193 protein-coding genes are annotated in these 230686 nt (G+C 42.2%); 100 read left to right on the top strand and 93 right to left on the bottom strand.

Translation table 11 applies throughout. From position 1 onward, the window contains the following. Window positions 1-49: 49 nt before the first annotated feature. Window positions 50-1591, bottom strand: a complete 1542-nt coding sequence (locus BLS59_RS13325) for an acyl-CoA carboxylase subunit beta (RefSeq protein WP_091149775.1) — start codon at window positions 1589-1591, stop codon at window positions 50-52. 106 nt (window positions 1592-1697) lie between these two features. Between BLS59_RS13325 and BLS59_RS13320 the strand changes: the two genes are divergently transcribed. The 5 genes from BLS59_RS13320 (at window position 1698) to can (ending at window position 6167) form a co-directional block, all read left to right on the top strand. After that, window positions 1698-2030, top strand: coding sequence for a hypothetical protein (locus BLS59_RS13320; protein ID WP_091149774.1), 333 nt, complete (start codon window positions 1698-1700; stop codon window positions 2028-2030). Between the two features lie 78 nt (window positions 2031-2108). Further along, a complete protein-coding gene (locus tag BLS59_RS13315; protein WP_091149773.1) occupies window positions 2109-3713 on the top strand; it encodes a SulP family inorganic anion transporter in 1605 nt (534 codons plus the stop codon). 10 nt (window positions 3714-3723) lie between these two features. Then, window positions 3724-4446 carry a carbonic anhydrase gene (locus BLS59_RS13310; RefSeq protein ID WP_091149772.1) on the top strand — a complete coding sequence of 241 codons (723 nt, stop codon included), beginning with the start codon at window positions 3724-3726 and terminating at the stop codon, window positions 4444-4446. A gap of 280 nt (window positions 4447-4726) precedes the next feature. Beyond that, window positions 4727-5473, top strand: coding sequence for a YoaK family protein (locus tag BLS59_RS13305; RefSeq protein ID WP_091149771.1), 747 nt, complete (start codon window positions 4727-4729; stop codon window positions 5471-5473). A 28-nt stretch (window positions 5474-5501) separates the two neighbouring features. After that, on the top strand, window positions 5502-6167 hold the full coding sequence (gene can / locus BLS59_RS13300) for a carbonate dehydratase (RefSeq protein ID WP_091149770.1): 666 nt from the start codon (window positions 5502-5504) through the stop codon (window positions 6165-6167). Between the two features lie 395 nt (window positions 6168-6562). On the opposite strand, the gene pruA is transcribed toward can, so the two are convergent. After that, on the bottom strand, window positions 6563-8200 hold the full coding sequence (gene pruA / locus BLS59_RS13295; protein WP_091149769.1) for an L-glutamate gamma-semialdehyde dehydrogenase: 1638 nt from the start codon (window positions 8198-8200) through the stop codon (window positions 6563-6565). Window positions 8201-8401: 201 nt separating this feature from the next. Here pruA and BLS59_RS13290 point away from each other — a divergent pair, with 201 nt between their 5' ends. Then, window positions 8402-10522 (top strand): MarR family transcriptional regulator, encoded by a 2121-nt coding sequence (locus BLS59_RS13290; protein ID WP_091149768.1) that lies wholly within the window; start codon window positions 8402-8404, stop codon window positions 10520-10522. A gap of 15 nt (window positions 10523-10537) precedes the next feature. Next, entirely contained in the window at window positions 10538-10903 is a 366-nt protein-coding gene (locus tag BLS59_RS13285) for a glyoxalase superfamily protein (protein ID WP_091149767.1), read from the top strand. Between the two features lie 135 nt (window positions 10904-11038). Here the strand turns inward: BLS59_RS13285 and BLS59_RS13280 are convergent, their stop codons facing one another. The 8 genes from BLS59_RS13280 to BLS59_RS31600 form a co-directional block, all read right to left on the bottom strand. Next, on the bottom strand, window positions 11039-11566 hold the full coding sequence (locus tag BLS59_RS13280) for a hypothetical protein (protein WP_091149766.1): 528 nt from the start codon (window positions 11564-11566) through the stop codon (window positions 11039-11041). A gap of 290 nt (window positions 11567-11856) precedes the next feature. Next, window positions 11857-12162 carry a 30S ribosomal protein S10 gene (gene rpsJ, locus BLS59_RS13275; RefSeq protein WP_022830652.1) on the bottom strand — a complete coding sequence of 102 codons (306 nt, stop codon included), beginning with the start codon at window positions 12160-12162 and terminating at the stop codon, window positions 11857-11859. 132 nt (window positions 12163-12294) lie between these two features. Next, the gene (gene fusA / locus BLS59_RS13270; protein WP_091149765.1) at window positions 12295-14406 is read right to left on the bottom strand and encodes an elongation factor G; all 2112 of its coding nucleotides are present in this window, start codon (window positions 14404-14406) and stop codon (window positions 12295-12297) included. 134 nt (window positions 14407-14540) lie between these two features. Continuing rightward, entirely contained in the window at window positions 14541-15008 is a 468-nt protein-coding gene (gene rpsG, locus BLS59_RS13265; protein ID WP_091149764.1) for a 30S ribosomal protein S7, read from the bottom strand. 19 nt (window positions 15009-15027) lie between these two features. Then, window positions 15028-15450, bottom strand: a complete 423-nt coding sequence (gene rpsL / locus BLS59_RS13260; protein ID WP_091149763.1) for a 30S ribosomal protein S12 — start codon at window positions 15448-15450, stop codon at window positions 15028-15030. A 175-nt stretch (window positions 15451-15625) separates the two neighbouring features. Continuing rightward, a complete protein-coding gene (locus BLS59_RS13255) occupies window positions 15626-16345 on the bottom strand; it encodes a hypothetical protein (RefSeq protein WP_091149762.1) in 720 nt (239 codons plus the stop codon). Window positions 16346-16392: 47 nt separating this feature from the next. After that, a complete protein-coding gene (locus tag BLS59_RS13250; protein ID WP_091149761.1) occupies window positions 16393-17259 on the bottom strand; it encodes a tetratricopeptide repeat protein in 867 nt (288 codons plus the stop codon). A gap of 103 nt (window positions 17260-17362) precedes the next feature. Then, window positions 17363-17539, bottom strand: coding sequence for a hypothetical protein (locus tag BLS59_RS31600; protein ID WP_162842627.1), 177 nt, complete (start codon window positions 17537-17539; stop codon window positions 17363-17365). Between the two features lie 192 nt (window positions 17540-17731). Here BLS59_RS31600 and BLS59_RS13245 point away from each other — a divergent pair, with 192 nt between their 5' ends. Further along, window positions 17732-19489 carry a DUF885 domain-containing protein gene (locus BLS59_RS13245; protein ID WP_091149760.1) on the top strand — a complete coding sequence of 586 codons (1758 nt, stop codon included), beginning with the start codon at window positions 17732-17734 and terminating at the stop codon, window positions 19487-19489. A 24-nt stretch (window positions 19490-19513) separates the two neighbouring features. On the opposite strand, the gene BLS59_RS13240 is transcribed toward BLS59_RS13245, so the two are convergent. From BLS59_RS13240 to sucD, 6 genes are all read right to left on the bottom strand, one after another. Next, entirely contained in the window at window positions 19514-19960 is a 447-nt protein-coding gene (locus tag BLS59_RS13240) for a hypothetical protein (RefSeq protein ID WP_091149759.1), read from the bottom strand. A 78-nt stretch (window positions 19961-20038) separates the two neighbouring features. Then, the gene (locus BLS59_RS13235) at window positions 20039-20266 is read right to left on the bottom strand and encodes a cysteine-rich CWC family protein (protein ID WP_091149758.1); all 228 of its coding nucleotides are present in this window, start codon (window positions 20264-20266) and stop codon (window positions 20039-20041) included. 138 nt (window positions 20267-20404) lie between these two features. Beyond that, complete coding sequence (locus BLS59_RS13230; protein ID WP_091149757.1) at window positions 20405-22777, bottom strand: ribonucleoside-diphosphate reductase subunit alpha; 2373 nt, start codon at window positions 22775-22777, stop codon at window positions 20405-20407. Between the two features lie 165 nt (window positions 22778-22942). After that, window positions 22943-23914, bottom strand: coding sequence for a ribonucleoside-diphosphate reductase small subunit (locus BLS59_RS13225; RefSeq protein ID WP_162842626.1), 972 nt, complete (start codon window positions 23912-23914; stop codon window positions 22943-22945). Between the two features lie 572 nt (window positions 23915-24486). Next, on the bottom strand, window positions 24487-24858 hold the full coding sequence (locus BLS59_RS13220; RefSeq protein WP_091149756.1) for a methionine-R-sulfoxide reductase: 372 nt from the start codon (window positions 24856-24858) through the stop codon (window positions 24487-24489). Window positions 24859-25167: 309 nt separating this feature from the next. Next, window positions 25168-26046, bottom strand: coding sequence for a succinate--CoA ligase subunit alpha (gene sucD / locus BLS59_RS13215; RefSeq protein ID WP_091149755.1), 879 nt, complete (start codon window positions 26044-26046; stop codon window positions 25168-25170). 306 nt (window positions 26047-26352) lie between these two features. On the opposite strand from sucD, the gene BLS59_RS13210 reads away from it, so the two are divergent. Continuing rightward, window positions 26353-27354: a hypothetical protein gene (locus BLS59_RS13210; RefSeq protein WP_091149754.1), complete on the top strand. Its 1002-nt coding sequence runs from the start codon at window positions 26353-26355 to the stop codon at window positions 27352-27354. Between the two features lie 302 nt (window positions 27355-27656). Here the strand turns inward: BLS59_RS13210 and dctA are convergent, their stop codons facing one another. Continuing rightward, on the bottom strand, window positions 27657-28886 hold the full coding sequence (dctA, locus tag BLS59_RS13205) for a C4-dicarboxylate transporter DctA (RefSeq protein WP_091149753.1): 1230 nt from the start codon (window positions 28884-28886) through the stop codon (window positions 27657-27659). Between the two features lie 177 nt (window positions 28887-29063). Next, a complete protein-coding gene (locus BLS59_RS13200) occupies window positions 29064-29843 on the bottom strand; it encodes a hypothetical protein (RefSeq protein WP_091149752.1) in 780 nt (259 codons plus the stop codon). Window positions 29844-30291: 448 nt separating this feature from the next. Between BLS59_RS13200 and leuS the strand changes: the two genes are divergently transcribed. Beyond that, window positions 30292-33210 (top strand): leucine--tRNA ligase, encoded by a 2919-nt coding sequence (gene leuS, locus BLS59_RS13195; protein WP_091149751.1) that lies wholly within the window; start codon window positions 30292-30294, stop codon window positions 33208-33210. A 222-nt stretch (window positions 33211-33432) separates the two neighbouring features. Here the strand turns inward: leuS and yiaK are convergent, their stop codons facing one another. Next, window positions 33433-34422: a 3-dehydro-L-gulonate 2-dehydrogenase gene (gene yiaK / locus BLS59_RS13190; RefSeq protein WP_091149750.1), complete on the bottom strand. Its 990-nt coding sequence runs from the start codon at window positions 34420-34422 to the stop codon at window positions 33433-33435. A gap of 190 nt (window positions 34423-34612) precedes the next feature. On the opposite strand from yiaK, the gene BLS59_RS13185 reads away from it, so the two are divergent. Then, on the top strand, window positions 34613-35131 hold the full coding sequence (locus BLS59_RS13185) for a hypothetical protein (RefSeq protein ID WP_091149749.1): 519 nt from the start codon (window positions 34613-34615) through the stop codon (window positions 35129-35131). A 127-nt stretch (window positions 35132-35258) separates the two neighbouring features. Next, window positions 35259-35837, top strand: a complete 579-nt coding sequence (gene purN, locus BLS59_RS13180; protein WP_091149748.1) for a phosphoribosylglycinamide formyltransferase — start codon at window positions 35259-35261, stop codon at window positions 35835-35837. Window positions 35838-35910: 73 nt separating this feature from the next. Here purN and BLS59_RS13175 read toward each other — a convergent pair whose 3' ends face one another. Beyond that, on the bottom strand, window positions 35911-38271 hold the full coding sequence (locus BLS59_RS13175; RefSeq protein ID WP_091149747.1) for a TonB-dependent receptor: 2361 nt from the start codon (window positions 38269-38271) through the stop codon (window positions 35911-35913). A gap of 127 nt (window positions 38272-38398) precedes the next feature. Here BLS59_RS13175 and lpxK point away from each other — a divergent pair, with 127 nt between their 5' ends. The 13 genes from lpxK to BLS59_RS13110 all read left to right on the top strand — a co-directional run bounded on the left by lpxK (window position 38399) and on the right by BLS59_RS13110 (window position 54737). Further along, window positions 38399-39454 carry a tetraacyldisaccharide 4'-kinase gene (lpxK, locus tag BLS59_RS13170; RefSeq protein WP_091149746.1) on the top strand — a complete coding sequence of 352 codons (1056 nt, stop codon included), beginning with the start codon at window positions 38399-38401 and terminating at the stop codon, window positions 39452-39454. Then, on the top strand, window positions 39426-40241 hold the full coding sequence (locus BLS59_RS13165; protein WP_091149745.1) for a purine-nucleoside phosphorylase: 816 nt from the start codon (window positions 39426-39428) through the stop codon (window positions 40239-40241). Before lpxK ends, BLS59_RS13165 begins: the two co-directional genes overlap by 29 nt. Beyond that, window positions 40241-42349, top strand: a complete 2109-nt coding sequence (locus BLS59_RS13160) for a putative porin (protein WP_240315231.1) — start codon at window positions 40241-40243, stop codon at window positions 42347-42349. Before BLS59_RS13165 ends, BLS59_RS13160 begins: the two co-directional genes overlap by 1 nt. A 153-nt stretch (window positions 42350-42502) precedes the next feature. Further along, window positions 42503-43573 carry a complex I subunit 1/NuoH family protein gene (locus BLS59_RS13155; RefSeq protein ID WP_091149744.1) on the top strand — a complete coding sequence of 357 codons (1071 nt, stop codon included), beginning with the start codon at window positions 42503-42505 and terminating at the stop codon, window positions 43571-43573. Between the two features lie 103 nt (window positions 43574-43676). Next, window positions 43677-44267 carry a 4Fe-4S binding protein gene (locus tag BLS59_RS13150; RefSeq protein ID WP_091149743.1) on the top strand — a complete coding sequence of 197 codons (591 nt, stop codon included), beginning with the start codon at window positions 43677-43679 and terminating at the stop codon, window positions 44265-44267. Beyond that, the gene (locus BLS59_RS13145; protein ID WP_091149742.1) at window positions 44264-44815 is read left to right on the top strand and encodes an NADH-quinone oxidoreductase subunit J family protein; all 552 of its coding nucleotides are present in this window, start codon (window positions 44264-44266) and stop codon (window positions 44813-44815) included. Before BLS59_RS13150 ends, BLS59_RS13145 begins: the two co-directional genes overlap by 4 nt. After that, window positions 44812-45120: an NADH-quinone oxidoreductase subunit NuoK gene (gene nuoK / locus BLS59_RS13140; protein ID WP_091149741.1), complete on the top strand. Its 309-nt coding sequence runs from the start codon at window positions 44812-44814 to the stop codon at window positions 45118-45120. The genes BLS59_RS13145 and nuoK overlap by 4 nt, the downstream gene beginning before the upstream one ends. After that, window positions 45120-45935, top strand: a complete 816-nt coding sequence (locus BLS59_RS13135; RefSeq protein ID WP_091149740.1) for a hypothetical protein — start codon at window positions 45120-45122, stop codon at window positions 45933-45935. Before nuoK ends, BLS59_RS13135 begins: the two co-directional genes overlap by 1 nt. Next, window positions 45932-47992: an NADH-quinone oxidoreductase subunit 5 family protein gene (locus BLS59_RS13130; protein ID WP_240315230.1), complete on the top strand. Its 2061-nt coding sequence runs from the start codon at window positions 45932-45934 to the stop codon at window positions 47990-47992. The genes BLS59_RS13135 and BLS59_RS13130 overlap by 4 nt, the downstream gene beginning before the upstream one ends. A 5-nt stretch (window positions 47993-47997) precedes the next feature. Continuing rightward, window positions 47998-49602: a complex I subunit 4 family protein gene (locus tag BLS59_RS13125; RefSeq protein WP_091149739.1), complete on the top strand. Its 1605-nt coding sequence runs from the start codon at window positions 47998-48000 to the stop codon at window positions 49600-49602. A 6-nt stretch (window positions 49603-49608) separates the two neighbouring features. Continuing rightward, window positions 49609-51108 carry an NADH-quinone oxidoreductase subunit N gene (locus BLS59_RS13120; protein ID WP_091149738.1) on the top strand — a complete coding sequence of 500 codons (1500 nt, stop codon included), beginning with the start codon at window positions 49609-49611 and terminating at the stop codon, window positions 51106-51108. Between the two features lie 106 nt (window positions 51109-51214). Further along, complete coding sequence (locus BLS59_RS13115) at window positions 51215-52522, top strand: ammonium transporter (protein WP_091149737.1); 1308 nt, start codon at window positions 51215-51217, stop codon at window positions 52520-52522. 307 nt (window positions 52523-52829) lie between these two features. After that, complete coding sequence (locus tag BLS59_RS13110; RefSeq protein WP_091149736.1) at window positions 52830-54737, top strand: amidophosphoribosyltransferase; 1908 nt, start codon at window positions 52830-52832, stop codon at window positions 54735-54737. Window positions 54738-55068: 331 nt separating this feature from the next. Here the strand turns inward: BLS59_RS13110 and BLS59_RS13105 are convergent, their stop codons facing one another. Continuing rightward, complete coding sequence (locus BLS59_RS13105; RefSeq protein ID WP_091149735.1) at window positions 55069-55725, bottom strand: LysE family translocator; 657 nt, start codon at window positions 55723-55725, stop codon at window positions 55069-55071. Between the two features lie 167 nt (window positions 55726-55892). On the opposite strand from BLS59_RS13105, the gene BLS59_RS13100 reads away from it, so the two are divergent. Together BLS59_RS13100 and BLS59_RS13095 are read left to right on the top strand one after the other, a co-directional pair. After that, window positions 55893-57527 carry an MFS transporter gene (locus BLS59_RS13100; protein WP_091149734.1) on the top strand — a complete coding sequence of 545 codons (1635 nt, stop codon included), beginning with the start codon at window positions 55893-55895 and terminating at the stop codon, window positions 57525-57527. 91 nt (window positions 57528-57618) lie between these two features. Further along, a complete protein-coding gene (locus tag BLS59_RS13095; RefSeq protein ID WP_162842625.1) occupies window positions 57619-58077 on the top strand; it encodes a deoxycytidylate deaminase in 459 nt (152 codons plus the stop codon). A 138-nt stretch (window positions 58078-58215) separates the two neighbouring features. On the opposite strand, the gene cmk is transcribed toward BLS59_RS13095, so the two are convergent. Continuing rightward, the gene (cmk, locus tag BLS59_RS13090) at window positions 58216-58887 is read right to left on the bottom strand and encodes a (d)CMP kinase (protein ID WP_091149733.1); all 672 of its coding nucleotides are present in this window, start codon (window positions 58885-58887) and stop codon (window positions 58216-58218) included. A 183-nt stretch (window positions 58888-59070) separates the two neighbouring features. Between cmk and arfB the strand changes: the two genes are divergently transcribed. Continuing rightward, a complete protein-coding gene (arfB, locus tag BLS59_RS13085; RefSeq protein ID WP_091149732.1) occupies window positions 59071-59481 on the top strand; it encodes an alternative ribosome rescue aminoacyl-tRNA hydrolase ArfB in 411 nt (136 codons plus the stop codon). Window positions 59482-59645: 164 nt separating this feature from the next. Here the strand turns inward: arfB and BLS59_RS13080 are convergent, their stop codons facing one another. Together BLS59_RS13080 and BLS59_RS13075 are read right to left on the bottom strand one after the other, a co-directional pair. Beyond that, window positions 59646-60593 (bottom strand): lipid A deacylase LpxR family protein, encoded by a 948-nt coding sequence (locus BLS59_RS13080; protein WP_091149731.1) that lies wholly within the window; start codon window positions 60591-60593, stop codon window positions 59646-59648. Window positions 60594-60703: 110 nt separating this feature from the next. Further along, window positions 60704-61318 (bottom strand): hypothetical protein, encoded by a 615-nt coding sequence (locus BLS59_RS13075; RefSeq protein WP_091149730.1) that lies wholly within the window; start codon window positions 61316-61318, stop codon window positions 60704-60706. 261 nt (window positions 61319-61579) lie between these two features. Between BLS59_RS13075 and BLS59_RS13070 the strand changes: the two genes are divergently transcribed. Next, window positions 61580-63046 (top strand): Vps62-related protein, encoded by a 1467-nt coding sequence (locus BLS59_RS13070; RefSeq protein WP_091149729.1) that lies wholly within the window; start codon window positions 61580-61582, stop codon window positions 63044-63046. Between the two features lie 64 nt (window positions 63047-63110). Here BLS59_RS13070 and lon read toward each other — a convergent pair whose 3' ends face one another. Continuing rightward, window positions 63111-65585, bottom strand: a complete 2475-nt coding sequence (gene lon, locus BLS59_RS13065; protein ID WP_091149728.1) for an endopeptidase La — start codon at window positions 65583-65585, stop codon at window positions 63111-63113. 400 nt (window positions 65586-65985) lie between these two features. Here lon and BLS59_RS13060 point away from each other — a divergent pair, with 400 nt between their 5' ends. Further along, on the top strand, window positions 65986-66594 hold the full coding sequence (locus tag BLS59_RS13060) for a tetratricopeptide repeat protein (RefSeq protein WP_162842624.1): 609 nt from the start codon (window positions 65986-65988) through the stop codon (window positions 66592-66594). A gap of 53 nt (window positions 66595-66647) precedes the next feature. After that, a complete protein-coding gene (locus BLS59_RS13055; protein WP_205411260.1) occupies window positions 66648-67421 on the top strand; it encodes a ThuA domain-containing protein in 774 nt (257 codons plus the stop codon). 9 nt (window positions 67422-67430) lie between these two features. Here the strand turns inward: BLS59_RS13055 and BLS59_RS13050 are convergent, their stop codons facing one another. Both BLS59_RS13050 and BLS59_RS13045 read right to left on the bottom strand, forming a co-directional pair. Further along, window positions 67431-68870, bottom strand: coding sequence for a DUF2142 domain-containing protein (locus BLS59_RS13050; RefSeq protein WP_091149726.1), 1440 nt, complete (start codon window positions 68868-68870; stop codon window positions 67431-67433). Window positions 68871-69072: 202 nt separating this feature from the next. Next, complete coding sequence (locus BLS59_RS13045) at window positions 69073-69423, bottom strand: hypothetical protein (RefSeq protein ID WP_091149725.1); 351 nt, start codon at window positions 69421-69423, stop codon at window positions 69073-69075. Window positions 69424-69746: 323 nt separating this feature from the next. Here BLS59_RS13045 and BLS59_RS13040 point away from each other — a divergent pair, with 323 nt between their 5' ends. From BLS59_RS13040 to BLS59_RS13005, 8 genes are all read left to right on the top strand, one after another. Then, window positions 69747-70217, top strand: coding sequence for a pyrophosphohydrolase domain-containing protein (locus tag BLS59_RS13040; protein WP_240315229.1), 471 nt, complete (start codon window positions 69747-69749; stop codon window positions 70215-70217). 23 nt (window positions 70218-70240) lie between these two features. Continuing rightward, window positions 70241-71209 (top strand): 23S rRNA (adenine(1618)-N(6))-methyltransferase RlmF, encoded by a 969-nt coding sequence (rlmF, locus tag BLS59_RS13035; protein WP_091149724.1) that lies wholly within the window; start codon window positions 70241-70243, stop codon window positions 71207-71209. Between the two features lie 43 nt (window positions 71210-71252). After that, entirely contained in the window at window positions 71253-71930 is a 678-nt protein-coding gene (locus BLS59_RS13030; protein WP_091149723.1) for a pseudouridine synthase, read from the top strand. Window positions 71931-71974: 44 nt separating this feature from the next. Continuing rightward, window positions 71975-72271 carry a hypothetical protein gene (locus tag BLS59_RS13025; RefSeq protein WP_091149722.1) on the top strand — a complete coding sequence of 99 codons (297 nt, stop codon included), beginning with the start codon at window positions 71975-71977 and terminating at the stop codon, window positions 72269-72271. Between the two features lie 86 nt (window positions 72272-72357). After that, window positions 72358-73659: a DEAD/DEAH box helicase gene (locus tag BLS59_RS13020; protein WP_091149721.1), complete on the top strand. Its 1302-nt coding sequence runs from the start codon at window positions 72358-72360 to the stop codon at window positions 73657-73659. A 15-nt stretch (window positions 73660-73674) separates the two neighbouring features. Next, complete coding sequence (locus BLS59_RS13015) at window positions 73675-73926, top strand: DUF1456 family protein (protein WP_091149720.1); 252 nt, start codon at window positions 73675-73677, stop codon at window positions 73924-73926. Between the two features lie 91 nt (window positions 73927-74017). Continuing rightward, a complete protein-coding gene (locus tag BLS59_RS13010) occupies window positions 74018-74560 on the top strand; it encodes an AAA family ATPase (RefSeq protein ID WP_091149719.1) in 543 nt (180 codons plus the stop codon). A gap of 93 nt (window positions 74561-74653) precedes the next feature. Further along, window positions 74654-75862: an alkaline phosphatase family protein gene (locus BLS59_RS13005; protein WP_091149718.1), complete on the top strand. Its 1209-nt coding sequence runs from the start codon at window positions 74654-74656 to the stop codon at window positions 75860-75862. Window positions 75863-76074: 212 nt separating this feature from the next. On the opposite strand, the gene BLS59_RS13000 is transcribed toward BLS59_RS13005, so the two are convergent. Together BLS59_RS13000 and BLS59_RS12995 are read right to left on the bottom strand one after the other, a co-directional pair. Next, window positions 76075-76752, bottom strand: a complete 678-nt coding sequence (locus BLS59_RS13000; RefSeq protein WP_091149918.1) for an outer membrane lipoprotein periplasmic chaperone LolA1 — start codon at window positions 76750-76752, stop codon at window positions 76075-76077. A gap of 69 nt (window positions 76753-76821) precedes the next feature. Continuing rightward, the gene (locus BLS59_RS12995) at window positions 76822-79395 is read right to left on the bottom strand and encodes an FtsK/SpoIIIE family DNA translocase (protein WP_091149717.1); all 2574 of its coding nucleotides are present in this window, start codon (window positions 79393-79395) and stop codon (window positions 76822-76824) included. 251 nt (window positions 79396-79646) lie between these two features. On the opposite strand from BLS59_RS12995, the gene BLS59_RS12990 reads away from it, so the two are divergent. Continuing rightward, window positions 79647-80294 (top strand): ankyrin repeat domain-containing protein, encoded by a 648-nt coding sequence (locus BLS59_RS12990; RefSeq protein ID WP_091149716.1) that lies wholly within the window; start codon window positions 79647-79649, stop codon window positions 80292-80294. A gap of 75 nt (window positions 80295-80369) precedes the next feature. After that, entirely contained in the window at window positions 80370-80936 is a 567-nt protein-coding gene (locus BLS59_RS12985) for a tetratricopeptide repeat protein (protein WP_143014126.1), read from the top strand. Between the two features lie 104 nt (window positions 80937-81040). On the opposite strand, the gene BLS59_RS12980 is transcribed toward BLS59_RS12985, so the two are convergent. From BLS59_RS12980 to BLS59_RS12910, 15 genes are all read right to left on the bottom strand, one after another. Then, window positions 81041-81916 (bottom strand): alpha/beta hydrolase, encoded by an 876-nt coding sequence (locus tag BLS59_RS12980; protein WP_091149714.1) that lies wholly within the window; start codon window positions 81914-81916, stop codon window positions 81041-81043. 91 nt (window positions 81917-82007) lie between these two features. Next, entirely contained in the window at window positions 82008-82388 is a 381-nt protein-coding gene (locus BLS59_RS12975; protein WP_091149713.1) for a hypothetical protein, read from the bottom strand. Between the two features lie 27 nt (window positions 82389-82415). Then, the gene (locus tag BLS59_RS12970) at window positions 82416-83303 is read right to left on the bottom strand and encodes an alpha/beta hydrolase (protein ID WP_205411259.1); all 888 of its coding nucleotides are present in this window, start codon (window positions 83301-83303) and stop codon (window positions 82416-82418) included. Window positions 83304-83371: 68 nt separating this feature from the next. Next, window positions 83372-84346 carry an MBL fold metallo-hydrolase gene (locus BLS59_RS12965; protein ID WP_091149712.1) on the bottom strand — a complete coding sequence of 325 codons (975 nt, stop codon included), beginning with the start codon at window positions 84344-84346 and terminating at the stop codon, window positions 83372-83374. 322 nt (window positions 84347-84668) lie between these two features. Next, entirely contained in the window at window positions 84669-85763 is a 1095-nt protein-coding gene (locus BLS59_RS12960) for an AI-2E family transporter (RefSeq protein WP_091149711.1), read from the bottom strand. An 88-nt stretch (window positions 85764-85851) separates the two neighbouring features. Beyond that, entirely contained in the window at window positions 85852-87948 is a 2097-nt protein-coding gene (locus tag BLS59_RS12955; protein ID WP_091149710.1) for a M48 family metallopeptidase, read from the bottom strand. Next, the gene (locus BLS59_RS12950; RefSeq protein WP_091149709.1) at window positions 87949-88926 is read right to left on the bottom strand and encodes a Gfo/Idh/MocA family protein; all 978 of its coding nucleotides are present in this window, start codon (window positions 88924-88926) and stop codon (window positions 87949-87951) included. It abuts the gene before it with no gap. A gap of 109 nt (window positions 88927-89035) precedes the next feature. Beyond that, on the bottom strand, window positions 89036-90025 hold the full coding sequence (mgrA, locus tag BLS59_RS12945; protein WP_091149708.1) for an L-glyceraldehyde 3-phosphate reductase: 990 nt from the start codon (window positions 90023-90025) through the stop codon (window positions 89036-89038). Window positions 90026-90148: 123 nt separating this feature from the next. Continuing rightward, on the bottom strand, window positions 90149-91462 hold the full coding sequence (locus BLS59_RS12940; RefSeq protein ID WP_091149707.1) for a bifunctional folylpolyglutamate synthase/dihydrofolate synthase: 1314 nt from the start codon (window positions 91460-91462) through the stop codon (window positions 90149-90151). A gap of 94 nt (window positions 91463-91556) precedes the next feature. Beyond that, window positions 91557-92369, bottom strand: coding sequence for a hypothetical protein (locus tag BLS59_RS12935; RefSeq protein WP_091149706.1), 813 nt, complete (start codon window positions 92367-92369; stop codon window positions 91557-91559). 93 nt (window positions 92370-92462) lie between these two features. Next, entirely contained in the window at window positions 92463-92861 is a 399-nt protein-coding gene (locus tag BLS59_RS12930) for an ExbD/TolR family protein (protein ID WP_091149705.1), read from the bottom strand. Next, the gene (locus BLS59_RS12925; protein ID WP_091149704.1) at window positions 92858-93571 is read right to left on the bottom strand and encodes a MotA/TolQ/ExbB proton channel family protein; all 714 of its coding nucleotides are present in this window, start codon (window positions 93569-93571) and stop codon (window positions 92858-92860) included. The genes BLS59_RS12930 and BLS59_RS12925 overlap by 4 nt, the downstream gene beginning before the upstream one ends. Beyond that, a complete protein-coding gene (locus BLS59_RS12920) occupies window positions 93568-94704 on the bottom strand; it encodes an HU domain-containing protein (protein WP_091149703.1) in 1137 nt (378 codons plus the stop codon). The genes BLS59_RS12925 and BLS59_RS12920 overlap by 4 nt, the downstream gene beginning before the upstream one ends. Before the next feature lie 38 nt (window positions 94705-94742). Beyond that, entirely contained in the window at window positions 94743-96614 is a 1872-nt protein-coding gene (locus tag BLS59_RS12915) for a TonB-dependent receptor (RefSeq protein ID WP_091149702.1), read from the bottom strand. A 33-nt stretch (window positions 96615-96647) separates the two neighbouring features. Further along, window positions 96648-99764 carry a tetratricopeptide repeat protein gene (locus BLS59_RS12910; RefSeq protein ID WP_091149916.1) on the bottom strand — a complete coding sequence of 1039 codons (3117 nt, stop codon included), beginning with the start codon at window positions 99762-99764 and terminating at the stop codon, window positions 96648-96650. Window positions 99765-100113: 349 nt separating this feature from the next. Here BLS59_RS12910 and BLS59_RS12905 point away from each other — a divergent pair, with 349 nt between their 5' ends. Beyond that, window positions 100114-100623, top strand: a complete 510-nt coding sequence (locus BLS59_RS12905; RefSeq protein ID WP_091149701.1) for a GbsR/MarR family transcriptional regulator — start codon at window positions 100114-100116, stop codon at window positions 100621-100623. 6 nt (window positions 100624-100629) lie between these two features. On the opposite strand, the gene BLS59_RS12900 is transcribed toward BLS59_RS12905, so the two are convergent. Together BLS59_RS12900 and BLS59_RS12895 are read right to left on the bottom strand one after the other, a co-directional pair. Next, entirely contained in the window at window positions 100630-100998 is a 369-nt protein-coding gene (locus tag BLS59_RS12900; protein ID WP_091149700.1) for a response regulator, read from the bottom strand. Window positions 100999-102050: 1052 nt separating this feature from the next. Then, window positions 102051-102407, bottom strand: coding sequence for a response regulator transcription factor (locus tag BLS59_RS12895; protein ID WP_091149699.1), 357 nt, complete (start codon window positions 102405-102407; stop codon window positions 102051-102053). A gap of 341 nt (window positions 102408-102748) precedes the next feature. Between BLS59_RS12895 and BLS59_RS12890 the strand changes: the two genes are divergently transcribed. The 4 genes from BLS59_RS12890 to BLS59_RS12875 all read left to right on the top strand — a co-directional run bounded on the left by BLS59_RS12890 (window position 102749) and on the right by BLS59_RS12875 (window position 107182). After that, a complete protein-coding gene (locus BLS59_RS12890) occupies window positions 102749-104065 on the top strand; it encodes a GntT/GntP/DsdX family permease (protein WP_091149698.1) in 1317 nt (438 codons plus the stop codon). Window positions 104066-104159: 94 nt separating this feature from the next. Beyond that, on the top strand, window positions 104160-104492 hold the full coding sequence (locus tag BLS59_RS12885) for a YMGG-like glycine zipper-containing protein (protein WP_091149697.1): 333 nt from the start codon (window positions 104160-104162) through the stop codon (window positions 104490-104492). A gap of 145 nt (window positions 104493-104637) precedes the next feature. Continuing rightward, the gene (locus BLS59_RS12880; RefSeq protein ID WP_091149696.1) at window positions 104638-105858 is read left to right on the top strand and encodes a BamA/TamA family outer membrane protein; all 1221 of its coding nucleotides are present in this window, start codon (window positions 104638-104640) and stop codon (window positions 105856-105858) included. Window positions 105859-105955: 97 nt separating this feature from the next. Continuing rightward, window positions 105956-107182, top strand: coding sequence for a multidrug effflux MFS transporter (locus BLS59_RS12875; RefSeq protein WP_091149695.1), 1227 nt, complete (start codon window positions 105956-105958; stop codon window positions 107180-107182). Between the two features lie 106 nt (window positions 107183-107288). Here the strand turns inward: BLS59_RS12875 and BLS59_RS12870 are convergent, their stop codons facing one another. The 4 genes from BLS59_RS12870 to BLS59_RS12855 all read right to left on the bottom strand — a co-directional run bounded on the left by BLS59_RS12870 (window position 107289) and on the right by BLS59_RS12855 (window position 109412). Next, window positions 107289-107972: an ATP-dependent Clp protease proteolytic subunit gene (locus tag BLS59_RS12870; protein WP_091149694.1), complete on the bottom strand. Its 684-nt coding sequence runs from the start codon at window positions 107970-107972 to the stop codon at window positions 107289-107291. Between the two features lie 31 nt (window positions 107973-108003). Continuing rightward, on the bottom strand, window positions 108004-108276 hold the full coding sequence (locus tag BLS59_RS12865; protein WP_091149693.1) for a hypothetical protein: 273 nt from the start codon (window positions 108274-108276) through the stop codon (window positions 108004-108006). Further along, window positions 108257-108799, bottom strand: a complete 543-nt coding sequence (locus tag BLS59_RS12860) for an RNA polymerase sigma factor (protein ID WP_091149692.1) — start codon at window positions 108797-108799, stop codon at window positions 108257-108259. Before BLS59_RS12860 ends, BLS59_RS12865 begins: the two co-directional genes overlap by 20 nt. Before the next feature lie 181 nt (window positions 108800-108980). Continuing rightward, a complete protein-coding gene (locus BLS59_RS12855; protein WP_091149691.1) occupies window positions 108981-109412 on the bottom strand; it encodes a hypothetical protein in 432 nt (143 codons plus the stop codon). Between the two features lie 73 nt (window positions 109413-109485). On the opposite strand from BLS59_RS12855, the gene BLS59_RS12850 reads away from it, so the two are divergent. Next, complete coding sequence (locus BLS59_RS12850) at window positions 109486-111027, top strand: alpha-N-arabinofuranosidase (protein WP_091149690.1); 1542 nt, start codon at window positions 109486-109488, stop codon at window positions 111025-111027. Window positions 111028-111084: 57 nt separating this feature from the next. Here the strand turns inward: BLS59_RS12850 and BLS59_RS31595 are convergent, their stop codons facing one another. Then, entirely contained in the window at window positions 111085-111243 is a 159-nt protein-coding gene (locus tag BLS59_RS31595) for a hypothetical protein (protein WP_162842623.1), read from the bottom strand. Window positions 111244-111876: 633 nt separating this feature from the next. Between BLS59_RS31595 and BLS59_RS12845 the strand changes: the two genes are divergently transcribed. Continuing rightward, window positions 111877-113745 carry an SPFH domain-containing protein gene (locus BLS59_RS12845; RefSeq protein ID WP_091149689.1) on the top strand — a complete coding sequence of 623 codons (1869 nt, stop codon included), beginning with the start codon at window positions 111877-111879 and terminating at the stop codon, window positions 113743-113745. A 150-nt stretch (window positions 113746-113895) separates the two neighbouring features. Here BLS59_RS12845 and BLS59_RS12840 read toward each other — a convergent pair whose 3' ends face one another. The 3 genes from BLS59_RS12840 to BLS59_RS12830 form a co-directional block, all read right to left on the bottom strand. After that, entirely contained in the window at window positions 113896-114645 is a 750-nt protein-coding gene (locus BLS59_RS12840; RefSeq protein WP_091149688.1) for a hypothetical protein, read from the bottom strand. Between the two features lie 71 nt (window positions 114646-114716). Further along, the gene (locus tag BLS59_RS12835) at window positions 114717-115163 is read right to left on the bottom strand and encodes a hypothetical protein (RefSeq protein ID WP_143014123.1); all 447 of its coding nucleotides are present in this window, start codon (window positions 115161-115163) and stop codon (window positions 114717-114719) included. A 41-nt stretch (window positions 115164-115204) separates the two neighbouring features. Next, window positions 115205-115666, bottom strand: coding sequence for a hypothetical protein (locus tag BLS59_RS12830; protein ID WP_091149686.1), 462 nt, complete (start codon window positions 115664-115666; stop codon window positions 115205-115207). 203 nt (window positions 115667-115869) lie between these two features. On the opposite strand from BLS59_RS12830, the gene BLS59_RS12825 reads away from it, so the two are divergent. Further along, the gene (locus BLS59_RS12825; protein ID WP_091149685.1) at window positions 115870-116580 is read left to right on the top strand and encodes a hypothetical protein; all 711 of its coding nucleotides are present in this window, start codon (window positions 115870-115872) and stop codon (window positions 116578-116580) included. A 76-nt stretch (window positions 116581-116656) separates the two neighbouring features. Continuing rightward, window positions 116657-117970, top strand: coding sequence for a flavin monoamine oxidase family protein (locus BLS59_RS12820; protein ID WP_091149684.1), 1314 nt, complete (start codon window positions 116657-116659; stop codon window positions 117968-117970). 357 nt (window positions 117971-118327) lie between these two features. Here BLS59_RS12820 and BLS59_RS12815 read toward each other — a convergent pair whose 3' ends face one another. After that, window positions 118328-119563 carry a family 8 glycosyl hydrolase gene (locus tag BLS59_RS12815; protein ID WP_091149683.1) on the bottom strand — a complete coding sequence of 412 codons (1236 nt, stop codon included), beginning with the start codon at window positions 119561-119563 and terminating at the stop codon, window positions 118328-118330. Beyond that, complete coding sequence (locus tag BLS59_RS12810; protein ID WP_091149682.1) at window positions 119523-120470, bottom strand: LysR family transcriptional regulator; 948 nt, start codon at window positions 120468-120470, stop codon at window positions 119523-119525. Before BLS59_RS12810 ends, BLS59_RS12815 begins: the two co-directional genes overlap by 41 nt. Window positions 120471-120560: 90 nt before the next feature. Here BLS59_RS12810 and BLS59_RS12805 point away from each other — a divergent pair, with 90 nt between their 5' ends. From BLS59_RS12805 to BLS59_RS12795, 3 genes are read left to right on the top strand one after another with little or no spacing between them, the layout of a single operon-like run. Next, window positions 120561-121964 (top strand): TolC family protein, encoded by a 1404-nt coding sequence (locus BLS59_RS12805; RefSeq protein ID WP_091149681.1) that lies wholly within the window; start codon window positions 120561-120563, stop codon window positions 121962-121964. 21 nt (window positions 121965-121985) lie between these two features. Continuing rightward, window positions 121986-125237, top strand: coding sequence for an efflux RND transporter permease subunit (locus BLS59_RS12800; RefSeq protein ID WP_091149680.1), 3252 nt, complete (start codon window positions 121986-121988; stop codon window positions 125235-125237). Further along, window positions 125224-126351 (top strand): efflux RND transporter periplasmic adaptor subunit, encoded by a 1128-nt coding sequence (locus BLS59_RS12795; protein ID WP_091149679.1) that lies wholly within the window; start codon window positions 125224-125226, stop codon window positions 126349-126351. The genes BLS59_RS12800 and BLS59_RS12795 overlap by 14 nt, the downstream gene beginning before the upstream one ends. A gap of 431 nt (window positions 126352-126782) precedes the next feature. Here the strand turns inward: BLS59_RS12795 and BLS59_RS12790 are convergent, their stop codons facing one another. The 6 genes from BLS59_RS12790 to BLS59_RS12765 all read right to left on the bottom strand — a co-directional run bounded on the left by BLS59_RS12790 (window position 126783) and on the right by BLS59_RS12765 (window position 133556). Then, the gene (locus BLS59_RS12790) at window positions 126783-128216 is read right to left on the bottom strand and encodes a serine hydrolase domain-containing protein (RefSeq protein ID WP_091149678.1); all 1434 of its coding nucleotides are present in this window, start codon (window positions 128214-128216) and stop codon (window positions 126783-126785) included. 13 nt (window positions 128217-128229) lie between these two features. After that, complete coding sequence (locus BLS59_RS12785) at window positions 128230-128775, bottom strand: hypothetical protein (RefSeq protein ID WP_091149677.1); 546 nt, start codon at window positions 128773-128775, stop codon at window positions 128230-128232. Between the two features lie 12 nt (window positions 128776-128787). Continuing rightward, complete coding sequence (locus tag BLS59_RS12780) at window positions 128788-129714, bottom strand: aspartate carbamoyltransferase catalytic subunit (protein WP_090467170.1); 927 nt, start codon at window positions 129712-129714, stop codon at window positions 128788-128790. Between the two features lie 147 nt (window positions 129715-129861). Further along, on the bottom strand, window positions 129862-130410 hold the full coding sequence (pyrR, locus tag BLS59_RS12775) for a bifunctional pyr operon transcriptional regulator/uracil phosphoribosyltransferase PyrR (protein WP_091149676.1): 549 nt from the start codon (window positions 130408-130410) through the stop codon (window positions 129862-129864). A 303-nt stretch (window positions 130411-130713) separates the two neighbouring features. After that, window positions 130714-132693, bottom strand: a complete 1980-nt coding sequence (rpsA, locus tag BLS59_RS12770) for a 30S ribosomal protein S1 (protein ID WP_091149915.1) — start codon at window positions 132691-132693, stop codon at window positions 130714-130716. Window positions 132694-132884: 191 nt separating this feature from the next. Then, on the bottom strand, window positions 132885-133556 hold the full coding sequence (locus BLS59_RS12765; protein WP_091149675.1) for a hypothetical protein: 672 nt from the start codon (window positions 133554-133556) through the stop codon (window positions 132885-132887). Window positions 133557-133724: 168 nt separating this feature from the next. Here BLS59_RS12765 and tyrS point away from each other — a divergent pair, with 168 nt between their 5' ends. Further along, window positions 133725-135008 (top strand): tyrosine--tRNA ligase, encoded by a 1284-nt coding sequence (gene tyrS / locus BLS59_RS12760; RefSeq protein WP_091149674.1) that lies wholly within the window; start codon window positions 133725-133727, stop codon window positions 135006-135008. A gap of 188 nt (window positions 135009-135196) precedes the next feature. Here the strand turns inward: tyrS and BLS59_RS12755 are convergent, their stop codons facing one another. Continuing rightward, window positions 135197-135904, bottom strand: coding sequence for a PH domain-containing protein (locus BLS59_RS12755; protein WP_091149673.1), 708 nt, complete (start codon window positions 135902-135904; stop codon window positions 135197-135199). Window positions 135905-136065: 161 nt separating this feature from the next. Further along, a complete protein-coding gene (locus tag BLS59_RS12750; RefSeq protein ID WP_091149672.1) occupies window positions 136066-137052 on the bottom strand; it encodes a LuxE/PaaK family acyltransferase in 987 nt (328 codons plus the stop codon). A 159-nt stretch (window positions 137053-137211) separates the two neighbouring features. Here BLS59_RS12750 and BLS59_RS12745 point away from each other — a divergent pair, with 159 nt between their 5' ends. Further along, window positions 137212-137883 (top strand): lipid-binding SYLF domain-containing protein, encoded by a 672-nt coding sequence (locus tag BLS59_RS12745; protein ID WP_091149671.1) that lies wholly within the window; start codon window positions 137212-137214, stop codon window positions 137881-137883. Between the two features lie 127 nt (window positions 137884-138010). Here the strand turns inward: BLS59_RS12745 and BLS59_RS12740 are convergent, their stop codons facing one another. From BLS59_RS12740 to BLS59_RS12730, 3 genes are all read right to left on the bottom strand, one after another. Beyond that, the gene (locus BLS59_RS12740; protein WP_091149670.1) at window positions 138011-138349 is read right to left on the bottom strand and encodes a hypothetical protein; all 339 of its coding nucleotides are present in this window, start codon (window positions 138347-138349) and stop codon (window positions 138011-138013) included. A gap of 158 nt (window positions 138350-138507) precedes the next feature. After that, the gene (locus BLS59_RS12735; protein ID WP_091149669.1) at window positions 138508-140946 is read right to left on the bottom strand and encodes a penicillin acylase family protein; all 2439 of its coding nucleotides are present in this window, start codon (window positions 140944-140946) and stop codon (window positions 138508-138510) included. A 32-nt stretch (window positions 140947-140978) separates the two neighbouring features. After that, entirely contained in the window at window positions 140979-141557 is a 579-nt protein-coding gene (locus BLS59_RS12730; protein ID WP_091149668.1) for a thermonuclease family protein, read from the bottom strand. A 259-nt stretch (window positions 141558-141816) separates the two neighbouring features. Between BLS59_RS12730 and BLS59_RS12725 the strand changes: the two genes are divergently transcribed. Beyond that, a complete protein-coding gene (locus tag BLS59_RS12725) occupies window positions 141817-142413 on the top strand; it encodes a DUF6624 domain-containing protein (protein WP_091149667.1) in 597 nt (198 codons plus the stop codon). A gap of 146 nt (window positions 142414-142559) precedes the next feature. Next, window positions 142560-142820, top strand: coding sequence for a (2Fe-2S) ferredoxin domain-containing protein (locus BLS59_RS12720; protein WP_091149666.1), 261 nt, complete (start codon window positions 142560-142562; stop codon window positions 142818-142820). A 135-nt stretch (window positions 142821-142955) separates the two neighbouring features. On the opposite strand, the gene BLS59_RS12715 is transcribed toward BLS59_RS12720, so the two are convergent. Next, complete coding sequence (locus tag BLS59_RS12715) at window positions 142956-143486, bottom strand: ferritin (RefSeq protein ID WP_091149665.1); 531 nt, start codon at window positions 143484-143486, stop codon at window positions 142956-142958. 239 nt (window positions 143487-143725) lie between these two features. Beyond that, the gene (locus BLS59_RS12710; protein WP_091149664.1) at window positions 143726-144088 is read right to left on the bottom strand and encodes a hypothetical protein; all 363 of its coding nucleotides are present in this window, start codon (window positions 144086-144088) and stop codon (window positions 143726-143728) included. A 201-nt stretch (window positions 144089-144289) separates the two neighbouring features. On the opposite strand from BLS59_RS12710, the gene BLS59_RS12705 reads away from it, so the two are divergent. From BLS59_RS12705 to BLS59_RS12670, 8 genes are all read left to right on the top strand, one after another. Next, complete coding sequence (locus tag BLS59_RS12705) at window positions 144290-146152, top strand: glycoside hydrolase family 13 protein (RefSeq protein ID WP_091149663.1); 1863 nt, start codon at window positions 144290-144292, stop codon at window positions 146150-146152. Between the two features lie 45 nt (window positions 146153-146197). Next, the gene (pgmB, locus tag BLS59_RS12700) at window positions 146198-146845 is read left to right on the top strand and encodes a beta-phosphoglucomutase (RefSeq protein WP_091149662.1); all 648 of its coding nucleotides are present in this window, start codon (window positions 146198-146200) and stop codon (window positions 146843-146845) included. Between the two features lie 167 nt (window positions 146846-147012). Further along, entirely contained in the window at window positions 147013-149322 is a 2310-nt protein-coding gene (locus BLS59_RS12695) for a glycoside hydrolase family 65 protein (protein WP_091149661.1), read from the top strand. A gap of 95 nt (window positions 149323-149417) precedes the next feature. Beyond that, a complete protein-coding gene (locus tag BLS59_RS12690; protein WP_091149914.1) occupies window positions 149418-151139 on the top strand; it encodes an alpha-amylase family glycosyl hydrolase in 1722 nt (573 codons plus the stop codon). A gap of 326 nt (window positions 151140-151465) precedes the next feature. Beyond that, window positions 151466-152782 carry an MFS transporter gene (locus BLS59_RS12685; RefSeq protein ID WP_091149660.1) on the top strand — a complete coding sequence of 439 codons (1317 nt, stop codon included), beginning with the start codon at window positions 151466-151468 and terminating at the stop codon, window positions 152780-152782. Window positions 152783-152917: 135 nt separating this feature from the next. After that, complete coding sequence (locus tag BLS59_RS12680; RefSeq protein WP_091149659.1) at window positions 152918-155392, top strand: glycoside hydrolase family 31 protein; 2475 nt, start codon at window positions 152918-152920, stop codon at window positions 155390-155392. 271 nt (window positions 155393-155663) lie between these two features. Next, entirely contained in the window at window positions 155664-157826 is a 2163-nt protein-coding gene (gene glgB, locus BLS59_RS12675) for a 1,4-alpha-glucan branching protein GlgB (protein WP_091149658.1), read from the top strand. Between the two features lie 92 nt (window positions 157827-157918). After that, window positions 157919-158110, top strand: coding sequence for a hypothetical protein (locus BLS59_RS12670; RefSeq protein WP_091149657.1), 192 nt, complete (start codon window positions 157919-157921; stop codon window positions 158108-158110). Window positions 158111-158316: 206 nt separating this feature from the next. Here the strand turns inward: BLS59_RS12670 and gap are convergent, their stop codons facing one another. From gap to pfkA, 3 genes are read right to left on the bottom strand one after another with little or no spacing between them, the layout of a single operon-like run. Next, window positions 158317-159312: a type I glyceraldehyde-3-phosphate dehydrogenase gene (gene gap, locus BLS59_RS12665; protein ID WP_091149656.1), complete on the bottom strand. Its 996-nt coding sequence runs from the start codon at window positions 159310-159312 to the stop codon at window positions 158317-158319. Between the two features lie 7 nt (window positions 159313-159319). Then, window positions 159320-160168 carry a hypothetical protein gene (locus tag BLS59_RS12660; protein WP_091149655.1) on the bottom strand — a complete coding sequence of 283 codons (849 nt, stop codon included), beginning with the start codon at window positions 160166-160168 and terminating at the stop codon, window positions 159320-159322. 3 nt (window positions 160169-160171) lie between these two features. After that, window positions 160172-161158, bottom strand: a complete 987-nt coding sequence (gene pfkA / locus BLS59_RS12655) for a 6-phosphofructokinase (RefSeq protein ID WP_091149654.1) — start codon at window positions 161156-161158, stop codon at window positions 160172-160174. 129 nt (window positions 161159-161287) lie between these two features. On the opposite strand from pfkA, the gene BLS59_RS12650 reads away from it, so the two are divergent. Beyond that, window positions 161288-161980 (top strand): NUDIX hydrolase, encoded by a 693-nt coding sequence (locus BLS59_RS12650; protein ID WP_394330845.1) that lies wholly within the window; start codon window positions 161288-161290, stop codon window positions 161978-161980. Window positions 161981-162126: 146 nt separating this feature from the next. Here the strand turns inward: BLS59_RS12650 and BLS59_RS12645 are convergent, their stop codons facing one another. Next, window positions 162127-162987 carry an N-acetylglucosamine kinase gene (locus BLS59_RS12645; protein WP_091149652.1) on the bottom strand — a complete coding sequence of 287 codons (861 nt, stop codon included), beginning with the start codon at window positions 162985-162987 and terminating at the stop codon, window positions 162127-162129. A 1295-nt stretch (window positions 162988-164282) separates the two neighbouring features. On the opposite strand from BLS59_RS12645, the gene BLS59_RS12640 reads away from it, so the two are divergent. The 9 genes from BLS59_RS12640 (at window position 164283) to BLS59_RS12600 (ending at window position 178547) form a co-directional block, all read left to right on the top strand. Further along, window positions 164283-167444: a SusC/RagA family TonB-linked outer membrane protein gene (locus BLS59_RS12640; protein ID WP_091149651.1), complete on the top strand. Its 3162-nt coding sequence runs from the start codon at window positions 164283-164285 to the stop codon at window positions 167442-167444. Window positions 167445-167464: 20 nt separating this feature from the next. Then, the gene (locus BLS59_RS12635; protein ID WP_091149650.1) at window positions 167465-169072 is read left to right on the top strand and encodes a RagB/SusD family nutrient uptake outer membrane protein; all 1608 of its coding nucleotides are present in this window, start codon (window positions 167465-167467) and stop codon (window positions 169070-169072) included. 29 nt (window positions 169073-169101) lie between these two features. Further along, complete coding sequence (locus BLS59_RS12630; RefSeq protein WP_091149913.1) at window positions 169102-170175, top strand: IPT/TIG domain-containing protein; 1074 nt, start codon at window positions 169102-169104, stop codon at window positions 170173-170175. 129 nt (window positions 170176-170304) lie between these two features. Then, window positions 170305-171183 carry an AraC family transcriptional regulator gene (locus tag BLS59_RS12625; RefSeq protein ID WP_240315228.1) on the top strand — a complete coding sequence of 293 codons (879 nt, stop codon included), beginning with the start codon at window positions 170305-170307 and terminating at the stop codon, window positions 171181-171183. Beyond that, window positions 171184-173031 carry a sodium:solute symporter family protein gene (locus tag BLS59_RS12620; RefSeq protein WP_091149648.1) on the top strand — a complete coding sequence of 616 codons (1848 nt, stop codon included), beginning with the start codon at window positions 171184-171186 and terminating at the stop codon, window positions 173029-173031. 48 nt (window positions 173032-173079) lie between these two features. Further along, window positions 173080-174267: a glycoside hydrolase family 130 protein gene (locus BLS59_RS12615; RefSeq protein ID WP_394330844.1), complete on the top strand. Its 1188-nt coding sequence runs from the start codon at window positions 173080-173082 to the stop codon at window positions 174265-174267. After that, entirely contained in the window at window positions 174264-175607 is a 1344-nt protein-coding gene (locus BLS59_RS12610; RefSeq protein WP_240315227.1) for an AGE family epimerase/isomerase, read from the top strand. The genes BLS59_RS12615 and BLS59_RS12610 overlap by 4 nt, the downstream gene beginning before the upstream one ends. Window positions 175608-175621: 14 nt before the next feature. Then, the gene (locus BLS59_RS12605) at window positions 175622-177361 is read left to right on the top strand and encodes an alpha-L-arabinofuranosidase (RefSeq protein ID WP_143014121.1); all 1740 of its coding nucleotides are present in this window, start codon (window positions 175622-175624) and stop codon (window positions 177359-177361) included. A gap of 58 nt (window positions 177362-177419) precedes the next feature. Beyond that, window positions 177420-178547: a glycoside hydrolase family 26 protein gene (locus BLS59_RS12600; protein WP_091149646.1), complete on the top strand. Its 1128-nt coding sequence runs from the start codon at window positions 177420-177422 to the stop codon at window positions 178545-178547. 70 nt (window positions 178548-178617) lie between these two features. Here the strand turns inward: BLS59_RS12600 and nhaA are convergent, their stop codons facing one another. Beyond that, the gene (gene nhaA, locus BLS59_RS12595; RefSeq protein ID WP_091149645.1) at window positions 178618-179919 is read right to left on the bottom strand and encodes a Na+/H+ antiporter NhaA; all 1302 of its coding nucleotides are present in this window, start codon (window positions 179917-179919) and stop codon (window positions 178618-178620) included. Between the two features lie 123 nt (window positions 179920-180042). On the opposite strand from nhaA, the gene BLS59_RS12590 reads away from it, so the two are divergent. Then, window positions 180043-180312 (top strand): hypothetical protein, encoded by a 270-nt coding sequence (locus BLS59_RS12590; RefSeq protein WP_091149644.1) that lies wholly within the window; start codon window positions 180043-180045, stop codon window positions 180310-180312. 2 nt (window positions 180313-180314) lie between these two features. Here BLS59_RS12590 and BLS59_RS12585 read toward each other — a convergent pair whose 3' ends face one another. The 3 genes from BLS59_RS12585 to BLS59_RS12575 form a co-directional block, all read right to left on the bottom strand. Then, the gene (locus tag BLS59_RS12585) at window positions 180315-181469 is read right to left on the bottom strand and encodes an MFS transporter (RefSeq protein WP_091149643.1); all 1155 of its coding nucleotides are present in this window, start codon (window positions 181467-181469) and stop codon (window positions 180315-180317) included. 157 nt (window positions 181470-181626) lie between these two features. Beyond that, window positions 181627-182325 carry a hypothetical protein gene (locus BLS59_RS12580; protein ID WP_091149642.1) on the bottom strand — a complete coding sequence of 233 codons (699 nt, stop codon included), beginning with the start codon at window positions 182323-182325 and terminating at the stop codon, window positions 181627-181629. Between the two features lie 74 nt (window positions 182326-182399). Then, on the bottom strand, window positions 182400-183107 hold the full coding sequence (locus BLS59_RS12575; protein ID WP_091149910.1) for a DsbA family oxidoreductase: 708 nt from the start codon (window positions 183105-183107) through the stop codon (window positions 182400-182402). Window positions 183108-183261: 154 nt separating this feature from the next. Between BLS59_RS12575 and budA the strand changes: the two genes are divergently transcribed. Next, entirely contained in the window at window positions 183262-184074 is an 813-nt protein-coding gene (gene budA, locus BLS59_RS12570) for an acetolactate decarboxylase (protein ID WP_143014120.1), read from the top strand. 2 nt (window positions 184075-184076) lie between these two features. On the opposite strand, the gene BLS59_RS12565 is transcribed toward budA, so the two are convergent. After that, window positions 184077-184376: a hypothetical protein gene (locus BLS59_RS12565; RefSeq protein WP_091149640.1), complete on the bottom strand. Its 300-nt coding sequence runs from the start codon at window positions 184374-184376 to the stop codon at window positions 184077-184079. A 157-nt stretch (window positions 184377-184533) separates the two neighbouring features. On the opposite strand from BLS59_RS12565, the gene BLS59_RS12560 reads away from it, so the two are divergent. The 7 genes from BLS59_RS12560 to BLS59_RS12530 all read left to right on the top strand — a co-directional run bounded on the left by BLS59_RS12560 (window position 184534) and on the right by BLS59_RS12530 (window position 190711). Continuing rightward, window positions 184534-184896, top strand: coding sequence for a hypothetical protein (locus tag BLS59_RS12560; RefSeq protein WP_091149639.1), 363 nt, complete (start codon window positions 184534-184536; stop codon window positions 184894-184896). Window positions 184897-185170: 274 nt separating this feature from the next. Then, the gene (locus tag BLS59_RS12555; RefSeq protein WP_205411257.1) at window positions 185171-185530 is read left to right on the top strand and encodes a hypothetical protein; all 360 of its coding nucleotides are present in this window, start codon (window positions 185171-185173) and stop codon (window positions 185528-185530) included. Between the two features lie 103 nt (window positions 185531-185633). Beyond that, window positions 185634-185990, top strand: a complete 357-nt coding sequence (locus BLS59_RS12550) for a hypothetical protein (protein WP_091149637.1) — start codon at window positions 185634-185636, stop codon at window positions 185988-185990. 57 nt (window positions 185991-186047) lie between these two features. After that, window positions 186048-186419, top strand: a complete 372-nt coding sequence (locus tag BLS59_RS12545; protein ID WP_091149636.1) for a hypothetical protein — start codon at window positions 186048-186050, stop codon at window positions 186417-186419. A 286-nt stretch (window positions 186420-186705) separates the two neighbouring features. Further along, window positions 186706-189045, top strand: coding sequence for a TonB-dependent receptor (locus tag BLS59_RS12540; protein ID WP_091149635.1), 2340 nt, complete (start codon window positions 186706-186708; stop codon window positions 189043-189045). A 2-nt stretch (window positions 189046-189047) separates the two neighbouring features. Beyond that, on the top strand, window positions 189048-190499 hold the full coding sequence (locus tag BLS59_RS12535; RefSeq protein ID WP_091149634.1) for a PepSY domain-containing protein: 1452 nt from the start codon (window positions 189048-189050) through the stop codon (window positions 190497-190499). Window positions 190500-190501: 2 nt separating this feature from the next. Next, entirely contained in the window at window positions 190502-190711 is a 210-nt protein-coding gene (locus BLS59_RS12530) for a heavy metal-binding domain-containing protein (RefSeq protein ID WP_091149633.1), read from the top strand. A 111-nt stretch (window positions 190712-190822) separates the two neighbouring features. On the opposite strand, the gene BLS59_RS12525 is transcribed toward BLS59_RS12530, so the two are convergent. Continuing rightward, window positions 190823-191179 (bottom strand): hypothetical protein, encoded by a 357-nt coding sequence (locus BLS59_RS12525; protein ID WP_091149632.1) that lies wholly within the window; start codon window positions 191177-191179, stop codon window positions 190823-190825. 309 nt (window positions 191180-191488) lie between these two features. Here BLS59_RS12525 and BLS59_RS12520 point away from each other — a divergent pair, with 309 nt between their 5' ends. Then, the gene (locus tag BLS59_RS12520) at window positions 191489-193708 is read left to right on the top strand and encodes a putative Ig domain-containing protein (RefSeq protein WP_091149631.1); all 2220 of its coding nucleotides are present in this window, start codon (window positions 191489-191491) and stop codon (window positions 193706-193708) included. 125 nt (window positions 193709-193833) lie between these two features. Here BLS59_RS12520 and BLS59_RS12515 read toward each other — a convergent pair whose 3' ends face one another. The 8 genes from BLS59_RS12515 to BLS59_RS12480 form a co-directional block, all read right to left on the bottom strand. Continuing rightward, on the bottom strand, window positions 193834-194733 hold the full coding sequence (locus tag BLS59_RS12515; protein WP_091149630.1) for a hypothetical protein: 900 nt from the start codon (window positions 194731-194733) through the stop codon (window positions 193834-193836). 144 nt (window positions 194734-194877) lie between these two features. After that, the gene (locus BLS59_RS12510) at window positions 194878-195663 is read right to left on the bottom strand and encodes a PhzF family phenazine biosynthesis protein (RefSeq protein ID WP_091149629.1); all 786 of its coding nucleotides are present in this window, start codon (window positions 195661-195663) and stop codon (window positions 194878-194880) included. Between the two features lie 156 nt (window positions 195664-195819). Further along, entirely contained in the window at window positions 195820-197262 is a 1443-nt protein-coding gene (locus tag BLS59_RS12505) for an early set domain-containing protein (RefSeq protein ID WP_091149628.1), read from the bottom strand. A 3-nt stretch (window positions 197263-197265) separates the two neighbouring features. Further along, a complete protein-coding gene (locus tag BLS59_RS12500; protein WP_091149627.1) occupies window positions 197266-198246 on the bottom strand; it encodes an aspartyl protease family protein in 981 nt (326 codons plus the stop codon). A gap of 58 nt (window positions 198247-198304) precedes the next feature. After that, window positions 198305-198970 carry an ATP-binding cassette domain-containing protein gene (locus tag BLS59_RS12495; protein WP_091149626.1) on the bottom strand — a complete coding sequence of 222 codons (666 nt, stop codon included), beginning with the start codon at window positions 198968-198970 and terminating at the stop codon, window positions 198305-198307. Beyond that, window positions 198945-199274, bottom strand: coding sequence for a hypothetical protein (locus BLS59_RS12490; protein ID WP_091149625.1), 330 nt, complete (start codon window positions 199272-199274; stop codon window positions 198945-198947). The genes BLS59_RS12495 and BLS59_RS12490 overlap by 26 nt, the downstream gene beginning before the upstream one ends. A 15-nt stretch (window positions 199275-199289) precedes the next feature. Beyond that, entirely contained in the window at window positions 199290-199994 is a 705-nt protein-coding gene (gene nfi / locus BLS59_RS12485; protein WP_091149624.1) for a deoxyribonuclease V, read from the bottom strand. A gap of 126 nt (window positions 199995-200120) precedes the next feature. Further along, window positions 200121-200981 (bottom strand): sigma-70 family RNA polymerase sigma factor, encoded by an 861-nt coding sequence (locus BLS59_RS12480; RefSeq protein ID WP_091149623.1) that lies wholly within the window; start codon window positions 200979-200981, stop codon window positions 200121-200123. Window positions 200982-201206: 225 nt separating this feature from the next. Here BLS59_RS12480 and BLS59_RS12475 point away from each other — a divergent pair, with 225 nt between their 5' ends. After that, window positions 201207-201854 (top strand): DUF2975 domain-containing protein, encoded by a 648-nt coding sequence (locus BLS59_RS12475; RefSeq protein WP_162842621.1) that lies wholly within the window; start codon window positions 201207-201209, stop codon window positions 201852-201854. A 3-nt stretch (window positions 201855-201857) separates the two neighbouring features. Further along, complete coding sequence (locus tag BLS59_RS12470) at window positions 201858-202058, top strand: helix-turn-helix domain-containing protein (protein ID WP_091149621.1); 201 nt, start codon at window positions 201858-201860, stop codon at window positions 202056-202058. A gap of 97 nt (window positions 202059-202155) precedes the next feature. Here BLS59_RS12470 and BLS59_RS12465 read toward each other — a convergent pair whose 3' ends face one another. Together BLS59_RS12465 and lpdA are read right to left on the bottom strand one after the other, a co-directional pair. Next, entirely contained in the window at window positions 202156-202995 is an 840-nt protein-coding gene (locus tag BLS59_RS12465; protein ID WP_091149620.1) for an MBL fold metallo-hydrolase, read from the bottom strand. 134 nt (window positions 202996-203129) lie between these two features. Then, a complete protein-coding gene (lpdA, locus tag BLS59_RS12460; protein WP_091149619.1) occupies window positions 203130-204521 on the bottom strand; it encodes a dihydrolipoyl dehydrogenase in 1392 nt (463 codons plus the stop codon). Window positions 204522-204885: 364 nt separating this feature from the next. On the opposite strand from lpdA, the gene BLS59_RS12455 reads away from it, so the two are divergent. The 3 genes from BLS59_RS12455 (at window position 204886) to BLS59_RS12445 (ending at window position 212482) form a co-directional block, all read left to right on the top strand. Then, window positions 204886-208251: a TonB-dependent receptor gene (locus BLS59_RS12455; RefSeq protein WP_091149618.1), complete on the top strand. Its 3366-nt coding sequence runs from the start codon at window positions 204886-204888 to the stop codon at window positions 208249-208251. Window positions 208252-208645: 394 nt separating this feature from the next. Then, complete coding sequence (locus BLS59_RS12450) at window positions 208646-211297, top strand: TonB-dependent receptor (protein WP_091149617.1); 2652 nt, start codon at window positions 208646-208648, stop codon at window positions 211295-211297. Window positions 211298-211318: 21 nt separating this feature from the next. Further along, window positions 211319-212482, top strand: a complete 1164-nt coding sequence (locus tag BLS59_RS12445; RefSeq protein WP_091149616.1) for a hypothetical protein — start codon at window positions 211319-211321, stop codon at window positions 212480-212482. 79 nt (window positions 212483-212561) lie between these two features. Here BLS59_RS12445 and BLS59_RS12440 read toward each other — a convergent pair whose 3' ends face one another. Then, window positions 212562-213743 (bottom strand): AIR synthase related protein, encoded by a 1182-nt coding sequence (locus BLS59_RS12440; RefSeq protein WP_205411256.1) that lies wholly within the window; start codon window positions 213741-213743, stop codon window positions 212562-212564. A 68-nt stretch (window positions 213744-213811) separates the two neighbouring features. Between BLS59_RS12440 and BLS59_RS12435 the strand changes: the two genes are divergently transcribed. Further along, complete coding sequence (locus BLS59_RS12435) at window positions 213812-215587, top strand: chloride channel protein (RefSeq protein WP_162842620.1); 1776 nt, start codon at window positions 213812-213814, stop codon at window positions 215585-215587. A gap of 171 nt (window positions 215588-215758) precedes the next feature. Here BLS59_RS12435 and BLS59_RS12430 read toward each other — a convergent pair whose 3' ends face one another. Further along, window positions 215759-215953, bottom strand: coding sequence for a hypothetical protein (locus tag BLS59_RS12430; RefSeq protein ID WP_091149614.1), 195 nt, complete (start codon window positions 215951-215953; stop codon window positions 215759-215761). A gap of 91 nt (window positions 215954-216044) precedes the next feature. Continuing rightward, entirely contained in the window at window positions 216045-218219 is a 2175-nt protein-coding gene (locus BLS59_RS12425) for a glutamine synthetase III family protein (RefSeq protein WP_091149613.1), read from the bottom strand. A 606-nt stretch (window positions 218220-218825) separates the two neighbouring features. Between BLS59_RS12425 and BLS59_RS12420 the strand changes: the two genes are divergently transcribed. The 3 genes from BLS59_RS12420 (at window position 218826) to BLS59_RS12410 (ending at window position 222365) form a co-directional block, all read left to right on the top strand. Beyond that, window positions 218826-220430, top strand: a complete 1605-nt coding sequence (locus tag BLS59_RS12420; RefSeq protein WP_091149612.1) for an ammonium transporter — start codon at window positions 218826-218828, stop codon at window positions 220428-220430. A 201-nt stretch (window positions 220431-220631) separates the two neighbouring features. Further along, window positions 220632-221684 carry an outer membrane beta-barrel protein gene (locus BLS59_RS12415; protein WP_091149611.1) on the top strand — a complete coding sequence of 351 codons (1053 nt, stop codon included), beginning with the start codon at window positions 220632-220634 and terminating at the stop codon, window positions 221682-221684. Window positions 221685-221765: 81 nt separating this feature from the next. Beyond that, entirely contained in the window at window positions 221766-222365 is a 600-nt protein-coding gene (locus BLS59_RS12410; RefSeq protein ID WP_091149610.1) for a DUF4468 domain-containing protein, read from the top strand. A 216-nt stretch (window positions 222366-222581) separates the two neighbouring features. Here BLS59_RS12410 and BLS59_RS12405 read toward each other — a convergent pair whose 3' ends face one another. Further along, window positions 222582-223889 carry an ammonium transporter gene (locus BLS59_RS12405; protein WP_091149908.1) on the bottom strand — a complete coding sequence of 436 codons (1308 nt, stop codon included), beginning with the start codon at window positions 223887-223889 and terminating at the stop codon, window positions 222582-222584. An 846-nt stretch (window positions 223890-224735) separates the two neighbouring features. On the opposite strand from BLS59_RS12405, the gene BLS59_RS12395 reads away from it, so the two are divergent. From BLS59_RS12395 to BLS59_RS12370, 6 genes are all read left to right on the top strand, one after another. Beyond that, window positions 224736-225581, top strand: coding sequence for an energy transducer TonB (locus tag BLS59_RS12395; RefSeq protein ID WP_091149608.1), 846 nt, complete (start codon window positions 224736-224738; stop codon window positions 225579-225581). A gap of 168 nt (window positions 225582-225749) precedes the next feature. Then, window positions 225750-226136, top strand: coding sequence for a hypothetical protein (locus tag BLS59_RS12390; protein ID WP_091149607.1), 387 nt, complete (start codon window positions 225750-225752; stop codon window positions 226134-226136). Window positions 226137-226543: 407 nt separating this feature from the next. Further along, entirely contained in the window at window positions 226544-228766 is a 2223-nt protein-coding gene (gene purL / locus BLS59_RS12385) for a phosphoribosylformylglycinamidine synthase subunit PurL (RefSeq protein WP_091149606.1), read from the top strand. Continuing rightward, a complete protein-coding gene (gene gloA2, locus BLS59_RS12380) occupies window positions 228766-229155 on the top strand; it encodes an SMU1112c/YaeR family gloxylase I-like metalloprotein (RefSeq protein ID WP_091149605.1) in 390 nt (129 codons plus the stop codon). The genes purL and gloA2 overlap by 1 nt, the downstream gene beginning before the upstream one ends. A 2-nt stretch (window positions 229156-229157) precedes the next feature. Then, window positions 229158-229871, top strand: a complete 714-nt coding sequence (locus tag BLS59_RS12375) for a tRNA1(Val) (adenine(37)-N6)-methyltransferase (RefSeq protein WP_091149604.1) — start codon at window positions 229158-229160, stop codon at window positions 229869-229871. 151 nt (window positions 229872-230022) lie between these two features. Next, window positions 230023-230517, top strand: a complete 495-nt coding sequence (locus BLS59_RS12370; RefSeq protein ID WP_091149603.1) for a metallophosphoesterase family protein — start codon at window positions 230023-230025, stop codon at window positions 230515-230517. Window positions 230518-230686 lie beyond the last annotated feature (169 nt).

The following is a 230686-nucleotide window of genomic DNA, read 5'->3' as shown; positions in this document are numbered from 1 at the left end:
ATTATTCGACATTAAAAACCTTTCTTCCTTTCGCCTTTACCCTTTCACCTTACAAAGGGATATTGCCATGTTTTTTCCTCGGGTTGTTTACTACTTTATTTTCCAGCATTTTAAAGGCCTGGATTAGTTTTATACGGGTTTCGGCGGGTTCTATAACCTCGTCTATAAAGCCGCGTTCGGCGGCACGGTAGGGGTTGGCAAATGTATCTGAATATAGTTGCTCCATTTCACGCCATTTGGCTTCCTTGTCGTCGGCCGTGCTTATCTCACGCTTAAAAATGATCTCGGCAGCACCTTTTGCACCCATCACCGCAATCTCTGCCGATGGCCATGCAAAGTTCATATCGGCACCAATATGTTTGGAGTTCATTACATCGTAGGCACCGCCGTAGGCTTTACGGGTAATCACGGTGATGCGTGGTACGGTGGCCTCGCAAAAGGCATATAGCAGTTTTGCACCGTTGGTAATAATGGCGTTCCATTCCTGATCGGTACCGGGCAAAAAGCCGGGAACATCCTCAAATACCAGCAATGGAATATTAAAACTATCGCAAAAACGTACAAACCTTGCCGCTTTGGTGGAGGAGTTAATATCCAGTACACCGGCCAAAAATGCAGGCTGATTGGCTATGATACCAATACTGCGCCCGGCAAGCCTGGCAAAGCCTACAACAATGTTCTCGGCAAAATCTTTATGAACCTCCAAAAACGATCCGCTATCAATCACATGATCTATGATCTCGCGGATATCATAAGGAGTGGAAGCTATCTCGGGCAATAATGTATTCAGTTCCGGGCGAAGTTCGTTTTGTACTTCATAAGGTAATGCAGGGGCTTTATCCTCGCAGTTTTGGGGCATATAGCTTAAAAGCGCTTTTATATTCTGGATGGCTGCTATCTCGTTGGCGCAGGCAAAATGTGTAACGCCCGATTTGGTGGCATGCGTATTAGCCCCACCCAATTCTTCGGATGTTACCACCTCATGTGTTACCGTTTTCACTACGTTGGGACCGGTTACAAACATGTAGGATGTGTTTTCAACCATCAAAATAAAATCGGTAATGGCAGGGGAGTAAACCGCACCGCCCGCGCAGGGGCCCATAATAGCCGAGATTTGCGGTATTACGCCCGATGCCATGGTATTACGATAAAAAATATCGGCATATCCGCCTAATGATACTACGCCCTCTTGGATGCGCGCGCCGCCAGAGTCGTTCAGGCCAATCATAGGTGCCCCATTCCTTATAGCAAGATCCATTACCTTGCAGATCTTTTCGGCATGGGTTTCTGAAAGCGAACCGCCAAAAACGGTGAAATCTTGCGAAAAAACATACACTAACCTGCCATTTATTGTGCCATATCCGGTAACAACGCCATCGCCGGGATATTTTTCTTTCTCCATTCCGAAATCCGTAGACCGGTGGGCAACCAGCATTCCTATTTCCTGGAAAGAGCACTCATCCATCAAAAAATGAAGCCGCTCACGCGCTGTTAATTTCCCTTTTTTATGCTGACTGTCAATACGTACCGTTCCGCCACCTTCAAACGCTTTTTCGCGTTTCTGCCTTAATAATCCGAGCTTTTTATCCACAATTCAGGTTGTTTGTAATCAGATAAAAATAGTAATTAAATTGTAAGAATAGCTTAAAACTGTATTCCCGCATGTTTTGGGTTCAATTTTTGCTATATTTGTTGTAATGAGGATCAGGGATTTTAAAATACTGGTAGTTGGAATGTTTATGACCGTCTTTGGAATAAAGATGGCCATATCTGTTGCACCTATTTTTTTAACCCTTGATAATAAAACAGTAAGTGCTGTGATTTTGCAATTGGAACAAGAAACCAAGGGCGAAAAAGACAACACCGAAAAAGAATCTTTTAAGGAGAAAAAGGCCTTCGATGAATATGATCTGCACAGTGTTGCCTTCATCACATTTGTTGCAGAAACTAACGTATTACACAACCGGGAACATAGCTTACTCATACAGCTTTACCACCCTGTGGTTCCTACTCCACCTCCCAACGTTTAAATGATTAACCGGATATTTCCATATCCGGAGTGTAACGCTTTACAATTCATTTAAATTTTTCAATCAAATTTCATTCTTATGCAAATTAAGCAAGGTGGGTTTGCCGTTGGCGACCTTAACCTAAAAAAATATTTTTTACCCAAAAACTTAAAAAAAGATCTTCCGGCAAGCCTTGTAGTATTCCTGGTAGCCTTACCATTATGCCTGGGTATAGCCCTGGCATCGGGCGCGCCGTTGTTTGCGGGTGTATTAACGGGTATTATCGGCGGTATAGTTGTTGGTTCGTTAAGTGGCTCGCAACTAAGCGTGGCGGGGCCGGCAGCGGGTTTAACCGTAATTGTGTTAAATGGTATAACAAGTCTTGGTAATTATGAAACATTTTTACTGGCACTTGTACTGGCCGGTATTTTTCAGATGTTATTGGGTATGCTTAAAGCGGGTACCATTGCCAATTACTTCCCATCATCGGTAATTGAGGGGATGCTGGCCGCTATCGGTATCATTCTTATCATGAAGCAATTTCCGCACGCGGTTGGTTACGATGCCGATTTTGAGGGAGATGAAGGTTTTAGCCAAACAGATAAGCACAATACTTTTTCGGGGATATTGGGTGCGCTCGCCAAGATCAATTATGGCGCAGTAATTATCGCCCTTGTTTCTTTATCGCTGATGATCTACTGGCCAAAAATAAAAAAGCTGGCCCTGATTCCTGCGCCTTTATTGGTTGTACTAACAGGTATAGGTTTAAGCGCATTATTTGCCGGTACCGATTTTGCATTACTTGATAAGCAGTTTGTAAGGATACCCATAGTTAAAAGCAGCGAGGAGTTTTTCGGACTGTTTAAAACGGCGGACTTTAGCCAAATAAGCAACAAGCAGGTTTGGATAACGGCTATCACCATTGCCATAGTAGCCAGCCTGGAAACATTGTTAAGTTTAGAAGCTGTTGACAAGATAGACCCGATCAAACGGATATCGCCCACTAACCGCGAATTGGCGGCTCAGGGCATCGGCAACATCGTTAGTGGTTTATTAGGCGGCTTGCCTATGACGGCTGTTATTGTACGTTCATCGGCCAACGTTAACGCCGGTGCCCGTACAAAAATGAGTGCTGTTGTACATGGGTTGCTGCTGTTGATATCGTTGCTGTGTATTCCAGTAATTATCAACCTTATTCCGCTATCATGTTTGGCTGCCATATTATTAATGACGGGTTACAAACTTACCCGCATCAGTTTATTTAAACATATGTGGCACCAGGGCCTAAGCCAGTTTATACCATTTGTGGTAACTATAGTAGCGGTAGTTTTAACAGACTTGCTGATAGGTGTTGGTATTGGTATGATGGTAGGAGTGTTTTATATTCTGCGTACCAATTTGCGCAACCCATATTTTTATCAGATTATAAAGAACGGTGATAAAAAGGTGATCAATATAAAACTGGCCGAAGAAGTTTCATTCTTAAACAAGGCCGCCATACAAATAACCTTAACCAGTTTGCCCAAAGAATCTGATGTGGTGATTGATGGTTCAAACTCGCGTTACATTGATCCGGATGTGTTGGAGATCATTCATAACTATAAGCATAATGCCTATACTAAAGGCATAATTGTGCAACTACTAAATGTAAAGGATAAGTACGATGTACCTCCTTTAAAAGAATTAATGTATAACCCTAACTAAAAGAAAAATCATGGCACTAATAGATAATAAAAAGAACGATAAGCCGGTAATTGATACCAACAACTTAAAATTGGCGCAATCTGAAAGCTACAATGCACTTATAAAAGGGAATAATGATTGGGTGAATAATCGCCTGAAAGATGACCCCGACTTTTTTAAGAAACTGTCAAAAGGGCAAAGTCCGCAGGTATTGTGGATTGGCTGTTCAGATAGTCGGGTACCGGCAAACGAGGTTACGGGTACCAAGGCAGGCGAGGTGTTTGTACACCGCAACATTGCCAATGTATGCGTACACTCAGATATGAATATGCTTAGCGTGCTTGACTATGCGGTTAATGTACTAAAAGTAAAGCATGTTATAGTGGCCGGTCATTACGGTTGCGGCGGCGTTGCAGCTGCCATGAGCAACAAGCAATTTGGTCTTATTGACAACTGGCTGCGTCACATTAAAGATGTTTACCGCTTGCACAGCCACGAACTTGACCGCATTACCGACGAAACCCAGCGCCAAAACCGCCTGGTTGAACTTAACGTAAGCGAGCAGGTGTACAACCTTTGCAAAACATCTATCATACAAAATGCCTGGATGGAACGCCACGACCTGGAAGTACACGGCTGGGTGATAGACTTAGGTACCGGCTTGGTAAAAGATATAAAAGTAAGCAGCAGCAGTCCGCATAACTTAGGTTACGTGTATGAGCTTGACGGCATTGAGGCTGTTGCGCAGCACTAAGCTGTATTTTTGAAAAGCTACTCTATTATGCTTAGGGAGGTTTAAGTTTGAGTTGACCCCGGTTCATGAATGTGGCCGGGGTTTTTTATTTGAGAACAAAACTTGTCATCCTGAGCGCAGCGAAGGATCTACTTGCCATTATGTTTATCCTATATGTAATAGTGCATTAGTAAATTTGGGGTTAGAAGCAGCATAACAAATAACAGGTGGTTTACATTATCATGCACTATCCTATAATTTTTATTCTATTTTTATGTGTTGCAAACCAGCAGCTGTAAATATGCTAAGGCAATCAAAAGAAGAACGCACTCTTAAAGGGAATTTATTGCTGGCATCGTCAACCGCCTTTGTATCTGGTGTAACCAACATAGCCGGCATGGTTGCTTTTTTGGCTTTTACATCAAATATTACCGGGCATGTGGCCAACCTGGCCAAGCATATTGTTGAGCAAAATTTCAGGGAGATAATTGTATTTGTGATATGGCTGCTGCTATTTTTTACGGGTGCTTTTGTATCAAATTTTATCATCCGTTCGCTGGAGCACAAAAGCCGCTACCGGGCACATTCCATCCCAATAATTATTGAGATTGTGCTATTGCTTTTTGTAGCCATCTACGGGCATAATTTTTATAAGGAAACAGATCTGGAGCGCGAGATAGTGATAGGAGTGCTCATATTTTCTATGGGTTTGCAGAACAGCCTGGTATCTACCATATCTGGCGGCTTAATTAAGTCAACCCATTTAACAGGTTTGTTTACAGATCTGGGGGGCGATGTGTCTGAGTGGATGCATCCCAAGGTGCAGAAAACGGAGATTATCCGCAATAAGATACTGGTGCGCCTTACTGTACTTTCTTTTTACTTTATCGGCGCAGTTTTGGGCGGATTACTATTTGACCTGTATGATTTTGCTATTTTTTATTTCATTCCATTAATTTTGCTTACCATTTTATATTACGATCTTTCGCCTGTTGCACTGCATAAAATATCCCGGGTATTTTGGGCAGATAAAGGCAAATTAGTTTAAGACATTTAACATTTTACCCAGAGAAATTATGTGCGCTAAAGTAAAACCTATTCATGACACCAGCCATATTACTTACGAGAGTTTGCTGGAAGGTAACAAACAATTTATTGAAGATACGTTAGCAGAAGATCCGCAATATTTTGAAAAACTGGCCAACGGTCAAAAACCGCCCATTCTTTGGATAGGCTGCGCCGATAGCCGTGTGCCTGCCAATCAGATTACCAACACATCGCCGGGAGAGATCTTTGTGCACCGTAACATTGCCAATATGGTTATCCACTCCGATATGAACATGCTGTCGGTACTGGATTATGCGGTAAATGTACTTAAAGTAAAACACGTAATAGTTACCGGCCATTATGGTTGCGGCGGCGTTATAGCCGCAATGAGTAATACCCAATTCGGATTGATAGATAACTGGCTTCGCCACATAAAAGATGTTTATCGCTTACACGCTGAGGAGCTTGATGGCATAAAGGACGATCAGAAACGTACCAACCGCCTGGTAGAACTTAACGTGATGGAAAATGTTTACAACCTATGTAAAACATCGATAGTACAAAACGCCTGGAAAAACGGGCAGGAACTTAGCGTACATGGCTGGGTTTACAGCCTAAGCACCGGCATAATTACCGATATGAACGTAAGTACCCAAAACAACGAGAATATGGATAACGTATTTAAGTTTAAATAAGGATAGAAGAGAATCAAGAAGTAAGAGTCAGGAATTAAGACAAAACTAATTTGTCATCTGAGTTTTAAAATCCGTGGCCTCTGAAGGTTGGAATGACATGGGAAATTATAAGAAAAGGGCCTGTCATGCTGAGCCTGTCGAAGCATAGCGGGCAAGGGCCTCTACGCGCGACCCTTCGACAAACTCAGCATGACAGGCCCTCTACCTAATAATAGGTCATGGGTAGGAACGAAGGATCTAATTATAGACTTTGCATAGCTAAATAATAAATATTTCGCTATCTGTCAGCATAACCGAATTTAGTTGAAAAAGTAAAACGAAAAAGCCGGAAGATGTAAATCTTCCGGCTTTTAAATTATAGTCTTAACTCTTGACTCTTACTTCTTGATTCTATCCTACAATTCCTTAGCCAAAAACGGATACCTGTAATCCTTTGGCGGATCGAAGGTTTCTTTTATGGTGCGCGGAGATACCCAACGCAGCAGGTTTATCATAGATCCGGCTTTATCGTTAGTGCCCGATCCTCTGGCACCGCCGAATGGCTGCTGACCAACTACTGCACCTGTTGGCTTGTCGTTTATGTAAAAGTTACCGGCAGCATTGCGTAAATGCTGGGTAGCTTTTGCAATAGCATACCTGTCCTGAGATATTATAGAGCCCGTAAGTGCGTAGATCGATGTTTTATCTACAATGTCCAGCACTTCGTCAAACTTATCGTCCTCGTATACATAAATGGTTAATACGGGGCCGAAAAGCTCTTCGCACATGGTTACATAGTATGGGTCTTCTACTTTAAGTACAGTAGGCTCCACAAACCAGCCTTTAGTTTTGTCGTAGCTGCCACCGGCAACAATTTCAACACCCTTGTCGGTTTTTGCGGCGTCAATATATTTAGCCAGTTTGTCAAAAGATACTTCGGTAATAACAGCATTAACGAAATTCTCGAAATCCTCAACCGGACCAATTTTAAATGAGGTAATATCGCGCTGCATATTGGCTTTTACCGCAGGCCATAACGACGCCGGGATATATGCTCTTGAAGCCGCAGAACATTTTTGTCCCTGGTATTCAAAAGCGCCGCGAACAAGGGCAGTACTTACCACATCTGCATCGGCACTTGGGTGGGCCAGCACAAAATCCTTACCGCCCGTTTCGCCAACGATGCGTGGGTAAGTTTTGTATTTGTGAATATTGGTACCTATTGTTTGCCAGATGTTCTGAAATACTTTGGTTGATCCTGTAAAGTGGATACCTGCAAAATCGGGATGGTTAAAAATCACCTCACCTGCAACAGGGCCATCAACATAAATAAGGTTGATAACACCATCGGGTACGCCGGCTTCTTTAAATATCTTCATGATAACGTTGGCGGCGAAGATCTGCGTATATGCAGGTTTCCAAACCACAACGTTACCCATCATAGCGGCCGAAGCTGGTAAATTACCGGCAATGGCAGTAAAGTTAAAAGGGGTTAATGCAAACACAAAACCCTCAAGCGGGCGCTGCTCCAGGCGGTTCCAAACACCTTTTCCGGATACAGGGGGCTGTTGCTTGTAGATCTCGGTCATGTATTCCACGTTAAAACGCAGAAAATCGATCAGCTCGCAGGCAGCATCAATTTCGGCCTGGTATGCGTTTTTCGATTGACCAAGCATAGTGGCAGCGTTAATGGTAGCGCGGTACGGACCGGCTATCAGATCGGCAGCTTTTAAAAATATGGCAGCGCGTTGTTCCCATGGCAGGTTTTCCCAATCGGCTTTTGCTGCAAGGGCTGCGTTAATAGCAGCTGTAACATGACTGGCATCGCCTTCACTAAAAGTAGCCAGTAAATGTTTATGATCATGCGGCGGACGAATTTCCAGCTTATTGCCGGTGCGTACTTCCTTGCCGTCAATGTACATGGGTATATCAATTTGCCGGGCGCGAGCCTCATCTAAAGCGGCTTTAAGCGCTACACGTTCCAAACTGCGCGGGCCGTAATTTAAAACCGGCTCGTTTTGCGGTGCAGGAACATTAAAAAATCCTTTAAGCATACATGGGTTATTTATGTTGCCGTAAAGATAGGAATTTTGCCGGGGATGATGGGTGAGGGGAGTGTCAAAATCTTGATGGGGAGATGGGCTTATTTGCTTTTTATTGTTTAATATTATTTATTTGTTTTACTTTGATACTCTAATAATATCGTATTTAATCTTTCCATTATTATTTAATTATTTTATCCTTAAATTTTTTATATGTACACACCTGAAGACAAAGAAAACTTTTTCAACGCGGTAGAGTCTTTGAAAAAATATAGAAGAGCCGATCTGGTCGATGAGAAAGGTAAGAATTTACTTGAGGTGCTATATACTGATCTTTTACCTAACGATCACATCTTAAAGAAAAGTCTTAAAGATAATACAACATATTTAGTGGGAAGAAAAGGTACTGGAAAATCCACTATTTTTTTACGAATTGAACAAGAGCTTAGAAAAAACGATAATTACTTGCCATGTTACATAGATGTAAAAACTGTATATGAGTCAGCACAGACAGAATATATTAATTTGGACTACCTTTCTGAATATCTTGATTATAAAAGCTTGCAAAAATATTTAATTGAAAGAAGTTTTTTACAAAGTGTATTATCAAGATTGATTGTGGAAATTAATATTAGAAGTAACTCTTTTTTCCAAAAAGTATTGGGAGTATTAGGAGAAACAAAGGCCCAAAAAGTAAAAGCACAGCTCGAGGCATTAAAAAATAAAATTGAAGATAATGAATTGTTGAAGGAAATTGAAATACCTATTATTAAGAGTATCGCACTCAAAAGGAAGAATCTTACTGAAAATACTCAAGAAAGTCAAAAGCAAACAGGTGGAGATTTTAAAGTCGGCGTTTCAGAAAAGGGAGTAAATAGTACATTAGGCTTTACTGATAGTGAAGCTAACAAAGATGCGAAACGAAGTTTGCTGGAGCAAGAATCGAGTTTTTCTTCAGTTTTTATGCAAGTTTTTCAAATAAAATCTTTTATCCAAGATGTGAAAGAAATTTTAAGCGAATTAAAAGTTAAGCATGTAGTAGTACTATTGGATGATTTTTCTGAAATTGAAGATAAAGCTATAGAAACATTCGTCGATGTCCTGTTGGCACCATTAAATAATTGGTCTGAAGAATTTATTAAGTTTAAGATAGCGGCTTACCCTAATAGAATCCATTATGGAAAAATTGATCCAGGAAAGATTGATGTTATAAATTTGGACTTTTATAATCTTTATTCCGAATTTGACAGAAATAAAATGGAGGAAGGGGCCATAGATTTTACAAAACGACTACTTGAAAAGAGGATTCGGCATTTTACTGGAAAAGAAACCAGCGATTTTTTTGATACATCAAAAATTAGCATAGAAGAATATTACGAAACTATCTTTCAGACCTCGATGAATGTCCCGCGTATAATAGGTTATATTCTATCTTATTGTTATCAGAGTAAAATAATATATGACAAAAAAATCTTAAAATCTGATATAGAATCCGCTGCTCAAAGATATTATGAAGATAAAATTGAACCATTTTTTCATAAAACCACTTTCTCTTTATTAGCTATAAATGAAAAAATAAATATTCTTCAATTACGTGATTTGTTAAATAAGTTTGTCGAAAAACTAACGGAAATTAAACGCCGCATATCCAATGCAGAATATTCGGGAGAGTCATATATAATCTCTTTGCCATATTCAAGTCACTTTCATTTTGTTCCTGAGTTTGAGAAGTTTATTACAACATTAGAATTGAATTATTTTATAAGCAAATACACCGAAATGAGTGACAAGGATGGACAACTCGTTTCAATTTACTGTATAAACTACGGTTTGGCTGTAAAAAACAACTTATTTTGGGGAAAGCCCAAAGGTTCTAAGTATAGAAAATACTTCAATCAAAGACCTTTTAACTTTAGTCCGGCAATAAAAGACTTTTTGGCATCTGCCAAAAACATTCATTGTATAAATTTAGATTGTAATCAGACTTTTACTCAGGATCAAATTCCATTGCTTGAATTTACAAACTATCAATGCAATAAATGTGGCAGCCAAGTAATAACAGAGGCGTTGGCAGACGAGATTCAAATTGAACTAAGGTTAATTGAGGCAAAGGATTTATTACCCTCTGCCGATATTAGTATTATAATGGAGTTGGCCAGTCAAAATAGACCGTTAATAGCAAGGGAGATTGCAGAAGAACTGGATTTGTCTTCCCAATCAATCGGACAAAAGAATAAAATGTTGGATTTAAAGAAAGGCTTAATTAAAAGGAATAAATATACAAATCCCTATTCTTATGAATTAACAGATTTAGCAAAGAATCTCTATAAATAAATACATCGTTCTTTCATGTGCACCACCATACCCCTCCTCCGCATTTTTGATTACGATAAAGCCATGGAGTTTTATATCAACTGGCTTGGCTTTAAAATTGACTGGGAAAATAAACCCGACGGTGTACCGGTTTATATGCAGATATCGCTGCGTGATATTGTCCTTCACCTGTCCGAACATCATGGCGATGCCAGTCCGGGCAGCCACGCCCGTATCGACGGATTTAGGGGGTTAAGGAGTTATCATGCCGATTTAAATGCCGCGCAATACAAATACAACCGCCCTGGTTTAGAAGTGCCCGAATGGAATACAGCGTCGATTGAAATGACGGTTTATGATCCTTTTGGCAATCGGGTTACTTTTGTTGAAGTACCGGCGTAAATTAGCTTTTTATGGTTATAGGCATGGTATATTGCGTTCTTTTTAATTTGCCATTTTGCAAACCAGGTTGCCATTTAGGTGATTTTTTAAAGGCCGCTAAAGTTTCATTGTCTATAACGGCGTTTACTCCTCTCGTTATTTTATATCAGAAAGGCTGCCGTCTTTTTCGATAACAAAAGTTACAAGTACTCTTTTACCTATAAAATCGGGATGACTTTGTAGGTTGTCGGTTATAAACTTTTGAAACTTTTCGTTTCCTCCTATAAATTGAGGGTCGATGTCTGATACCGTGCCGAATACCTTGTCGCTGCTTGTTGTGTCGTTGCTTATTTCTACTTTTGATTTATCAGCCGGTATCGATGTAGCTTGCGCCATTGCAGCCTGATGTAAACCCGCGAAACCTAAAGCAACCATAGTCGCTGAGAACCATTTTTTCATTTTCGGTTGTTTGGGCGCTGAGGTCATCCTGTCGGCATCATACATACCGCAAAGACCTTTACTGCTTTTTAAAAAAGCATTGCGGATCTGTTGCTCGTCCATTCCTCTGAAATCATGTACCATTTTATGGCAGCCATCACAATACCAGCCTCCATTGCAGGGCTTTAGTTCGTCAAAAGCTTTTGGACACCTGAAGTTTAAGCGGATATTTTGGTAAGGTTGCATAATTAAAGTTGCAAATATTATTTATTAAAAAGGAAAATATATTTGGTGATCGTAAGCAGTTTTAGAAAATCGGTTATTACTATCTTCACCTTTTTGCGTCATTGCGAGGAACGAAGCAATCTCACAAGAAAAGTGGCGAACCTTGCAGACGGGATTGCCACGCTACGCTCGCAATGACATAGTTAGATAAGATAGCAGGGAATAAAATATACATAAACAAAAAAACACCATCCGAAACCGGATGGTGTTTTTTTATGTTTTCGCACACCTTTCAGTGGGCCGGGCATCTATCAAACTTTGATTTCAACTTCAACACCGCTTGGCAATTCAAGCTTCATCAGGGCATCTACAGTTTTTGAATTAGAGCTGTAAATGTCTAATAAGCGCTTGTATGAGCATAATTGAAATTGCTCACGTGCCTTTTTGTTTACGTGTGGTGAGCGTAAAACGGTGAAAATTTTCTTTTCGGTTGGTAACGGAAGTGGTCCGCTAACTACAGCGCCTGTTGGCTTTACTGTTTTTACGATCTTCTCGGCAGATTTATCTACCAAGTTGTAATCGTAAGATTTTAATTTGATCCTGATTCTTTGGCTCATGTTAATTTGTTTTTTAGCCACCCTAAGAGCTATTTATTAGGGAAGCTGATTGTTTATTGTTATTCGAAAATTTGGCAATTTGACGATCATTTTCAAATCTTCAAATTGCCTTATCTTCAAATTGATTTATTCTTAGTTGTTACCTGCAGCTCTTTTACCTTTTGCTTTGGCTACTACTTCTTCCTGTACGTTACGAGGTGCTTCTGCGTAGTGATCAAACTCCATTGTTGAAGTTGCACGGCCAGAAGTAATGGTACGTAACTGTGTTACATAACCAAACATCTCAGAAAGTGGTACAGTAGCTTTAATAACCTGCGCACCTGCACGTGAATCCATACCTAACAGCTGGCCACGACGACGGTTCATGTCACCGATTACATCACCCATGTTTTCTTCTGGGGTAAGGATCTCGATTTTCATGATCGGCTCAAGTAATACTGGTTTACATTTTGGCAATGCCTCACGGTAAGCCATTTTTGCAGCTAACTCAAAAGATAACGCATCTGAATCGACAGCGTGGAATGAACCGTCAATTAAACGAACTTTTAAGCTTGTTAACGGATAACCCGCTAATACACCATTGTCCATTGACGCCCTGAAGCCTTTTTCAACAGATGGAATAAACTCACGAGGGATAGAACCACCGCTAATTTCATTCACAAACTGTAAGCCTTCTTTACCTTCGTCATTTGGTGAAAGTATAACCTGTATATCGGCAAATTTACCACGACCACCGGTTTGTTTCTTATAAGTTTCACGGTGTTGTATAGTACCAGTGATAGACTCTTTGTAAGCTACTTGTGGCGCACCCTGGTTAACCTCTACTTTAAACTCACGTTTTAAGCGGTCCATGATGATATCAAGGTGAAGCTCGCCCATACCTGAAATTACAGTCTGGCCGGTTTCTTCGTCTGATTTTACGTGGAATGTAGGATCTTCTTCAGATAGTTTACCTAAAGCAATACCTAATTTATCTACGTCGGCCTGAGTTTTAGGCTCAATAGCTAAACCGATAACCGGCTCAGGAAAATTCATCGATTCAAGAATGATCGGGTGTTTCTCATCGCAAAGGGTATCACCTGTTTTAATATCCTTAAAGCCTACTACCGCAGCAATATCACCTGCACCTACATTAGGGATAGGGTTTTGCTTGTTAGCGTGCATCTGGAAGATACGGGAAATACGCTCTTTGTTATCTGAACGCATGTTATGTACATATGAACCAGCCTCTAAGTTACCAGAGTATACGCGGATAAAGCACAAACGACCTACGAAAGGATCGGTAGCAATTTTAAACGCTAATGCTGCAAATGGTTCTTTTTCAGATGGTTTACGCAAGATTTCTTCGCCAGTATCTGGGTTGGTACCAATGATGCCTTCAACATCCATAGGTGAAGGAAGTAATTCCATCACGTAATCAAGCATGGTTTGTACACCTTTGTTTTTGAAAGATGAACCGCAAACCATAGGAACAATTTTAGCATCTAAAACAGCCTTACGTAAAGCATCAAGTACTTCGCGCTCGGTGATTGTTTCAGGGGCGTCAAAAAATTTCTCCATCAGGCTTTCGTCATACTCAGCTACTGATTCCAATAATTTTTCTCTCCATTCGGTTGCTTCCTCGATCATATCCTCCGGGATAGGCACTTCAGTAAAGGTCATACCTTTATCATGCTCATTCCAAACAATACCTCTCCAGTTAATTAAGTCAACAACACCTGTAAACTTATCTTCGGCACCAATTGGTAACTGAAGAGGTACAGCGTTGCTGCCTAACATACTTTTTACTTGTTTTACAACATTTAAAAAGTCGGCACCAGAACGGTCCATTTTATTAACGAAACCTATACGGGCAACGTTATAGTTGTTGGCAAGCCTCCAGTTAGTTTCAGATTGTGGCTCAACACCATCAACCGCGCTAAAAAGGAATACTAAACCATCAAGTACACGTAATGAACGGTTTACCTCAACGGTAAAATCCACGTGACCCGGGGTATCAATAATGTTTATATGGTATTTTTGGCCTCTGTAATTCCAATCAACAGTTGTAGCTGCAGAAGTAATGGTAATACCGCGTTCCTGCTCTTGTGCCATCCAGTCCATTGTTGCAGCACCTTCGTGCACTTCACCAATTTTGTGGCTTACGCCCGAGTAATAAAGGATACGTTCGGTAGTTGTAGTTTTACCGGCATCAATGTGAGCGGCAATACCTATATTTCTTGTAAATCTTAGATCTCTTGACATTTTTGTTTTTTTTTGGATTTAACCGATTTAAAATGATTTCACCGGCTTATTTTGATTGTGCAATCATAACAAACCGGTGTAATCTTAATATATATTCGGTGTAATCCTTTCTATATCGGTGTAATCCTTTTTAATTAGAAACGGAAGTGTGAGAACGCTTTGTTGGCTTCAGCCATTTTGTGCGTGTCTTCTTTCTTTTTCACTGCTGCACCTTCACCTTTAGCTGCTGAGATGATTTCACCAGCTAATTTTTCCATCATGGTTTTTTCACCACGACGACGGGCATAGCTGATTAACCATTTCATACCCAAAGCAATTTTACGCTCCGGACGAACTTCGGTTGGCACCTGGAAGTTTGCACCACCTACACGGCGGCTTTTTACTTCAACAGCTGGCATTACATTGTTTAAAGCCTTTTTCCAGGTTTCTAAACCGCTTTCGCTGGTTTTCTTTTCAACAATATCAACTGCGTTATAAAATATAGCGTATGCGGTAGATTTTTTACCATCATACATCATGTTATTTACGAACCTTGTTACCATGGTATCATTGAACCGTGGATCAGGAAGGATAATTCTCTTTTTTGGTTTTGACTTTCTCATTGCTTTCTATCCTCCTTAATTATTTCTTTTTCTTAGCTGGTGCGCCTTTAGCCGGTGCAGCTGCCTGACCTGGTTTAGGGCGTTTTGTTCCGTATTTACTACGACGTTGGTTACGGCCGGCAACACCTGATGTATCTAACGCACCACGGATGATGTGGTAACGTACACCTGGTAAATCCTTAACACGACCACCGCGGATCAAAACAATAGAGTGCTCCTGTAAGTTGTGACCTTCACCCGGGATGTAAGCATTTACTTCTTTACCGTTGGTTAAGCGCACACGGGCAACTTTACGCATTGCTGAGTTTGGTTTTTTAGGGGTAGTGGTATACACGCGTGTGCATACTCCTCTTCGCTGTGGACAGCTGTCCAACGCTGGCGACTTACTCTTGTCAACCAGAGCTACTCTACCTTTTCTAACTAATTGCTGAATAGTAGGCATTTTTCCTTTTTTGTATTTACTGTTTTATCCTTATTTTAAGGACTGCAAAGGTAGGTACTATTTTTTGATTTTCAAGGGGTTGAGAAGAAAAAGTTTTGTAATAGGCTGATGGCGTGCGGGGAGCGGGGTGGGAGAGTTGGGTTTAGGTGAGAAATTATCGATACCAATGTCAGTATTAAACTATTGGTGGTGGCGGTAACATTTGTACAGTAATATTACCGGGACCGCTACCATAGTACATTTCGCCACGGAAAAACTGAACATGGTTAAAATCAAAGTAACCGTTAAATAGCGCGTTGTGTAATTTATCACTAAGGTTTGGCGTGTGCAGGTCTTTTACGTGACACATACTAACCCTTACCGGAACGAGTTTATAACCGGTAAATTTCTTTTCGATCTCGGTTTGTACATAAATAAAGTCATTCTCAAACTCTTCAAAAGGGGATTCTGTAATCACATTAATAGCCGGGTAGGCTCGTTTAAATCCATCACCCCGCTCTTTTATAGCGGTTTCATCAACACCACATATACTAAAAAAGGGAGCGATTAAGCTAACTGAAAAAATGATCTTTTTTGTCCTAAATAATGCGTTATCCTCATAACTTTCCAGAATCAACTCTCCACTAAACGCTACGTCTGTTAGAAGACTGTTATTGTATATCTTTTTTTTGGATCCACTTCTTAGCTTTTTTAAAAAATCAATCCATGGTTTATTGAATTTTTTATTTTGAGCCGCATTTTCCGATATAATAGCCATGATCTTTTTAATGCCGGGATGCTCTTTATATTCGGGAGTATCATTTATTACCCCAATAGGGTAATGCTCTTTAATAGTTTCACCTATCTCTGCGTATAATTTATTATGGGTATTATCTAAAGGAAAGTAACGAATCATAAAGAAAATGGTTGCCGTTTGTATTCAGTCACAAGATACTTTTTTATTCAAAACCCTGCATCTAAAATCAACTTATAATATTTGGAATCCATAGGGGTATAGGCCTTGGCTTTCGTCATCCAGTTTTTGTATTCGGGTTGGTTGTTTTGCTTTTTGTAGATGCTGGCAATGTCGTAGGCTAACTCTCCGCGTGATTCTGTTGGTTTATCTGCAAAATGTTCCAGTCCTCTTTTATAGGTGGCTATGGCTTTTTCGTATTCTTCTTTATGCAGATAGGCAAAGCCCAGCTCTTTGTAAAACAAGTGGTTACCGGGTGTTTGCACAATGGCTGGCTCCATAATTCTTACCGCATCATCATAGCGGGTTAAGGCGTTATAGGCGTAGGCCATTTCATACGCTATACCGGGATTTTTAGCATCGACCTTATAGGCAGGCTCCAGGTAAGTTAAGGCGATGGTGGGTTCTTCAACATCGTTATAGGTATATCCCCAGCGGTAATTATGGGCAACGGTATCGGTGTAGGTATAGTAGTATTTCAGCCAGTCGGGTTGTGGTTTAATATGCAGTTCATTGAAGTGCTGCTGGGGTATAAGAGCCACCGGTCGCCAATTGGGCGAGATACGGTATTTTATAGAGCTGTTTTTTGATGTCGTTGTATCAACTATATAACTGTTATTTTTATCAACTTTAAAAGTCCCCTTTAAATCGAAAGTAAAACCCGCCTGCTGATCTATATATATGTAACCGAACGAATAATCAGCCGATGTATCGCTTTTTGATATTACCACCCATTTTCGTTCGCATTTCGTATAACGCTGGTTAAACTTTAAAGCGGTATCTGTGCCGATAGCCTTTTGTGCAAAGGTTGATAATGTAATACAGCAAAGAACAGATAGCAGGATCAGTTTTTTCATGGCGTTATAAAAGTAAACACCAAACCGGCTTTAAACAAACAAAGCGATGATAAAAATCACCGCCTTGTTAAACATAACTCAACACTAATCACTCTACTCTTTATTAATAGCCACGGTTATCATGATCATGGCCGTGGTCGTTATTGTTATATCCGTTGCCGTTATGATACCTGTCATGACGGTGCCTGTGATCTCCATATCTGTCCTGTACCATACACCCTGATGTTACCGATACTACTGCTGATATTAAAAAGGCTAATGCAACTATTCTCTTTTTCATGGTATGTAATTTTAGTGGTACATCTTATTATTTAAATAACGTACACATATATGACGTAATTAAAACACGAAGGATTAACATGGGCGGCAAATAGTGTGTAAAAACAATGTCATATCGAAAACAAGCCGTTGCATGGCGAGGGTTATTATAACCACATAAAACTCTTATCTTAGTTTTTCAATCCCAATCACAATGAAAAAAATTGCTTCCATAATTATTCTTGGTGCTGCGTTGCTTGGTTGTCAGCAAAAACATGCCGATACAGCTAAAGGTTTATCCGGTGACGCCGCTTTTCAAAAGCTGGCAGATAGTTATCTTGATGGTTACCTGGCCTGGCGACCGGCCCAGGGTGTAGCACTCGGTTATCACCAATACGATGGCAAGGTTACCGATATAAGCAAAGCATCGCTTGATAAGGAACTGGCACGGTTAAAAGATTTCGACGGACAATTGGATTCGGCAGATACCGCTTCTTTCAGTCCGAAGGTGTTTTATGATTACCGCATATTGCGTTCGGCTGTAAAACAGGAGATCTGGAGTTTTGATGATTTGGGTACCTACACCAAAAATCCGATGACTTATGCAGGCGCGGTTGACGTTAGCATCTACATTAAGCGCAATTTTGCACCTATAGAGTCGCGCATAAAATCTATCATAGCTATTGAAAAACAAGCGCCAAAAATACTGGCCGATGCCAAGCTTAACCTCAGCGATTCGTTAGCTAAACCATACATTGAAACAGCTATCCAAATAGCGCAGGGTTCTGCCGATTTCCTGGGCGGCGATTTAAAAGTGGCCCTGAAGGATGTGAAGAACGATACGCTGATGAAAGCCTTTAACGCTGCAAATACCGCGGCGATAGCAGCGGTTAATGACTTTGCTACCTATCTGCAAAAACAAAAGCTGCCCAAAGCGCATAACCATTACGCTATAGGCGAGGCCAATTATCAAAAAATGCTGCTTTATAACGAGGGCATCACCCTTACGCCGGAGAAGATCCTGGAAATTGGTTTAAAAGAATTAAAGAAAGAGCAGGACTCATTTAATGCTGCCGCGAAGATCATCAATCCCAACAAAAAACCGGTAGATGTATACCACGATTTACAAAAAGATCACCCGACTGCCGAAACGCTGATTCCCGGTGCGCGAAAAACACTGGAGCAGATCAGGCAGTTTCTGATTGATAAAAGTATTGTTACCATGCCATCTGAAGTGAGGGTTAAGGTGGAGGAAACACCGCAATATGCCCGTGCCACCGGTACAGCATCAATGGATACGCCTGGTCCGTTTGAAACTACCGCTACTGAGGCCTATTACTACATTACCCCGGTAGACCCAAAATGGACAGCACAGCAAAAAGAAGACTGGCTGAGGCAGTTTGATTTTTACACCACCGATAATGTGAGCATCCATGAAGCATACCCGGGTCATTATACACAGTTTTTGCATCTGAATGCTTCATCGGCAACTAAAATAGAAAAGATCTTTGGCAGCTATGCTTTTATTGAGGGCTGGGCACATTATTGTGAAAAAATGATGGCCGATGAAGGCTACGGCGGTAATGGCGACAGCGTAAAAGCGGCCAAATATCGTTTAGCACAATCTGGCGATGCTTTGTTAAGGCTTTGCCGCCTGTGCGTATCTATTAAAACCCATACCCAGGGCATGACGGTAGATGAGGGCACAAAATTTTTCATGGATAACTGGTACCAGGGCGATAAGCCATCCCGCCAGGAAGCCCTGCGTGGTACGTTCGATCCGGGATACCTGTTCTATACCATCGGAAAACTGGAGCTATTAAAGCTGCGCGAAGATTACAAGAAACAAGAAGGCGCTAACTTCACCCTAAAAAAATTCCACGACCAGGTGCTGGACAACGGCATGCCACAAGTGCGTATGCTACGCGAAATTATGTTGAAAGATAAAGCAACATGGGGGGATGCTTTATAGGGGGATAGAGGTACTGAAAGATAATTAATTGATGGGTGTTTTATAATTGAAGTTTATTTTCCAATTATCGTCAATTAATTGTCTTTCAGTGTATTCATATCGTTTTAAGTATTTATTTAAGTACACTAAATCGTTAATTGAATATTGAGTACTGTTATATTTAATTAAACTATCTGTATTAAATACATAAATGAAAAGCTTCTTATCCGGGCTGTCTTCAATAACCTCGTGCCACGCATCCTGTCCACCTAATGTCGTAATATCATATACAGAGTCGGGGGAAATTATGTTTCGATCAGTAATATAAAATGCAATGTTATTTTCAGTGATCTTCCCTTGCTTTACTTTGCTGTAAAGTACAGATATTTTCATTTTGGAGTTATTTTTTATTTTCAGGTCGTGATTAACAATCACATCATAACAGCCGCAAACAAGAGAAAGGAATAAAATCAGAATTAAATTTCTTTTCATCGGAAGGTGATCTAAGCAAGGATTTAAAATACTTTATTCGTTTAAAACGAATAGGTAACCCAATAAATCGCATAATCCTCACACCAACCCCATACTCACCCTATATTCCTGCTGAATAACCAGTAGGCAGCTGGCGCAAAGGCATCCCTCATAAAGCTCGCTTACGTACTGCACCTCGTTTAGGGTGAGCTGCACGGTGCTGCACTGGCACTTGGTGAATGAATTGGCTTTACATTCAAATGGTGCCTCACAGCGTTCGCAACGGATGATCTCGTGTTTGGTGTGCATTCTTAGTCGATGGTTCATAGTCGATAGACCATGGTTTTGGATGCGAAGTTAGGCAATACTGTTATCAATAGTAAAATATCAATGTCATCAAACAAAAAAGTCCATGAACTATAGCTTGGCTATGGTCCATGGACTATCGTCTATTGACTGATATACTTATGCCGAGCAGGTAACGCAGCCTTCTTCCATTGAACAGCTTGGTCCTTCTGGTACATTGTCGGCCAATTGGTCAACATGCTCTGGTATAACCGGCTCCATGTTTGATCCGCCCTGGTTTTCAACGGTAAACTTAACAGCTTGCGAAGCAGCTTGTGTACGCAGGTAATACATACCTGTTTTTAAGCCTTTCTTCCATGCATAGAAGTGCATCGAAGTAAGTTTGGAAGCGTTTGGCGAGTTGATGAACAAGTTTAATGATTGCGACTGGCAGATGTAAGCACCTCTATCTGCAGCCATATCTATAATGTTACGCATTTTAATTTCCCAAACTGTTTTGTACAGTTCTTTAATATCGGCAGGTATCTCTGCAATATCCTGGATGGAACCGTTTGCAGTGATGATCTTATCTTTCATTGCAGGTGTCCATAAACCAAGATTAACCAGATCGCGCAGCAGGAATTTATTTACGATAATGAATTCTCCGCTTAATACACGGCGGGTATAAATATTTGAGGTATATGGCTCAAAGCACTCGTTGTTACCCAGTATTTGTGAGGTTGACGCGGTTGGCATCGGCGCAACTAATAATGAGTTACGCACACCATGTTTCACTACATCAAGGCGTAGGTTTTCCCAATCCCAGCGACCGCTATCAGGTTTTACATCCCAAAGATCAAACTGGAACTTACCTTTTGATAAAGGCGAGCCTTTAAATGTTTCGTAAGCACCATCTTTAATAGCCAGGTCTTTTGATGCCGTCATGGCTGCAAAGTAAATGGTTTCAAAAATTTCTTTGTTCAGTTGTTTAGCTTCTTCGCTTTCAAATGGTAAACGCAATAATATAAATGCATCGGCCAATCCCTGTACACCTAAACCAATAGGGCGGTGACGCAGGTTTGAGTATTCAGCTTCGGCAACTGGATAGTAGTTATTGTCGATGATCTTATTCAGGTTTAATGTAGCCTGGTAAGTAACTTCGTATAATTTGTTGTGGTCAAACTCTCCGTTGATAACGTAACGAGGTAAGGCTAAAGATGCAAGATTACAAACAGCTACTTCTTTATCAGATGTGTACTCTATGATCTCAGTACAAAGGTTCGAGCTTTTTATAGTACCCAGGTTTTGCTGGTTTGATTTAGCGTTGGCAGCATCTTTATACAACAGGTAAGGTGTGCCGGTTTCAACCTGGCTATCCAATACTGCAAACCAAAGTTCCTGTGCTTTAATAGTTTTACGGCCACGGCCTTCTCTTTCGTAACGCTCATAAAGTTCTTCAAACTCGGCGCTATGGCAATCTGCCAAACCTGGTGCTTCATGCGGGCAGAACAAAGTCCACTCACCATTTGCTTCTACACGTTTCATGAACAAGTCAGATACCCAAAGGGCGTAGAACAAGTCGCGGGCACGCATTTCTTCTTTACCGTGGTTTTTGCGCAGGTCTAAAAATTCAAAGATGTCTGCATGCCAAGGCTCTAAATAAATAGCGAATGCGCCTTTACGCTTGCCGCCGCCCTGATCTACATAACGTGCGGTATCGTTAAATACCTTAAGCATTGGGATAATACCGTTACTGGTACCATTTGTGCCGCTGATGTATGAACCTGTAGCCCTTACATTGTGGATACTTAAACCAATACCACCTGCGCTTTGAGAAATTTTGGCAGTTTGTTTAAGTGTATCATAAATCCCCTCGATGCTGTCATCTTTCATGGTTAACAAAAAGCATGACGACATTTGAGGTTTTGGTGTACCTGCGTTAAATAAAGTTGGCGTAGCGTGAGTGAACCAGCGCTCGCTCATCAGGTTATAAGTTTTGATAGCGCTTTCAACATCCTCTTTGTGGATGCCTACAGATACGCGCATAAATAAATGCTGCGGACGCTCGGCTATTTTACCGTCTATCTTTAACAGGTATGATTTTTCAAGTGTTTTAAAACCGAAGTAATCGAAACCAAAATCGCGGTCGTAAATAATGCTGCTGTCTAACAACTCTGCGTTATCGCGGATGATCTCGTATACATCATCTGCAAGCAGGGCAGCATTTTTACCGGTCTTTTTGTCAACGTACTCGTACATACGTTTCATAGTTTCTGAGAAAGACTTGGTAGTGTTTTTATGCAGGTTTGATACCGCAATACGTGAAGCTAACAAAGCATAATCGGGGTGCTTTGTTGTTAACGATGCCGCAGTTTCGGCTGCAAGGTTATCAAGTTCAGATGTGGTTACACCATCAAACAAACCTTCAATTACCTTTTTGGCCACATCAATAGGGTCAACCAAATTAAATCCATAGCACAGTTTCTCAATACGTGCTGTGATCTTGTCGAATTTTACCGACTCTTTTCTACCGTCTCTTTTTACTACGAGCATCTTTTTAAGTATTTAGTAGTCAGCATAAGCAGGATACCGTTGCCAACCAGTGAGTGTATATATGTTATTTAGTGTAGATGTATTCTTTTTTTGTCTGGACCTTGATTAATAGGATTTTAAGATTAACATGATTTTCTCTCAAATCTCATGTCTCACATCTGTAGCCTAAAAATCTTCGTCTAATGAAAATGCTTTGCTTTCGGCGTTGTTTAGTACGCCGCTTTTCTGGTAATCCCCAACACGTTTTTCAAAGAAGTTGGTTTTACCTTGTAGTGATATCATTTCCATAAAATCAAACGGATTGCTGGCGCCGTAATGTTTTTCGTAGCCAAGCTCGCCTAACCATCTGTCGGCCACAAACTCAATGTACTGGCTCATCAATTTGGCGTTCATACCTATCAGGTTAACCGGTAATGCATCAGTAACAAATTCTTTTTCAATTTCAACCGCGTCGATAATGATCTTGGTTACTGCATCGGCGCTTAATCTTTTGTTAAGCATTTTGTACAGCAGGCAGGCAAATTCGCAATGCGAGCCTTCATCACGGCTGATCAGCTCATTGCTAAAGGTTAAGCCCGGCATCAGGCCACGTTTTTTAAGCCAGAAGATAGAGCAAAAGCTACCAGAGAAGAAAATACCTTCAACAGCCGCGAAAGCTACCAAACGCTCGGCAAAATTGCCGTTGTTTATCCAGCGTAGCGCCCATTCTGCTTTCTTGGTTACGCAAGGGATAGTATCAATGGCGTGAAAAAGACGGTCTTTTTCTGCTGCATCCTTTATATAAGTGTCAATTAACAGGGCATAGGTTTCTGAGTGGATGTTTTCCATCATGATCTGGAAACCGTAAAAACAGCGGGCCTCTGGTAATTGTACCTCGCTCATGAAATTCACGGCCAGGTTTTCGTTAACGATACCATCGCTGGCGGCAAAAAATGCCAGGATATGCGAAATAAAGTGTTTCTCGCCCGAATTAAGATTTTCCCAATGCTTCAAATCGTCAGAAAGATCAATCTCCTCTGCAGTCCAAAAACTGGCTTCGGCTTTTTTGTACATTTCCCAAATAGCCGGATACTTGATAGGCAGTATCACAAACCTGTCCTTGTTTTCTCTCAGTAAAATTTCGTCTTCCTGTATCATTGTTTCCCTGTTTTTTAACCTTTAATTTCTACGCACCATTATCAGACACGAAAGCCAGCTTCATGACAAATGAAGCTTTTTGTTTTTCGTGATTTAGCATTGCTAAACCGCGGTTTTATTATGTAAATCTCTGACAGTAAAGTGTTTGTATTTTGGATGATGAATACATCCGGCTGTCTGTTGAATACTTTGTAAGAACCTTGTTGAACAAAGTTAATGTTTGAGGTCTTAAAATCTTAGTGTTAGTTTTTAACAAAGGCCCGAGTTATTAACACTTTGCACAATTACTTTTTAAGCCCGGTGTTGAATAAGAAAATTAATGAACTTGATTACAGTCAATTAAAAATGCCGACTAAAATGCATAGTGTAAAAACTTGCACCAACCATTAATTTAACATTATAAATTACTTGACTTAACACCGACAATTATTGCCAATTGCATAACGACCCTGCTAAGTACCAATAAGGATTTCGAAATCACGCTAAAAATATCCCTCCAGAAACCAAATGTGGAAAAACAAAATAACCCGGACCGAAATTATCGACCAGGTTATTCCTAAAAGTTTTAGGAATTATTTTTCGTCTTCGGCCCCAACAAATTTCATCGATACGGAATTTACGCAGTGACGTGTGTTTTTGGGAGTAAGATATTCACCTTCAAAAACGTGCCCTAAATGAGCTCCGCAATTGGCGCAAACAATTTCTACCCGGCGACCATCAGCATCCGGTACGCGTTTCACAGCGCCGGGAATCTCGTCGTCAAAACTTGGCCACCCGCAATGCGACTCAAATTTCGATTCGGAAGTATATAGCGGTGTATCACATCTTTTGCACACGTACAAACCCTGCGCATGGTTATTTAATAAAGCCCCGGTAAACGGGCGTTCGGTACCTTTGTGTAATATGATATATTCTTCTTCGGACGTTAATTTATTGTATTCCATTTTTTAATTTTTGATTTAGTGATCAGGCGAATTAGCGATTGAAATTGCCTAATCATTTACATAAATATACGACAAATAGGGCGTATTAAATGTTTTGCCCGGCTATGTTTACACAGGTTTGACGGAGGGAGGATGATGTGCAGATATGCGGATTGTAGATGTGCAGATGGAGGTAAAAAAAGAAAGCTAAGACATTCTGATAGAAAATCCGGTTAATCTATAAATCTGTTTAATCCCGGTTCAGACAAACAAAAAATCCCGGCCAGACATGACCAGGATCTATATTTTTAAAGCTTTAGGCTTTTAGCCTTATGCTAACTTAGCTAATTCCTCAGCCATGGCAGCGCCAATTTCAGCAGGCGATTCAACAACGCGGATTCCGCATTCGCGCATGATCTTCATTTTAGCTGCAGCTGTATCATCGGCACCGCCAACAATAGCACCAGCGTGGCCCATTCTACGGCCCGGAGGCGCAGTTTGGCCGGCTATAAAGCCTACTACCGGTTTAGTGCCATTATCTCTGATCCAGCGGGCAGCTTCAGCTTCCATGCTTCCGCCAATTTCGCCAATCATAATAATGCCGTGTGTGTCCGGATCATTCATCAATAGCTCAACAGCTTCTTTGGTTGGTGTACCAATAATTGGGTCGCCACCAATACCAATGGCAGTGGTGATACCTAAACCGGCTTTAACCACCTGGTCAACCGCTTCGTAAGTTAACGTACCTGATTTTGAAACCACGCCTACGTTACCTTTTTTAAAGATAAAGCCTGGCATAATGCCAATCTTGCTTTCATCGGCAGTGATAATGCCGGGGCAGTTAGGGCCAATAAGACGTGCGTCCTTATCGGTTAAATATTCTTTTACCGCAATCATATCCTTTGTAGGGATGCCTTCGGTGATACAAACAATAACTTTAATACCAGCCTCGGCAGCTTCCATAATTGCATCGGCGCCAAAAGCGGGAGGTACAAATATGATAGATACATCGGCGCCGGTTTGGTCAACCGCGTCTTTAACGGTGTTAAAAACTGGCCTGTCTAAATGTTGCTGACCGCCTTTACCCGGGGTAACACCACCAACCAACTGGGTGCCATAAGCAATCATTTGCTCGGCATGGTATGAACCTTCTTTACCGGTAAAACCCTGTACAATAACTTTTGAATCTTTATTTACGAGAACACTCATTGGTTTTTTTCGTTTTAGTACGGCAAAGCTAAAGTTTTTGTGCGAATGTCAAACCCCCGACACCGCTAATTTTATATGTTAACATAAAAGTGACTTTAGGGCAATGATTTTAATGTCGCAATTATTAACAGGGGAGTAACAACACCAATAAAAAGTCCTTTGTCCTTGCTCTATTTGTCCTTTATCTTTTGATATTTACCGTATAACCGAAACAAAATATTAATTTATTGTTGTTAGTTTTTATTGATAATACACTGTTTATATCATTTTAATTAATTTAGCCGCACACCTATTCACCTGCTATCTATGAAAAAAACGAACAAAACACTCCTTTTAGGGCTCGCAGCCGCTCTGTTTTTTGCTACCAGCGCGCATGCGCAGTTTGGTGGTTTTGGTAAAAAACTATTGGACAAGGGAACCGAAATGGCATCAGGCGGAGGATTGAACAAGATCCTGAAACAACCGCAGGCCATTACCACCAGTTTTAAAGATGTTGATAAAACCGGTTCAAAGCCACCTTCATTTATGGAAGGGCAAACACCGCAGCCATTGTATCTGCTGCCTAAAGCCCCCGACGGCGGCTATAAACTTTGCGCGGGCTTTTTTGAAATGACCAACAAAAGTTATTGCCTGCACGCCGGTACCCGTGGCCCAAGCACCGGCGATGGTTATATGATTGCACCGGTTGCTGGTCCAAAGCGTGATGTAGTGATCCTGATACTAAAACATGCTGAAAAGCATCCCGAAGTTAACCAGCACAGTATTCAGATATTATTGTGGGCTATTATTGCCCGTACCCGTTTTGTTGATTTTGGTACCGATATTAAACTGACGGCTACTACAATATTATCGCCACAAGAATTGCTGATGCTGGAAGGCGGCGCATTGGGTGTATTACCGGCAAGTGTAATGGACAAAGCTAAGAGCCAGTTACCGCCCGCGGCGCAAAGTGTTTTTGAAGCCGAGAATAATATTCGCCAGTTAGCTGCATCTGGAAATGCCTCTTATGACGAAATGGAGAAATACGCCATGATGGCCGGCATTGTGCCCCAGGTTGATCCTAATGTACCGTCGGGCACGTGGTCGTTGCATCCGGATGGGTATTATATCCGTTTTTACCCGCATAGTTATCCATCAACCACGGTGCAAATTTACGTACCGCAGGAACTGGCTGGCAAAGGCCTTGTTTACGATGCTACTAAAGGTATAGCCTGCCCGGCCAACGTAGGTGCCCAGCGTTTGGCCCAAACCAACGAACCGCTTAATCCGGATTATACAAAGAAACTCACTATTATTTGTAACCCGTAAGCTGAGGTTAAAGGCGAAAGGAAAAAGGCGAAAGGTCAGAAACCTTTTGCCTTTTTATGTGGCGTTTGCCTGTAAGTGTTCACGTTCATAACGCCGTGAACGCTCGTGAATGCTTGTTTGTGTTTGATAATGAGGGATTTGTATATTTTGCATTGTTGGCAAAACGCTGTCACCATGCTTTTGCACATTGTCATTGCGAGCGTAGCGCGGCAATCCCATCACGAATAGTACGCTATGCAAGCGGGATTGGATGATGAGATTGCTTCGTTCCTCGCAATGACAATATCGAAACCCTTCCACCTTCAGGGAGCAGGGGGAGTAAACTCACCCTCACTCTTAGCTATCACAATAGTAGCTACCCCATTACCTATTACATTAGTGATGGCCCGCGCTTCTGACATAAACCTGTCGATACCTATTAGTATAGCCAGACCTTCAATAGGGACGATCTTGATGGCCGTTAGTGTGCTGCTCAGAACGATGAAGCCGCTGCCGGTTACCCCGGCCGCCCCCTTGCTGGTTATCATGAGTATGCCAATGATGGTGAGCTCCTGCATCAGCGATAGCGGAATGTTAAAAACCTGGGCCAAAAAAATTACCGACATGGAAAGGTAAATAGTAGTACCATCCAAATTAAAGGAATAACCCGTCGGGATCACCAAACCAACTACCGATTTAGAGCAGCCAAACTTCTCCAGTTTATCCATCATCCCCGGCAGGGCCGATTCTGACGATGAGGTACCCAACACTATCAATATTTCTTCTTTAATATGTTTAAGGTATTGCCACAAACTAAATTTAAACAGATAGCAAATAATATTAAGCACCACAAAAATAAACAGGAACATAGTAAGGTAAACCGAACCCATAAGCAGCGCTAACGGCTGCAAGGTTTTTAAACCGTACTTGCTGATGGTAAAGGCCATTCCGCCAAAGGCGCCGAGGGGGGCCACCTTCATCACTATTTTCATGATGTTGAAGAATACCTTGGAGAGTTTATCAAACAGCGTAATAACCGACTGCCCGGTTTCGCCCATGCGGCTGAGGCCAACGCCGAATAGTATCGCGAAAAACAGGATCTGCAGGATATCGCCTTTGGCAAAGGCATCAAACACGTTACCGGGTACAATGTGGGCTATAAAATCGCCCCATTTCATTTCGGCGGCAGCTTTTTCGTAGATGGCCAATTTGCCCGTGGTATCAGTAATGTTATGGTTTACAAAGCCCGCACCCGGTTTAATAAGGTTAGCCACCGTAACACCAATAAGCAGCGCGAAGGTGGTTATCACCTCAAAATACAGTAACGCCTTGCCGCCAACCCGACCCACCTTTTTCATATCGCTCATGCCGGCAATGCCCAGCACAATGGTAAAAAATATGATGGGTGCTATCAGCATAGTAATAAGGTTGATGAATGTTTTGCTTATGAGCTCGGCAGCAGGCGCAAATCCTTTAAAGTCAAGCCCCACAAATACACCCAAGATAATAGCAATAAGTACCTGGAAGGTTAAGTTTGAGAATATACGCCTCATATATGGTTAAGTCCTCCAAACCCCTGAAGTGGGAGTTTTTTTAATAACAGGTTCAGTAATTGGCTCATGGTTTAACAAGTATACGATTTCTGCAGAATATATTTTTCGGCTGCTATCAAAACAAAAAAGCTCCCTGCGGTTATCCCGGAGAGAGCTTTTGTTAGTTGAAAACGTTACTTATGCAGCACTTACCGCGCCGGTGATCAGGTCAACCCAGTAGGTTTTGTTCAAGAAGGTCAATTTTGCTTTATGGTTGCCTAAGAAAACAATGGTACCGCTGTATTCCCAGCCGCCGCCATTGGTTTTGCCTTTTGATACAAAAGTGGCGTTACCGCTGGTGATATCGTAATTGTCATCGGCATGTACATACAGGTCGGTGAATTTATAGGTATTATGTACAGATGCAAAAGTTGCAGGTTTGGTATACTCGTTATCGGTAAATGATTTTGTTGTACCGTTTAATGAGAAGTTAGAGTTGTTGGTGTTTAAACCTCTTACGCTGTATTTTTGAACAGTATTGTAAGTAAATGAATAACCCGGACCGCTGCCTGTAGTAGTTAATGAATCTACCAGGTCGTAACCAATAGTTTTGTTGTTGTTACATACAAAAAAGTAGCTCACACCGCCTGTTTTTGTTGCTTTCAGCGTATCACCCTGGTTAAAGGTAAGGTTTAAGCTGGTGTCTGTATAAAAACCGCAGTGGTAATCGTTGCTTTGTACCTTTTGTTTCAAAGTTGAAAACGTTGTTGACGGATTAACACCATCTTTAATGCTGGCACCGCCAAATGCGCCAACTAATGATTGTGCAAGGTTTTTTGCAATTGCCGAACTTGCTTCATCTACAGATTTGTTGGTTGAAGTAGCAGGTTGGGTTTTGAGATCGGTTTTATTACATGCCGAATAAAAAAGGGCAGCACCAACTAATAAAGGTAATGCGTTGCGTAAATTTAGGTTCATAATTATTTTGATAGATTTAAGATATTAATTGTCAGCAATTGGGGCAATTAGCATACCATATAAAAGGTTTAATTACCTAATACTTTGGTTTATAGGAGCGGTTAATAATTAATTAATTTTTAATTAAGACTGTGGTAATTTCGAGTAAATTTTCGATTGTTAATTGTGGTTTATTTTACGCTATATGGGGTGTTTTTTACTTGTTTTTGATTTTAATCCCCATTAAATAAGGTAAAATAAAAAGCTCCAACACCGATGCCAGTATTGGAGCTTTTTATAATATGTTGTGATTTTATAACTTGATCGATCGGCGGTAAAAAAATCCTGCCTGTTATGATCTTAGCTGATTCATGCTTGATGCGGTTTTACCCCAATTAACTAATCTCCAATTAACTATCATACTAATAGAGATTTTCTTAATTTCGCATCCTCATACCTGTAAACTACAATGGACTATCAATTTAAAGATATAGAGCAAAAATGGCAGCAGTTTTGGGCCAATAACGGAACGTTTAAAGCCGAAGATAAAAGCACCAAACCCAAGTATTATGTGCTGGATATGTTCCCTTACCCATCGGGTGCGGGGCTGCATGTGGGCCATCCGCTGGGTTATATTGCATCTGATATTTTTGCCCGTTACAAGCGCCTTAAAGGTTTTAATGTGTTGCACCCTATGGGTTACGATAGCTTTGGCTTACCCGCCGAGCAGTATGCCATACAAACCGGGCAGCACCCGGCCATAACTACCGAGGCTAATATAGCTACGTACCGCCGCCAGTTAGATCAGATAGGCTTTTCGTTTGACTGGAGTCGCGAGGTACGCACCAGTTCGCCCGATTATTATAAGTGGACGCAGTGGATCTTTATGCAGCTTTTTAACAGCTGGTATAATAAGGATGCAGAAAAGGCAGAATCCATCGCCAAATTGGTGGCACACTTTGAACAGAACGGATCTGCAGGAATTAACGCCGTATGCGATGAAGAGATATTAAGTTTCAGTGCTGCCGAATGGAAAGCCATGAGCAACCAGGACCAGCAGGCCGAACTATTGAAATACCGCCTTACCTACCTGCGCGAAAGTACCGTTAACTGGTGCCCTGCCTTAGGTACCGTATTGGCAAACGACGAGGTGAAAGACGGCTTTAGCGAGCGCGGCGGCTACCCCGTTGAACAAAAGAAAATGATGCAGTGGAGCATGCGCATCACTGCCTATGCCGAACGCCTGCTGCAAGGCTTAGACACCATAGACTGGCCCGAGCCCCTGAAGGAAATGCAACGCAACTGGATAGGTAAAAGTACAGGTGCGAGTGTGAGGTTCCCGATATCGGGTTTCGGTGATGTGAGGACTGAGGTCGGAAATCAGGCCACAGGCCACACGAACCAGAAACCAGGATTCATAGAGGTTTTCACCACCCGTGTTGATACACTTTTTGGTGTTACCTTTTTGGCGATAGCGCCCGAGCATGAGCTGGTGGCATCGTTGACTACACCGGAGCAAAAGGCAGATATTGACGCGTACATCGCCCAAACTAAAAAGAAATCGGAACTGGACAGGATGGCTGATGCCAAAACGGTTTCGGGTGCGTTTACCGGTAGCTACGTATTGAACCCGTTAAACGGCGAAAAGATCCAGATTTGGATTGCCGATTATGTTTTGGCTGGCTATGGTACAGGTGCCGTAATGGCCGTACCATCCGGCGATCAGCGTGATTACTTGTTTGCCAAGCATTTTAACTTGCCGATAGTACCTATCATCGACATTCAAAATATAGAAACAGAAGCAGACCCAACCAAGGAAGGAACCTACATCAACTCCGATTTTATGAACGGGTTGGATTATAAGGCAGGTACAGCGGCTGTTATTGCCAAACTGGAAGCCATAGGTGCAGGCAAGGCCAAGATCAACTTCAGGATGAGAGATGCCATATTCGGCAGGCAACGTTACTGGGGCGAGCCTGTTCCTGTTTACTTTAAAGAGGGCTTACCTTATTTAATTGAAGAAGATCACCTGCCTTTGCTGTTGCCGGAGGTTGATAAATACCTGCCAACGGAAAGCGGTGAACCACCATTAGGCAGGGCAGAGGGATGGAATTATAAAGCCTCACCTAAATCCTCTCCAAAGGAGAGGACTTCTGACAGTGAAGCTGATAACTCCCTCTCCCTTGGAGAGGGCCGGGGTGAGGCTTACGCTTACGAACTAAGCACCATGCCTGGCTGGGCCGGCTCAAGCTGGTATTGGTTCAGGTATATGGATGCCAATAATGATAAGGAATTTGCATCGCCGGAGGCTATTGCCTACTGGAAGGATGTAGATTTGTACATCGGCGGCAGCGAACATGCTACCGGACACTTGTTATACAGCCGTTTTTGGAACAAGTTTTTGAAGGATATTGGTAAGGTTGGTGAAGAAGAGCCTTTCAAAAAACTGATAAACCAGGGGATGATACAGGGTAGAAGTAACTTTGTGTACCGCCTAATTGATGAAGAAGGACGCGGAACAAACACTTTTGTATCGTACGGCCTAATCAAAGAATATAAAACTTCGCCTTTACACGTAGATGTGAACATTGTAGAGAATGAGGTGCTGAATCTTAACAAATTTAAAGAATGGCGCCCCGAATTTGCAGATGCTGAGTTTATTTTAGAAAATGGCAAATATATCTGCGGTGTCGAAGTTGAGAAAATGTCTAAACGTTATTACAACGTTGTTAATCCAGACGATATAGCCCAACGTTACGGTGCCGATACGCTTCGTATGTATGAAATGTTCCTTGGTCCGTTGGAGCAAAGCAAACCCTGGAATACCAATGGTATTGAGGGCGTGTTTAAATTCCTAAGAAAGTTCTGGCGGTTGTTCCATAACGAGGCATGGGAGTTCAGTGTGTCAAACAATGAGCCATCAAAGGCAGAGTTGAAATCGTTACATAAGATCATCCGTAAGGTGGAGGAAGATATAGAACGTTTCTCGTTCAATACTTCGGTTTCCAGCTTTATGATCGCCGTTAATGAACTTACCGATCTGAAATGTAATAACCGCGCAATACTGCAGGATATGGTGATCATCCTGTCGTCATACGCGCCGCATATTTGTGAGGAATTGTGGACTTTATTAGGCAATCCGGCTGGTACTTTATCATACGCGCCGTTCCCTAAGTTTAACAGCAGCTATTTAATTGAGGACGAATTTGCTTACCCTATCTCCATTAACGGTAAAATGAAAATGAATCTTAGCATTTCATTAAGCCTTGATGTAAAAGAAATAGAAGCCACCGTATTAGCCAACGCCGACGTTCAAAAATACCTGGACGGCAAAGCCCCTAAAAAGGTTATCGTAGTTAAAGGCCGTATTGTAAATATGGTGGTGTAATAACCATCGATCGCGTCATTGTGAGGAATAAAGCAATCTCTACGGAAGCAGGTGAACCATACAGGTTCTATCTGTATAGCAAATGAGATTGCTTCGTACCTTACAGCAATGACGTTGTTTTATTAATTGGCCTGTCACCCTGAGCTTGTCGAAGGGTTGCGCGCTGAGTCTTTGCCCACCATGCTTCGACAAGCTCAGCATGACAGCCATTTTATCCTTCTATCACAACCCTTTTACAACCTCCCATATCTTTTCATCTACCAAAATACCTTCGCGTAAATTTTGCCTGCGGGTTTTTAGGGTGTTTTCTCCGGGATAGCTTATTGTGCCGCCCTCATGGTCAGGTGTGGTTGTTTTGGTGTAGGCTATGATCTCTTCTATGAGTGAATCCGTTTGTTCGTTATCACGGGGCTTTATGCAAATGAATACCTGCGATACCGCGTATTCGCTACCGCTGGCCGTGATCTTTGCGGTAGAGTTGCCGCCGCTTAAAACAGTCGCCAGCAGATCAAGCACCAGCGCCAGTCCCGAGCCTTTCCAGAAACCTATAGGCAATGGTCTTTTTGATTTAAGTATAGCCGATGCATCCGTGCTTAAATTGCCATCGGTATCATAACCGCCCGGTAGGGGTAGGGCCTCGTCTTTTGATTGGTATTGTACCAGTTTGCCAACAGCGTATTGCGATATGGCCATATCCAAAACCACATGCCCGTTTTTGCGGGGTACGGCTATCACCAGTGGGTTATTACCCAGGCGCGGGTCCAGGCCACCCCAGGGCGGGAGGTTGGCTATGGTATTGGTAAAATTAATTCCTATATATCCTGCTTCGGCAGCTTGCCAGCCGTAGGTGCCGCCGCGCATCCAGTGGTTGGTGTTTTTTATGGCCACGCAGCCTATGCCGTTTACCTCAGCCAGCTCAATGGCGCGTTGCATACAAAAACTTGCGTTTAAAATTCCCGGGCCTAAGTTACCGTTCCATTGTTCTATGGCACCAAAGGCGTTTTCCAGAGTAGGCTCGTGATTGGGTTTCACCAGGCCATCCTTTACATGCTGCACAAAGGTGGGGAAGCGGTTAAGGCCATGCGTGTATATGCCATCCCTGCTGTTTTCGGCAAAAGTGGTGGCGCAGCGGTCGGCCTTATCATGGCTAAAGCCAAGGCTAAGTAACACACGTTTAAATTCTGATTGTAGTTGCTGAAATGGGATGCGCATGTTTTTAATTCAAAAGGTAAAAATCAAAAGTAAAAATCATTGTTCATTAAAGCTGTAACGGCGTTTTGATTTTTAAATTTTGACTTTTGTATTGCTCCGGGTGGTAATAATTTTAATTTAAAAGAGTTATAATTACATCCTGATAGCCAACTAATAACCGGGATTTTTTATTTTTGCCGGCATACGTTCAATGAAAAACAAAGCTCCGTTAATTTTAATTTTAGGTTTGGTTGTTATTAATCTGCTCAGTAATTCGTGCAAAAAAGATAATAACAGCAATATTCCGCATCTGTTAACCAGCGGCGTTTGGCAATTGGCATCTATACAGGTTTATCATTACGTTGGCAGTTCGCAAATTGGCGATGCAGATACACTGAATGCCACTTGCCAAAACACACAGTTTTTTACTTTTAAAACCGACAACACCTGTACTTACACCAATTTTGATTGTTTACCGCAAACATCAACCGGTAACTGGACGCTTACGCCAAACAGGCTCTTCTTTTCGTCGGATATGGTATGTAAAGATACAGTGACAGCCAATGGTGGGAGCAGCAAGCCGTTTTCTAATACACAGATCCAAACGCTGGGTACCTATTCGCTGGTGCTGCAAACTGGCGATGTACAGCCCAATTATTCATCAACAAAACCGCGTACGGTAGTGCGGTACGGATTTATTAGGCAAAAAGCCGTAACAAATACCCCATAAAACACGTAAAATTTTATATTTGAATATTATAAAAAATGGTTTGTTATAAAGTTACCGGTAATCAGCTTAAAATTAATGCAAAACTTTTTCCGGGAGCTTCATCACCTTTGAAAAGCATACACTTTAAATGAAGAAACGAATAGCCATTTTTGCTTCAGGTTCGGGGTCAAATGCCCAAAAGATAATGGAGCATTTTAAACGCAATGCCGAAGCCGAAGTAGTAATTATACTCACCAACAATCCGCAAGCCTACGTACTGCAGCGCGCCGATAATTTTGAAGTACCATCGCACATATTTACCCGTCACGAATTTTTTGACACCGATGATGTAATTAAACTGTTGAAAAACCTGCAGGTTGATTTAATTGTGTTGGCGGGCTTCCTTTGGCTTATCCCCGGTTCGCTGTTAAAAGCTTTCCCTAATAAGATCATTAACCTACACCCATCCCTGCTGCCCAAATACGGCGGCAAAGGCATGTATGGTGATCATGTGCACAAGGCAATATTAGATGCCAAAGAAGAAGAGGGTGGTATCACCATTCACTTTGTAAACGAGCAATTTGACGAAGGAGAGATCATCCATCAATCTAAATTTAAGATAGAGCCTAATGATAACCTGGAGATGATAAAATTTAAAGGCCAGCAGTTGGAGCACCTTCATTTCCCTAAAGTAGTTGAAGCACTATTGAAAAAAATGAAGAGCTAACGCTGATTGTTTTGATTGGCAGATAACATAAATAAGAAAGGCGGATAATTTATCCGCCTTTCTTATTTATGTGTTAAAAGTTTGTGCTTAGCGATACCCCGTAAGTTCGCGGGTTGCCTAAGTGCGATGCGCCGAAATCATAGGCGTAATCAATGGCTTTTTTGTTGCCGATATTGCTTTCCCAGAAAAACAGGCTAAAGCTTTTGGTATCTACACCAATACGGCCGTTAAATTTACTGTAGCCTTTTTGCTCAATCTGGTTAGCAAGGTCGAAATATTGATCGCCTAAATAACGCCATTCGCCACGGGCAACCAGTTTAACTTTTTGCGTGCCGCCAAGGTCATATGCATATTGAAGGGCCAGCATGCTGGTTACATTGGGTGTATAGATCTGTTTATTGCCTTTTAGGTTTAGCACTTCACCATTGTTTGATACGTTCAGGTCGGTATAGCGGGCATGGGTATAACCAAAGTTATAATCTATATAAAACCCTTTAAGTGGTGTAGCGTTCAGCTCAAGCTCGGCGCCCTTGCTGTTTAACCTGCCTGCATTTTTGGTAATGGTGATAGCCTGTGGCAATACCAGTGTTGGTACCTGCGCATCTGTTACCAATGTATAAAACGCTGCTATATTTACACGCAGTTTGTTATCGAAAAAGTTATTCTTTGAACCCACTTCGTAATTGTTGCTGTACTCGGGTTTAAAAGAATAAAGCGGAGGAGCATTCTGAGGGTCCTGACCAAGTTCGGTAATACCGCCTGCACGGAAACCACGGCTATAAGTACCGTACAGGTTATTATCATTCGACAGGTGGTAGGCCACACTTAATTTTGGTGTAAAAGCATTAAAGTTTGCGTGCGATGCGGTATCGGCCTGTGAAACCATTACATCTGCACCGTTTGGCTGGAACGTGCCAAATACGCTTTCGTTCTTATGCTCATGGTCATAACGCACACCTGCTGTTACATCCAGTTTAGGGTTTATAGTGTAGGTGGCTTGCGCATAAACAGCTTCGCCAGAATTTTTGTCGGTATTTACGGTAACGGTGGTAATATTGGCTGGTGCGCCTAACAGTGCTGCGTCGGCACCATAATAAGTGCCTTGTTTATTAGGTGCGTAGTGGTAAAAACCATAGGCACCAGCGGCCCATTTTAAAGCCGAGGTTGATGAAGCCGGTGATGTAAATCTAAACTCCTGGATCACGGTTTTAACTTTATTCCATTTACCGCCGTAATTATTAATTACCGATACTGCATCCAAAGGTGAAAAATCACCGTCGATAGGAGTGGTATAGTACCGGTTATTTACCTGGTAGGATGATTGCGAAGTGAAGTTAAATGCATTACCGGCATAATTTACCGCCAGTGAAGATTGGAAAGTATTGTCGATCATACGGGTAGTGGCATTCTGGTTCACCTTGTATGGTTCGCTGATGGCATCGGCAGGGTTACCGGCCAGGGTAAAGGCGCCATTGTTGCGATTGTTATAGTTTTTAGCGTTCAGCGTTACTGATAGTTTTGAGGTAGCCAGAAATTTCAGGTAATAGTTACCTAAAAAGAAATGCTGCTTATCAAACTTGCTGTTATTAAAAGTATTGGTGTAAAAACCATCAAAGCCCGAATATACACCGGCTACGCCCAAATACAATTTATCTTTTATTAACGGTGCACGTAAACCCAGGCTGTAACGCTGCTGTCCATAATTGCCAAAATCAACACCCGCAAAACCACTTACTACGTTGGTTGGCTGTTTAGTAATGATATTGATAACACCACCTGTAGCATTACGACCATAAAGCGTTCCCTGCGGACCGCGCAATACTTCAATCCTTTCGACGTCGAGCAATTGGGGGATATAAGTATCCAGGCCGTACTGGTTTACACCATCAACATAGGTGGCAACTGCAGGGTCATAAGATGTGGTAACCACACCACGTATACCGCTCACGGTGCGGCTATCGCCCGGCCCTGCCGAGTTCAGGTTGGGGGCTATAGCGGTCAAATCTTTCAGATCCCAAAGGCGGTAATCTTTTATTTGCTTGGCCGATAGTGTGGTAATGCTCATAGGTACCTTCTGCGCATTTTCCTCATATTTTTGGGCGGTTACGGTAACTTCATCAAGCTGGTTACCGGCATCTTTAAGCTCAAAGCTTATAGGGCGCATGGTGCCGCTTAATTTTATGGATTGTTCTTTGGCGGCATAACCTACGGCGCTGATGTGCAGTGTGTAGGTGCCAGAGCTGATATTTTGCAGGGAGAATTTCCCCTCTTTATCGGCAACGGTGCGGTAATTGGTATTTAACAGGTAAACGGTGGCGCCTGCAATGCCCTGGCTTTTATCGTCGGTAACAGTACCCGATAGATTGGCAATTGTTTGGCCTTTGGCAGCTACAAAAATTATAAGCAGTACTAATAGCGTAAGGGTTCTTTTCATTTAAATTGGTAATAATTTGAGATGTATTTTTTTACAAGCGCCAATTATAGCAAACAACCACGGGATTATGGTAAGCGGAAAGCAAAATTGTGAATATTAAGTATTCGTGTATTCATATCTTTACACGATGAAATACCTGCGCTGGCTTCTATTTCCTTTATCGCTTATTTATAGCCTGGTTGTTGTTACGCGCAATTGGTTGTATGATATAGGAGTGTTTAAAGGCCATGCGTTTAATCTGCCCGTGATCTCCGTAGGTAACCTGGATGTCGGCGGTGCAGGCAAAAGCCCGATGACGGAATACCTTATCCGGTTATTAAGAACAAATTATAAACTGGCAACGCTTAGCCGGGGATACGGCCGCAAAACCCAGGGCTTTTTAATAGCCGGTAATAAACCCGATGCATCACAAATTGGCGATGAACCCGCCCAGTTTAAAAGCAAGTTTCCCGATATTACTGTGGCCGTTTCGGAGAAACGTGTTGTAGGTATTGAGCAACTGCGAGCGGGGCATGACATTGTTATCCTCGATGATGCGTATCAACACCGCGCTGTTAAACCAGGGTATAGTATTTTATTATTTGAATACAGCCGTGTTAACGAGCCGCATCTGCTGTTGCCTGCCGGTAACCTGCGCGAACCTTTTAGCGGGCGTAAACGTGCCGATATTTTAATTGTAAGTAAATGTCCTGCTGATTTATCATCGGGCGACCAATTGGATATTAAAACACGCTTAAAACCATTGCCCAAGCAGGTGTTGTTTTTTACATCGATAATTTACCTGCCTCTGCAAAATATGGATGGAACAGCTAACGGTACAGTTATCGACAAAGACACCACCGCGTTTCTACTCACCGGGATAGCCAACGCGGCACCATTACTGCATCATCTTAAAAAACAAACGCAGCATATTATCCATCATAATTATCCGGATCACCATCGCTTTAGCTTAAAAAATATCAGTAAACTTGCCGATGATTTTCTTGCGTGTGCATCACAAAAAAAAATCATTATCACAACAGAAAAGGACGCGCAGCGTTTAGGGGAACAGGAGTTGCTGCCCGAGGTAAAAAAACTGCCAATTTTGGTATTGCCAATTGGTATTGAGTTTTTAAATAACAGCCGGCAACAGTTTGATAATTTAGTAACCGAATATGTTAGAGAGCATACAAAACACCGTTAAATATATAAAAAGCCGCATTGGCGATTTTGAACCTGAAGTAGGTATAATTTTAGGTACCGGCCTTGGTGGCCTGGTAAAGGAAATTGAGGTTGAAAAACAGCTGATGTATTCCAACATCCCAGATTTCCCTATCTCTACATTGGAGTTTCATTCGGGGAAACTTATTTTCGGTACGCTTGCAGGTGTAAAGGTTGTGGCTATGCAGGGTCGTTTGCATTATTATGAAGGTTATAACATGCAGCAGATCACCTTCCCGGTTAGGGTATTGAAGTACCTGGGGATAAAAACGCTGTTTGTATCAAATGCAAGTGGTTCGCTCAATCCGGCCTTTAAAAAAGGCGACCTGATGGCTATCACCGATCATATTAATTTACAGCCTCAAAACCCGCTCATCGGGCGTAATGAGGAGGAGCTTGGTCCGCGTTTTCCGGATATGAGCCAGCCTTACCGCCGCGACCTGATAGAAAAAGCCTTGAACATAGCATCGGCAAACAATATTACCTGTCATAAAGGAGTTTATGTTGCTGTAACCGGACCTAATTTGGAAACCAAAGCAGAGTATACTTATTTAAGGATCATAGGCGGCGATGTTGTAGGCATGAGCACCGTTCCGGAAGTTATTGTTGCCAACCATATGGGCCTGCCTGTTTTTGCCATATCGGTACTTACTGATGAGGGTTTTACAGATGAATTGCAGCCGGTATCTATTGAAGATATCTTAAAGATAGCCGAAGAGGCCGAACCCAAACTTACGTTGATCTTAAAAGAACTGATAGCTGGTATTTAATGCACAAAAAGCTGAAATATATTTTATTACTGCTGATGTGTATTTCGGTACGCTCGGCTTTTGCACAATACAATAACCCGGCCGGGCAACGACCGAGGCCGCTTAATATGCGCGATACCGTTAAAAAAGTTAAAGAGGTTAGCGATGACGAATTACTGGATAGTTTGCGTAAAAAGGAAGAAAACAAACGCGATTCAGTAATATTTAACTCCAAATTTATACGGATAACCAACGCCGATCTGCTTAACGATAGTACGCAAACATTTGCTATTGATACTGGCATTACCAATTTTGAAAATTACAGCGTATTGCTTGATCCGCGAAACCCACGCATCCACCTGGGCTACACCGGCGTTTCTCAGCGCAGCCTGCTCTTTGAGCCGTACAAAAATATAGGTTTTGACGCCGGGCAGCACGCCCTTGATATTTACGCCCTGGCACCAGAGGATATAAGATATTATAACGCCAGGGTGCCACTCACCACACTGTCGTTGTTTAATGGTTTTGGCAGCACCGCCGAGCAGATCTTTAAAATTCAGCATACCCAAAACATAAAAGAGAACTGGAACGTTGGTTTTAACCTTAATTTCAATGGCTCGCGTGGGTTTTACAGTACGCAAAGCATTTTGCAACAAAACGTAAGTGATGTTAATGCAGCGATATATACCTGGTATGAATCGAAAGGAAAGCGCTATAACCTGCTTGCCAATATTATTTATAATAATTTAAAAGCGCCCGAAACGGGGTCGATACTTAACGATTCCGTTTTTACAAGCAGCAGTAACCAGCTTTACTTTAAAAATTCGGCCGCGGTGCGCCTTCCCAACAGTTATGAAAACTGGAAAGAGAGGAGTTTTTTCATAAAACAGTTTTACTATATAGGCCGTATTGATAGTTTGGGTAAACAAAAAGGGAAGGCCAATTCAACGGTTTTACCAACGCAGCGTGTAGCACATACTTTTTTTGTGCAAAGCAAAACGTACAATTACCGGCAAACCAATCAGCCAGATACCTATCACGTATTTCCCGATTACTATTACAGCGTTAGTAAATCAAACGATTCATTGAACGTTACTGATATCCGGAATGAATTTTCATATAGCTTTTATCTCAGAAGTAAAGCTGCAAAAGCCTCAAAAAACGAGTTGAAGCTTGATCTTGCGCTGGTGCATGATCTATATCATTACGCGCAATATGTAAGCGATACTACTATGAATGAGTATGGTTTAAAATACATTCACCAGGAAAGGGTACAAAGCCAAACCTTTCAGGATATCACGCTGAAGGGTAAGTTAAGCTACCGCTTAAGTGACCGTATTGGTCTTGAAGGCGATGTGAAACAGATAGCCCAGGGACGGGATTTTGGTAATTATTATTATGGCGCAAAGCTTACCCTTTCGGGCGGTAAAAAAGCGGGCAGGATTATTTTGGAGGCATTTTCTCAAAATAGCAGTCCGCCGCTTATTTACAATAACTGGATCTCTAACCATTATATATTTCATAACGATTTTAGCAATCAGAAAACAACCAGTGCCTCTTTCAACTACATCAACAACCCGCTGGAACTTGATATCAAGGCCGAATATTTTTTAATATCTAACTACCTGTATTTCATAGCCCAGCCTGGCGGTGTTGATGCGCACCCGGCACAATTGGGTTCAAGTATTAACCTGCTAAAGGTTAGCATAGGTAAAAACTTAACATGGCGTAAGCTGCATTTTGATAATTACGCCGTTTATCAAAAAACAGATTACCAGTCAACCCTGCGCACGCCGGAGCTTTATACATACAGCAATTTATATTACAGTACTTTGCTGTTTAATGTGCTGCAATCAAGTGTTGGTGTAAATGTGCGGTACAATACGCAGTACGTGGCGCCATCCTATGCAGTTGGTATCGGTCAGTTTTATAACGGACCAGATGTTACGTTCTCGTCGTACCCTGTGGCTGCAGTTTATTTTAAGGCCACTTTACAGCGTACCAATTTATTCTTGATGTATGATTATGCTAATCAAAAGCTTTCAAGCAAGGGTTATTACACTGTAAACAGATATCCGCAACAAGATGCCCTTATCAAATTTGGCGTAAGCTGGACGTTTTATAACTAATCTTATCAATATATTGATAAGAAATATAATTCCTCTTCTTTAGAACGGATTGAGTGAGGCCTCCCATAATCCCTATCAACTTAATATACTTATTGCAGTATCGCCTAAAATATTGTAACATTTGTTAAGTTTGCAGCTTTACAAAACGGGCCCTTGAATTATTATTTAACATATTTTATTGTAGCTGTTGGCTTGTTTAGTTTTTCGGCCTTTTTTGCGTTGTTCGGGGTTTATGCCGAGCGCAAAATTTCGGCATTTATACAAGACAGGCTTGGCCCTACAGAAACCGGAAAGTTTGGTTCACTGCAAACACTGGCCGATATATTAAAGATGATTCAAAAGGAACTCATCATTCCGGCGGCTGCCGATAAGTGGTTGTTTATGCTGGCACCTGCAGTAATTTTCATTGCAGTTTACATGGGTTTTGCTGCCCTGCCCTGGGCACCGGGCTTGGTGCCTTCCAAAATAAACTTAGGCATCTATTATATCTTCGCCATAATTTCCATAGAAACATTGGGCATCCTGATGGCCGGCTGGGGATCGAACAATAAATATTCCATCTTAGGTGCTATGCGCTCTGCCGCGCAGATCATTTCGTATGAGATCCCGGCAGGCTTCGCCATTATATCTGTAGTAATGATAGCGCAATCGCTGGATCTGCAGGTGGTGGCTGCCCAGCAAGGTGTCTTATCTGCCGAAAAAATAAAATTCGTAGGTTTTTGGGATGTAACCAATATTGGTGGCTTTTTCAGCTGGAATATCTTTCGCGCGCCGCATCTGATAATCGCTTTCGTAATCTATTTTATTGCCTCACTGGCCGAAAGTAACCGGGCTCCGTTTGATATTCCCGAGGCTGAATCGGAATTGGTTGCAGGTTTCCATACCGAATTTACGGGTATCCGTTTCGCGCTGGTTTTTTTGGCCGAATATTCCATGATGTTCCTGGTGAGTATGATAGGGGTTATCTTGTTCTTAGGCGCATGGAATTCACCACTGCCCAATATAGGTTCGGTACATTTAGCCACGTGGACAACCGGCATGGGCTGGGGCATATTATGGGTTACCCTAAAAACATTAGGTTTAGTCGCTGTACAAATGTGGATACGGTGGACGCTGCCCCGTTTCCGTGTAGATCAGCTGATGAATCTCTGCTGGAAGGTATTAACTCCCCTGGCCTTTATCTGTATGCTGATATCGGGTATTTGGAGACTTTGGCTCATGTAGGAAGATTTCGGATTTCGAATTTTCGATTTCGGATTCATTTTTTTAGGATTTAGAAATTAGGGTTTAGAATTTATTTTTAAGATTGGAATTTAATATTTAGAGTTTGTTAAAAAAAGTCATCAACGGTTTTACTACGGCATGGAAAGGTTTAAGCCTTACCGTGAAGCACCTCTTTGCGGCCAACAGCAAGCGCGAGATTGTTACCGTGAGCGACAGTAATTACTTTAAACAACTGGAGAAAGGCACCAACACCATTCAATATCCTAAGCAGCAATTGCCGGTACCAGAGGTTGGTCGTTACCAGCTGGATGTGGAGATGGATGATTGCATTGTGTGCGATCTGTGTGCCAAGGTTTGCCCCGTTAATTGTATTGATATCGAGGCTATAAAAGCTACTGAGGCTATCGGCCAAACATCCGATGGTACCACTAAGCGCTTGTATGCTGCCAAGTTTGATATTGATATGGCCAAGTGCATGTATTGCGGTCTTTGTACCATTGTGTGCCCAACCGAATGCATCACCATGACCAACCAGTACGATAAAACCGTATTTGAACTAAGCGACCTTGTTTACCAGTTTTCAGACATGCCACCCGAAGTAGCTGCCGAAAAGCGCGCCCTGTTTGATAAGCAACAGGCCGAAAAGCAAGCCGCCAAACTGGCTGCCATGCAAAAAAAGGAGGGCGGGGCATGAGTTTAGTGCGTGTGCTGTTTTATTTAATGAGTTTTATTGCCATAGCCTCGGCATTATACGCCGCATCTACCAAAAATCTGGTGCGCAGTATCTTTGTGTTCTTCGTTACCCTGTTTGCTCTTGCGGGATTATATGTGCTGGCTCTTGCCGATTTTGTGGCCGTAACACAGGTAGTTATCTACGTGGGCGGGATATTAGTGCTGATACTGTTTGCCTTCATGTTATCGGGTAAGGAAACGCTTGATGTTATGCAGCAGCAAAAAGGTAAATTTCTTAGTTTGGCTAAATTGCCGGCAATACTGCTGTCAGTCGCGTTTTTTATAGTACTGATCAATGTAATAATAAAGGCCGATGCAGATAACCTGACTTGGGTAAAAGATGCAATCAACCTTAAAAATACCATTGCGCCGAACGATGTAATGATAGATAATATAGGCGTTAATTTGATGACGCGTTATCTGCTGCCTTTCGAGGCTATCTCTATTTTATTGCTGATGGCATTGGTAGGGGCTGCCCATTTATCGCGTAAGGAGGGCAGTAAAGCATGATCACATTAACCGATTTTATGATAGTAAGCGCTGTACTGTTTTGTACAGGCTTATACATGATCGTATCCAAACAAAACGCCATCCAGATATTAATAGGTATAGAATTGATCCTGAACGCCGCTATATTAAACATGGTTGCCTTTGGTAAATACGACAGGGTAAACAACGGGGGGCAAATTTTCGCTCTATTTGCCATAGTGCTTGCAGCAGCCACAACAGCGGTAGCACTGGCAATAATCCTTAACGTATATCGCAAATATAAAACCATCGATCCGGGCCGGATTGATAAACTGAGGGACGAGTGATGAGAAAGATTTTTACCATTATTTGTTTATTGATTTCTACCGTCGCTATTGCGCAACATAGGGATACTATGTATGTTTCAGGAGGCAAGCTTGTACTTCGTGATGCAACTATTAAAAGCGGAAAGGCTTATATTGAAGTTGATGGAAACGTTTTTACCGGTAAGTTAAGTAGTATTAAACCTGACGACATTCAAGAGTTTTCTATTATTAAAATATCTGATGCGCAACAAATGTTTGGGACTAAAGGGCAAAACGGAGCGTATTTTATAAAAACGAAAGCGGGTCAAAAAGTTCTTGATGCATCACTAAACCCTGCCAGCATCGCTTTGGATACCGCAAAAGAACAGCAATACAATCATGCGCTAAGTAGTTCTGTTTCTGGTAATAGTGATAGTTCCACATATGTGGTAGATGGCGAGCCGTTAACGAAGAAGGAAGCAGATAAAATCAATCCCGAAAATATCATTAGCATTAATGTTTTAAAAAAGGATAAAAACTCGTTTGAAACATCTTTAACTCATGATGTAATAATCATAGTTACAACCACAGGTGCAGTTAAAAGTTATCAAAAGAAATTTGGTGCGATTTCTAAAGAATATAAGGCTTATTTGGATGCTAATAAAAACGACGATAGCGCTTTACTTTATATGAACACTGTAAACGGTGAAATATACTATCCAACTAATAAAGACCGAATAAAAGCTATATATGATTTTTCAAACGATATTAAAACACTGAGCTTTAGCAGGCGGGAAAACAAAGGTGTTAGTATATTTCCTGCTATGTTAAGTATTGAAACAAATAAACAAAATTGAACAACCTACTACCATATCAAGATAGCATCCTTATCACCTGTACTATTGCAGCTGTGGCATTGCCGCTGCTTGCTGCTTTGGTAAACTTTTGCCTGCCGGTAAAAAGTAAGGTGGCGGGCTGGGTATCGGCATTGGCCATTTTGGGAAGTTGTGTTTTGGCGGCTAAAGTATTTGCAGGCATTTGGAATAACCATGACATTCATACACAGCAGGTTTGGTTTACCATTGGCAGCACTAAAGTTTTCGCGGGGATATTGTTAAATAACCTATCGGTATTGCTGTTACTGCTGGTTTCGGTTATCGCGTTGCCGGTGCATATTTACTCCACCGCCTACATGAAGCATGACGACAGGTACAGCCGTTACTTTACTTACCTCAGTTTCTTCTGTTTCAGTATGCTGGCTTTGGTTGTGGTTGATAGCCTGGTACTGTTCTACGCGTTTTGGGAGTTGGTGGGTTTTTCATCGTACCTGCTTATCGGTTTTTGGTTTACGAGGGATAAGGCAGTACAAGCCAATAAAAAAGCTTTTATTATAAACAGGATAGGGGATATAGGTTTGTTATCAGCCATTATTATCCTGTTTACCCAATATCACACTTTCGATATCGTTACCCTTTTTGCCGAAAAAGGACTAATTTCACAATCTGTTGTAAATAACGATTTGTGGATTGCACCAACGGGCACCTTGCCCGTCATTTGGCAATACATAGCCTGCGCGGGTATTTTTATGGCCGTAGCTGCTAAATCCGCGCAATTTCCATTGCATACCTGGCTGCCAGATGCCATGGAGGGACCAACATCGGTTTCGGCGCTTATTCATGCGGCTACAATGGTGGCGGCGGGTGTTTTCCTGTTAGGCCGGGTTTATCCAATGTTCACCCAAACAGAGTTAACGGCGCTGGCCTGTATAGGCTGCTTTACGGCTTTTATGGCGGCAACCATCGCGCTTACCCAAAATGATCTGAAACGTATTTTAGCTTACTCCACCATATCGCAGTTAGGGTTTATGATCCTGGCGATGGGGGTGGGGGCTTATTCCTCGTCGCTGTTCCATTTGGCTACGCACGCGTTTTTTAAGTGTCTGTTATTTTTGGTGGCCGGTATTGTTATCCATCAAATGCAGCACATTAAGGACGATAATAACCTGGATATCGATCCGCAGGATATTTCGCTAATGGGTGGGTTGCGCAAAAGACTGCCGCTTACTTTTATTACAGCCGTTATTGCCGGACTGGCGCTGATAGGTTTGCCGCTTACATCGGGCTATCTGTCGAAAGATGGTATCCTGATCCAGGCCTTTGAATGGAGCGACGGCAAAAGTATTTGGTTTAAAATTATCCCGCTAACGGCGTTACTCACCAGTTGGCTTACGGCTTTTTATGTAGTAAGGTTAATTGTAAAAGTATTCTTCGGCGAGTTCAGGTTGCTAAATATCGTCCCGAACATAAAGGAACACATTACCGATGGCGGCTGGCAGTATAAGCTCCCGCTTATATTATTGGCTGTTTGCTGTCTGTTCCCGCTGTTCTCTATCAATCCGCTATCGTATGAACATGCCTGGTTGTTCAATGGGCTTAATATTTCGCGCCTCACTAAGTTCGAAAGTATTTATAACCTTATTATTCCCGTTGCTGTAAATGTGGTGAGTTTAGGTGTGATGTTTTTCGCTTTCACTATTTATTCAAAACCTAAAACCGCCCTGTTCCCGCAAACCGGATTGTTTTATCAATTATCATATAATCAATGGTATTTTGATGCTATTTATAATCGCATTATTATAAAACCAATATTACTTTTATGCCGGGCCTGTTTCAGGTTCGATCGTCGTATTATCGATGGCTTTATCCACTTATTAGCCCATACCAGCGGTTACATTGCCAAACTGGCCATGTGGACGGATAGGAATATTGTTGATGGCTTTTTGCATTTAATGGCATCTATAGTGCAAAGTATTGGCAATTTTGCGCGTAAATTTCAAAACGGAAAAGTGCAGTACTACCTGTTTAGTATGCTGCTGATTGTGCTGGCGCTGTTCATTTTAAAAATACTGATATAAACCTGATGAATATATTAACCTTACTCATATTTATACCTGTACTCTTTGGCATTATCATTATGCTGCTGCCATCATCATTGCGCAACAGCTTTAAATATATAACTCTGCTGGCTACTTTAATTCAACTGGGTATCAGTATTTGGATGTACCTTAACTTTAAAACGGGTGCAAATTTTGGCGGTATCAATCACGAAGATCAGTTTCAGTTTGTGCAAAAGCTCCCCTGGATCTCCCTTAACCTGGGCAGTTTCGGCAAAATGCAGATCGACTATTTTGTAGGTATCGATGGCATATCTATCACGCTGCTGGTAATGACATCGCTGGTAATGGTCATCGCAACGCTGGCTACCTGGGAAATAAAGAGCAACCTCAAAGGCTTCTTCCTGTTATTTTTACTGTTGGATATGGCAGTTGTCGGTGTGTTTTGCGCGTTGGATTTCTTCCTGTTTTATATGTTTTATGAACTGATGCTGCTGCCGCTGTATTTCCTAATTGGTATGTGGGGCGGTGCACGCAGGGAGTACGCAGCTATCAAATTTTTCCTTTATACGCTATTCGGCTCGGTGTTTATGCTGCTGGTGATGGTGGGCTTATACCTTTCGGTAACAGATCCGGCAACGGGCAACCATACTTTCAACATTGTACAAATGATGAACCCGGCCAATTACAGCGGCAATTCGGTATTTTCCATTGCCGCGCATCAAACCATACTGGGTATGCCTGCCCGTACGGTTGGCTTTGTGGTGTTGTTCATAGCATTTGCTATTAAAGTTCCCGTTGTACCACTGCACACCTGGCTACCCGATGCGCACGTGGAAGCGCCTACCCCTGTATCTATTATATTAGCAGGTATCCTGCTAAAAATAGGCGGCTATGGCATCATTCGCATCTGTATTGGCATTTTTCCGGATGTGGCTACAAACCATGCGTTCTGGATTGGTTTGCTTGGGGTTATCTCGATATTATACGGCGCGTTCAATGCGCTGGCTCAAAAAGACCTGAAACGGATGATCGCTTATTCATCTGTATCGCACATGGGCTTTGTACTGCTGGGCATCGCTTCACAAACAGCCGAGGGGGTTAGCGGCGCGGTAATGCAAATGGTAAGTCACGGGTTTTTATCAACCATGCTGTTCTTTTTAGTTGGTGTATTGTACAATCGTGTGCATGACAGGGGTATTAACCACTTCCGTGGGTTAGGGAACTTGATGCCAAAATATACGGCTTTTGTAATGATCGCCTTTTTTGCATCGTTAGGGTTGCCGGGCTTTTCGGCATTTGTGGCCGAGGCATTTACATTGGCTGGTACATTTAAATCGCACAACGTAAACGGGCTTTTACCTTATTGGATGGCCATTTGCGGTACACTGGGTATCCTGCTTGGGGCAGCCTATTTTTTGTGGACGCTGCAGCGCATGTTTTTTGGTCAGGAGTCGTTAAAAGGGGGCGACGTTTGGAAAACAGCCCTTGTTGATCTTAACCTGCGCGAAAAACTTACCCTTGCGCCACTGGCTATAATAGCTTTGGTGTTAGGTATAATGCCTTCGTTGGTGTTTGATAAGGTTAACGATTCGGTACTTGCACTTATCCAGTTTTTACAAGCTAAATAACCATAAATGCACGATCTGCTGCCGCACATATCAGTTCAGTTAAATAATGTTTTCGATAGCATCCGGTTTTTTATGCCCGAAATTTACCTGGGTGCGCTGTTCCTCATCGTTTTAATAACCGATCTGATTTTTGGTAAAACGTCTACCACCCTTTGCCGTATTGTGGCGTGTGCAGGTATTGTTGTTGTAATGTTTAAGGATTTGCAACAGGTTGCATTAATATTGGATGGGCCGCATTTGATATTTACCAATATGCTGCTGCTTAGTCGCGGTGGGGTATTCTTTAAGCTGATTATTGATCTGCTGGCGTTTATCCTGCTGCTGTATTTTACCTGGGACGATAAACTGAGCAGTCATCAGAAAGGATTGGCCGATCTTTACACCATTACCATCGCATCCATATTTGGTCTGCACCTGATGGTGATGGCGGTTAACCTGCTTTCCATATACCTTGCTATAGAAATTGTATCCATCGCGTCATACCTTATGGTAGCCTACCGTACCGAGAACGCCTTTAGTACCGAGGCCGGTTTAAAATATGTACTGTTTGGCGCGGCATCCTCGGCAATTATGCTGTATGGCATCTCGTTGTTGTATGGCTTTAGCGGTTCACTTGATCTTTTTTCAGCTGGTTTTATAGATCAGCTAAGTAAAGTAAATACCATAAGCTCATCCTTCGCGGTAATTTTAGTGCTGGTGGGTATTGGGTTTAAATTATCCTTTGTTCCCATTCATTTTTGGGTGCCCGATGTGTACCAGGGTGCGCCAACGCCGGTTACCGCTTATCTTTCTACTGTACCTAAAATAGGAGCGTTCGCGCTGTTGTTTAACTTTTTGCCGCCATTTCTGCTGTTGGGCAAATGGACGGGGTTTGATCTGTCTATCATACTGGCCGTAGCGAGCATTGTTACCATGATAGCAGGAAATTTCGCTGCCGTAATACAAAGTAACGTTAAACGGATGCTGGCCTATTCCAGTATTGGGCATACAGGTTTCGCACTGATGTCAGTTTTAATCCTGAATCAGCAGGGTTTATCAGCCTTAACTTATTACCTGTTTGTTTATGCCCTGGCAAATATTGGCGCGCTGGTGCTGGCCACCTATTTCAGCAATGTTGCCGGTGTTGATAATATGGATGGGTACAAAGGGCTTGGCCTTAAATACCCGGTTGCGGGTGTTTGTTTTACCATAATATTGGTATCGTTAACCGGTTTGCCGGTGAGCGCCGGCTTTACAGGTAAACTGTTTGTATTTTCGGCGGTGTACAACATTTATCAGCAATCGCACAATATATGGCTGGTGCTGCTGATGGGCACGGGGGCTTTAACTACAGTGGTGTCGCTTTTTTACTATATCAAAATTCCGCTTAATTTATTTCTGAAACGAGCAGATATTTCTGAAATTACCTATAAAAAAGACTATAATCCTTTAATTTTAGCAGTGGTAATAAGTTTTGTGCTTGTTTTATTAGGAATATTCCCAAATTTCGTTATTAAGTACCTGTAATTGTTTTGTTTGGTATTATTTTAAATAAAAATCAACGATTATTCGTTTTTTTATAATAAAAATCATACTTTCAGGCCCTTTTTGATACGTAATATTCTAAAACTTAATGAAACGGTATATTCCTTTCTTAATTATTCTAATAATTCTTACCCTAACTTTTGTTTTTCCATCGGTTGAGTTTAAAAATTCCGGTCACCCCAATTTTAATACCGGGGATATAGCCTGGATGCTCATGTCAACCGCCCTTGTGCTGATTATGACACCCGGACTGGCCTTCTTCTATGGCGGTATGGTGAACAAAAAAAACGTGATCTCTACAATGCTGCAAAGTATTGTTTGTATGGTCATTATCACGGTACTATGGGGCATATTTGGTTTTAGTTTGGCATTTGGTGATAGTTTTCATGGTATAATTGGTAACCCGGCAACCTTTTTTATGATGAAGGGGATGTTGGGCAACGCCACCTGGAAAGCCGCGCCAACCATACCTTTGCTGTTGTTTGCCATGTACCAGCTTAAGTTTGCCATTATTACCCCGGCGCTTATTACAGGAGCTTTTGCCGAACGAATCAGGTTTAACTCATATATCATTTTCCTGGTATTGTTTTCCATCTTCATATTCTCGCCTTTGGCGCATTGCACCTGGCACCCGGATGGCATACTTGCCAAATTTGGCGTGCTTGACTTTGCCGGCGGTACTGTAGTACACATGAGCGCCGGATGGGCTGCTCTTGCATCGGCATTATATTTAAAACGCCGTAATGATGCTAACCATGCCCCGGCCCGTATCACCTATGTAATGATAGGTACCGGTTTGTTGTGGTTTGGCTGGTTTGGCTTTAACGCGGGTTCGGCCTTTGGTGCAAATGCTTTGGCGGTAACGGCTTTGGCTACCAGCACTACAGCATCGGCAGCGGCCGGTGTTACCTGGATATTTTTTGATATGTTAAGAGGCCGTAAACCATCGGCAATGGGTACCTGTATCGGTGCTGTTGTGGGTTTGGTTGCCATTACCCCGGCTGCGGGCTTTGTATCGGTGCCGCATTCACTGGCTATCGGGATTATATCGGCAGTAGTGAGTAATCTGGTGGTTGAATGGCGTACGCGTACTTCTATTGATGATACGCTTGACGTATTCCCTTGCCACGGCGTTGGTGGTATGGTGGGTATGTTGTTGACCGGCGTATTTGCCAGTCAGCATGTAAATGCTAATAACACTACCGGCAACGGACTGTTTTTTGGCGAAACACACCTGTTCCTGGTGCAATTGGTAGCGCTTGTTTGCGTGTCTATCTTTGCTTTTTTCGGCTCATTGTTATTATTGAAAATTACCGATATGATCTCACCGTTAAGGGTATCGGCCGCAGAGGAGGAGATGGGACTGGATATCAGTCAGCATGGCGAAAGGCTATAATTAAATTCGAATTTCAAACCAATCAAATAAACCTGAGAGTCCGGCTGTAAAGCCGGATTTTTTTTTGAGGATTTTGTCGGAACCGGGATTAAGCAGATTTGTTGGATTATTGGATTTGATTAGCAAGGATCAAAATCATGTTAATCCTTAAATCTTGTAAATCATGGTTCAGACAAAAGCCACTTTATACAGAAATTAACACACCGTTAAGTCTATTTTAATTTAAATGTTTAAACTACTATTTAATGACAAATGATTTTATAAAGAGTTCATTATAAATGATACCTTTGCAGCCTCATTCCGAATCATGAGCGATCAGATTAAACATGAATGCGGTGTGGCATTTATCCGCTTATTAAAGCCACTATCATTTTATCAGAAAAAGTACGGAACTGCTCTGTATGGCCTGAACAAGCTTTACCTTTTAATGGAGAAACAACATAACCGGGGCCAGGATGGCGCAGGTGTTGCTACCATTAAATTGGATATTGAGCCTGGTAAGCGTTATATAAGCCGTCACCGCTCAATGGCCTCAAACGCTGTTGCTGACATTTTTGAATATATCCAGAAGAAGTTCGCGGATATTCAAAAAGAAACCCCCGAAAGAATGGCCGATGCCGAATGGCTGAAGGAACATGTGAGCTTTACGGGCGAAGTTTTACTTGGTCACCTGCGTTATGGTACCCACGGTAAAAATAGCATCGAAAGCTGCCATCCATTTTTAAGGCAAAACAACTGGCAAACCAGGAATTTGGTTATTGCAGGTAACTTTAACATGACCAATGTTGATGAATTGCTGCAGCAACTGTACGACCTGGGACAGCACCCCAAGGAACAAGCCGATACCATTACAGTGCTCGAAAAAATGGGCCACTTTATTGATACCGAAAACCAGGGACTGTTTGACCAGTATAAACGCGAGGGATTGGACGATAATATGGAGATCAGTAAGCTGATAGCCAATGATATGGATGTTGCCAAAATTCTCCGTAAATCTGCCAAGAACTGGGATGGTGGTTACACCATTGCGGGGATACTTGGCCATGGTGATGCCTTTGTAATGCGCGACCCGGTGGGTATACGCCCGGCTTATTATTATTATAATGATGAGATTGTGGTTGCAGCATCAGAGCGCCCAGCCATTCAAACCGCCTTTAACGTACCAATTGAAGAGATCAGGGAAATTCGCCCGGGTCATGCTTTGATCGTTAAAAAGAACGGTAAGATAACCGAGGATATGTTTAGCGAGCCTAAAGAAAAGAAAGCCTGCTCATTTGAGCGTATCTACTTTTCAAGGGGTAGCGACGCGGCCATTTACCGCGAGCGTAAACAACTGGGCCGTTTGCTTTGCCCGCAAATATTAAACGCGGTTGATAATGATATAAAAAACACCGTATTCTCTTACATCCCCAATACTGCCGAAGTTGCTTTTTATGGCATGGTAGAGGGGGTACACAAATACGTAAAAAAATACCAGCGTGATAAGCTGCTTAACCGCGAGGATAAGATAAGCGAAGAAGAATTAACAGAGGTATTAAAGCTTGCCCCAAGGGTTGAAAAGATAGCCATTAAGGATGTTAAGCTGCGTACCTTTATCACCCAGGATGCCGACCGCAGCGAAATGGTTGCCCACGTTTATGATACCACATACGGTTTAATAAACAAGGATGCAGATACGCTGGTTGTGCTTGATGACTCCATTGTTCGTGGTACTACGCTAAAACAAAGTATCCTGAAGATCCTGGACAGGCTTGGTCCTAAAAAGGTGGTTGTGGTATCGTCGGCACCGCAGATCCGTTATCCGGATTGTTATGGTATCGATATGTCGCGTATGGGTGAGTTTGTTGCATTTGAAGCTGCCATCAGCCTGTTAAAGGAAATGAAGCGCGAAGACATTATTGCTGATGTTTACAAGAAGTGTAAAGACAGCATTAAATTGCCTAAGGAACAGGTGCAAAACTACGTAAAGGCTATATATGAGCTGTTCACAGATCAGCAGGTATCTGACCGCATTGCGCAGATTATCACTCCAAAAGAAATAAAATGTAAGGTTGAAGTGATTTATCAAACACTGGATAACCTGCACATTGCCTGTCCCGATCATACCGGTGACTGGTACTTTAGCGGTGATTACCCAACCCCTGGCGGTAATAAAGTTGTTAACCGCGCCTTTGTTAACTGGATGGAAGGTAAAAACCAAAGGGCTTACATGTAAAGCCCCCTGAAAGGGTTGATATTTGAGGCGATGGATTTAGGTTCATCGCCTTTTTTGTTGGGTTTTTATTTGTCATTCTGAGCGGAGCGAAGAATCTATTGTACATCATCAAAGTCGCAGATTAGAATTGCTTAATACCTACCCATGATAAGTAATATGTAAAGGGCCAGTCACCCTGAGCTTGTCGAAGGGGCGTGCGTAAAGGCCTTTGCCCGCTATGCTTCGACAGGCTCAGCATGACAGCCCGTTTTTATAATTTTCCATGTCATTTCCCCCTTTGGAGGCCACGGATTTTAAAATTCAGAATGACAAAATGTGTTTACTTGATTGCTCAAGATGCTACCGGCGCAGAAAATATAAAATGGGTAACCAACTTATCAATAAGCACCAATGAGGCTATTATAAGCGCTATACCGGCAACTTCGTTAAGGCGGTGGATGAGTTTAACCGAGATCTTATCGCGCAGCTTATCGGCATAAAAGGCCTTTATAGTATCCATGCTGAACTGTACAATAAGGATGGTTAAAAACATAATAGCAATATGGAGCGAGCGATGAGGCGCGCCGACGTGAAACGTGGTACTGGCGGCACCAATAACAACCGTCCAATGGATAAGCAGGGAGGGGTTAAAAATGCACATTAAAAAGCCCTTGAAAAAGTACCCTGCCTTATCAATACCTGATGGTACTTTATTGCCGTAATTGATCTCGGCTTTTTTAAACATGTAGTATACGCCAACAGTAAACAGGATAACTGCGCCGCCTATACCTGCAATAATTTTGGTATGGTCAGAGATATCAACGTACTGCGAACCAAAGAGTATGCCACCCACAAAAACCACATCGCTGCATACTACACCGAGGGCAAGGGCAACACCTGCATGAAAACCTTTTTCAATGCTGGTTTTAATAAGAGCAAAAAAGACCGGGCCAGTAATAAACGTCAGCACTAATCCAAACCCAATTCCCGAAATAATGGCTTCTATCATTAATTGAGGCGTTGTTCATTTTTGAACAATGCGAATATGCAATTTTATCTCTTAAACAACGAAACATAAAATTGTGATTTATTTAATTTGAAAAAGTGTGTAAACTTTTACAAAAAATGGATTATGTTTAGCGTTTCAAAATACATTCTGAATAACTAAACTAAGAAATGGAACAAAAAAACGCTAAGAATTATGCCTCGGCCCTGTATACCCTGGTAATTGTATTTTTTTTCTGGGGCTTTTTGGCCGCCTCAAATGGAGTATTTATCCCCTTTTGTAAAGAGCATTTTCATTTAACACAATTTGAATCTCAGTTGATAGATTTTACCTTTTATGGCGGTTATTTCATTGGTTCACTGATACTTTATTTTGCTTCGCAGGCCAGTAAGGTTGATATCATGAACAAGCTTGGTTATAAAAATGGGATTATATTAGGTTTAATTATATCGGCAGTAGGCGCTTTGGGTATGATTCCTGCAATCGCTACCGGATCATTTGGGTTTATATTGGCGGTGTTCTTTATCATAGCAGTTGGTTTTTCCTTGCAGCAAACAGCCGCAAACCCGTTTGTTGTTGCCTTGGGCGAACCAGAAACAGGTTCAAACCGTTTAAATTTTGCCGGTAGTATCAATAACATTGGTGGTTTATTAGGTCCGGTGGTTGTAGGCGTTATCCTATTTGGCTCCGCAACTGCTAAAATTGAGGCAAAAGACGTTCAAATTTCATCGGTAAATAACCTTTATTACATGCTTGCCGGGTTGTTCATCGCCGTTGCGGTTTTCTTTTGGTTCTCTAATCTGCCTAAAGTAACCAGCGACGAAAAAATAGAATCAAGCTCAAAAGCCAACACGCCGTTATTTATCATATTCATCGCATTTTTATTGATATTGGCTGCTGATCCTTTAAGCAACGCTATTCATATCCCAAGCCAATATTTCGTATATGCTTCACTGGCCATTATTGTATTAACATTGGTAGGTACTATTTTTGCAGCAAAAGGCAGCAAAGAGGGTTGGGGAGCAATGCAATATCCACAGTTAATTTTAGGTATGCTGGCCATTTTTACTTACGTAGGTACCGAGGTAACTATCCAAAGTAATATGGGTTCTTTATTAAAGACACCGGAGTTTGGCTCGTTTGCTGAGTCGGCCATTTCACCTTATATCTCCTTATATTGGGGTAGCTTGATGATCGGCAGGTTTGCGGGCTCAATTGGTGCGTTTAACTTATCAAAAACTACAAAATACATACTTTACGTATTAGTGCCTTTTATAGCATTTGGCATAGTGCTATTGGTAAATGCCGTAACGGGTGTTAATGTAAGTAACCTATATGTTTACGCGGTTTGTGTGGCTATATTGATAGTTGCTTTCTTTATTGGTAAGCAAAAACCAACACGTACCTTATCGGTATTGGCATTATTGGGTGTCGCATTTATGCTTACTGGTTTATTGACCACCGGCAGGGTTGCAACCTTTTCTTTCATTAGCGGTGGTTTATGCTGTTCAATCATGTGGCCATCTATATTTTCGCTAGCCATTACTGGTTTGGGTAAATATACCAGCCAGGGTTCGGCTTTCCTTATTATGATGATATTGGGCGGTTCAATTATCCCGCCATTACAAGGTAAAATTGCCGATGGCAGCGGAGATATTGTTAAAGGCATGAGCGGTATACATTTCTCCTACATTGTACCTGCATTGGGCTTTGCTTACCTGGCATATTTTGCCTGGAAAGTAAGCAAGGAATTACGCAGCCAGGGTATCGATCTTGACCACGTTGAAGTAGCGGCAGGTCACTAATCTTTAAAAACTCATTAAGTCATTGGGTCATTAAGTCATTTAAAAATGAAGTAATGACCCAATGACGTTTAATGACCTAATGACTTAATATATGAAACCAAGTTTCGATCATATTTTCATGAACCTTGCCACTGATCTGGCCAAGCGTTCGCACTGCGTTAAGGCCCATGTAGGCGCTGTTTTAACGCGCGATACCCGTATTATATCTATCGGGTACAACGGACCGCCAGCGGGTACACATAACTGCGACGAGGAATGGCCTGAAACCGGCTGCGCACGCGATTCAAAGGGGAGCTGCTCCCTTGCCCTGCATGCCGAAGAGAATGCTATACTATACGCCGTAAAAAATGGTGCCCGGCTTGAAGGTGCAACACTTTACACAACGCTATCGCCGTGCATAGCCTGTGCACGACTTATTTTTTCGGCCGGTATAAAACAGGTTTATTTTGATAAATCATATGCCGAGTTTAAAGGCCTGGCAAGTGATGAAGGAGTTGATTTTTTGAACAGGTTTGGGGTTAATACAGTGAAGTTTGTTAATTTAGGTTAAAGGTAAAAGGCGAAAGGTAAAAGGTTTTTATATCGAGAGGCAAAGGTCAGATTTGCAATTACGCAATAACAATAAGCGATACTCTCATTTGATATTAAATAGGACAATACCTTTAACCTTTCGCCTTTTACCTTTAACCTAAAGAAATGGTTCCACCTTATCCAAGGCAAACTGTAATTGCTGTTCGGGGGTGAGGTTGGTATTGTCTAATATAATGGCGTCCGCGGCCCTTACCAGCGGGCTTTCCTCGCGGGTGGTATCCTGGTAGTCGCGATGGGCTATGTTCTCAAATATGTCTTCTAAAGTAATTTCGGGGTTTTTGTCGTGGATTTCTTTGTAGCGGCGTTCAGCACGTACTTTAGGATCGGCTGTCATGAATATTTTTACGTTAGCGGCAGGGAAAACCGTGGTGCCAATATCGCGGCCGTCCATCACAATGTTTTTGGAATACCCCATGCGCTGCTGCTGTTTTACCATCTCCTTACGCACTTCACGAATGGCCGATACTTCGCTCACTTTTTCGGAAACCGGCATTAAGCGGATTTCCTCAGATACCTCTTCGTCATTAAGGGTAATGTGCGTTTGGTAATCGCGCGAATGAAAGTTTAGGTGAATGTCTTTCAACGCTTCGGCAATTTGCTCGTGGTTGTTGGAATCAATATTATTACGCAGAAAGTATAAGGCAACAGCACGGTACATGGCGCCGCTATCCACATAAATAAAATGAAGTTTTTTGGCTAAAGCCTTGGCCAGTGTGCTTTTACCGCATGATGAATAACCATCAATTGCCACTACAATATTGTTGCTCATAAAGCCACTAAAATACAAATTTGGTTGTTGATTGAGTTGATTAAGTTGAATTTTGTCAGAATCAGAATTTTCAGAATTAAAGAATTTTCACAATTTCTAAAACATAAGGCTTCTTTTGCAATCCCGGCTAATGACTAATGACTAATGACTAATGACTAATGACTAAAAAGCTATCTTTGAAAAATGAACCTCACTAAGGCCGATCTTCAGAAAGAAATAACTTACAAAACCTCACGCAGTGGCGGCAAGGGCGGGCAAAATGTAAACAAGGTATCAAGCAAGGTAGAACTTTTGTTCGCGATGGAAACCTCCGCACTGTTTACCGATGAAGAGAAATTACTCCTTACTGAAAAACTCCGGAACCGTTTAAATAAAGATGGCTACATTCAGGTGATCTGCGATGAAGAGCGTAGCCAGTATCTTAACAAAGAAAAAGCGCCTGAAAGGCTGATAGGGCTTCTTACACGCGCTTTGCAAGTACAAAAAGTACGTAAGCCTACCAAGGTAAGCAAGGCTGCAAAGGCCGCCCGTTTAGATAGTAAAAAGAAACAATCGGTAAAAAAAGATAATAGGGCGAAGAATTACGAAGAGTAAATTTTTAGATGTGCGGATTGTCTGAACCTGGATTAAGCAGATTTATTAGATTATCGGATTTAGGGATTGCCCTGATTTTTCATTAATCGTGGTAATCTTTTAATCCCCTTAATCATGGTTCAGGCAAAATCATCTGCATATCTGCACATCTGAAATTTGCATATCTATTTAAACCTGTATACCCCTGTAATGCTGCCCCATTGATGTGAATGCACCATCTCCTTTACTTCGCGGGTATGAAAAATGGCTGCTATATCAAACGTAAAACGATCTGTAGTAAAAGCCAGGCCAAACTGCTGACTGAAAACCACCGGTTTTTTGCTCAGCGTTACTTCCATACTCGTGGTATCCTTGCTCCGGAAAAGGCTGCCTTGTATGGTAGCATCGTAAGCAACAACGTTTATTTGCGGTTTGTAGTAAAAGAATATTTCGTGCTTGTGCAATAACCCGTTTTGTGCTGTTGTGGTTACCGTACTTTGTGTACTTACCGAGTTAAACAGCTGGTTGAAATTTCCTAACCTTATCATAGTACCCAGACCAGCACCGGTAAAACCATTACCAAGGTTAGCGTAGCTGGTAAAGCTTGCATCAATCCACGAGGCCCTTACCAGCAGTTTATTGTACTCGGCGCCGAGGTTAAGTTGTACGTCGTTTCTGATTTGGTATTGCCAGCCGTTTAGTTTGTAAAAACCGAAAGTGTTATGTATTAGCTTTTGCACGGGCTGGCCGCCGGCAATGGGGCCATTCACGCCTATCTGGGCACTAAGTTTTAAATTGCTTTCGTTGGCATACAGCAAGTTCAGTGTCGAGCCAATGTAAGTGTAGGCGGCAAAAGGCCTGTCAACATAATCGGCATTGGGAACAAAGCCCGATTGCGCGTTGAACATTTTTTGCCCTATTTCAAAACCAAGCACTTTGTTTTGCAGGCCATTGTCGGCCTTTAAAGCTTTGCGGTAATAAAAAAAGATGCCATTGGTGTAATACCTGTCTGATCCCTGGCCCAGGAATGAATCGTTATCTGATTGTATGCCAAATTCATGACTATGGGTTTGGGCAAATAAGCCGATGCTGCCCAGCAGGCATATCAGCGTAAGGAATAGTTTATTTAACATTAAGGTTGCAAATAATTAGCCCACTAATATATAAAATCAGAATGATTTTCATAGTCGCTAAAAATTCAGGGATTTTATGTTAAAGGGTATACAAAAACTTACGTTATTAATTATTTAAAGGTATATCCAAAGCTTATACCGCCGGCAGCAATAATGCCTTCATCATAAAAAATGGGTACAAATGCAATCCTGAAATTAAAGCCTTTTTCTTCGGGCTGGTAACGGTAGCCAAGGGTGGCAGTACCTACAAAGCCGGTAACCCTGTCAAAAATAAAGTGCTTGCCTTTGTTATCTCCGTAGGAGTTTAAAAAAGTTGTACCGCCGCCTATCTCCAGTAAACTGGTGGTTTCGCCTATCAGGTAATTTACCTGTAACGGAATGGTGAAAACATTGTTACCGCCATCGGCAAAGTAACCTGCGCCCACCCGGTAACCCAGGCCATTGCGCTTTTCGCCAAAGCGTGTATCGTAATTAACGGTTAAAGCCAGGCCGGGACCGCCTATTTCAAAATACAGGTTTTGTGCCCTATCGCCGTATGATTGTTGCTGAACAATAACGGTGTCTTTTTTTACAGCTACGGCTTTAATAGTTGGTGTTGCTGCCTTTTTTTTAATGGCGATAGAATCCTGCCCATCCGGTGGTTCAACAATTTGTGCCGAGGCACTATAGGCCGATAAAATAAGTAAGGATAGGATAATAGTTTTAAGCGTAAAAAATTTCTTCATTCTTTAGGTTGGATTGAATTAAATATACAATTCAGGTCGTATTACGCTGATGGGATGCAAAAAGTTTCAAATACGGTGAAGTGAGGGTACAGGATTGCGGCATATGATGTAGCATTTATTCGTCAGTCTATGCTATTCACAACCGCGTTATATCACTATCGTCATAAATAAATAATAATTCTTCCATAAGTATTAAATTAATGTTTTGGTTAATATTTATTTATATGTTTTATATAATTTAGTAAAAATTAAATAATTTATATGAGTAGAAAAAATACAATCCAGAAACTCACGTTGTTTTTGCTTTTTACATTGGCGTTTGCCTGTAAAAAGTCGACCGAATTAAACGACGTGGTCGCAACATCTTCCAAGTCTAAATTAAAGACAGAAGGGATTACCGGAACCCAGATTTTAATTGTTCCGAATGTAAGAGCAGAAACCGGTCAGGTAAAAGAAAGTGGTTTCTCGTTTGAATGCAGCAACAATACCGTACTTACAGGACGCTATCATTCTGGCGACGAAAACGGTAAAACAGCCTATGAGTACGCCACATTAAAAGCTATAGACGCAGCTGGAAATCCGGTTGGCGGCGTTATCACGGTAGAAGATCAAAGATGGGAGGGTAATATCAAGGAATCAAACGGTACCTATAATGCCTCTGCGGGCAGGGTAATTGTAGGCAGAAGGCATTCTGGCGACGAGAACGGCCAAACAGCTTATAAAACCGGTGTGGTGAAGTATAATGGCCTGACAACCACCATAATTAACTATTCAACCTCGGGTAGTAATAAAGAATCAAAATGGAACTGGTTTAAAACAGACGGAACCCATGTTATTACTGGTCGCTCTCATTCTGGCGACGAGAATGGAAATACTTATTATTCGGTTGGCACAATAGCTTATAACACGGTTACAGTTCCGCCAAGCCGTTTCAGGATTGTGGTAAAGCTTAACCCTTCAGAAAGCTATTTCCCAATGAACCCTAATGATTTTATCAGGTTATCACGGTTCAGGAAACACAACATAGGCTCTTCTGATGATGGATGGAGTAAATCGCAAAACTTTTGGGTAAATGGTAACTCGCATGGTTTGGAGTACTATGATATTCCTGTAAATATTATTAACAGCTATTATATCCCTAACTCTACAAAAAACCTAAGGCCTCATGATAGCGACAGCTTTGGTGTTGGCGAAGTGTTCCTGGAGCCCGATGATAACCTGGTTGGCGACCGCGACCCTAATACCCGTGTACCCGTATTTCAGTATTCAACGGCCGATGGCAGCAAAAGACAATACTGGACATTTTATGGCTATGACCAGGCTTCGGTTGGAATAAGCTTTTCGCACCAGGGCGATTGGGAAAATGTTACCCTTAGCATTGTTAACAATAGCATTGCCGGCGCGTGGTTAAGCCAGCATAGCGATGATCCTTATTATGCTAAGGAGAATTTAATTATAACCGAAGCAAACGGTGTGCAAACCTTAACTGTTTACAGTGCAACAGGATCACACGCGTTTTATAATTATCCTGGTGATTATCATACCATTCTTGACCTCGACCACGCTGCCGACGGTGGTTACCAATGGGTTATTACCGATAATGTGCAGGATTTAAGCACCCAACCATGGAGGGATTATGCCGGTGCCTGGGGCGAAGTTGGTGAATTCGCCACTACAACAGGCCCGTTAGGTCCCTGGTATAAAAGACTTGGTTTTAACGGACATTGATAATAATTAACCTAAACTGATCTTATATAAACAAAAAAGGTGCCCTCGCAGGCACCTTTTTTGTTTAGTTCAATTCTTTTTTCTCTTCCTCTTTAACGGTAAGGTCCAGAGGGTCGCTTACTTTTTCGTCCAGCAGCGCCAGGGAAATTACCTCGCGCATATCGGTGATGTAGTGGAAGTTGAGATCCTTTATATAATCCTCTTTAATTTCAAGGATATCTTTCTGGTTGGATTTACACAGGATGATCTCCTGGATGTTGGCACGTTTTGCGGCCAGGATCTTTTCTTTTATCCCGCCAACGGCTAAAACGCGGCCACGCAACGTGATCTCGCCAGTCATGGCCAGGTTAGGTTTTACCTTACGTTGTGTAAATGCCGAAACCAAGGCAGTAAGCATGGTAATACCTGCCGATGGTCCATCCTTAGGGGTTGCCCCAGCCGGTACGTGCACATGTACATCCCACAGATCAAACAATTTTTGGTTTATATTAAAATAACCCGCATGTGCCCTTAAATAAGCAAGCGCAATAGTTACCGATTCCTTCATCACATCACCCAGACTGCCGGTAAGTGTTAAGCGCCCTTTGCCGGGGCTTAAACTGGCCTCTATGAACAGGATATCGCCGCCAACAGACGTCCAGGCCAAGCCTGTAACCACACCGGCAACATCATTTCCTTCGTATAAATCTTTATCGTATATAGGCGCACCTAAAATGCGCTCCACATCTTTTTTGTTTACTATGGGGCTGTAAGGTTCTTCCAGTGCAATGCTTTTGGCAACGCCGCGCACTACCGATCCTATCTTTTTCTCCAAAGCACGAACGCCGGATTCACGGGTGTAATCAACAATTACCTTTTCTATAACATCCGGTTTAAGGGTTACATCTTTCAGTTTTAAACCATGTGCCTCGCGTTGTTTGGGTACCAGGTGTTGTTTGGCTATCTCTACCTTTTCTTCAATAGTATAACCGTTCACCTCAATGATCTCCATCCTGTCTAATAAGGCAGGCTGTATGCTGCTTAATGAATTGGCGGTGGCTATGAACATTACGTTGCTCAGGTCAAAATCCATCTCCACATAGTGGTCATAAAAAGTGCTGTTCTGTTCCGGGTCAAGCACCTCTAACAATGCCGAAGATGGATCGCCACGGAAATCATTACCTACTTTATCTATCTCATCTAAAATGAAAACAGGGTTGGCAGCGCCGGCTTTTTTAACTGATTGTATAATACGACCAGGCATTGCACCAATATAAGTTTTACGGTGCCCACGGATCTCCGCCTCATCACGAATCCCGCCCAAGGCCATACGTACATACTTACGACCTAAAGCCTTGGCAATAGATTTACCCAATGATGTTTTACCAACTCCCGGAGGGCCTACCAAGCAAAGGATAGGGGCTTTCATATCGTGCTTTAATTTAAGCACAGCCAGGTATTCAATAATGCGTTGTTTTACCTTATCTAAACCAAAATGATCCTTATCCAACACCTTTTGGGCCCGTTTAAGATCGAAATTATCTTTTGTGAATTCGTTCCATGGCAAATCGAGCAGGAGCTCTAAATAATTTATCTGTACCGAGTAATCTGCCGCAGCAGGATTGGTACGGGCAAGTTTTTCCAGCTCTTTGGCAAAATGGTCTTTTACCTCTTTTGCCCATTTCTTTTTAACGGCGCGCTGACGCAGGCTGTCTATCTCCAGGTCGGGCGAGTTACCGCCTAATTCTTCCTGTATAGTTTTAAGCTGCTGATTTAAAAAGTAATCGCGTTGCTGTTTATCAAGGTCAACACGTACTTTGCTTTGGATCTGGTTTTTAAGCTCCAGCATCTGCAGGTCAAGCGTTAAATGTTCCAATACAAGATTGGCACGCTCGCGCAGGTTGGTAACTTCCAGCAGGCGTTGTTTGGCCGTCATATCGGCATTCATATTTGACGATATAAAGTTGATCAAAAATGAAGTACTCTCAATGTTGCGGATAGCTATACCGGCTTCGCTGGGTATATTGGGCGATAGCTGGATGATGTTCATGGCCATATCCTTTATAGACGATACCATCGCCTTAAATTCCTTGTCTTCTTTTGTCTTGGTTTCCTTAAAAGGTTCAACAGTGGCCTTTATGTAGGGTTCGCTTTGTACCTCATCCTTTAAAACAAAACGTTTTTTACCCTGGATGATAACGGTAGTGTTACCATCGGGCATTTGCAGCATTTTTATGATGAGTGCAATGGTGCCCACTTTGTTCAACTGCGAAAAATTAGGGTCTTCAATCCCCACATCCTGTTGCGAAACTACCCCAATCATACGGGCGCCTTTATTGGCATCGCGGATCAGTTTTATTGATTTATCCCTGCCAACAGTTATTGGAATAACCACTCCCGGAAACAAAACGGTATTACGCAACGGCAATATCGACAGTATTTCGGGCAGTTGTTCGTTGTTCATTTCCTCCTCATCTTCAGTAGACATTAAGGGGAAGAACTCCGAATCCTCGTTTATAACCGGTAGAGCGTTCTTGAAATCAAATGGATCGAAACTCATTAACTATATATTATGTGTAGAAAAAAACGTCAAGTTGTCAGCCTGTTTTATAGTAAAGCTGCTTAAATACGGGTAAAATGGTTGTTATTACTCGTGCCGTAGTATGTTTCAAGAGCTATGCCAAGTTATACTAATAATTGATAACAAGCAATTTGATGGCATAATGATTTGATTGCTTGGTAATTACAAATTTACGGCTTGTTTGTGAAATAAATAAAATTTGTTGATAAAGATGAAAAAAAGTCATAGTATCGCTTTGTAGATATAGGTGCTGGTTAAATATTTTTTAATAAAAGATTAAAATGGCATAATATTTTGATACAATGTTAGTTATTGTAGTACTATTTTGTTCATCATTAATCCCTGCATGAGGTTTTCGATCATCATATCCTTATTGATTATGTCGGCCGTAGAACCGGTGCTGGCCCAAAATGCCTATTTTAAACTTGGGCAACAGGCCGTTATGGATGGCGATTTCAGATCAGCAGTAGCACATCTGGAGAAAGCCTGCATAACCGATTCTACCAATGCCAATGCCTTGTGGATGCTGGGGTATTCTTATTACCATAGCGATAACTACAAAAAATCAATAACCGCTTACACAAAAGTAATTGCCATAAAACCTGCGGATGCTATGGCATACTATTATCGCGCACGCGCTAAAAGCTATTTGGGCAAAGATAACCAGGCTACACCTGCTGATAAGGAGCTTTACCTATTGGGGGCTATTGTTGATTTTACAAAAGCTATATCAATAAACAGTGACCCCAACGATAGCAAATACTACCAAAACAGGGGTATAGCATACCGCGAATATGGCATGTTCAAACTACAATCGAACACCCATTTCTATGATAAAGTTCGTGGTGTAAATGCGCTGAAAGCATCGGTTGTTGATCTGGAGAAAGTATTGAACGATAACCCTAATCGTAACGATATAGCCGTATTGATAGATCAATCAAAAGAAAAACTCATACAGGCCACATCTGCTACGGTGGCAAAACACTAAGTGTTAAAAAACTTCTTCTTTCCTTTGTATATTAGGCTCATTATTTACTAATTATGAGGCATATAACCTGTAGCAGAAAAATACTGCTGCTTATTTGCATGATATTTTTAACCTGCTTTAATCTTAAAGCCCAGTCCCGGCATTTTAAAATGCTTGCACTTTATGAAAACGGCGGGCACCACATTGAATTTTCTAAACGGGCAAAAATATGGCTGGATAAGCTTGCGCTTAAAAAAGGTTTTACTATTGACTATATCCAAAACACTGATAAAATAGATAGTTCTTTTTTAAGCCATTACCAGCTGTTTTTACAGCTCGATTATGTGCCCTATGGCTGGACAAGCAGAGCCATGAAAGCATTTGAAAAGTATATTGACGAAGGCCGGGGCGGATGGATAGGTTTTCATCATGCCACGCTATTGGGCGAATTTGATGGCTTTCATGAATGGCAATGGTTCTCAGGTTTTATGGGTGGTATTACTTATAAAGATTACATAGCCTCGTTTGCAAAAGGACAGGTTAACATAGAGGATAAGCAGCACCCGGTGATGAAGGGCGTGCCGGCGTCATTTACTATTCAGCAAGAGGAGTGGTATACGTATGATAAAAGCCCCCGGGCCAATGTGCGCGTGATTGCCAGTGTTGATGAATCAACCTACAACCCACAAGGTAATATCAAAATGGGCGATCACCCGGTGATATGGACCAATGAGCACGTTAAAGCCCGTAATATTTATATTTTCATGGGGCACTCGCCAAACCTGTTTAATAATAATGCATGGGCGCGGATTTTTAGTAACGCCATATTTTGGGCAGCAGGTAAATAGTCTTATTACTTATCTTAAATAATAGCGTTTTATATACCCATCTACCATATTAAGGGCAGTGAATATGGGGAAGGTTAATATCACTATAAAAAGAATACTTTTTAACCGTTGCATTTTTTTAAATATTACCGAACTACTTAATGCCAGCGCCAGAAATGGATATGCGGGGGTAAGGTACCGGCCTTGCATTCCGTCAAAGGAAGTGGCTCCGAGTTTTGTCCAGGTAACATATTGGGCTGTAAAAACGGCCGCGAACGTCATAACAAATGCAATGAAGAGTGCAATTCTTACCTTTAAATTGTCGTACCCCTTTAGCCCGGAGCTAACTATCAACCCGAAAAAAAGTGTTACGTAAGCAACAACGTAATAAAAATTGGAGAACTGCATATCAAGCCAGCCCAGCACGCCTACAAACATGCGCGAATAAAGATTTACTCCACGCAAGCTCCAGTTAAAGAATAAACCAATAAATTTAAACGGATGCTGAAGTATATAGGCTACCTGAAGTTTGGGGTTAAAGCCAAGTTCGGGCGGCGCAAACTTTACGGTAAATGCCGCATGATTAATTACAAGCCATGATGCCAGCACCACAATAGGTACCACTATGCTTATTATTTTTATTTTAGGGCTTAATTTTAAAAACAGCAGTACAAAACCTAAAAGTATATAAGGCGGTTTCGCTATGCCAATGATACTTATTAGTATGATGATAGCATAAGTCTGCCATTTGCTATAACTTTTATTTGCGTCAAATTCTACGTTATCAATAATGGCTGTAAGCAGAAAAGCGCAGCTGATCAGAAAAGGATCCTGACTTATTGATGCAAAAAGTGCAACCGTCATAGGGAAAAGCAGCACTATAAACAATAATACTTTACTGCGTTTAGCGAGGGTAAGCGCAAAAAAGCACATAGCTATGGAGAGTGCGCCATTGAGTACCCTTGATACATACAATGTATTTAGGATACTTAAATTAAGTAGTTTACCAACTGCCACACCCAGTGCAGGCATCATATATACCAAAGGCGGATAAATAGCCGTATTGCCAAAGTTTAAGTAGGTGATTCCTGTTCCCCATTTAACTGTTTGGCATTCCTTTACTTTTTCCAGATCAATCTTAGCATCCGTACTTTGTTGAGCTTTTGTAAATGCGGTTTCGGCTTCAAAAATGCCTTTGTCGGCAGAAAATCCTCCCCTGTCGGGATATGAAAATAATGGATTTCGTGCTAAGGAGTCGGCCCTGGATAATTTAGCAGTATCATATTTAAAACCAGGCGTCATAATACCCCTGGTTATCTGTTCCGCTCTTAAAAAGTGGTTAGGTTCATCGGGGTTTTGGTATGGTGGCGTTATGGTTGCAGCCATATAAACCATTGGGATGGCATATAGCAAATAAACATAATGCAGATGCTTGCGCAGATTTATGTATAAAGCTTCGAAATTAACCATATAAAAATAGCAGGATATAAAAACCGCGAAGCTAAGGATATTCGCTTACAACCTTGATGTTTATGGGTTTTTGCTTATTATTTAATACGCTGGCGTCACAAACGCTATGTGCCTGCTAAACACTGTGGCAGAGTTTAGCAATGTAAATTGTCCGTTTATGAGAAAAGACAATTTACATTTTAACCAGTTTCAAAAACTGTGGTTATTTTTCAACCACGATTGCTTCTTTCGCAACTGCAGGTTTCTTTGCGGTTGTAGCAGCGGCCGGCTTTTTCTCAGAAGCGGGTTTTGCAGGTGCTTTATCTGCAACGGGGGCCACCTGTTTTTTCTCTTTTGCAGGCTTTGCAATAGCTTCTTTATTGTCGCTTATTTTGGCGGCCAGTATTTTTGCCAAATTTTTAGCGGCTTTTTCTACAGCCTTATTAACCTTTTTGGCATCGGCTGTAAATTCGCTTACAATGGTTTTTAATTGCGTGGTAAGCTTATCGTTAAGTTGTTTTTTAAGTGCCTTACGGGCTTCTTTAGCAGCGGATTTGGTTTTATTATTTTTCATGTAAACGGTTGAGAGATTCGATAATTATTGAAATGGATATTTCGCTACAAAGGTAGGTTACTTTAAGGTGATATTAATATTATGTTTATGTTAACAATATACGCCAATGTTAAGTGATTATAAAGTTTTTTATCAAGGCATTTTATTCATCTTTAGTGGCTTACCAGAAATTTATCTTTTAACGATACAAAATAATAGATAGCCAGTTTTATAATTGTTGTGTTAATATCATCAATTAATTAAGTTTAGGTGAATTTAATGGTTAAAGCATTTGGGTTAATTGGTAACTTTGCAGCGCTTAATTATACAGCCTTTAAATTACCATGATTAAAGATTTAAATTCACTGAACCAGGTTGCAGAATTTCATACCACTTTTAAACATCCAATAATAGCTGCGCCACAAATTCCCTCAAAAGAACGCGCTCAATTGCGTATTGAATTGCTTAGCGAAGAACTGAAAGAACTGCAACAGGCTGTTAATGATAACAACCTTATTGAAATTGCCGATGCCCTTTGCGATCTGCAATATGTACTATCGGGCGCAGTATTGGAGTTTGGCCTGGGCCAAAAATTTAAGGAATTGTTTGATGAGGTACATCGCTCAAACATGAGCAAGGCTTGCAAAACTGTTGAAGAAGCTAATCAAACTATTGAACATTACCGTAATACAGCAAACGTTGAATCGCACTATAAAGAAATTGACGGGCTGTACCTGGTGTACCGCACTGCTGATAATAAAACATTAAAGTCTATCAATTACTCGCCTGCCGATTTGGGTAGTATTGTAGGATAAATTAGTATTTAACAAACAGTCTTTTGACAGAACAAACCCCAAACCAACCCGAAGTAAAGGCAACCATGCACGCGCGTAACAAGCACCGCATGGGTTACGATTTTAAGGCGCTTATAAAGGCAATGCCCAAGTTGCGCCCATTTGTTACCGTAAATAGGTACGAAAATGAAACCATAAACTTTGCCGATCCGGAAGCAGTAAAAATGCTGAATAAGGCTTTATTAAAGTTTCATTATGAAATTGGCTATTGGGATATTCCGGCCGATTATCTGTGTCCCCCTATTCCGGGCCGGGCAGATTACATTCATTACGTTGCCGATATCCTGGCATCGGTTAATGATAACATTGTGCCAAAGGGTAAAAAGGTATCGGTGCTGGATATTGGCGTAGGAGCTAATTGTATTTACCCTATTATTGGGAACCGCGAATACGGCTGGAGTTTTGTTGGTACCGATATTGATGCCGCCGCCATTGAATCGGCCCAGCATATTGTAAGCAATAATAGCAACCTCAAAAATGCCATTGAATTTCGCTTGCAAAAATTCAAGACAGATATTTTTTCGGGCATTATAAAGCCAGGTGAGCAGTTTGATATCACCATGTGTAACCCGCCTTTTCATGCTTCGGTAAAGGAGGCTACAGAAGGTTCGCGCCGTAAATGGGATAACCTGGGTGTAAAAACAGTTGTAGATCCGGTACTAAACTTCGGTGGCCAAAATACAGAGCTATGGTTCCCGGGTGGCGAGCTTAATTTTTTAAAGTTGATGGCTACTCAAAGCTTGCGCTTTGCTAAACAATGCCTTTGGTTTACCACGCTGGTATCTAAAAAAGAAAATCTGCGCGGTTTATATAATGCCTTGCAAAAGGCTGGTGCAAAGGATGTGCAAACCATCAATATGTCGCAAGGCCAAAAGGTAAGCCGCATCATGGCCTGGACATTTTTATCAAAAGAAGAGCAGGAGCAATGGAACCAAAAAAGGAAGGCAGTATAGGTTGTTTGATCCGCAATAACCTCGCGGTTTGTAATTTGTGCCGATGTTAGAGATCCTTTACCGCGATGAGCATCTTATAGCTATCAACAAGCCGCATGGTTTGTTGGTACACCGGTCGCCTATAGCGGCGGATGCTTCGGAATTTGCATTGCAAATCCTTCGCGACCAGATAGGCCAAAAGGTAAATCCTGTTCACCGTATCGACAGGAAAACCGGCGGCATCCTGCTGTTTGGTTTGAACAAGCCTGTTGAAATTGCTATGCAACAGCAATTTATGGAAAACCAAGTGCATAAAAAATACCTGGCCATTGTTCGCGGTCATACACCGGATAGCGCGGATATCGATTACCCGTTGAGAAAAGAGAACGGTACCCTGCAAGACGCGTTTACCAGTTATACCACCCTGAAACGGGCCGAACTTGATGTGCCGTTCGGCGGGCATTCAACTTCAAGATATTCCCTGGTAGAGGCTGTGCCAACTACCGGGCGCATGCACCAGCTACGCAAGCATTTTGCCCATGTTTTTCATCCTATTATTGGCGATCGTACACATGGTTGTAATAAACAGAACAAGTTGTTTACCGAAAAATGGGAAATGAATACCATGTTGCTGCACGCCTCGCACCTGTCGTTCACACATCCCGTTACTGGCGAGGCTATTACAATTAATGCCACCTTGCAGCCCGAGTTTAACCGGGTTATGCAGTTGATGGGCTGGTAAAACAAAATGGTTGTATAATTGTAGATAATGCAAATAATTGCGTTATGATAAAGTCGGCAGAATATAACTTATATACGCCAGAGGGTGATCGAGCCATCACCATTAAGCCCATCAATCAAACTATTCCTGGCGGTAATATGTACTCAACGGGCGTATTTCAACTGAGTGAGGGTGTAGTTGGTTTGGGCGATATTGTTTTTGACGATAATATGAATGAGTGGGAGTACAGCGGTATGGGCGACCTTACTCATCCTCAGGCCGAAGAAATAGCCCTTTTTATTAAAAACTACCGTGAACCCAATCCCGAAGACCGCAAGCTGGATGAGAACAGGATTGAGTAAAGCCTGATCAATCGATATTTCCCTTTTTCGTAACTTAATAACATAGAGGGTCGGGATGAGTCTTTTTACCTTATCTTTGCCCCACAATGATAAAGCAAGCGCTCGAAAACCTAAAAATAACCGCCCTTAACGAAATGCAGCAGGCTGCTATTAGCGCCGCCAAAAAAAGCGATGTAATACTGCTTTCGCCAACCGGCTCGGGTAAGACGCTTGGCTTCTTACTGCCTCTGCTTGAACTGTTAAATCCGGAGATTTCGACAGTGCAGGCGCTTATCATGGTGCCATCGCGCGAGTTGGCTTTGCAAATAGAACAGGTTTTCAGAACTATCGGCAGCGGTTTTAAGGTGAACTGTTGTTACGGTGGTCATGATGTGAAAATAGAGCGGAACAACCTGTCGCAACCACCTGCTGTATTGATAGGTACCCCTGGCCGCATTGCGCATCATTTGCGCAGGCATAGTTTTACTACGGATACCATAACCACACTTATACTGGATGAGTTTGATAAAGCCCTGGAATTTGGCTTTCAGGAAGATATGACGTTTATTATTAAACAGATGCCGGCTATCAGGAAGAGGATACTTACATCGGCCACTAAAATGCAGGAGATTCCTTCGTTTACGGGTATAGTAAGACCAACCCAGCTTGATTACCTTACCAATGCCGTAAGCAAACCCGATATCAAACAGAAAGCTGTAATAGCCGAAGCCGCCGATAAACTGGATGCGCTGTTTGCCCTTATCTGCAAAATAGGCGATAAAGCCACCCTCGTTTTCTGTAACCATCGCGAAGCCGTTGACCGTATCAGCGATCTGCTGTATGATCGTGGCTTACCGCACGATATTTTCCATGGCGGTATGGAGCAGGACGATAGGGAACGGGCTTTACTAAAATTCAGAAATGGCAGTCACCGTTTGCTGATCACTACTGATCTGGCATCCCGCGGGTTGGATATCCCGGAGATTGAGCACGTGGTACATTATCAGTTGCCACATAATGAAGAGCCCTACGTTCATCGAAATGGCCGTACGGCCAGGATGCACGCCAAAGGCACATCGTATCTGATGCTAACACCCGATGAAAAACCGACTTATCTAAAGGAAATACCGGAGGTTGAAGAATTGCCCGAAAATCCCAAGCTCCCGCCAATATCGCCCTGGGCTACCTTATACATTGCCGCCGGTAAAAAAGATAAAGTAAATAAGATTGATATAGTGGGCTTACTGCTTAAAAAGGGCGAACTGGCCAAAGAAGATGTAGGACTAATTGAGGTGCTTGACCATTCGTCTTATGCCGCTGTAAAACGTAATCGTATTGAGCGAGCGGTGCAGTTGATAAAAGGCGAAAAGATCAAGAACAAAAAAGTTAAAATAGATATTTCCATATAATTAAATACCAAGAGCATGAGCAATAATGATATCATGAAAAAGCTGCGGGTAGCTATGAAATTTACCGACGATGATATTATAAAAGTATTGGAACTGGTTAATTTCCGCATCACCAAAACCGAACTTGGTGCAATTTTCCGTGCCGATGATCACCCTAATTTTAAGCCATGCGGCGACCAGATCCTGCGGAATTTCCTCAATGGCTTAATTATTCACCAAAGAGGCCCCATGCCCGATAAAAGAGTTCCGAAGACAGAGGACAAATAAGTCATACCTTAAATAATAAATCTGATATAGCGAGAGATGCAAGATATTGCATCTCTACATAGAAGAAGATCGTCAGTAAATTCTTATCACCATGCGTATACATATTTTTGGAGCATCCGGCTCCGGAGTAACAACGTTGGGCAATGCCTTGGGTAAAAAACTCAATTACCCCTATTTTGATAGCGACGAGTTTTTTTGGATAACCACCAATCCGCCTTTTACCACCAGGCGTCCACCCGAAGAACGCAATCAACTGATCAATCAGCAAACAGCGCAGCACGATAACTGGATCCTGGGTGGCTCGGTTGTAAGCTGGGACAATAACTGGGATTTTGACCTGTCGGTATTTTTATACATTCCTCCTGCTATTAGATTAGAAAGGCTCCGGAAACGTGAGCTTGAACGTTACGGCGATGTGATATTCACCGATCCCGAACGCAAAATTACAACAGAAAAGTTTTTACAATGGGCGGCAAATTACGACGAGAATTTACACGCCGGTCGTAGCTTGCAAGTCCACCAAGCCTGGATCAAAAATCTTACAACACCTGTTTTAATAATTGAAGGCGATACTACTGTAGCGGAAAGGATAGCGGTCATTTTATCGAAGATCAATGAACTTGAGGACCAATAGTGCTATGTTAGGTTGAGGTTATCATTCTGTTAAATTCTTATTCCGACACCTTTCGCTAAGTTATTCATCGATAATTTCGGTGAAAAAATTGTCATGAGATATTCGGTTCGCTGTTTGGTAACAGCAGTTCTTTTATTGTTTTCGGAGCTTAATTACGCACAAGATCAAGCCGCGCAGTTTAACCATGGCAAGCGGGTGGTAATTATTATGATGGATGGATTTGGGATGAGTTATTTTAAGGACGCCCCTATGCCATATTTGAAAGCTATGATTGCCAAAGGCTTTTTTAAACAGGTTAACGCGCTGATGCCAACTGTTACCAACGCTAATAATACTTCCATATGTACCGGTACCTTCCCCGAGGTGAACGGTATTAGTGGCAATTTCTTTTTGAATGATAAGGGCGAAGAAGAGTATATGGAGGATAAACACCTGGTACTTGCGCCGACAATTTTTCAAAAGTTAAAAGCTTATAATATTAAATCGGCACTGGTATCCAGCAAAAAGAAAAGTACAACCCTGTTGCCCGAAGGTACAGACCTGGTGCTTTCTCCCGAAACTGCCGACAGTGCCTGGATAAGTAAGATAGGCAAGCCGGCAAGTATTTACAGTGCTGAGGTAAATTATTGGTCGATGCAGGCCGGTATTTATTTGCTGAAAAACCGGGAAGATATCCGCTGCCTGTATATTCACACTACCGATTATCCTATGCACACCTGGGCGCCAACGGATAGTAATTCTATAAATCACCTGGCCAATATTGATAATTATATCCACCAGATCAGCGAAGCCGCCCCTGATGCCACGATACTCATTACTGCAGATCATGATGTGAACCATAAAAGCCGTTGTGTGGATATCCAAAAAGCCTTACTGCTTCAAAACGTAAATATTAAGCTGGCGTTAAGCCCCGAGAAAGATAAATACCTGAAACATCACCGTGGGTTTGGCGGCGCGGCTTATGTTTATCTCAACAGCGCAAAAGACGTGCAGCAGGTTAAAAGCGCCTTATCTAAAATAAAAGGAATAGAAACCATACTTACCCGTGCCGGGGCCGCTAAAAAATATCATCTGCCCGTAACCCGCATCGGCGATCTGGTAGTACTTGGTGATTCCACAACAGTTTTTGGCGACTTGGAAAGTCAACCAGAGGAAGACCTTCCTGCAACTTACCGCAGTCATGGTTCAGTTTATGAAATAAAGGTGCCGCTCATCATCCTGAATGCCGTAAAACTACCGCCGGCATCGTATTTTAATTATAATAAGGACCTGGCAGCGTGGTTAATGGATAAGAAGTATTAGTAGATGATAGACTATTTGTTTGATGCGCAGTCGCTCGGCTTCTGCCGAGTGACGGTTATTAGGCAGCCTCCGGCCGGCTTACGGATCTGCTTTATCACGGCCGGAGGCCGTTAGATAGTAGTCACTCGGCAGGAGCCGAGCGATGGAGGGGTTTAAGAACAAAAAAGGCGATGAGTTTATTCATCGCCTTTTTTATTGAATATCATCGGTATTTACCGCAGATCAACAACTTCAACTCCCGGGTGGCCCTTGGCATCCCAGGCAAAAACGTTATCGGTTACTGGCGCATTTGGTGTAAAGCTTTTAACAGTGTAGTTGTATTTATTGCCGTTTTTATCAAACAACAAAGCGCTATAGATCTGTTTTTTTACCTTGTCTACCAGTAAACGAACCTTGAAAATGTTTTGTTTGGCATCTTCGGGGGTAAGGTCAATCACCTGGTATGCTTTGCCGGCAATTTTCTGTTCGCCGGTGTACAGGTATTTGTAACCGTGTTCGTAAATGGTGAAAATTTGTGAGGGGTTATTAATGCCTTCTCCACCCTTGGCAGCATCGCCTACTTGTACTTCCTTATCCTTTTTAAGGTAGGTCCACTGGGTTTTACCATCGCTTATAATTTCCTTGTCTACATCTTTGGCTGCGGCTGAACTGTATAGCGTAACCTTGTATTTGCCTGCTTTAGCTTTAGAAATTAAAGTGCCTGTTTGGGTTTCTTTAACGCCCGCCTGCGGATTATCAAGCGTAAAGCTAAAGTCGGTTTTAATAGCATCGTACGATTTGTATTTCTGGCTCACCTGGCTCAGTATAGCTTTTGCCTGCGCATCTTTTTGAGCAAAAGCAGCGGTGTATGAACTTAAAGTAAGAACGGTATATAATAATATCTTTTTCATTAGTGTTTTTTTCATCAACAACTATAATCATCAATAGTTATTGGTTAGAGCAATTAAATAATAATAGGTTTAATCTTTGGGTTTTTGAAGGGTTTCCAGGTAGCGTTCCAAGCTATACTCATCAGGGTAAAGTACGTCACGGGCTTTGCTGCCTTCAAACGAACCAACAATACCGGCGGCTTCCAACTGGTCAATGATCCTGCCGGCACGGTTGTAGCCAAGTTTCATTTTACGTTGAATAAGTGAAGTAGATCCCTGCTGATGCAGTACAATTAAACGGGCGGCATCTTCAAACATTGGGTCGCGGTCATCAGGGTCATAATCCTTGGCGCTGCTGGTTTCGCCTTCGCCAACGTATTCTGGCAGGAGCAGGGCCGATGGATAGCCTTTTTGCCCGCCTATAAAATCAGATATAGCTTCTACCTCAGGTGTATCTACAAACGCGCATTGTAAGCGTATCAGGTCGCTGCCGGTAGAGAACAGCATATCCCCGCGACCGATCAATTGATCTGCACCACCGGCATCTAATATGGTACGTGAATCAATTTTGGAGAGCACCCTAAACGCCAGCCTCGATGGGAAGTTGGCCTTAATTGTACCCGTAATAATATTAACAGATGGCCTTTGCGTTGCGATAACCAGGTGGATACCCACTGCACGGGCCAGTTGGGCAATACGGGCAATCGGTACCTCTACCTCTTTACCTGCGGTCATCATTAAATCGGCAAATTCATCAATTACCAGCACGATGAATGGCAGGTAACGGTGTTTTTCAGGGTCGCTTATTTTACGGTTAACAAATTTGGCATTATATTCTTTAAGGTTACGCACCTGTGCGTCTTTAAGGAGGTCATATCGTTGGTCCATTTCAATACAAAGAGAGTTAAGCGTATTGACCACTTTTTTGGTATCGGTGATAATAGCGTCCCCATCATCGGGCAGTTTGGCTAAAAAGTGCCTTTCTATTTTGCGGAACAGGGTAAGCTCTACCTTTTTAGGATCTACCAGTACAAATTTAAGCTCAGCAGGGTGTTTTTTGTAAAGCAAAGAAACCAATATGGCATTAATACCAACGGATTTACCCTGACCTGTAGCACCCGCCACCAGTAAGTGGGGCATCTTGGCCAAATCGGCAATGAACACCTCGTTAGATATGGTTTTACCTAAAGCAATAGGCAGATCCATGGTGGTGTTCTGGAATTTTTCTGTCGATAAGATAGAACGCATCGAAACCATTTCCGGGTTTTGATTTGGTACTTCTATACCGATGGTACCCTTCCCGGGCATTGGCGCAATGATACGGATCCCTAAAGCGGCCAGACTAAGTGCAATATCATCTTCGAGGTTTTTTATCTTGGAGATACGCACACCCGGGGCCGGTATAATTTCGTACAGCGTAACCGTTGGGCCAATGGTGGCTTTTATCTTATCGATCTCGATATTATAATGGTTCAGCGTTTCAACTATCTTGTTTTTGTTGGCTTCCAGTTCTTCGGCGTTAACGGAGATCTTGTTTGAGCCGTGGTTTTCCAACAGATCCAAGTGCGGGAATTTATAATTCGCCAGATCGAGCCTATGGTCATAAATACCAAACTGATTTACCAGTTCCTTCGCCTTAATATCATCGGCCTTTTCAACGCTTAACTCAGGCAGCGGGCGGTTCACGTCAATAGTAAGCGGAATTTCATCCTCCTCTTCGGGCTCGTGACGCGCGGTGTTATCCGGCGTTAAAACTACCGGCTCATGGTAAATTGGGGTTTGTATCAACGGCTGCTGTTTAAGCGGCTCGGGTTTTACAAAGTTTTCCTGCTGTGCGGCCAGGTTATTCTTTACGCGGTTGCCCCGCGGCCATTCAACAGGAAGCGATATCTCTTCATCCAGTAATTCAACAGGCTCGGGTACAACTTCATCAACCGAAACCTCCGCCACTGTTGTTTTATTACGTTTAGGGATTTTAAAATCGATATTGTAGGCTATCACCAATACAGCTAATGCTGCAAATACCAATACACCTGCCGTGCCCGCCGGCCCGATCTGTGCATCAAGCAGTTTATTGCCCCAATACCCAAAACCGCCTTCTAAATAATGCGGATAATCAATAATAAAGGCATGGACATAGCCAATGCCTATGGATAAAAAAACAATCCCGAAAAATGAATAACCAAGGGTTTTGGCTATTGAAAATAGTTTTACTTTAAACAACAGGCGATAACCAATCACAAAAAATATGAATATAAATATGAACGATGCTACGCCAAACCACTCATAAATGAACTGGTTGCTTAGCAATGCGCCAAATTTACCCATCGAGTTTTGGGCTTTTAATTCGGCTCCTGCTTCTGAAATTTCTTTGATGGTTTGACCTGTGGCCAGGTTGTGCCAGCCACCATTTGTTTTTGAAATATAACTTTGATCTTCTTGCCAGGTGAACAGATAGGAAGTAAATGCCACCAGGAAAAATATAGACAATAACAGTGAAAGCAAGCCCGCTATTTTCACAGCCCTGCCATCCACCATATCAAAGCTGGGCATCTTAGGCAACGACCTTTTACTAACCCGTTCCTTTTCAGCTTTACCCGATTGGCGGGGTTGATTATCGTCCTTAAAACTATTTGATTTAAACTGATTTCCTTTTACCGGCATCCTGATGTAACATCCTTTAGCTGCAAACTTACGTAAAATTTTACCTATGTAAACTTTGCAAAAACAACATATAAAATTAAAACTCTCGCACCAATCATTCCTAAAACAAGTAATTGACGAAATATAAAGTTAACAGATTATACAAATAGTTAGGTGGGTTTTTATTTTTTTAGTATTATTGAGAAACAAGCTTACATAAGGCTCCTTAAAGCCAATGCCTGATGTAGAAAAGCCTTGGTTCGTTATAAAAAATGAGTGTAGAAAAGCTGGAAGAATATATAACTACTGCCAATTTAGCCCAGTTGGAGGCCTTGCTTTTGCAAGATCCAAAACTTGCCACTACGCCCACCAGTCACCAGGTTTCGCCTATTATGCTTTCTTGTTATTATAAAAAACCAGAGGTTACCAATCTGCTGCTTAAACATGTAAACGAGATAAACATGTTTGAGGCCGCGGCGGCGGGTAAGCTTGAAGTAATAGCAAACCTGGTTTATGAACACCCCGATTCTTTAGACGAGCATGCACCCGATGGTTTTACAGCTTTGGGCCTGGCTTGCTATTTTGGGCACCATGATGTGGCCCGATACCTGGTACTTAAAGGGGCCAATGTTAATATACCATCAAACAATGGTTTCCAGGTGTATCCATTGCACTCGGCATGTGTGGGTAACTATACACAAATAGCGCGGATGCTCATCGATAACGGGTCGCTCATTAATATTAAACAGCAGGCCGGTGCAACACCATTGCATTCCGCTGCGCAAAACGGAAATCTGGAATTACTCATATTATTGCTGGAGCACGGTGCCGAAGTTAATACCCGCATGGAAGGTGGCAAACTACCCGCCGATTTAGCCCGTGAAAAGGGCTTTGAAGAAATAGCGGAGATTTTGGAATAAAGTTGAGTTGCTCAAATACTCCTATATTAAACTACCAGTTATTACGTTAAGAGGCTGAGCTTTATATTTGTTGCTATGCTTAAAAGAACATGCCTTTTGTTGTTGATGGTTGTCGTCGGTTTGCTGGCACAAGCACAAAATGCTGATAAGGTTTACGATCAATATCTCGACTTTAATCTTGCACGTCTACAAAACGAGCAGGATAAGGCAATGGATATTGGTGAAAAAATACTTCCTGATACGCTTAAACTTCCGCAGAAAGTCCGTATAAGTTATTATAATTCTATGGCCAAACTTTATGAGGATGGTGGCCAAAGTGTAAAAGCAATTGCATTTTATAAAATGGTAATTGCCGCTCAGCCTAATTATTACGTAGCCCATAGGGCATTAGGCTATTTGCTGATAAAGGGTATCGCAGATAAAGCACCTAATGCGGAAATTAAAGACGAAGCCGATATTGCCAAAGTTAAGAACGCTTTGCCTCACCTTGAAAAAGCCCAGGCTTGCGACCCGGATGATAATACGCTTATTCTTATTAAATCACTTTATCAAAATATAAAAGATGATAAAGTGCTTGATACTCTTCCCGCACGATTAGAGAAGCTGAAAAAGAATTGCGAAGATATTTTAAGTGATCAATAGTTTTTGGTATCACGTAGTTAGTATCAGATATCAATTACATAAAGCAGGAACAATACTCTTTTTTAATCTGCACATCTGAAATTTGCACACCTGAACATCTACCTTTATTTCTGCCTGAAGCTGTCGCCTATAAATTCCAGCGCGTTGGTGATGCCGGTACGCCAATAGGTCCAGGTGTGGGCGCCATCGCGGATGCGGAACTCATGCGGTACATTCTTTTCCATTAAAGCGATGTGCAACAGGGAATTGCCTTTGCTTAAGGCATCGTCATCGCCGCAGTCAATCCAGTAACGTACTTCGTTAAGTTCATCGGTTTGTTTGCTTTGTACCAACCCCAGAACCGAGTTGGCCTGCCACGTAGCATTAAGCCGTTCTTTACCTTTGAGATTAGGACCGAAAACTTTGCTGTATGCCTCTGCCCAGCGGGCATCGGTAACGCCTATGAAATCATCATCGGTACGTACGGCCGCGCTAAATGCCGCTGCTGCCGAAAACATATCGGGGTGTTTTATACTGTAAATAAGTGTACCGTAGCCCCCCATGGAAAGGCCCGCAACGGCGCGGTATTGTTTGCTGCTTTTAATACGGTAATCTTTTTCGATGGCTGGTATAAACTCTTTAAAAAAGAAGTCTTCGTAGCTTTGTTTCCTATCAAAAGCGTTGATGTACCAGGTAGTTTGCGCATCGGGCATTACAATGATCATGGGTGGTATGGTGCCGTCGGCAATGGCTTTGTCGGCATATCGGTTTACTTCTCCAAACTGTAGCCAACCTGTTTGGTCGTCGCCATAGCCATGCAGCAGGTATACAACCGGATAGCTTCGATTCGATGTTTCGTAATCAGGTGGGAGATAGATAGCGTATTTTACATTATGTTTTAAAATGTCGCTTTTGATGTTTTGCTCCTCCATTATTTTACCCGCAGGCTGCGCAAATACGCTGGCTGCCGATAGCAATAAACAAATAATTATATATTTCATTTTGGTATCAAGTAGTTAGTATCAAGTACGAGTTGTTGGCGATAGTGATTTTTCATCTGCACATCTGTAATCTAAAATCTGCACATCTTCATCATTCCACCACCCAGGGTTCTTCGCCGGTGAGGGCTATCTTTTCGTTTTGTGTATCTACCTTAAATTTCCAGGTGAGGGTATCACGTTTGTCTGAGTTGATGCCGGAGCATCCCCAAAAAAAATAAACAGCAAAGGCACACGTGAACTCGCCGGTAAGTTTTTCGGTGTTAAAGTGTGATCTTATTATTTCAAACTCATGCACTTCTGGCGAACCGCCCTCATCATAGTGATACGAGGCCAGACTTTTGCAAAAATCGGTATACACCTTGCCCGATCTATCTTCAAAAATGTTTTTAAAAAACTCATCGATCCAAATTTCTTCGGATATTAATGCTGTGAGTTTATCGCTGGTAACTGATAGTTCAAAATCTTTTGTCATAGCCCCAAAACAATTACTGATACAAGCCTATTTTTGACGGAAACTATCGCCTATGAACTGCAGCGCATTGATGATACCGGTGCGCCAGTACGTCCAGTTGTGGGCGCCGTCGCGTACGCGGTATTCATGCGGTACTTTCTTTTCCGTAAGTGCGATATGCAGCAGGCAATTTCCTTTGGTTAAAAAATCATCATCGCCGCAGTCAATCCAGTAACGTACGCTGCTCAGTTGGTCTGCGGTTTTGTTTTGAACCAGATCTAAAACAGAATTTGCCTGCCATGCTTTGCTCAGCCTGTCCTTACCTTTTAACCCACGGCCAAAAAGCTGACCGAAAACATTTTCATAATTTTCATCAGGTTGGCCAACCATTTGGTCGTCTGGGAGAACAGCAGCGCTCAGCGCCGCCGCAGCACTAAACAATTGCGGATATTTAATGGCGTAAATAAGTGTGCCATAACCACCCATTGACAGGCCGGCAACACCACGGTATTTCTTCTCGGTTTTTACACGATATGCCTTTTCAATGTGGGGTATAAATTCTTTGATAAAAAAGTCCTCGTACTTTTCCTTACCATCGTACGAGTTGATATACCAACTCGAATCGGCATTGGGCATCACGATGATCATTGGGGGGATAGTGCCATCGGCAATGGCTTTATCCGCAAAACGGTTCACTTCGCCATATTGCAGCCAGCCGGTATTATCGTCGGTGTAGCCATGCAGCAGGTAAACGATGGGATAGGTGCGATTAGCGGTTTCGTAATCAGACGGCAAGTATATGGTATACTTTACGTTGCGTTTTAAAATACTGCTTTTAACAGTTTGCTCTTCAATTACCTTGCCTTGTTGTTGGGCGTATGCAATATTTACGCATAGCATAAAGCAAAACAGCAGGCAATTTTTTAACATTTTCATAGGTTGACCGGTTTAGTTTTGGCGAACGGAAATTTAACCAATTGTTTGATATTAGCCAAACGGGTAGCCTAAAAATTCAACGCTTTTCCTTGCTGAGGGTATATCAAATTAAGTTGCAGCTTATTGGCAACCTTTAACTGAGTTTTTATTTTGCTGATGCTGACGGCCGGTGGCTTTAGGTGAGTAACCACAACATTTAGCCCTTTTATGGCATCCACGCCGGTTAGGGCCGCCAGTTTATCAAGTTCAACCATTAGCCAATGTGGGGTGAGGTGACCAAATAACGTTTTATCGGGCTGTTCATCTGGGAAGGATACTTCTATCATTATAGCCTTTAGCTGTTTGCTTTTTACCAGTGGAGCAACGGCCTGCCACATATTTTGGAAGTTGCTGCTTTTCTCTATCTCATCTGCCCCAGTATCGCCCAAATACAAAATATAGGCATTGTTACTGCGTACCAAAAATGCGGTGCTGGTAAGGTTGGAGTGACTTAACGGGAAAACCTGTACTTTAAGATCTGTATTTTCAATTGCAGTTTCATTGCCAGGAACAAGCGCTGTGTAATGGTATTTTTTAAGTGCCGGGGCTTCACCCTGATTAGCAAAATTAGCCCAGCTTGCCCAGGTAAAATAGTGGGTTTTTATGGTTTCCAATGTGCTTTGCAGTCCGTAAATATTTTTTGTACTGTCATCGGGCGCATTAATAATGAGCCCGGCAATATGATCTAAATGGGCGTGAGATATGAAGTAACCCTTGATATATTGCTTCAAAACCTTTTCGGCAGGTAAACTAAAAACCTTGTTATCAACGGCTTTTTGCAGGCCATAGTGTAAGGTGCCAGCATCAAGACAGATATAATTATTACTGCCTTTTGCTGCCAGCATATATGCAGATAGGTTACTTTCGTCGATACCTCCTAAAACGCCCAAAGGTACTACCCTGAAACTATTGGATTTGTTTTGTGCTACCGAAAAAAATGGCATAAGCAAGCCTATAAGTATAATAAAGGTATACTTATGTTGAATTTTAACAGGATTTTTCATTTGTAAATTTGTACCGGTAAATGACTATATTAACTATACGCCCGGAACAATTACGCAAATAAAATTGCTATTTTAAATGGTACCGGTTAGTAAGACAACGCTCGCAAAAGAACTTTTTTATATCGAGCCAAAAAAAGAAAGTTTTAAGGATGGGGCCACGTTTGCGGCGAATTTCCAATGTTGTATTGCATTTTTTGCACCTGTAAATAGGGCGCGATTGTTCATTAATAGTTTGCATTATAAGTAGGGGTATCAATAAGATACAAACTTATAATAAATGTTTAAACCCGCAATGTGCTCAATATGAATTTTTAGTTAAATATTACTCGGTTTTCATTTCTTCAGCAGGTGCTTTTTTGTACTCGTAATCGCCGCCAAGCAGGTATCCCCACGGTTTAAGGCTCTCTATGCGGTCGAAAATAATTTTAAATATGGCGATAACCGGGATAGATAAAAACATGCCTGATAACCCCCAGATCATCTCGCCCAGGATAATACCTATAAATGATATCAGCGCGTTAAGTCTTACTTTTGATCCTACTATTGTTGGCAGCAAAAAGTTGGCATCTACAGCGTGGATACCTATAACACTAATTACAACTGTAACCGTTTTGCCAATATTACCTGTAGCGAAAGTTATGAGTGTACTAAGCAATAACGCTGTAAAAATACCAATGTATGGGATGATGTTAAATAAACCTACTATAATACCCAAAAGCGCCGCGTATTTGATGCCTATTATCCAAAATACTGTAATGGCAACGCTGGCTACAATTACCATTTCCAGCAGTAAACCTAAAATGTATTGACGTAGTATGGATTGGATGTTCTCTACAATATCCATCACTACATGTGAGTTTTCATCCCGAAAAACCCATATCACAAAACGTAACAGCAGACGTCTGTATAACAATATAAAAAATGTAAAAATAAGGATGAATACATAGAATATCATCAACGACGATATAGCGCCAAAGGTTGTTCCCAATACGTCAGTGCCCGAGGCCATTAATTGATCTGCCGTATCCTTCACATATTTCATTTGGTTTGCCGCCTGGATATGGAAAGAAGTTTGCACCCATTCCTGTAGTTCATGCAATGATTGCTCAACCTGTTTTTTTAGCATAGGCCAGTCATTAGCCAGGTTTGAAATTTGTGATCCCACCAGGTACAAGATCCCGCCGATAACTGTTATCAACAGTAAAATAGAAACCAGTGAGGACATGCTGCGTGGCAACCTTAATCTTTTCTCTAAAAAATTAGAGATAGGTAATAACAAAATGGCAAATATAAATCCGAAGATCAGCGGATCGAGCAGATCCTTGCCTATGACAATGAGATAACCGAGGGCAAAAAAACCTACCAGTGTTAATGCAAGTCGTTCATAAAATGGTGCTATAAGTTTTTTTGTTGGCATACTCGTGGGGTTACATCTAAATTTTCAGATGTGTAACATATATGTGTTTACGATGTTTGAAAATACGTAATAAAATGTTTACAAATGTTTATGCTAAACTTGTTTGAAAATTTAACAGGTCTTTTTTTAACTCAAAATTGCGTTTTGCTACAGCCGAGATGTAGTTGCCAACTCCTGCATTGAAAATTCCTATAGCTTCATTATCATAACTGGGCTCGTAATAGTATACCCATTTTGATTTTAAGTATTTATCAATGGCCTTTAACTCGTCCTCATTTATATGGGAGCGGGTTTCTTCGTCTGCAATAATTTCCTGGATCCGCGGCTTTAGCTGCTGCTCATGGTTGTAAACTGTATTAACAGTACTGTGGATATTCTCTGCCGTCATGCTATTGTATACCTTGCTAAAAACCGACATGATGTTGTTATACAAATCATAATCTTTAATGGCCTCAGCCTGGTATTTAAATAAATTCCGGTATTTGCCGGCAAGCAATTGTTGATTAACTTCGGTTTTACAGTTTTTGTAGTAATAGATAAACAGGCTTTTGTCGAGTTCTTCGGTGTTTTTCAAAATGTGTAGGCGTTCTTTTTCAATAAGATTCCTGACAGTCTGCGCTTCGGTGGATTTATATTTTACCCCTTTATAGTCGAAGGTTTTTATGTCTTTCCTCACATCAATCAGCGTATCCAATGTTGCCATATCCTGTTGCATGGTTTCGGCAGTGCGGGGCAGGCTGCAATTGGTATCGCTTAACAATTCGTCAATGCCAACAGATGGTATTGCAACGGGGTTTATTATGGCTTCATCAATGTCAAATGCATTGATCCCGCGCTCATCATAATATCCTTTGTAAATACTATTGAATGAGTTTTTATCGATAGCGCTATAAAAATCGGCTTTAAACCCTTCCAGATCAACCGCTGCAATGTCATTATCTAATTTTGCCGATGCGTATAAGGAATCGGTAAGTTGCAGTTGCAGTTGTTCGGCGTTTTTAAAAAGCAACCATGCCGGTTCGGTAACGGTTGGGGTTATGAGATTGATCCGTTCTAAACTTATTGTCCGGTCGTCATTTGAAGGGTGCGATGACCATTGATCGTTAATAACTAACTGGCTGCCGCCTATGAGGTCGGCTATTCCGTTTGTAATTACAGGTAAGCCTGCATCATCTAATAGTAAATTATGCTTGCGCGAAAAGTGCCTGAGCATTTCCAGTTGCTGCGGATAAAAGTTTGCCGACCGTTTATTATCGCCAAGCTGGGTATTCCAGTAGTTTATTAAACCGGTATAACATAGTTGCCCAATATTGGTACGCTGCAACGAACTTACCATTTGGTTTGAACCGCTAACATAAGCCGCCACTGCATCAGCATGAAACTCCATTTGGCGCGACAGGCCCAGGTAGGTTTTATTAAGTACCACGTAAACGCCCTTAAGGATTTGCTGCATCCCTTCAACTATCTTAATATTTATCCAGGCAAAAAGCCTGAATAATGCGTGCATCCTGGCAAAGCTATTTATTAACCGGCCATATCTGTCGTTATCATACAGCATATTATGGATAACCTTATTGAGGTTATAAACGTAACTGCCAAACTTCATGCTCCGTTGCGAAAAATGGCCAAATTCATGTGCCATAACCGCTTTAAATTCTGATACATTAAGGCTGTTAACCAGGCCAAGCCCTATCTTCAAGTTCTTTTTAACCGGAAAAAACATACTCCAGAAGCTGGAATTATAAAAAACTCCGGCGTTAACATCGGCCGATAAAAACATGCGCTTGGGGAACGGTGCCTTTGCCTCGGCAGTGAGTTGCCTTATAAATTCAAACAGTTGAGGCTGATCCTGTTCGGTGATCTCCATCATCCCCGAATAATCTGTACGCGTTCTTTTAAACAGAAATTTGATCACAAAAAACAGCAGCATCAATCCCGAACCTATCAGCGCCCCACCTAAAATAAGCGTTATAAACGACGACAAGCTCTCCATAATAGTTATCCCGAAATAGGCAAATACTACAGCTATGGCCAGTGCGCCAACAAACATTAAAACGTAGGTGATTATAAATAATAATATGGCACCCACGCAGCGATACACCTGTTTTTTGAATGATAATGACGGCTTAATGATGCTTTCATTAGCGCCGGCAGGCATTGGTGGGAATGATAAGGCAGGGTTCATTTAATTGGCAATGGTAAAGGCATCTATAATATCCATGAGCGTTATGGCTTCGTCTATTGAGCAGGGGTTAGGCCCTTCGTCTTTAAAATAGGCTACTATTTTTTCAATCATGGGCTGCTGTATGTGTTGCGGATGTTGGAAGGTAATGGTTTCCTCCTCGGTATCAGTTTTCCAGGTAATGTAATTACCAAAAAACGGAAAGGTGATTTTGCCATTAGTACCTATGATCTCGCAGGTATCAGTGGTTTGGTTTTCGGCCACGTTAAAACACCATGAACCGTTTACCACTACGTTATTTTTAAACAGAATTTGTCCGCAAACATGATCATCTGCCGGGGTAGCACCCGATTGATTGAGCGAAAAGCCATGATATTTTTCGGGCTCGCCAAAGTAGTACAGCATCAGATCGAGCTGGTGGGGCGCAAGGTCATGGAAATAACCACCGCCTGATAACTCGGGATTTACCCGCCAATTGGTTTCCGTATCGGCAATAAGGTTGGGCTTGCGGCTTTGCCACATCCTGATCTGTACGGTGCGTACATCTCCAATTTTATTTTTATTCAACAACTCTTTTACTGCCAAAAACATAGGCACTGCACGCCGGTAATGGGCTACCGTTAATTTTGCATTACCTTTTTTTACGGCTTCGGCTATTGCGCGGGCTTCGGCAGCATTACGGGTAACGGGCTTTTCAACATAAACATTAAGGTCCTTTTCAAGTGCTGCAAGGGCATAAGTTAAATGTGATGATGGCGGGGTAGCAATATAAATGGCATTTACACCGGCGTCGTCCATTAGGTTGTCAGCATCATCGTACCATTTGCCAACGAGGTGCCTTGCCGCATAATCGGCAGCTTTGGTGGCATCGCGACGCATAACAGCAACCAGGTCGCTATCGGCCACCTTTTTAAATGCCGGTCCGCTTTTAACTTCGGTTACATTACCGCATCCTATTATTCCCCAGTTTATAGTTGCCATATGTTAGGAGATTTGTCATGCTGAACAGCGTGAAGCATCTATTGCCGGGTAGCGAGGCGGCAATCAGATCTTTCACTCCGTTCAGGATGACAGTGTAAAAAATTATGGCCTACGCCAATATCGTTTCTATCTGTGCAAGCTCATCTGCCGAAAACTCAATGTTATCCAGTGCCTTTAATGAATCGGCCAATTGCTCGGCGCGGCTTGCACCGATGAGTACAGATGTTACGCGTTTGTCTTTCAACAACCAGGCCAGGGCCATTTGAGCAAGTGTTTGTCCGCGTTTTATGGCAAGTTCATTCAAACGCGAGATCTGGCTTATCCTTTCGGGGGTTACCTGGCTTGTTTGCAGGAAACCGGTTGACCGGGCAGCCCTTGAATCCTCGGGAATGCCGTGAAGGTATTTGTTGGTGAGTAAACCCTGTGCCAACGGCGAGAAAGGAATACAACCAACTCCGTCTTTCTCCAGCACCTCCAATAAGCCTGCTTCCGGGTCGCGAACAAACATGGAATATTTAGGTTGATGGATCAAACATGGGGTGCCTAAACGTTTTAATATGGCTATGGCTTCGTCGGCTTTATCGGCAGGATAGTTGGAGATACCTGCGTATAACGCCTTACCCTGGCGAACGATGAGGTCGAGCGCGGCCATTGTTTCTTCAAGCGGGGTTTCGGGATCAGGGCGGTGGTGATAAAATATATCTACATACTCCAAACCCATGCGTTTCAGGCTTTGATCTAAACTGGCAACAAGGTATTTTTTTGAGCCCCAGTCGCCGTAAGGGCCATCCCACATGGTGTAGCCCGCTTTACTGCTAATGATCATTTCATCGCGGTAACCACGAAAATCTTCTTTTAAAATACGACCAAAGTTTTCTTCGGCCGAACCCGGGGGCGGACCGTAATTGTTTGCCAGATCAAAATGGGTAATTCCGCTGTCAAAAGCCAGGTGTAAAATTTTCCGGTAGTTTTCGGTAACATCTACATGTCCGAAATTGTGCCATAGGCCTAAGGAAATGGCCGGTAACTTTATGCCGCTATTACCACAGCGGCGGTATTGCATTTTTTGATATCTATCGGCAGAGGGTACGTAAGTCATAGGTATGATTATGTGATTTTTATAGGAGTAAAAATATAATATTAATCAGAATTTACAGGATTTAAGAATTTTCAAAATTTGTGCTTCGTATTCTGTTAATTCATTAATACAGAAAATTCTGATTCAGACAACCTCTGCCACTACAAAAGTACTGCCGCCAACAAACACCAGATCGTTATCGCCGGCATTCTCCTGCGCTGTTTGCAGGGCTGTTTTTACAGAGGGATAGGTTTCACCTTGTAAGCCAAAGCTTTCTGCTTTCAGCTTTAAGCTTTCAGCTTCTAATCCTCTGGGGATATCGGGTTTGCAAAAGTAGTAGGTGGCATTTTTAGGCAGCATTGCTAAAACCTTGCTGCTATCTTTATCGTTCACCATTCCTATCACAAAATGCAGGTGTTTATAAGCCACCGAAGCAATGTTTTTTAATACTTCCTGTATGCCTTCGGGATTGTGACCAGTGTCACAAATGGTAAGCGGCTGGCGATTTAAAACCTCCCAGCGCCCGTGTAAGCCCGTTAATGCTTTTACATTAGATAGTGCGGTAGTTATATGCTCATCAGTAATGTTAAACCCCTGCTCGCGTAATTCCTCAACAGCCAATAAAACCGTTTTTACATTTTTAAGCTGATAAGTGCCGGTGAGGTCAAGGCTTAGATTGAGGTGGGGGGAGCGGGGAAGGGGGAGCGGGGATTGTTCGGCTATTTCAATAACAAGCTTGTCCTCTCCATTTATATTTTGAATTTTGAATTTTGAATTTTGAATTTCCTCTGATGCAAACTTGACCGGACTGCCTTCCTTTTCGGCTTTGCCTATAAATATGTGTGCTATTTCGGGCTGGTGTTCGCCAATTATCACGGGGATACCAGGTTTGATGATCCCCGCTTTTTCGCCGGCTATTAGTTGCAGCGTATTGCCCAGGATATTCATGTGGTCCCAGCCGATGTTGGTAATTATTGCCAGGAGCGGGGTGATGATGTTGGTGGAATCTAATCGGCCGCCAAGGCCTACTTCAATAATGGCAATGTCTACCTTTTCCTTAGCGAAAATGTCAAAGGCGAGGCCAACCGTCATTTCAAAAAAGGAAGGGGCTATCTCATCAAAATCTGCAAGATGATCGTGCACAAAATCAATAACCGTTTGCTCGCTTATCATTTCGCCGTTTATACGGATGCGCTCCCTGAAATCTTTTAAATGAGGTGAGGTATACAAGCCGGTTTTATAACCTGCCGTTTGCAAAATTGCCGCCAGCATGTGCGATGTTGAACCTTTGCCGTTGGTGCCGGCTATATGCACGCTTTTAAATTCATGCTGCGGATTACCAAGGCGATTACAAAGTTCAATAGTATTGTCGAGATTAGCCTTATACGCCGATGCCCCATCGCGTGTAAACATGGGGAGCTGGGTATATAGATATTTAATGGTGGCGGAGTAGTTCATTATTCGGCTGGCAGTTTGCAGTGGGCGGTTTGCTTAGTTAGCAAAGTTATAGATAAGAACTGCAAAGTGAAAACAGCCAACTGTAAACTAAAAATTAATTTACCTTAAACACAAATACAACCGAACCTTGCTGCGTATCGGGGGCGGTATCAAGCGAAGTGATGCGGGAGTTTTTAACAGCATTTTCGCATTTTGTTATCAGGTTATAGTCGGATATAGTAGTGCCACGACCAGCTTTGGCAGAAATTACATTACCAGCTTTGTCTACTTCTATATCAATTACTATTTTACCGGTAAATCTATTACCATCATCAATAGTGGGCTTGCTTACAAAATTACGTGATGATAGGTTCAGGTTACCACCATTGCCAGATCCGGTTCCATTGTAATTATTGGTAAGCGTTGAACCATTTGGCTTGCCCTGGTTACCCGGAGTGTTTCCTGTACCATCACCTTCGCCGGTACCTGTGCTTGCTTTGCCTTTATAAAGTGCGTTTTGGTTAACGGTGGGTTTGGCCGGGGTTTTAACCGGTTGTGTTGCAGTTACGGTATTGGTTGCTTTTTTTGTAGGTGCGGCCACTTCAGGCGCATCTTCGGTGTTTTGGGTAACTACGGTTTTGTCGCTGCTTTCAGGAGTAGGCTTTTCTTCGGTAGGAGTTTCTTTGGTAACCTTTTCGGGTTTTACATGATTGGCTTTTTCGGCCACCGATGGTTCTTCGGTACTCATGTAATCGTTGCCCATACCTTCATCTACCGTACCGTAATTTACAAGGATACCACCGGTACCTTCCTGCTCCTTAGGCGGGTTTTGAAATACAATAAAATAACACGCCGCTATTAACAAAGCCATGATAATGCCTGTTGCCAAAAACGCTCTCGGATAATTATTGTCTTCCCTGTAATCCATTTCTTGTTCTGAGGTGTGAGTTCTGAGGTGTAGTTTGTGTTATTACTTATGCTATAAATACAGCACACACAAACCACATCTCAGGCCACCGATTTACTTCGGTTCCGTTGCCAGTACCAGTTTTATGTTTAATTTTTGTGCTATATCCATTACCTGTACCACATCCTGTATGGCTACTGTTTTATCAACATATAAAACTATGGTTAGTTCTGTAGCTACTGTTTTGTAGGTGGTTAGTGTTGCCTGCAGGGCATCAACAGGTACTTCCTTTTTATCAACGTAATACCGCAGATCTTTAGTTACCGAAACAGTTATCGTTTTTTTTGATACCGATTGCCCGCTTGATGATTTGGGCAGTACCAGCTTTATAACGTTCGGGTTGGTAACTGTAGATGCTATGAGGAAAAACAAAAGCAGGAAGAACATAATGTCGTTCATGGCCGATGTATGTACCTCTGCCGATGCACCTCTATGTCTTTTTCTTAAATTCATTTGCTGGGCTCCTCTAACAGGTCAATAAATTCAATGGCATCTGTTTCCAGGTTAAGGATGATCTTATCAACCATCATATTTAAAACGTGGTAACATACGTAGGCCACAATACCCACAAATAAACCAGCCGCCGATGTTACCATCTTCACGTATAAACCGCCGGATATTACACCCATGCTGATGTTGTCGGTTTTTGAGATATCGTAAAATATTTTAATTACCCCTGCAATGGTACCAAGGAAACCAAACATTGGTGCAATACCGGCTACAATACCTAATATACCTATATTCTTTTCCAGTTTTGATACTTCCAATTTACCAATGTTTTCAATGGCGCCTTCAATATCTTTAATTGGCCGGCCAATACGCAGCAGGCCCTTTTGCAGCATACGGCCCAACGGCGAATTACTGTTGCGGCAAAGTGCAATGGCCGATTCCAGGTTACCGGAGTGGATACTTGCCCTTACCTGTACCATCAGGTTTGATTCATTTTTAGATGCCTTGCGGATGGTAAAATAGCGTTCAAAAAATATCACCAGGCCCAAAACAGCCAGGATACCAATGGGGATCATTACCCAACCACCTTTTATCAGCAGGTCGCCAAAGCGTAATTCTTCGGGTTGTGTGGTAATGGGTTGGGTTAGGTGACCTGCGGTATCCGCTAAATGCTTGGCTGTATCTGCAACTTGCTGTATAAATAATAATGTCATTTTTGAGGATTAGTGAGTAGTTGTGAGTAAGAATCTTTACCTATTTTTTTTGAAGTTATTAATTTAGTTTTTTCGGTTTCGGCTTCTGCAGATGTTGCAAAGCTGCCGATAACTATCTTTATGCGTTTACCTGTTCCCGGGCCCGACAAAATCCTGGCGTCTATCCCAGCTTTTTTATATTTGGCAAGCTCCATTTCTCCTCGTGTTCGTGTTTTAAACGAGCCGATGAAAATAACGTATACTGGTTTTGCAACGGTATCTGCTTTAACAGCCGCTGCTGCTTTATTTAACGTGCTATCGGGTTTGGAAATTGCCTTAGCGGGTGTATCAATAGTAGGTGCTACAATTTTAGTGGTGTCGGTATCGGCCTTTAAAACAGGTTTTGCCACTTCTTTTGATTCATCGGGCTGTTGTATCTGTTCGCCGCGTCTGTCAAATAATCCGGGTTTGTATTTATATAATCCAAATGCGGCAGCGGCAAAAATAGCAGCAATAATAACTACAATTACCCAAGCACTAATGCCGCGTTTGGTTTCCTGTTTTTCCTCAACGTATTCTTCAGGCTGCTCCACAACGGGTTGCTGTTGAATTTGTACTTGCGGTTGAACCTGTGGCTGCACCGGCATCTGCGCAGGCAGGGTAGGCGCGGTTGGTAATGGAAGAGGTGGTGGCGGCTGAAGTAGTACAGTAACTGTTTTCGTAACAAATGTTTCTTTTTCGCCGCTTAGTTTCCTGATATTTATAGGTTGATATCCAAAAACAGATACATTGTCGCCGTGTTTTTCTTCTGCGCGGAAAGCTATCCGGCCTTTATCCATATAAAACCAACCCACATTTGCAAAGGGTACGTCCTGTAAGGCAACTTCGGATTTTAAACCGGCAATATATTTTTCGGTAAAGTATTTTGATGATGCCAGCGAGATCTTTTTACTTTCGGCGATGTACTTTGCTAATTTATCGTCATCCTCAATAGTTTGAGGATCGAAATGTATGGTATAACCGGGTGGATAGAATTTACCTTCGGCATCGTTATAATAGCCATTTACGCGGCGATGTACAAAATAGCCAAGGCCCGGCACATTTACTTCCCCATGCAGGCCCAACAGTTCACTTAAGTAATTGGCTATATCCATTCGCTAAAAATACGGTTTATTATAAAACATCAAAATGCTTAAAATGCAAAACCTACGCCGCCAAAGATATTAAATCCGTAGTTAGGATAATATAGCCAGGTTTGATAACCTGAGTTTAAAATGTTATTTGCTTGTACAAATACCGATATTTTTGAATTTACCTTATATTCAACACTGCCATTCAGATCGGCAAATGAGCCAATAGCTTGTTTTGTTAAAACGTTTGTTCCGGGTGTAGTAGCACCCGGAGCGACTGGTGCAATTACAAATATCCTGTCGTCGGTTGAGCCGCGTACTAATAATGATCCGGTAATACTTACTTTATCATTGATGTGGATTGCTGTACCTGCAGTTAACTGGAATTTAGGAAGATTCCATGGTTCCTTTTCTGAAGCCATCTGATAGTCTTTAAATTCTACACGACCGAAAATATTAAGATCGTCAGTAGCTTTAAAGTCAAGCTCGCCGTTAAAGCCCGTTACGCGTGCTTTTCCGTCATCATAAATAACCTTGAATTTATTACCCGTGTTATCAAAATCGCTTACCAATAACGGCATGTTTTTAACGCTGTTGCGGAATACGGCAGCTTTAAAGGCCAAACCGGGTGCAAGGGTTCCTTTTAATCCGGCGCTGATATCCAGTTGGTCAACAGAGTTTTGTATGTTGATGTTTGGACCGAGGAAAGGGTTGATCAAAGTGAAATCGCGAATAGATGAGCGGTTTACGTCGCCTTTGGCCTCCACAAATAAACGTACGTATTTAGGGATCACCTGTACCTCTAACTTAGCGGCCGGGAAAATGTAAAACTTACCGAAATCGCCAAACTCCTTTACAATATTCACTCCTGCATCTATCTTATAATTGGTACCCTGAAATTTAATATACGGGTTTAACCTTACTATGCTGTTATTGATGCTGTAAAGACTGTCTTTTTGTGTATTAAGATCAAGTGATGCACTTAAACCTGCGTAGAACTGTTTAACGGTTTGGTTTAAGAAACCCGATAGTACAAGATTGTTTTCCTTAGCCTGAAAAGCATCGCTGTATACATAGCCTTTTAGTTTTAAAGCGTAGGTGAAATCATTTTCTACATCTTTAAAGTTTTTGGCCAGCTCGGCTTCGCCGCTTAGGGTATTGAAATGTTGTTTTTGTGGATTGAAACCCACGGGTGCAATACTATCAGGCCTGAAACCATAAAAGTTTGTACCACGGCGGTTGTAGTTTATTTTGCCACTGATGTTGTTATCGCCCAGGATGCTTTTGCCGAATACGCCTACATCATCTTTACTTTCGGTTTGTTTGTTTAATGTGCCAGATTGCGAAAAGTGTTTTAGGTAACCGCCAACCTGTAAGGCTTCATCCCTTCCGTTACTGAAATAAGCTTCGCCAAAAAGTGATTTTACACTTCCGGCACCAAGTTTAACATAGTTGTTAAGCAGGATGGAGTCCTGTTCTGGCGGGCGCTTCATCGGATCTAATTGCCTTATTTCTGAATTTTGCTCCTGTCTTTTGTCAAGCAGGGAATAGGTTAGCGGCGCTTTAAACGGCGCTTTATCTTCCAGATCGGGGTTCCTGCGAATCTTTACCGCATCGGCCAATACTGGTTTGTAAGCCGTAGTAACCACAATTTCTTCTGATAAGCTGCCGCCGTTTGCAGGGTTGTTGCTATTGTTGCCACCGCCTTTTTTAGTAGTATCCTGTGTCACTTTCGCGGCTGCATTCCCCAGGCTTTTTGATGCTGAATTGGTAGCTTTTTTTACCGCCGGTTTTGTGGCAGGCTTTTTTGCAGGCGCTTTGGCTGCTGTTTTTACCGTAGCCTTCTTCGCTGGTTTCTTTGTTTGCGCTTGTGCAGGAACAAAGTATAATGCTATTATTAAGGTAAGCAGCGTATAGGTGTATCTCGAGTTCATTGCTTGTCTTTTTATATTATTCTTTGTATCCTGTTAATTTTGGGTAGGGGTTTTAGTAGTATCGGTAGTTGCCGGTTTGTTTTCGGCAGTATCTACGGGAGCTACATTTTCTACTTTGTATGGTTTACCTGTTAATACACCCAGTTTTTGCTTGGCTGTAGGTAGTATATCATCATTGGCTTTATAGTTATCAATGATACTTTGCAGTGTTGCCTTGGCCTGGAAAGCATCTTTTAAACCCATGTAATTATCGGCCAGTAAAATGTAGGTTTTGGCTACCCAGTAGTCGTAGTTTGGCATTTCTTTAGCCAGATCAAAACACATTTTTTGCGATGTTTTATAGCGGCCTTTCAGGTATTCAACATAGGCTACATTATAGCGGGCTTCTGCAGCAGCAACTGTTTTGGTATTGGTTACGGTGTAGTTAAATTCTTTAAGAGCCGCTGTTGTATCGCCTTTTTGCAGGTATGCTTTACCAGCATATAAACCGGTGCGGAATTTATCCTCCTGTGCCGATTTCTCGTTATCCCTAACCAGTTTCACGTAGTTAAGCGCATCATCAGGCATTTGCATTTCGGCATAGCACAACAACAGGTTATTTACCGCGAAACTATAATCGGCTTTATATTCGGAGTTTGTTTCCAGTCTTTTCAGGAATACAATGGCCTCGTTATATTTCTTTTGCGACATGTAAAGCTTCGCCATCGCGATAAGTGATTTTTCACTGTAAGCACTTGTCCAGTCGTTTAAAACCACGTTGTAATCTACAACGGCTTCTGCAGAACGGTTAAGGTTAGTTAACGCCTGCGCTCTGATAAAGCGACCTTGTTTTTCATAGATCTGTTTGCCGGGAAATTTATCGAAGTAAGCGTTTACAGCACCTACGGTACCTTGCCAGTCGCCTTTTAAGTAAAGGTTATTGGCAGCGGTGATCATAATGCTTTCCTGATCGGCTGTGGTATAGTTGCCAATTGAAGTGGTGGTAGCGTAATTGATAAACGTTTGCGCATCACCTTTGTCGGTATAAATCTTTTCAATTTGTTTAAGTGATTGCTTAGCCTCATCGGTAGATGAATAATCCTGTATCACTTTTTTGAATGACTCTACCGCCAGATCATCATTGCCGGCATTGTAATCTATTAAACCTATGGTAACCAGCGCACGCGGAACGTAACTGCTGCGCGGATACTTTTGTATCATAGCCTGCAAATCGGTTTTGGCACGGGCACCATCTGTTTTCAGAAAATAGGTATAAGCAATTTCAAACGATGCATCATCCGCATAGTCAGAGTTAGGGAAGGTACTCAGCACATCATTTAAGGTGCTGATCTTGGTATCTAACGAGCCCTGTAAACCCTGGATCATACCACGCTGAAACAAGGCGTAATCTTCTCCCTGACTGTGCATAGCTATAATGCGGTTGTAATAATCAAGCGCGGTGCCATAGCTCTTTAACACAAAATAACTATCAGCAACACGGGTTATCGCATCGTTCTCGGTGTTTTTGTCCTTTATATCGCCGCGTAAGAATTTCTCGAAATAGGTGGCGGCTTTTTTGTACTGCTCCCCATAGAAAGCAGCGTAAGCCAACGCGTAATTAGCATAGTTTGCTACATCTGTTTCTTTGGCTTCGGGCATACTTAAAAACTGCTCAAAGGTTTCAACAGATTCTGAATATTTACGCACCTCGTACATCGATTCGGCCATCCAATAGGTGGTCAATGCTTCAGTTTTGGTATCTACCGGGTTTTTAAGCGAACGAAGGAAAATACCTATCGCATTTTCAAAAGCGCGTTCGTTATAAAACTCTAAACCACGGTAATAAGTAACTTTTTGGTAAGCAATTTGCGCGCTTTGGTTTTTATTGGGAATCGGCTCCAGGATTTCTACAGCCTCCTTGTAATTGCGTGAGTTCAATAATTCTTCACCCAATAAAACCTTCATCTCGTCATTACGAACAGAACGTGGATAGTTTTTAAGATAGGCCCGGGTGGCGGTTAAAGCCTCGGTGTTAAAATCAAGCTCGTAAGATAACTTGGCGTATTCATACAAGGCATCTTCCTGTAGTTGCTTATCATAAGTAAGTTTTGAAGCTGCGAGGAAAGCGTTACGTGCGCTTTGCTTATTGTTCATTTTCAAAAACACATCGCCCAGGGTATAGTTACCGCTTTGGCTGTAAACGTCTTTTTGTTCTACCAATTTTTCCAGCTCGGTGGCTGCTTGCTGGTAGTTGCCCACTTTATAAAAGGTGTAACCAATTTGATAGCTATCTTGTGTATTTTGGGTTTTACCCTGATCGCGGTCCTGGAAACGGCCGTAGTATTTTACGGCATTATCATAATCAGCCTTGGCAAAATATGATGCAGCTATAATACGAAGCATTTCTGTTTCGTGCTCCTGGTGGGTGCTGTTTACTATAGGCACCGCGTAGGTAAGTACGTCGTTGTAACGTTTATCTAAAAAGTAAACTGCCGAGATATAGTAGGGATAGCTTTTCTCATATTTTTTTGAATTTTTAAGCCTTTCAAAATTCGCCAGTGCCAGGTGGTAATCCTTGTTCAGGTAAGCAATGTAAGCGAAATAATAAGTAGCATCTTCCGTAAATTCGGTCTTTTTGTTTTTTACTTCGGCAAATAACAGTTGGGCATTTTTATAATCTCCTAAAGAAAAATAAGCATAACCCTTGCGGAATTTATACTCGGTATTATCATGCCCGTTAAGGTCAACGGCATCAACTTTATTAAACCAACGCAGGGCGTCTTCGTACTTGCCCTGTTTAAAATAGGATTTACCTATTTGGAAATAAGCCAGCTTGGTAAGCGGGTTTTCGGGATGTTCCTTAATAAATCGCAAAAACATGCTTTCGGCATCATCGTTGCCCAGGTTCAGCGCGCAAAAAGCTTCATAATACTGGCTGTTTTCTTTAACCAGCGATAACTCCGACTCAAACTGAGGCTGCGTGCTGGTTTTAAGGCGTGATGCTTCAACAATGCGGAATTGTTCGGCAGCGGCTACGTATTTACCTTTATCCATCAGGTTAATAGCTGAGTGGTAAGTGTGGTAAATTTGTGTAGAAGGATTTTGCTGGGCGAGTGCCGTTGAAACAATAAATGCAGGAATTAGCAGGGGGATGTATCTGAATTTGATCATAAAGCGCATACTAACGATGTTGCTAAAATAGCGAAACAAAAAAAAGCAATTCACACAAGTAATTAACAAATGTGGAGAACACTTTTGTTAACGAAGGTAACACTTAAGATAATATGTGTGTGGAAAACTTTAAAATTTTGGATTTCAAATTTCAGATTACAGATGTGCAGATTATCTGAACCTTAATTAAACGGATTAATGGATTCCCCTGATGCTTTTAAAAATCCGGCAATCAGATAAATCTGTTTAATCTCGGTTCATACAAAATAATCTGCACATCTCTAATCTGCATATCAGACCTTTTCTTTCACTTATTTTTGAAAGTTTGGAAACTTGTTTACATTTGTATATGGAATTGGCAGAAGGAAAACTTAAATTTATTGAGGCTTGGGGTAAGCTGGGATCTGAGTGGGGGATAAACCGTACTATGGCCCAGGTACATGCTTTATTGCTGATTTCGCCAGAGGCATTAACTACAGAAGAGGTTATGGCTGAGTTAAGTATATCTCGTGGCAACGCCAACATGACCCTGCGTGATTTAATAGATTGGGGCCTGGTTGAAAAACAACACAAAACCGGCGAACGTAAGGAATATTTTTTTGCCGAAAAAGATACCTGGATAATTGCTCGCCGTGTAGCCGAAGAACGTAAAAAACGTGAGCTTGACCCAGTAATAAAAATATTAGGTCAGTTAACAGAAGTTAAAGGGGATGAAAAAGATCCTGCTTTTATGGCTTTCAAATCCTCGGTAATTAATATTAATAAGTTAGCCAATAACGTAAACAAAACGCTCGAAACAATGTTGAAGGCCGAAGAGAATTGGTTTTTTGGATCGATATTTAAAATGTTTAAGAAATAACTTAAACTACGCGGCATGATTGAGCTGTCGGCTTATACTGCGCAGCAAAACATCTATATCAAAAGGTTTGGCTATAAAATCATCTGGTGCGCCAGTCTGGTGAAGTGATTTAGAAATATCGTGACTTGCAGAAATTAATATAACTGGGATATCATGTGTTTCTTTATGGGCTTTTAATTTTTGGCAAAGTTCGCGGCCGTCTATTCCGCCCAGCATTATATCAAGCAAAATTAAATCTGGCTGGTGAGTTTTTATGGTGTCGAACAGGTTGCGACCGTCAGATAGTGTTTCTACCTCGTAGCCGGAATCTTCAAGTATGTATTGTAAAACTTCTAATATATCACTGTCGTCGTCCACTGCTAATATCCTTCTCATTTCGTATCTTTTAGTATCATCAAATTAATATTCAATTTTAAATGGATGTTAAAATCAAATTGTTTTCGATGATATTTGGCAATTTTTGTACCAAATGTTTGGTTAAATGTTTAAATCACAGATAAATATTAAATCTATACTTAAAGTAACCAAAAATTAATTAGTATGAAATATTGACGTTTTGAACAAATGTTGGTAGTGCTTGGTTAACTAAACACTAATGTATTTAATATAGTTATTAGTAACAGATGGGCCTATCGATCCTTACTTACAGAAACGTAGCTTGATGTTTTGCATTTGGCGCAAAAATATTTTTTTACCGGTAAAAAAAAGAGTATATTTTTTACAAACCAGTTTCTGCGTAGCTGAAAATGAAAAGGGCTCCCACACTTGGAGCAATAGTATTTTTTTTTGTTCGTTGAAAATTGGTGTTCTTCGGCCATAACTTTACAGAGGCATCGAAGATACGTTATCCTGAATAAATCGGGTATAAAAATGCACAAATAATACTTATAGGTATGTTTAACCCTATTTGAAGTATAGAATTTTAATATTTAGTTAATGAAATACGTAGCGTTTTCGCTGGCACTTATAACAGATGTATCTTTTAAGCGGTAAAAAGAACAAAACATTTTTTACTAAGAAACCTCTTGATATTCGATTATCGAGTTCGGTTTTACATTTTGGACACAAGGGATATCTTCTTTGTGTAGCCTTATGGTCTTCTTCAAAGGGTGTAGAAATCATAATACAATCAGGGGTTTATTGTATTTAATTATTGTTTAATTATCACTGATAACAAAGTTAAAATAATTATCAATATCTTAATCAGGTGATTATATTATTGTGAAAATTTCAATTCGACTCCTGTTGGAGATAATGATTTTTTAATTAATTGATTTTTTGTATCCATTTTTTAGCATTTATCAAATGTCGTTAAAGGCAATATCAAAAATGCGTGGCTTAAAGCTCCAAAAAAGCTATAGATAAGTACTGATTAGCACACCTGGTGAGGTTTGTGTAGCTTAATCCTTAATATTTCAGGGGATATGTTATATAAGGTTATTTACCTTTTCAACAAGTTCGGCCAAATCAAAAGGTTTATTGATAATACCATCGCAGCCATAATTAAGTATATGGTCATCGTTATTAAAGTATGCAGAAAATATGATCACCGGGATATTGCCAAACCTTGGATGGACCTTAATAGTTTTACAGATCTCGCCGCCATTTGTGCCCGCTAACCTGAAATCCAATATAATAAGGTTGGGGTTAAATTCATCAATTACCGGTAAAACATCTAGGCTGTTTGAGATACTGCGAACTTCAAATTGCTCATAAGTAAGCGTTTCATGAACAATATCTAAAATGTCCTGGTTATCATCTAATACTAAAATACGTTTTGACATAAAAAACTTTAAAATTGAAGCGGCCGAAATGTATTAAGTATCCTTATAAAATTGAAAAACAATTCTGGTAATGGTTTGGGCTAAACTTTATCGGGTTTTGCAGCGGACAAATTTAATTGTTTTTTTTAACAATTGGATTATAAAAGCAAGCTCTGTTGATTAATATTTTTGTTCTAATTAATTTTGTTTAGTCGTGATTGCGGGTAAAGGCAGCAAAGTGTCGGCAGCTCTCGGTGTAATATTTGAGTTGTGAAATAACTAAACTCAAATATTGTTATTACTTTAGGCAAAAGCATGGCTTGCTCTTAAGGCCATTTACCCAATTATAATAACAAAGTATAATGGCATTACTCACTATCCTGATATGTATAATTTTGCTTGTTTTACTGGTAAGCTGGGGTAAGGTTAATCCATTCATCGCTTTTTTACTGGTATCAATAGCTGCCGGTTTAATGCTTGGTATTCCGGTTGATAAAGTTGTGGCATCCATACAAAAGGGCATGGGCGATATTTTGGGTAAGCTGCTCATCATTATTTGCCTGGGTGCCATGCTCGGTAAGCTGGTGGCTGTAAGCGGGGCTGCACAAAAAATAGCACAGGTAATGGTTAATGCTGTTGGCGAAAAATACATTCAATTGGCGCTGGTTGCAGCCGGGTTTATTATTGGCATTCCCTTGTTTTATGGAATTGGCTTTGTGCTGATGGTGCCGCTTATATTTTCGGTAGCTTATAAATATAAACTGCCGGCGGTATTTATCGGCTTGCCTATGCTGGCCTCCCTATCAGTTACACATGGTTTTTTGCCGCCGCACCCTTCGCCATCAACATTGGTAGCTATGTTTCATGCAGATATGGCTACCACTTTTATATACGGTTTGATGATAGCCATACCCGCTATTATATTGGCAGGGCCTGTATTTGCGCAGTTCCTTAAAAACATAGAATCAAATCCGTTGGCTACTTTCAGAGCGGAGGAATTGCCTGCTGATAAACTACCCGGTGCAGCCACCAGTTTTTTAACTGCCCTGTTGCCAGTAATATTACTCATGCTATCGGCCTGTTTTCCGTACCTGGGCATTAAAAATGAACAGATATTACATCTTGTAGCTTTTCTTGGCGATCCTGCCATTGTGATGCTCATAGCATTGATAATAGCCACTTATACGCTCGGTATAAAACAAGGCCGAAAAATGAGTGAGCTGGCAGTTAATTATACCGATGCCGTAAAGGATATAGCGCTGATACTGCTAATTATAGCGGGTTCGGGTGCTTTGAACGAAGTTTTGGTAGCCAGCGGTGTTAGTAAGCAAATAACAGGTCAGCTTAGTATGTTTCACCTGCAGCCGCTTGTTTTAGGATGGATAATAGCCGCCATCATAAGGGTGAGTTTAGGTTCGGCTACTGTGGCCGGTTTAACTGCCGCCAATATAGTAGTGGGATTAGTAGCGCAAAACCATGTTAACCCCAATTTAATGGTATTATCAATAGGGGCGGGCAGCCTGGCATTTTCGCATGTGAACGACTCAGGGTTTTGGATGTATAAAGAATACTTTAACCTCAGTATAAAAGATACCATAAAGTCATGGTCGGTTATGGAATCGTTGGTTTCAGTTATCGGTCTAGCCGGTGTGTTGATCATTAATCAATTTGTAAAATAAACCATTCATAAAAAAGATATTTACCTAACTGGCTTGCTATTTGCATAGTGTATTTGTAAAATAATTTAATAACACTTTTCAAATACATATTTATATGAAAATGCTCATGATGTTTGCCTGTATGTGTTTAGCATTTCTGCTGATGCTGAATTTTAACACTCAGGCACAAACCCACAAAAAAGTTAGTCCGCAGGCTAAAGGTGCAATTATTGGCGGTGCCGGCGGTGCCGTTGCAGGTGGTCTTATAGGTCATGGCGTAGGCGGCGCGGTGATTGGTGCAGCAGTAGGCGCTGGCGGTGGTTATATTATAGGTAACGAAAGCCGCAGGGCTGCCGAAAAGAAAAGACGGATAGCATGGCGTCGCGCGCATCCGCGTCATCACCATCATTATAAAACAACAACTACTACTGTTGTAACTACTCATTAATTAAAGTAAAACCTTTAATACAAAAGCCCTCAGTTTCTTGAAAATTGCGGGCTTTTATATTAACTTACGGCGTATCAAATACTTTTTTGAACAATAATTTTTAAGGAGGCAAACGGCAAACCTCATTTTTTCGTTTAAAAAAGAAATGGTTAAAAGGCTTACTACATTATTATTATGTTTACTTCCTTTTACGCTGCTGGCGCAAAGTGCTGAGCACGTTGCTGATACCCTGAAAAAAGGTGCGGATACCATTGCACAGCGAGATCTTATCGATGTTTTTAGGTCGGTATTTAAAATTAAACCGCGCGGTGCATCTACCCAAAAAAAGAAGGTCTATTTTTCCTTTCTTCCTATCTCATCAAGCGACGGACGGAGTGGCGGCCGTGCGTTATTTACCTCCACAACGGCTGGTTTTTATCTCGGTGATGAAACCACTACCAACTTATCCAGCGTTACGTTTACCCCATATTTTAATTTAAGGGGAAGGTATGGCCTGCCTATCCGCTCAAATATCTGGACTAATAATAACGAATGGAATATCAGTGGCGATACCCGCATACTTGTTTATCCGCAAACTACCTGGGGTTTGGGTGGCAATCAGGCAGCCGGCAATAAGTTTTTAGTGAATTATAAATATGGTCGTTTTTACCAAACGGTGTTGGCTAAAATACAGCCCTATCTTTACGCTGGTTTAGGGTACGATCTTGATTATTACATGGATATTGAAAGTGACGGAGAAAATACCCTGAGTAATTTTACCAATTATAAATACGGCACACAAACAGGGCATGACGCTTTTTCATCGGGAATAACGTTCAATTTATTATACGATACCCGTAAAAATTCCATTAACCCATTGCCCGGTGCCTATGCTAATATAGTTTATCGCTTTAATACTAAAATATTGGGTAGCCATACCGACTGGCAATCCCTGTACATAGATCTGCGTAAATATATATCCTTAACCAACTCGGGACCTAAAAATGTGCTTGCGTTTTGGTCGTACTTCTGGACATCGCTTACTCCCGGCACACCTTATCTTAATTTGCCCAGTTTGGGTTGGGAACCCTACCAGCGATCGGGCAGGGGATTCGTGCAAAGCCGTTACCGGAGCGAACGATTGGCTTATTTTGAAACCGAATATCGCCGGGATATAACCCGTAACGGCCTGTTGGGCTTTGTGTTATTTGCCAATGTAAATTCAGTATCGGAACCTGTTACCAAGCGTTTTGTATATTGGCACCCTGCTGGTGGTACAGGTTTGCGCTTCAAATTCAATAAAAAATCGGGTACCAATATCAGCCTCGATTATGGCATCAGCCGCGACTTCTCATCTTTAAACCTTAATTTAGGCGAAACTTTTTAATTAGTCCATGGTCAATGGTCGATAGACCATGGTAAAAGATTTTTTCTGTCTTATTATGGACTATGGTCCATCGACTATTGACTAATTCACACAAACAATGACTAAAAAACGATACATATTTTTAATTCTGATATTGGGTTCATTAACGGCGCTGGCGCCTTTTTCTATTGATATGTACCTGCCGGGATTTAAAGCGATAGCAAAATACCTGCATACCAGTACGGATCAGGTAGCACTTTCATTATCCAGCTTTTTTATAGGCATTTCGGCAGGGCAATTATTATACGGCCCTTTGTTGGATAGGTTTGGCCGTAAAAAGCCATTGTATTTTGGACTTTGTCTTTATATTCTGGCTTCGATAGGCTGCTTCTATTCCAGCTCTTTACAAATGCTTATTGTAATGCGGTTTTTTCAGGCGATTGGCGGATGCGCGGCGAGCGTAGCGGCAATGGCTATGGTTCGTGATCTGTTTCCGGTTGGCGATATAGCCAAGGTGTTTGCCCTGTTGATACTGGTACTGGGTGCATCGCCTATGCTGGCGCCAACAATAGGCAGTTATATAACTGCTCACTTCGAGTGGCAGGTTATATTTTTAACACTCACTATTATGGCCGTAGTAATATTGGCGGCGGTCATCTTTTTTCTGCCAGAGAGTTATCAACCCGATCCTACGTATTCCTTAAAACCTAAACCCATCATTAATCATTTTTTAACGGTGATGAAAGACGCGCAATTTTTAACCTATGCGCTGGCAGGCGCTTTCGCGTTTGCCGGGTTGTTTACCTATGTGTCATCGTCGCCAATTGTGTTTATAGAGGTGTTTAAGGTAAGCGAACAGGATTTCGGATGGATCTTCGCGGGCTTGTCTGTTGGTTTCATCGGCTCCAGTCAGGTAAACAGTATGCTGGTGAAAAGGTATAAAAGCGAGCGGATAATTGATGTTGCGCTTGTTTGCATGGTAATAATTTCCGGTGTGTTTTTATTAGGATCATTTTATAACTGGTTTAATATGGCAGGCACTATCGCTATGATATTTGGCGTTTTGTGTTGCGTTGGCATTACCGCTCCTAATACATCTGCATTAACAATGGCGCCATTTACCAAAAATGCAGGTTCGGCATCGGCGTTGATGGGAGCTTTTCAAATGGCAATAGGTTCGTTGGCATCAATAGGCATTACGCTTATAAAAAGCCAAACCACGTTACCCATGTCCGCAGTTATGGCCGCATCGGCTGTGATAGCGCTGTCTACCATATTGATCGGTAAAAGGTTTATCAAAAATAAAGTGGAAGTGAGTGAGGGCACTACGGTAATGAGCCATTAAAGAAAATTACAAAATGGCGAAAGACTTACGAAGTTTTTAAACTTCGTAAGTCTTGTATCTACACCTTAATTCAATCTTCATATCTGCACATTTGAAATCCGCACATCTATACAAGTACCTCGTCAATTATCCCGAACTCTTTTGCTTCGCCGGCAATCATCCAGTAATCGCGGTCAGATACTTCATAAACTTTTTCATAGGACTGGCCGCTATGTTTGGCAACAATCTCGTAAAGCTCCTGCTTTATTTTAAGCACCTGCCGGGATGCGATCTCAATATCCGATGCCATGCCCTGCGCCCCGCCCGATGGCTGGTGCAGCATCACCCTTGAATGTTTAAGCGCGGCCCGCTTACCGGCTGCCCCGCCGCATAGCAGTATTGCGCCCATAGATAGGGCAATGCCCGTACAGATAGTAGCCACATCAGGGCTGATGAAGTGCATGGTGTCATAAATACCCAACCCCGCATAAACCGACCCGCCCGGCGAATTGATGTACATCTGGATATCCTTCTTGGCATCTGTTGATTGCAGGAAGAGCAGTTGTGCCTGGATAATATTGGCCACGTTATCGTCAACCGCCTGGCCCATAAAAATTATCCTGTCCATCATCAGGCGCGAGAAAACGTCCATCTGGGCTACACGCATTTCGCGTTCTTCAGTAATATAGGGCGTCATGGCGGTTGGGAGGCTGTTTTGTTCAACCTGTGCAATGTAATTATCTACTTGGGTACCGGCAATAGCATGGTGCATGACCGCATATTTGCGGAATTCCTGTTTATCGATATTCATGAAAATTGGGGTTTTGTGGCTGGCGTTTGGCCTACCTGTTTAAAAATATACGGGCTATTTTTTGCCTGAAGCTTAAATGCCCCGGCGATGTAAATAATTGGCCGTGCACAGCCTCTATTTCTATTTTTAATTGTTTGCGGCTGTATTGCTGCACCAGGGTGTAAACCTGTTGCTGTGCTAAAATATTGTTTTGGAAATCGGCATCGAGCATTGTCTTTACCTCCATTAGCAAGGTATCGGCGGGCCGTAGTTTTTTATGCAGCAGCGCGTCTGTTTGGGCTATGCTATTTAAGGAAGTCCTCATAGGTTAATGCTTTTTGTTTAACGGTTTCCCTTATTTTTTCAATGCATTTATATTTTTGCACCGTTGCCGAGCGCACACCGGCAAAGCCAAATAACTGCGCCACGCCGGTCATCGGTAGTTTATCGTAATAAAAGGAGCGGAGCAGGTCCATGCAGCGCTTACCGGCGGTTTCTAAAATGCTAAGCAATTTATCTTCATCGGGGTGAGCATCGGTTTCATCGGTTAGTGCAGCAGTACCTTCATCCAGTTGTGTGGTTTGGCTGCCCTCTCTATACCGTTTGATCCATAAATAACGCGCCGCGCCGTAAATGTAAGCGCCCTCGCTGCTGTTAATAGTTGCGGCATCACCGGCCGATTTTTCGTAATAACTAACCAAGGCATCCTGAAAAACATCCTTAGCCTCATCAAATGAGCCTCCCCGTTTTTGAACGTATTTAGCTACCGCAGGGAATACCTTTTTATAGAGCGTAATAAAAAGCTGCTGCCTCGCTGCTGCCTGCTCCTCAAAATTAACTGCATCCATTGTTTACTGTTTATTACTATGTGTAATTTATGAATGATATATCACCCTTGACGGATAAAAGATTTTTGGAGCACCGAATAAGGATTTTAATATGCCATCTAACGCAACACGATCCTGCGCACTTCACACACCAATCCACGCATTTCACCACACGCACCCCGCTCCCCGCAACCCGCACCACCTACTGTGCCTTCAACGCGGTTACCTTTGAGCCGTCCTCGCCGATGGTTTCGAATACCATCTTGCTTTCGGTAAACTCCGATACCGTGAAAATAAAATCGCGGGTTTTGCCATCGGCCAGTACCTCGTGCATTTTCATGTTGCTACCATCAAGCGTATAACTCCCGTGCGAAAGGTACCTGCCGCCCCATACAATTACCCATTTCATTTCGGGTGTAAACTGAATGTAAGGGATTACTTCGTCGAGCTCCGATTTTTTCATGGTATCCGGCGGGTTGGCATTCGGATGCTCAACTTTCATGTACTTCCATTTACCTGTAAGGGCCGGTGTTGTTAATGATGGTTTACAGGAAGCAATAGTTAGTATAAGTGTTAAAACAACAACGTATTTTATTAAACTGCTATGTGTTGATAATTTGGTGTTTACAAGCATGACTGTAATTTTTAAATAAATTTCTTTTTTAATTGATAAGTGTTATTTTTACAATTATAAACCAATTATAACAATGAAAAAATTCCTGACCATCCTGTTAACCTGTGCTACGCTTGGCGGTTATTGCCAGCAGGAAACTGCGAGCGTAGCTATCAGTAACGACTCAAAGTTAACTATTAGCAAACACATTTACGGCCAGTTTGCCGAGCATTTGGGCCACGGTGTTTACGGCGGTTTTTGGGTTGATAAAACCCTGCCCGTTAAAAAAGAAGGCAGGATAAGGTTGGATGTGGTTGATGCATTAAAAAAAATAAAGATCCCCAACCTGCGCTGGCCCGGCGGCTGCTTTGCCGACGAATACCACTGGCGCGATGGCATTGGTCCAAGCGCGTTGCGCCCCCGCATGGTAAATACCAACTGGGGCGGCACTACCGAAGATAACAGCTTTGGTACGCACGAGTTTCTGGAACTTTGCAAGCTGCTAAATACCGAGCCTTATGTGGCCGGTAATGTGGGTAGCGGCACGGTTGATGAAATGTCTAAATGGATAGAGTACCTTAACTCAAATAGCAGCAGTTCCGTAGCGCAATTGCGCAAGACTAATGGCCATCCCGAGCCTTACAAGGTAACCTTTTGGGGTGTAGGTAACGAGAGCTGGGGCTGCGGTGGTAACATGACACCTGAGTACTATGCCGATCTGTTTAAACGCTATGCCTCATTTGCCAAAGATTATCCCGGCGCCAGACTTAAAAAGATAGCCAGCGGCCCAAACTCCGATGATTATAACTGGACGGAAGTTTGTATGAAAAATATCCCCAACTGGATGATGTGGGGAATTTCATTACACTACTACACTGTGCCTACCGGTAACTGGGGACACAAAGGCTCGGCAACAAAATTTGACGAGAAAGAGTATTTTACCACTATGGTTAACTGTCTTAAAATGGAAGAACTGGTTAATAAACACTCGGCCATTATGGATAAATACGATCCTGAGAAAAAAGTGGCTTTGGTAGTTGACGAGTGGGGCGTATGGACAGATGCAGAACCAGGCACCAATCCCGGCTTTTTATACCAGCAAAACAGTATGCGCGACGCGTTGATTGCCGGTACTACCCTCAATATATTCAATAACCATTGCGATAGGGTAAAAATGGCCGCCCTTGCACAAACTGTTAACGTGCTGCAATCGCTGATACTTACCGATAAGGATAAGATGCTGTTAACACCAACTTATCATATTTTCGATTTGTACAAGGTTCACCAGGATGCTAAGTTTTTGCCTATAAAATTAAATACACCTGAGTATAAAGTTGACGGCAAAGAAATTCCGGCTGTAAACGCGTCTGCTTCGCAGGATGTTGCCGGTCGTATTCACATCTCATTTGTTAACCTCGATCCTAATAACAGTATTTCGGTAAGCACGTCATTTAAAAATATTAAATGGACTACCGCCACCGGGCAGGCACTTACCTCCGCCAACCTTACCGATATAAATACTTTTCAAAAACCCAACAATATCCACATCACCGGATTCAATGGTATCAAAAAAGATGGTGATAAACTAACGGTAGATCTACCGTCAAAATCGGTAGTGGTTATCGAATTGCAATAACTGGTTTATTTAAAAGCAACATAATCAAAAAGTCTGGATGGTATGCACCCAAGCATACTATCCGGACTTTTTTGCACTTTTTTTCATCTGCTCCTCGGCTTTTTTTACCTCATCTTTTTCACTTAATGGCCCTTCGGTTTTAAGTTTTTCTGTACTTGGTTTCTTACTGCCCTGTGTTATTCTTGTGCCTTCTTTATTGGATGCTACTGTACTCATAATAAGTGGTTTTAATAGTGATATTCCTGTATGTTGTTTAACTTGTTGTATAGAGAATTTGTTTTAGGGGAAGTGATTACCGGATTGTGAGGGCAGTGGTACTTTGGGGTAAAAGACAGAAAGATATAATGGAGTAAAACGAGATGATTAAGATCCGGATAATCCCATAAATCCAGGTTCAGACAAAATCCGCGTTAGGGATTGGCGCGGATACCGGCATTGAGCATAAGGCCTGCAGGCGTATGAGCAAAAAGCCCGGCCGAAGGCAACGCCATAATAAGTTAAAAGTCAAAAATAAAAAGTCAAAATTAATTAGTTCGGTAAAGCAAGTCCTTCGAAATTTATTCGCACACCATCAAGACGTGAATACTTGTACCTACAGATTTACCTGTATAATCAATTTAAAATACAAAAAATCAAAAGCTAATAAATCAACGTCATTAACGAAATCACCACAAAAATCAGCGGTCAAAAATATTTTTGAAAATAATTGTAACATCTTGTAATTACAACCGTCATAATGACACTATATAGCCAAGGTACTCCAATCCAGTTTAAGCTATAAGTTATTGTGAGGGCCCGCACCTTAAGGGTTCCGTTAAAAAAATCAAATTACTTAAATCTTTAAAAAAAATGGACAAATTAATTGTGATGTCGTTATGGGCTGTGCCTGTAATTTTACTTGTTGTAATGTACAAATTTGTGTTACGCGTGTTTTTTGGTATGGTGATAGTACCGGATAACCGTATTGGCCTGGTGGTAAAAAAGTTTACCCTCTCGGGTAAATTGCGCTTGCCCGATGGCCGTATCATTGCCACCAACGGCGAAGCCGGTATGCAGGCCAAAGCGCTTGCACCGGGCTTGTATTGGAGCATGTGGCCATGGCAATACAGTATTACGATGGAACCCTTCACCATTATTGAGCAAAACAAACTGGGATTGGTAAAGGCGAAAGATGGAGCTTCGCTGGATACTGGTCGTGTGCTTGGTAAGCCGGTTGATTGTGATAAGTTTCAGGATGCGATTGCCTTTTTGGATAACAACGGCCAGAAAGGTCCGCAGGCGGCATTTCTTACGCCGGGTAGTTACCGTATCAACACGTTTTTGTTTGATATTATAATGGTGCCCATTACGCAGATACAGGAAAACAAGGTTGGTATTATTACCACGCTTGACGGCGAGCCGCTTGATAAAGGCGAGATTGCCGGCTACTCGGTTGATGGGCATAAAAACTATCAGGACCCCATAGCGTTCATTAACGCCGGTGGCCGAAAGGGTTTGCAGGAGGATGTGATACTTGCCGGTACCTATTACCTTAACCCTTGGTTTGTAATTGTTGAGCAGGTAGATATGATCTATATACCTATTGGTTATGTAGGTGTGGTGAACTCCTTTGTTGGCCCCGAAGGTAAGGATACCAGCGGCGACGCGTTTAAACATGGCAATATAGTGCGCATTGGTCAAAAAGGGGTATGGGACGAACCGCTTGATCCCGGTAAACACCCTATAAACATTTATACCCACGCGGTTGAAATTGTACCGACTACCAACATTGTACTTAACTGGGCCGATAGCCGTACCGAAGCGCATGAGCTGGATAAAAACCTGTGTACAATAACAGTAAGGTCAAGCGATGGTTTTACATTTAATTTGGATGTGTCGCAGATTATCCACGTGCCACGTAACGAAGCACCAAAGGTTATCGCTCGTTTCGGGAAAATGAAAAACCTGGTATCGCAGGTATTAGAGCCAACTATTGCTAACTACTTCCGTAACTCGGCACAAAAGAGTGATGTGATAGGTTTCTTGGCCAACCGTATTCAAAGGCAAAGCGATGCCCGCGATCATATTGGTGCCGTTTTAACCACCTATAACGTAATTGGTGTAGATACGCTGATAGGCGACATAGTGCCGCCAGCTGCCCTAATGAAAACCCTAACCGACCGTAAACTGGCCGAAGAGGAAAAGATGACATACGAAATACAACGCCACGCGCAAATTGAACGTAAGGAGTTTGAAAGCGCCCGTGCCGGTGCCGATATGCAGCCAGAGGTTGTAAAATCAACCCGCCAGGTAGAGATCAATACGCAGATGGCTGCTTCAAGAGTTGCCGCATCACGTGGTGAGGCCGAAGCCAAAACCATTAACGCCAAGGCTGATGCTGAGGTAAGGATCACGATAGCCAAAGCCGATGCCGAAGCCAAAACCGTGAATGCCAAAGCCGATGCCAACGCTACTGAAGTGAATGGTGCCGCCGAAGGTGCCAAGATAAAAGCCATAGGTTTGGCCGAAGCCGAAGTAACCAAACAAAAAACCGATGCAATGGGTACCGAGCAGTACGCCATAGTACGTGTAGCCGAAGCCCTGGCCAGCAATGGCATAAGGTTAGTTCCCGAAATATTGGTTAGTGGTAAAGATGGCGGCGGTAACGGTATGATAGATGCCCTTATAGGCAGCGAAATGCTTAAAAAGCTGCAAAAAACCAATGAAGCGGCTGAATAGTCATTAAGTCATTTACTTGATGGAAGCGTTACGGAGTTTTAACTCCGTAACGCTTTTTAGTTTTAATGGAGGCTACCCCTAAATTCCGGTTCAGACGAAAAATAACAAGAGCAACTACTCACCATTCACCCAATCAACCACACATCAATCTTAAATCACCTTCATCACCTGTAATACCAAAAAGCCTACGGCGGTGATCATGGTAATAAACATGGTAGCCATACCGGCTTTCATTTTTGCGCGGATGCCGGGCAGGCAAACCACTATTGTTAACGTTAAATAGAACGCGAATACGATAGCGCCTTTGATAATATCATCGTCGGAGATAGAATCTCCCAGGTGGCGGTCGAGCTTTATGGTGATATCATTCTTTAAAAAATAGCCTTGCTGCAATGCGTTATACATAACAGCCCAGGCCAGCATTATCCAGCCCAATTGCCTACGCAGGCCAAATCCTATTGCGCCAAAGGGTAACATGAGATAAGGTACAGCAATAAAAATAAAAGAGGGACGGTAGGAATGCGGATTGGCTATCATATGCAATATAACAGTGTCGCCTTGCATCAATGAAATTAAAAAAACTGCCAGCACCGTTAAAGCCACTGTATTGATAAGCCTAATTGCAGAAAGGAAATTTTGCTTTGCCGGTTTTTTACGAACAACCTTTGGTTGCGGGTTTGTTAGCTCATTGTTTTGCTGCTCAACCTTGCGTTTTAAGTAAAGATTGAAGCTTTCATTAACCAGCGTTAGTTGATCTGGTGATAAGATACGGCGCTGAAGTTCAAGGTATGCGGTTTCAACTGCAAGGGGTTGAAAGTTCCTTGAGTTATTTACAATTGCGATTAATTTGTCGTTGTCGAGTCGTTCGTATTGATACTCAAACGTGTTGGCCAGGTTCATAATAGCGTTCAGGGACACAAATATATAAATCTTTATATATCAGAACAATAGCTGCCCTTAACCCTTGAAAATTATTTTTTCAACTGCTTCAGTTCAATTTTTAGTTCCTGCAGTTGTTGTTGGGCTTGCCTGTTTTCGAGATAAAAGTAAATAGCGCAGCCTAAAAATATTTTTCCTAATACAAATACGGCGGCAAAAACCCATTTCCAGGTTTTGTGAATACGCATGTGGCTCGATTCGGATTCAACCTCAATAAATTGATTGCCGCTATCGTGGTTTCTATTTTCCTTATAGTTGTTTCTTTCTTTATATGGCTCGGGACTTTGGAAATTATGAGGGATAATGTCACCTATTTCCTGTTCAATTTTATCCCATATAGCGGGTGGTGGGGTAATAGCCATGTGCATGGCTATTTTTTCCATATCCAGTTCTAATTGTTGCAAAGCCTCGTTCACCTCGGGATACTTCGCTTTCATGTGCAGCAACTCCTTTACCTCATCTTCTGAGGCGGAACCCATTACGTAGGTTTCTAAAATCCCACTGTCTATGTAATCCCTAATCATTTACTGCTACTCCTGATAATTGTAAAACACTCCTTTAATATCTTCCTGATTGCCTCATCTGGCTTGTTAAGTTCGGTTGCAAGCCTGGCAATTGTTTTACCCTGCCAATGTACACCACAAAAAACAATTTGTTGTTCGCGGTTCATTTTCGCCGTGTATTTGTTGTTGGATTTTTCTTCGGAAACAGGTTCGGTGCTGCTCCCAAAAAAATCAATCAGTTTTTTACGGGCCATTAATTGTAACCTGCAAAAAGCATTTACCCCGGGTTTTGTAAACTCATCCAGTTCGTTTTGTACATCGTTAAACACAGCAATAAGATATTGCTCTGCAATGTCGCGGTTTTTTACTGCCTCAACTATGTAGCCTAATAGCATGGCTCCATAGTTGTTATATAGGGTTTGAACAGAAATTATTCTGCTTTGCCCTACAATTGCCGGAGTTTGTAACTGCGTATTCAAATCAGAAGAGGATGTAAATTGGCATAAAAGTATACAATCAAATATATTGATTTTTTTAATTAATTTCAGTTAAAAAATTATCGTTTTATTAAAAAAAGACAATTTAAAATAGCTGCTTATTTCTTCTTATACGTTGATTTGTTAAATTTGGTTAAATAAGGAAGTTAAAAATAGACTCCCACATTTTATATTTATTTTTACTGATGCTTAAACTTGTTTTTTCCCTGCTGCTAAGCTGCACTATTGTGACAATTGCTTGTGCCCAAACCACACAATCTGGTACTGTTTATGAAAACAAAACCCGTGTTGCATTACAAAATATTATGGTTGAAAACCCCGCCAACCATAAGCAAGTGCTTACTGATAACAAAGGTAAATTTAGTATTGAGTCAAAAGCTGGCGAAGTACTGATTTTTACCAATGCACTTTACAAGCCCGATACCCTGCTGCTAACCGACAATAGGGCGCTGGAAGTTTTCTTAATGCCAGTGCAAAATATGCTTGGCGAAGTAAAGGTTGTTTCAACAGCCGATGTACATAAAGGATCGTTCCTTGCGCCGGAGTATCATAACCAAACTGTTGCTTATCACCGCGATGCAAATGGCAATTTAGACGGGGGCTTATCACTAAGACTCAAATATTTCAAAAAAGACGAAAAGAGAAAGGCGAAGCAGGCGGCATTTCTGAAAAACCAGGATCAGTTGGATGAGATAGCTACAGTATTTAATCCCACCAATATTGCTAAGTACCTGCCGCTTAAAGGTAAGGACATGGATGATTTTTTGATCTTATATACCCCTTCTCCTAAAGTTTATTATGATAACGGATTTAACCTGGAAGCTTATCTTAATGAAAAGCACAAGGAGTTTAAAACAATACCTGCCGATAAACGGAACACCAAGCTAAAAGAGTAAGAATTTACCCTGTATCGACGGCTTTTTAAATCATTTTATTCCGGATAGTTAAATCAATCCCGAACTTAGCAGGGTAATGATGGATAACACGGATATAATAGTAATAGGTGCCGGCGCCGCCGGATTAATAGCCGCCCGAACATTGGCGAAAGCCGGCAAAAAGGTTATTTTATTAGAAGCACATAACCGGATTGGCGGTCGTATCCATACGCTTGAATATGGATACGACCGGCAGCCGGCCGAAATGGGGGCGGAGTTTATTCATGGCGACTTGCCGCTTACAAAAAGCTTATTAGATAAGGCAGGTATTCCTTATCATTCGGCAAGTGCCGAAATGTGGAAATATACCGATGGCAAATTTACAACCAACGAATTTTTTGTTGAAAATTGGGATGAATTGCTGGATAAACTAAAAGCGCTTGAGCAGGATATCACCATTAATGATTTTCTGCAGCAGTACTTTGCCGATGATAAATACCACAACATGCGGCAATCTGTACGCAGCTTCGTTTCCGGCTATGACAATGCCGATCCGGCCCGGGCAAGCGCGTTTGCCTTACGCAAAGAGTGGTTATCTGAGGATGAAGGAGCCCAATACCGAATTGAAGGCGGCTATATTAAATTGATGAATTACCTGGCTGATGAATTTAAAGCCGCAGGCGGAATTGTTTGCTTAAATGCTGTGGTGCAACATATTGAGTGGGATAAACAGCAAGTAAAAATAAGTACAACCGCCGGTATAAACTACGATGCCAAACAACTATTGATAGCCCTACCGCTGGGTATTCTTCAAATAGATAAAAACGAAGATGGTGCCATCCATTTCAAACCGCAACTAACAGGACATACAGCAGCCATAAATGCTTTGGGCTTTGGCGCGGTAATAAAAATACTGTTTGAATTTGACCAGCCATTTTGGGAAAATGTAGAAGCCGACCAGTTGGGAGGAAAAAGCATTCAAAATATGGGATACCTGTTTTCAGAAGAAGAAATCCCAACCTGGTGGACACAGGTACCGCAACGCATCAATCTGCTTACCGGCTGGTTGGGCGGCCCCGATGCTGCCGAAAAAGTTAGTATGGCCAATGAGGATATTATGGAGCAGGGCCTGCAATCATTAAGTAATATCTTCAGTATCCATCTGCAGGAATTAAGAAAAAAACTACTCAGCTGGCAGGTGGTGAACTGGACAGCTGATTCCTTTACCCGGGGCTCATACGCCTACGATACCGTTGCTGCGCCACAGGCTAAGCAAACATTAAACAAACCGGTAGCCAATACCATTTACTTTGCCGGCGAATACCTTTACGAAGGTACAGCTATGGGTACTGTTGAAGCCGCCTTAACCAGCGGATTACAAGCGGCGCAAAAGATATTGGATGATGATTAGTATTGATAATATTAGCGAGGGTATGGTGTGATTCCCCTCTTGAAAGTAATAGCCCATGAAACGACAGATGGGTAACCCCTACGGGGCATAATCGACTAGATGTTTTTTTTCTACAAACAGGTAATCCCTACGGGACATGAAAGATTTGCAATATTGATAGAAAGTGATAGTTTTTCATGTCCCGTAGGGATTACCTGTTTGTAGCCTAATAAAAAAAGTGTATTTGTCCCCAGCGGGGACTACCCATGTTCTTTAATATTCAGAAAGTCTATTGATGGGCTATTACTCTCTCAAGAGGGGAACTAAGAGAATTTAGAAGTTACGTCATTGCAATGATGTAGGGGTAGGTAATAGTCGCTACGCCCTCCAATAGTTTCCCGATACCTGGATCATATTCAGCATTTTGATGCTGTTGTCATAGTAGTCGTAATCTTTGAGTTTAAAACCAACAAGGTAATCCCATAATTTATTGAGCCATTGCTGGTTGTTTTTATCAATAGTTGCGGCAACTGTAAAAGGGCCTATGAAACTTAATGCTTCAAAATACCGGCCCTTGATATCATTGCCAGCCAATGTATAACCAGCCGAAATATTATCGGGGTTACCATTGGTGGTTTGACGGATCCAACGATTTATTTTAGTGGAGAAAGTTTTTGCCCTTACATCACCATAAAGTAAATAATCTGTAGCTATGCGCCAGGGCGCCCGGCAGGCATTATAATTGTAATACCCATCATAGGCGGATTCCAAATAATTAGGTTTTGCCGGATGCGGATTTTTATGCGTATTGCTTATAAAATCGGGAATTAAACCCGCCTCTGGACTGTATTTACTTTGCATCAATGCGAAGAGTTTATAGCTGCTATCGGTTACTTTTTGCCAGTCGCCATTAGGTATTGCGTTTGCGAAGGCCTTAAAATTGGCGGGCATGAAATCAGATGAGCGGGTATCATAATAATCGGGACTGTCGTTTTCTATCGCATCGCTCAGTAAAATGCTATAGGTTTTGGGGTTTACTTCATGCTGCATAATAGCGGCCAGTTTGCTTGTGGCTTCCTGCAGATAATTGATACCGCCCTTGTTGCCCCATTGTTTGGCAGCCATCAGCAGCGCGCAGGCTATATCCAGGTCGCCATCAGTAGCGGTGCTTCGGTCAAGGTCTTTACAGTTTTTTACCTGTGCCCAGGCCATCAAATAAGGCGATGTTTTTGCCGGATGGGCTTTGCTATAATTGTACAGGCCATCAAAGGTGGTTTTTGCAGCTTTATCATATCCGGCCATTAATACAGTAATAAGCATACCATAGCCTTGCCCTTCAGATACACATTCCTTGCCTTTTCTTTCAAACCACACGTAATACTGGTCCTTAATACAGCCTGGTTTAATGTAACGCGTTTTCCATTGATCGTAAAAGGTACTTACTTGCACATCAAGCTTCTGCTGCGTTAAATGGTTTGGCCTGATGCTGCCCGCTGTGTATTTGCTATGCTGCGGAAACGGCATAATCTGTGCCTCAACCTGTACATTTACAATAAGGAATAGCGTAAGCAGGCTATACCACTTGCAGCTGCCTTGCTTCTTCAAAGTTTTCACTTTCTAAACACATTTGATTTTCTGCGAAATACATTTTCAGGCACGACAAAAAGTTTTGTATGGTGGGGGTATCCTTACAGGTTGCCGCATACCATGTTCTTTTAGCAACACTGTGGTGCAGGGGCTTGGCCACGATGTTACGGTTTGCAAGGTAAGGCCTTACAATCCAGTCGGCCATTACGCTGATACCCAGGCCTGCATTCACCATTTCAATAGTTGCATCTGTGTAATGTATACGGTTAAGCGTTTTGGGGCGCACCTGCTGTTCCTGTATCAGTGTTTCAATAAGCGGGGTATCCTGGTAAGTTGGGTCGTACAAGGCCATTATTAGTTCCTGGTCCTGAAAATCAGCTATTTGTATTACCTTCTTTTTTGTAAGCGGATGATCTGCAGGGAGTATTACATTCAGCCTGTCGTCAAAAATGGGCTCATAATTTATCTTGGTGTTAATCATTTGTGTACGTACTATCCCAAGGTCAATATCGCCGCGCATAAGGTACTCAAGCGGGCGTTGTGTAGCATCAGATACAATGTTGATATTGATATCAGGCCATTGGCTTTTAAAGTATTTTATTACACCCGGCAGCCAGTGGTAAGCCGTATAACACTGCATACTAATGTTAAGCTTTCCGGTTTTTCCGTTCTTATAATTCTGGATATCCTCCTCCATAGTGCGTATTTCAGATAAAATTTTCTCCGAACTACGCAAAAACCGATACCCAATCTCAGATAAATGCAATTTTTTACCTTGGCGATGAAAAACCTCTATATCAAGCTCCTTCTCCAGTTCCTTTAACTGGTGACTAAGTGCAGATTGCGTAAGATGCAGAGCCTCAGCTGCTTTGGTTAAAGTTCCCTCTTTAGAAATGGTATCTATAAGGCGAAAATGGTGCAGTGCTATATTCATTATTAGTTTTGCTAATGATTATGACAAATTTAATTCATTTTTTTCATATAGCTTATAAAAATACTTTTGCCGTGTATAAAATACACCGCTATGTTAAGCATACCTTCAAAACATCTTCTACTGTTTTTTTCAGGTGTCTTTTTTGTAATTCAGGCTCGCAGTCAACAAAAGGTATTAAATATTAAGGACGCCGAGGATTTGGCACTTACTAATTACGGTACTATAAAGTCGAAAGCTAACCAGCTAAACGCGTCAAAGGCTTATTTAAAAGAAACCAAAACCGAGTATTTACCCGATGTAAATATCTCCGCCCAACAAGATTACGGAACCGTTAACGGCCAAACAGGGCCGTCATATGGTTATCGTGGATTGTCAGTATCCTCTTCAGGCCCTACACTTGCCCGCCAGAACTGGAATGCAGCTTTTGGCTCATTGTACCTGAGCAACGTAAGCTGGGACTTTTTTAGCTTCGGCAAATCGGCCGAAAGAATTAAGGTTCAAAAATCTGTTGTATCCCGTGACGAAACAGATCTGAGGCAAGAGCAGTTTCAGCACGAAATAAGGGTGGCCAGCACCTATCTTAATTTACTTGCCGCCCAGCAATTGGCAAAAGCCCAGCAAGATAACCTCAACAGGGCAATCGACCTGCAAAAGGTGGTGATTGCTCGTGTAAAGGGAGGACTTAATCCCGGCGTCGATTCGTCATTGGCTAATGCCGAGGTATCAAACGCACGGATAGCTTTAACTAATACGCAGCAAACCGAGCAGGAACAAAGCAACCAGCTATCTATTTACCTGGGTGTCGAATCGCAGGAGTTTCAATTGGATAGTGCATTTATCACCAAAACGCCAACTAATTTGATGGCGCAAAGCGCAATTGCCATTACAGATCACCCATCGCTGCGCTTTTACCAGAACAGGATAGGAGTGAGCGAGGAGCAGGCCAAGTACCTCAAAACATTTGCCTACCCAACCTTCAGCATGTTTGGCGTTTATCAGGGTAGGGGAACGGGCTTTAATTCTGATTATGCTGCCGACCAAACCAGCTATAGCAGCAGTTACGGAGCAGGAGCCAACCCAACCCGGTACAATTACCTGTTTGGCGTGGGTATGGTTTGGAATTTTACCAGCGTGTTCAGAACCCATTACCAGGTACAATCGCAAAAATTTACATCGGCACAGTATAAGAATGATTATGACCTTGTTGAGCAGCAGTTAAAGGCCCAGCAAACACTGGCCGAAACCCGTATAGGCAACGCGCTTAAAAACTACCGGGAAGTACCGGTTGAGGTTAAGGCAGCCGGGGATGCTTACAAGCAAAAATATGAACTTTACAAAAACGGGTTATCAAACATTGTAGACTTTACGCAGGCCCTTTACACGCTCAACCGTGCCGAGGTTGACAAATACATCGCCTCAAATAACGTGTGGCAAGCCCTGCTGTACAAGGCTGCTGCCACTGGCGATTTTGGCATCTTTATCAACAATTTTTAATAATAGCAATACACATATATAATGGGAATGATAAAAGGGGCGCTTCAAAAACCAATTACCATATTGGTTATGGTAGCCGGGTTGTTTTTTTTCGGGATAAATGCGGTACGTACCATTAAGATAGATATTTTTCCTGATCTTAACTTACCAGTTATCTACGTATCACACCCGTACGGAGGCTTTACCCCAAACCAAATGGAGGCTTACTTTGGTAAGCAATATGTTAACCTTTTGCTGTTTGTTTCGGGCGTTAAAAGCATCGAAACAAAAAACATACAGGGGTTAACACTTATAAAAGTTACTTTTTACGAAGGGACCAACATGGCCCAGGCCGCGGCGGAGGTCACGAGTTACACCAACCGGGCCCAGGCGGGTTTCCCGCAAGGGTCGCAGCCGCCGTTTATTATGAGGTTTGATGCCTCAACGCTGCCGGTTGGTCAGCTGGTTTTAAGCAGCGCCACCCGTTCAAATAACGAATTGCTTGATTATGCTTTGGTATATGTGCGTTCGTCATTTACATCTATCCCCGGTTTGGTTGCGCCGGCACCCTTTGGTGGTAACCAGCGTACCATCTTGTTAAAGATAGATCCGAACGCACTGCGTGCCCACAACTTAACGCCCGACCAGATAGTGGCCGCCCTGCGCGAGAACAACCAAAACACCCCCGCAGGTAACGTACGCATTGGTGATTACAATTACCTTGCACCATCAAATACCACTATAAAAAACGTTAAGGATTTTGGCGATATCCCCCTGTATAAAAATGGTGTACAAACCGTTTTTATGCGCGATGTAGCAACCATTGAAGACGGCGCCGATATTACCAACGGTTATGCTCTTATCAATGGTAAACGTTCGGTTTACCTGCCTATTACCAAATCGGCAACGGCATCAACCTGGGAAGTGGTTCAAAACCTTAAAAAGGCTTTACCCCGGTTCCAGGCTTTGGTACCGCCTGATGTTAAGTTGTCCTTCGTGTTCGACCAATCGGTATATGTAATTAATGCCGTTAAAAGTTTGGCCGAGGAAGGCGCTATTGGTGCAGTACTTACCGGTTTAATGGTATTGTTGTTCCTGGGTGATAAACGAGGGGCGTTGATAGTAATATTAACTATCCCCACCTGTATTATCTCGGCAATATTCTTCCTGTCGCTGTTCCATCAAACCATCAATATTATGACGCTGAGCGGGCTTTCGCTGGCTATTGGTATCCTGGTAGATGAATCTACGGTAACTATTGAAAATATTCACCAGCACTTTGATATGGGCAAACCCAAGGCTTTAGCTATATGGGATTCCTGTAAAGAAATCGCCTTCCCTAAATTGCTTATCCTGTTTTGTATTTTGGCGGTGTTTGCACCAGCCTTTACCATGACAGGTATCCCGGGTGCATTATTCCTTCCGCTGGCATTAGCCATTGGTTTCTCCATGATCATCTCCTACCTGCTGGCCCAAACGTTTGTGCCAATTATGGCCAACTGGGTTATGGTTAACAAACATGAAGACCATAGCCACCCGGATGGTTTTGCTTTGGAAGATGAAGGCGAACCGTGGGAACAAAAAGAAAAGGCCATGAAAAAAGCCTTGCATCACCAGGGTAAAAAAGCAACCCGTTTTGATAAGTTCAGGGAAAGCTTTATGCGCCTAATGGATCGTATGATTCCAAAACGTAAACTGGTGGTATCGGTTTATATAATTGTTGCTTTCGGGCTTGCATTTATACTGTTCAATATTATTGGGCGGGATGTATTACCTAAAGTAAACTCAGGTACTTTCCAGGTACGTTTACGCGCTGCTGATGGTACCCGTTTGGAACGTACGGAAGCAATTGCTGTTAAGGCCGAGCATATTTTGAAAAACATAGTTGGTGCAAATCATATTGCCATTACTTCAACTTTTGTTGGTTCGCACCCGTCATCGTTTTCAACAAACCCAATTTACTTGTTCATGGCTGGTCCGCAGGAGGCTGTTTTACAGGTAAGTTTAACAGAAGACTATAAGGTAAATCTTGATGAACTGAAAGAAAAGCTTAGGCACGATGTTGCCAAGCAACTGCCTGGTATCAGGCTGTCGTTTGAGCCAATTGAGCTTACTGACAAAATTTTAAGCCAGGGGTCGCCAACGCCTATCGAAATAGCGTTATCCGGCAAAAACAAAAAGCAAAACCAGGAATATGCCTTTAAGGTAATGGATAAGCTTAACAAGATCAACTACCTGCGCGATGTGCAGATAGGCCAATCGTTCAATTACCCAACCATCGATATTAATATCGACAGGCAGCGGGCCGCGCAGCTGGGTGTAGGTTTAAATGATATCTCCCGCTCGTTGGTTGCATCAACATCATCGTCGAGGTTTACCGAAAAAAATAACTGGATTGATGAAAAGGCAGGTTTGAGTTATCTTGTACAGGTACAGGTACCCGAATACCAGATGGCCAGCTTAAATGATGTACGCGAAATTCCGGTGCTTGCCAATCAATCGCGCCCGGTGTTGGGTGATGTTGCCGATATTAAAACGGGCACCACCAATGGCGAAAATGATAATATAGGTGCAATACCCACATTATCTGTTACGGCCAACCTTAATAATAAAGATTTGGGTACGGCTACCGACGATGTGCAAAAGGCCATAAATTCGTTAGGCGAGCTGCCGCGCGGTTTAAAGGTTGAGCTGCGGGGTATGAGCCAAACCTTAACAGATACGCTGGATAGTCTGCAATCGGGTTTGATAGTTGCCATTTTGGTTATCTTTTTAATGCTGGCAGCCAACTTCCAGTCGTTCAAAATGTCGTTAGTGGTATTATCAACCGTACCGGCGGTGTTATTCGGGTCGTTGTTTTTGGTTAAAATAACAGGGGCTACGCTTAACCTGCAATCATACATGGGTATGATTATGTCTGTAGGCGTATCCATATCAAACGCGGTACTGCTTATTACCAACGCCGAGGAATTGCGCAAGCATAACGGCGATGCGGTAAAATCTGCACGTGAGGCAGTTGCGTTAAGACTTCGCCCTATATTAATGACCAGTTTGGCCATGATTGTGGGTATGATTCCGATGGCATCCGGCTTAGGTGAGGGTGGTGACCAAACATCCCCGCTTGGCCGTGCCGTTATTGGTGGGCTTATAGCATCAACGTTTGCCGCGCTGTTAATATTACCATTGGTGTTTGCCTGGGTACAAGGCAATACCACTACACAATCCGTATCGTTAGACCCAGAAGATAAAGAAAGTAAATTTTATGTCCCTTTGCATCACCATGAAAAGCATTAAAAATAGATCAACCCTAATCCTTGCCGTACTGGCAATAGCAATGAGCTCGTTGAGTGCATGCCACTCAGACGAGAAAGAAAAACAGGAACAACAACAGCAGGAGCAACAGGAAGAGGCGGTAGAAACACCTCCGGTTGATCTTGTGCCCGTTGAAAAAGGTAAGCTGAGCAGTAACATAGCTATTCCCGGCGAACTGATCCCTTATCAGCAGGTTGACCTATATGCAAAGGTTAACAGCTACGTAAAGAAACTATTAGTTGATATCGGATCTGAAGTACATGCAGGCCAATTACTGGTGGTGCTGGAAGCGCCCGAGATTAACTCGCAGCTTGCCGGTGCCCAATCCCGCATTAAACAATATGAGGCCATTTACTTTGCCAGTAAAGCCACTTATGACAGGTTGCTGAATACCAGCAAAACGCCTGGTACCATATCGCTTAACGACCTTGACCAGGCCGAGGCTAAAAAGAATGCCGATCTTGCCAATGTTGAATCGGCAAAATCAAGCCTGAAAGAGGTATCGTCAAACCTGGCTTACCTGGAAATAAGGGCGCCGTTTGATGGGGTGATAACCAACCGTAATGTAAATCTTGGTGCCTATGTTGGTCCGGGTGGTAAGGGCAGCGATCCGCTGTTTACCTTGCAGGATCAGAAAAGGCTGCGCCTTGTGGTATCGGTACCAGAAAACTTTACCGGTGCTTTGAGCACTAAAAGCGAGGTTGACTTTACGGTGAAAGCATTGCCAAATCAAAAATTTAAAGCTAAAGTACAACGTTTAGCAGGTGCACTTGATGAAAAGTTACGGTCTGAACGTTTGGAGATGGACGTTTATAATAAAGATAAAAAATTGCTGCCGCACATGTACGCCGATGTTAACGTACCGCTGCCTGCCGGCGATAGCACTTTCATTGTACCTAAAACTGCGGTGGTAACATCAACCGAAAAGGTGTTTGTTATACGGGTAGTAAACCATAAAGCAGAATGGGTTGGCGTTAAGAAAGGCTTCTCATCTGACGATCAGATTGAAATATACGGCGACCTGAAAGCCGATGACAAAATAGTAAAAGTTGCTACCGACGAGATCAGAAACGGATCGGCAGTTAAAGACAAATAAGATTTTTTGAGTGACTGATAAACTTTTGTTTTTTGTTGTATCCCGTTTTGCTTAGGCAAAGCGGGATTTTTTTGTGGGATGTATTGATGGAGAAACACACCCCTCCACCCCTCTCGAGAGAGTAATAGCCCATGAGTAGACAGAGATATCATAAATAAGTTTGATAGGCTACCTGCCCGCCCCTTCGGGGCTACGTGTTTATAGTTTAATATAATATAGGCTTGGCTCCGTAGGTGCCTCCTTATTTAACAGGAAGCTCCTATGGAGCTATTGATACCCATAAAATACCTATAAACACGATACTCCTACGGAGTTAGAAAATCTGCTTACGTTTTTATGTCTATTGATGGGCTATTACTCTCGAGAGGGGGATGCGGTGGACGGTGTAATGGCGGGGGGGGCTGCGACAAGAAACACATCCCGCCAGCGCCTTACTGTAGTTTTTTCAAGATCCCGGTGCCAATACCATCTACACTTTCGCCGCAGTTGGATAGTACTATCACGATGAGGTTTTTCTGTTTATTAAATGCAAGGAAGGTGCTGCTGCCAAACGTGCCGCCATTGTGAAAAATGTAATCAACACCATCTACGGTAATAATGTGCCAGGCCAGGCCCAGTTTGATGCCTTTTGTAAAGGTTATTTGGTGGGTTAGCTCCAGCGCTTTGCCGAGTTTGTTATTAGCCGGGTTCATATTTGCCTTGGCGTATAACATTAGATCGTTAACAGACGAATGAAGTGAGCCACAAGGGGCAAGGGCGTCGAAATCCCAGGGTGGGGTAATATTACCGTCGGCGTTGTAAACGGTGGCAAGACGGGCCTGTAATGAGGGTAATAAATGCTGTGTTGTGCTTTTCATACCTAAAGGATTGCAAACAACGTCAGCAACCAGTTGGTCGTAAGTTTTACCGCTTATTTGCATGAGTATGGTACCCAATAAGCCAACTGCAAGGTTTGAGTAAGCATACTGCTCGCCCGGTTTGCTGTTGAGTTTGCAGGTTTTCAGGTAGCCGAAAAGTAATGCCTTATCATAGGTTTTATAAGGGTTAAGCTCGTCGCCGGGTTTAATGTTCATATTATCGGGCATACGCGAAAGGCCCGATGTGTGGTTACTTAACATTACCAGCGTAATATCATTCAAGGCGGCGTTAGTCTTAACAGAATCGGGAAGGTATTTGGTTATTGGGTCGGTGAGTTTCACTTTGTCCTCGTTCACATAATAAGCCAGTATTGCCGATGTAAATGTTTTACTGATAGAGCCTATCTCGAAAAGCGTATTGGCATTGGGTAGTTTGCCATTGCTTTTGGTGGTTTCGCCGTAATTATAGGTGCTTATCTGCCCATCTTTAAATACGCCTATGCTAAGGCCGGTAGTATTGGCTTTTTGAATATAGGGGCGGGCAACCGAATCAATCTTTTTATCGGCAAGTGTTATGCGTTTATTTGTTGACGCCGCCTGGGTAAGCTTATCTGCTGTTACTTCTTTGTAAGGCTGAAATAAAAACATTTCTATCTTGTCATCATGGTCCAAACTTAACAGCATTTGCAAAGTAACACTTTCAAATATTAGTTTGTAGGTAGCTACATTGTTGTTTACAAAACTAACAAACGATGAACCCTTGATCTCCTTTAAGGGAAACAACTGCTGCTCGGCAACGGCCCTGAAACCATCTTTAGATAGGCTGTTCTTAAAATTTTTGCCGCCCATTTCATAAAGCGAATCGGCCTGCCGGTTGTTAAAATACCTTTTAACCAGTACAAACGTCGAATCTGTTTTTCGCTGTTGCAGGCTTTGCGCATCTGCCTCTGATGAAAAAAGTATGGCGATAAGTATAAGTGCTGCAAAAACAGGATAGTTGAATTTCATCGTTATGTTTTAATTATTGATCAAGGAATAATTCCTGCAAATACTTGTCGTTTAAAGGGTCGGTTAGCTTCATGAACCTACGCTGATTGTATGGCCATAAAATACGGTGAATGGTAGCGCCTGTTATAGCTCCGGCCAAATATGCATAACCAATAAAACTGAACATATTGCCAGGACTATCGGCAAGGCCTTTAAATATACCAGGAAAAGTTACATATGCCAATAAACTGATCGCTAATGACAGCCCCGCGCCAAGAACAATCCCACCATCAGAAATGCAATATTTCCAGATACCCTTTTTACGAGTTTCCTCCCATTTTTTAACAAACTCAATATTACGGATGTCTTGTTGAGTAAGCCCTTTATTCTTTAATTTATATTGTTTGACTGACCAGCTTCCTCTTCTCTCTGAAAATGCAGCAATAGCAAGGAGGGTGCCAATAAAATGGCATACTTCTAAACTGACAGAAAAAAACACATTTAATAGAAATGTAACTATGCAAAGGCTTACAAGTATTGAAAGGAGGTTGTCTTTTGTAAGCTTGAGCATTTTTTCCATCGTTGCTATTTATTATGGGGTTTGCCCGGCCAGCAGATATAACACGGCCATACGTACGGCCACGCCATTTTCTACCTGGTCCAGAATAATGGATTGCTTGCTGTCGGCTACATCACTGGTGATCTCTACACCTCGGTTAATAGGGCCGGGATGCATTACTGTGATCTCTTTATCCAACGAATCAAGGATGGTTTTATTGAGCCCGAAAAGCATGGTATACTCTCGCAAGGAAGGAAAATATTTAATATCCTGACGTTCCAACTGGATGCGCAGCATGTTGGCCACATCGCACCAGTTAAGGGCTTTTATCAGGTTATGCTCTACCTTTACACCCAATGAGCCAATGTACTTTGGTATCAGTGTGGTGGGGCCGCAAACCATTACTTCGGCACCAAGCTGTTTAAGGCAAAGGATATTTGAAAGCGCCACGCGAGAGTGCAAAATATCGCCTACTATCACCACTTTTTTACCGGCCACATCGCCATACTTTTCGCGGATGGAAAAGGCATCTAACAAAGCCTGGGTAGGGTGTTCATGCGCGCCGTCGCCGGCGTTAACTATTTGTGCCTTTACATGCTTGGACAGAAAGATGCCCGCACCAGCATAGGGGTGGCGCATCACCACCATATCTACCTTCATGGCCAGTATGTTGTTTACGGTATCAATTAGGGTTTCGCCCTTGCTTACTGATGATGAAGAAGCCGCAAAGTTCACCACGTCTGCAGAAAGGCGCTTCTCTGCCAGTTCAAACGACAGGCGTGTACGGGTAGAGTTTTCGAAAAATATATTGGCAATAGTTACATCGCGCAATGAGGGCACTTTTTTTATCGGCCGGTTTAAAACAGATTTAAAAGTATCTGCCGTTTCAAATATCAGTTCAATATCTGCCCGGTTTAAATCTTTAATGCCTAATAAATGCCTTGTGCTTAGTCCTGCCATTTCTTTTTGATTTCGGATCTTTTTTAACTATGTCATTGCGAGGTACGAAGCAATCTCATCATGCTGTTCGTTAAGTTAACTCGCCGTTTATCCTTATGAGATTGCTTCGTACCTCGCAATGACATGTTGGATTATTTACTTATTTTTTTACTCTGCCGCTTCCGATACCAGAACGATCTTGTCCTCGCCATCGGTATCTTTCCAGCTTACTACTACTTTTTGTGAGGCGATGGAATCTACTTCGATGCCTACGTAATCTGCAGAAACGGGGATATGTCTTGAATATCTTCTGTCTACCAAAGCCAATAATTCTACCTTTTCCGGGCGACCGAAAGCTTGCATGGCATCCATAGCGGCGCGTATGGTGCGGCCTGTCCATAGTACATCGTCCATCATGATCACTTTTTTGCCTTCGATGATAAAATCTATCTTGGTTTGATTGGGTACAAGTGGCGATTCGCGGCGGCGGAAATCGTCGCGGTAAAAGGTGATATCCAAATCGCCTTGTTGTATGGTTTTGCCGGGTAATATTTTGCGGAGTTCTTCGGCCACGCGCTTGGCTAAATAAATGCCGCGGGGTTGTATGCCTATTAATACCGAATCAGAAAAATCATTATGATTTTCAATCAACTGGCGACATAAGCGTTGTATAGTGATCTGAAATTTTTGACCGTCGAGCAGTGTTAGATTTTGCATCGTATGGGTGGATTTGGGCAAAAATAGTAAAATAATTTCAAAGGTGGATTAAATGCTTTGAAACCGTAGCATGTGATTTAAGTTCCCCTCTTGAGAGGGGGCGCATGAGCATAGTGCGAGGGGAGGGGTGTGTTTCTGCGTTTGGCATTACCAATAAACACACCCCCTCTGCCCTCTAAAGAGGTGAATCGCACTATCCAGCGCTTTCTATCTCTTAATATTTGTGGAATGTGCAAAGTAATAGATATAAAAAAAGCCCCTCCGATTGATCGGAGGGGCTTTAAAGATTTATGAATCTAAAGCTTATGCTTCTTCTTCAGGCTCAACGGCTTTAGCAGCAGGGGCTGGCGCAGCTTTGCGGGCTTTGTTTTCAGCACCTTCCATTTGCTCTTTTAACTGAGCAAGTACGCTAAGGTCACCTAAAGTTGATTTCTCAACAGATTCTTTCACTTTCTTAACCGCGTTGCTTGCAGATTTTGCTTCTTTTTTGCGGTTTTCGAACTCTTGTACACGAGCATCAGCACGAGCTTCTTCCCATATACGTGAGTGTGAAATAACTATACGTTTGTTTTCTTTGTTAAATTCAATGATCTTGAATTCAGCAGTTTCTTCGGCTTTAACGCTTTTGCCATCTTCTTTTACCAGGTGTTTGGTTGGCGCGAAGCCTTCAACACCGTAAGGTAAAGCTACAATAGCACCTTTGTCAGTTACTTTGATAACGGTACCTTCATGTATTGAGTCAATAGTGAAGATGGTTTCAAAAGTATCCCAAGGGTTTTCTTCAAGCTGTTTGTGGCCTAAGCTTAATTTACGGTTATCGATATCAAGCTCAAGAACTACTACGTCTAATTTTTCGCCAACCTTAGTAAATTCGTTAGGGTGGTTTACTTTTTTAGACCATGATAGATCGCTGATGTGGATCAATCCGTCAATTCCATCTTCCAGTTCAACAAACACACCAAAGTTGGTCATGTTTTTAACTGTAGCGATGTGCTGAGTTCCGATAGCGTATTTCTCGCCAGCGTTTTGCCAAGGATCTGGGGTTAATTGTTTAACACCTAAGCTCATTTTGCGCTCGTCGCGGTCAAGTGTTAACACTTGTGCTTCGATCTCATCACTAACTTTAAGGAATTCTTGTGGGTTACGTAGGTTTTGTGACCATGACATTTCTGACACGTGAATCAAACCTTCAACACCCGGGATGATTTCAAGGAAAGCACCGTAATCGGCAACAGTAACTATACGTCCTTTAACTTTCGATCCTACAACGATGTTCTCGTCAAGTGACTGCCAAGGGTGTGGAGTTAATTGTTTTAAGCCTAAAGCGATACGTTTTTTCTCGTCATCAAAATCAAGCACAACAACGTTGATCTTTTGATCCAATGCCAAAATTTCACGTGGGTGCTCAATACGACCCCAAGAGATATCAGTAATGTGTAGTAAACCGTCAACACCACCCAAATCGATGAATACACCGAAATCTGTAATGTTTTTAACAGTTCCTTCCAATACCTGACCTTTTTCAAGACGGGCAACAATTTCTGTTTTTTGGTTTTCCAAATCGTCTTCGATAAGCACTTTGTGCGATACCACAACGTTTTTAAACTCGTGGTTAATCTTAACAACTTTGAATTCCATTGTTTTACCAACGTACACATCGTAATCCCTGATAGGTTTAATATCGATCTGTGAACCTGGTAAGAAGGCTTCAACGCCCATGATATCTACAATTAAACCACCTTTAGTTCTGCTCTTCACAAAACCAGTGATGATCTCATCATTATCCAGTGCTGAATTAATGCGCTCCCATGATTTTTGAGTTTTTGCACGTTTGCGTGAAAGTACTAACTGACCGTTAGCATCTTCCTGCGACTCTACAAATACGTCAACTGTGTCACCGATCTTCAGATCAGGTGTATCACGGAATTCTGATACTGAAACTAAGCCGTCTGATTTAAATCCTACGTTTAGTACTACATCTTTGTTGTTAACATTAACAACAGTACCTGTGATGATTTCGCCTTTGGTGATAGAGCTAAAAGTTCCATCATACATTTTCTCGAATTTCTCACGGTCGCTATCGCTGTAGTTACCAAATTTTTTGTCATCTGCATCCCAGTCAAAATCTGCACTCGGTGTAGCTGCAATTTTAGATTTGATCTCTTCGATAGAGATTGAATCAGCTTCTGATTCAATAGTTTCTTTTTCGCCAGATGCGGTAACTGTACCCAGTTCAGCTTCTTTCGCTTTTAATTCTTTTTCTGCTTCTTGTTTTTTTGCCATTAAATAATTTATCTCCTTTTCCCAATTTGTTAATTGGGACTGCAAAGGTACAGACATAATTTTATTTAAAAAAGAATTATTTAATGTTAATTGCTGATAATTAGGTAGTTTTTGCTTGTTTCAAGCAATTTTGAGAATAAGAAACAGGATTAAAGTGTGCTTTTAGCTTGAGGGTGCTCTATATCAGTCTATTAAAGGTCCTGCAATTTGTTGTCTATCTCTTCAAAAATATCCATAAAGCTACCCATTAATTCATCACGGTAATGGCCGAGTACTTCATTCATATCGGCCTCATGCTGCGGGGTAAAGGGGTTTTGCCATATGCGCATACAGATCCGTTTAAGAGCGTAGGCTATCTGATGGGTTTCGGCATAGGTATGCAGGTATTGGCTGCGTTTAAACTCCTCATAAAACTTAAAAAAGCGGGTGCTATCCTTTAAGCCCGAAAAAGTTAAAAACTCCTGTATCACCGCTGTGTCGCAGCCGGCAAGGTGCACGTAAAAATCGTCAACCTGTATTTTGCCGGTAGTAAGCAACAGGTTATCTATGATCAGTTCCAGCGCTATATGCCCTAAAAAAAAGGGTTTTACCGGTGAGCCCTCAATGGCAGGCCTTAACAATTTCTTAAGCTCATGCGAGTGGGTAAGAAAAAAATCCGAAGAATGAAAAAAACGGTCGACTGCCAGGTGCTTATTCCAGCCAGCTATCAGCGCGTTGACATCGGGGTTGGAGTGCTGGAGTTTTTCGGGGTGCAGGATGATGGTTTTATCGGCATTTTTCAACAGATCTGGCAGTACCGTTCCCAATATATGGTAACAGTTGGTGGTATGCCTGTCAAAATAATAGTGTGATAAAAAATTCATAGTACCTGTTCTGCAAAATACCCTCTTTTGCTCAAGATACAAAGAATAAGTAATTATTTGAGGTAGATTTTACCTGCAGTTAACTGTAAACACAATTATTCATGATGTATCAATGATGAATAATTTGCTCAGCTTTATATCTTTGCAGCTTTTGAAAAGGAACTTACTATGAACTTTGTTGAAGAACTAACCTGGCGCGGTATGCTGCATACCATTATGCCAGGTACCGAAGAAATGCTGAATAAAGGCATGGCATCGGGATATATTGGATTTGACCCAACTGCCGATTCATTGCACGTTGGCCATTTAACCCAGATCATGACGCTGATACACTTTCAGCGTGCAGGCCATAAGCCTTACGCGTTGGTCGGTGGCGCTACCGGTATGGTGGGCGATCCGTCAGGCAAATCGCAGGAGCGTAACTTGCTTTCTGAGGATGTGCTGCAGCATAATTTAGAATCGGTTCAAAAACAACTGACCAAATTTTTGGATTTTAACAGCGGTGCCAACAGCGCCGAGATGGTTAACAATTACGATTGGTTCAAGAACTTCACCTTCCTTGATTTTATACGTGATGTAGGCAAGCACATCACCGTTAATTATATGATGGCTAAGGATTCGGTGAAAAAGCGACTTGAAGGCGATACTGGCATGTCATTTACCGAGTTTACTTACCAATTGGTGCAGGGGTATGATTTTTACTACTTGTGGAAAAACCATAACTGTACCATACAAATGGGCGGCAGCGACCAATGGGGCAACATTGTAACCGGTACCGAGTTCATTCGTCGTAAAGATGCCGGCGAAGCATTTGCCTTAACCACCCAGCTAATTAAAAAGGCTGATGGTACCAAGTTTGGCAAAACAGAAAGCGGCGCGGTTTGGTTAGATCCCGAACGTACATCGCCGTACCAGTTTTACCAGTTTTGGTTAAACACTACTGATGTTGATGCCAAGGCATACATCCGCATATTTACACTGTTTGATCGTGAGGTTATTGAAGCCCTTGAAGTTGAGCATGATGCCGCGCCACATACCCGTGCGCTGCAAAAAGCACTTGCAAAGGATATCACCATTCGCGTACATGGCGAGGGTGAATATGAAAAAGCCATTAAATCATCGGAGTTTTTATTCGGTAACGTTGGTATTGAGTTTTTAAATGAATTGAATGAAGCGGAGGTGCTTGCACTTTTTTCCGGCGTGCCAAACTTTACCGTATCATTAGCCGAAATAGAGGCGGGTATAAACGTATCCGACCTGCTGGCAGTTAAAACATCTGTGTTCCCTTCAAAAGGCGAAGCAAAGAAAATGATAGCTGGCGGCGGTGCTGCTATCAATAAAGTAAAAATTGCCACTGCTGATGATATTTATACGGCAGATACATTAATAAACGGTAAATTTTTAGTAGTGCAAAAAGGTAAAAAGAATTACTTTTTGATTGTTGCAGAGTAATCCGTTATTCAGTATAAAAGAGCATAATAATAACTATTTGTCATTGCGAGGAACGAAGCAATCTCATCGTACAAGTAGTAAACTATGCATGTGAGATTGCTTCGTTCCTGGCAATGACAAATTGAAATAAAAAAGGGGTTGGATTTTAAAAATCCAACCCCTTTTTTAATAGATATCCTACGTTGGATTTAAAAGTCGCTTAGCAGATCCAATTTCTTGGCATTATATTCTTCCTGCGAGATCAATCCGTTATCAAAAAGTGTTTTTAGCTTTTTAAGTTTCTCGGTAAGCTCATCTGGTTTTGGCGCTGCCTCCTGTACTACAGGGGCAGGTGCCGGAGTTGGTGCAGGCGGAGCAACTGGTGCCGGTGCCTGGTATTGCTGCGTTGCCGCAGGTGTTTGTGCAACAAAAGCCTGTTGAGCGGTTGATGTATGCGAAGCGGCAGGATTATCAAATTGGATTGAACCCGATTCGGCACGTTTTTGTTCCAGATCGCGCAGGCGGCGTGCTTCGCGCTCAACCTCTTTACGTTCCTGGGCGTATTGGTATAGTTTACGGCCTTGTATTTTGGGTAGGTAATCTACCGCCATTTCGGCGCCGTTGGTTGTTTTAACGCTGAATATAGCGCCAATAATTTCTTCCTTGGTATATACGTCAACAATGTCTTTCCACACAAAATCAACAAACTTTATAGACAGGCCCAGGTTGGCCGGGGTGAAAAATAATATACGTTTGTTGGTAATGGCTATACAATCAGGAAAAAGGTTCACGAGTGGCTTTTTTTGTACTGCTATATATATAACCTCTTCGCCCGAAGAAAGCAGGTCGACCAAACGGGAATAAACTTTTTCAACTGTTTTAGGATCTTGTTCCTCGTTCAAAAATTTCTCAATCATGTTTTTAGCATTTTATGATGCGCGCAAAAATAACAATAATAGGTAAGGTTTTCGTATCGAGTATCAAGTAGTTAGTATCAAGTATCATGACTTTTCTGCATGACCAGATCGATTTTTAAAAATCTTGGTACTTGATACTAACTACCTGATACTAAAATGAACTAAGCAATCAGCAAATTACAACCACGTATGTCGCTCTGATCAAACCTGCCTAAAACCTCAAATGAGCCATCAGCAAAAGTTTTACCAAGATCCTGCGTGGCTATGAACGAGCAGGAATTGATATTGGCGAGGTCGATAACATTAATACCGCCGGTTTTGCCATTTTGTAACGTGCTGATAGGGTCATTAGTATCGCGGATGATGATTTTCATCCAGGGTGGGCACTCAAAAATACCATTACCCAAGGAGTAGGCTTGCGATAATAGTTCGGTCATCCCGTATTCTGAGTGGATAGCCCTAACGCCAAAACCTTCGCACAATATTTCATGCAGTTCCTCGCGGATCATTTCCTTTCGGCGGCCTTTCATACCACCGGTTTCCATTACCAAAAGCTCGGGAAAGTTGATATTGTGATTCTCAATAAAATCAAGCAGACCAAAGGTAACGCCTATTAAAAGTGTTGGCTTTTTGGTATCCTGCTGTTTTTTTAGCTCATGGAAAAGCTCATCGTGGTTATATAAAAAGAAGCCGCTCCCGGCATTTGCCGATTGTGCTATCAAATCCTCCACCATATAAATAAGCGATGAACCCTCACGCTCCAGGTACGAGGGGAGCAGGGCCAGTACGGTGTAATCCTTTATATCGCCATAAAACAAACCGAAAGCGTTGCGGAAACTATCTTCATACCAGGCTTTATCGGCAACAAAATGCCGGCTTGTAATCATTCCTGTAGTTCCCGAGCTGGTAAAAATAAGCTCGGCAGGTTCACCGGTGCTGAGGATCTGGTGCGATTTGAAAAATTCAATCGGCAGAAAAGGAATTTGCTCAACCGATTTCACCCCGGCAGGATCAATCCGCAAGCCCGAAATAAAATGGCTGTAAACAGCACAATTTTTTACCTGGTGATTAAAAATCTGCAGAGCGATTTTGTTAAACTCTGCGGTGTTGTTTATTGAAAATACCTGTTGTTTATCCGGTGCGTTCATGAGCTGCAAAGATAGGTATAACAATGCGCAGATTTCAAATTTCAGATGTGCAGCTAAAATCTTGACATCTTTTATACTTGATTTGTGAAAACAAGTATACATTTTTGCCGTTCATACTAAGTACAGATACACAACAATAGAATTTAAAATTACAACCCCATGAAAGCATTAAAATTTTTGAAGTTCCCGCTTATATTAAGCTTGTTCTTCGTACTCATATCGGCAAAATCGGCCGATAAGGAAACAGAGCGCCTGCACAACTCGGCCAACGTGTTAAAAGAGTTTGGTAAAATGAAAGAAAGCATCCCCCGTCAATTGCTGGAGCAATATGAGGGTGTGGTTATTATTCCTAAATTGATTAACGCCGGTTTTGGTATTGGCGGTAAACGCGGCAGAGGTGTTGCTATGGTAAAACTGGGTGATGGTAAATGGAGCGACCCAGTTTTTATTACGCTTACAGGTGGTAGCTTTGGTTTGCAAATAGGTGTACAGTCTGTTGATATGATATTGGTTTTTCGCCATAAAGGTGTGCTTACCAAAGTAGAGAATGGTGATTTTACTATCGGGGGGGATATATCTGCGGCAGCTGGTCCGGTTGGTCGTAGTTCATCAGCAAGTACCGACTATAAATTGGAGGCTGAAGTTTACTCTTACTCACGTAGTCGCGGCTTGTTTGCCGGTATTACTATTAACGGGTCAAACCTGGCTATCGATAAATCGGCCATTGCCAATTTTTATGGTGAAGGCACAACTTCAAAGGAAGTTTTTGGATCATCAAAAAACACATCAGAAGCAGTTAGCGTGTTGAAAGAAACATTGAAAAGTTTCTAAGCTTCAACAAGCTTTAAAACAAAAAACACCAGTCATACAGGCTGGTGTTTTTTGTTTAAGGTGATTTTTTAGTATATTTTGTCATCTGAGGAACGAAGAATCTATCTATAACTAATAGAGCATTAACTTAATGCTTCTCAAAAGCCTTTTTCAATAACACTCCCGACAGCGCGGCGAACCCCGCCACCAAGCCGCCAATAATGCCCGTTATCACCAGGATATAACCCCAACCCGGCAGGTTAAAGAGATGAGCTATTTTGGTAGCCAGGATATGATCGTTAGGGATGCTTTTAAATAGCGCCAGTACAATCCACACTATAAAAACTGCCAAAAAGCCCGACCAAAATGCCTGGCGCGATGTTTTGCCAATAACCAATGCTGATAAGAATGCCGCTATGGCCACCACCCACCAGGGTAAAAAGTAACCGCTTGCAAATGTGAGTATGAGTATAATGAGGAATAACATATGTGTGTTTTTTAATATTTTAATTCCCCTCTTGAGAGGGGGCGTGTTGGCTTGTGTAATGGCAGGGGTGTGTTTCTACAGGTAGATTTACACACCCCTCCGCCCCTCTCAAGAGGGGAATCGCACGTGGCCCAGACTCTTTTTCGTTTTCATTTATCTTATTTACTTCCAATAGTTACAACCGTTTTTATCCTGCCCGATGCTTCTGTAGGCGATTGCAGGAACAGCAGTTCTTTCAGTTGGCCTTGTTGCCAGATCTTCAGCATATCACTGTAAAAAAAGCTGCCCGGGTTGCCAGATTCACCGCCAGGGAGTATGCCGTAACCTTTTACTGTTGGCCCCATTTGCACCACCATACGCCATGATGGCCCATGCCCGTTAACCAGCGCGTTAATGGTTGATCCTGTACCGCCCGATTCAAAATTGCCCGAGCTTAATGCTTCCTGCTGGGTAAGATGCGTTATTTCCATTTTTTTTACCTTGCCCCATTGCCAGCTTTCGCCGGGTTGACCATGCTCTTTAACCAGATCAGTAACTGCGCTTGTGAAGGCTTTGGTTACCATATCGGCACAGGTTTCTTTTGCCGGGGTGCGGATATCATCAAACCATTTTGAATTTGGCTCTTTTAATAAAAGCTGCTCTGTTCGGTCCATCGATGGGTAATTGGATTGCAGGTTTTTGTTAGCAAAATCATCGCCCCATATCAATCCGTATAGTTTTATCCACCATGCGTTAAATACGGTTGCCCCGGTTGAATTGGCCGCGAAATCCTTATTCCAGCCCTTTGCTATTTGCAAGACGGCCAGCTGGTTTTTATCTAATTTGGAGGCATCTACATATTTCAACATTGTAGCCATAATATCCTGCGCACGAATGCTATAGGTATCGGTTTGCAGGATACGCATACTATCAACCGTGGCCTTTTGCATGACGGTAAGCCTGTCGTTAATACGCTTACCCCGTTCATACGGTGCAAACGACCAGTTGATGTAATATGGATAGGTTTGATCTGTAGAGGATTGGTTTGCCGAGCTCACAAAGCCACGCGGCGGGTTTTTAACCGTTGGGTTTTGATCAAACGGGATCCAGCCATGCCAATCGTCGGCCGGGTCGGTACCGTCCAGGATAAATTTACCCTGATCTTTATATTTAAGCGGGTATTTGCCATTTGGGGTTATGGCTATATCATTATCCTTACTGGCAAATACAAAGTTTGATGCCGGTGCGTTAAAATAGGTAAGTGCCTTGCGGTAATCGGCATAGTTTTTTCCTTTGTTGAGGATATACATGGTCATCAGCTCGTCCGATTCATCATGCGCAATCCACCTTAGCGCATCACCAACAGGCACAAAATCTGGCGAGTGATCGGTAGTTTTTGATTTATCTTCATAAACAACCGGGCCATGATGGGTATAAATTACGGTATCATACAAAGTTTTTTGCCCGCGGATGTTGATGGCCTCCACACGCCGGCTGGTTTTGTTCCACTTGTTATTGTACCAGTACTCGTTCTTTTTATCGTCCTTAAATTTAACCTGGTACCAATCCAGTACATCGGCATCTACATTGGTTATGCCCCAGCTTATGTTGTTATTGAAACCCAATATTACGCATGGCGAACCCGGCAGTGATACCCCATAAACATTTATCCCCGGTGCCGAAAGTTGTACCTGGTACCATATAGAAGGGAAAGTAAGATTCAAGTGCGGGTCGTTAGCCAAAATGGGATAGCCGTTAGCTGTTTTACTACCCGATACCGCCCAGTTATTGCTGCCGATGCCTTCTTCTTTAACAACTCTTTTTACATTATCGTTCATTTGCGCCGAAAAGCCTGCCGATGGCTTGGGAATAGTCAGCGGTTTAAAATTCCATTTTGTACCTATCGGGATGATGGGATCCTCGTGCATAGGATAATCTGGAAACAGGTCATTTGTTGCTTTGGCGCCAAACTGCTTCAAAATGTTACTCATGGCAAACTCATTACTGCCGCCCGCCAGCGTTTCGCTCATTAGTTTGAGTAAAAAAGCGCAGTTGATAGGCTTCCAGTCCTCGGGTGCATAATCAAGCATTTTAAACTCAAGCGGGTATTCGCGCGGACCAAGCTGGTGAATGTAGGCGTTAATACCTTCGGTATAAGCCAGCACCATTTGGCGAATGGCGGGTTCCTGCATCATGGCTTTCAATGTTTTTTCGGCACCATATACAATACCCATGCGGCGGTGGTAACGGTCCATCTCCAACAGATTGGGACCAAGCACTTCGGCCAGCCTGCCGGCGGCCTGCCTGGTTTGGATATCCATTTGCCAAAGGCGGTCGGTGGCTGTTATGTAGCCCTGTGCATAGTACAAGTCGTGCTCGTTATCTGCAAAAATATGGGGGATGCGGTTCTCATCGTATTTAACAGTGACCTTGCCGGTAACGCCCGTAAGTTTCAGGTTATGGGCTGCTAAAATATGTTTGCTCTCTGCATTTTGCCAAAATCCATCCGCCGGACTAAGAAATTTCCCCAGCGGCGGCACCGGACCAAATTTTGTTTGCAGCGCCCAAATGAGCGCAAGTGTAAAGGCAATTGATAAAAATGCTTTTGTAAACTTCATTACGTAGGGTTGATGCCTATAAAGTTACCAATTTAATGCGCTTCTTCAAGTTTTGGCTTGCGCTTGCGATAATGTTTTTTGCGTGGTTTGGTTTGCAGGCTATCGGTTTTTGGTGCACGGTATGCCGGTTTCTTTTCGCGGCGGAAATCCCAGGGTGGGGTGGGATTAGCATCGGCCCATAATCCAAGCTTGTTTTCACGGGCTTGCTGCTCGTAACCCGCCAATTCAGCGTTTTTTGAATATTGCTTGTATTGCCAGGCGTAACCGCTTTTAACCAGCTGATAATTTACGTTGGTGCCATCGTCCAAAATAACCAATGCTACGGTACGGCCGTAACGGTCATGTACGTTGCCAATGAGTTTTACGTATTTGCCAAAGCAAAGATCTGATGTGAATTTTTTTGCCGCCTGCCCATAGGCCTGTGTTTTTTCGGGGCAATCAACCTCGGCCAGCCGTACGGTCATTTCCTGGTTATCGCTGCTCAGCAAACCAATGGTATCGCCATCCTTAATCTTTACAACTTTATACGGATAGGTGTTATCGGGCCTGGGGTTGCAACCCCAAACAATAAGTAAAACTATAAGCAGGAGGGAGGAGTACTTTTTGAACATTTTGTAAATGTGCAGATTTCAGATTTCAGATGTGCAGATGATTTTAAGATTTTTTTTGTCGGAATCCTAATTTGTCTGAACCATGATTTACATGATTTAAGGATTAAGAGGATTAATAAAATCGAAATCAAGATAATCTGTTTAATTAGGTGAATCATGGTTCAGACAATTTTCGGGATTCAGCAGATTTGTCAGATTTTTGGATTTTATTCCTTGTAAATATTAAAAATCAACTATATATTTAGTTTTTAATGATCCTATGAAAATCTTTATCCTATTATCTTTTATCTGCGGCTGTCTGGCATTGCCAGCATTTGCGCAGACACACAATTTAAATACACCTTTGATTGAGGAGATCAACGCGATGTATAAGGACGATCAGTTTTGGCGTTTGGAGGATATGAAGGCCGGAAGAAAGCAAAAATCAACATATAGTGCAGACGACATCCAAAAGAACTGGGCAACTGCCGATAGTATAAATGAAATAAAGGCGAAGGCTATCATCAAAAAATACGGCTACCCGGGTTACACGCTGGTTGGCAAGGATGCGAGCCAGGGTTTTTGGGCCATTATTCAGCATTGCGATGATGATGTACTTTTTCAGAAACTGGTGCTTGCATTAATGAAAAAAGAAGTAGACCGTAAAAATGCAAGCAAATCCAATTATGCCTTGCTAACAGACCGTATACTGGTAAGTACCAAGCAAAAGCAAATTTATGGCACACAGTTGTCGAAAGATTTAAAAACCAACAAGCTTACGCCGTTCCCGCTAAAATACCCCGACCAGGTTGACAAACTACGCAAACAAATGGACCTTGAACCTTTGGCCGATTACATTAAAAGCTTTGAAAGATGATTTGTGTTGATCTGGGGTTAAGAGAATTTGTCAGATATGTTTAAATCTTTTAGCATATACTAATTCCTGTCCAGGCAGATTACCTTAATGGAACTTTATTGTTATAACTTTGTTATAGTTTAACATTGTAATAACACTACAAGATTATGGGCAAATTCACCATTCCTGATAGGGTACTTTATGTATGCACCGGCAGCAAATGCGGCAAGCGGGGCGGCAAGGATATGTACAAATTGGCCAAAACTTACATAAAACATTACCACGGCCCCGAAGAAATTGAAGTCATAGAAACGGAATGTACTGACAGATGTAAGTATGCTCCAATATGCAGCATCCAGCCCGGTAACACCTGGCTAAAGGAATATAACGCTAAGGATGTATTGAAGCTGATGGATTTGATAGAGTAAGAAGCCCCACCCAACCCTCCCCCTGAAAGGGAGGACTTTTTAAATAGCATGTCAAAAAAAAAGTCCTTATGCATTAGCAAAAGGACTTTTTTATTAATCTCCCCCTCTCCTTTGGAGAGGGCCGGGGTGAGGCTTTTACGCCTCGCCGTTATATTTTATCTCACCTACGTGTTTGTCAATTTGCCAGCGGCCGGTGCCTTCTTCGCCAATAACTTCAAACAGTTCAAGGGCGCGGCGGGCTTTGTATTCTTCTTCGCGTTGCTCTTTCAGGAACCAGTTTAAAAATTCCATGGTTATAAAATCCTGCTCTTTCATACAGCGGGCGTAAATGTTTTTGATGGAGTTGGTAACGCTGATCTCCTGGTCCAAAGCTTCTTCAAAAACCTCGCGGAATGAGTTATATTCCTGCTTAATGCCGGTAATTTCCGGAGATATAGAGTTGCCGCCCATATCCAATATGTATTTATAAAATTTTAACTGGTGTAGTCTTTCTTCTTCGGCTTGTTTAAAAAAGTAGTCGGAAGAGAAATCATAACCGTTACGGTTACACCATGATGCCATTGATAAATATACTGATGAAGAATATGCTTCTTTTTTTACTTGCTGATTTAAAAGCGCTTCAATTTCCGTAGAAATCAGGCTTTTAATGCGTAATAGGTCTTTCATGATCTGGGCTGATTAAATATTGTAAATAAACTCACAACAGAATTATATACAATAATAATGCTATAAACACAATTAACTCAATTTAAACACAATATGAATTTAATCTAAATAGTTATAGGGAGAAAGGATTTGGGGTTTCGGATGTTTGATTTCGGATTTGTTTTTTAAAAAAATGATTGTAACGAAAATTTACTACCTGGATGGCAAAAAATCCGAAATCAAACCTCCGAAATCCGATATTAAATAACCACCCTGCCCAGTCTGTCGTGCAAAATGTGGTTTAGTTCAAGCATTACAAAGGTGCCTTCCAGGAGTTCTTTAAGGGCGATGATCTGTACTAAAGAGAGTACGTAGCAATGATCGCAGGCGCAGATGAAAATGATCTCTACATCCGGTGCTTTAGTGGTAGTAAGTAGCACCTGCTCAATATCTATATGGTAAACAGCTTTACGCAACTTAAGCAGGCAACGATAATCAAATTTGGCAACCTTGCCTGCAAAATCAACATACCAGCAACGTTCCTCATCGCACTGGTAAATAGCGCCGGCCGATGTACTGAAAACATCTGTCCATGGAGTAGTTTGGGTGAGCGTGGAAATCATATAACAATGCAAAACTGCAGTTTATTTATAATTAATCCAAATAAGATTAAATTTTTTTCGAAATTATTTATCCACCTATTTTTCTTTGCTCAACAATTATTTAACTTTTTCATACAACAAATCATTTTTATTATAAATTTGAAACGCAGATAGCATGATTTGCTGCACTGTACCAATTATCCTTTTTTTGATCCTTTTTGTATGAAAAAAAACTTACTGTTTACCATTTGCTGCGCTATGCTGGCACTGGGTGCTTCGGCCCAAATACCTGCCCTGGAACGCGTAGAGCCCATGTTTTGGTGGGTAGGAATGAGTAACCCCAACCTGCAGCTTATTGTTCATGGCAATAATATTGCAGCCCGTAATGTGGTGCTTAATTACCCCGGTGTAAAGCTCAAAGCGGTGCATAAAGTTGAAAATTCAAATTATTTATTCCTTGATCTGGAGGTTTTTTCATCCGCATCTCCGGGAACGTTCCCGATAAAATTCACAAAAGCCGGCGAAAAGGCCTTGGTTTATAATTATTCACTCAAAAAACGCGACAAGTCTGCGGGCCGTGCGCAGGGAGTAACCAGTAAGGATCTCATCTACCTCATTATGCCCGACAGGTTTAGCAATGGCGATGAAAGCAACGACTCATTTGATAACATGCGCGAGAAGGGCATTAACCGCGATTCGATGTACAGTCGCCATGGAGGCGATATCCAGGGAGTAATGAACCACCTTGATTATTTGAAAAATCTGGGTGTTACCGCCATATGGCTCACGCCTGAAATTGAGAATGACGAACCACATGCATCATACCACGGCTACGCCGTTACTGATTATTATAAGATAGATCCGCGCTATGGTACCAATGAACTGTACAAACAATTTGTTGAAAAATGCCACAGCATGGGCCTAAAGGTGATTAAAGACCTTGTTCACAACCATGCCGGCACCGAGGGTTATACCATAAGCGATATGCCGATGAAAAGCTGGGTACACCAATGGCCAACCTATACCAAATCAAACTTCAGGGATGCCGCGGTGATGGATCCGCATGTATCCCCTATGGACCGTAAACTGATGCAGGATGGCTGGTTTGATCACCGAATGGCCGATATGAACGAGAGTAACCCCTACGTGCAAAATTTCCTTACCCAAAACCACATCTGGTGGGTGGAGTATGCAGGTATCGACGGCTTCCGTTTAGATACCTATCCTTATAATGATCCGGCCTATATGGCCAAATGGGCACAAGATGTAAAAGCCGAGTTTCCCAAGCTTTCCATATTTGGCGAAACGCTGGTATGGTCGGCAGCAAACCAGGCGTTTTTTACGCAGGGTAATACCGTTAACCGTGGTTTTGATACCCACCTGCCCGGCATAACCGATGGTGTGCTTAAGGATGCCATTTTTGAAGCCATAAACGGTAACGATGGCTGGACGGATGGTGTCGGTCGCCTGTACTCGGTACTTGCGCAGGATTTTTTATACCAGGATGCAACCCGCAATACCATCTTTTTAGATAACCACGATATGAGCCGGATGCTCTCGGTACTGAAAGAAGATTTTACGAAATACAAATCTGCAATGGCCATGTTACTTACCATGCGTGGTGTGCCGCAGTTATATTATGGCGATGAGATATTGATGAAAAACCTATCGGACCCGGATGGTCTGGTGCGGGAAGACTTTGCCGGCGGGTGGAAGGGCGATAAGGATAATAAATTCACTGCCGATGGTCGTACAAAAAGGGAGAATGAAGCATTTAATTATGTAAGTAAGCTGGCCAATTATCGCAAGGTTACCACAGCACTGCAAACCGGTAAACTAATGCAGTATGTACCGGAGAAGGGCATTTATGTTTATTTCAGGTACGATGCCGCTAAAACAGTGATGGTTATCTTCAACAGCAGCGAAAAAGAGCAAACCGCCAGTGCCGAAAGGTATTTTGAGCGCATAGGCGATGCCAAAAAAGCCCGCAATGTAATTACCGACGAAGATGTTGATCTTAAACAGATTGCGCTGCCCGCAAAAACAGCCCTGGTATTAGAATTATTACCCGGCATTACTCATTAAAATTATATCTTAGGGGCTGTATGTGCCCCTATTTAACAAATAACGATGAACAATATTAAAGCCTGTATTTTTGATCTCGACGGTGTAATTGTTGATACAGCAGTATATCATTATAAAGCCTGGAAACGCTTGGCAAATAGTTTAGGGTTCGATTTTACCGAACATCAGAATGAGCAACTGAAAGGCGTGAGCCGTGTGCGCTCGCTTGAACTTATATTGGGCTGGGGCGGGGTAACCAAAACCCCTGCCGAGCAGGAAGTGCTGGCCACCCAAAAAAACACCTGGTACATGGAAATGGTAAACCAGATGAAACCCGACGAAATATTGCCCGGTGCCAAAGAGTTTATCCTGATCTGTCGTGCGGCGGGAATTAAAACAGCCCTTGGGTCTGCCAGTAAAAACTCTATGACCATTTTAGATAAGATTGGTATTACAAACTTGTTTGATGCGGTTATCGACGGTAATAAAGTAAGCAAGGCCAAACCCGATCCCGAAGTGTTTTTGCAAGGCGCTAAGGAACTGAGTGTTGAACCCGAGGAGTGTGTGGTATTTGAAGATGCCATAGCCGGGGTTGAAGCAGCCAAAGCCGGCCACATGAAGGTAGTAGGTATAGGCCAGCCCGGTGTACTGGATGCCGACCTGGTAATAAGCGGTTTGGATAAGATGACGTTAGATAAGTTGTTTAAGTTATAAGCGCCCTGTTATGGCGAGGAACAAAGCATAAATGAATTTGTCATCCTGGGGAACGAAGGATCTATTCGCCGATTAGATTTTTCACTTCGTTCAAGAAATAGTTCTTGTTCCTCAGAATTACAATTTGATCTTGAGTTTCCCGTAATGAGGGCAAAAACAATCATTAAATGAAAGACTATATTAAAGTAGATGAGTGGAAGATAATTGAGGAAGGCTTTGATCCCCACCATCATAAAATATCTGAAAGCATATTTAGCCTGGGTAATGGCCGGATGGGGCAGCGCGCCAACTTTGAGGAGACTTACAGCGGCGATACCTTACTTGGTAACTATGTTGCCGGGGTTTACTACCCCGACAAAACCCGCGTTGGCTGGTGGAAGAATGGCTATCCCGAATACTTTGCCAAAGTACTCAACTCGGCCAATTGGACCATTATTGATATCCTGTTGGATGGTGAACAGCTTGACCTTGCCAAATGCGAGGTAATCGATTTTCGCCGGGAACTGAATATGAAGGAAGGGTATCTGAAACGGAGCTTTAAAGCCAAAACAGCCTTAGGTAAAGAAGTTGCAGTAGAGGCTTGTCGCTTTTGCAGTATGGTTGATGATGAAACTGCTGCTATTAATTACACCATCACCCCACTTAATTTCAGCGGAACTATTACCATAACGCCGGCTATTGACGGCGATGTGATGAACAAGGATTCTAATTACGATGAAAAATTCTGGGATGAGGTAACAAAGGCTACTCAGCCCGATGGCGGCTATATTGTAATGCGCACCAAAAAAACAGGTTTCGAGGTGGCAACCGGCATGAAATTCAGCATTGTTCAAAATGGTACGGTTATACAGCCTAAAGCGGAAGCCATACAAAAGGAAAAATACGTTGCTTCAAAAGTTGAATTGCAGGCGCAGCAGGGGCAAAGCATCAGCATTGTAAAATATGTGGCTAACCTATCCTCCCAAAATCATAAGCCCGAAGGTCTTATTGTACAGTTAACCTCAACTTTAAACAGGATAGCAGCCAAAGGTTTTGATACTATGTTGGCCGAACAGGCCGCCAACTGGGCCGAAAAATGGAAACATAACGATATTATTATCGAAGGCGATGCCTCGGCACAGCAGGCTATCCGCTTCAATATCTTCCAGCTTAACCAAACCTATACCGGCGAGGATGACCGCCTGAATATTGGTCCCAAAGGCTTCACCGGCGAAAAATACGGCGGTTCTACCTATTGGGATACCGAGGCTTACTGCGTACCTTTTTACTTATCAACCGCCGATCAAAAGGTTACTAAAAACCTATTACTATATAGATACAAACAACTGGGTAAGGCGATAGAAAATGCCGCCTCTTTAGGGTTTAAAAATGGTGCCGCCTTGTACCCAATGGTTACCATGGATGGTACCGAATGCCATAACGAATGGGAGATCACTTTTGAGGAAATCCACCGCAACGGGGCCATTGCATACGCCATTTTTAACTACGTACGTTATACTGCCGATGATGCTTACCTCGCCAATTATGGCTTGGAAGTACTTATTGCGATAGCAAGGTTTTGGTCGCAAAGGGTTAGCTGGTCGCAGGCAAAGGAGCAGTATGTAATGCTGGGTGTAACCGGGCCAAACGAGTACGAAAATAACGTAAATAACAACTGGTACACCAGCAAACTGGCTGCCTGGTGTATGGAGTATACCATCGAAGTTATCGAAAAAATAAAAACTTCAGATAAGGCAAAATACGAAGCGTTGGTAAACAAGATCAACTTTGATGAAGCTATCGAAACATCGAGGTACAAACACATCATCGAAAAAATGTATTATGGTTACGATGAAAAGCAGGGTGTGTTTTTACAGCAGGATGGTTATTTAGATAAGGAACAGATCCTGGTAAAAGACCTGCCAGCCGTTGACCGCCCGCTGAACCAGAAATGGAGCTGGGACAGGATATTGCGTTCATGCTATATCAAACAGGCCGACGTACTGCAGGGCATTTACTTTTTTGAAGACCAATACGATATAGATACCATCCGCAGGAATTTTGACTTTTACGAGCCGCGTACGGTACATGAATCATCATTATCGCCGTGCGTACATGCCATATTAGCCGCAAAACTTGGCGACGAGGCCCGCGCCTATGAATTTTACCTCCGCACCGCCCGGTTAGATCTGGACGATTATAACAACGATACCGAAGACGGCTGTCACATCACATCAATGGCAGGCACATGGATGGCTGTTGTTGAAGGTTTCGGCGGGATGCGCGTAAGGGATGGCAAGTTAAGCTTCCAGCCCTTCCTACCCGAGAAATGGGCTTCGTTCTCGTTTAATGTGGGTTTCCGTGGCGCGTTGCTTAATATAAAAGTGAGCAAGGATGGCGTGCAAATCAAAAACCTGTCGGGCAATGAGGCCTCCGTTTTAGTACATGGCAAAGAGCAGGTAGTAAAGGCCAATGACGAATTGTTGGTTGAAGCATAATGAACAGGATTAAAATTTCTGTCTGTTTTTTGGCGGTATCAATAATACCGCTGATTTCGTTTGCACAGATAAAAGATCACAAGAGAACAAAAAAAATGGAACAAGCTACCAAAGATAATAAGCTGATCATATACCAACTGCTGCCTCGCCTGTTTGGCAATACCAAAACACTTAACAAAACCAACGGCTCTATTGAAGAAAATGGCGTTGGCAAGCTGAATGATATTAATGATAAGGCCCTGCACGAGATCAAAAAAATGGGATTTACCTATGTTTGGTATACCGGCGTAATTGAACACGCCACCATGACCGATTATTCCAAAGACGGGATAAAGGCCGACGATCCGGATATTGTGAAAGGCATGGCAGGATCGCCTTATGCCATAAAGGATTACTATGATATCGACCCCGATTTGGCCGTTGATGTTAAAAACCGCATTGGCGAATACGAGGCCCTTATTAAACGCACCCATACCAACGGATTAAAGGTACTGATGGATCTGGTGCCTAACCACGTAGCCCGCACCTATGCATCTGATGTAAAACCTGCCGGCGTACGTGATTTTGGGCAGGATGATGATAAAAGCAAAGGATTTGATCCGAAGAATGATTTTTATTATATACAGGGGCGGCCATTTACTGTTCCATCGGGATATAATCCTGGCGGCGATGAATTTACCAGTCCGCTAAAAGATGGTAAATTTGATGAAAGCCCTGCTAAGGCAACAGGTAATGATGTTTTCAGCGCTTCGCCGAGCATCAATGATTGGTTTGAAACCATGAAATTGAACTATGGTGTTGATTACGCGGATAACCGCAAAGGGCACTTTGACCCCATCCCGCCGCTATGGAACAAGGTTTATGATATCCTGCATTATTGGAGCAATAAGGGTGTGGATGGTTTCCGCTGTGATATGGTGGAAATGGTACCCATTGAATTTTGGGCATGGGTTATCCCGAAAATGAAGACTGAGCATCCGGGTATTGTATTCATCGGCGAAGCCTACGATAAAGCAAAATACAACGATTATATATTTAAGGGGCACTTTGATTACCTGTATGATAAGGTAGGCCTTTACGATACTGTACGAAACCTTACCCGTAATGATCCGCATACCACAACATGGGGTATCAACAGCGTTTGGAACCACGATAGCAAAGGTATAGACCAGCATATGTTGCGCTTTATGGAAAACCACGATGAGCAGCGCATTGCCTCGCCAGATTTTGCAGGTAACCCATGGCTGGCAGTACCGGGTATGATTGTTACTGCAACGTTGAATACTGGCCCGGTGATGATTTACTTCGGACAAGAGGTTGGCGAGCCCGGTGCAGGCAGTGAAGGTTTTAGCGGCAACGATGGCCGTACATCTATATTTGATTATTGGGGCGTGCCCGAGCATCAGAAATGGATCAACAACGGTGTTTACGATGGCGGTAAACTATCCGACGATCAGAAGAAACTGCGTGGCTTTTATCAAAGCCTGTTAACTTCAGTACATAACAGCGAAGCAATAAAAATCGGTAGCTTTTACGAGCTGATGATGGCCAATGAGCACCAGCCGGGCTTTGATACAAAGCTGTACATATACCTGCGTTATACCAATAATCAGCGTATATTAGTAATAACCAATTTTAATCGGGATGCCCGCACAATAAGCGTAAAACTGCCTGACGATCTGTTACAGAAGCTAAACCTTGCCGGTGATAAACAATTCACTGATTTACTAAACGGCGCAAAATTCAATACCAGCGATATTAAAAACGGGGTTGAAGTTTCGTTGCAGGGAAGCAGCGGGTTGTTGCTGGAGTTTTAAAAGTAATACCGCAGAGTTTACTCACCCGACCATCGCTGCGCTTGGTCACCCTCTCTTCGCCTTCGGCGGAAAGAGGGGTGGGGTTAGTGATGATGTTAAAGGGCATAGATAAGATAAGAAGGAAAAAATAAAATGACTTTACCCTCTTTCCAGCGAAGCTGAAGAGAGGGGCGCCGCACGAAGTGCCGGCGGGGTGAGTCGAACGGAGCAAGAGGAAACTTTTACTTCGCCTTCTTTTCAGCGAAGCGTAGCCGGGGTGAGTCCTCTTAAACAGGACAGCGCCTATAAAACTGATCCAATAAACCAGACCAACATAAACCAATAAAATGACTACATTATCAGCACAAAAACCCAGACTTAGTTTTTGGCAAATCTGGAACATGAGTTTTGGGTTTTTAGGCATCCAGTTTGGCTGGGCGTTGCAAATGGCAAATATGGGTGCCATTTACGAATACCTGGGTGCCAAGCCCGATAAAATTCCGATGTTGTTTTTGGCCGCTCCGTTAACCGGCTTAATAGTGCAGCCCATTGTAGGTTACATGAGCGACCATACCTGGCATTCCAAACTGGGCAGGCGTCGCCCCTATTTTTTGGTGGGAGCTATCATAAGCTCTATAGCGCTTATTTTTATGCCCAATTCATCTACGTTGTGGATGGCCGCCGGTCTGTTGTGGATCATGGATACCTCCATAAACGTAAGCATGGAGCCCTTCAGGGCTTTTATTACCGATAAACTGCCTGATGATCAGCGTACGCGTGGGTTTGCTATGCAAAGTGTTTTTATCGGTTTAGGATCAATAATAGCATCGGCATTGCCGTGGATGATGAGTCATTGGTTCAATGTACAAAATTCATTGGTGGCGGGTACAATCCCGGCCACGGTACGTTACTCATTTTATATAGGCTCGTTTGCGTTTATTGCCGCTGTTCTATATACAGTTTTTACAAGTACCGAATACCCCCCGGCCGATATTGCCGATCTTCAAAAGAAAAAAGAAGAAAAACGGGGTATTGGTGCAGGTGCGGCCGAAATTTTTCATGCCATAGCCAATATGCCCAAACGGATGCGCAAGCTGGCGCTGGTGCAATTTTTCACCTGGCCTGGTTTGTTCCTGATGTGGTTTTATTACTCGCCGGCGGTAGCCCGTAATGTTTTTGGAGCCGTAAGCGAACAGGACGCGTTGTATACCAAAGGCGTTGAATTTGCAGGGTTAACACTTTCTTATTATAACCTGGTAACCTTTGTGTTTGCCTTTTTTATCCCCTTTTTAGCTGCAAAATTAGGGCGTAAGTATACCCACATGGTATGTCTGCTTGCCGGTGCTGCCGGTTTAATATCGGTAGCTTTTATTCATAATCCGTATATGCTTTATGCATCTATGACCGGTGTTGGCATTGCCTGGGCAAGTATCCTTTCAATGCCCTACGCTATGTTGGGCGGTTGTTTGCCCGAGGACAAGGTGGGTATTTATATGGGCATTTTTAACTTCTTCATTGTACTGCCCGAAATCCTGGCTTCACTGCTGTTCGGTTGGATCATGTCGCACCTGTTAAACAATAACAGGCTGCTGGCTGTTGAAATAGGGGGCTGTTTAATGATAATTGCGGCCGTATTAACCTTACGCATAAAGGAAGAAGAATAGCGCCAAATAAAATCTAAAATAATTTAGTTCAATTGTTGTTATTGGCACAGTTAATGATTTTTCATTTAATCAATTGTCGTATATTGCGTAGTAAGTACACTTTATACATATTTGCAGAACCCCACATTAATTTGAATGGAAAGTAATATACCAAACGAAGAGCTGAAAACCAGTAAGTTAGTTGAAGCAGAAAATATACTTGAAGAAGAAGAGGAGTTTCATCACCTTAATAACCCTGCAGATGGCATTAAGCCAATCATAAAAAAATACCTCGGTATACCCAACCATGCCGATCAGTTGGGGAATAAGTTCTACTTTACAGATGGCGATGCCAAAGTTGAGGTAGTTGTGGTTACAGACGAGATCATCCGTGTAAGACTTGCCCCGCATAGTGTTTTCCTGGAAGAGTTTTCTTATGCCGTTCCCAAGTTGGAACACAAAGCTGCCTCTTTTACTTTATATGAAGATCAGAACGAGTTTAGGGTAGCTACAAAAGCTATTAACTGCCACATTCGCAAAACAGATTTCTTTATATCTTTTTCTGATAGTAGCAGCCACGTAACCAGTATGGATGCGGTGCCTATGCACTGGGAAGAGAACGTGCAGTTTGGAGGTTACTACGTTTTTTGTACAAAAACCTGCGCCTCTGGCGAAAGTTTTTTTGGCTTAGGCGATAAACCAACCGAGTTTAACCTGCGCGGTAAACGACTTAAAAACTGGAATACCGATGCCTACTCATTTCAGTGGAACCAGGATCCACTTTACCGCAGTATCCCTTTTTACATAAGTGTAAATGAAGGCATCGCACACGGTATTTTCTTTGATAATACATTTAAAGCGCAGTTTGATTTTGGTGCCGAGGATCCTACTAAAGTAAGTTTTTGGGCTGATGGCGGCGAACTGCAATATTACTACATCCACGGGCCACACATGATGGATGTGGTAAAAAGCTACCACATTTTAACAGGTACCCACCCAATGCCTCCGCTTTGGGCGCTGGGCTACCACCAATGCCGTTGGAGTTATTATCCCGAAACTAAGGTTAGGAAGATCACCAACGGTTTCCGCGAAAACAAAATCCCTTGCGATGGTATCTATTTAGATATCGATTATATGGATGGCTACCGCTGCTTTACCTGGAACCGCAAGTATTTCCCCGATCCGAAGAAAATGATCAGTGAGTTGGCTGCCGACGGCTTTAAAACAGTGGTAATTATTGACCCCGGCATCCGTGTAGATGATAATTACGAAGTGTTTAAGGAAGGTAAAGAGAAAAGATATTTTTGCCGCCGAAGCGATGATTACTTTATGGAAGGCCACGTTTGGCCGGGCCGTTGCCAGTTCCCTGATTTTACTAATCCCGAAGTTCGTGAATGGTGGGGCGGTTTGTTTGACGAGTTGGTACAAATGGGCGTAGCCGGTGTTTGGAACGATATGAATGAGCCCGCCGTATTTGGCGCCGGTACTTTTCCGGATGATGTACGCCACCAGTATGATGGTTACCGAGGTTCGCACCGTAAGGCACACAATGTTTATGGTATGCAAATGGTACGCTCAACCTATGAGGGTCTGCGCAAAATTATGAAAAATAAACGTCCTTTTACCATTACAAGGGCGGGTTACTCAGGCGTACAGCGTTTCTCATCTGTTTGGACGGGCGATAACGTAGCCTCATGGGAACATTTAAAATTAGGCAACATTCAATGCCAGCGTTTATCAATATCCGGTATCTCTTTCTGCGGAACAGATATCGGTGGCTTTAGCGGTGAGCCCGATGGCGAACTGTTTACCCGCTGGATACAGATGGGTACTTTCTCGCCTTTTATGCGCGCGCACTCTGCCGGTGATACCAAGGAGCGCGAGCCATGGAGCTTTGGCGAACCATTTACCGCTATCAACCGTAAATTTATTGAGCTGCGATACCGCCTTATCCCTTACTTGTATTCAACATTCTGGGAGCACCACCGCTATGGTTTCCCTATATTGAGGCCTATAGTAATGCACGAGCAGGATGTAGTGCTTAATCATTTTCGCCAGGATGAGTTTACATATGGCGATAAAATTCTTGTTTGCCCGGTAATGGAACCTGGTCAAACCAAACGCAACGTGTACCTGCCAAAAGGTAAATGGTTCAATTACTGGACGCTGGAAGTATTAGATGGTGGCCAGGAAGTTACCGTAGATACCCCGCTTGAAACCATGCCGATTTTTGTAAAAGCCGGATCAGTAATACCAGAATACCCGGTAATGCAATATGTTGGTCAGCATGAAATAGAAGAAGTAAAACTGAATATCTATTTCACAGATTACGAAGTAAACTCCTTCCTGTTTGAAGATTACGGCGAAACATTTGCCTACGAGCAGGATATTTACCTGGAGAAAAAGTTTGTGGTAAATGGCGGTTCAAGAACAATGACTATAAGCCAAAGCATGGAAGGTTTATATACACCACGTTATGAAGGCTATCATGTTAACGTAATTGGCCTACCCTTTAAACCATCAAAAATTATAGCCGATGGTAAAACGGTGAGCGATTTCACCATTAATACCGATGGTACGCTGGAGTTTAAATTCAGTAAAAACTTTAAACAAATAGAGATATCAAAATAATCTAAAGGCCCCGGTTTACCGGGGCCTTTTTTGTAAGACAAAATTTTATTTTTTGTCATCCCGAGCGCAGCGAAGGATCTATTAGACGATTGCAAAGTCCGCGAGCAGATCCTTCGTACCTCGGAATGACAAAATCATCAGTCTTCAACCTCAAAATAAATCCTGTAAATCCTGCATAATCCCCAAATCCTGTTATATTTGATTATCTATAAACCAAACTCAATCCTGCATTTGGGGTTATCCTTACATACCCTTACAGGTTATCTATATCATGGCCAAACAAACTAAGAAAACCGAAACCCCGTTACCGGAAGCAAAGCCAGTAAAAGAAAAAGCCGTTAGAGCGAAAGCCGCCCCTAAAGCCAAGCCCGAAGCTAAAATATCTACAGCTAAAAAGACAGTAAAAGCCCCGGCAGCAGAGAAGCCGGTTATTGCAAAATCTAAAGCCGTTAAGGCAAAGGTCACCGAAGCTATACCATCAACCCATGTAATAAAAAACGCGGTTGAGCCTTACAGCAGGTTTACAGATTTTGATATCAGTTTATTTAAATCGGGCAAGCATTATAAGCTGTATGAAAAATTTGGTTCGCATGTAGAGGAGTTTAACGGGGTGGTAGGTACATACTTTGCAGTTTGGGCACCAAATGCGCAGTATGTGGCAGTTATAGCCAACTTCAACGGTTGGAACCGTGGTTCACATAGTTTAAATGCCCGTTGGGATTCATCAGGCATTTGGGAAGGTTTTATTCCCAATATTGGTGTTGGCGAAACCTATAAATATTATATCAAATCGTCTACCGGCGAAGATCTGGAAAAAGCTGATCCCTTTGCCTTGCGGTGGGAAGTACCGCCAAGTACGGCTTCAATAGTTGCCGATACTTTTTACGAGTGGAAGGATGCTGATTGGATGGCAACCCGTCAGGAGCATAATGGGCTTGACAGGCCATACAGCGTTTACGAAGTGCATTTAGGTTCATGGGCGCGAAGCGTTGAAAGCCCTGATGAGTTTTTAACTTACAGTCAGCTGGCTGGAAAACTGGTGCCCTATGTAAAGGAAATGGGCTTCACCCATATCGAGCTGATGCCTATTATGGAATCGCCGTTTTATCCAAGCTGGGGATACCAGATCAGCGGTTACTTCGCGGCTGCGTCACGTTACGGTACACCACAGGAGCTGATGTACCTGATAGAGGAATTTCACAAGGCGGGTGTAGGCGTTATTCTTGATTGGGTACCTTCACATTTCCCGGGCGATGCGCACGCGCTTTACAATTTCGACGGCACGCACCTGTATGAGCATGCTGATATGCGCAAAGGATTTCATCCCGACTGGAAATCGTATATATTCAATTACGGCCGTAACGAGGTTAGAGCATTTCTGATAAGCAACGCCCTGTTTTGGCTGGATAGATATCATGCCGATGGCTTACGTGTAGATGCGGTGGCATCTATGCTTTACCTTGATTATTCCCGTAAGCATGGCGAGTGGGAAACCAATATTTACGGCGGTAATGAAAACCTGGAAGCTGTATCATTCCTGAAGGAGTTCAATGAAGCTGTTTATAGCCACTTCCCATCTACGCAAACCATAGCCGAAGAATCTACATCATTTACAGGTGTTAGTCGCCCGGTTTATTTGGGTGGCTTAGGCTTTGGTATGAAATGGATGATGGGCTGGATGCACGATACTATCGACTATTTTCACGAAGACCCTATTAATCGTAAATATCACCACAACGAGATTACGTTTAGTACCATATACGCCTTTACAGAAAACTTTATGCTGCCTTTTTCGCACGATGAGGTGGTGTATGGCAAGGGCAGTATGCTGCGTAAAATGCCAGGCGATGAGTGGCAGCAGTTTGCCAACCTGCGTTTAATGTACAGCTACATGTTTACGCACCCTGGTACAAAACTGCTGTTTATGGGTGCCGAATTTGGCCAGGGCGATGAGTGGAATTTCGGCCAGTCGTTACAATGGCATGTGCTGGAATACCCTAATCACCATGGCATGAGCGAAACCGTAAAAGCTCTCAACCATTTATACCGCGATGAACCTGCCTTGTATGAAAAAGGCTTCGATTTCAGAGGCTTTGAATGGGTGGATGGCGGTAATGCCAACGATTCCATATTGGTATACGGTCGCTTTGGTAATAACAGTAAGGATGATCTGGTGATTGTACTGAACATGACCCCGGTTATACGTCATAACTATCGTATTGGTGTGCCTGCCGCCGGTCAGTGGAAAGAGATCTTTAACTCCGATGCTCATAAATTCTGGGGTAGCGGCGTAGGTAATCATGAAATTTTGAATACCGACATTGAAAAATGGCATGGTAAGGATAACTCAATCAGCATAACTATACCGCCATTAGCTGCCGTAGTATTCAAACGAACCACCGCAGCGCCAGCTAAATACGAGTTGAAAAAATAATAAGTTAAATTTTATAAAAAGCTATCTAACCATTTCGCTAACGTTTACGTTTAAGGAATAGTTAGATAGTTTAATTATAGATTTACCTGCTTATGAATCCCAAGTTCCGTACGCTGTTTGTAATATGCGGTTCCGTTACTTTAGCACTGCTTATTTTGCAGGTTGTTATAACATTTCCTGATGTAAGCGCTAAGGGCATACTTTTAAATGCACTACCCGCGCTTTTCTTTTATTTTTTGGCCTATAAAACCTACCACGAAAGCAAGGATGGCGAGTTGATGTAAAGTCAATTCACGGCATAGCATAAACAAGCCCAATTATCCTTTAGTAAAACCTGGCAGCGATGTACCCTCTTACGCAAATCCGTAAACAAAGTTCATCTCCTATACTATGAGATTGTCGCGCTCCGCAATGACATAGTTTTATACCAAAAACGCCCTGGCAATTGCCAGGGCGTTTTTGGTATAAATTAAAGATTGATGACTGGAAATTAGAATTTAGCTAATTCCTGAACAAGATCAATCAGTTTGTTTGAATAACCCCATTCGTTATCATACCATGATACTACTTTTACGAAGTTATCATTTAAGCCGATACCTGCTTTTGCATCAAAAATTGAAGTGCGTGCATCGCCTTTGAAATCTTCAGATACTACTTCATCTTCGGTATAGCCTAAAATGCCTTTTAATTCGCCTTCAGAAGCAGCTTTCATAGCGGCTTTGATGGCCTCATATGATGCACCTTTTTTCAAGCGTACAGTTAAGTCAACTACAGATACGTCGGCAACTGGTACGCGTAAAGACATACCTGTTAATTTACCTTTTAACTGAGGTAAAACTAAACCAACTGCTTTAGCAGCACCTGTTGATGAAGGGATGATGTTTTGGTAAGCGCCACGACCACCTCTCCAGTCCTTGGCAGATGGGCCGTCAACTGTTTTTTGGGTAGCTGTAACAGCATGTATAGTAGTCATTAAGCCTTCTTCAATACCAAAGCTATCATCCAATACTTTAGCTATAGGAGCCAAACAGTTGGTGGTACATGATGCGTTTGAAACGATGTTTTGATCGGCTTTCAATTCTTTATGGTTAACACCCATTACAAAAGTAGGGGTATCATCTTTAGCTGGTGCGCTCATTACCACTTTTTTAGCGCCGGCATCAATATGTTTTTGAGCAGTTTCCTGGGTTAAGAACAAGCCTGTAGACTCTATGATCACTTCGGCACCAATTTCACCCCATTTAAGGTTAGCTGGGTCCTTTTCAGCAGTAACACGGATGGTTTTACCGTTTACAACCAAATGTCCGCCTTCAACAGCAATAGTGCCTTTGAATGGTCCGTGGGTTGAATCGTATTTTAACATGTAAGCCATGTAATCTGGCTCAACCAGGTCATTAATACCAACAACTTCTATGTCGGATCTTTCAATTGCGGCTCTGAATGCCAGACGTCCAATACGGCCGAAACCGTTAATTCCTATTTTCATGATTTTTTTAATTTTTATTAGAATAGTAGGTTAATAAATTATTTATGGGTTCTTTAATGATGTTTGCTATTTGAAGATTGGCTTCGGCAGCGGCCTCATGTAAAAGTTCCTGAAAATTGGCAGCAACCGTACCGGCAAAATGAATGGAGGCATCGGGATGTTGCTTAGTTAAAGGTACTAAATATGTTGAAATTAGCGTGCTAAAACCTTTTTTTATGACGCTCTGGAGATGATTATCGTCCCTGTTATCGATGTAAAATTCGGTAAATGAACTCAGGAAAAGCGCCGGTTGTTTTTGGCGATAAACCTTCTCCAGCAAGGTTTTCCGGTCGGCATCGTACTTGTGAATAAACTTTTTGCGGATGTTTGCGGGTAGCGTTTCGTTCATAAAACCTTTAATGAGTTGTCGGCCCAACCAGTTGCCGCTTCCTTCATCGGCCAAAATATAACCGAGGCCATAATTGTTGGGCTGCACCTTTTTACCATCATACCAGGCCGCATTTGATCCGCTGCCGCAGATGCTCACAATGCCCGGCGAGTTTTTACAGCAGGCAATGGCTGCCGCGGTTATATCATGCTCAACAGTTACTTTTCCAAATTTAAAAAATGCAGAAAGTGCGTTATGGATCACCAGTTTCCGCTCGTCAGAAGAGGCGCCGGCGCCAAAGAAGTAGATGCGTTTTATTTCTTCGGCGTGGTGTATAAGGTTTATGTTTTTGTTAAGCAGCTGCAATATATGCTTCTCGTCGTTAAAATAGGGGTTGATGCCATTGGTTTTAAAAGAGGCAACAGTACGGCCCTTATCGGCAAGCCGCCAATGTGCAAAATACGATCCGCTATATACAACTGCTATCATTAATTATATCGATAATATATCCGCCATCAGTAAAAGGTCTGCTTCCAGTTTAAACTCATGGTGGTTAAGGGCATCTTCAAGGCTGGTTAACAAAATATGATTGGCCTGCAAACCTACCATTTTTTGTGTTTCGCCAGCTATTAAAGCGTTAACTGCTGCAAAGCCCAGTCTGCTGCCCAAAATACGGTCAAAGCTTGATGGGCTGCCCCCTCTTTGCAAGTGGCCTAATATAGTTACTTTAATATCGTAGTTTTTAACTTCTTTTTGTACGGCTTTTGCCACATCATACACGCCGCCATTCTTATCGCCTTCGGCAACAATAACAATGCTCGATGATTTTTTATTCATTTCGCCGGCTTTAAGATTTTTGATCAGGTCTTCAATGGCGGTTTGCTTTTCGGGCAGTAAAATAGCTTCGGCACCACATGAAATACCCGCGCGCAGGGCAATCGCGCCAGAATCGCGCCCCATTACTTCTATAAAGAATAAGCGGTCATGCGCATCGGCAGTATCACGTATTTTATCAATAGCCTCAATAACGGTATTGGTAGCGGTATCAAAACCCAGGGTATAGGTTGATCCGCAAAGATCATTATCAATAGTGCCGGGAACACCCATAACGGCAATATCCGGATATTTACGGGAGAAACGCAGGGCGCCGGTAAATGTACCATCGCCGCCGATTACTACCAGGGCATCAACACCACGCTCTTTTAAATGTTTGTAGGCAATTTCCATACCTTCATCTTCTTTGAAAGGTAAACAGCGTGCTGTTTTTAAAATGGTGCCTCCCAAATTAAGTATGTTACTTACCGAGCGCTTGTTCATGTCATACATGTCGTTCTCGATAAGGCCTTTGTAGCCTTGGCGTACGCCTACAACTTCAAGGCCGTTATATAGCGCTGTTCTAACAACCGCCCTTATACAGGGGTTCATTCCGGGGGCATCGCCGCCAGATGTGAGAACTGCGAGTTTTGAAATTTTATGCATCTTTACACTACTAAATTTGTGCTACGAAGATACTGTGTGTAAATTACACCATTAAATTTTATTTATTTTTTTTTGGATTAGCAATTTACACCATATATTTAAAGAATTAACCCATAAACCCCCAATAGTTTGGAAGTAATGCTACCTAAGTTTGATTCCGTATTCTCGATTGACTGCGTGATTTTTGGATTTGATGCCGGAGAACTTAAGATTTTGCTGATTGAGCGAAACGAGGAACCCTACAAAGATGAGCTTGCTTTGCCTGGCTACATTGTGGAGCAGGACGAAAGTATTGACGATGCCGCCGAGCGCATTTTGTATGAACTTACCGGCCTGCGCGATTTGCACATGCAGCAGTTTCATACTTTTGGCGAAGTTAACAGGCACCCGCAGGGTAGGGTAATTACCGTGGCTTATTACGCGCTCATCCGTATTAACGGGCAAAAAGAACTGCGCCCCGTAACGCAGTTTGCGAAAAAGGCCTTCTGGCACCCTGTAAATGATTTGCCAAAACTGGCATTTGACCATAGCGAGATCTTTAATACAGGCTTTAATAAAATTCGCCGCAGGCTGCACTATCAGCCAATAGCCTTTGAACTACTGCCCGAGAAGTTTACACTTACCCAGCTGCAATCATTATATGAAGCAGTGTTGAGCAAAAAACTCGATAAAAGGAACTTTCGCAAAAAGATGCTGAGCTATGGCTTTTTAAAGGAGCTGGATGAAAAACAAAAAGGGGTATCATACCGCGCGGCCAAGCTTTACAAATTTGATAAACGTAAATACGGAAAGATATTTCAGGGCGAGTTGACGCTGGCTTAGGTTTTTTGGACTAAAAGACTTTAGGACTAAAGGAGCAAAGATAAAGGACTCTTTACAATAGAATAAAATATAAAAAGGGCCGGAAAATTAATTTCCGGCCCTTTCTTTTTGTCTAAAAGTCTTTTAGTCCCAAAAGTCACAAAATCCTATAAAGAGCTTGGTGTTAACTCCAGGTGAAATTTCACCAGGTTATCTATAGGCGAGCGGATGATGTTGCCTACAACCATTCCGTTTTCGGTAACTACCTCTTCAAGTACGTTACGGAAGTTGTAACCTACCGAACCGATACAGTTGAATGAATATTTTTGATAATCAGGATAATGTGTAACCAGATTGCGGAAAAAATCTTCGAAAGATGTGCGTACCAGGTTGCGTGAATATTCAATATGTACGTTGTTATCATATACAAACTTGCTAAAGCTTGCGCAAAAGCGGTTTGCACGGGGTTGAGTGTAAACCTGCTCGTTTATATCATCGGGCGTAAGCTTAAACGTTTCCCAGAAAAGGTTACGCACGGGTTCCGGCATATATCCCCTAAGGTAATCTGTCAGTAATTTTTTGCCGATGTAGCAACCACTGCCTTCGTCGCCCAAGATATAAGCACCCGAGTCGATGTTGTTAATAATATCCTTACCATCATAAATACAGGTGTTGGTACCTGTACCCAAAATAGCAGCAAAACCTTCTTTGTTACCCAGCAAGGCACGGGCAGCAGCCATAAGGTCATGACCAATATTTACTTTCGATTTGGTGAACACAGCTTTCATAGCTACTTCCACAACCATGCGCATATCAGCTGTTGAACAGCCTGCACCGTAATAATTTACTTCGGTTATCTCATTTTTATCAAGGTCGGTTGGCAAACTTTCGTTTAACGATTGTATGATATACTCCGTGCTTGAAAAATAAGGGTTATAACCCTCTGTGTTAAAATACACTTTTTTACCTTCTTCGGTAACCAGGCACCAATTGGTTTTAGTTGAGCCACCGTCAGCAATTATGATCATAAATTAAGTTTTGTTAAAAAAATTGGGTTAAAAGTAGGATTAACTTATTGTAAAAAAAACACTTTCTATTTTAATTGCTAAAAAATGTGATTTTAGTGCCTATACTACCTTATTTTTTGTTTAAAATTCAAGTTTTAATAACTGTTTAAATAACATATAACTACGTTAAAGCCCATTATGCACAGTTATTTGCAATTGTACGTAATGTTAAATTATTTAACAACAGATTTATATTAAATACATTCAATTATTGCCCTGCATCATAAAAAAGCAAGCGAATACCGCATGGTATATGACTCGTTTTGATACGGAGGTGCTTTTATACCGATAGTTGGCCATAAAGATAAATTTACGCAGATTAAAATGATATCCACTGTTAATATGCGGTATTTACCGGTCTTGGCCCGCACGAATACTGCACCTTGATTGTTAATTAGTAAAAGATAACACAACGTCTGGTTAGGTAACTTAACGTTAAGTTACATCCTAAGGCACTTACTAAAATCGTTTTAAAGCTAAGTATGCCCTTGCACTTTAAACAAAACGTTAAGTTATCAAGCGTGCTTTTATAACGATAGTGTCATTGTTACACAAATAAGTTGCAACATATAGTTCAACGAAATATCTTTGCCTCCTCATAAGATAAGTGACTTCACTTATTATATTGTGATAAGGTTTAGGTTTAAAGCCCCAAGCAGCGAGTGCGAGGGGCTTTTATTTTTTACCTTAATTTTTAACAATTACTTCAATTTAAATATACCACATCTGCAAAATGTATGCGTTTGCGAAAGGCTCCTCGTGGGTTAATTCGTTTTTTTTATAATTTAACATCCGGCAGCATTTTTACTCATTTTTGTCATTCATTTTTAACGTACATTATGATACTATTTTATCAATACGGTATCAAATAATGCGCACATTAGGGACACTCCTGTAAATAATTAAGGTTTTTATTATCTATTTTAATAATTAATTATCTGTAAATCAGTGTTTTAATATGGGTTGACATTTGTGCCCCTATTTATCCACAACGGGGTATCGACTACCATATAATTTTACCATCATTATAATAAATATTAAAGCCGGAATTTTCATTTGCGGAATTAGTATAAACCTGAAAATAACAGTTAACCAATTTATTGAAGCATTGCTCATTGTTTTAAAATGACGATACGTGTCCTGTAATATTAAATGATAGCGCTATCATTTGAAAATTATGCGGGCAGGCTGAAACACCTAAACGATGGCACAATTAACCAAAATCTAATAAACCAATTATCAATTAATTAATCATTATGAGAAAAATTTTACGAATAGCCTTGCTGTTTGTTTGCTTTATTCTTGTAGCTGCGCTGGCCCAGGCTCAAAGTACAGGTACATTGATCAGAGGAACAGTTACAGACGACCAGGGCGAAACATTGCCCGGTGTTACCGTATCGGCAAAAACTGTAAACGCAATTACGGGCGCCAATGGAGCTTACCTTATCCGTGTGCCGGTGGGTACTAAAGTGCTTAAGTTCAGCTATATTGGTATGGCAGCCAAGGAGGTTGAAATTGGCGATAAAACCGAGTTAAACGTAACCCTGAAAACAAATGCCAGCAATTTAAATGAAGTAGTTGTTATCGGCTATGGTACCGTACGCCGTGCCGATGTTACTTCATCAATCTCGTCTGTTTCGGCTAAGGATATTAAAGATCTTCCGGTTGCCGGTATCGACCAAGCCTTGCAGGGTAAGGTTGCCGGGGTAACTATCACTAATAACAGCGGACAGCCAGGCGGTGGCGTTTCTGTACGGGTGCGTGGTATTACCAGCGCTACCGGCTCAAACGAACCATTGTATGTCATTGACGGTGTTCAGTTTAAAAGTAACTCCAATATTAGCTTAAGCCAGGATTTCCTTGGCGGGGGCGCAGGCCAAACAGGTCAAAGTGTGCTGGCAACTTTAAGTCCGTCGGATATTGAATCTATCGACATTTTGAAGGATGCATCGGCGCAGGCCATTTACGGTTCACAGGGTGCAAATGGTGTTGTTATTATTAATACCAAACATGGTAAAGTAGGCCAAAGCAAGCTTAATTATGATGCCTACGTAGGTTTTTCTGAAATTCCTAAAAAGCTAAAGGTTATGAACCTGCAGCAATTTGCCCAATACCAAAACTCATTAGTTAACGAAGTGCGTGCGGTACCCGGTAGTGGTATGGATAGTACTATAGAATTTCGCGACCCATCGGTATTAGGCCATGGAACCGATTGGCAGGACGAGATTTACCAAAAGGGGATTACCACAAGTCACCAGTTGTCGGTATCAGGGGGTAAGGATAAAACAAACTATTATTTCTCTGGCGGTTACTTAACCCAAACAGGCACGCTTATCAAAACAGGTTTCAATAGGTACAACTTAAGGGCAAGTATTGATCAGCAGGTTAATAACTGGTTAAAAGCCGGTTTTACTACCAACCTTACAAAAAGCAAGCAACAGATTGGTTTAACCGATGGTTTCGATGCGGTAACGAGTACGGTACTATACAATACGCCTGTATCGCCGGTTCGAGATATTTATGGTAACTACATCACCAATGCCAATATTGGCGGTTACCAGATCAATTTAACCAACAACCCGGTAACATTGGCCCAATCCCGCGATGTTACAACAGCTAATACAAAAGCTTTGGGTGCTATTTATGCCGAAATAAACTTTTTTAAAGGCCTTACTTTAAGAAATGAGGTTAACTACAACTTTAACCTGGAAAGTGATCACGCGTTTCAGCCATTTCTTCAAAATGATCAAACCGGCGATGTTATCTTATCACCAAGCCGTGTAAGGGAGCAAAGAACACAAAGTCTTTATTGGGACGTAAAGAACTTTTTAAACTACGACCACGTTTTTGCAAGTAAACATAGCATAAACGCAACTTTCGGGCATGAAGTTCAACGGTCAGACTATGACTTTATCAACGCCAACCGTAATAACCTGGTGGCCAACCTGCCATCATTAAACGCAGGTGATGCAGATCTTACACAAGGTATAGGCGCCGGCGCGGGTACCTGGAGCATGGAATCATACTTTGGCCGTGTTGGTTATACTTTTGATAACAAATACGCTGTTTCGGGCACTATTCGTCGTGATGGTTCATCAAGCTTTGGTCCGGGTAACAGGTGGGGGACCTTCCCGGCTGTATCTGCATCATGGACGGTTAGCAACGAATCATTCATGAAAAGCCTTAGCAATGCTATCAGCTATCTGAAAATTCGCGCGGGCTTTGGCGAAGTAGGTAATCAGGACACCAAGAACAATGCATTCGTATCATCCATAACCTTATTTGGCACTGCGCCTTTCGGGCCGGGAAGTTTGCCATACAACGTGGCTAACCCCGATCTTAAGTGGCAAGCCACAAAAACCTATAACGCAGGTATCGATCTTACCACACTGAACAGCAGAATGGAGCTTTCGGTTGATGTATATAAAAAGATCAGTACCGATATGCTTTTGTCAAACCAACTGCCTTCGTTCTCCGGCTTGGGAACATCTTACAACGATATCCAAACCCCTATTACCAATGCCGGTAAAATGACCAATACTGGTATCGATATAGGTATTACATCATACAACATCAGGCGTGCAGATTTTAACTGGAAAACCAATCTTACCTTTACTCATTACAAAAATGTGCTTAACCAGCTAAATAATCCTACGGCAACCCTGTCGGGCATATTTAACGAGTACGGTACAAGCAACTTAACGTCGCTTACTTCACCAGGCGGCTCATTAGGTACATTTTATGGTTTCGTTACCGATGGAATCTTCAGAACTCAGGAAGAGCTGGCAAAAGGGCCTATCCCAACAGGATTATCCGTTGCGCCAAATTCTTTGTGGCTGGGCGATATCAGGTATAAAGATTTGGATCATAATGGCATAATTAATGACAAAGATGAGCAGGTTATAGGCGACCCTAATCCTAAATTCACTTACGGCTTTACCAATACATTTAACTATAAGGGCTTTGATCTGTCGGTATTTTTATACGGAAGCTACGGCGGCCAGATCATGAACTATACCCGCAGGCAAACCGAAGCAATGTCAAGTGCATTCAACAACCAATTGGTTACGGTATTAAACAGGTATACAGCAACAAATACCACATCGGATATGCCACGCTATAACCAATGGACCAACAACAACTTGAAAATATCTGACAGGTATATCGAGAGTGGTTCATACCTGCGCATCCAGAATGTGGCATTTGGCTACAACATACCTAAAAGCATCATCAATAAGCTTAAAATAGCTTCCATCAGGTTTTATGCATCTATTCCAAACCTGCACACCTTTACTAAGTACACAGGCTATGATCCGGAGTTAGGCGCGCTTAACTCGCAGGTAGGGTTTATGAACGTAGATAACGGTCATTACCCAGTACCACGTACCTATACGTTTGGTACCAACGTCCAATTTTAATAAGATAAATACTAAGCAACATGAAAATAAAAATCATATTCTTAATGTTTGTGGCGGTTTGTGTGGAAGCGTCTTGTAAGAAAGACTTTCTGAACCATCCGTCAACAACAAGCCCCACTACCGACAACTATTATACCACGGCTACCCAGGTAAATGGCGCCACCGGAATTTTATACAATAACGTTTGGGGCGATTGGTTTGATAAGGCATTTACCTCGGTAGGTGACGTATTGGGTGGTACAGTAACCGGTACAGCGGGTAACTCGCAATACAACTCATTTTATAACTTTCAAATTCAAAGTACCGACGGGTTGGTGTCAAGCACCTGGAACTCTTGCTATAAGGCTGCAGGTCAGGCATCGGTTTTAATACAAACGTTTAAAGATAAAAAAACGCAGGTATCTGGCAGTACAGATTATCTGGACGTAGGTATTGCCGAAGCGAGATTTATAAGGGGCTTTGCTTATTTTTATATAGGCCGCACCTTTGGCGATGCACCAATAGTAGATAACCCACTTGATTTAACAAAACCGGGCGCATACCTGGTGCCGCGTTATCTGCAAAAAGATGTACTTCGTTTTGCTTTAGAAGATCTGCAGGCTGCAGAAGCTGCGCTTCCAGAAGTATCCTACCAGGATGGTCGCGTAACCAAATATGCTGCTATTGGTATGCAAGCTAAGATCTATCTGTATCTAAAAGATTATGTAAACGCTGCCGCAAAAGCAAAACAGGTTATTGATTACGCAAATGGCCCGGGTTTAGGTAAGCTTGGCTTAAATCCCGATTACAATGCCATGTTTACTTCATCAACAGCTGCCAATTCGCATAACATCGAAAATCTTTTTTCGCTGCGCTGGCTGGCATCAATGGGATGGAATGGTGGTAACAGGTTTTCTATTTATGTTGCCCCACAGCCTCTTGTTCACCCAAAACCAACTGGTGCAAACGGTTACTCGGCTGTTGTGCCATCAATTGATATGTTAAATCCTGCAACAGGTTATGAAGCTGCGGATAAAAGACGCGGATGGTCTGTAATGCAGCAAGGCTTTCATCGCGCCGAATGGATCAATGATAATTTCCCTACCGGGTTTACTTATGATACTACCGGAAAGGCCACCGATGACCATTTTATATTTACAGGTACCCGTTCAAATATCCAGAAGTATATAGTAGGTACAAACAGGACAGATGAACCGGTTACCCCGGATGGACATACCAGTATGCCAACATTTATCCTGCGCTACGCCGATGTGTTGCTTATTTACGCCGAAGCAGTGTTGGCTAATCAAGCATCAACAAGCGATGCCGCTGCTTTGGATGCCTTTAACCAAGTACACAACCGTGCCGGCTTAACCAAGCTTACAGCTATTACCAAAGCAGATATTTTACATGAACGCAAGGTTGAATTTGCTTTCGAGGGCGACTATTGGTTTGATATTCAGCGTCAGGGTTTTACAGAAGCCCAGAAAATTATTGCCGCGCAGGAGCGGGGCACGCTGGATGGAAACGGAAAGCTTACCAGTTTCAAAGCTACATTAACGCAGGCCCAAATGTTTTTACCTCCGCCGCAGTCCGAAACTGTACAGGATCCAAAGTTGCTTGAGCCTGCAGTGCCTTATTATAAATAGTGACAACCAACATTTTAATTATAATGATCATGAAAAATATATATAAACTACTTATCGCCCTGCTCACGTTTGCTGGTGGCGCATCGGTAATTACCTCATGTACAAAGGAGGCGGCAAAACCAGCCGCCGCCTCATCCAACCCAAAAGCCGATAAGCTCGATCCGGATTCGGCTAAGGGCGGTACTGCCTTAATATTAACGGGCAGCGGCCTGGGCGAGATACGGTCTGTCGTTTTTGAAAAAGGAAGTGTTCCTGCCCCGTTCAACACTGTTTTTAATACAGATAAGGCACTGATATTCCGCGTGCCAGATACTGCAAACGGTGGTAGTCAAAACATCATAATTACCAATAAAATAGGTAAAGAATTAAGGGTGCCATTTAATGTAATTGCATTGCCTGTTATATCAACCGTATCAAATTATAACTTCACAAGCGGAACAAGCATCACCATTACTGGTAACAATCTGGGTGATGTTTCATCGGTGAAATTTGTTGGTGCAAATGATGTAATTAACATCGTGTCAAAAAGCAAAAAAGAACTGGTTATAACCATGCCAACTAATAGCTCGGTTCCGGGTGCTGCTTTAGTTATTACTAACTCAACCGGACCGGTTACTACTACGCAGGTATTTGAAAACCTTGATAAGGGTTACCAGATCTTTACAGATGATTATGGTACCGGCTGGGGCAATAACTCATGGGGACCTGCTCAAATATCTTCTACGGTATCAAAATCAGGTACAAAATCATTTGCCGCAACCTATGCCAAAGGCAACTGGAGCCAGGACGGATTTAATAACTGGGGTACCGGCTTTACCAGCAAACCGGAGTATAAATACCTAACATTCTGGCTTAAAGGGGCATCGCAGGATTATACACTATATGTTACCGGCGATAAACGGGCGGGTAGTTTTGGCAACTCAGATCAGTCGACACCACTTACTGTTCCGGCCAACGTTTGGACATATTTTAAATTACCGCTTACCACGCTTGATCTCTGGAACAAGGGAAATACCTTTAACCAGTTAGGTTTTTGGATAAAGGGCCCTAACGACCAGGATGAAACCTTCTATTTTGATGATGTAATGGTGGTAAATCAATAAAATTTAACTCATATCCCGGCCGCGCCGGCCGGGATATTTTAATTATTTATTGCTATTAGGCCGATGTATGAAACAAGCTATGGCTGTCCATCTGCATTAGCTGATAGCAATAGTATTTACGTGTGATTTATGATGACGAGCAATGTAATGCGCGAAATAACACCGCTAACCCCGAGCGATTGCTTTACTATATTTTCGAGAGTTAAAAAAAAGTTCGACTTTCCTTTGCATTACCATGATGAGTATGAGCTAAACCTCATTATAAACGCAAAAGGTGCAAAGCGAGTAGTAGGCGGGCATATTGAAGTTATTGAAGAGCTGGAACTTGCGCTGGTAGGGCCAAATTTATACCATGCCTGGTTTACGCATCAATGCCAAAGTGAAGAAATAACTGAAGTTACTATTCAATTTCATAAAGATCTTTTTGATGAGAAGTTTTTGAAGCGAAACCAGTTAAGTTTTGTAAAAAGCATGCTGGAACGCTCGCAGCGGGGTATAGTTTTTTCGCCCGAAACCATACAGGCTTTAAAGGGGAGAATACTGGGATTGGATAAGAAAAACGGTTTCGATTCCGTGCTTGAACTGTTGTCAATTTTGCATGATCTTTCTATATCACGTAACATGAAAATGTTATCGGACCCAAGCTTTGCCAACGATAAGTTTTACTATAACAGCCGCCGCATTGAGAAGGTATTTGAGCACATGAACGTTAACTACAACAAGCAGGTAACCCTTGCCGAAGTAGCCAAAATTGCCAACATGCCCGAGGCTTCCTTCAGCAGGTTCATTAAAAAGCGAACCGGTAAAACTTTTATAGATAGCCTGAACGAGATAAGGCTTGGCCACGCCTCACGTATGCTCATCGATTCTACCACAACCGTAGCCGAAATTGCCTACAAGTGCGGTTTCAACAACATCTCCAATTTCAACAGGATCTTTAAACGCAAAAAGCTTTGCATCCCTAAGGAGTTTAGGGAAACCTACACCGGTAACAGAATATTTATATAAATGAAACTACACTTACTTGATGTTACCATAATAATTTTATACCTGCTGAGTACCATTTTTATTGGTCTTTGGTACCGTAAAAAAGCACGTGAAAACAAAGAAAGTTATATGCTTGGCGGCAAATCGCTGCCCTGGTATAAGCTGGGTTTAAGCGATGCCTCAGATATGTTTGACATTAGCGGCACCATGTGGATGGTGAGCTTATGTTTTGTGTACGGAATGAAAAGCATCTGGATACCCTGGCTTTGGCCGGTATTTAACCAGGTATTTTTAATGATGTACCTCTCGCGCTGGCTGCGCCGTTCAAATGCCTCCACCGGTGCCGAATGGCTGGCGACGAGGTTTGGTAAAACGGGAGCGGGGGTAACCAGTTCGCACCTGGTGGTAATTGCGTTTGCCTTGCTAAGCTGCCTGGGTTTTATGGCCTACGGTTTTATTGGCCTGGGTAAGTTTATCGAAATATTTGTACCCTGGGATCTGGTAAAGGCTTATGTACCCTTTAATGTAGCGCCACAATATGTGCCCCATATATACGGTATCATCTTTACGCTGTTTGCTATGTTCTATTCCATTTTGGGTGGTATGCATAGCATTGTGGTAAGCGATGTGGTAAAATATGGCATCATGACGGTTGCCTGTATCTGGATAGGGTTTATAGCTGCAAATCAATTAAACAGTCATCATTTAAATGTACCCAATGGCTGGTACAGTCCGTTTTTCGGCAAACACCTCGGCCTTAATTGGACGGGGATAATAACCGAGGTAAATCAAAAGATCAAAAGCGATGGTTATTCGCTGTTTGCCTACTTTTTTATGATGATGACCTTTAAAGGTTTTTTTGCAGCACTGGCCGGGCCCGCCCCAAACTACGATATGCAGAAGATCCTTTCAACCCGCTCGCCCGAAGAGGCCAGCAAGATGAATGGTTTTGTAAGTGTTATTTTATTACCCATTCGCTATACGCTTATCATAAGTTTAACCACATTAGGTTTAATATATTATCGCCAAATGAACCTCACTGATGGCGCGGGCGCTATTGATTTTGAGCGGATATTACCGGCGGTTATCAATAACTTTTTGCCTGTTGGTTTGGTGGGTCTGCTATTGGCCGGTTTGTTGGGTGCATTTATGAGCACGTTTGCTGGCACTATGAACGCCGCCCAGGCCTACATAGTTAATGATATTTATATCAAATACGTTAATCCCCTGGCATCCAATAAAAGGATCATCACCATGAATTACCTGGTGGGTATGGTTGTAGTGGCGGTTGGCGTAATACTGGGCTTTTTTGTTAAAGACATTAACAGCGTTTTGCAATGGATAGTATCGGCACTATATGGTGGTTATATAGCTGCCAACGTGCTTAAATGGCATTGGTGGCGCTTTAATGCCAGCGGCTTTTTCTGGGGCATGCTTTCGGGCATTGCAGCTGCTATGATATTATCCGCGCTGGTATATTCAGGATTAATCCCTGAAGGGCAACTGTTGTATTGGTTTCCGGTGTTATTCCTTGTATCGTTAGCTGGGTGTGTTTTAGGCTCGTACGCTACGTCGGTTACGGATATGGCCGTGCTGCAATCCTTTTACACTAATGTGCGGCCATGGGGCTTTTGGGAGCCAGTTAAGCAACTTGCTTTAAAAAACGATCCCTCTTTTCAGCCTAATAAAAACTTCAAACTAAACATGTTTAATGTAGTGGTGGGTACCATAGCTCAATGTTGCTTAACCATATTGCCCATGTACCTGGTGCTATGGCAAAAGGCCCCGTTGCTGGTTACCATAGCCATTTTAGCAGTGATGATGCTGATCCTGAAAAAAACATGGTGGAATAAACTGAAAGATTATTGATGCGCTATTGCCCGAGTATTTAAGATAATAATAGAATATAAAAAATATATGATGCAGGAATTTAAACAAAGATTGACCCGGTTGCAGCAGGAACAGCATCAGCTTATAACAAAGCCCAATGAAATTGCCGGAACAGGCAACGGGATCTTCGAGAGGTATAAAAACCCGGTACTAACGGCGGCACATACGCCCCTTAACTGGCGGTATGATCTGGACGCGGCGACTAATCCGTACCTGATGGAGCGATTTGGTATCAACGCGGTTTTTAACGCCGGTGCTATAAAATTCAACAACAAATATTTGATGGTAGCCCGTGTGGAAGGTGCCGATCGTAAATCATTTTTTGCAGTGGCTGAAAGCCCGGATGGCATCAGCAATTTTACTTTTTGGGAGTATCCGGTCAACCTGCCCCAAAGTACGGAGCCCGATACCAACGTATATGACATGCGCCTTACCGTGCATGAGGACGGCTGGATCTACGGGCTGTTTTGTACCGAAAGGCGCGACCCGGCAGCACCCGAACATGATCAATCAATGGCTATAGCGGCTTGCGGTATAACCCGCACTAAAGATATGGTAAACTGGGAGCGCCTGCCCGATCTTAAAACCAAATCGCCGCAGCAGCGTAACGTGGTATTACATCCCGAGTTTGTTAATGGCAGGTACGCACTTTATACCCGTCCGCAGGATGGGTTTATCAGCGCGGGCACGGGCGGCGGCATTGGCTTTGGTTTGTGCGATACCATGGAGAACGCTATAGTTGATCAGGAAACCATTATCGATAATAAAAATTACCATACCGTTTACGAAGCAAAGAACGGACAAGGCCCGGCACCCATAAAGACAGATAAAGGCTGGCTGCATCTGGCGCATGGCGTGCGTAACACAGCAGCCGGCTTGCGTTATGTGTTGTACATGTTCATGACCCAGTTGGATGATCTTACCAAAGTATTGCACAAACCCGGTGGCTATTTTTTAGCACCCGAAGGAGATGAACGCATTGGTGATGTATCAAACGTAGTGTTTTGTAACGGCTGGATAGCGGATGGGGACGGTACAGTTTATATCTACTATGCATCATCAGATACACGAATGCACGTTGCCACAACCACGGTTGATAAATTAATTGATTATGTAGTAAATACCCCTGCCGATGGTCTGCGCTCGTCTGCCTCGGTTGATGCCATATACCATATCATCAACAATAACAGAAACCAACACCAGTTGCAGGCATGATGAAGAGTAAAGGGGAACAGAACGGGATAAAAACAAAGGCTGCGAGCGATTCCCCTCTTGAGAGGAGTGGAGAGGTGTGTTCTTCAGGCAAACTGGCTAACACACCCCAGCCACAACACACTCCATCGCTCCCCCTCTCAAGAGGGGAATTGGACATTGTATGCAAAGCTTACAGTAACGAGCTTAAACAGGAACTAAACAACATCATCAGCTACTGGCAAAAAGATGCTCCTGATAATGTGAATGGTGGTTTCTACGGTAAAATAGACAATGAAAATAATGTTACCAAACAAGCACCCAAGGGATCGGTATTAAATACCCGCATCCTTTGGAGTTTTTCTGCCGCGTATAACCAAAAGCCCAATGCGGGATTACTGCAGATGGCAAACAGGGCTTATACCTATATCAACAAGCGTTTCATCGATCATGAGTTTGGCGGAGTGTACTGGTCGGTTGATTACAATGGTGCACCGTTAGATACCAAAAAACAGGTTTATGCCAGTGCATTTGCACTGTATGCGTTGAGCGAATATTACATGGCATCGGGTATAGAAACTGTTAAACAACAAGCCATCAATCTGTATCGCTTATTGGTTGATAAGAGTTTCGATACAGAAAGAACCGGCTATCTGGAGGCCTTTACGCGCGAATGGCAGCCAATAAGCGACCTGCGCCTGAGCGCTAAGGATGCTAACGAAAAAAAGACAATGAATACCCATCTGCATATCCTGGAGGCTTATACCAACCTGTACCGCATTTGGCCGAATATTGACCTAAAGGAGCAGATAACAATACTCGTAGATAATTTCCTCGATCATTTTATTGACGTAAGTACTAACCATCTGCTCTTGTTTTTTGATGAGGAATGGAACAGCCGGGCAGATACCGTATCCTACGGGCACGATATTGAAGCCACCTGGCTTTTGCTGGAAGCCGCGGAAGTTATAGGCGATGTGGAACGGGTAACAGCTATAAAAAAAATCTGCATGGAGATTGCCGATGCAACCATACCAGGGATAGATAGCGACGGCGGCCTTTGGTACGAATACGAACCGGTTGGTAACCATCTTATAAAAGAAAAACACTGGTGGGTGCAGGCCGAAGCAGTGGTTGGGTTCTTTAACGCATGGCAGGTTAGCGGCGATCAAAAATATCTCAACCTGTCGCTCAATACCTGGGCTTTTGTAAAAGATAAGATACTGGATAAACAGCATGGCGAGTGGTTTTGGGGCATCAATGCCTATGGTAATGTCATGCCCGGAGAAGATAAAGCAGGACTATGGAAATGCCCGTATCACAACAGTAGGGCCTGCCTTGAAATTATAAAAAGGACAAGCTAATGCACAATATTTATATGAAAAAATTAAACATACTCATAGGCGGGGTGCTGATCCTGGCGGGAATGACGGCTGCCTGTAAAAAGGACAGCAAAACCGTTCCGCCGGTAAACAATGGTGATGACAACGGTTCGACCGTAATTATAGCGCCTACTGAACCGGCAATAGCCAGCACCCAGGGCTTTTTCCTGGATAACTGGGAAGCAAAAACATGGAGTATCAGCAACACAAAAGCGGTGGGCAAATCCTCGGCTGGTAATATTACAGTGAGTGTTGATCTTAGTCAGCAGATCACTAAGGTGTCTAAATATATCTATGGAAATAACCTTAACCCCTTCATGGGGCAAATGGTTACCGAACCCGATCTGATGGCGAACATAACCAACCTATCGCCCAATGTTATCCGGTTTCCCGGCGGCAGCTTGTCAGACGTTTACTTTTGGGATGATAATAAAGCCCCGGCCGATGCACCTGCGCAACTGTCCGATAACACCGGTACTTATACCGATGCCGGTTACTGGTTTGGCAACAATACCGCCAGTTGGACGCTTACGCTGGATAATTATTATGCCATGCTGCATCAAACCAACAGCACCGGGCTAATTACGGTCAACTACGGCTACGCCCGCTATGGCACAGGTCCTCACCCTGATGAGGCGGCGGCGCATTTGGCTGCCCAATGGGTTAGGTATGATAAAGGGCGCACTAAATTATGGGAGGTTGGCAACGAAAATTACGGTAACTGGGAGGCCGGTTACCGCATTAACCGTCAGCTTAACCAGGATGGCCAGCCCGAAATACTAACCGGACAGGTGTATGGTACCCACTTTAAAGTTTTTGCCGATTCGATGCGTAAGGCAGCTGCTGAGGTGGGCAGCACCATTAAAATAGGCATCGTATTAACCGAAACCAACGACCAAAACGCCGGTGTGCGTAACTGGAATGCTGGTGTACTTTCGGCGGCAGGTAACACCCCCGATTTTTTTGTGGTGCATAATTATTATACCCCTTATCAGCAAAATTCAACACCTGATGTAATACTGGCTACCCCAACCACGGTTACAAGCGATATGATGAACTGGGTAAAAACATCGGCACAAAACGCTGGTGTTACCCAAAAACCTGTAGCGTTAGATGAGTGGAATATCTTTGCCACCGGGTCAAAACAAATGGTATCAAATGTGGCAGGCGTACATGCGGTAATGGTGTTGGGTGAGGTGCTGAAAAATCAGTTCAGCATGGCAAGCCGCTGGGATATGGCAAACTGGTGGGACAATGGCGATGATCACGGCCTGTTCAGCAATTCGGGCAACCCAGGCGGTGCAGAACCCGGCGCGCCCAAGTGGAGCCTCCGTCCGGCATTTTATTACCTGTACTATTTCCAAAAATTCATAGGCGATCATTTGGTCAGCTCGTCAACCGCCGGCAGTACCGATGTGGTGAGCTATGGTTCGTCATTTACTTCGGGCGAGGCAGGGGTAATCCTCGTAAACAAAGGCAGTAACGATCATCTGGTGAACGTGAGTTTCAAAAATTTTGCAGCTGGCAACAACTATTATTACTACACGCTTAATGGCGGTACAGATAATGCACCTTTTTCGCGCAAGCTATATGTTAATGGCATTGGCCCCTCCGGTGATATGGGCGGCCCGGCAACTTATACCAGCATCCCGGCAAATTCATCGGCTATTAAAGGTGGCATAGTGGTAACTGTACCTGCAAGGGGAGTAGTTTTTTTAGTGGCAAATAAAAAATAGGCAATAAGCTGTTAAACCATAACAGCACAAATGAGTTTGGTAATTTAAGCGTTTTGATATGAGGCTATTTTTGAAGTATATTACGGTATTTGTTTTAACATTTTACGGTTTGGAAGCACAGGCACAATTATTTAGTCCGAGTGATAAAAAGGCTACTCCCGAAACGCGGGCGCTGTTTTACAGTATGCAGCGGTTAATGGGTGCCGGGGTGCTTTTTGGTCATCATGATGATACGGCCTACGGTGTGGGCTGGAAGTTTGAACCCGGCCGGTCTGATGTGAAAAGTGTTACCGGATCGTACCCCGCGGTATACGGGTGGGATCTGGCTAAGATAGAGCACGACAGCATTAATGATATAAATGGCATCCCCTTTAAATTGCAGAAACAACTGGTAAAGGATGTTTACGAGCGGGGCGGTATCAACACTTATTGCTGGCATATGGATAATCCCGCCAACGGTAAAACCGCCTGGGATACCACGCAGCGTACGGTTAAAGACCTTATCCCCGGTGGCGCTTACAATAGTGTTTATGTTAAGTACCTGGATAGGGCGGCTGCCTACATGGCCGATCTGAAAGGTGCAGATGGTGAGGCGATCCCTTTACTTTTCAGGCCGTTTCATGAGCTTACCGGCAACTGGTTTTGGTGGTGTAAAAATACCAGTACCCCCGATGAATTTAAAACTCTTTGGCGTTTCACTATAGATTATCTGCGCAACACCAAAAAGCTGCATAACCTTTTAATTGTGTATTCCGTGGCCGATTTTGATTCGGAAGAACAATTTCTGGAACGATATCCCGGCGATGAGTATGCCGATTTCCTGGGCTTTGATAATTACTGTTACAAAAGCGTGCCGGATTATCAGTCTAAATTAGACAAGCGCCTGGGTATTTTGGATAATATAGCTGCTAATCATCACAAACTGGCTTGCCTGCCCGAAACCGGTTACGAGCGTATCCCACAGGCAGACTGGTGGACAAAAGTGTTGCTGCCCACCATTGCCAAACATAAAATAAGCTACGTGCTGGCATGGCGAAACGGTCGTACAGATCATTATTATGTGCCCTATGCGGGGCAGGAGAGTGCGGATGACTTTGTGAAATTTTATAACAGTCCGCTAACTATGTTTCAAAACAGATTAACCGGATTGAGCGTGTACGGGAAACCGAATTATAGTATCAAGTAGTTAGTATCATGTATCAAGACACAGAGAGTGTACAATCAGCGAAATCAAGGGAATCAAAATAAATCAACGGTCATGATTTCCTCAACACGATCACGCCTAATAGTCCGGCTATTAATGAGGCCAGCAATATACCATACTTAGCCTGATCTACCATTTGGGGATGGGCGGTAAAGGCAAGGCCGGATATAAATAACGACATGGTAAAGCCCACGCCAGCCAGCAGGGCTACACCGGCCATTTGTTTCCATGTAGATTTTGCAGGTAATTGTGCGCCAAATTTTACCATTAGCCAGGTGGCCAATAGTACGCCGATGAACTTGCCCACCAATAAGCCAGCAGCTACACCCATACTCACCGGGTTAAGCAGGGAAGAAAAGAAATCGGCCCCTATAATTATGCCCGCATTGGCCAGCGCAAAAAGTGGCATCACCACAAAAGCAACCCAGGGATGCAGTGCATATTCAATTTTTTGTAAAGGGGTTTCGGCATTGGCACTCAGGCTTTTTATTTTTTCAATAGCGTCATGTTGTTCGGGCGTGGTTAAGGTGCTGTTGTTGGGTATTTCCTTTTCAAATACTGTTAATAGTTTGCGCAGACTCTCCGCATAGCTTTTTTCGTTAATTAATGTACGCGCCGGGATAGTAAAAGCCACCAGCACACCAGCAATGGTGGCATGTACGCCCGATAATAGAAAAGCTACCCAAACTCCAAACCCAATAACAAGGTAAAAAGCGATACTTCGTATTCCCATTTTATTGCCGATGAGGAGGAGGACTAATAATCCTAATCCGATGCTTAACGGTCCAAATGATATGTGTGCACTATAGAATATCGCGATCACTAACACTGCACCCAGATCATCGGCAACGGCCAGGGCCGACAAAAATACTTTTACTGAAGATGGGATCTGTTTGCCCGCAATTGACAACAATGCCAATGCAAAAGCTATATCCGTAGCCATGGGAATACCCCAGCCATGTTCCGAATTGGCATCTTTATTAATGAAAAAGTAAATAAGCGCCGGTATCAGCATCCCACCTAAAGCCGCCACCATGGGTAATGAGGCCTTTTTGAGGGATGATAATTCGCCAGCCATAAATTCACGTTTTAGCTCAAGCCCTATCACGAAGAAAAAAACAGCCATCAAGCCGTCATTTATCCAAAGATGAAGGGAATGATCGAGTGCATGGCCGTTAAAACCCAGACTAAATTTAAGATCCCAAAGGTGGTGATATGAATTGGCAAATGGTGAGTTTACCCAGATGATAGCAACGAGCACGCTTATAAAAAGCACTATGCCGCTGGTATGCTCCTGGTGTATAAACCTGCTTACCGGGGCCGTGAGTTTTTCAATAGCTGATTTTTGCCTCATTGCTGCCTAAATTAAGGAAAATATAAGGTATCAAAGTAGCAAATATGAGTTTTAGCTCTTTGGCTTCCGTAAAATATTTAAAACCAATCCTATCCCCAATGCTTTTATAATAAAAACAGTGTTATGAGTGCATATCAGCAAAAATGGATAGCTATTTTGAATAATGCCCACCTTGCCGGGTGGACTATTGAAGACCGCGACGGCGATGTTTTTATTGACATGCCACACGTTACCGATTTGAAATTGATACGCGATAACCTGCCGCAAACCCTGGGGCTTATGGCATTAGATATAAACTTACCCAAAGAGCGATTGAAATTTATTATCCACAACGGGCACGAGCAGTTTGAATATCTCCTTAATCCTGCCGATGCCGATCTGAATACGGAATAAGTTTATAATTTGGCTTTGGTAGATACCACCACTACAGATACACCCATAAGCGCTATCAACACAAAGGATGCCCTTAATGTAGCTATACCTGCTATAAAGCCTATTACCGGTGGCCCTATTAAAAAGCCCATAAAACCAATGGTTGATACCGCAGCCAAAGCTACGCCGGGCTGCATGGTTTTTGATTTACCAGCGGCGCTGTACACCATAGGTACAACGGATGATACACCTGCACCAACGAGCAAAAAGCCCGCTATAGCGGTATATAAGTAAGGGAAAATTACAGCTATTGCCAAACCTGCGGCGGTTAAAGAGCCGCTTACCTGCAAGGTGCGTTTTAAGCCGAAACGATGTGCGAACCAATCGGCTACGAAACGGCCACCAGCCATAGTGAACATAAATGCGGTGAATCCAATACCCACCAATGCTGTTGGGGCAAGTACTACTTTTTTAAAGTAGATAACGCTCCAATCAAACATGGCCCCTTCACATATCATCGAACAAAAAGCGATGACACCTAATTTTATTAATGATTTGTCGGGCATTACAAATACTGGTCCGGCGCTGGCTACTTTATCATCCTTTAAATACCGGGCGGCTATTACAACGCCGGCGGCTATAACCACCATCATCAGTAAAAAATGATGGAAAGGGGCAATGCCATTGGCTATCATAAAAGTACCTATACCGGCACCGGCGAAGCCCGCCAAACTCCATAAACCATGAAATGAAGCCAGTATTGGTTTCTGATAAATTTGTTCGGTGGCCACGGCCTGTGTGTTTACAGATATATTAACCGCGTTGCTGCTAAAGCCAAAGCAAATAAGGCATACAATAAGCTGAAAAGTATTTTGCGCCAACCCAAGTGTAACCAATGCTACCGCATAAACTAACAGCGCACCTATAAGCAATTTACGGCTGCCAATTTTGGTGATCAGCCAACCCGAGAACGGAAGGGAAAGCATTAAACCTACCGGCAATGAAAACAGTACAGCCCCCAAAGCAGCGTCAGACAAACCCATTGTTTGCTGTACACTGGCAATGCGCGATGCCCAACTGGAAAAGCTTAGGCCCGCCATAAAAAACATAGCGCCCACGGCTATACGAAGCTGTAGCCTTGTATTTACTGATTGTGTTTTTATTGGCGTATCTATCATTTCCTATCAACTAAGTGTAAAAAGTACACTTAGTTTTATGAACGCAAATATAGGTTATATTAATTGTATTTGGTACAAGTAATAAGGTTTTTTACTTTTAGATGGATTTGCAGTAATTAACTGGCTTTGAATGGATTAATTATTACCTTTTAATTGACTATAAAAGATTTTCCAAGCGTACGGTTGCTTCGCCTGCTACCAGGGTTAATGGTGGGCCTGTTTTATCTACCGGGTATAACAGGCACGAGAAGGTGAGTTTTATTTTTATACTGTCATCGAAACCAAGCTCCTTTGGTATTGGGGTTGCCGACACTATTGTTACGGTTCCGGTCTGGGTTGCCAGCGCGCTGGTATACATCTTTCCGGTTGCATCTACATAGCTGATGGTTATATATTTAGTATCACGACCATTATTCTCTACTCCGAAATTCCATTGCTCCGGTTTAACTAAACTGTTAAATGCATCTGCGCGGTCGCCATCAGGCAAAACATGGAATGTGCCTATCTCAATACCTATTTGCGGCTGAAAGTTTTTCGAATCGGAAATTGTAGCTATCAGGCTCCCCGTAATTTCGCCCTGATCATTTGAAGTAGCGCCTGCCGAACCGGTAACCCAGCCGTTAAAACCATCTGTAGTTTGCCAGTTTATTTTAGCGCCGTCTAACGAGCAGGTAAAGTAGTATTCTCCCGGCGTTGCAGGATTGTCCGGATTAGTGCCTGTAGTATCTGGTGGATGATAACCTTTTATGGGGATGGTATTGGCCTCAGTTGGTGTTACAGGGTAATCGAGCTTGCAACTGCTAAACGAGATGGTCAATAAAAATAAAGCCCCAATTGTGTAGTACAGGTTTTTCATAAGCGCATTAAAAAGGTACGTATTAGCCTTTTACGTGCTTTATATATAATAGTTTTAACTATGTGTAAATATTATTATCCGCAATCGCCATCGGGTGTGCATGATTCACCTTCAATAATGGTAAGGCTTGGCTTGGGATTTTCCTGCTGCCATTCGTTAAACGCGGTTTCGATGGTTTGGGTAAATACAGGTACGGCTTGCGCGCCCGAAATGCCATATTTATTGTTCACCACAAAAAACGGAACACCACGAATCCCTAATTCCTGGGCTTCAATTATATCGTGCTTTACATCGGCGGCAAAGGTGTCACTGCTAAGGGTTTGTTTGATTTCTTCGGCGTCGAGGCCTATTTCGGTACCTAATTGTACCAGGGTATCGTTATCGTCGATATTTAGTCCGCGGGTGAAATAGGCGTTAAATAATGCTTCTTCGGCGGTATCACCCAAACCATGTTGTTTTGCCAGGTGGCTAAACCTGTGGGCGTTAAAGCTGTTAGCCACAACCGCAGTGTCAAAATTATAAGTCAACCCAACTTCGGCGGCCATTTGGGTAACGTGGCTGTTCATTTCCCTGGCATATTCCAGCGTCCAACCCTTTACATCGGCAAGGTATTGTGTAATATTTACAGACGGATCTGTTTTCATATCCGGGTTTAACTGAAAGCTTTTCCATTCAATCTCTACCTGGTCGCGGTTTTCAAATTGCACAAGTGCTTCTTCAAACCTGCGTTTGCCAATGTAGCAAAATGGGCACATCACATCAGACCATATTTCAATTTTCATATCCTGTTTCCTTTTTTTAACTGTACACAAATTTAGTATATAGGGCGGCCATCCCCGTAAGGCTAAAGTAAAATTTGGTTGCCGGTAATCAACATAAATTATTTGCATACATGGTGGTAAAACAATTGCTTTGCAGTATAAAAAAATCCTTATCATGCTTAAGCCTTACAAGTATTTTTCTCTGCTGATTATCTGCATTTTCATGGCCTTACAAGGCATGGCGCAGCAAAAAACTAAACCTTTAAATACGCATGGCGGTAACCTGTTCAGTGCGGGTTTCGCGGCTGGCTTTATAGGTGGCTTGTACGATGCGTTTTATCCGTATAAACAGCTTTTAAAACAAGGCGATTTTGGATTGGGTGCCCCCGGAAAACTTGATGGCGAATTGCTGTTACTTAATGGTAAACTTTACCAAACCCAGGCTACCGGGAAAACAACACAACTGATAGATACCGGGAAAACACCATACGCTGTGGTATGCTTTTTTCAGCCAAAAAAGGTTTATAAAAGAACCGGAGAATTGACCAAAGCAGGGCTGTTTAGTTATTTAGATAGTTTGCTTACCAACACTAACGGTATTTATGCCATACACATTAAAGGTAAATTTAGGCTGGTAAAAACCCGGGCCTTTCCTCCCGTTGAAAAACCTTACCTGCCACTGGCAGCCATGTTGGACAGGCAACATTTTTTTAACCACACCGATATCGACGGCGATCTGGTAGGTTTTCGCACACCTGCATTTATGGAGGGTTCATTTATTACCGGGTATCATTTCCATTTTTTATCTGCCGATAAAGCTAACGGGGGGCACATGATAGACGTAATAACGCAGGATATCACTGTTGAGATTGATCTATTGAACAGCTATACCATGCAACTGCCGCAAACAACAGACTTTAACAACTTCGACTTTAAGAAAGACCGGAAGGATGATATTAAAAGCGTAGAGAACGGCAAAAAGCAATAGGGTTATCCTTCAATAATAGCAATTATTTTACTGATATCGCCGTCGTTAGGCAATTCATCTGCAGTTATATTGGGGTAATATTTATTCAGAATTTTTTGAATAAGCAGGTAGCTTTCAATAGATTGTATAGGAGGGTTAGCCAATTCATTGATAATAGAACCAACCATTTTGATCTTTTTTGCTTCGTACTGGTTCAGTACAAATTCAGAAGTCTTTTTTTTACGACTGGCCAAAATCAATTCATCAAGTTTCTTGATATCTTCAATCAAGTCCATCAGCTTTAGTACTTCCACTTTTTTCATCGTGCCAAAATTAAACAAATATTTGCCCCGCTAAATAACAATAAGTTAATATATCAAAATAAAAAAGACGTTAATGCAGCTCCCGGCACATTGTAAAATAATTTTCAGCTAACTATCCTTTAATGTAAATAGCTTATATTGGGTAAAATTAAACCACATGAAAAAAACGATTGTTACTACCGCTTTATTAGTAAGTTGCTTTATGATATGCCTTGCCGCCGTTGCAGACCTTAGCGGAAAATGGGCCGGAAAAGTTGATGTTCAGGGCACCCAATACCCCTTGCTTTATGATTTTAAAGTTGATGGTGAAAAACTAACCGGAACGGCTTTAACGCCGGATGGCAACGTAGATATTACCAACGGAAAAATAAAGGGCGCCGACTTTTCATTTAATGTAGCAACCAGCGGTATGGATATAGCCCACACGGGCAAGTTATATGCCGATTCGGTAACTATTGATCTGGATATAGATGGTTCAAAACTACATTCGGTTTTGAAAAGACCGGTTGATAAAAAATAACCTCTTATAAAAACATTAAAAAGCGCCCTATTAAACAGGGCGCTTTTTTTGTATATGGAGGTTGAATATCTTAGTTCGCTCATTTAATCTGCGTGTTCACTCATTAAAATTGTCTGTTGGAGTAGTTTAAAACTATAAGCTATAAATAAACACTAACTTAGTTTCTTAATTTATTGAAAATCAGTAAGTAAAATGTCTATTTAATAGTAAGCCGTTGAAACTACTTCTCGATTTTATTAAAGGGGTCATTGTTATTTTCCTGGCTTTTATTGTGGTGTTGCTGGTAAACTTACCGCATGACATTATTATAAATTCAATCACAGAAGGCTCTGCAAAAAAGCATGTCCCTATTGGTACTCAGGCGGAGCTCATCTCTATTGTAATTGTATTTTTAGCTGGTTTTTTTGCTTGTATGTTGGTTTGCGCATTGGCGGGTACGCAACGTAAAATATTATTGATAGTGCTTGTTTGTCTTTTTCTTTTTGCCGATCTGTTTTCTGTATTTACTGACCTTGTGCATACCAGTTTATTTTACCGGATAGCTATTGTTGCAATTGTTCCTTTAGAGATTTGGGCGGGATGTGGCGTTGTTAAAAAACGCAAATATATAATGGCTACTACACTAATCATTTAACGATATTATTTCTTTGATTTTAATCCAGTAGAAAACTTTTTAACCAAATGATTGTATCAGTATTGGCCGGCAGTTTTTTGCATGGTCCAAAATACAATCCCCCATGAAAAAGAAGACCTTTGTAACTACCCTTGCTTTATTGTTTTTTGTCGTTTGTTATGCGGTCACAATTGATATCAGCGGCAAGTGGACAGGTATCCTGAAAATGAAAGATGGTCATGATATGCCGTTGAACTACACATTTAAAGTTGATAGTGACAAGTTAACCGGTACAGCCCTAACACCGCAGGGAGAAGTGAAGATCACCGACGGAATGATCAACGGTAACGATTTTTCTTTTAACGTGCCGGTACCAAATGGAAATGCTCCCCATACAGGCAAAATATATGCCGACTCGTTAACCCTGCACATTGTTTACAAAGGCGAACATTTGGCCGCCACTTTAAAACGGAGCAACTGATAATAGTTTAAAATTTACGTTGATTATTAACTGTATTCAATTTACCTTTGCGGCAACATGCTGCAACGTATAACAGCCTATTTACTCATCTTTTCGCTGGTCACGGTCAATTTCTCGCATTTGTTTATTTATGCGGGTTTTGAAATGAACAGGAATTACATTGCCACCAAGCTTTGCGAAAACAGGGACAAGCCCTGGATGCATTGCGATGGTAAATGCTATTTCATGAAAAAGATAAAACAGGCAGAGGACAAGCAGGCCAGCGATGAAAGGCAATCGCAAAAGAGCCTCTTTCAGGAGGTTTACGTGATCAGTACAACGGTCATTAAATTTCACTCCCACCTGTTGCAAGTAATTGTAACCCCGTACAACAGCACCTTACCGGTTAGCCCTGTCGGTACTGTTTTCCGCCCTCCGCAGTTAGGATAATCCTCATTTTATTTCCCGGTTTTTTGATTGATGGCTTTGCGATCCTTTCGCATGGACAATGGTTGATATGCATTGATTAATTATATCATGGCATTTACCCACTATGTCATTGCGAAGAACAAAGCAATCCCATAGGATAAGTGCAGACTTTGCATGCGTGTTTTAGACTTACGAAGTTTTTAAAACTTCGTAAGTCTGGGCCTTATTGCATCGTAGCCATAACAAAAGCCGCTATAACTATCCCGATTTTTTTACACGCGGGGCAAATGCCCTATATACACTTTGTATGAAAAAATATTTCATCCTGTTTATCCTATTTACACTTTTTAATAAGCTTACTTACAGCCAAACAACTATACATCTTACAGTAACCGATGCCAACACCCACGAAGCCCTTGCAGGTGCCATGATATATAATAATGCCAATGGCGTTAAATTAGGCGCTACCGATGCTAAGGGAACTTTTGCCATTAGCCAGGGTGTTGCTCAGGTAAGGCTCACTATGGTGGGCTATAATCAACAGATTGTCAACATTACCGGTAATCGGGTTAATGCAGCGCTGTCGCCATCTACTTTAGATCTTCAGCCCGTTGTGGTAACCGCCAGCCGCGAAGGGCAGGCACGGCAGGATGCGCCCATCGCTATCAGTAAAATAAACTCTACCCAAATAAAAGATACCAAGGCTACCGCCTTGTACCAACTGTTAAACAAAGTTGCAGGCGTTTACATGGTTGATCTGGGTAACGAGCAACACACGATGGCCATCCGCCAACCCATTACTTATAATGCCCTGTATTTATACATGGAAGATGGTTTGCCTATCCGCCCTACAGGCATCTTTAACCATAACTCGTTGTATGAAATTAACATGTCGGGTGTTAAGGATATCGAAGTGATCAAGGGGCCAGCCTCATCACTTTATGGTAGTAATTCGATAGGTGGCGCAGTAAACTTTATTACCCAGGGGCCGCCTGCGGGTTATGCAGGCAACGTATCCGTTCAGGGTAATAATTATCACTACCGCAGGGTTGATGCCGATGGTGGTTTTACTCAGGGAAAATTTGGATTGTATATCGGTGGCTACGTCGCCCACCAAAAAGATAGCTGGCAGGACTATTCCAACTTTGATAAATACTCAGCAAATTTTAAAACCACTTATGATTTTACGCCTGCTACCCGTTTAACCACTTCGGCAGCGTATAATTACCTCAACACCCAAACACCAGGCAGTTTAGATAGTACCCGGTTTTATAGCCGCAGTTACGGCGCAAATCAGCGTTTTACTTATCGTAAGGTTGAGGCATTTCGGGCAAGTACCAGGCTGGATCATAAGTGGGATGACAAGAATAGCACCTTTGTAACCCTGTTCTTCCGCGATAATTCAACCGCGCAGCTGCCCAGTTATTATATATCAGATGTGAGGGATAACGCAGGTAATTACCAAAGTTCAAACGGACAGGTTAACGATCAGAAGTTTCAAAGCTACGGTCTGCTGGCGCAGCACCGTGCCGATTTTGATTTCCTGCATTCGCGCCTTATTGGTGGTGTTTATTTAGACGATAGCCCAAGTTCATACTACGCCCAGTATCTGGATATAAACAAAGATGTAGCTAATAACTATTACACAAGCTTTACCAACACCGGCAAGTACATTGATAATTATGGTATTAAATTGTTCAATACCGCAGCCTATGTTCAGTACGAAATTAAACCCTTAGCGGCATTGCGCATAGTTGGCGGTTTGCGTTATGATAGGGTGCATTACAATTTTACCAACAGCCTCCCTGCCAACGAAACCAAGTACAAACAGCAGGAAACAAACACCTTTAATATTGTTGCACCGAAATTGGGTCTGACGTATGATCTGGGTGCTAACAAAGGCTTTTATGCCAACTACAGCGTAGGCTTTCAACCGCCAGAAACCGGCGATCTGTATAGCGCAAGGCAGCTTACTCCCCTAAAGCAAGCCACATTTGATAATTATGAGTTGGGTGGCTGGTTTTCGGCATTTGATAAGATGTTGTATTTTGAAATGAGCTTGTTCGACCTGGAAGGCCACAACGAAATCATTAACCAGTTATTGCCAGATAATACCACCCAAAACCAAAACGCGGGTGCAACCCGTCATCGCGGTGTGGAATACGCTTTAACAATTGCCCCCGTTAAGGAGCTTACCTTCAGGTTTAGCGGCACCAATGCAAGGCATACCTATGTTTCCTATAGTGAAGTAAGCACCAACTATAGCACTAACACCAGCACGGTTAAGGTTTACGATGGCAACCGCATGAACAACGCACCGGCATGGATAGCTAATTCCGAGCTTACTTACAAGCCATTGTATCTTCCTGGTTTTAGGATAGCGGGCGAATGGCAGCACATCAACCAGTATTATACAAACCCGGCTAACACCAAAACTTACAGTGGTTATGATATTTATAACTTACGTTTGGGCTATACAGTTAAAAGCAATGTGTTAAAAGGGGCGGGGATCTGGTTCAATGTGCTTAACGTTACTGATAAGCTTTATGCAACCACGGTAACCAGCAATCAATATGGCGATACTTATAATGCCGCCGCACCGCGCACATACACTTTAGGAATCAGTTATTCGTTTTCAAAATATTAATTATGGCTTCATCAGCAGTAAAAAGTAATTTTTATAAATGGCACCGGGTGCTGGGCTTAATGGCCCTCATCCCGGTCATTTTCTGGACGTTGAGCGGTCTATCGCACCCGTTCATGTCCAACTGGTTTCGTCCGCAAATAGCAAAGGAGGTATTTAAACCCCTGGCACAAAGCAAAATGAAACCGTCATTATCCATACAGGATGTGATGGATAGGAACCATATCACCAGTATCCGTAATTTTAGTTTGATAAACTTTAACAAAGGCACCTTTTACCAGGTGCTGGGTAAGGATAGTTTATACAATTACTATTCGGCCACCGATGGCGTGCTGTTGCCTCATGGTGATACCGATTATGCCGAATATCTTGCGCGCTATTTTACGCAGGATAGTACATCGGCTATAAAAAGTATTCTGCTGCAAACCGATTTCGACAGCCAGTACCAGCCCATCAATCATTTGCTGCCCGTTTGGAAGGTTTCATTAAACCGGCCAGATGGTATGGACGTTTATATTGAAACAGGTCAGAGCCGCATGGGTACATTCAATAACAATACCCGTAAGGCTTTTTTATGGTTGTTTGAGCAGTTTCATACCTGGCAGTTTCTTGCAGATATTGGCGGCGATACCTTTCGCAATGTAGTTTTACTGATTATCATGAGTATTATGCTGTTGGCTCTCGCCAGCGGACTAACAGTTTATGGTTTAATGTGGAAGAAATTTAAATCCATAAAGGAAAGCCGCAAGGCTAATGGTACCGAAGAAAAGCGTTTTATCCACCGTTATCATAGGCAAATAGGGCTAATTGTTTCTTTTGTAATGTTCACTTTTGTTATTAGCGGGGCATTTCATTTGGCAGTAAAACTGCACAATAATGAACCCGTTAAAGCAGATTACGGGCAGCTGATAGATCGCAGGCAAATGGATACCTCTAATTTAAAACTGCCTATTGCCGATAGTATTATCAAGCACATTGGCATAGTAAATTTCAACGGAGAAACCTTTTACCAGGTAGTTGATGACAAAAAGCAGGTAACCTATTTTGATGCATCCAAAGGAAAAGAGCGCACCAATGCCGATGAAGAATACGCCCGGTTTCTGGCCGGTTATTACAAGCCGCAGGCATCATTGGGTAATGCCTTCAAAGGAAGGGTTAAGGTTGATGTGATCCGCCAGTTTGATAACGAGTATGGGTTTATTAACAAGCGCCTCCCGGTTGAGCGGGTAGGCTACCCCAACGGCGATAACTGGTACATTGAAACCACAACCTCAAAACTGGCAACCAAAGTTGCGGGTATTGACAGGGCCGAAGGGCTTTCTTTCATCTTCCTGCATAAATACTTCGGTATGATCTGGGCTGGTAAGGATATCAGGGATATCGTAACCATGCTGGCTGCATTAGGGGTGCTGGTGGTATCGTTATTTGGTTTAGCATCCTTTATCAAAAACAAATAGTTATGAAAAGAGCCATCATTATATTCACACTTGCGGGATCACTATTAACAACATTTACGGCCTGTAACGGCAATAGTGCTAATAAGGAAATCCATAAGAAGAAAGGTAGATATACCTGTACTATGCACCCCAACGTAAGTGCCGACAAGCCCGGTCTTTGCCCCAAATGCGGCATGGAACTGGTAGAACGTGATACTACGGCGGATAAGTAGAAAGGTCGTCACCGCATGTTCAGGCGTGGAACGCCTGAACAGTTTCCCAATTGAGCGTTTACGCTCAATATTTAAAGAATTAAAGTCCTCTCCTCAAAAGAGGGGGCTTTATTACCTCTTCCTTAATAAAGTGCTATGGGCTTTTTCGCCGTTGGCAGCCATATCCACACCAATAGAATCGCCGTAGAATTTACCCGTATGCGGTATTTCAATATCGGCAATGGTTACTGTAAATGAAAAACTGCTGCCGTTTATTTTACCGTCATCAATAGGCAATTCGCCTTTGGGGGTTTGGGCTGTACCGGTAAGCTGATCGCCATCAACCTTGAAATTGTATTTAAGTGGGTACACGGTGCCATTGTCCAGTTTTAATGTTCCAGACCATTCTCCGTTAAGTTCGTTCAGCGCCGCAAAACATGCTAAAAAGCAGCCTAATAACAGGGTAGTTGTTAAAATAACTTTTTTCATAGGTGTTGTTTTTTTAATAACTAAATGTAGAATACCTATTAAAATTCATGATGAACAATAGGTTAAATTTGCATACAGCTTACTCAATGCACAAACCATGCCCGGCTTCCCTTGTAAACTGTAACATTTATACAGCAGTGCTTAGTTGGCGTCGGTTGAAAAGATTGCCTATAGCCTTATTATTGATTTTTTGCTAAAAAACTATAAATGTTAATCATACATTTTATTTGCTTGCAGAATGCTGTATATTTAAACCGTACCTGAATATTCTTAAAAAGAAGAGATTTATTACCTAAATTAAATTACCGGATGAAAAAATTATCTGTATTGATGTTGCTGTTTGTCGCATCTTTTAAAGCCGACGCACAGGACATTTCATTGAAAAAAGGATGGAAGTTTGCTGTAGGCGATTCAGCGCAATGGGCGTCACCAACCTATAACGATCAACATTGGCAAGCCATTGATCTCAGTTATAACTGGGAGCGCCAGGGCCATCCCAACTATGATGGTTTTGGCTGGTACCGCACCAGGGTTGTAATACCGGCATCGTTAAGAGAGAAATCATTTTTAAAAGACAGCCTTCGGCTTAACCTGGCCAGCGTTGACGATAACGATGAAGTTTACCTGAACGGTACATTGATTGCCAAATATGGCAACAACGGGGGCAGTAATATAAAAGACGGCAATTATGGTCCGCGCAGTTATACCATTGCTGCAAATAATCCGGCTATTTTGTGGGGTAAAGAAAACGTACTTGCTGTAAGGGTATTTGATACCGGCGGCGACGGCGGCATTTATGGCATAAACTTTAGTCTTGCTATGGCCGATGTAATGGATAATGTAACCGTTAATACCGATGCCGATTTTGAATATGGCGATAATAATAGTTTGAGTAAATCTGTTAAATTGATTACCAAAAATCAATACCAATATCAAGGTAAACTGGCTTTTAAAGTAACTGACCCCGAAACCGATGCCGTGCTTTACGAAAAAACAAATCCTGCGGCATTTACCATCGGCAAGCCCTTCACTTACTCGTTCTCGATAGCGCGTTTGGCAAAAAAATCATACACCATTACTTACACCTTTACCGATGAAAAATCGGGTAAATCGGTAACGCATATCGAAACCACACCCTATATCTTAACGCCTTATCCATCGGCCAAGCCAAAGATAAATGGCGCCGAAGTGTTTGGCGCACGGTCGGGTAACCCCTTCCTGTATATGATACCGGCTACCGGTAAAAAACCTTTGGTTTATAAAGCCACCGGTTTACCCGAAGGTTTAAAACTTGATGCCGCAACCGGTATCATAAGTGGTTCGGTAGCTGCAAAAGGCGATTACCCGGTTACTTTTACGGTAAGTAACAAACTGGGCAGCAAAACAAAAAAATTCACCATAAGCATTGGCGATAAAATTGGTTTAACACCTGCGCTTGGATGGAACAGCTGGAATGCCTGGGGATTAAGTGTAGATGACAGCAAAGTGCGCATTTCGGCCAAAGCAATGGCCGATAAATTGAGCCAGCATGGTTGGGCTTATATTAACATTGATGACGGCTGGGAGGCCGAAAATCGCTCAGCTGATGGCAAGATTTTAGCAAATAGCAAATTTCCGGATATGAAAGGCCTTACCGATTATGTACATGGTTTGGGCTTGCGTATGGGTATCTACTCATCGCCTGGTCCGCGTACTTGCGGTGGTTTTTTGGGCAGCTGGCAGCATGAAGATCAGGATGCCCAAACTTATGGCGATTGGGGTATCGACTATTTAAAATACGACTGGTGTTCCTACTCGGAGGTTACCATTCCAAAACCCGACTTGCCGGCGTTGAAGAAACCTTACGAGGTAATGCAGGCATCTTTAGGGAAAATTCACCGCGATATTATGTATAGCCTTTGCCAGTACGGCTGGGGCGATGTATGGGAGTGGGGTGCCAATGTTGACGGCAATAGCTGGCGCACAACCGGCGACATACAGGATACATGGCAAAGTATGGCCGGTATAGGATTTGACCAAGGCAAGGCCGCACCGCACGCGCAGCCCGGTCATTTCAATGATCCCGATATGTTGGTGGTAGGTAAAGTGGGGTGGGGCCCAAGCCTGCACACTACCCGCCTTACTTATGACGAGCAATACACCCACATCAGCTTATGGAGCCTGCTAGCATCGCCATTGCTTATAGGCTGCGACATGGGGCACCTGGATAAGTTTACGCTAAGCCTGCTTACCAACGATGAAGTACTGGCTATTGACCAGGATGCTTTGGGTAAAGGAGCCAGCCAATATGTTAAGAATGAAAATTACCAGGTATGGGTTAAAGAACTGAAAGACGGCGGCAAAGCTATCGGTTTGTTCAACACTACAGATAAGTACCAAACCATCAGCCTTGATAAAGCCGACCCTGTGTTAAAGGGATATACCAAATTCAGGGATGTATGGCAACAGCAATACATTATAACAACCGGCAAAGCATTTAGTGCCAAAGTTGCGCCGCATGGCGTAATGCTTATCAGGGTTGAGAAATAATTGAACCTGATTTTATAAAAAGGCCCTCTTTACCAATTGGCAAAGAGGGCCTTTTTGTTTTTTAATAATTAATAGCTGATTTGAATTGTTTATATCAGACCAAATTCCATGCAAGTGTATGTTTTTCAGGGGATTTTGTAATAATATATGGGTGAGAACACACCTTCGCTTGTGGTGTAATATCCTGTACCATCGGGTGTGAAGCCTATAGCTTCGCCCTGCTTTTCGGGTTCATAGTTTAATTCCTGTGGCTTGCGTGTCATTACATCCCAAATATGCTCATTAGGCTCGCGTCGCCAGTAATAAACCTTTTCGTAGCTTTTTAGCAATATCTGTTTGCCATCTTTAGATATATCGCCGGCGGTTATCCATTTAAAGGGTTTGTAGCCAGCGAAGAATAACTTAGTACGCTTGGTTAAAGTAAGCGTGTCATTGGCTTTATAGTTAAGTGGCGTTGTGTAAACAGCTACTGTATCGCCGCGTTTTGATACTATACAAAGCAGTTTCTCAATAGGATCAACAATTAAGGTTTCCGCATCTTTCGGACCATCGGGATATTTAAGATGCAGCGTTACGGCAGTTGCGGTGGTTAAACTATCACTTGCCCATGATTTTTTCTCTAAAAAACGGTAAATGGCTATGGTTTTCCTGTTAGATGAATTATCTCCTATGTCACCTAAATATACATAGCTTTTACCTTTTTCGGGGCCGGGACCAACATCTATATCTTCACAATCAGTTACCCCTAAAGTTCTGCGTGTATCACCTTTAAAATATATTGTAGTTTTTATTTTACCGTCGGGCGTTATGGCAAAAAAACGGCTCGTATCTCCGCTGTCATTATGCACATAATATATACCAGGATTTATTGTAGATGCTGCGATGCCGGATATTTCAGACATTTGCTTGCTACTTAACCTGCCGGTAATATCGTGCTTATCAAGCAACCTGTGTTTGGAATAAGCTCCCAAAAAAAGCAGCATGATAACCGGGATCAATATTTTTAATTTTTTTGTCCTGCTCATTTATCGTTTGCAAGTAATAATGCAAATGAAACCAATTAGTATGAAGTTCGCATTAACTAATGGAATTATTGAAAATGCACAACAATGCTGCCAATAGATAAATTGGGGCATTGTTGTGATAATGATGTTAACTAAACCTAATGCCTAAAACTTAATTTCGCCTTTTAAATAAGTAATTGCTTTGCCGCTCATTAGCACGCGGTCGCCCTTTAGTTCGCACCATAACTCGCCGCGGCGTGATGAGATCTGGTAGGCGTGCAGGTTGTTTTTACCCAGTTTTTTTGCCCAGTAAGGTATAAGGTTACAATGTGCCGAGCCTGTAACCGGATCTTCAGGGATACCCGCGCCAGGCGCAAAAAAGCGCGATACAAAATCAGAATTATCGCCTGGAGCAGTAGCAATTACCCCAACGGTATCCATTTTTGATAAAGCAAAAAAATCGGGCGTAAGATCAATTATATCCTGTTCCTTTTCGTAAACAATAAAATAATCCCGAGATCTTAGAAAAGCTACCGGTGCTTTTTCACCTAAAGCTTCGGCCAGGCCATTTGGTGGTTCAATGGGTATTGGCGGCCTTGATGGAAAATCCATTGTATACTTATCACCATCCCGTTTCACAGTTAGCGTTCCGGCCTTAATGGTTTCAAAATTGATAATATCGCCATCGTAAGCAAGTTCAGTAAATAATATATGTGCCGATGCCAGTGTGGCATGGCCGCAAAGGTCAATCTCATACTCAGGCGTAAACCAGCGGAGTTTGTAGCCTGTGCCTGTTTTTACAAAAAAGGCGGTTTCGGCAAGGTTATTTTCAATCGCTATTTTCTGCATAGTGGCGTCGGGTAGCCACTCCTTAAGCGGACAAATAGCAGCAGGGTTACCACCAAACAAGGTATCAGTAAAAGCGTCGGCCTGGTATATAGGGACAGTCATAAATTTTCAGTTCTGTTAAAGCTAATATAGTGAGAAATAAGAAATAAGATGTAAGAGTCAAGAATCAAGAAAATACATATTTGTGGCTTTATTCAAAATGGTTAATTCTTTCAATGTAAACCTTGTCTTGACTCTTGATTCTCACCTCTTGACTCGCTACTCTATCCATAAAACGGAATTTCCTGTATTATATTCGTTTTGCTCCCATAATTTATTTGCAGGGTCGCGTACCCATTGCCCGTCTACCATAAATTTGTAACGGTATTTGCCCTTTTTGAGGAATATATTAATAGTCCATTGATTGCCCGTATGATCCATAACCAAACCGTCAGGGTCCCAATCATTAAAATTGCCTGCTATCCGTACACTCTTTGCGTTACTATATCCGCTTAATTTAAATGTGTAATTAGGCTTAACTGCAATAAATGAATTTACCTCGCCCCCCTCAATAACGTGCCTTGGGTTTTGCGGATCTGTTGTCCAGTTGCCATCAAAAATAAATTTATAACCGTAATTGCCAGCCGGTATTATTAAGGAGATACCCCATCCGCCCGGTACTTTTTTCATATTGATCTGGTCGGGTTTCCATCCGTTAAAACTCCCGGCTATGTATACTTTTTTTGCGTCGGGATGGCCGTTAAGTTTAAAATTAACGGTTTCTCCACGGTTAATTACCGAGTTCGTAATCCCATCGGTGCCTTTCTCTGTTGCGGGGTTCGCGGAATCTGTTGTCCATTTGCCATCAACTAAAAAACGATAGGCATGAGGGCCATCATGTAGGTAAAGCTGCTTTTGCCATACGCCACCCTTTTTTTCGAGGATGATATTGCCGGCATCCCAATTATTGAAGCTCCCGGCCAGCGTCACCTTATGTGCGTTAGCAAAGCCGGGTAGTTTAAAGGTATAGTTGTACCGATAATAAACCGAGTTTACATCATTAAACCCATCGGGATGTTTATTGAAATTGTTTCTGTCGCGTTGCCAGCGGCCGTCTATAATGTATTTGTATTCGTATACGCCTGCTGCCAGTTTTGCATCAGCAACCCAGCCGCTATCTGTTTTGGTCATTACGCCTTTAAGGGTACTCCAGTTGTTGAAACTGCCCGAGAGCAGTACTCTTTTAGCCTGCAAAAATCCCGGCAGGAAAAAGCGGGTTATGCCCGTAGGAAGTTCATGAACGCTTACCTTCGAAAAGTTATTTATCCCGAAGGCTTCATCGGCAGGATAACCCGGGCGACCGTTTTCGTCGTTACCGCTGCTGAGATTTGTAGTAATGAGGTAGGGTTTGCCCTGGGCATTAATATTTAAATCGGTTAACGAGCGATTAAACTGGATCACGTTTTTCTGGCGCTCAGTAACATTCCAGCCATCTTTTGTGAGCGCCGTAAAATCACCTTTTAAAAGATCGTTTGTATTGGCACCTTTTATACCGGCAGCTTTCAGGATACTGTCCAGCTGCGACTTTGACGACCGCAGATCGATCAGCAATATCAAATGATCGTTGCCCAAAATAAGGTTATTGCGCGTTTGCGCCCCTGCACCGATAACGATGCCGGTGAGCAGCAAAAAAGCAATAAATATGGACTTCGACCTATTCATAAATTACTCGTTCTTGTAAATGTACATTTCAAATTCTTTTTTAACAAAGTTGATGGTGAATATACCACGCACAAAAAAATCGTATCCCAAAATACCATCAACCGTGTGCCCGTACGCTTTACCCATTTTATCCAGGCTGGTAAGCAGTATGCGGTTGTGCATAAATTTGCGGTCGCCCACCACCAATTCATCAAACCTGGCATATATTACCTGTAATGACGACCCGCCGATACCCGTTGTTGTTGTGCGGCTGATAACCTGCATTGTTTCTGCTACGTTTTTTGACTTGTCATAATCTAAAAGGTTTGTTTCGGCGGCAGTATCAAAGGCAAACCATAAGGTGTTGTTGTTAACCGAACCCTTCATAAATATCACATCATTCATAAACCTAAATGGTGTAACCATAAAACGGTCATGAAAAAGTTTTTGCGCATCGGGGATATTGCCTTCATCATCCACCTTTTGTATGTAAAGCGTGTTCCTGAACAGATCGACAGTAATGGCGAGTTTTGAAAACAACCTTGTACCCAGTAAACCCAGTATTTTAATATTACGCCCGTTCTCAATAGCCGATAGGTCGGTAACATCGGCAGTAAGCTTGGAATAATGCAGATCTAATATATTAAAGTTGTGAACTATAGTGGTGAACGAGCCCGAGGTGCCTCCGTTAAGTCCGGCCGATTCCTGATCGGCCATTTTAGGCATATCCCTGAAATAAGTTTCATTAAGTACTAAATAGGGAGCCCCGGTATCCAGCACAAAATTGCCGGCCACAGAATCTATCTGGGCTTCCACAATAATAAGGTTGCCGGCCCTTTTTATGGGTACGATAAGGGTTGTGAAATCACCGGATGGATCAGGGTCGGGATCGCGGATGGCGTTTTTGAATGTAATGCCGTTTACCGATACCTTTTCACTGCCCGATGCTCTTTGCAGGCATACAAGCGAGAATAAAAGGGCAAGGTAAATTAAAAACTTAGGCATCCGCGGTTTATATGAAGATAGACAGCGCAAAAGGGTTATATGTTACACCAATAGTGAATTAATCAATATGGTTCAGGTATCGCCAGGTAACCAATTCCTCGGTTGATTTGATGTGCTTGGTACTGCCATCGTTAATGAGTACTATTCTGTCGCTTATTTCAAGAATATTACGGTATTGATGATCGGTAATAATAAAACCCTTGTGCTGTGCACATTTCTTGATGATGGGCTTTATTATATCGGCCTGTATGGGCGATATATGGGTAAATGGCTCATCAAGCAAAATAAAATCGGCTTTGTTGTAGATGATCATCAGGGTTTCCAGCTGCCTTAGCTCGCCGCCCGAAAGCTCGCCGGCTGTTTTGTTAAAGTGGTTTTTGTAAATATCCAGACTGCTGAATTCATCCCAGAATATGTTGTCGATAAAACCTTTGGCCAGGTCTTTTATTTTGATGCCGCGGGGCAGGTAGTTATGCTGCGGAAGATAGGCGATGCGCGCGTTGTGGTAACCCTTGGAAATGAATTTGTCGTTGATGCTTACATATTTAAAACTCGGTGTTACAATACCGAAGATGATACGCAATAATGACGATTTACCGCATCCATTACGACCGAGAACGCCCACAATTTCGCCTTGTGTGCATTGCAGGTAAACATCCTGCAATATCTTACGGTCGTTATAAGCGAGTTGAACGCTATCAACCTTTAATGTGAGCGGCGGCATATAACAGGAGTTTAGATACGGTTATTATTATGGCACAAATGGATAGATCTATAACAAAAGCGGAGGTAATTATCCGGGTTACGCGGTAGCCGGAATTGCGAAAATAAAAGTAGGTTTTCTTTTCAGAAAAGTAATGGAGGCCCACACCCGCCATAAAACCAACTATCTTGGAATAAATAAAAACGCCGGTATTGATGCTGCCCGAATTTAAAAGTACGAGCGACATTGGAAGCAAGGTAAAGGTAACATTGTATATCAGCAGCAGCCGGTAAAACTGGAGGGTAATAATGCCTGAACGTTTCAAATGTAATTGTGATAGCTAATCAAACAGATTAATCTGCAAATTATTGTTGCCGCTATCTTCAATTCTTATTTTATTAACCAGTAGATGGGCCTGGCGGGTAGGTTCGGGAATGCGATAGCCACGCAGGGAATTTTTTATCACCTCCACGCTCTGCTCCATACTGATGTGGTGGCCGGGCGACACGTAAATAGGGTTACAATTTCGTTTACTGCGAATTGCTGTGCCAATCACCTCGCCGTTATCATACATACGGCTTGTAGCAAGAGGGATGTTTGCGGGTTCATCATACCTGCCATATAAACGACTTTTGGCGCTGCCGATGGAGGGTGTATCAGTAACCAAACCAAAATGTGTGGCAATGCCAAGGCGGCGTTCATGAGCTATACCCTGACCGTCTAAAACCATGAGGTCGGGCATTATGGGGAGTTTTAGCCAGGCATCCAACAAGGCCGGTACTTCCCTGAAAGCCAACAGACCAGAGATGTAAGGAAATTTAGTTTTGCTGATGGCTGTTGCGGTACCTATCACTTTTAATTCGGGATAGTTGAATAATACAATGCCCGCATACACTATATCCGAATCTTTATTGAAAGATATATCGGCCCCGCCAATAACACGGATAGGTTTTTCCAGCGGCTTTATATCAACTTTTCGGCGCAATTCATGCTGATGCGCTATAGCCTGGGCAGGGGTAAGATTTTCATAATGGGCTGGATGCATGAGGTATAAACACTAAATACAAATAGTTGTTTATTGAAATTACGTGGAATACCTGTTAAATGAAAAAGCCAGGATTCAGGTGTTTGAAATACCTAAGTCCTGGCTTTTTTTGATTGTATATTTTGATTATCCCAAGTACGATTTTAAGATCTTGCTTCTTGAGGTATGGCGTAAGCGTTGCAGGGCTTTGTCTTTAATCTGACGAACGCGTTCGCGGGTAAGGTTAAACTTTTCGCCTATCTCTTCTAATGACAGCGGATGATTGGTGCTTAAACCGAAGAACAATACAATGATCTCGCGCTCACGCTCGGTTAAGGTAGATAGTGAACGTTTGATCTCTTCAGATAATGATTCGTTGATCAGTATCGAATCGGTATTGGGTTCATGGTTTTCTAAAACATCAAGCAGAGTGTTTTCCTCGCCCTGTACAAATGGCGCATCCATTGATACATGACGACCAGAATTGCTCAGTGTATCAGATATTTTATCAACCGTGGTTTCCAGCATATCTGCCAGTTCCTCTGGCGATGGTTCACGCTCAAATTCCTGCTCCAGTTTTGAAAATGCCTTACTTATTTTGCTTAATGAACCTACCTGGTTTAAGGGCAAGCGAACAATACGGGATTGCTCGGCAATTGCTTGTAAAATAGACTGACGAATCCACCAAACGGCGTAGGAGATAAATTTAAAACCCTTTGTTTCATCAAAACGTTTAGCGGCTTTAATTAAACCAAGGTTACCCTCGTTAATTAAATCGCCAAGGGTTAAACCTTGGTTTTGATATTGCTTGGCAACAGACACAACAAAGCGTAAATTGGTTTTAGTTAAACGCTCTAATGCAGCCTGATCGCCCTCACGAATTTTTTGGGCTAATATTACTTCTTCTTCGGCCGTTATCAGATCAACTTTACCAATTTCATGAAGATATTTATCCAGCGATTGCGACTCGCGATTGGTAATGGATTGCGTTATTTTGAGTTGTCTCATCTATTTAATAAACCTCTCTATTCGTTGTATTCTGAATAGAACGTGCAAAACTAAAAATTTGTTTCTAAAATAAAACATATAAGTTGATAATGGCAATAGAAGCGTCAAAATAAAAAAAATAATTTATTGATCTGTAAAACAATTAATATTTATTGTTATTCAATAAATAAATTTTGATTTGTAATAAATTTTATTTTGCTTTGGGCATAGTTTATTGTTATGGTAATGAAAAAAATACAGAGTTTGCAACTGCTGGTTTATGTTGCGTTTGGTTTGCTGTTTATACAGGATGGGGCTTTAGATGCATGGCAGGGTTTTAAAGACGGATTAACCGATGTGGTTAATATTAATGGCGAAACCGTATCGCACGGGCCGCCATTGCAAACCGTTTTCGACGGAAGTTTTATAACCCATAAGCCAGGGGCCGATTTAAAGGTGGGCAACAACTATATACTGCAAAATATTACCATTAGCAGTGATGTTTGGGTTGATGATAAAAGAGTAGATACCCATTATTTGATAACGGGTTTACAGGTATCCCTGACATTCGTGGTGTTGTTTGTGATGATAGCAATTGCGTACACTACCAATAAGGTTATCAGAAATATTAGTGAAGGGACAATGTTTGAGTTTAAATGCGTTAAGCAGATAAAAAATATTGGCTTGCTGCTTATGCTGTATGCCCTGCTTGATTTTGCTTATCAACAAGTTACTTACCACCAACAAGTATTGATGATTCATGCACCGTTAAAAGTGTTAAATGCGTCGGCTTTTAATTTCTCTGCACTGATACTGGCTATCCTGCTGTTTATTATAGCCGAGGCCTTTAAGAAAGGTGCCCGGTTAAAAGATGAGTTATCCTTAACCATTTAACTGATGCCGATAATTGTGAATCTTGATGTAATGATGGCACGGCGTAAAATGTCATTAAATGAACTAAGCGATAGGGTGGGCATCACGATATCAAACCTATCCATCCTAAAAACCGGCAAAGCCAAAGCCATCCGTATAGAAACACTTGAAGCTATCTGTAAAGCGTTGGATTGCCAGCCGGGAGATATTTTGGAATATAGATAAGAAGTATAAAGTAGTGAGTATAGAGTATCAAGACATGTTTCGATGGATTATCTACTATGAAAATCTTGATACTCTATACTAACTACTCGATACTAAATCAAAGTTCGCTCAACTTAAACGTATCCTTAACCCTTATGCCTTTTTCAGTTGGTTGCAGGGTGCAGCATTCGTTTATAGGATCGTGTTCAAAATATAGAATGTAGTCTTTTTCCAGAGCCTCGGTCAGGAACAGTTTTTTCTCTTTTAGGGTAGTAAGCGGAAACATATCATAAGCCATTACATAGGGCAATGGCAGGTGACCGATGGACGGAAGCAGATCTGCCATATATAATATACTGCGCCCCTTATAGTTTATCAGCGGCAGCATCATGGCCTCGGTATGGCCCGATACAAAACGGATATTAAAATCGTTGATAAAAGCTACGCCGTCCTGAGCGTCAATAAATTGCAGTTGCCCGCTTTGTTGTATAGGCAGGATGTTTTCTTTTAAAAAAGATGCTTTTTCACGGTCATTAGGGTTAACGGCCCAATCCCAATGTTTTGGGTTACTCCAGTAAACCGCACTTTTAAAGGCCGGCAACAGGTTATCACCATCCCGAACAACTGCTCCGCCCACGTGGTCGAAATGGAGGTGGGTTAAAAACACATCGGTAATGTCATCCCGGTGAAAACCAAGTGCAGCCAGTGAGCTATCAAGTGTTACATTGCCGTGTAGGTAATAGTGACTAAAAAACTTTTCGTCCTGCTTATTTCCTATGCCGGTATCCACCAATATAAGTCGTTTACCATCCTCAACCAACAGGCAGCGCATTGCCCATGTACAAAGATTATTGTCATCGGCAGGATTGGTTTTTTGCCATATAGCTTTAGGCACTACACCAAACATGGCTCCGCCATCTAATTTAAAAAAGCCGGTATCTATTGTGTGTAGCTTCATATTAATTCAAAATTAAAAATTCAAAAGTCAAAAATGCTTTGCATGATGAAATAAAAAACAACTGTCATCAAAAAACAAAAGCCAGTTGCTTATAACAGCAGCCGGCTTTTGACTTTTGAATTTTTATTTTTGACTTACAAATGTATTACCTCATCGTAAGCTGCCGCTGCTGCTTCCATTACGGCTTCGCTCATTGTTGGGTGAGGGTGTACCGATTTAATGATCTCATGACCGGTTGCTTCCAGCTTGCGGGCGGTAACAACTTCGGCAATCATTTCGGTAACATTTAAGCCCAGCATGTGTGCGCCTAAAAACTCACCATATTTGGCATCGAAAATTAGTTTTACAAAGCCATCTTTAGCACCGGCAGCACTTGCCTTACCTGATGCCGAGAATGGAAATTTACCCACTTTAATTTCGTAACCTGCTTCTTTAGCTGCTTTTTCGGTGTAGCCTACAGATGCAATCTCTGGCGAGCAATAAGTACAGCCCGGGATGTTGTTATAATCTAAAGGATGCGGATTTTGACCGGCTATCTTTTCAACACAGATAATACCTTCTGCAGATGCTACGTGAGCAAGTGCCTGGCCTTTAACAATATCACCAATGGCGTATACACCTTCGATGTTGGTTTTGTAATAATCATCAACCAGCACCTTGCCTTTGTCGGTTTTAACACCAAGCTCTTCAAGGCCGATACCTTCAATATTGGTAGAGATACCAACTGCTGATAATACAATCTCGGCTTCAATAACTTCGGTACCTGCAGCTGTCTTTACGTTTACCTTGCAAAGCTCGCCGCTGCTATCAACAGACTCAACGTTGGCGCTGGTCATGATGTTGATGCCTTGTTTTTTAAGGATGCGCAATAAACCTTTTGATACTTCTTCGTCTTCCAAAGGCACAATGTTATCCAGGTATTCAACAACGGTAACCTTGGTGCCAATTGAATTATAAAAATATGCAAACTCAATACCTATGGCACCCGAGCCAACTACCACCAATGATTTTGGCTGTTGCGGCAACACCATGGCCTGGCGGTAACCAATAACCTTTTTGCCATCCTGTTTAAGGTTTGGCAACTCGCGCGAGCGGCCACCTGTTGCTATAATGATGCTCTTAGCGCTAATGTCTTTAGTGGTGCCATCGGCAGCTTTTACTTCAACAACGCCTTTAGCCTTTAATTTACCAAAACCGTTTACAACATCGATTTTGTTTTTTTTCATCAAAAAGGCAACACCTTTGCTCATACCGTCTGCCACACCGCGGCTTCTTTTTACTACTGCTCCAAAATCAACTTCGCCTGCACCATTAATTTTGATACCGTAGTCGGCAGCATGGTTCAGGTATTCAAAAACCTGTGCGCTTTTTAATAAAGCCTTGGTTGGGATACAACCCCAGTTTAAACAAATGCCGCCTAATGATTCTTTTTCAATAATGGCGGTTTTTAAACCGAGTTGGGAAGCGCGGATAGCTGCTACGTAACCACCCGGACCTGATCCTATAACAATTAAATCGTAGTCCATATTTTTAATGATAAATGTGTTATGCTTTAAAATTTGATTGTACGCATTAAATATAGCCGGTGTTGTTTACGCACAGGCTGATTTTTAATGGCGCAAAGCTAAGTAAAAGGGGCGAAATGAGAAAATGAACGGTTTTCTTTATTGTGCTGGAGTTATTATTTTTTGATGTAGCAAATTATAACTGTCTAAATGGCTAATAAATTGCTAATATCATATATAATCTACCTGTTTGTTTTCAATATGTGTGATTGACATTAATAAATGTTGAAATATATATAAATTGATAATACTAAGTTAATATTGGCAATCAGGCTATTAGATAGCTTTGTATTAATTAACTCAAAGTATAATTTAAAAGCAATTTATGAGGAAGTTTCTACTTTTTTTAGTCTTATTAACCGGTTTTACTGCCCTTGTTAGCAACAAAGTAAATGCACAAGGAGTTACAACTGCGACAGTAAACGGTATCGTTACCGATAGTAAGGGGGCAATTCCTGGTGCTACAGTGGTAATTACGCATTTACCTACAGGTACGGTGTACTCAACAACAAGTCGTGTTGATGGTCGTTTTAACTTACCCAACTTAAGGGTGGGCGGGCCGTATACCTTCAAAGTTTCGTTTGTTGGTTACCAAGCCTTTGTTCAGGATAACATTACGTTAACCCTGGGCCAGGATCAGCGTATTAACGCTACTTTGTTAGATGCCAGTACACAATTGAGCGAGGTTGTGGTTAAAGGCACGCAAAACAAGATCATTAACAATTCAAGAACAGGTGCACAGGAAATTATCACCCGTTCGCAAATTGACCGTTTGCCGTCATTAAACCGGTCAATTTATGATTACACAAAGCTTGCGCCAAGTGCAAATGGTCGTTCATTTGGTGGCCGCAGCGATTCATACAATAACTTAACTGTGGATGGTGCATTGTTTAACAACTCATTTGGTTTGGCAAGCACGTTGGGCGGTCAGGCAAATTCACAGCCTATTTCGCTTGATGCTATTGAGCAAATTCAGGTTGCCGTATCTCCGTTTGATGTTACCCAGGGCCGTTTTGCAGGTACAGGTATTAACACCGTTGTAAAATCAGGTACAAACGAATTTAAAGGAACCGCTTACTATTACAAGCGTACAACCGGCCTTACCGGCAAAAATGCCGGCAGTGTTTCAAATATTAATACCCCAATTGATTATAACCAACGTGGCTTAAGTATAGGCGGACCGATAATTAAAAATAAATTATTCTTCTTTATATCTGGCGAACAGGAGAGAATAAGCGATCCGGCTACTACCTTTACGGCAGCAAAACCTGGTCAAAAGGCAGGTGGTTCGGTATCTGCAGCAACAGCAAATCAGCTTGATTCATTAAGGAACTTTTTGAAAACCAAATATGGTTACGATCCGGGGCCTTATGATAACTTCAGCCTTAAAACGTATTCTGATAAAATTACTACTAAATTAGATTGGAACATTAACGATAAAAATACTTTATCGGTTAAATATTTCTATTTAAAATCCCATAAGGATATTGCTCCAAGCAACTCCGGCGCGCCGAGTAATAACCGCCAGCCGGGTGCTACAACATTGCCTTTCCAGTCGTCGTTTTATACCATCAATAACAACTTTAACATTGTTATTGCCGAGTTAAATACGCGTATAAGCAATACAATGGCCAATAAGTTGACTGCTGGTTACCAGGCATTGCGCGATTACAGGACCTCATTAGGTGGCAGGGATTTTCCGTTAGTTGACATACAAAGCGGATCAGCCACTTCACCAGATCTTACAGCATTTGGTTATGAGCCTTTCACCGCATTCAATATCCTTAAAACAAATACCTACCAGCTTTCTGATAACCTTACAATTTATAAAGGCAAACATGAGATAAGCTTAGGAACATCAAACGAGTTAAACCACTTTACTAACGGTTTTGCACCGCAGTATAATGGTGCTTATGTATTCTCCAGCCTGGCCGATTTTTATAATTCAGCTAATACAGGTGCAGCAACTGCAAATACTTACCAATACAGGTATTCGTTATCGCCAGATGGTTCATTCCCATTTGCAAAAGTAAGTGCTACTACAATTGGCGTTTATGCACAGGATAAATGGCAGGCAACTGATAATTTTAAACTAACCTACGGTATCCGTGCCGATTTACCTTTGTACAGCCTTAATAACGTATCAGCCAATCCAAATGTATCTGCATTGGTATTCAGAAATGGTGTTAAGCTTGATGTTTCAAAATTCCCTAAAAGCAGAATAGAGTTATCTCCGCGTGTTGGTTTTAACTGGGATGTTTATGGCGATGCATCAACCCAACTGCGTGGCGGTGTTGGTTTATTCACCGGTCCAACTCCTTATGTTTGGATATCTAACCAGGCAAGTAATAATGGCGTGTTATTTGGTTCGTACTCGCTTACAACAGTTGGTACATCTGCAAATGCGCCGCAAAGCGACCCACATTTTGTATTTAATCCCAATGCTAATGCTAATCGCCCTGCACCAGGCCAGGCAACTGAAAATGACAAAGCGCATTACAACTTAGCAGTAGTTGATAACAACTTCAGAAATCCTAAAAATTTAAGGGGTAACGTTGCTGTTGATCAAAAGCTTCCTTGGGGTATGATAGGTACTTTAGAGTTCATGTACTCGAAAGATATCAACGCTGTTTATCAGCAAAACGTAGCTTTATCAGCAACAGGTACCGCACTGGTTGGCCCGGATAACAGGATAGTTTATTCAAACAAAACCTTATTCCCTGTAATTTCAGATCCGGTTACGCACGTTGGTTTAAATACAACCGCTAATCCTAACATTACGGATGCCGAATTAATGCGTAACACCAACAAGGGATACACTTACAACATTACTGCTCAGATCCAGAAAACTGTAAAGGAATTAAATTTCACAGCGGCCTATACCCATAGTGATTCACGTACTGTTAACGATGGTGGTTCAGTAGCTCAATCTATCTGGAGCGGTCGCCCGGTTTCTGGCGATCCAAACTCAGATGTGACATCTTACTCAAATTATTATGCCCCTAATCGTGTTATAGCATCAGTATCATACCGTAAAGCTTATGGAAAAAACTTTGCCACATCGGTTGGTTTAACTTATGAGGGTATCAACTCGGGCGTTGTATCAAATCTTGGTACCAGCGTTGCATCTTATACCTACAGTGGCGATTTAAATAATGATGGCGTTACCAATAACGATCTTATTTATATTCCTAAAACCCAAAAAGACATTGTTTTAGTAAAGGATAATACCACTGATCCGCGTACACCAGATCAGATCTGGGCGCAGTTAAATGATTACATTAACCAGGACCCTTATTTGAAAAAACACCGCGGCGAATATGCGAAACGTAATGGCTTGCTTTTACCGTTCCTTAATCAGGTTAACTTTAACTTTACCCAGGATATATTTGTAGGTAAAGGAAAAACCAAAAACACTTTACAGTTTGAGTTTAACGTGCTTAACGTTGGCAACCTGCTTAATAAAGACTGGGGCAATGTTCAGGTATTGAACAGGGCGCAGCTTTTATCATACAAAGGTTTGGTTAAAACAGCCGGCGATCCTGACTTGGGTAAGCCAACATTCTCGTTCCCATATTTCCTTGGTGCTCCGCTTACCAAAACTTACAGTGATGGCGCAAACTTAGCATCTGGTGTATCTCCCGGCTCACGCTGGCAGGCACAGTTTGGTTTAAGATATATCTTTAACTAAGCTTAAAATTTAATAATAAAAAGGCCTGGTCATTTATGACTGGGCCTTTTTTGTTTTACCAATTTCGGTCTGTTATAAAGATTAAAATCGATGTGTAAATATTTAATTAGCAGTACTTTGTGGATGCACCGGTGTGGGTGAAATTATCGTGAAACGTAATTTTATATCGGAGAAGGGCTTAACATAAAAAAGATGGAATTTTGTTGAAATGATAACGAACCCGCACTAAAAAAACGAAAATTATATTGATATGGTTTTGTTTTACATTTCAATGTAAATTTTTCGTTACTAATGTTTAAAACTGCCAATTGTTAATATTGATTTAACATTGTCACTCAGGCTAATATTTATCTTTGCTGCCAATTAATTAAACGTATAATTAAAAAATCACCACATGAGGAAGACTTTACTTCTTTTATTATTTTCAATTTTTACCATTGGCATAACTTATGCGCAAGAGAGTGGAAAGCAAATTACGGGTAAGCTTTTAGATGCCCAAACTAAAGAGCCACTTATTGGCGCAACCGTTACCATTAAAGGTACAACCAAAGCCGCCGCCGTATCATTGGATGGCAGTTTTAAAATTAAAGTTCCGGCAGATGGAACTACAACCCTGTTATTTTCATACATCGGTTATGTATCAAAAGAACAGGTAGTTTCTGAATCAAATCTTGGAACTATTACATTAGACCCAACATCGGCTTCGGTAAAAGAAGTGGTAATAACGGCTAACTCATCGTTAGCAATTGACAGACGTACACCTATCGCCGCTACATCAGTTGGCAAGGTTTACATCGAAGAAAAAGGCGCTGGCGCAGAGTTTCCAGAGCTATTGAAAGCGGCCCCTGGTGTAATGACCTCAAAAGGCGGCGGTGGTTACGGTGATTCGCGTGTTAGTATCCGTGGTTTTAGCAGTAACAATGTGGCCCTTTTGATTAATGGTATCCCCGTTAATGATGTGGAAGCCGGTAAAATTTACTGGAACGATTGGGCTGGTCTTGCAGATGTAACTGCATCTATGCAGGTACAACGTGGTTTAGGTGCATCAAAAGTGGCGGTTCCGTCATTGGGTGGTACCATCAATATCACTACAAGAAGCACCGAATTAGAAGAGGGTGGAACGGTATCGCAGTCAATAGGCAGTTACAACTCCTTCAAAACAGTGTTATCTTATGCAACAGGTTTAACCAGCAAAGGCTGGGCATCATCTTTCTTGTTGTCAAGAAGTACTGGCGATGGTTACACTCCGGGTTTATATTACACCGGTTATAGCTATTTTGCCAATATATCAAAAGTATTAAGCCCGTCACAAACGTTGTCGTTCAACTTTATGGGCGCATCACAAAATCACGGTCAGCGCTATACTTTTAATACCATTAATACTTACAGAACAAGCCCGCTGGGTATCAGGTATAACTCTGATTATGGATACCTTAACGGCGAATTATATAGTGCTGAGCAAAATTATTACAATAAGCCATTAGCTTCAATAAATCATAACTGGCAAATCAATGAAACATCATCACTGTCTACACAGGTATATGCTTCATATGGTACAGGTGCGGCCCGTTACCTTTCTGGCACAAATGTTAACTTAACTCCCGGAAATTCACAAGGTGTACCAAGAACAGGTGATATCTATTCGCCCATTGATTTTGATGCTATTACGAAAGCCAACCTGGCAAATGCCGATGGTACTGCCAGCAGATACCTTTTGAATAGTGTTAACGATCATAAACAATACGGTATATTAAGCAGCTATAAAAAGAAACTTGGCGATATCGATCTGTTAGCAGGTGTAGATGGCCGGTATTACGAAGGCGAACACTACAACCAGATTCAGGACCTGCTTGGTGGTTCATATATTATTGATACACGCATTAATACCGCTACTGGTCCATCAGGTAATATAAACAATCCTAACGCCCATATTGGTAACGGTGGTAGGTTTAACAACGATTACAGGTATGAAATTGCATCGGAAGGTGTTTATTTACAAGGTGAATATGTTAAAGACGACCTATCGGCATTTTTAAGTGTTGCCGGAAATAACACCAGCAACAGAAGGGTTGATTATTTTAACTATTTAAATAGCGATCCTAATCAAACAAGCAAATGGGTTAGCTTTTTAGGTTACCAGGCAAAAGGCGGTGCTAACTATAACATAGATAGCCATAGCAATATTTTTGCCAATATTGGTTACATACAAAGAGCACCACTTGTGGGTAGCGTTTTCCTGAATAAGAAAAATGACCTAAACCCTAATGCAAAACCAGAAAAATTACTGAGCTATGAATTGGGTTACGGTTTCAGAAGCTCAATGTTCAGCGCTAATGTGAACCTTTACAGATCATCATATAAAGACAGGGCAAAAGTAACTTCATCTACCACCCCTAATGATGATGGTACCTTTGACGCCATTAATATCTCCGGTATAAATGAATTGCACCAGGGTGTTGAGGTTGATGCCAAATTACGTCCTATAAAAGATGTTACCCTTAGCGGTAGCTTATCTGTAGGTGATTTTCATTATACCAGCAATACCGGCCCTGCACAAGTTACAAGCACCAGCGGAAAAACAACCACTCAGGATGCATTGTTGCTAAAAGGCTTAAAAATTGGTGAGTTTGGTACTGCAAACACAACGGCACAAACTACAGCCGCTTTAGGTTTAGATGTACAAGTACTTCCACAGATTAAAATTGGTGCTAACTATAACTACTACGCTCGTTACTATGCATCATACGATCCAACAAAGATTACTACAACACAACAAACAAAAGCTGGAGATTTCACTAACTATCAACTACCTAACTTTTCTACAGTTGACTTAAATATTGTTTATCGCTTTAAATTTGCCGGGCTTGATGCCGCGTTTATTGGTAACGTATATAACTTGTTAAATACCGAGTATGTTGCGGATGGATTTGAAACAAGCTTACCGACAACAGCTGCGGGTTATAATTTTGTAGCACGTACAAATAACCTGGGCGTATGGTACGGCTCTCCAAGAACATATACAACCACATTTAAAATCAACTTTTAATCATCTTTAAAAAGATATTATATGAAAAAAATATTAATGAACATTCTTGGGATTGCAGCAATAGCAACTGCGATTAGCGCCTGCCACCCAATGAATAAAACATATGAGGCTATTGGTCCGGTACCTACGCCAAACGGTACACCGCAAACTTTTGTGCTTACTTTAGCTGCCGCCGATTATACATCGCTTGATACTGGTAATTATGCTTACAAATCAAAAAGCTTTAATACCAAAGATGATGCAGCAGCAAGTATCCCGACTATACTTGCCAAAAAGTATCCTAATTATGCCGATAAGTCAAACGTTACAGTAACGTATGCAACGCAGCCCATCACGGTAAAACCGGCTGATTCAGTTTTTAACAATGTGGCTTATACGCTTGTTAATCCGGATGATTACTTACTGTTGCCAGGCAACACGTTTATTGATTTCAGCGCCTCTCAAATTTTAAAATGGTTAGTTGTCAAATATCCAAATGCGGCTGCTAACCAGCTGGCAGTGTTAACTTTTATTTATTACGAAAGTGGTGCTACAGCAACCGTAACGCAATCATTTTTGTTCCAGAACGGTGCATGGCAAAAAATATACACCATCTCTCCCGCACAGTATGCTTCGGTAGGTAAGGGTGGCACTAATAACAATTTCAGTTCTGGTGATGCTGCTTTGCTTCCGGCCTATTTCAATACATTTTTAAAGGCGGATCCTGCTGTTTCTGTTACAGCAAAAGCTGGTGATGTTAAATATGTAAGCTATAAATATTTTGGTGGGGGTACATTTCAGCGCGTAAAGGCATTAACTTTTGATGGTACTAACTGGACAACCACTTCATTACCGCAGTCTTTATCCTTTATTAAGGGTAATGGGGTTTGGGTTGCAGATAATACGGTTAGTTATACACTTGTAACGGCTGATTACACCACGATATCAAATATCGATGGTGTTGCAAGTGCAGATGCTATTGCTAACCTAAAGGCACACGGTAACTTTAGTCAGCAGTCTGGCTCTACCTCCGCATGGACAGATGCTCAGATCAATGCTGGTATAGCCGTTATACTTAAAGCAAAGTACCCTGCTGCAGTTGTTGACCAGAAATTTGTAGTTACCATTTCTGTATACAATGGCTCTGCAACTGTTAACTTAACACACACGCTAAAATATGACGGTACTACCTTTGTTGGAGTATAATCATCATATAAAATAAACAAAAAAGCTCCCCGGTATTTACCGGGGAGCTTTTTTGTTTTATGCGAAGATCGTAAGATAATTAATTATACACAAACTCCCCAAATTCTGATGTTACAGTCACCTGCTTAATGTCAGCAGCTTCAACCCGGCCAATGATCTGCGCTTCCACGCCAAAACTTTGCGAGATCTTGATAAGGTCGTCAGCAATTTCGGCAGGTACATAAAGCTCCATACGGTGACCCATGTTAAATACCTTGTACATTTCCTGCCAGCTGGTTTTTGATTCTTCCTGTATCAGCTTAAATAGCGGCGGAACCGGGAACAGGTTATCTTTTATAATATGCAATCCATCAATAAAATGCAGCACTTTGGTTTGCGCACCTCCGCTGCAATGTACCATGCCATTGATCTGGCTGCGGTAACCATCAAGCATTTTTTTAATGATAGGTGCGTAGGTGCGGGTGGCACTTAATACCAATTTACCGGCAGTTATGGTTTTGCCGTTTCCGATATCAACAAGATCGGTGAGGTTCTTACTGCCGCTAAAGATTAGTTCATACGGGATGGCCGCATCGTAGCTTTCAGGGTATTTATTGGCAATAGTTTTGTTAAATACATCGTGGCGTGCAGATGTAAGTCCGTTTGAGCCCATGCCGCCATTATATTCTTTCTCATATGTTGCCTGGCCGTATGAGGCAAGGCCTACTATAACGTCGCCGGGAGTAATACGGTGGTTGCTGATCACATCGTCGCGCTTCATTCGGCAGGTAACGGTACTATCTACTATAATGGTGCGCACAAGGTCGCCAACATCGGCAGTTTCGCCGCCTGTTGAGTAAATGCCTATGCCGGCATCGCGCAGCTCACTTAAAATTTCTTCGGTGCCGTTGATGATGGCAGCAATAACTTCGCCGGGTATAAGGTTTTTATTCCGCCCGATGGTTGATGACAACAGGATATTATCTGTAGCGCCAACGCAAAGCAGGTCATCAAGATTCATGATAATAGCATCTTGTGCTATTCCGCGCCATACAGATATGTCGCCTGTTTCTTTCCAGTAAGTATATGCCAATGACGATTTTGTACCAGCTCCATCTGCGTGCATAATATTACAATAGGCATCGTCGTTGGTTAATATATCGGGTACTATTTTACAAAAAGCTTTAGGGAAAATGCCTTTATCGATGTTTTTAATAGCATTATGTACATCATCCTTAGAGGCAGATACACCCCTTTGATCATATCTTTGCGAAGAAATCATGGGCAAATATAATGCTTAATAGTTTTTTAGCATTAAAAAATCCTACATTGGTATTGTTCGCATCAAATATGTTAAAATCTATCTTCCATAAAATAAACCGTTGGCGCTTCCGGCGAAACAGCCAGCGCAACTTCTTGATCTACTGTAGCGTTTTCGTGGGTTTCTTTGGCGGCCTGGCAGCCATTGCCCTAAAGTTTCTGGTTCATTTTATGGAAGATGTGAGTCGACGGATTTCATCTCACCTTTATTATCACATAGCTTACGTTTTTTTACCGGCGCTTGGGATATTTCTGGCGGTAGCTTATCAGCATTTAATTAATCGCGATAAAATTCAAAAAGGGATAGGTAATATACTCATCAATATAAAAAAAAACCGGTCGAACATTAGGTTAAACAATATCTACTCGCATATTTTTACAAGTTCATTAACGGTGGGTTTTGGTGGTTCGGCAGGGTTGGAAGCACCCATCGTGGCAACAGGCGCGGCAATAGGATCAAACGTGGGCAAGTTTTTTAAGCTTACGCCTTATGAAAAAACAGTATTGCTGGCAGCGGGAGCATCGGCGGGTATAGCGGCGGTATTTAACAGTCCTATTGCTGGTGTATTGTTTTCGTTGGAGATACTGATCGGCGAGGTAACCATCCCTACCTTTATTCCATTGCTCATAGCATCTGCAACCGGTGTGGTGGTGTCAAAATTATTATACTCGGGGCAACTGTTTCATTTGGTTACCGAAGGCTGGGTAGTAAGCGCCATCCCCTTTTATATTCTGCTTGGATTATTAAGCGGTTATACTGCTATTTATATTACAAAGGTAGGCGGCAGACTGGAAGCCGGCATCTTTAAAAAGCAAAACCGCTACGTGCGCGCGCTTTCTGGCGGCTTGATCTTGGGGATCATTATCATGCTTTTCCCGGCGCTTTTTGGTGAGGGCTACCATTACCTACAGGAAATTTTAAACGGCAACATTGATGCCCTTAAACAGGAAACCTTATTTGCCGACTGGCTATCGCAACCCTTGCTTATGCTGTTGTTTATAGGTGCGTTGGTATTAATGAAGATAATAGCCGCGGGTATTACACTGGGCTCGGGCGGTAATGGCGGCTCGTTTGCGCCAACCATGTTTACCGGGGCCTTTTTGGGCCTGTTGGTGGCATACGGCGTAAACCTAACCGGACTTGTGCATTTAAATACCAGTAACTTTATAGCCGTAGGCATGGCCGGGGCCTTAGCCGGGGTAATGCACGCGCCGCTTACCGCCATATTTTTGATAGCCGAAATTACGGGCGGGTATGTATTGTTCATTCCGCTTATGATAGTAGCGTCTATATCATACATAATTTCCAGGCTATCATCGCCGCATAATATTTACTGGCAGCATTTAGTTCATCATAACGATATCCATCCCGGACAGGATTACGGGATGCTGAACGCCATAACGCTCGATAGCATCATCAACAGGAATTATACCGCCGTTGATAAGCAAACAACAATCAACGATTTTTATAAGATCCTGGCTAAAACCGATGCCAATATTTTCCCGGTACTTAAGGAAGATGGCCGGTTAGAAGGTGTAGTATTGATAGATGACATCCGCAGGCGACTATTTAACCAGGAAATTGCTGAAAGTACCATTGCCGATATAATGATAGTGCCACCTACCATTATTGATTATGATCAGCCCGCCAGCAGCGTAATGGAAACCTTTGATGCTATTGATGTGTGGCAACTGCCGGTTACAAAAGATAACCTGTTTATTGGTTTTATATCCAAATCGGCCCTGTTAAGTAAATACCGGGAAGCGATCATTAGTCAGCATAAGGCGAATGATCTGTTTGCGTAGATGTAAATGAATACATTCTAACGTAGAGGCGCATAATTGCGTTTCCGATCATGCCAGGTAAATTTTGCATATCCGATTTGCATACGGGAAACGCAAATATGCGTCTCTACAGGGATAAAAAGCCACTAACTCATCTGAATGGACAGACTAAATATGAAATACGTTATTGTTTTATTTTTGTCTGTTGTTGGATGGTAAACTAACTGCTATTATCGCCAAAATAGAAATGATTGTCATTGCAATCCCGACTATCTCAATTGTTTTATTTTGAGTTATTGAATGCGCTCGTCTGTCTCCAAAATATGCACCTATTAATACAAGGCCTATGATAAGTGTGATTTGACTTAAAACGTTTATAGCTTTCATTATAATAGTTATAATGTATGAGGTAAGGTTTATATAAAAAAGCCATTAACTCAGTTGAATTAATGGCTTTTAATAATTTAACGGAATCGTGCTATTTAATAAACAGCAACTCCCTGAACTTAGGTAGCGGCCATAACGTATCATCAACCAGTTGCTCCAGTTTATCAACATTGTAGCGTATTGGCTGGAAAAAGGTTTTTACCTTTTCATCGTAATCAATAGCACGCTGGCGGATATCTTCAATGGCGTTGGCTTTTTTACGTTCGTTTACCATTTGCTCCACATTGTTTTTAATGAAGTTAACATGGGTGCCTATTTTGGTGATGATATCAAGCTGTGCTTCGTAGATAGATGGATCAAGGCCAAGGTCTTTTAATCCTTTAACGTTTTCTATGAGTTTGGTTTGATAGTTTATGGCCGCTGGTATAATTACGTTCAACACCAACTCACCCATAACGCGGGCCTCTATCTGTAGCTTTTTATAGAATGCTTCCAGTAAAATTTCATGACGGGCATGAGCTTCGCGAGGGGTAAAGATCCCGGTTTCAGCAAATAGGATGTCCGTTTTTTCGGAAATCATGGCATCCAGCGCCTTGGGTGTGGTTTTAATATTGGCCAAACCGCGCGTAGCAGCCTCTTTTTCCCACTCTTCGCTATAGCCGTTGCCTTCAAAACGAATGTTTTTCGACTCCTTGATGTATTTTTTGATAACGATCAATAGGGCAAGGTCTTTCTTCTCACCTTTCTTTATCAACTTATCTACATCGTATTTGAATTTTTTAAGCTGATCGGCAACTATCAGGTTAAGTACCGTCATCGGGCTGGCCGAGTTTGCCGATGAACCAACAGCCCTCAACTCAAACTTATTGCCGGTAAAGGCAAAAGGCGAGGTGCGGTTACGGTCGGTATTGTCTGGCAATATCTGCGGGATCTTAGGAATGCCCTGCCATAGCAGGTTATCTTCTTTGATTTTTTTGCTGATGCGTGATGTTTCAATCTCGTCAAGTACATCATTTAGCTGGCTGCCCAGGAATATGGATATAATGGCCGGTGGGGCTTCATTTGCTCCGAGGCGGTGATCGTTATTAACTGAGGTGATAGATGCCCTCAGCAGGTCGGCATGTTCGTAAACGGCTTTTATGGTATTCACAAAAAACGTAAGGAACATTAAGTTGTTTTTAGGTGTTTTACCTGGCGACAACAAGTTTTTACCCGTATTGGTAATCAGCGACCAGTTATTGTGCTTGCCCGATCCATTGATGCCCGCATAAGGTTTCTCATGCAGTAACACTTTAAAATTGTGGCGCCTGGCAACGCGGTCCATCAAATCCATCAACAGTTGATTGTGGTCAATAGCCAGGTTTATTTCTTCATAAATAGGGGCGCACTCAAATTGCGATGGCGCTACCTCATTATGGCGGGTTTTTAAGGGGATGCCTAATAATAAGGCTTCGGCTTCCATATCCTGCATGTAGGCGTAAACGCGTCCGGGGATAGATCCAAAGTAATGATCTTCCAGTTGTTGGTTTTTTGCAGAGATGTGACCGAATAAGGTGCGACCTGTTAAATAAAGATCGGGCCGGGCATTAAATAAGGCAATATCTACCAAAAAATATTCCTGTTCGATACCTAAAGAGGCATTCACTTTTTCAATGCCTTTATCAAAATAATGGCAAACATCAACCGCGGCTTTATCTAAAATACTCAGCGCTTTTAACAATGGTACTTTATAATCAAGCGCCTCGCCGGTGTAGGATACAAATACGGTTGGGATACACAACGTTTTTGCCATCAAAAAAGCCGGCGACGATGGGTCCCATGCAGTATAACCGCGGGCCTCAAAGGTATTACGGATGCCACCACTCGGGAAGCTGGAAGCATCCGGCTCTTGTTGCGATAGTGCATCGCCACTGAAACGCTCAATGGCGCCGCCATCGGCGGTTGGTTCAAAAAAGGCATCGTGCTTTTCGGCAGTTGTACCGGTAAGCGGTTGAAACCAGTGTGTATAATGTGTGGCCCCTTTGCCGATAGCCCATGCTTTCATGGCCGATGCAATCTGTTCGGCAAGGTCGCGTGGTATAGGTTCACCTTTTTCAATAGAGTTTACAATTCCCTGGTAAGCTTCTGTCGAAAGATATTCTTTCATTTTCTTTTTATCGAAAACATTGGCGCCAAAGTAATCTGAAATTTTTGCAGAAGGTGCTTTCACTTCAGGGATGGTTCTGTTCAGAACGTCCTGCAGTGCTTTGAATCGGATGTTGGACATAATAGTATGCGGTTTAATATAAAGGCAAATTCAAAAATAGAACTATCCTTTAAATATGTATATAAATTAATAGAAATATAATGCAATAGGGCATAAAAATGTAAAATCGTTAACCTGTTATGTATAGTATCCTGCTTTTTTGAGTAGTTATTTAAGGATAAAATTGATTTTTAAGCTATAAAATTGTTTGTTTTTGCCTTAAAGTCAATAAAAACATCAATTTTTAATAGAAATCATCTAATTTTTTTGAAATGTTTGAATTTGATCGAATTAACTGCATTTTAAAATTAAAAAATCGATAAATTTATATGTGTTTTCAAGTTTTGATTTACAATTATTGTAAATATTGCCTTTTTTGATATGTTTTTTTTGTTAAAAATTTGTTATTGTTAAAATAACTACATAATTTCAGAAAATAATTTACAGAAACATCACAAATATTATATTTTTTATAAAAATTATTGTGGTTTTGAAGCTAAAATAAAAATATGCTGATTTTTGTAAATTTTAACCAATCATTTTTCCATTGCAATCAAAAAAAAGAACATAAAAAACAATCAAACTAAATTAAACTATTAAAAAACAATCAAACTAAATTAAAAAACGATGAAAGTAAGTTCTACAAAACAAAACCTCTTTAGTGCAGTCCGACAACTGTCACGGGAGAAGTGGGCGCTGGGCGCAACCATCATGACGGGCAAGATGATCGGTTTATTGCTGGTAATTGTGGCAATGATGGTTTTACCTGGTGTATTTGGTACGTCGGCACATGCTGCTGATACCTACACTGCTCACGAAACGGCATTGATTAATACCGTTAACACGGTATGGACACTGGTTGCTGCCTTTTTAGTATTTGGTATGCAGGCCGGTTTCGTAATGCTTGAAGCAGGCTTTGCCCGCAAAAGAGAAACTGTTAACGTATTGATGGAGTGTATTTTTGATACCTGCCTTTGCGGTATCTTATTTTACGCTGTAGGCTACGCCTTTATGTTTGGCGGTGGCAATGGCTTTATTGGCTGGGGAGCTGATGGTAAAAATTGGTTCTTCCTGCAAAATACGCCGTTAACTTACGGTACAACAGGTATTCCAATTTTAGCACACTGGATTTTCCAATATGCTTTTGCTGATACTTGCTCAACCATCGTTTCTGGTGCTATGATTGGTCGTACAAGTTTCCGTGGCGACATTTTGTATAGTATTGGTATTACAGGTTTTATTTACCCTATCATTGGTCACTGGGCTTGGGGTCCGGATGGTTTCCTTGCTACAATGGGAACATCAGGTGTCCTTGCTCATCTAAGCACACAGCCTTTCCGTGATTTTGCAGGTTCAACTGTCGTACACACAATAGGTGGTGTTGCCTCGTTAGCCGGTGCAATGGTATTAGGCCCGCGTTTAGGCCGCATATTTGCCCGCGACGATAAAGAAAAAGGCGGATTACCTGCCGGTCATAACTTATTAGTTGCGGCTGTGGGTGGTTTCTTGCTTTGGTTTGGCTGGTACGGTTTTAACCCTGGTTCTACTTTATCTGCAATGGATGTGCAGGGTATTGGTCGGGTTGCTGCCAACACTACGCTTGCTGCTTGTGCTGGAGGTTTCACTGCTATGCTTGCGGCATTATGGATTGGCCCGACTAAAGGCAAATTCGACCTTGCATTTACTATCAATGGTTTCTTAGCTGGTTTGGTTGCTATTACATGTCCTTGTTACTGGGTAAGCCCGCTTGGTGCTCTTGCGCTTGGTGCAATATCAGGTGTGATCATCTTCGCCGGTGTTTACCTTATTGAGTGGTTCAGAATTGACGATCCGGTTGGTGCAGTATCTGTACACGGTTTCAACGGTATCTGGGGTACTTTATCTTTAGGTTTCTTCGCTTCTGGTCAGTTTGGTTCTACAGGTCCAACTGGTGCCGATAACTCAGCTCCTGTTACAGGTTTGTTTTATGGTGGTGGCTTTGAGGTATTAAAAGCGCAGTTCATCGGTAGTTTCACTATTACTGCAGCTGTATTCATTGTATCATTTGCTATGATGTTTATCATCAACAAATTGGGTCATCCTTGGAAATTACGTATCGAAGAGCATGGTGAAGCAGGTGTTGGTGGTATTGATGTTTTTGATCACGGAATTGAAGCTTATCCCGTTCAAGACGATGAGATCAGTTTAAGCGGCCTTTTTGATAAAGGTGTTAAAGCTACCTCGGAAGTTTAATAAATAGAATTTTTTAAGCCTTGTGCGGTTGGTTTTAGGTGAGTGTTAGTTTGCATAGCCAACCGTACAGGGATTTTTTATGCCGACAGTAAAAAGTCCCAATCCTTTATAAAAGGCTGCTCTTGCCTTAAAAGAGCAATAATTAACCAAATCAATCCAAACAATTAACAACTGAAGTTTATCAACAATTAAATCGTTATCATGAAAAAAACACTTTTACTCTCTACATTATTTTGCATTGCCGCCTTTGCAGTTAAGGCGCAGGACACCGTAAAAACTACACCCGACGCTCCGTTGATCATTTACGGTTCGGTAGATACGTACTACAAATATGATTTCTCGAAACATGGCAATATTCAAACTTATTTTGGTTCAGATCAAAACTCTGTATCCATAGGTATGATAGACCTGGGTTTAAAGAAAAAGGTTGGTAAGGCATCTTTCGTTGGCGAAATGTCATTCGGTCCGCGTGGTCAGGAGCAATCAATCCCTGCTGGGGGTGCCGGTGATTCATACCACATACAAAATTTATATGTTGGTTATGATGTAACCGATAAATTGAACCTTACAGCCGGTTATATGGGTACGTTTGTTGGTTACGAGGTTATTAGCCCGGTAGCTAACTTTAACTACTCAACTTCATACCTGTTTGGTGCTGGTCCGTTTCAAAATGCTGGCTTTAAAGCTACTTACGCTTTCTCAGATAAAGTGAGCTTAATGGCGGGCGTATTTAACGATAACTGGAATGTGTATAAATCAAACTCAGCAACACCTGAGGTATCAACCTTTGGTTCACAGTTATTTATTGCCCCTGTTAAAGGATGGACAGCATATCTTAATGTTTTATCGGGTAAATACGCTGGTACAGTTTTGGATTTAACCACAGCCTACCAAATAACCGATGCATTTAAATTAGGTTTAAATGCTGCAAGAAAATCTGGCGGTGGTGCATTAAACTATTACGGTTATGCATTATATCCACAGTTTGCTGTTTCAAAAGCAGTAACTTTTGGTTTAAGAGAAGAGTACTTTAAAACAAAATCAACCAATAGTGGTCCGAATTTGGGTATTTCTCCGGGTAACTCAGTATTGGCTTCAACATTAACTGCAAATATCAAAGCTGGTCCGTTAACTTTTATTCCAGAGATCAGGGTTGATCATACTAAAGATGTAGACGCTTTTGTTAAAAGTGACGGAACTACGTTCACTAAATCAGCATCGCAATTTATATTGGCAGCTGTTTACGCTTTCTAAAAATATCTTAACTTTTATTAAAAGGCCTCCCGATTTACCGGGGGGCTTTTTATCTTTATAGAGAAATTATACCACGTGCCGATGAAAAATTTAATTATTGCCCTTACTTGTATCCTGTTTGCTAAAACCGTTTCGGCACAAACCGATTCGCTGGCCTTTGATGAAAACAATAAATACATTTATTACCAAACAGTTGAGCAGGCTGGTTTAAATAAAGATACCTTATACACAAGAGCGCTTTATTTTATAAAGAAATCTGTTACAGGTAATAAATTAAAGCTATCTAAAGCTGATGAAGTACTGGGAACTTTAACGGGTAAAGGGAGTTTTATGATAACTAAAAAAACGCTCGTATTGGCTGGTGTTGGCGGCGAAATTGATTATTCCCTGCGCATTGAAGTTAAAGATGCAAAATACCGCTATTGGTTTACCGACTTTGTTTTTATTCCCTATCAACGCGATAGGTATGGCATGGATGTACCAACACCGGGTGTTTATATCCCCTTGGAAAATGCCAAAAGAAAAATAGATGCAAAAGATGTTGCCGCTTACCTGGATAAAATTCTGCAGAATAGCAGGCAGGTAGGCTCGGTTTTAAAATCATACATGCTTAAAATATCATCAATGCCAAAACCTAAGGCCGATAAAGCGATAAAGAAGATCTCGACGAAGGAGTGGTAGGTTTGGTCACTGGGGCATTGGTCATTAAATCATTGATCTTTTTGATATATGGTGACCCTAATCTCATTTAAATAACTCATTAAAAAAGCCGCCTCACGTAAATTGAGGCGGCTTAATTTTTTGTTGTTAGTTTGGTTTTGATGTGGTGGATTGTAATTCTTTATTTAATCTATTTGAATTACTATTGGGTAAAATACACGGTCTGATCCGTGTTTATTAAAGTTCTTCGTCGTGCTGGCTGATATCCAAACCGGCAAGTTCTTGTTCTGGGGTTACACGCAGGGTGCTTATCATATCGGTTACCTTCAGTAGGATGAGTGAGCCAAAGAATGCGAAGGCAGATACACCTATTAGGGTTAAAACGTGAAGGAAAAATAAATGGGTTTCGCCATAATACAAGCCATTACCTGTAGTGTTGCCGCCGTTTACGTTTACGTGAGCAAATACACCCGTTAGTAACATACCAACCATACCGCCTACGCCATGGCAAGGGAATACGTCAAGGGTATCGTCAATAGTGGTTTTTGTTCTCCAGATCACCACCAGGTTACTTACCACAGCTGCAACTATACCTATTATTAATGAATGGGGGATAGTTACAAAGCCCGCTGCGGGGGTAATAGCTACCAAGCCTACAACTGCGCCTATACAAGCGCCCAATACGCTTGGTTTTTTACCGCGAAGGATATCGAAGAACATCCAGGCCATTGCGGCTGCTGCAGATGCTGTGGTTGTTGTAGCCAAAGCAGTTGCTGCCAGGGTGCCAGAGCCTAATGCCGAACCTGCGTTGAAACCAAACCAGCCAAACCATAATAAACCTGTACCTAATAATACATAGCTGATACGGGCTGGCGTGTGTCCTGGTTCGTTACGGCCTTTTAAATATAATGCTGATGCAAGTGCTGCCCAGCCTGCGCTCATGTGTACAACAGTACCGCCAGCAAAATCAAGCACGCCTTTTCCGAATAGAAAACCATCTGGATGCCATGTGGAGTGGGCTAAAGGGGCGTATATAAATATCATGAACAGGCAAAGGAAAATAACGTATGAGTTAAAACGGATACGCTCGGCAAATGCACCTGTGATAAGGGCCGGTGTAATTACGGCAAATTTTAACTGGAACATAGCAAACAATACCAGTGGAATGGTAGGCGCCAGTTTCCAGGTTGCATTTCCAAGGGTTCCTTTCATCATAAAAAAGGTACGCGGATCGCCAATGAAACCGCCAATGCTATCGCCAAAGGCAAGGCTGAAACCAAATATTACCCATATTACGGTTATAACACCCATACATACAAAGCTTTGCAGCATGGTTGATAGTACGTTTTTTTTGCTCACCATACCGCCGTAGAAAAAGGCAAGTCCTGGTGTCATTATCAATACAAGTGCGGTACTAACTAATAGCCAGGCGGTATCGCCGGTATCAATTTTACTGTCTTTAACAATAGTTAGTTCGTTAGAGGGAAATATAAGGGCTAATACAATTACAATTAAAAGTACGCCAAAAGGTATGAATTTTTTCATGCTTAGGGTTTTAGGGAGCGGTAAATAAAATTTAAGTAACGCTACCCGGTACCCAATCAAAATACCGGGTAGCGTTAAAGCAATACTGTGCAATGCATCCAATCAAAATGCCTTCCAGTATTAAAACTAAATTTTTTTAAAAAACAATAGTATCCGATTGCTTAATCAGAGCATCCGGATTGTATTGTTTTGCTGCTACCAAAAAGCATGGAAGGGATAAAGGATTAGTTTGCGGAACCGCGATAACTCACTTGAACTACCACTGCAAACGAAATTGATGTACTTTAATCGTATTGTATAGAAATTTGGGTTGGTAGTAAAGGCGTGTAACGAATGTGCGCCACGGTGTTGCTGTAAATTAATAACCTGTAAGGGTATATTATTAAGAATATACTCGTAATTAAGCGGGTTATTGTGCAGTGTTGTAGCCGATATTGTGGCTTTTCTTTCGTTTTTTCGGTTAATATGGTATAATCCGCCTCTTCCGTGGACTGAAAATCCGGAAAAGAGCATAAAAAATAAGGCTGAAAGTTTATAAAGCCTGTTAACCATCCCTAAAAGTAGTAAAAAAATAAAATAATCACACTTATTTTATAAATATTTTAACTTTTTATGCTTTTGTGTGTAAAAAATGCAGTCAAAATACTTTAAAAGCAACTTGTATTGTAAAATTTACTTTAAAAATTGTCTTTTTTTAATATTTTTTTGATTGATTATAAATTTTTATCGATTCCTATAAATATGAAATTCTGATGAAATTTATTTTAGGCTAATTGTAACTTTTTTCTTGTTTTATAAAATATTATATATGTATATTCGTTTAGTAAGAAATTTAATTTTGTAATTATGTCAAAAACCAAATTTGATTTGTACAATGACGAGTGGCTCGACATTGTATTTGACCACCGTAACAAAGCATACGGTGCCTATGATTTAAGGCTGCATTACGGCCGCAACATGACCCGCGCCATGGCGATGGCATTTGCTGGGGTAGCAGTATTAGTTGTGGCGAGCATTATTTTTAGGCCTATCATTAAACCAGTTGAAATAGTGAAATGGACGACCGTGAAATTAAAAGATGTACCTCCTCCGCCGCCGTTAAAGGCCGAACTTAAAAAGTCGCAGGAGCAACAGGTTAAACACACCGAAGCGCCAGCAAAAGCATCTGCGCCGGTGCATACCGTTGATAACCGGCCGCCTGTTGTGGTTCCAATTACACCCCCGGTTGATCCGCCTACTATTGTTCAACTACAAACAGCAGCATCCGGAAGCGCCAATATTGAAGGCCCGGCTACAACAGGTAATTCAAGCGGAGGCACAGGCGATGGAAAAGGGATTGAAGGAAATGGTAAAGGTAAAGATGACAATACTATATATACCAGCGGTCTTGATGTAATGCCTGAGCCTTATGGAGGTGCTGCGGCCTGGAGCAAATTCCTGCAACGTACTATCAGGTACCCGGGTGCTGCTGTTGATCAGGGTGTTTCGGGTAAAGTTATTCTGAGCTTTGTTATTGAAAAAGATGGGCAGCTATCAAATATTAAGGTTGACAGGGGGGTAGGTTACGGATTGGATGAGGAAGCTTTGCGTGTATTAAAGCTTGCCAAAGCCTGGAAACCCGGTATGCAAAACGGACAGCCGGTGCGTGTGAAATATACCATCCCTATCAGCTTTCAATTAGGCGATCAGTAACGCAGGTGGAGTGTTGATGTGGGATTTAGTGAGATTTGGAAATTGAGCATACTAATTGAGTTTTGGCCCCGCGTAATGGCGGGGCTTTTTTGTTGTGGGGTGGATATTAATTCTTGCTTCAGCGGATAAGAAATTATTGAAATCGTTATTTTTATTGAAAATATTTTAATGAAGCTTATCACACTACTGCCTATTCTGCTTTGCTTATTTACTGTAGCCGCGAAGGCGCAGGACAATAATGGTAGCAACCCACAGGAAAAGAAAGTATTAAAACTGATAAACGCGTTGCCGGAGATAATTGCCTCAAATAAATTAAGGATGAAAAAAGATCCTCAAAGACTTTTAAAAGCTTATATAGAATTTACGCCAACCGCAAAGGATAAATACTATCAAGTATCGGTATGCGATGATTTTGCCGATAGGCTTTTTGCGTATTACAGGTTTAAAGTAAATGCAGCTACTTATGCTATTTTTTACGATGACTTTGAAAATGGAAAACTCGTGCCTTTAAAAGTATGGCAAAAACATGCTTATGGGATATATAGTAAAAGGTAATTGAGTAAGCAGAGCCGTGCAAGGCACACGCGGCACGCGTGTGCCTTGCAATAGGCGTTATGGATTGATACGGATACCGGCCATGAGCCTAAGTTCTGCAGGCGTAGCAAAAAGCCCGGCCGAAGGCAACGCCCGTACGGGATAAAGGATTAAAAGATAAAAAAGTAAGGAATTTTATTAGGTAGCTATCCACCCCACTCCTCAATATTTATTTCAGAATCTTTACCTGATCCCTTAATATACCCACTTCCAAACCTTTCGCCTTTAGCCTTTCCCCTTCATCTCTCAAAAACCCAATCCCAAACCTTTCGCCTTTAACCTTTCTGCCTTTTGCCTTTCACATCCCCTTTCACCTTTCCGCCTTTTTTCCTACTTTTGCGCATCCTTTCAAATAAAACAATATTACATTGGAGCACCAGGAATTAACCACCGTTGAAACCGCCAAAGATTTAGGCTTACTACCCGAAGAATTTGAACGTATTAAAGAAATATTAGGGCGCGTGCCCAACTTTACCGAACTTTCTATTTTCGCGGTAATGTGGAGCGAACACTGCTCGTACAAAAATTCCATCACCTGGCTAAAAACATTGCCAAAAGACAGCGACCGTATGCTGGCCAAGGCGGGCGAAGAAAATGCCGGTCTGGTTGATCTGGGCGATGGCATTGGCTGCGCTTTCAAGATAGAATCACACAATCACCCATCGGCATTAGAACCCTACCAAGGTGCGGCCACAGGAGTGGGCGGTATTAACCGCGATATATTTACAATGGGTGCCAGGCCTATTGCACAGCTAAATTCCCTGCGCTTCGGCGACTTGAAACTTGATAAAACCAAGTGGCTGGTTAAAGGAGTAGTTAAAGGTATCAGTCATTACGGTAACGCTTTCGGTATCCCTACTGTAGGCGGCGAATTGTTTTTTGATGATTGCTATAACGTTAATCCGCTGGTAAACGCCATGTCGGCCGGTATTGTTAAAGCTGGCGAAACTGTTTCGGCTACATCTTATGGTGTAGGTAACCCGGTTTACATAGTAGGTTCGGCTACAGGTAAAGACGGGATCCATGGTGCGGCTTTCGCATCAAAAGATATTACTAAAGATTCTGTAAATGATCTTCCTGCCGTTCAGGTAGGTGATCCGTTCCAGGAAAAACTATTGCTGGAAGCCACTTTAGAAGTTATAAAAACCGGTGCCGTTGTAGGTATGCAGGATATGGGCGCTGCCGGTATCATTTGCTCCAACTCAGAAATGAGCGCCAAAGGCGAGCACGGTATGCGTATTGACCTTGACCTGGTACCAACCCGCCAGGCCAATATGAAGCCTTACGAAATTTTATTGTCGGAATCACAGGAGCGGATGCTTATCGTGGTTTTCAAGGGCCGCGAAAAAGAAGTAGAAGCCGTTTTTGATAAATGGGATTTAAACTGCGCTATTATTGGCGAGGTTACCGATACCCAGCGTTTAGAATATTACATGCACGGCGAAAAGGTTGCCGATGTACCTGCTGATGACCTTGTATTAGGTGGCGGTGCCCCGGTTTACGAACGTGAATACCGCGAGCCTGCTTACTATGCCGAAAATCAGAAATTTAACATAGATGATGTGCCGGAACCGGCTAACCTTGTTGAGGTTGCCGAGCATCTTTCGGCCCATCCAAACCTTGCATCAAAACGTTGGGTAACCGACCAGTACGATAGCATGGTAGGTGTACAAACCATGACGGCTAACCTGGCCTGCGATGCAGCCGTTGTTGCCGTTAAGGATACCAACAAAGCCATTGTTTTAACCACCGACTGTAACTCGCGCTATGTATATGCCGATCCGCAGAAAGGTACAGAGATAGCTGTTGCCGAAGCCGCACGTAACATTACCTGCGCCGGTGGCGAGCCCGTTGCCATTACCAACTGCTTAAACTTTGGTAACCCTTACAATCCCGAAGTTTACTGGCAGTTTGTGAGCGCCATTAAAGGTATGGGCAATGCCTGCCGTAAGTTTGAAACCCCTGTTACCGGCGGTAACGTAAGTTTCTACAATCAATCTGCCGATGGTGGTTCGGTTTTCCCTACGCCAACTATTGGTATGCTGGGTATCATGGAAGATGTAACTAACCTGATGACCGCCAACTTTAAACAACCAGGCGATCTTATTTATCTGATAGGCGAGTCGGTTAATGATATTGCATCATCGCAATACCTGGCTTCATGGCATAAAATACTTAAAGCCCCTGCTCCTTATTTTGATATGGATAAGGAATACAGCATGCAGCAAACCGTTAAAGAAATGATAAAACACCGCGTAATTGAATCGGCCCATGACGTGGCCGATGGTGGTTTATATATTGCCTTACTGGAAGCCGCCATGCCAAACGGATTAGGTTTTGATATTGAATCAGATGCCGACATCCGCAAAGATGCTTTCCTTTTTGGCGAAGCACAGGGCAGGGTAGTAGTTACTGTAGCACCAGAAGAACAGGAACGTTTTATTGAGTTTATGGCTACCAGCGAAACTGAATTTAGTTTGCTGGGTACCGTAAACAATGGTTTCCTTAATGTAGACGAAGAACTGTTTGGCCATGTTACTGATGTGAAAATGGTTCACAGCAACGTATTACACTCTATTTTAGGCGAATAATGCTGAAACTAAACCAGGTACACCATATAGCTATTATCTGTTCTGATTATGAAAGATCGAAACGGTTTTATACAGAGGTGCTTGGTTTAAAAATAGTTCGCGAGGTATATCGCGAAGCAAGACAATCATACAAGCTAGATCTGATAGTGGGCGACCGCTACCAGATCGAGCTTTTTTCATTTCCAAGCCCGGCGCCGCGTCCTTCGCGCCCCGAAGCTGCCGGCTTGCGCCACTTAGCTTTTGAGGTGGATGCCCTTGATGAAGCCGTATTTCACCTTAAAGAATTTGGGGTAGAAGCAGAGCCTATCCGTGTGGATGAGTTTACCGGGAAGCGCTTTACTTTTTTTACCGATCCGGATGGCTTGCCGCTGGAGTTGTATGAAGTGTAGTAGTGGCCAATATCTTTCAGTTCAAACAATTCAGCGTTGACCAAACCGGCTGCGCAATGAAAATAAATACCGATGGTGTTTTACTTGGTGCTTTAACCGAAGCTGATAACCCACAATCAATTTTAGATATCGGTACCGGAACAGGTGTTATAGCCCTAATGCTGGCACAACGGTTTACGAATGCTAATATCGATGCTGTTGAAATTGATGAATCAGCGGCAAAAACAGCCACAAAAAACTTTGAAAACTCACCTTTTGCTGATAGATTAAATCTGTATACCACAGGTTTTGAAGAGTACTTTGCTACCCATCCCGATAGACAGTATGATTTGATCGTTTCTAATCCACCGTTCTATATTAATTCGCTGCAATCGCCAGGGGCTAAGAAGAATCTGGCCAAACATGCAGGTGATGGCTTTTTTGAAGGATTAATAGACGGCGTTGCTGCTCATTTAACAAACGATGGTACTTGCTGGTTGGTGTTGCCTTTAGCTACTGGTGCAATTGTTAAAGATATTGCTGTTCAACATGGGCTGCACCTGCAAATACAAGTTGATATTTATTCATTTGAAAGTGATGAACCCCACCGTGAGATATTGGCTTTTGGATTTAACAACCAACCTATTGTAATAAGAAAGTTTGTGATTTATGATGGACCGAAAGTTTATACCAAGGAGTATCAGGAAACGTTAAAAGGTTTTTTGACGATATTTTAATAAAAAATGATTTGTCATTCTGAGCGTAGCGAAGAATCTATTGTGCTGTTTGCAAATCCGAATTGCATCGTCATGAATAGATCCTTCGCTACGCTCAGGATGACAAAGATTTAATATTACGAGTTCTATTTCTTACTTCTATCTTTACCCAATGACCCGCATAGGCCTGATATCCGACACCCACAGTTACCTCGATGACGCCGTTTTTAAGCATTTTGAAAATTGCGATGAAATTTGGCACGCCGGTGATTTTGGCAATATTGAATTGGCCGATAAACTGGCCGCATTTAAGCCGTTAAAGGGCGTATATGGCAACATCGACGGTAAAGACGTACGCATAGTTTACCCCGAGCATTTAAGGTTTAATTGCGAAGGGGTGGACGTATGGATGACGCACATTGGCGGCTACCCAGGTAGGTATAGTCAAAATATACGTGCCGAGATCTACAGTAACCCGCCTAAACTGTTTATTACAGGTCACTCTCATATTTTAAAGGTAATGCACGATAAGAAGATCAACTGCCTGCACCTCAACCCCGGCGCGGCCGGTAAACAAGGCTGGCATAAAGTACGCACCCTCATGCGTTTTGCCATTGATGGTGAAAAGATCCAGGATCTGCAGGTTATTGAGTTGGTAGGACGATAGCGCTTGATTTGAAAATTTGAAGATTTGAAAATAAACTAATGGGCAAGCAAACAAACCAATAGGAGATCAATTGGCCTTACACACCTCACACCTCACACCTCACACCTCACACCTCACACCTCACACCTCACACCTCACACCTCACACCTCACACCTCACACCTCACACC

The organism is Mucilaginibacter pineti (assembly GCF_900101875.1).
Taxonomy (GTDB): Bacteria; Bacteroidota; Bacteroidia; order Sphingobacteriales; family Sphingobacteriaceae; genus Mucilaginibacter; species Mucilaginibacter pineti.
This window is presented reverse-complemented; position numbering and strand designations above follow the sequence as displayed.

What these genes read in the sequence shown, in the direction of transcription:
- BLS59_RS12575 (WP_091149910.1), bottom strand. Translation starts at nt 183,107, where the DNA reads ATGAAAATTGAAATATGGTCTGATGTGATGTGCCCATTTTGCTACATT.
- BLS59_RS12550 (WP_091149637.1), top strand. Translation starts at nt 185,634, where the DNA reads ATGAAAAAGAAGACCTTTGTAACTACCCTTGCTTTATTGTTTTTTGTC.
- BLS59_RS12920 (WP_091149703.1), bottom strand. Translation starts at nt 94,704, where the DNA reads ATGGATATAGCCAATTACTTAAGTGAACTGTTGGGCCTGCATGGGGAA.
- BLS59_RS12560 (WP_091149639.1), top strand. Translation starts at nt 184,534, where the DNA reads ATGAAAAAAACGATTGTTACTACCGCTTTATTAGTAAGTTGCTTTATG.
- BLS59_RS13285 (WP_091149767.1), top strand. Translation starts at nt 10,538, where the DNA reads ATGTGCACCACCATACCCCTCCTCCGCATTTTTGATTACGATAAAGCC.
- BLS59_RS12940 (WP_091149707.1), bottom strand. Translation starts at nt 91,462, where the DNA reads ATGAACTACTCCGCCACCATTAAATATCTATATACCCAGCTCCCCATG.
- BLS59_RS12605 (WP_143014121.1), top strand. Translation starts at nt 175,622, where the DNA reads ATGAAAAAATTAAACATACTCATAGGCGGGGTGCTGATCCTGGCGGGA.
- BLS59_RS12455 (WP_091149618.1), top strand. Translation starts at nt 204,886, where the DNA reads ATGAGGAAGTTTCTACTTTTTTTAGTCTTATTAACCGGTTTTACTGCC.
- tyrS (WP_091149674.1), top strand. Translation starts at nt 133,725, where the DNA reads ATGAACTTTGTTGAAGAACTAACCTGGCGCGGTATGCTGCATACCATT.
- BLS59_RS12800 (WP_091149680.1), top strand. Translation starts at nt 121,986, where the DNA reads ATGGGAATGATAAAAGGGGCGCTTCAAAAACCAATTACCATATTGGTT.
- BLS59_RS12495 (WP_091149626.1), bottom strand. Translation starts at nt 198,970, where the DNA reads ATGCCGCCGCTCACATTAAAGGTTGATAGCGTTCAACTCGCTTATAAC.
- BLS59_RS12435 (WP_162842620.1), top strand. Translation starts at nt 213,812, where the DNA reads ATGTTAAAATCTATCTTCCATAAAATAAACCGTTGGCGCTTCCGGCGA.
- BLS59_RS12860 (WP_091149692.1), bottom strand. Translation starts at nt 108,799, where the DNA reads ATGGATGCAGTTAATTTTGAGGAGCAGGCAGCAGCGAGGCAGCAGCTT.
- BLS59_RS13145 (WP_091149742.1), top strand. Translation starts at nt 44,264, where the DNA reads ATGAGTTTAGTGCGTGTGCTGTTTTATTTAATGAGTTTTATTGCCATA.
- BLS59_RS12585 (WP_091149643.1), bottom strand. Translation starts at nt 181,469, where the DNA reads ATGATAGATACGCCAATAAAAACACAATCAGTAAATACAAGGCTACAG.
- BLS59_RS12990 (WP_091149716.1), top strand. Translation starts at nt 79,647, where the DNA reads ATGAGTGTAGAAAAGCTGGAAGAATATATAACTACTGCCAATTTAGCC.
- glgB (WP_091149658.1), top strand. Translation starts at nt 155,664, where the DNA reads ATGGCCAAACAAACTAAGAAAACCGAAACCCCGTTACCGGAAGCAAAG.
- BLS59_RS13235 (WP_091149758.1), bottom strand. Translation starts at nt 20,266, where the DNA reads ATGAACCATCGACTAAGAATGCACACCAAACACGAGATCATCCGTTGC.
- BLS59_RS12930 (WP_091149705.1), bottom strand. Translation starts at nt 92,861, where the DNA reads ATGAATTTAAGAAAAAGACATAGAGGTGCATCGGCAGAGGTACATACA.
- BLS59_RS13245 (WP_091149760.1), top strand. Translation starts at nt 17,732, where the DNA reads ATGAAAAAAATTGCTTCCATAATTATTCTTGGTGCTGCGTTGCTTGGT.
- BLS59_RS12640 (WP_091149651.1), top strand. Translation starts at nt 164,283, where the DNA reads ATGAGAAAAATTTTACGAATAGCCTTGCTGTTTGTTTGCTTTATTCTT.
- BLS59_RS12445 (WP_091149616.1), top strand. Translation starts at nt 211,319, where the DNA reads ATGAAAAAAATATTAATGAACATTCTTGGGATTGCAGCAATAGCAACT.
- rpsL (WP_091149763.1), bottom strand. Translation starts at nt 15,450, where the DNA reads ATGCCTACTATTCAGCAATTAGTTAGAAAAGGTAGAGTAGCTCTGGTT.
- BLS59_RS13045 (WP_091149725.1), bottom strand. Translation starts at nt 69,423, where the DNA reads ATGAAAAATAATAAAACCAAATCCGCTGCTAAAGAAGCCCGTAAGGCA.
- BLS59_RS12410 (WP_091149610.1), top strand. Translation starts at nt 221,766, where the DNA reads ATGAAAAATTTAATTATTGCCCTTACTTGTATCCTGTTTGCTAAAACC.
- BLS59_RS12440 (WP_205411256.1), bottom strand. Translation starts at nt 213,743, where the DNA reads ATGATTTCTTCGCAAAGATATGATCAAAGGGGTGTATCTGCCTCTAAG.
- BLS59_RS12590 (WP_091149644.1), top strand. Translation starts at nt 180,043, where the DNA reads ATGAGTGCATATCAGCAAAAATGGATAGCTATTTTGAATAATGCCCAC.
- BLS59_RS13095 (WP_162842625.1), top strand. Translation starts at nt 57,619, where the DNA reads ATGAAACCAAGTTTCGATCATATTTTCATGAACCTTGCCACTGATCTG.
- BLS59_RS12715 (WP_091149665.1), bottom strand. Translation starts at nt 143,486, where the DNA reads ATGAAAGACCTATTACGCATTAAAAGCCTGATTTCTACGGAAATTGAA.
- BLS59_RS12750 (WP_091149672.1), bottom strand. Translation starts at nt 137,052, where the DNA reads ATGAACGCACCGGATAAACAACAGGTATTTTCAATAAACAACACCGCA.
- BLS59_RS12615 (WP_394330844.1), top strand. Translation starts at nt 173,080, where the DNA reads ATGATGCAGGAATTTAAACAAAGATTGACCCGGTTGCAGCAGGAACAG.
- BLS59_RS12875 (WP_091149695.1), top strand. Translation starts at nt 105,956, where the DNA reads ATGACTAAAAAACGATACATATTTTTAATTCTGATATTGGGTTCATTA.
- BLS59_RS13010 (WP_091149719.1), top strand. Translation starts at nt 74,018, where the DNA reads ATGCGTATACATATTTTTGGAGCATCCGGCTCCGGAGTAACAACGTTG.
- BLS59_RS12845 (WP_091149689.1), top strand. Translation starts at nt 111,877, where the DNA reads ATGGACAAATTAATTGTGATGTCGTTATGGGCTGTGCCTGTAATTTTA.
- fusA (WP_091149765.1), bottom strand. Translation starts at nt 14,406, where the DNA reads ATGTCAAGAGATCTAAGATTTACAAGAAATATAGGTATTGCCGCTCAC.
- BLS59_RS12660 (WP_091149655.1), bottom strand. Translation starts at nt 160,168, where the DNA reads ATGATAGCAGTTGTATATAGCGGATCGTATTTTGCACATTGGCGGCTT.
- BLS59_RS12625 (WP_240315228.1), top strand. Translation starts at nt 170,305, where the DNA reads ATGATGACGAGCAATGTAATGCGCGAAATAACACCGCTAACCCCGAGC.
- BLS59_RS12530 (WP_091149633.1), top strand. Translation starts at nt 190,502, where the DNA reads ATGAAAAGAGCCATCATTATATTCACACTTGCGGGATCACTATTAACA.
- BLS59_RS12850 (WP_091149690.1), top strand. Translation starts at nt 109,486, where the DNA reads ATGAAAAAATTCCTGACCATCCTGTTAACCTGTGCTACGCTTGGCGGT.
- BLS59_RS12515 (WP_091149630.1), bottom strand. Translation starts at nt 194,733, where the DNA reads ATGAGCAGGACAAAAAAATTAAAAATATTGATCCCGGTTATCATGCTG.
- BLS59_RS12805 (WP_091149681.1), top strand. Translation starts at nt 120,561, where the DNA reads ATGTTAAGCATACCTTCAAAACATCTTCTACTGTTTTTTTCAGGTGTC.
- purN (WP_091149748.1), top strand. Translation starts at nt 35,259, where the DNA reads ATGAAGAAACGAATAGCCATTTTTGCTTCAGGTTCGGGGTCAAATGCC.
- BLS59_RS12705 (WP_091149663.1), top strand. Translation starts at nt 144,290, where the DNA reads ATGAAAAAAAACTTACTGTTTACCATTTGCTGCGCTATGCTGGCACTG.
- BLS59_RS12900 (WP_091149700.1), bottom strand. Translation starts at nt 100,998, where the DNA reads ATGAGAAGGATATTAGCAGTGGACGACGACAGTGATATATTAGAAGTT.
- BLS59_RS12765 (WP_091149675.1), bottom strand. Translation starts at nt 133,556, where the DNA reads ATGAATTTTTTATCACACTATTATTTTGACAGGCATACCACCAACTGT.
- BLS59_RS12525 (WP_091149632.1), bottom strand. Translation starts at nt 191,179, where the DNA reads ATGAAAAAAGTTATTTTAACAACTACCCTGTTATTAGGCTGCTTTTTA.
- BLS59_RS13230 (WP_091149757.1), bottom strand. Translation starts at nt 22,777, where the DNA reads ATGCTCGTAGTAAAAAGAGACGGTAGAAAAGAGTCGGTAAAATTCGAC.
- BLS59_RS13250 (WP_091149761.1), bottom strand. Translation starts at nt 17,259, where the DNA reads ATGAAAAAACTGATCCTGCTATCTGTTCTTTGCTGTATTACATTATCA.
- BLS59_RS12970 (WP_205411259.1), bottom strand. Translation starts at nt 83,303, where the DNA reads ATGAAAATGTTAAAAAATTGCCTGCTGTTTTGCTTTATGCTATGCGTA.
- lon (WP_091149728.1), bottom strand. Translation starts at nt 65,585, where the DNA reads ATGAGTTTCGATCCATTTGATTTCAAGAACGCTCTACCGGTTATAAAC.
- BLS59_RS13040 (WP_240315229.1), top strand. Translation starts at nt 69,747, where the DNA reads ATGATTAAAGATTTAAATTCACTGAACCAGGTTGCAGAATTTCATACC.
- BLS59_RS13070 (WP_091149729.1), top strand. Translation starts at nt 61,580, where the DNA reads ATGAGTAGAAAAAATACAATCCAGAAACTCACGTTGTTTTTGCTTTTT.
- BLS59_RS12820 (WP_091149684.1), top strand. Translation starts at nt 116,657, where the DNA reads ATGATGGATAACACGGATATAATAGTAATAGGTGCCGGCGCCGCCGGA.
- BLS59_RS12785 (WP_091149677.1), bottom strand. Translation starts at nt 128,775, where the DNA reads ATGGAAAAAATGCTCAAGCTTACAAAAGACAACCTCCTTTCAATACTT.
- yiaK (WP_091149750.1), bottom strand. Translation starts at nt 34,422, where the DNA reads ATGCGCATCCCATTTCAGCAACTACAATCAGAATTTAAACGTGTGTTA.
- BLS59_RS12635 (WP_091149650.1), top strand. Translation starts at nt 167,465, where the DNA reads ATGAAAATAAAAATCATATTCTTAATGTTTGTGGCGGTTTGTGTGGAA.
- lpxK (WP_091149746.1), top strand. Translation starts at nt 38,399, where the DNA reads ATGAAATACCTGCGCTGGCTTCTATTTCCTTTATCGCTTATTTATAGC.
- BLS59_RS13305 (WP_091149771.1), top strand. Translation starts at nt 4,727, where the DNA reads ATGCTAAGGCAATCAAAAGAAGAACGCACTCTTAAAGGGAATTTATTG.
- BLS59_RS12450 (WP_091149617.1), top strand. Translation starts at nt 208,646, where the DNA reads ATGAGGAAGACTTTACTTCTTTTATTATTTTCAATTTTTACCATTGGC.
- sucD (WP_091149755.1), bottom strand. Translation starts at nt 26,046, where the DNA reads ATGAGTGTTCTCGTAAATAAAGATTCAAAAGTTATTGTACAGGGTTTT.
- BLS59_RS31600 (WP_162842627.1), bottom strand. Translation starts at nt 17,539, where the DNA reads ATGAAAAAGAGAATAGTTGCATTAGCCTTTTTAATATCAGCAGTAGTA.
- BLS59_RS12540 (WP_091149635.1), top strand. Translation starts at nt 186,706, where the DNA reads ATGAAAAAATATTTCATCCTGTTTATCCTATTTACACTTTTTAATAAG.
- BLS59_RS13175 (WP_091149747.1), bottom strand. Translation starts at nt 38,271, where the DNA reads ATGAAAAGAACCCTTACGCTATTAGTACTGCTTATAATTTTTGTAGCT.
- BLS59_RS13030 (WP_091149723.1), top strand. Translation starts at nt 71,253, where the DNA reads ATGTTAGAGATCCTTTACCGCGATGAGCATCTTATAGCTATCAACAAG.
- BLS59_RS12950 (WP_091149709.1), bottom strand. Translation starts at nt 88,926, where the DNA reads ATGGCAACTATAAACTGGGGAATAATAGGATGCGGTAATGTAACCGAA.
- can (WP_091149770.1), top strand. Translation starts at nt 5,502, where the DNA reads ATGTGCGCTAAAGTAAAACCTATTCATGACACCAGCCATATTACTTAC.
- BLS59_RS13075 (WP_091149730.1), bottom strand. Translation starts at nt 61,318, where the DNA reads ATGAAGAAATTTTTTACGCTTAAAACTATTATCCTATCCTTACTTATT.
- BLS59_RS12545 (WP_091149636.1), top strand. Translation starts at nt 186,048, where the DNA reads ATGCTGCAACGTATAACAGCCTATTTACTCATCTTTTCGCTGGTCACG.
- BLS59_RS13115 (WP_091149737.1), top strand. Translation starts at nt 51,215, where the DNA reads ATGAAACGGTATATTCCTTTCTTAATTATTCTAATAATTCTTACCCTA.
- BLS59_RS12955 (WP_091149710.1), bottom strand. Translation starts at nt 87,948, where the DNA reads ATGAACCCTGCCTTATCATTCCCACCAATGCCTGCCGGCGCTAATGAA.
- BLS59_RS12975 (WP_091149713.1), bottom strand. Translation starts at nt 82,388, where the DNA reads ATGACAAAAGATTTTGAACTATCAGTTACCAGCGATAAACTCACAGCA.
- BLS59_RS12780 (WP_090467170.1), bottom strand. Translation starts at nt 129,714, where the DNA reads ATGGCAGGACTAAGCACAAGGCATTTATTAGGCATTAAAGATTTAAAC.
- BLS59_RS12620 (WP_091149648.1), top strand. Translation starts at nt 171,184, where the DNA reads ATGAAACTACACTTACTTGATGTTACCATAATAATTTTATACCTGCTG.
- BLS59_RS12475 (WP_162842621.1), top strand. Translation starts at nt 201,207, where the DNA reads ATGAAAAAAATACAGAGTTTGCAACTGCTGGTTTATGTTGCGTTTGGT.
- BLS59_RS12890 (WP_091149698.1), top strand. Translation starts at nt 102,749, where the DNA reads ATGGCATTACTCACTATCCTGATATGTATAATTTTGCTTGTTTTACTG.
- pgmB (WP_091149662.1), top strand. Translation starts at nt 146,198, where the DNA reads ATGAACAATATTAAAGCCTGTATTTTTGATCTCGACGGTGTAATTGTT.
- BLS59_RS13185 (WP_091149749.1), top strand. Translation starts at nt 34,613, where the DNA reads ATGAAAAACAAAGCTCCGTTAATTTTAATTTTAGGTTTGGTTGTTATT.
- BLS59_RS12810 (WP_091149682.1), bottom strand. Translation starts at nt 120,470, where the DNA reads ATGAATATAGCACTGCACCATTTTCGCCTTATAGATACCATTTCTAAA.
- BLS59_RS12720 (WP_091149666.1), top strand. Translation starts at nt 142,560, where the DNA reads ATGGGCAAATTCACCATTCCTGATAGGGTACTTTATGTATGCACCGGC.
- nhaA (WP_091149645.1), bottom strand. Translation starts at nt 179,919, where the DNA reads ATGAGGCAAAAATCAGCTATTGAAAAACTCACGGCCCCGGTAAGCAGG.
- BLS59_RS12690 (WP_091149914.1), top strand. Translation starts at nt 149,418, where the DNA reads ATGGAACAAGCTACCAAAGATAATAAGCTGATCATATACCAACTGCTG.
- BLS59_RS12465 (WP_091149620.1), bottom strand. Translation starts at nt 202,995, where the DNA reads ATGAAGCTACACACAATAGATACCGGCTTTTTTAAATTAGATGGCGGA.
- BLS59_RS13080 (WP_091149731.1), bottom strand. Translation starts at nt 60,593, where the DNA reads ATGTTAAATAAACTATTCCTTACGCTGATATGCCTGCTGGGCAGCATC.
- BLS59_RS12790 (WP_091149678.1), bottom strand. Translation starts at nt 128,216, where the DNA reads ATGAAATTCAACTATCCTGTTTTTGCAGCACTTATACTTATCGCCATA.
- BLS59_RS13315 (WP_091149773.1), top strand. Translation starts at nt 2,109, where the DNA reads ATGCAAATTAAGCAAGGTGGGTTTGCCGTTGGCGACCTTAACCTAAAA.
- BLS59_RS12870 (WP_091149694.1), bottom strand. Translation starts at nt 107,972, where the DNA reads ATGAATATCGATAAACAGGAATTCCGCAAATATGCGGTCATGCACCAT.
- BLS59_RS13165 (WP_091149745.1), top strand. Translation starts at nt 39,426, where the DNA reads ATGTTAGAGAGCATACAAAACACCGTTAAATATATAAAAAGCCGCATT.
- BLS59_RS12500 (WP_091149627.1), bottom strand. Translation starts at nt 198,246, where the DNA reads ATGCCTAAGTTTTTAATTTACCTTGCCCTTTTATTCTCGCTTGTATGC.
- BLS59_RS12735 (WP_091149669.1), bottom strand. Translation starts at nt 140,946, where the DNA reads ATGAAGTTTACAAAAGCATTTTTATCAATTGCCTTTACACTTGCGCTC.
- BLS59_RS12840 (WP_091149688.1), bottom strand. Translation starts at nt 114,645, where the DNA reads ATGAACCTGGCCAACACGTTTGAGTATCAATACGAACGACTCGACAAC.
- BLS59_RS12480 (WP_091149623.1), bottom strand. Translation starts at nt 200,981, where the DNA reads ATGAGACAACTCAAAATAACGCAATCCATTACCAATCGCGAGTCGCAA.
- BLS59_RS12520 (WP_091149631.1), top strand. Translation starts at nt 191,489, where the DNA reads ATGAAAAAATTATCTGTATTGATGTTGCTGTTTGTCGCATCTTTTAAA.
- BLS59_RS13200 (WP_091149752.1), bottom strand. Translation starts at nt 29,843, where the DNA reads ATGAACCTAAATTTACGCAACGCATTACCTTTATTAGTTGGTGCTGCC.
- BLS59_RS12825 (WP_091149685.1), top strand. Translation starts at nt 115,870, where the DNA reads ATGCTTAAACTTGTTTTTTCCCTGCTGCTAAGCTGCACTATTGTGACA.
- BLS59_RS12905 (WP_091149701.1), top strand. Translation starts at nt 100,114, where the DNA reads ATGGAATTGGCAGAAGGAAAACTTAAATTTATTGAGGCTTGGGGTAAG.
- pyrR (WP_091149676.1), bottom strand. Translation starts at nt 130,410, where the DNA reads ATGCAAAATCTAACACTGCTCGACGGTCAAAAATTTCAGATCACTATA.
- rpsA (WP_091149915.1), bottom strand. Translation starts at nt 132,693, where the DNA reads ATGGCAAAAAAACAAGAAGCAGAAAAAGAATTAAAAGCGAAAGAAGCT.
- BLS59_RS13060 (WP_162842624.1), top strand. Translation starts at nt 65,986, where the DNA reads ATGTCGGCCGTAGAACCGGTGCTGGCCCAAAATGCCTATTTTAAACTT.
- BLS59_RS12610 (WP_240315227.1), top strand. Translation starts at nt 174,264, where the DNA reads ATGATGAAGAGTAAAGGGGAACAGAACGGGATAAAAACAAAGGCTGCG.
- BLS59_RS12925 (WP_091149704.1), bottom strand. Translation starts at nt 93,571, where the DNA reads ATGACATTATTATTTATACAGCAAGTTGCAGATACAGCCAAGCATTTA.
- BLS59_RS12395 (WP_091149608.1), top strand. Translation starts at nt 224,736, where the DNA reads ATGTCAAAAACCAAATTTGATTTGTACAATGACGAGTGGCTCGACATT.
- leuS (WP_091149751.1), top strand. Translation starts at nt 30,292, where the DNA reads ATGGACTATCAATTTAAAGATATAGAGCAAAAATGGCAGCAGTTTTGG.
- BLS59_RS13240 (WP_091149759.1), bottom strand. Translation starts at nt 19,960, where the DNA reads ATGAAAAGAAATTTAATTCTGATTTTATTCCTTTCTCTTGTTTGCGGC.
- pfkA (WP_091149654.1), bottom strand. Translation starts at nt 161,158, where the DNA reads ATGCATAAAATTTCAAAACTCGCAGTTCTCACATCTGGCGGCGATGCC.
- BLS59_RS13005 (WP_091149718.1), top strand. Translation starts at nt 74,654, where the DNA reads ATGAGATATTCGGTTCGCTGTTTGGTAACAGCAGTTCTTTTATTGTTT.
- budA (WP_143014120.1), top strand. Translation starts at nt 183,262, where the DNA reads ATGCTTAAGCCTTACAAGTATTTTTCTCTGCTGATTATCTGCATTTTC.
- arfB (WP_091149732.1), top strand. Translation starts at nt 59,071, where the DNA reads ATGAACCTCACTAAGGCCGATCTTCAGAAAGAAATAACTTACAAAACC.
- gap (WP_091149656.1), bottom strand. Translation starts at nt 159,312, where the DNA reads ATGAAAATAGGAATTAACGGTTTCGGCCGTATTGGACGTCTGGCATTC.
- BLS59_RS13020 (WP_091149721.1), top strand. Translation starts at nt 72,358, where the DNA reads ATGATAAAGCAAGCGCTCGAAAACCTAAAAATAACCGCCCTTAACGAA.
- dctA (WP_091149753.1), bottom strand. Translation starts at nt 28,886, where the DNA reads ATGAGGCGTATATTCTCAAACTTAACCTTCCAGGTACTTATTGCTATT.
- BLS59_RS12995 (WP_091149717.1), bottom strand. Translation starts at nt 79,395, where the DNA reads ATGCCGGTAAAAGGAAATCAGTTTAAATCAAATAGTTTTAAGGACGAT.
- BLS59_RS13310 (WP_091149772.1), top strand. Translation starts at nt 3,724, where the DNA reads ATGGCACTAATAGATAATAAAAAGAACGATAAGCCGGTAATTGATACC.
- BLS59_RS12630 (WP_091149913.1), top strand. Translation starts at nt 169,102, where the DNA reads ATGAAAAATATATATAAACTACTTATCGCCCTGCTCACGTTTGCTGGT.
- BLS59_RS12470 (WP_091149621.1), top strand. Translation starts at nt 201,858, where the DNA reads ATGCCGATAATTGTGAATCTTGATGTAATGATGGCACGGCGTAAAATG.
- BLS59_RS12910 (WP_091149916.1), bottom strand. Translation starts at nt 99,764, where the DNA reads ATGATCAAATTCAGATACATCCCCCTGCTAATTCCTGCATTTATTGTT.
- BLS59_RS13135 (WP_091149740.1), top strand. Translation starts at nt 45,120, where the DNA reads ATGAGAAAGATTTTTACCATTATTTGTTTATTGATTTCTACCGTCGCT.
- cmk (WP_091149733.1), bottom strand. Translation starts at nt 58,887, where the DNA reads ATGAGCAACAATATTGTAGTGGCAATTGATGGTTATTCATCATGCGGT.
- nuoK (WP_091149741.1), top strand. Translation starts at nt 44,812, where the DNA reads ATGATCACATTAACCGATTTTATGATAGTAAGCGCTGTACTGTTTTGT.
- pruA (WP_091149769.1), bottom strand. Translation starts at nt 8,200, where the DNA reads ATGCTTAAAGGATTTTTTAATGTTCCTGCACCGCAAAACGAGCCGGTT.
- BLS59_RS12600 (WP_091149646.1), top strand. Translation starts at nt 177,420, where the DNA reads ATGAGGCTATTTTTGAAGTATATTACGGTATTTGTTTTAACATTTTAC.
- BLS59_RS12425 (WP_091149613.1), bottom strand. Translation starts at nt 218,219, where the DNA reads ATGTCCAACATCCGATTCAAAGCACTGCAGGACGTTCTGAACAGAACC.
- BLS59_RS12565 (WP_091149640.1), bottom strand. Translation starts at nt 184,376, where the DNA reads ATGAAAAAAGTGGAAGTACTAAAGCTGATGGACTTGATTGAAGATATC.
- BLS59_RS12755 (WP_091149673.1), bottom strand. Translation starts at nt 135,904, where the DNA reads ATGATTGAGAAATTTTTGAACGAGGAACAAGATCCTAAAACAGTTGAA.
- BLS59_RS12415 (WP_091149611.1), top strand. Translation starts at nt 220,632, where the DNA reads ATGAAAAAAACACTTTTACTCTCTACATTATTTTGCATTGCCGCCTTT.
- BLS59_RS12895 (WP_091149699.1), bottom strand. Translation starts at nt 102,407, where the DNA reads ATGTCAAAACGTATTTTAGTATTAGATGATAACCAGGACATTTTAGAT.
- BLS59_RS12685 (WP_091149660.1), top strand. Translation starts at nt 151,466, where the DNA reads ATGACTACATTATCAGCACAAAAACCCAGACTTAGTTTTTGGCAAATC.
- BLS59_RS12835 (WP_143014123.1), bottom strand. Translation starts at nt 115,163, where the DNA reads ATGGGTTCCGCCTCAGAAGATGAGGTAAAGGAGTTGCTGCACATGAAA.
- BLS59_RS12390 (WP_091149607.1), top strand. Translation starts at nt 225,750, where the DNA reads ATGAAGCTTATCACACTACTGCCTATTCTGCTTTGCTTATTTACTGTA.
- BLS59_RS13225 (WP_162842626.1), bottom strand. Translation starts at nt 23,914, where the DNA reads ATGATACAGGAAGACGAAATTTTACTGAGAGAAAACAAGGACAGGTTT.
- BLS59_RS13220 (WP_091149756.1), bottom strand. Translation starts at nt 24,858, where the DNA reads ATGGAATACAATAAATTAACGTCCGAAGAAGAATATATCATATTACAC.
- BLS59_RS12740 (WP_091149670.1), bottom strand. Translation starts at nt 138,349, where the DNA reads ATGTTATTCCTCATTATACTCATACTCACATTTGCAAGCGGTTACTTT.
- BLS59_RS12865 (WP_091149693.1), bottom strand. Translation starts at nt 108,276, where the DNA reads ATGAGGACTTCCTTAAATAGCATAGCCCAAACAGACGCGCTGCTGCAT.
- BLS59_RS12915 (WP_091149702.1), bottom strand. Translation starts at nt 96,614, where the DNA reads ATGAACTCGAGATACACCTATACGCTGCTTACCTTAATAATAGCATTA.
- rpsJ (WP_022830652.1), bottom strand. Translation starts at nt 12,162, where the DNA reads ATGAGCCAAAGAATCAGGATCAAATTAAAATCTTACGATTACAACTTG.
- lpdA (WP_091149619.1), bottom strand. Translation starts at nt 204,521, where the DNA reads ATGGACTACGATTTAATTGTTATAGGATCAGGTCCGGGTGGTTACGTA.
- BLS59_RS13280 (WP_091149766.1), bottom strand. Translation starts at nt 11,566, where the DNA reads ATGCAACCTTACCAAAATATCCGCTTAAACTTCAGGTGTCCAAAAGCT.
- BLS59_RS12960 (WP_091149711.1), bottom strand. Translation starts at nt 85,763, where the DNA reads ATGCCAACAAAAAAACTTATAGCACCATTTTATGAACGACTTGCATTA.
- gloA2 (WP_091149605.1), top strand. Translation starts at nt 228,766, where the DNA reads ATGCTGAAACTAAACCAGGTACACCATATAGCTATTATCTGTTCTGAT.
- BLS59_RS12730 (WP_091149668.1), bottom strand. Translation starts at nt 141,557, where the DNA reads ATGTTCAAAAAGTACTCCTCCCTCCTGCTTATAGTTTTACTTATTGTT.
- BLS59_RS13055 (WP_205411260.1), top strand. Translation starts at nt 66,648, where the DNA reads ATGAGGCATATAACCTGTAGCAGAAAAATACTGCTGCTTATTTGCATG.
- BLS59_RS12535 (WP_091149634.1), top strand. Translation starts at nt 189,048, where the DNA reads ATGGCTTCATCAGCAGTAAAAAGTAATTTTTATAAATGGCACCGGGTG.
- BLS59_RS12745 (WP_091149671.1), top strand. Translation starts at nt 137,212, where the DNA reads ATGAAAGCATTAAAATTTTTGAAGTTCCCGCTTATATTAAGCTTGTTC.
- BLS59_RS13120 (WP_091149738.1), top strand. Translation starts at nt 49,609, where the DNA reads ATGCACGATCTGCTGCCGCACATATCAGTTCAGTTAAATAATGTTTTC.
- BLS59_RS12710 (WP_091149664.1), bottom strand. Translation starts at nt 144,088, where the DNA reads ATGATTTCCACGCTCACCCAAACTACTCCATGGACAGATGTTTTCAGT.
- nfi (WP_091149624.1), bottom strand. Translation starts at nt 199,994, where the DNA reads ATGCATCCAGCCCATTATGAAAATCTTACCCCTGCCCAGGCTATAGCG.
- BLS59_RS13125 (WP_091149739.1), top strand. Translation starts at nt 47,998, where the DNA reads ATGAATATATTAACCTTACTCATATTTATACCTGTACTCTTTGGCATT.
- BLS59_RS13105 (WP_091149735.1), bottom strand. Translation starts at nt 55,725, where the DNA reads ATGATAGAAGCCATTATTTCGGGAATTGGGTTTGGATTAGTGCTGACG.
- BLS59_RS13000 (WP_091149918.1), bottom strand. Translation starts at nt 76,752, where the DNA reads ATGAAAAAGATATTATTATATACCGTTCTTACTTTAAGTTCATACACC.
- BLS59_RS12885 (WP_091149697.1), top strand. Translation starts at nt 104,160, where the DNA reads ATGAAAATGCTCATGATGTTTGCCTGTATGTGTTTAGCATTTCTGCTG.
- BLS59_RS13290 (WP_091149768.1), top strand. Translation starts at nt 8,402, where the DNA reads ATGTACACACCTGAAGACAAAGAAAACTTTTTCAACGCGGTAGAGTCT.
- BLS59_RS31595 (WP_162842623.1), bottom strand. Translation starts at nt 111,243, where the DNA reads ATGAGTACAGTAGCATCCAATAAAGAAGGCACAAGAATAACACAGGGC.
- BLS59_RS12405 (WP_091149908.1), bottom strand. Translation starts at nt 223,889, where the DNA reads ATGAAAAAATTCATACCTTTTGGCGTACTTTTAATTGTAATTGTATTA.
- BLS59_RS12880 (WP_091149696.1), top strand. Translation starts at nt 104,638, where the DNA reads ATGGTTAAAAGGCTTACTACATTATTATTATGTTTACTTCCTTTTACG.
- BLS59_RS12430 (WP_091149614.1), bottom strand. Translation starts at nt 215,953, where the DNA reads ATGAAAGCTATAAACGTTTTAAGTCAAATCACACTTATCATAGGCCTT.
- BLS59_RS12670 (WP_091149657.1), top strand. Translation starts at nt 157,919, where the DNA reads ATGAATCCCAAGTTCCGTACGCTGTTTGTAATATGCGGTTCCGTTACT.
- BLS59_RS13050 (WP_091149726.1), bottom strand. Translation starts at nt 68,870, where the DNA reads ATGGTTAATTTCGAAGCTTTATACATAAATCTGCGCAAGCATCTGCAT.
- BLS59_RS12725 (WP_091149667.1), top strand. Translation starts at nt 141,817, where the DNA reads ATGAAAATCTTTATCCTATTATCTTTTATCTGCGGCTGTCTGGCATTG.
- BLS59_RS12855 (WP_091149691.1), bottom strand. Translation starts at nt 109,412, where the DNA reads ATGCTTGTAAACACCAAATTATCAACACATAGCAGTTTAATAAAATAC.
- BLS59_RS13025 (WP_091149722.1), top strand. Translation starts at nt 71,975, where the DNA reads ATGATAAAGTCGGCAGAATATAACTTATATACGCCAGAGGGTGATCGA.
- BLS59_RS12680 (WP_091149659.1), top strand. Translation starts at nt 152,918, where the DNA reads ATGGAAAGTAATATACCAAACGAAGAGCTGAAAACCAGTAAGTTAGTT.
- BLS59_RS13210 (WP_091149754.1), top strand. Translation starts at nt 26,353, where the DNA reads ATGAAAAAAACGAACAAAACACTCCTTTTAGGGCTCGCAGCCGCTCTG.
- BLS59_RS12965 (WP_091149712.1), bottom strand. Translation starts at nt 84,346, where the DNA reads ATGAAAAATCCTGTTAAAATTCAACATAAGTATACCTTTATTATACTT.
- BLS59_RS13015 (WP_091149720.1), top strand. Translation starts at nt 73,675, where the DNA reads ATGAGCAATAATGATATCATGAAAAAGCTGCGGGTAGCTATGAAATTT.
- BLS59_RS12510 (WP_091149629.1), bottom strand. Translation starts at nt 195,663, where the DNA reads ATGACTGTCCCTATATACCAGGCCGACGCTTTTACTGATACCTTGTTT.
- BLS59_RS12985 (WP_143014126.1), top strand. Translation starts at nt 80,370, where the DNA reads ATGCTTAAAAGAACATGCCTTTTGTTGTTGATGGTTGTCGTCGGTTTG.
- BLS59_RS13110 (WP_091149736.1), top strand. Translation starts at nt 52,830, where the DNA reads ATGAGCGATCAGATTAAACATGAATGCGGTGTGGCATTTATCCGCTTA.
- BLS59_RS12370 (WP_091149603.1), top strand. Translation starts at nt 230,023, where the DNA reads ATGACCCGCATAGGCCTGATATCCGACACCCACAGTTACCTCGATGAC.
- BLS59_RS12580 (WP_091149642.1), bottom strand. Translation starts at nt 182,325, where the DNA reads ATGAAAAACCTGTACTACACAATTGGGGCTTTATTTTTATTGACCATC.
- BLS59_RS12420 (WP_091149612.1), top strand. Translation starts at nt 218,826, where the DNA reads ATGAAAGTAAGTTCTACAAAACAAAACCTCTTTAGTGCAGTCCGACAA.
- BLS59_RS12980 (WP_091149714.1), bottom strand. Translation starts at nt 81,916, where the DNA reads ATGAAATATATAATTATTTGTTTATTGCTATCGGCAGCCAGCGTATTT.
- BLS59_RS13320 (WP_091149774.1), top strand. Translation starts at nt 1,698, where the DNA reads ATGAGGATCAGGGATTTTAAAATACTGGTAGTTGGAATGTTTATGACC.
- rpsG (WP_091149764.1), bottom strand. Translation starts at nt 15,008, where the DNA reads ATGAGAAAGTCAAAACCAAAAAAGAGAATTATCCTTCCTGATCCACGG.
- BLS59_RS12695 (WP_091149661.1), top strand. Translation starts at nt 147,013, where the DNA reads ATGAAAGACTATATTAAAGTAGATGAGTGGAAGATAATTGAGGAAGGC.
- BLS59_RS13255 (WP_091149762.1), bottom strand. Translation starts at nt 16,345, where the DNA reads ATGATTCGTTACTTTCCTTTAGATAATACCCATAATAAATTATACGCA.
- BLS59_RS13160 (WP_240315231.1), top strand. Translation starts at nt 40,241, where the DNA reads ATGCACAAAAAGCTGAAATATATTTTATTACTGCTGATGTGTATTTCG.
- BLS59_RS12935 (WP_091149706.1), bottom strand. Translation starts at nt 92,369, where the DNA reads ATGGATTACAGGGAAGACAATAATTATCCGAGAGCGTTTTTGGCAACA.
- BLS59_RS12505 (WP_091149628.1), bottom strand. Translation starts at nt 197,262, where the DNA reads ATGAATAGGTCGAAGTCCATATTTATTGCTTTTTTGCTGCTCACCGGC.
- BLS59_RS12795 (WP_091149679.1), top strand. Translation starts at nt 125,224, where the DNA reads ATGAAAAGCATTAAAAATAGATCAACCCTAATCCTTGCCGTACTGGCA.
- BLS59_RS12645 (WP_091149652.1), bottom strand. Translation starts at nt 162,987, where the DNA reads ATGATCATAATTGCTGACGGTGGCTCAACTAAAACCAATTGGTGCCTG.
- BLS59_RS13100 (WP_091149734.1), top strand. Translation starts at nt 55,893, where the DNA reads ATGGAACAAAAAAACGCTAAGAATTATGCCTCGGCCCTGTATACCCTG.
- mgrA (WP_091149708.1), bottom strand. Translation starts at nt 90,025, where the DNA reads ATGACTTACGTACCCTCTGCCGATAGATATCAAAAAATGCAATACCGC.